Genomic DNA, 221,466 nt, shown 5'->3' on the forward strand with positions numbered 1-221,466 from the left:
GTCGTCGGAAGCGGGTTTGATGAGGGGGGATCAGCGCCGGGACCGTACCCGCGCCGACACCGGCTCCGGCCGGGTCGCGACCCAGGCAGCGGCGGCCGTGAGGCCAAGGCCTGCCAGCAGGAAGATCGCCGGGTGGGACAAGACCAAGGGCGACAGCACGATGGCTGCGAGGGTCATGCCCGACAACGCTATCCCCTTGCCCTGCCGGCTCACCGCCCCTGTCTCAAGGAACAACCGCACCGGCCCGCCGAAACGGGGATGGGCCAGCAGTCGCTCCACCCGCCGATCCCCGGCCCGCAGCAGGCAGACCGCACCCAGGATCCAGAAGATGGTCGTCGGCATCACCGGCAAGGCCATGCCCACGAATCCCAGCAGCACAAGGCCGTAGCCCGCCAGCTTCCATCCCGCCCGGGCCAGGGGGTGCCGTACCATCGTCACAGACCATCCCTCATGTCATGTCCCCCGTCCGCTGCGCGACCCTTTGTCCTGTGGAGAAACCTAGTCTTGGCATCATCTGTGATGAAATCGATTGTTCAGATTGATATCATCGGAAGCAGCTATGGTGAACCCGGGCCGGCAACCGGCCCCACAGCCTTTTCCCAGGGACGACCGATGAACCTGCGGGACCTCCGTTACCTGCTCGCCGTGGCGGAACACCGGCATTTCGGCCGGGCCGCCGAGGCCTGCAATGTCAGCCAGCCCACCCTCAGCGGCCAGATCCGCAAGCTTGAGGAGGAGTTGGGGGTTGAGGTGTTCGAGCGCACCAACAAATGGGTGGTCCCGACCGAGGTGGGGGAGCGGCTGCTGACCCAGGCGGCAAAGGCGGTGGAGGCGGCGGACGGCCTGGTTGCCGCGGCGCGGGCGGCGCGGGACCCCTTGGATGGTCCCCTGACCCTGGGCGTCATCCCCACCCTGGGCCCCTATCTGATGCCGCTGGTCTTCGGGCCCTTGCGGGATGCCTACCCGAAGCTGCGGATCGAGCTGTGGGAGGACACCACCGACAATGTGCTGGAGCGGCTGCGCGCCAAGCGGCTGGATGCCGCCCTGATCGCCACGGACCCGCCGGAGGGGCTGGTGGACATCCCCCTGTTCACCGAGCCCTTCCTGGCCGCCCTGCCGGAAAACCATCTCCTGGCCGGGCGCGCCCGCGTGGCGGAGGCGGACCTGGCGGATGACCTGCTGGTGCTGGCGGACGGGCACTGCCTGCGCGACCAGGCCCTGGCCGCCTGCGGGCGGGCCGACGCGCGCGCCGGCGCCTTCCGCGCCGCGGGGCTGGAGACGCTGTTGAACATGGTGGCGGCAGGTTACGGGACGACCCTGGTGCCTGGTCTTGCCGCCGGGGCCCTGCGTGGCCGGGGGATCGCGTTGCGGCCTTTAGAGGGTATGCCGGGCCGCACCGTGCGGCTCGTCAGCCGGCCCAGCTTTCCGCGGGGCAAGGCCCTTGAAGCCGTGGCCGATACGGTCCGCCGGGTTGCCCCCCGCTGCGACGAGGCTCCCGTCGGGGTTGACGCCTAAGTCACGGGCGCGGGCCAGTCGTAGGGCCAGAGGCATCACAGCCAGGCCCAGCCCCACGGCGAACCACAGGGTGGCCACGCGGCAGACCATGGTCGCGGGCACGGCCACCCCCATCCCCACGCCGGCCACGGCCAGCAGGCCCAGCATGGTGGCTTCCGTCCCGCCCAGCCCGCCGGGGACCAGGGTGGCCCCACCCACCAGCATGGCGGCGGTGAAGATGAAGGTCGCGGTCAGCACGCTGACATCGGCGCCCAACGCCTGGAGCACCAGGTAGAAGCCCACGCATTCCGCCAACCAGCCCAGGGTAGCCAGCACCATGGCCCCGGCCAGCATGCCGGGGGTGAACAGGTTGCCGGTCAGCCGGGCCGCCCGCCGGGCCTTGCCGAACAGCCTTGGCCAGCGCCCCACCACCCGATAGCCCAGGGTCACCGCCAAGGCGGCCAGGCTCGGCCGGGCCGCGAACAGGCCCAGCATGGCCAGCACGCCCACGCCTACGGCCACCATCCAGGGCTGGCCGGACGCTGCGGTCAGCCCGGCCAGCAGCAGCAGGGCGATGCCGCCAAGGTCCGTCAGCCGGTCCGCCACCAACAGGGGCAGGGTCCGCTCATAGGGTTCGCGCTCACACCGTTCCATCAGCCACAGCCGCAGCACCTCCCCCACCTTGCCAGGCGTGGTGGTCAGGGCGAAGCCGGCCACATAATACAGGGCCGACCGGCTGGGCCGCACCCGCATGCCCAGGTGCCGGCTGTACAGGTGCCAGCGCCAGGTGCGCAGGGCATAGTTCAACAGCGACAGGCCGAAGACGGCGGCCACCAGTGGGATGCTCAGGCGGGACAGGCTGGCCAGGACCTTGTCCCCGCCGGCAAAGGCCGCGGCGGCAGCCATGATGGCTGTGAACAGCAGGATGGTGGCGGCGACCGCCCATTCCACCCGCCGGCCCGGTGCCACGACCTCGATCTTCATTCCATCCCCGCCATCCGTTGCCTGCCACCCGGTCCCCGGGACCGTGGACGCGGCCATGCGGCAGTGCAAACAAGCCAGGGGCCGCCTTTTGTCAGGGGGCCGGAAGGGGCAGCCCATGCGAACCAGCTCAGGCCCGCAAACCGGCCCGCTACGGAATTCGAAAGGGGTGGCGGCACGGCCAAGGCCGCAGCTCGCACCCCGTCCGGGGCACTGTCCCCTTGGCCGGGAATGGGTTAATGGAACCCGACAGCCCGCCCGGCGCCTTCTTCCCGCCGCCACCGACCCCTTCTGCCGGGGGCCTGTCCCCTCCGGTGAGCCCAACACGGGTCTGGGCTGGCCAATCCTTTAACCGCCGTCTGTCCCCCATCGGTCACGGCTGGAAAAGCCATGCTTAGCCGGGGGTTAACCATGCTGGCGCCAGTCTCCCCGGCACCATGACCTCCCGGATGAACCTGCCCTTCCGCCCCGCCCGCCTCGCCCGGATCGCCGGCCTCCTGCCGGTGGCCCTGGCCCTGGCCGCCTTCGTGGCGCCGAGCGCGCCTCCACCCCCGGCCCCGGCGGTAGCCCACCTGCCGCCCGCCCCACCGGTGCCGCTGCTGCGCCAGGAGATGCGCCGCGTCTGCCAACTGGTGGGCGAGGTGGAGCGCGCCACCGGCCAGCCCACCCTGAACCGGACCGAGAGCCGCTTCGGCTTCTGGGGCACGGACCTTGGCGCCTCCTTCACCCACAAGGACCGCACCGTCTTCCTGTTCGGCGACACCCATGTGCGGCCCGGCCTCGCCCGGCCCAAGGATGTGGACTTCATCGCCAGCACCGCCGACAAAGACCCGGAGGACTGCCTGTCCCTGGACGTCCCCACGGCGCCGGACGGCGGCTTCCAACCCTTCGTCCTGCCGGACACCTACCAGGGCGCCTTCGGCGTTCCCACCGGCGGTTTCAGCCTGAATGGCCGGATGCATGTGTTCGCCTCCGCCGAATATGCCCCGGCAACGTCATGGCCCGCAGCGTGCTGGCCACCTCGGACGATGACGGCCACAGCTTCGCCGTCCGGTTCGAGCTGTCGCGTGAGCGCTTCATCAACGTGGCCCCCGCGGTGGTGGAGCGGCGGGACGTGCCCGGGCTGCCGCCGGGGGAGGGGCAGGCGGTGCTGCTGTGGGCAGCGGCCGCTACCGGGCCAGCGACCCGTTCCTGGCCGTGCTGCCCGCCGACCGGGCCGACGACAAGGCGGCCCTGCGCTACTTCGCCGGGCTGGACCCGGCCGGTGCCCCGCGCTGGAGCGAGCGTGAGGCGGACAGCCAGCCCCTGTTCAACCAGCCCTGCCTGGGCGAGATGTCGGTCAGTTGGGACCCGCGGCTGGGGCGCTGGCTGATGCTGTACAATTGCGGTGCCCCGCGCTCGCAGATCGTCATGCGCAGCGCGATGCAGCCCTGGGGCCCCTGGTCGGCCCCGCAGGTGCTGTTCGACCCGGAGCGGGACGGCGGCTTCTGTGAGTACATCAACCCCGGTCCCCTGCGCATGGTGGCCCAGCCCGTCGGCCGGGTCTGCGCCGCCCGCGGCGACCCGCACGTGCCCGACGCGGTGGGTGACGCCTATGGCCCCTACCTGTTGGCCGGCGCCGGCAAGGTCAGCGCCGACGGCCGCGGTTCCGACGTCTATTTCCTGATGAGCACCTGGAACCCCTACACCGTCGTCCTGATGCGGGCCACCCTGTCCCTGCCGCCGGGAAGCTGACGGCAGGGGTGATCGAAGCGCAGGCCGGCGCCGGTCACGCGACCATGTGGTTGCGGGCCGGCAGTTGCTGATCCCCGGCGGCATGGGCGGCAGGCTCCCGCCGCTGTTGTGAGAAGCCCACCAGGCACAGCAGCAGCGCCCAGCCATAGGCGGAACCCAGCGTGGCCTGCTGCCAAGCGGGGGCGGCCATGAAATGGTCCAGTACCGTGGGCACGGGGATCACCAGCAGGGCCGCGGCCAGCAGCAGGGCCGGGTTCATCCGGCCGGACAGGAAGGCGGGCAGCAGGAACAGGCTGTAATGCACCCAGGCCAAGGGGGAGGCCAGCAGCGCCCCCAGCAGGCCCAGGGTGCTGGCCCGCATCGGGTCGGGCCTCGATCGCCAGGCCCACCAGGCCAGCCCCGCCAGCAGGGCCAGGCTGGCCAGCTTGCCCGTGCCATGCAGCCCCATCCGGTCCAGCAGCCCCGGCAGGCTGGCATTGGTCAGGAAGACGCCCCTGTTGATGTCATTGGCCACCACCTGGGCCCACTGGGCATAGGTCTCGAACCCGAACACCAGCCCCGCAAGCAGGCTGAGGGCCAGGGCGCAGGCCCCTGCCGCCAGGGCAGGCACGAAATGCCCCGCCAGGAACAGCAGCCCCGGCCAGACCAGGAAGTTGGGCTTAACGGCGATGACGATCCCGATCAGCAGCCCCGCCGCCACGGGCCGTCCCTTGTCCAGGCACAGCCAGGCCCCGACCGCGGCCAGGGCCAGGGGCACATAGATCTGCCCCAGCACCAGCGTGTCCCAGAATCCCGCCAGGGCGAAGGCCCACAGGCCGGGCAGCAGCGGGTCCTCCCGCCGATAGCGGCGCAGCAGCAGCAGGACCAGGATGCCATAGGTGACGAAGCTCACCGCCCACCAGATCCGGAAGGCGTGGAACGGCTCCAGCGTGGACAGGGGCCCGAACAGCAGCAGGCCCACGGGCGGGTTCAGGTTGGGGTTCCAGACATCGAAGCCCGGCAGGACCACGTGGAAGGTCAGGGGCGGGTACAGGCCATAGGGGTCCAACCCCTCCAGCGCCGCCTTGCCCGATCCCATGAAGGACCCGAAATCCAGCAGCCCCGGGCCGGGCAGGGACCGGGACAGGGCCCAGCCCGCCAACAGGGCCAGCAGGGCACACAGCAGTCCCGCGGCCCAGCGCGGAAGGGGCCGGGGGGAAAGTGCGGGAACCCTGTCCTGCATCAGCTTGCCTCCTGCCGGTGGGCGACGGACTCCGCGGGCGGCTGCTCCGGCGCGATCTCCAGGATGGTCAGTTCCGGCCCGCACTCGACCACCCAGGCCCAGGGCTGGTCGGGGACGGTGTCGCATCCCTTGTCGAACAGCAGGGCGAAGACCTTGCTGTCGCTGCCCGTTTCGGCCAGGGCCCGGGCGGCGGCGTGGGTCTGCTCCAGGAAGCCGCCAAGCTCCTTGTCCGTGACCACCCGGGTGATGGGGTTCCGGCCCAGGGGCAGCAGCTCCTCGACCGCGGGGGTATAGACCAGCGGGTTCTGGCCCTTGCGGGCGAAGATGTTGGTCACCGCCGCATCCCGCCGGATGGCGGCATAGGCGGCGGTATGCTCATGGGTGGGCCACAGGCCGCGGGTGCTGATCCAGCCCGGCATCTCGAAATACCGGCCGAAGGCGGGGACCACCACGGCGCCCTCCGGCAGCTTAGCCACGCTCTCCAGCACCCGGTCATAGGAACGTTCCTGCGCCCGCCAGTCCTCCAGCACCAGGGCCGACCGCGCCCCCAGCAGGGCCAGCAACCCGACAGAGGCGATGACGGCCACCTTGCCCCCCGCCACGTCAGGCCGCGGCACCAGGGCCACGGCCAGCAGCAGGAACACGGCGATGGCGATGCGGGCGTCCAGGAAGAAGGACCCCATGGCCGTATAGGGCAGGGCGATCACCAGCAGGGCATATGTCCCGGCCGCCAGCAGCAGGGCGCCACTCGCCCTCACCCGCCCGGTAACGATACCCAGCAGGGCCAGCAGGGCCAGACCGGCCAGTGTGGCGTAATCCGCCGCCGTGTCGCCGGTGGACAGCACCCGGGTGAAGGGGGACAGCTTGCCCCACAGGGTCATGTCCCAGGCGAAGGCCATGGGCAGCCCGCCCGCCGGGCTGCGGGACAGGAAGATGGCCAGGGGCGGCCCGAAGATCAGGGCGGAGACGACCAGCCGGCCCAGCACGGGCCCGAAGCCACGCTGCCGCTCCCGCCAGGCGCGGCACAGTTCCAGGATGGCGATGCCCACGGCGAACAGCCCGAACGCCACCAGGTGGGCGAAGAAGACCAGCAGCGCGAATGCCACGCCGCTGAGCAACTGCCCGGCCCGTGTGCGCCGTTCCAGCCAGACCCAGGCCGCCAGGCCCCACAGCAGCAGGGCCAGCCCCAGCTCATAGTTCAGGAAGCCCCAGATGAACATCTCATGATAGGCCAGCCCCGCCACCAGCAGGGGCCAGGGCGACAGCCGCCCGGCGATGGCCCAGCCCAGGGCGGCCCCGCCGGTGACGATGCCGCCCAGGATCAGCAGCAGCAGCACCTTGCCCGCCGCCTCGATCCCCATCGCGGGCTCCAGGGCCAGCAGCACCAGGTCCGACAGCACGTTGGGCAGCAGCAGCGCGTCGCGGGTGAAATTCTCCTGGAAGGCGGGCACGCCCTCCCAATTGGCCAGCACATGGACCCTGGCCAAATGGTTGGCATAGTCGAACAGCGGCGGTGTCTCCACCAGCAGCACCGGCAGGGCCATGATGCCCAGGCACAGCGCCAGCAGCAGCAACATGCCGCCGTTCCCGATGCTTGCCCGACTGGAATGCATGCCTAGCCCGTATCCTGTCCGTCCCGGCCACCCGGACGGGCGACCGGCAGGAAACGGCGTCAGGCCACCATCGGCGCAGCCGACCTTCGGCTTAGCCCTGGCGGGGGAGCAACCCGGTCTTTCTTGACCAGAGCCGCTGCATATAGGCCTGCAGGACGGCCACCTCGCTGGGATCGGCGGCCGCGCAGCGCACCATCAGGCGCCGGATCAGGTCCGGCAAATCCCGTGGTGGGGTCGAGCCGTGGCGGAACCGGGCCAATTTGCCGTCCATCCCAACCTCCTGTCCAAAAACCTCCCCAACCGCGGCCCCGGTGCCTTTGCGGCCCGGTGCTTCTCGTTTGGCATGCTCAGACATTGCATAAAGGATGCCAGAGCGGGGCGGTTCCGCAAGGGGTGTGTGGATTACGGGGATGGCACAAAAGCGCTCCCGGATTTGCCGGAAGCGCCCCGGGCAAAGTCAGAGGATTCTCAATCCGCGGATATCCGGCCGCTGGTCCAAATGGTGGATGCGGTCGATCAGGGCCACGGCCTCCGCGGCCTGGTCGATCTCCCCGAACAGCAGCAGCAGCCGGGCATAGGCGTCCAGCGCCTCGGCCACCACCTCGGCGTCGGTGGCGCCCTGGGCGGGGAACCCGTCCTCGTCCAGCACCAGGGCGCCGTCGTCGGCCAGCGCCTCTGCCACGGTGGTCACGGCATCGGCCAGGCCCGACTCGTCCCCCTCCGGCACGGTCAGCACGTGCTCCAGCAGGTCGATGCGGGCAAGGCGGGCGGCGACGTATCCGGCCATGTCTTCGGGCCCTCCGGCGGTCGGGTCAGGCAGCATGCGCCAGGTCCGGGCCGCCCAACAGGGCAAGCGCCGCCCCTTGCGCGGACACCAGGTCAGGGTGGCGGGAAACGTCCCGCCCGTCCACGCGGATCGACCAGCCACCCGCACCGGGGACGGCCAGGTAGACCAGCGCGATGGCCTTGCCGCCGGCCTTCAGGGCCAGCCGGCGCGGGGTCTGGAAGAACCAAACAGGGGAACTCGTCATCATCTCTCTAGCCAGCGCCGGAACGGCCGGCGGCATCGGGGCACCCGGCCCCTGGGGAACGGCACGAATATGGGCGGCTGTTCCCGCCGGTCCCAGGGGTTGGGCGTCAGACCTGCTTTGCGAGTCGCCCGGGTCGTCTGCGCGCCCCTTGTCCCCGGCCGGGCGTGCATCACCCTTTCCCCGATGCTAAGCATGCGCAAACGATTCCGGAGGAAGCCCCCGTGACCCCACCCCGCGTCCTTGAGGACCCCGCTGGCAGCGATGCCGCCATCGCCCGCGGCGTCCCCTTGAAGCCCATCGAGTCCGTGGCCGCGGAGCTGGGCGTCCCGGCCGACGCGGTCTACCGCCACGGCCCCTTCAAGGCCAAGCTGGCCCTGGACTGGGTGCTGGCCCGGCGGCCTGCCAAGCCCGGCAAGCTGATCCTCGTCACCGCCATCAGCCCCACCCCGGCGGGGGAGGGCAAGACCACCACCACCATCGGCCTGGGCGACGCGCTGCGCCGCATCGGCAGGCGTGTCGCCATCTGCCTGCGGGAACCCAGCCTGGGCCCGGTCTTCGGCGCCAAGGGCTGCGCTACCGGCGGCGGCAAGGCCCAGGTGGCGCCGATGGAGGAGATCAACCTCCACTTCACCGGCGACCTGCACGCCATCACCGCGGCCAACAACATCCTGGCCGCGCTCATCGACAACCACATCTACTGGGGCAACCCGCTCAACATCGACCCGCGCCGGGTCACCTGGCGCCGCTGCCTGGACCTGAACGACCGGGCCTTGCGGAACATGGTCATCGGCCTGGGCGGCGCCTCCCAGGGCGTCCCGCGGGAGGACGGGTTCGACATCACCGTGGCGTCGGAGGTGATGGCCATCCTCTGCCTCGCCACCGACCTTGAGGACCTCCAAGCCCGCCTCGGCCGCGTCATCGTCGCCCAGACACGGGACAAGAAGCCTGTCACCGCCGCCGACCTGGACGCGGTGGGCGCCATGACCGCCCTGCTGCGCGACGCCATGGCCCCCAACCTGGTGCAGACGCTGGAGGGCACGCCGGCCCTGGTCCATGGCGGGCCCTTCGCCAACATCGCCCATGGCTGCAACAGCGTCATCGCCACCCGGGCGGGCCTGTCCCTGGCCGACTATGTGGTGACGGAGGCGGGGTTCGGCGCGGACCTGGGTGCCGAGAAGTTCCTGGACATCAAGTGCCGCCTCGCCGGGCTGGAACCCTCCGCCGCCGTGGTGGTCGCCACCGTGCGGGCGCTGAAGATGCATGGCGGCGTCGCCAAGGCGGACCTGAAGGGGGAGAACGTGGCCGCCGTCACGGCGGGCTGCGCCAACCTGGTCCGGCATGTGGAGAACATGCGCAAGTTCGGCCTGCCCGTGGCCGTGGCCATCAACCGCTTCACCGCGGACACGGAGGCCGAGCTGGCCGCCGTGGCGGAGGCCTGCCGCGCGCTCGACGTGGAGGTCCACCTCTGCAACCATTGGGGGGAGGGCGGCGCCGGGGCGGAGTCGCTGGCCCATGCCGTCGCGGCCCTGGCGGACGGGGGCACCGCCGCCTTCAAGCCGCTCTACGCCGCCGACCTGCCCCTGACCGAGAAGATCCGCACCATCGCGCGGGAGATCTACCGCGCCGACGACGTGGAGTTCCCGGCCACCGTCCGCGCGCGGCTGGCGGAGTTCGAGGCCCGCGGCTTCCGCGAGGCGCCGGTCTGCATGGCCAAGACCCAGTACAGCTTCTCCACCGACCCGGATGCCAAGGGGGCGCCCACCGGCTTCACCCTGCCGGTTCGGGAGGTGCGGTTGTCCGCCGGGGCCGGCTTCGTCGTGGTGCTGTGCGGCGACATCATGACCATGCCCGGCCTGCCCAAGGTCCCGGCCTCCAGCCACATCGGCGTTTCACCCGCGGGCCACATCGTCGGGCTTAGCTGACTGCATACATTTGCGCCCGATTTCCGTCAGCCAGCGACTTTTGGATACTTCCCGAAGATGTGCCGAACCGGATAGGTTGCTTTTGGCGTTTATGCGGTGTGTCCAGGCCCGGGCACTACCGCTTGCGAACGGGGCGCTTCATCGCCGTTTACTCGCCTTCGGGCGTCGCGACGGCGTACTGGACAGGCAAAAGCTGATTTCTGGGGCTTGCACCTATCCGAAAGCGTCCCATTTGCTCTGTTAAATGGGCTGTTAATGGGGTTTAATGCTATCCCATGGCGAAGAGAACAGATGACGAGCTGATCGCGGCCGCTTTGGCCTACGATGCGGCGCTCGCGGATGAGGACCAGGCCGCGATAGCCCTGGCCCTCTCCAAGTTTCGTGAGACCTGTGCCCGCTACCGGGCCGCGGGGCATGAGGCAGGCAACGTCCTGTCCGCGCTGACCCCGACCCAACTGGGCATCCTGACCCGGATGTCCGCGGGCGACAGCAACGTGGAGATCGCGGAGGCCCTGGGCATCAAGGCGGGAACGCTGAAGGTGCACGCCACCGCCATCTTCAAGGCCCTGGACGTGCGCAACCGCATCCAGGCCATCGACACCTACTGGCGCGCCATGGGCGAACCGCGCGGCATCGAGGGCAAGCTGTCCCAGCTGCCCAAGCTGGCCAACCTGTTCCGCCCGGGTGAGAACAGCCGCAGCAACAGCAACAGCAACTCCCCCGGCAACCTGAACTACGCCCTGGCCGCCATGCGGGCGGGCGACGAAGGGGACCTGGTGGCCATCGACCGCCTGCAGGAAGCCGGCATCTTCGAAAGCCTGCCGGACGTGGAAACCCCCGCCCCGGCCGCTTCCGAGAAGCCGCAGCGGGCCCGCCGCGAGAAGTGATCGGCAGACGCCATTGACAGCCCAAGGGGCCCGGGACGGCAAGCCGCCATCCCGGGCCCTTTGTTTTTCACCAATTGTCAGCGTCGGCCTGCTCCCGGCACCCCCTCACACCGACGTCCCCGGCACCGGCTTGCCGTCGGCGCCCACCACCACCTGCCCGTCCTCCTTGGTGAACTCGCCCTGCTGCGGGTCCGGCAGGATCTCCAGCACCTTTTCCGAAGGCCGGCACAGGCGCACGCCCAGGGGCGTCACCACGATGGGCCGGTTGATCAGGATCGGGTGGGCCGCCATGGCGTCCAGCAACTGGTCGTCCGTCACCGACGGGTCGCCCAGGCCCAGCTCCGCATAAGGTGTGCCCTTCTCCCGCACCACCTCGCGCACCGGCACGCCCATGCGGCGGACCAGGTCGGCCAGCTCCGCCCGGCTGGGCGGGGTCTTCAGGTACTCCACCACCCGCGGCTCCACCCCGCTGTTGCGGATCATGGCCAGGGTGTTGCGGGACGTGCCGCAGGACGGGTTGTGGTAGATGGTAACCTCGGTCATGCCTTTCCCCCTCGGAATTGTTGCCGCGCCGCAGCATAGGTCCGGGCCTATGGCGGCCATAGCCTATGATACGCATAGCTAACCGCCCCCGTCCGATCCCGCTAGCGTCCCCCTCGTGCCCCCGCGTCGCGGGGTGCCGAACAGGAACTGAGGGAGAGACGTCATGAAGAAGTGGTCCAAGCCCCGCGTCGTCGAGGTCTCCGTCGGCTGCGAGATCAACTGCTACGCCTGCGCCGAGATCTGAGGCCGTACCCCGCCCGCCACCGACGAAAGGGACGAGACGCCATGCGCATCGTGATCCTGGGTGCGGCGGCAGGCGGGGCTTCCCCCAGTGGAACTGCAATTGCGGGGGCTGCCGCCGCGCCCGCGCCGGTGACCCGGCCGCCAAGCCCCGCACCCAATCCTCCCTGGCCGTCAGCGCCGACGGGGAGCGGTGGGTACTCCTGAACGCCTCGCCCGACCTGCGCCAGCAGATCCTGGCCAACCCGGCGCTCCACCCCCGCCATGGCGCCCGGCACAGCCCCATCGGCGCCGTGGTCCTGACCAACGCGGACGTGGACCACATCATCGGCCTGATCGACCTGCGCGAAGGGCACCCTTTCAGCCTCTACGCCACACCGGAAATCCAGGACGTGCTGGCCGCCAACCCGGTGTTCGGCGTGCTGAACCCGGCCCTGGTCAGCCGCCGCCCCTTGGCCCTCAACGGACCCGTGGAGATCGACACCCCCACCGGCCCTAGCGGCCTGAGCGTGGAGATGTTCCCCGTCCCCGGCAAGGTCGCCCTGTTCCTGGAATCCGAAGGCATGCGCCTGGACCAGGAAACCGGCCACACGGTGGGCCTCGAACTGCGCGCCAACGGCCGCCGTGTCGTCTATGTCCCCGGCTGCGCCCGGGTGTCGGATGCCCTGTTCAACCGCATGCACGGGGCGGACGTGGTCTTCTTCGACGGCACCGTCTGGCATGACGATGAGATGCAGGCCGCCGGGGTCGGCACCAAGACCGGCCGCCGCATGGGCCACCTGCCCATCGCTGGCCCGGACGGCTCCCTGGCAGCGCTCCAACACCTGCGCGCCGGCCGCAAGATCCTCATCCACATCAACAACACGAACCCGATCCTGCTGGACGACAGCCCGGAACGGGCGGCCCTGGCCGCCGCCGGCTGGGAGGTGGCGGAGGACGGGCGGGAGGTCACGCCATGACGGAATTGCTCAGCGCCGCCCAACTGGAAGAACGGCTCCGGCATGTGGGGGAGACGCGCTACCACCACCTCCACCCCTTCCACAAGCTGCTGCACGGCGGAAAGCTGACCAAGGGTCAGGTCCAGGCCTGGGCGCTGAACCGCTACTACTACCAGGCCAGCATCCCGCGGAAGGACGCGACCCTGCTGGCCCGCCTGGACAACGCCGCCGACCGCCGCGCCTGGCGCCAGCGCATCATCGACCATGACGGCATGAAGGAGGGGGAGGGCGGCATCGCCCGCTGGCTGATGCTGACCGGCGGCCTGGGCCTGGACCAGGACTATGTGGAGGGCTGCCGCGGCATCCTCCCCGCCACCCGCTTCGCCGTGGACGCCTATGTGCACTTCGTGGCCGAGCGGTCGGTGCTGGAGGCGGTGGCGTCCAGCCTGACGGAGATGTTCAGCCCCATGATCATCGCCAACCGGGTGGCGGGCATGCTGGCGAACTACGACTTCGTCAGCCAACAGACCCTGGCCTATTTCCAGAACCGCCTGACGGAGGCACCGCGCGACGCGGATTTCGCCCTGGCCTACGTCAAGCACCATGCCCGCACGCCGGAACAGCAGCAGCAGGCCATCGCCGCCCTGACCTTCAAGTGCGACGTGCTCTGGGTCCAGCTCGACGCCCTCTACCACGCCTACGTGGCCCCGGGCCATGTCCCGCCCGGCAGTTTCGTGCCGCAGGAGTAAGTGATGCCGGCCGTCACCGCCGAAAGCCGCCCCAAGCTGCCCCGCCATGCCAAGCTGCGCTTCGACAAGGCCCGCGACGGCTGGGTCCTGCTGGGGCCGGAGCGGGTGCTGATGCTGGATGAGGTGGCGGCGGGGGTGTTGCGGCGCTGCGACGGCGCCACCACCCTGGACGGCATCGTCACAGCCCTTGCCACCGAGTATGAGGCCGACCCGGCGGAGGTCCGCGGCGACGTGGAAACCCTGCTCCAGGACCTGGCCGACAAGGGGATGCTCGACCCATGACCGCCCCCGCGCCCCCCTGGCCCTGCTGGCCGAGCTGACCCACCGCTGCCCGCTGGCCTGCCCCTACTGCTCCAACCCGGTGGAGATGGTGCGTGCCGCGGGGGAACTGCCGACCGAGACCTGGAAACAGGTGATGACGGAGGCCGCCGATCTGGGCTGCCTCCAGGTCCACTTTTCCGGCGGCGAACCCACGGTCAGGAAAGACCTTGAGGAGCTGGTGGCCCATGCCGCCCAGGTCGGCCTCTACAGCAACCTCATCACCTCGGGCGTGCTGGTGGACACGGCCCGCCTTGCCGGGTTATCCGCCGCCGGCCTGGACCATATCCAGGTCAGCTTCCAGGACACGGAGGTCGCGTCGGCCGAGCGGATCGGCGGCCTGCGGGGTGCCCAACCCAGAAAGCTGGCCTTCTGCCGCGCGGTGCGGGAAGCCGGCCTGCCTCTGACCCTCAACGCCGTCGTCCACCGCCAGAACCTGGACCGGCTCCAGGAGATGATCGACCTGTCCCTGGACCTGGGCGCCTCGCGGCTGGAGGTGGCCCATGTGCAGTATTACGGCTGGGCCCTGAAGAACCGCGCCGCCCTCATGCCCACAAGGCAGCAGTTGGAGGCGGCGACGGCCGTGGTGGACGCGGCCCGCGTCGCGCTGAAGGGCCGCCTGGTTATCGACTACGTCGTCCCCGACTACTACGCCAGCCGCCCGAAGCCCTGCATGGGCGGCTGGGGCCGGCGCTTCATCACCGTGAACCCCAGCGGCAAGGTCCTGCCCTGCCACGCGGCGGAAAGCATCCCCGGCCTGGAATTCCAACGGGCGGGGGATGTCCCCCTGGCCGACATCTGGGACTGGGGCCCCGCCTTCGAACGCTTCCGCGGCACCGGCTGGATGCCGAGCCTCTGCCAGACCTGCGAGCACAAGGAACGCGACTGGGGCGGCTGCCGCTGCCAAGCCCTCGCCCTCACCGGCGACGCCACCGCCACCGACCCCGCCTGCGCCAAAAGCCCCTTCCACCGGGATTTGGTTGCCGTGGCGGAGCGGGAGAGTGCGGCGGATGTGGGGGAGTTCGTGTACCGGCGGTTTTCATAACGTGAGTGCAAATCGCTGATGTCACCCCGGCCTCCGAGCCGGGGTCCTCGGGATCGCGTCGTGCCAATCACCGAAAGCCCAACCCGCTGTCCACGGCTCAACCTACAGGAACAGTGATGACGGTGATGGCCAGGGATGACAGTGATGCCTCGCTCCTTTTCGGGCCACAGCGCCCGTGCCCGGCCGGGTTCTGGAACGCAGAGGACGCAGATGGCCGCAGAGGACACAGAGGGGTCGGCGCGCCGGTGCCGTAGAGCTAGACCCGTTTCCCGCAGACTGGAAACGGGTCTAGCCTTTTGGGTTCCTCACTCGCCGGCGCCGCATCCGCGGCTTGGCTTACGCGGGCATGGGCCCGCGCGGCGGCAGTCGCCGCCGGAGCGTGTTTACGGTCAGCGTAAACACGCTCTAGATGAAGCCCCCAAGCTGCCCGGCGCCGCAGGCGCCAGACAAATCCATTCTCACGCAGGCACCGACTCCCGTCCAAGGCCGAACCCATCACTGTCATCCCGGCCATTACCGCCATCACTGTTCCAGTAAGTCCAAAACCTCTCTGTGTCCTCTGCGGCCATCTGCGTCCTCTGCGTTCCAAAGATCCCCATCCGCCGCATCGACGCTCATCGGAATGCCCGCTGCCGCGCCATCGGCACTACGGCTTTCCCAAGGGCCCCGGGGTCAAGCCCGGGGTGACCTCCCGCGCCCTGCAAAGTCAGTGACAAAAATCCTATTCCCTGCCACACTCACCCCCGCGCGCCCTCCCCAGGGCCGCCGGTTCTTGGACAGCGTGAACACCCACCACCATCCCCCTTAAAGTGACAAAGGTGACGCGATCGCAACCCCGTCTCCTTTGTCTCCTTAAGCCCGAAACCCCAACGATCCCAACACCCTGGGATGAGACACGCGTCACCTTAAGCGTCACCTTTGGTCACCTTAAGGTCAACTTTGTCTCCGATCTCACCGCCCCCGCGCCTTGCACCCGCTCTCCCCCAGATCGTCGCCCAGGCTGTCCAGCGGCGTGCGCTGGTGCAGGAACCCTTCCTGGGGGGAGACGGAGACCAGAAGCCTGGGGTTGGCCAGCAGGATCGGTTGGCGCAACTGCCCGTCCCAGGGGCGGAAGCTCAGGGACTGGCCCTTGAAGCCGGCCAGGGCGAAGGCGGGGCCCTGGATGAACCTCGCCAGCTCCTCCGGGTCGGCAGACTTCACCCGGCTCGCCGCCTCGCCCACGGCGCGCACCGCCACCCAGGCGGCATAGTCCCGCTCGGTCATCGCCCGGCCGGCGGCGGCCTGGAAGCGGTTCTGCAACTGGGTGCCGCCCCACATCTCGAACACCCGGCTCCAGGCGGTGGGCACCAGCTCATGGGTGCCGGCCACGGGCCGCGGGCGGGCCGTGCGGTGGGACAGGTAGTCGCCGAACCGGTCCCCCTCGTCCGCCACGATCAGCACGTCATGGTCCGCGCCGTTGGTGAAGGTCTGGACCACGTCCCGCTCGTTGGTGAAGCCGTCGTCGGTGCGGGCGTTGCCCACATCGAAGGTCCAGGGCTTGTCCTCCACGATCCGGGCGTTCAGGCGCTTGGCCGTGCGGCGGATGGCGTCGGCATAGGCCTTGTCACCCGGCCCCGGCCCTTCCACCAGGAACCAGCGGGTCCAGCGCTTCAGAGCCAAGTACTGCCCCAGCGCGTCGGCCAGCATGCGGCGGCTGGGCACCGTGTGCAGCAGGTTGGGCCGGCAGTCCTGGTTGCGCAGGGCGTCATCCCGCGCCCTGGCATTGATCACCAGGGCCCCCTTGGCGGCCGGCATGTCCGCCAGGGCCAGCAGCTCCTTCGCCGGCAGGTCGGCCACGATGATGCGGATGCCCTGGGCCAGCAGCCCCTGCGCGGCCTCCGCCAGCTTGCCCGGCTCCTCCGCCACCGCCTCCACCAGGGTGAAGTTCTGCTTCAGGAACCTGCCCGTGGTGTCATTGTCCGCCACCCCCACCCGCGCCCCCTGCAACCCGCCGTCGCGGATCACCGGGTCCAGGAAGGACAGGCTGCTGCTCGGTTCCTCCGCCAGGCCGATGAAGCCGATGGGGATGGTCAGGGGCTGGGGCGCCGCGTTGCTTGCCGGCACCGCCGCCTGGGCAAGGGCCGGGCGGGGCAGGGGGCGGCACTCGCCAGGGCCGCCAGGGCGGCCCATAGGACGATGGTTCGGGCCTTCGCTCTCCGCTGGCGCACGGGCGCCTCCCCAAGGAATTCTCTTTCCCCTAGCAATCAATGGGTTAGCTTACATATTGGGGCCGCTACCATTCGACTAATGTCTTACGGTCGCAAGGCCCTCGGTCACTGGCAATGGCCCGGACCCTCCGATAGAGTCTGGCCTATGTAGCTCCCCCCGTGACATCAGGGTATCGTGGGGGCGGACGTGGCGGGGCCGAACCCCGCGGCGGCAAGGGATGGGATGATGCGTGGCAGCAACCCGCAGCCCCTCCGCAAGGCATGCACCCAGGCGGCCGATGCGGACGTGGCCGCGCAGGACATCTTCGAGCAGTTGGGCGGGCCGGACGTGGCCCTGGTGCTGCTGTTCGTCTCCACCCACCATGACCTGCCCGCCCTGGCCAAGGCGTTAGCGGCGCGCTTCGGCGACGTGCCCGTGGTGGGCTGCACCACGGCGGGGGAGCTGACGCCCTTCGGCTACATGGACGGCGCCGTGACCGGCGTCGCCTTCCCCAAGGACGGCTTCGCCGTGGCGGTGGAACGGATCGACCGCGTCAGCGGGTTTGAGATCGGCGACGCCAAGCCCGCCGCCCGCTCCCTCCTGGCGAAGGCGGAGGTCGCCTCATCCCGCCTCGGCCCCGGCGCCCGCCGCATCGCCCTCTTCCTGGTGGACGGGCTGTGCGTGAAGGAGGAGTTGCTGGTCAGCGCCCTGTTCGACGCGCTGGGCGACGTGCCCCTGATCGGCGGCTCCGCCGGCGACGACCTGTCCTTCAAGAACACCTACGTGCTGCATGAGGGGGAGTTCCGGCAGGACGCGGCCCTGCTGCTGATGCTCTGCACCACCCGGCCCTTCAAGGTCTTCCGCAACCAGCACTTCGTCCACACCGACCGCAAGATGGTGGTCACCCAGGCCGACCCCGCCCGTCGCATCGTGACGGAGATCAACGCCGAACCCGCGGCGCGGGAGTACGCAAGGCTTGTGGGGCTGGAGGGCGAACCCCTGACGCCCATGATCTTCGCCGCCCACCCCGTCGTGGTGCGCACCGGCGGTGAATACTATGTGCGGGCGATCCAGAAGGTGAACGACGACGAGAGCCTGACCTTCTTCTGCGCCATCGATGAGGGCATCGTGCTGACGGTGGCGGACGGGGTGGACATCGTCCGCAGCCTGGAGGATTTGTTCGACCAAGTCAGCCGGGAGATCGGGCCCCCCGACCTGGTCCTGGGCTTCGACTGCGTCTTCCGCTCCCTGGAGCTGGAGCAGAAGCAGCTCAAGCAGTCGGTCAGCCGGCTGCTGGGCCGCAACAACGTGGTCGGCTTCTGCACCTATGGTGAGCAGTACAACGCCATGCACGTGAACCAGACCTTCACCGGTTTGGCCATCGGGATGGCCGCGGCGGCGACTGCGCCGCTGGTGGGGGCGCTATGACCGCCCGCTTCGCCGACCTTCCCCTGCCGGCCAACCAGCCGGAAACGTCCGAGCAGGCCCGCATCCAGGAGCTGGAGCGGGAAAACTTCAAGCTGCGCCGCATCAACAAGGCCCTGATGGACCGGGTCGAGCGCAGCATGGACTTCCAGGGCAACGCCTTCAGCCTGTTCCAGACGGCCATCGTCCTGGAAACCAAGGTCCGCGACCGCACCCAGCAGCTTGAGGAGACCCTGCGGGAACTTGAGGCCAGCAATGCCGAGCTGGCCCGCGCCAAGGAAACGGCGGAAACCGCCCAGACCCGCCTGAAGGAAGCCATCGAGAGCGTGAACGAGGGCTTCGCCCTGTTCGACCGCAACGACCGGCTGGTCCTCTGCAACAAGACCTACCTGGGCCTCTGGCCGGCCATCGCGGACCGCATCCGGCCCGGCATCAGCTTCACGGAGATCGCGGCCCTGGCGGCGCAGCAGCGCTCCGTCATCAGCGCCCTGGTGGCGCCGGACCGCTGGGTGAACGAGCGGCTGGCCCAGCATGCGGAAGCCGACGGCGCCCATGTCCACGCCTTGTCCGACGGGCGCTGGATCCAGATCAATGAGCGGCGCACCCGCGACGGCGGCATCGTCGGCATCTACACCGACATCACCGACGTGAAGGAGCACGACGCGCGGGAACGGGCGCGGGAACTGGCGGAAAAGTCGGTCCTGCTCCAGGCCACCCTGGACAACATCCCCCAGGGCGTCTGCGTGTACGACAAGGATTTGCGGCTGGTGGCCTGGAACGACAGCTATGTCCGGCTGCTGGACCTGCCGCCCGACGTGGTCCATGACGACGCCACCTATGGCGACTTCCTGCGCCACAACGCCGGCCTGGGCGACCGCGGCTTCCCGGCGGAGGCGACGGCCTGGGACCCGGGGGACCCGCACCCCCTCAGCTTCGAGCAGGCCTGGCACAACGGGCTGATGCTGGAGGTGCGGCGCAACCCCATGCCGGGGGGCGGCTTCGTCACCACCTACACCGACATCACGGAGCGCAAGCGGATCGAGCAGGCCCTGCGCGACGGCGAACAGCGCATCCGCCTGATCACCGACGCCATGCCGGCCCTCATCGCCTATGTGGACGCGGGCGAGACCTACCGCTTCGTCAACCGGCGCTATGGCGACCTGTTCAAGCGCCCGCGGGAACAGATCATCGGCACCACGATGCGCGACCTGCTGGGCCCCCAGGCCTATGAGGTGCGCCAGCCCCATGTCCGCGCCGTCATGGCGGGGGCGGAGACGCGGTTCGAGCTGGAGTGGCCCCTGCCGGAGGGCGGCAAGCGCTATTCCCAGGCAGCCTACATCCCCCACTTCGCCCCGGACGGGGAGGTGGTGGGCTTCTTCTCCCTGATCCAGGACGTGACGGAGCGGCGGGCCGCCGCCGACGCCCTGCGGGAAGCGAATGAGGGGCTGGAGCGCCGGGTGGCGGAGCGCACGGCCGCCCTGACCCAGGTGAACCGCCAGCTTTTCCAGGAAATCGCCGAGCGCCAGCAGGTGGAGCAGGCCCTGCGGGAGGCGAAGACCGCCGCGGAGCAGGCCAACCTGTCCAAGACCAAGTTCCTGGCCGCCGCCAGCCACGACCTGCTGCAGCCCCTGAACGCCGCGCGGCTGTTCGTCTCCGCCCTCTGCGACATGGACCAGGAACCGGCTTCCCGGGTGCTGGTGGAGAAGACGGACGCCGCCCTGCTGTCCGTCGAGGATCTGCTAGAGGCGCTGCTGGACATCTCCAAGCTGGATGCCGGCGTGGTCCAGCCGCAGGTGGACGATTTCCCCCTGTCCGCCCTGCTGACCAGCATGCAGCAGGAATACGCCCCCGTGGCGTCGGAACGGGGCCTGAAGTTCAGCGTGGTGCCCAGCAAGGCCGTGGTGCACAGCGACATTCGCCTGCTCCGCCGCATCCTGCAGAACTTCGTCTCCAACGCCCTGCGCTACACCCGCCGCGGCCGCGTGCTGGTGGGCTGCCGCCGGGTGCCGGAGGGCCTGCGCATCGACGTGGTGGACACCGGCCCCGGCATCCCCCTGGACAAGCAGCAGGAAATCTTCGAGGAGTTCCGCCGCCTGGACACGGACCGTCCCGCCGGCCGCGACCGCGGCATGGGGCTGGGCCTCGCCATCGTGCAGCGGGCCGGGCGCATGCTGAACCACCCCATCGGCGTCACCTCGGTGGTGGGCAAGGGCTCCGTCTTCTCCGTCACCGTGCCCCTGGGCAAGCGTCCCAGCCCGCCGGTCAGCCCGCGCCCGGCCGCCACCTCGGTGCGCAGCCCCCTGACGGGGGCCAAGGTGCTGGTCATCGACAACGAGCACGCCATCCTGGACGGCATGGGCGCCCTGCTGAAGGGCTGGGGCTGCCAGGTGGAGGTGGCCTCTTCCGGCATCGAGGCCATGGACGCCCTGGTCCGCTTCCAGAGCCCGCCGGACGTCATCATCGCCGACTACCACCTGGAGGACGGCGCCCTGGGCGTGGATGAGATCGCCACCGTCCGCCGCGCCTGCGCCCGCCCCGTCCCCGGCCTAGTCATCACCGCCAACCGCACGGCGGAGGTGCATGAGAAGGTGCAGGAACATGGCCTTCCCGTCCTGACCAAGCCGGTCAAGCCCGCCCAGTTGCGGGCGCTGATGACACAGTTGCTGGCGTAGTCGACGGTGCCCTCTCCCCAAGGAGAGGGGAAAGAGGCCGTGATCCATGTCATGGCGGGAACCCACCGCTCCGGGCCAGGGTTTGCTGGCCGCAACGGACAGCGGGGCATGGGCCATGGCACGGGCAGGGGTAAGCGAGGAAGACCAGCTCTTCGAGAGCATGGCGATGGCGTTCTGCGAGACCTTCACCCTCGCGGGCCTGTGGAAACCCTGGGTTTCCCGGCGCCGGCCGTTGCGGGAAGGATTTGCGCTGGGCGGCTTCAAGGAGCGCTCGGTGCGGATGGTTGCCCTGCTGCTGATGTTCTGCGGCATGGCCCAGGCGATCACTGCCGCCGCGGGCCTCTATGGCCTGCTGGCCTGGGCGGCGGCGGAGCAGAACCTTTTCGCCTTCTCCGCCGCGGCGGTCGCCAGCCTGATGGCCCTGGTCATGGCCGTGCGCTGGCAGTTGCAGACGGAGCCGTGACCCTTTCCCGTCCCGGGCGTTGACGCTCCCGGTATCCGACTGGGACGGGAGCGTGAGACGATGCGCGTGATGACGGGAGCCCTGCTGACCGCCCTGGCGCTGGCGATGGCGCCGACCCCGGCCGTGGCGGATGAGGCGCGCACCGTGCCCAGCCAGGCCGGGCCGCTGCGGGTGGAGACGGTGGCCGGCGGCCTGGACCACCCTTGGGGCATCGCCTTCCTGCCCGACGGGCGCATGTTGGTGACAGAACGGGCGGGGCGGCTGCGGGTCGTTTCCGCCGACGGCACGGTGTCAGGGCCCCTGCGCGGCGTGCCTGACGTGGCGGCCAGGGGGCAGGGTGGGTTGCTGGACGTGGCCCTGGACCCCGCCTTCGACCAGAACCGGCAGGTCTACATCACCTATTCCGAGCCCGGGCCCAACGGCACCGCCGGTACGGCTGTGGCCCGCGCCACGCTTGGGGAAGGGGCCTTGGAGAACCTGTCGGTCATCTTCCGGCAGGAACCGAAGGTCACGGGCGGCAACCATTACGGTTCTCGCCTGGCATTCACGCCGGACGGGTCCCTGTTCGTCACCTTGGGCGAGCGCTTCAAGTTCGACCCGGCCCAGGACCTGTCGAACCACCTGGGCAAGGTGGTGCGGCTGCGGCCCGACGGGACGGTGCCGCCGGACAACCCCTTCGTCAACCGCCAGGGCGCCCGGCCGGAAATCTGGTCCTACGGCCACCGGAACCCGCAGGGCATCGCCGTGGACCCGCGGGACGGCAAGGTCTGGACCATCGAGTTCGGCCCCCAGGGCGGGGACGAGCTGAACCGGCCCGATGCCGGGAAGAACCATGGCTGGCCGCTGGTGAGCTGGGGCGAGCATTATGATGGGCGGGACATCCCCGACCCGCCGACCCGCCCGGACTTCGCCGATGCGGTGAGGCACTGGGTCCCTGCCATCTCCCCCTCCGGCATGGCCTTCTACCGGGGCACCCTGATCCCCGGCTGGCAGGACAACCTGCTGGTCGCCTCCCTGGGCGAGGGCGGAATCGTACGGTTGACCCTGGAGGGCGACGCCGTCACGGGGCAGGAGAGCATCCCCCTGGACACCCGCATCCGGCAGGTGGTCACCGGCCCGGACGGGGCTGTCTATGCCCTGACGGATGAGGAGGGCGGGTCCGTGCTGCGCCTGTCACCGGCCACCGGCGACGGCGTGGCGGCCGGTGGTCAGGACAAGCGCGGGTAGGCGCACTTTCGAATTCGAAACCGGCCCGGTCAGCGGCGCGCCCTACTGCGCCGCGGCCCGCATGGGCGTGGCGGCGCAGGGGGTGCTGGGGGTGAAGTTGACCTTGTTGGCCATGATCACCGCCTGCGTCCGGCTGAACACCCGCAGCTTCTGCAGGATGGCGGAGACATGGGCCTTCACGGTCGTCTCCGTCACGTCCAGCTCGTAGGCGATTTCCTTGTTCAGCTTGCCGGCCACCACCAGTTCCAGCACCTTGCGCTGTTGCGGGGTCAGGCTGTCGATGCGGCGCAGGATCTCCTGGTCCTCACCGGACGGGGCGGCGGCGGGTTCCTCGTCGCCCAGGTCCACGGGCGTGAAGATTTCCCCGTTCAATACGCCGCGCAGGGCATCGGCGATGGCGCTGCGGGGCAGCGACTTGGGCACGAAGCCTGCCGCCCCCTGCCGCAGGGCCTCTGTCACCAGCTTGCGGTCGCAGGAGGCGGAAACGATGACAACGGGCAGGGACGGGAAACGGGTGCGCAGGGTGGACAGGCCGCCGAAGCCGTTCATGCCGGGCATGTTCAGGTCCAGCAGGACCAGGTCGAAGTCACCTTCCCTGTCGATGGTGCGCACGGTCTCATCCAGGTCGCACGCCTCGAACAGTTCGCACCGGTCGAAGGCGACAGCGAGCACGGTCCGCAGGCCGTCCCGGACCAGAGGGTGGTCATCGGAAATCAGCACCTTCCCCAAGGCGGTCCTCCCGGACTTTTTATTTCGCATATGCGAATTGGGTTAGTCGTTTCGACCAACCATACTAAGGGCATGGGGCATTAATGCAAGCGCGGGGCCGGATGAATCCGGCCCCGCACCCGTTTTGTTCACAGTTCAAAAGTATTAGGCCTTCGGGAGCTTGAAGACCCAGAGGGAACCGCCCTGGTTGATGTGCTGGATGGACTTTGCCACCTCGCCGCCCCAGAGCGGCACGGCGCCACCCCAGCCGGAAACGACGGCAACGTACTGCTCACCGTCCTGCTCCCAGGTGATCGGGGTGCCGACCACGCCGGAACCGGTGTTGAACTTCCACAGCTCCTTGCCGGTCTTGGCGTCGAAGGCCTTCAGGAAGCCCTCCGGCGTGCCGGTGAAGACCAGGTTGCCGGCGGTGGTCATCACGCCACCCCACAGCGGGGCCTTGTTCTTGTACTCCCACTTGATCTCGCCGGTGGCCGGGTCGACCGCGCGGAGCACGCCGATGTGGTCCTGGTAAAGCGGCTTGATGTTGAAGCCGGCGCCCAGGTAGGCGGCACCCTTCTTGTAGGCGATGGGCTCGTTCCAGATGTCCATGCCCCACTCGTTGGCGGGCACGTAGAACAGGCCGGTGTCCTGGCTGTAGGCCATGGGCATCCAGTTCTTGCCGCCCAGGAAGGACGGGGCCGCGAACACGGACTTGCCCTTGCCGTCGGCGCCGCCGCCCTCCATCGGGTTGCCCGGGCGGTTGGCCGGGTCGTAGATCGGCTTGCCGTTCTTGTCGAAGCCCTTGGCCCAGGTGATCTTGGACACGAACGGGGTCGCGCTGATGAACTTGCCGTTGGTGCGGTCCAGCACGAAGAAGAAGCCGTTGCGGTCGGCCTTGGCGCCGGCCTTGATGGTCTTCCCGTCCTTCTTCAGCTCGAACGGGATGAACTCGTTCACGCCGTCGAAGTCCCAGCCGTCATGCGGGGTGGTCTGGTAGTGCCACTTGATCTCGCCCGTGGCCGGGTCGATGGCCAGGGTGGAGGAGGTGTACAGGTTGTCGCCGGGGCGCAGGTGGCTGTTCCAGGGGGCCGGGTTGCCGGTGCCCATGTAGATCAGCTTGGACTCGGGGTCGTAGGTGCCGCCCAGCCAGGTGGCGCCGCCGCCCTGCTTCCACATGTCGCCCTGCCAGGTCGCGTTCAGCTTCCCGGTCATGGTGCTGTCCTTGCCGTTCAAGGTGCCCATGTGGCCCTCGATGGTCGGCCGGGACCAGACCAGCTCACCGGTCTTGGCGTCGCGCGCCTCCACCTTGCCGACGATGCCGAACTCACCGCCGGAGTTGCCGGTGATGATCTTGCCATCCACGATCATCGGCGCGGCGGTGTAGCTGTAGCCCGCCTCGTAGTCCGCCATCTTCTTGGACCAGACGACCTTGCCGGTGTCCTTGTTCAGGGCGACCAGCTTGGCGTCCAGGGTGCCGAAATAGACCATGTCGCCATAGATGGCGGCGCCACGGTTCACCACGTCGCAGCAGGGCATGATGCCCTCGGGCAGGCGGGCGTCGTACTGCCACTTCTCCTCGCCCGTCTTGGCGTCCACGGCCCACAGGCGGGAGTAGGAGCCCGTCACGTAGATCACGCCGTCATGGACGATGGGCTGGGCTTCCTGGCCGCGCTGCTTCTCACCGCCGAAGGAGAAGGAGAAGACCGGCACCAGCTTGGTGACGTTGTCGGTGTTCAGCGTCTTCAACGGGCTGTAGCGCTGGGCCTTCGGGCCCATGCCGTTGGTCAGCACGTCACCCGGCGTCTCCGCGTCCTTCATCAGGTCCGCGTCGGTCGGTCCGGCGGCATAGGCCTGCGGAAGGGCCGCCAGCGAGAGGCCCAGCACGGCACAGCTCGCCAACAGGAACTGCTTCATGGCGTCAATCTCCCCTTGTGTTTTCGGCCGCGGCAATCCCGCGGAACCCGGACGTGTCTCTACCGATGATCATCCCGGGTTCCCCCTCCCCATGCCTGGTTCCAGGTCCGGGGGAGGGCGCATCAGGGCGCCGGATCACGACAGCAGCAGACTACCGGGGGTGTCCATTGTCACAATTGGACCTTAGTACAAATGGGGTTATATGCAGGGATCGGCATGAAAAATGGTCGGTGGCTGTATGAAAGGAAAAGCACATGGCGGCGTTGCCGGCCAAGGTTTCCCTTCCGGCAACGCCACTTATATTAGGTAACATGCCTGATCAGCCGCTGACGGCGGGCGTATGCGTCATACCATATTTTGAGAAGACTTCGGCAAGCTTGCCGTCGCGGGACAGGGCGTTGACCACGTCCTCCAGCTTGTAGGCCAAGTCCCGGCTATCCTCCTTCACCGCCATGCCGATGTCCCAGCTTGGCCGGAACAGGCCGGGGAAGGGGCCGCCGACCAGCTTGAACTTCCTGGCCGCGTCGCCCAGCCCATGCTCGATCTGGGTGTGGGACGCCATGACGCTCGCCACCTCGCCCTTGCGCAAGGCTTCCACCGCCTTCTCGCCGGTGGGGAAGTGGTTGACATCGCCGCGCAGGCGACCGCCGAAGGAGCCGGTCAGGTAGAAGTCGGGGACGCTGTCGATCTCCACCCCGATGCGGGTGCCGGCCAGTTCGGTGACCGGGCCGGTGCAGTCCACCTTCTCCGGGTCGCAGGCCAGGGCGAAGCGCTCCCGGTGGTAGGGGCCGAAGATCACGGCGTTGGGGTTGCGCAGGGCGAATTCCTTGTCCACCGGGACGTGGAGCATGACGTCCGCCACCTCCCCCCGGTGATGGGGCCCTTCCAGACGGCGTTGCGGAGGTCGTCCTCCACGTTCTCGTCGGCGGGCAGCTCGAAAAATTCGACCCGCACGCCCAGGGCCGCGGCCAGCAGGAAGGCCAGGTCCACGTCGGCGCCCACCAGCTTGTCGTCCCGGCGCCAGGACCAGGGGGCGAAATCCGTGTAGACCGCCACCCGAAGCCGGCCCTTCTTGACGACCGTGTCCAGCGGGGCCGCGGAAACGCGCGACGGCAGCGCGCCCGCCAGGGGCAGCGCTGCCGCGGTGGCCAGTCCCTTCAGGACGGCGCGCCGGTTCATTCGGCCGGCACCGTCTCGATATAGGCGCGGATGGCCCAGAGGGCTTCCTGGCCCAGCACCTCACCGAAGGCCGGCATGTAGACCTTGCCGTCCCGGGTGGCGCCCTTGCGCACCCGCTCGCTGTACCACTCGTCCCCGCTGTCGCCGGGCTCCAGGTAGCGCAGGTCCGGGGCGATGCCGCCGGAGATCACGCCCAGCCCGTGGCAGCGGGCGCAGTTCTGGTTGTAGGCGGAGGAGCCGATCTGGATGGCCTTGGCGTTGCCGCGGTACGGGTTGCTGGCCCGCCACTCCGCGCCCAGCTTCTCCAGACCCTCAGTGTTGACGGCCTGGGGGGTGACGTCGCCGTGGGCGAACACGGACCCGGCGCCCGCGACGGCGAGGAAGGTGGCGGCGGCGATACCGGCCAGCCAGCGAGGACCGTGATTCATGACGCATGACCTCCAACAATGCCCATCGGGCCGCTGTGCGCCGGGCCCCGTGGGTGGGCTTCCGGCCCGCGAAATCTAGACGTTTGCCCCGGACGGACTTAATTCGACTTTGGTGTCAGGGGGGAGGCGCCGCCCCGCGCGAGGCCTGGGAGACTTGCCTTCGCCCTTCGTCTAATTCCCGGCTTTCCCGCGGCCCCGCTAGGCTTGGCCCCAAGCCGTCGCCCTGCCCGGCAGGGGCCGAAGGATGGCAGCAGCGGGAGGAAGGGCATGGGTCGATGGCATACCATGGTCGGGGGCGGGGACGGGTCCCGGGCCGGGTCACCGGGGGGTGACGAAAGTATGCGCGTCAACTTGCCCCACCCGCGGCGCCTGCTGCCGGGCGTGCTGGCGGGCCTGCTGCTGGCCCTGCCGGCGGGGGCGGAGACGATCTATGTCTCCAACGAGCGGGACAACACCCTGTCCGTCATCGACGGCAAGACCCTGGCGGTGACCCAGACCATCAAGGTCGGGATGCGGCCCCGGGGCATCACCCTGAGCCAGGACGGCAAGCACCTGTACGTCTGCGCCAGCGACGACGACACGGTGCAGGTGATGGACATCGCCACCGGCAAGATCCTGCACAACCTGCCCTCTGGCGACGACCCGGAGACCTTCGCCCTGGCCCCCGACGGGACCCACCTGTATGTCGCCAACGAGGATGACAATGTCGTCACCGTGGTGGACGTGCCCAGCCGCAGCGTGGCCTACCAGGTGGATGTGGGCGTGGAGCCGGAGGGGATGGCCGTCAGCCCCGACGGGGCCTGGGCGGTGAACACGTCCGAGACGACGAACATGGTCCACTGGATCGACACCAAGGCCAGGGCCGTGGTGGACAACACCCTGGTGGGCAGCAGGCCGCGGGACGCGGAGTTCACGCCCGACGGCAAGGAGTTGTGGGTGTCGGCGGAGATCGGCGGCACCGTCCATGTCATCGACGTGGCCACACGGCAGCCCAAGAAGACCATCGAGTTCGCCATCAAGGGCGTGCAGAAGGACAAGATCCAGCCCGTGGGCATGGAGCTGACGCCCGACGGCAAGACCATGTTCGTCGCCCTCGGCCCCGCCAACCACGTGGCCGTTGTGGATGCCAAGACCTTCGAGGTGAAGGACTACCTGCTGGTGGGCCGGCGGGTCTGGCACCTTGCGCTTACGCCCGATGGCTCCCGTCTGTTCACCACCAACGGCGTCAGCAACGACGTCTCGGTAGTGGACGTGGCGAGCCTCAAGGTGGTCAAATCCATCCCGGTTGGCCGTTATCCGTGGGGCGTGGTGGTGAAGCCGTGACAGAAGCCGTTCCGGCCTTGGGCGTTTCCGGTGTCAGCTTCGGCTATGGCAGGCGGGCCGATGGCGCCGCCTTCGCCATCCGCGACATCGATTTCCAGGTGGGGGAAGGGGAGTTCACGGCCTTGCTGGGCGTCAACGGCGCCGGCAAGACCACCCTGCTGGCGGTCATCACCCGGCTGTTCGATGCCGGGTCGGGGAGCGTGAAGGTCTGCGGCTTCGACATGGGCAAGCAGCCGCGCGACGCCCTGGCCCGCATGGGCGTGGTGTTCCAGCAGGCCACGCTGGACCTGGACCTGACCGTGCGCCAGAACCTGTCCTATGCCGCCGGCCTGCGCGGCCTGGCCAAGGCGGACTATGCCCCCCGTATCGACATGCTGCTGCACCGCTTCGCCCTGGCGGAGCGGGCGGGGGACAAGGTGCGGAGCCTGAATGGCGGGCACCGGCGGCGGGTGGAGCTGGCCCGCGCCCTGCTGCACCGGCCCCGCCTGCTGGTGTTGGACGAGCCGACGGTGGGGCTGGACGTGCCCAGCCGCCGGGCGCTGGTGGAGCATGTCCACGCCCTGTGCCGGGAGGAGGGGGTGGCCGTGCTGTGGGCCACCCACCTGTTCGACGAGATATTGCCGGAGGACCGGGTGGTGGTGCTGGACCGGGGCCGGGTGGTGGCCACCGGCAGCGTGCCTGAGATCAAGGCCCGGGCCGACGCCCCCAGCCTGGACCGGGCCTTCCACGCCCTGGTGGGGAGGAACGCGGCATGACCGCCATGGGGTATGTCCGCGCGCTCCAGGCGGTGGTCTGGCGCGAGGTCTTGCGCTTCGTGCACCAGCGGGAACGCTTCGTCTCCGCCCTCGTCCGGCCGCTGGTCTGGCTGTTGGTCTTCGCGGCGGGGTTCCGGGCGGCGCTGGGCGTCTCCGTCCAGCCGCCCTATGAGACCTATATCACCTATGAGACTTATATCCTGCCCGGCCTCTGCGCCATGGTGCTGCTGTTCAACGGCATGCAGAGCAGCCTGTCCATGGTCTATGACCGGGAGATGGGCAGCATGCGGCTGCTGCTGGTCAGCCCCTTGCCGCGGGAGTTCCTGCTGACCGCCAAGCTGCTGGCGGGCACGGCGGTTGGGGTGATGCAGGTCTATGCCTTCCTGGTCATCGCCGCCGCCTTCGGCATCGTGGCGGAGCCGTGGGGATACGTCACGGTGCTGCCGGCCCTGGTGCTGGCCGGGCTGATGCTGGGCGCCGTGGGCATGCTGCTGTCCAGCACCATCAAGCAGTTGGAAAACTTCGCCGGTGTGATGAACTTCGTCATCTTCCCGGCCTTCTTCCTGTCGTCCGCCCTGTACCCCCTGTGGAAGATGCGGGAGTCCAGCGAGCTGCTCTGGCAGATCTGCGCCCTGAACCCCTTCACCCACGCGGTGGAGCTGATCCGCTTCGCCCTGTACGGCCAGGTGGACTGGGTGTCCCTGGCCTGGGTGCTGGGAGCGCTGGTGTTGTTCCTGGGCGCCAGCTTCCTGGCCTACAACCCCGCCCGCGGCCTCATGCCCAAGAAGGCCGGGGCGGGGGAGGGGTGAGTGTTTGACATCGGGTGACGTAACGAGACCTTAAGGTGACCAAAGGTGACGCTTAAGGTGACACGTGTCTCATTCCAGGGTGTTGGGATCGTTGGGGTTTTGGGCTTAAGGAGACAAAGGAGACGGGGTTGCGATGGCGTCACCTTTGTCACTTTAAGGGGGATGGCGGTTGGGAATTCACGCTGTCCAAGAACCGGCGGCCCTGGGGAGGGCGCACGGGGAGGAGTGTGGCAGGGAATAGGATTCTTGTCACTGACTTTGCAGGGCGCGGGAGGTCACCCCGGGCTTGACCCGGGGCCCTTGGGAAAGCGGACCTGCCACTGGCGCGGCAGCGGGCCTCCTGATGAGCGTCGATGCGGCGGATAGCAGTTTCTGGAACGCAGAGGACGCAGATGGCCGCAGAGGGGTTCAACTTACTGGAACAGTGATGACGGTGATGGCCAGGGATGACAGTGATGCGTTCGGCCTGGGACGGGCGTCGGTGGCTGCGTGAATGAGCAGTTGACTGGCGCCTTCGGCGCCTAGGAGCAGAGCGGGCATCGTTATGCCCGAGGGTACCGCCGTACCGACCCTTCTGTGTCCTCTGCGGCCCGAAAGGGAGCAAGACATCACTGTCATCCCTAGCCATCACCGTCATCACTGTTCCTGCACGTTGAGCCGCGGACAGCGGGTTGGGCTTTCGGTGATTGGCACGACCGGTCCCCGAGGGCCCCGGCTCGGGGGCCGGGGTGACTCCGGTGATTTGCAGGGCCCTCACCGGATTGCCGGGCGGGCTGTTCATGCTAGGATAGAGACGATGAAGCGAGGTGCACCATGCCCGTCCACCAAGTGCGATTGACCGAGGAGCAGGAAGCCTTCATCGCCGCGCAGGTGAAGGATGGACGTTACCCTGATGTGGAGTCGGCGCTCAGGGATGGGGTGTTCGCGCTGGAGCTGATCGACAGCGATGAAGAGATGCAGCTCCGCCGGCTTCATGCCGAGATCAAGATCGGCTTGGACCAACTTGACCGTGGCGAGTATGTGGAGGTTCGCCTGGATCAGCTGGGCGACTACCTGAACAGCCTTGGGCGGACCGCCACGAAGAAGTGGCCGCCGGCTTAGGCGACCATGGTCCAGGTTCGCTTTTCACTAAGAGCCCTACAAAACATCGCGGACATCCTTGACTGGTCGGGGGACGAGTTCGGCTTGGCGGCGCGAGCCCGGTACGAGCGACTCATTCGGCAAGCCGTTGACGATCTGGCAGAAAATCCGGAGCGCTTTGGTACTAAGGCTGCAAAGGGGTTCGAGCCCATCCGCATCTTCCATTTGCGGCACAGCCGCCTTTCCGGATCTGCCTCTGCCGACAGGGTCCGCTCGCCGCGCCACCTGATCGCATACCGGCCGGTTGGGCCTGATATCATCGAGATCGTCTGTGTTATCCATGACGCCATGGACCTCAAGCGCTACCTTCCCAAACCTTGAGCGAGATATGTGCGTGGGCGTCGGATTACGCTTCGCTAATCCGACCTACGTCACGCGATCAACCTGAACACGGGCTCCGGCCGGCTCACCAAATCCTGGCGGAAGGCCTCGACGTCGCGTTCGGTGCGGTCCTCGCGGCGGCCGGGGACCGTGACCTCCGCCACCACGCGGGTGGGGGAGGGGGAGAGGATCAGGATGCGGTCGGCCAGCTCGATGGCCTCGCGCAGGTCGTGGGTCACCAGCAGGGCGGCGCAGGGGCGTTCGGCCAGCGTATCCAGCAGCAGGCGGCGCAGGCGGCGGGCCAGGGGGCCGTCCAGGCTGACGAAGGGTTCGTCCAGCAGCAGCAGGTCCGGCTCCACGGCGAAGGCGCGGGCCAGGGCGGCGCGGCGCTGCATGCCCAGGCTGACCTGGGTGGGGAAGCGCTGGGCGGCCTCCGCCAGGCCCATGTGGGCCAGCCAGTGGGCGGCGATGCCGGTGCCGCGGCGGGGCTTGGGCAGGACCAGTTCCAGGTTCTGCTCCAGCGTGCGCCAGGGCAGCAGGCGGGGTTCCTGGAAGACGCAGGCGATGTGCGGTTCCCTGCCACCAAGGGCGGGGAAGGACAGGCTGCCATCAAACCGGCTGTCCAGGCCGGCGACGATGTTCAGGCTGGTGGTCTTGCCGCAGCCGGACGGGCCCACCAGGGCCACGCTTTCCCGCGGGCCCACGGTGAAGGCCAGGTCGCGCACCACCGTGACCGGCTGGCCAGAGGCGCCGGGATAGGTCTTGCCCGCGATGCGCAGGTCAAGGACGGGCGGTGCGCCAGCGGGCGGCATGTCGTTCCACGGGGGCAAGCAGGGCCAGCTCCAGCAACTGGGCAACGGCGACGAAGGCGAAGGTATAGGCCAGCAACCGGGCGATGTCGAAAAGCTGGAAGAACATGTGGATCTGGAACCCCACGCCGTTGCTCCGGCCCAGCAGCTCCACCAGCAGCACGATCTTCCAGATCAGCGCCAAGCCGTTGCGGGCCGCCGCCATCATGTAGGGCGCCAACTGGGGCAGGACCACATGGCGCAGCGTGTCATAGCGCGACAGGCGGTAGGCGCGGGCCATGTCCATCAGCCCCTCATCCAGGGACCGGGCGCCGGACCGTACCTGCACCACCACGTTGGGGATCTTGTTCACCGCCACGGCGGCGATGGCCGCGGCCTCCGTCAGGCCCAGCCAGACATAGGCGAGGACGACCACCACCAGGGCCGGGACGTTCAGGGTCAGCACCAGCCAGGGGCCCAATATGTCATCCGCCGTGCGGAACCGGCCCATCAGGATGCCCAGGGCCACGCCGATGCTCATGGCGAGCGCGAAGCTGGCCGCCACCCGCCAGAGGGTGAGGCCAAGGTGGTAGAACAGCTTGCCGTTGGCGGCCTCCGCCACCAAAGCCTCCCCCACAGCCAGGGGGCCGGGGAGGGTCGGGCTGGCCGCGATGGCGGCCGCCGCGGCCCAGATCCCCAGCAGGGCCAGGATGGACAGGGCAGTCCAGGGGCGGCGGTCCATTCCTTTCATCCGGCGGGCCCCTCAGCCCCAGGCCAGGGGCCAGAAAGTGCCCTCCGGGATCGTGGTGGCGCTGCCCACCAGCTCCGGCCCGCCCAGCTTGGCCAGCAGGGTGAACAGGGCGGCGGCGTCCTTGCGCTCCGGCTCCCCCCACTTGGTCGGGATGCCTTCCCGGAAGCGGTCGCGCAGGCGCAGGGCGGCGGCATCGCTGTCGGCGCCCATCAGGGGGCGCAGGGGCGCCCAGGCCGCGTCGTCCCTGGCCAGGATCTCCTTCGCCTTGCGGGAGCAGTCGGCGAAGGCGGCGACGGCGGCGCTGTTGGCCTTGGCCCAGTCCTCCTTGAAGCAATAGCCGACCATGGGCACCTCTGTCGTCACGCCCAGGCCGCGGGTCACCTCATCCATGCCGGCGAGCTGGCGCATGCCCTTGGCCTCCAGCTTGGCGGCGAAGTGCCAGTAGGTGAGGGCGGCGTCGATACGGCCGGCCTCCAACTGCTGCGACAGCAGGGGCGGGGCGGCATAGACAGGCTCCGCCGCCGTGGCCAGGTCCAGCCCGTGGGCCTGCTTCGCATGGGCCTGGAGCATCAGCCAGCTCTTGTCCAGGGCGCTGCCGGCCACGCCGATGCGGCGGCCCTTCAGGTCGGCCAGCGATTTCATGGGGGAGTTGCCGGGGACGATCACGGCGCCGAGGGAGGCGGTGTAGGGCAGGAAGGCCAGGTTGGTGCCCGTGGCCCGCTGCCGCGCGACCCATAGCCAGTCGTTGGTGATCACGTCCACCGAACCGCCCTGGAGCGCAACCTGGCCTGCCTGGGGGCCGGCCAGCTCCACCGGCACGATGGTCAGGCCCGCTTCCTTGTCCAGGCCGAAGCGGCGGATGGTGTCCAGCTCCCACTGCACCGTGCCGAAGGGCAGGACGCCAAGGCGCAAGCTGCCCGCCTGGGCGGCGCGGGCGGGCGGGGACAGCAGGGCGGGCAGGGCCAGGGCGGCGCCCGTGCCAAGGAGCATCTGGCGGCGCGTCAGCGCGCCGTTCGTCACCGAGTCGGCCATGGTTTCCTCCCGCCCGGGGTTCGACCCACGCGCAGGCGTGGCCACCCTTCTTCATGTTGGCCGGGGAAGCTTAGGAAATGCCCCCGCCGCCCTGATATTAGACCAAGGCACAATTCCGGACCCGTGCGCAGCCGTGGTGTCATCCTTCCGCAGCCCAAGCCGCGGGAGCGTTTCCGCGCCCGGCCGGCCAGCCCCCGACATTCCACCCCATCGGGCAAGACTTGGCAAGAATCCAGCCGGGTCCGTGCATGGCGTGCCATGCTTCAGCGCAATATATGACTGAGCTATCGCAATATTAAAATCACCGCTCGATAACGGTGGTAACCCGGGCCTCCTTGGCGGCGACTAAAGTTCAATAGGACGTCCTAATAACCACTCGTACTCTGTTGTCACAAGTCCGGGCGACCTTATGCCGTCGGACAAGATGCGCCAAGGCATTGTCTTGGTGCCGGGGGACCTTTTGCCTGCGCGCCGGAAAGGAAACGGGCGTGGGCATTCACGGGGAGGAAGATATGAGGATTCGTGACATCCTGCTGGCCGGGGCGTGCCTTGGCGCCCTGGGCTTGTCCATGGCAGCGCCTGCCCGGGCGGACGTGACCGACGACCTGCTGAACCAACTCCAGGCCAAAGGCATCCTGACGGCGCAGGAAGTCCAGGTGCTCAAGGCCCGCAAGGCCGAGGAAGATGCCAAGCGCGGCCAAGCCGTGCCGGACACCACCCGGGCCCAGGCCCAGGCCCCCGCGGGGAACGCCGACAGCGCCGGCTTCATCCGGGCCGCGGACACCGGCGTCGGCCTCCGGATCGGTGAGGTGGAGGTGAAGCTCTCCGGCTCCATCAACGGCTTCTACACCTATGACAACCCGAAGGGCGGCAATGATGTCGTCGTCGGCGGTGTCGCGGGCGGCACCGAGGAGACCTCCTCCATCCGCAGCGGCCTGCTGCCCAGCTTCCTGAAGTTCGACATCACGACGACCCAGGGCGGGATCGACGTGGGCGCCCATTTCGGCCTGTATCCCGGCATCAACAGCAGCGCCACGGCGGTGGGCGCCAACTCCGGCGGCCTGCCCATCGGGCTGGGCACCAGCGGCATCGACTTCCGCCAGAACTACCTGACCTTCGGCACGAAGAATGCGGGCGAGATCAAGATCGGCCGCGACATCGGCCTGTTCGGGTCCGACGTGATCCTGAACGACATTACCCTGCTGGGCGTCGGCACGGCGGCCGGCAACAACGCGCCGGGCAACACCAGCCTGGGCCGCATCGGCATCGGCTACATCTATACCGACTTCCAGCCGCAGATCACCTACACCAGCCCGGACTTCGGCGGGTTCAAGGTGGCGGCGGGCATCTTCCAGCCGCTGCACGCGGTGGCGGCGCCGGGCTTCAGCCTGGAAAGCGACAGCGGCGACACGCCCGGCTTCCAGGCCAAGGCCACCTATACCCTGGATGTCGGCGGCGTGAAGGGCACCGTCTGGGGCAGCTTCCTGACGCAGGAGCTGGCCAATGTGGGCGGGACCGGCCGCAGCCCCACCGGCCAGGCCTTCGACGTGGGCACCAAGCTGACCTTCGGGCCGGTGACGGCGCTGGGCTATTACTACACCACCGAGGGCGTGGGCACGACCGGCCTGTTCTACAACGCCATCGCGGCGAACGGGAACAAGCGCGACAGCGACGGCTTCATCCTGCAGGGCCAGGCCAAGTTCGGCAAGGCGGCCCTGGGCGTCAGCTATGGCGAGAGCAACCTGGACCTGGCCGGCGGCGAGGCGGTGTCCGAGCTGGTGGAGACCAACCAGTCCTGGGTGTTCCAGGCCCAGTACGCCCTCACCAGCTGGCTGAACCTGGTGGGCGAGTACACCAACACCGAGTCCGACGCCCACAACGGCAACAAGGCGGAGAACAACAGCATCGCCCTGGGCGCCATCATGTTCTTCTAGGACGGGACGCGTTGGACAAGGCAGCGGCGCGGGGAGCGATCCCCGCGCCGTTTTCGCTTGTGCAAGGTGCTGAATGTTATCCCGGGCTTGACCCGGGAGCCTTGGGAAGGCGGACGTGCCAAGGGGCGGCAGCGGGGTAAGAATAAAGAAAAACAGGGGCTTTCGGTGCCCTGCATCGACCGATCCCGAGGGCCCCGGGTCAAGCCCGGGGTGACATCAGGTGTTTTGCACGGCCGGCGCGAACGCTGCCCGCACCGCCTCCACCAACCGCCCGGCGGTGGTGTCCACCGGGTCGGCGCCGGTTTCCAGGACCAGGTCGGGGGTGGCGGGGGGCTCGTAGGGGGCGGAGATGCCGGTGAAGCCGGGGAGGGTGCCGGACTTCGCCTTGGCGTAGAGGCCCTTGGGGTCGCGGGCGGCGCAGGTCTCCAGGTCGGCCTTGACCCAGACCTCATGGAAGCCCTCGCCGACGATGGCGCGGGCCTGGTCGCGCATGGCATGGGTGGGGGAGATCAGGCTGACCAGGACCAGGGTGCCGGTCTGGGCCAGCAGGTTCGCCACCTCCGCCACGCGGCGGACATTCTCCACCCGGTCGGCCTCGCTGAAGCCCAGATCGCTGGTCAGGCCGGTGCGGAGGTTGTCGCCGTCCAGCACGGCCACCTTCCAGCCCGCGTCGAACAGGGCCCGCTGGGCCGCCATGGCGATGGTGGACTTGCCGGCGCCGGACAGGCCGGTCAGCCAGACCACGCCGCCGCGGTGGCCGGTGCGGGCCTCGAACTCGGCCCGGGTGACGGAGGAGCTGACAGCGGTGACCGCCTTGGGCGCGGGCTTGGCCACGTCGTCCGCGGCACCCAGCAGGACGCAGCCGCCGACGATGCGGCTTTCCCGGGCAAGGCCGGCGCGGCCGGTGGCGGCGATCTCCGTGTGGATGTCGAAGGGGATGGGGCTGGCGGCGCGCAGCACCAGCTCGGCGATGCCGCCCTGGCCCACCTCCTTGGCCTCCGCGTCGGTCAAGGTCTGGAGGTCCAGCACCTTCTCCACCCGGTCCACCAGCACCGGGTGCTCGGCGGTGGCGAGGCGGAGGAACAGGCGGGTGCCCGATGTCAGCGGCTGGGTGTCCAGCCAGAAGGCGCGGACGCGCACCGCCTCCGCCGCGCGGGGCGGGCTGGCAGGGGCGGAGACCACCTGCCCGCGGGCCAGGGCCGCGTCCTCCTCGAACAGCACGGCGACGGAGTGGCCGGCGGTGGCGTAGTCCTCAGCCTCACCCCGGCCGGTGTCGATGGCGGCCACGGTCACGGGCTGGCCGGTGGGGGCGATGACCAGCTTGTCGCCGACGCGCAGGCGCCCGCTCTCGATCCGGCCCACGGCCAGGCGGTTGTCGCCCTTGCGGTAGACGTCCTGCACCGGCAGGCGCAGGGGCAGGTCCAGGGCGCTGGGCGGGGTGGGCAGGGTGTCCAGGGCCTCCAGCAACGTGGGGCCCTGGTACCAGGGCATGAGCTGGCTGCGGTCCACGATGTTGTCGCCGTGGCGGGCGGACAGGGGCACCACGTGCAGCGGCTCCACCCCCAGCTTGCGCAGGTAGCCGCCCACCTCCGCGGCCACCGACTCCAGGGCCGACTGGCGGTGGCCCACCAGGTCCATCTTGTTGACGGCGATCACCACCTGCCGCACGCCCAGCAGGGACAAGAGGTAGGCGTGGCGGCGGGTCTGCTCGCCGCTGCCGCGCTCCGCGTCCGTCACCAGCACGGCGGCGTTGGCCCCGGCGGCCCCGGTCACCATGTTGCGCAGGAACTCCCGGTGGCCGGGGGCGTCGATGATGACGTAGGGGCGCTTGGCCGTCTTGAACCAGATGCGGGTGGTGTCGACGGTGATGCCCTGGTCACGCTCCACCTGGAGCGCGTCGAGGAGGAACGACCATTCCATCTCCAGCCCGCGCTGGGCCGCGGCGGCCTTCAGCTCCGCCACCCTTCCCTCCGGCAGGTTGCCGGTGTCGTGCAGCAGGCGGCCGATCAGGGTGGACTTGCCATGGTCGACATGGCCGACGATGACGATGGGGAAGGGGGCCTTGGCCATGGGGTGGGCTCGTTCGGTTGGCATGGGCGGGGGCGCTGTGGTTGGCGGGGGATCATCCTGACCTGGATTTCAGGAACCAGCCTCCCCCGCGAAGGCGGGGGTCCACTGTTTTTTGACCGGGCGCCAGCGTCCATGTGGCTGAAGAACTGTGGACCCCCGCCTTCGCGGGGGAAGCAATAAAAATCAACGTCAGCGTGTTATGGAAGGCACCGAAGCTCCCCTCACAAGTACCCCCCGCCCGCAGCCGCTCGAAGGCGTCTTCTGCCTCGTGGTCCATGGTGCGGCCGGCGCGCTCGGGCGTGCGGGTGGTTTCCAGCTCGGTGATGATCTCGTCCACGGTGCTGGCGTTGCTGGCGACGGGGACGGTGATGCCGATCTCCCCCAGCGAGCGGAAGCGCATGCCGTCCTTGGCGAAGTAGAGCGGGACCAGGGGGATGTTCTCCCGCTGGATGTAGCGCCACACGTCCACCTCGGTCCAGGCCAGCAGGGGATGGATGCGCATGTGCGTGCCGGGGGCGCGCTCCACCGTGTACTGGTCCCAGAACTCCGGCGGCTGGTTGGCCGCCTGCCAGGAGCCGTCCAGGCCGCGGGGGCTGAACACCCGCTCCTTGGCACGGGTGGCCTGCTCGTCCCGGCGGATGCCGGTGATCAGCCCGTCGAACTTGTAGGTCTCCAGCGCCTCCGCGAGGCCGAGGCTCTTGCGGGCGGCGATGCGGGCGCCGGGGGGCAGGCTGGGGTCCGTCCGCTCCAGCGGGGGGCAGGGGTCCTTGATCAGGTTCAGCTTCCACTCCGCCGCGTACCGGTCGCGGAAGGCGTAGGCCTCGGGGAACTCCAACCCTGTGTCCAGGTGCGCCACGGGGAAGGGGATCTCACCCAGGAAGGCCTTGCGGCACAGCCAGATCAGGACGTTGCTGTCCTTGCCGAGGGACCAGAGCAGGCCCAGCCGCTTCAGCCGGAACTTGGCTTCCCGCAGGATATAGATGCTCTGGGCTTCCAGCTGGTCGAGATGGTCGAGGGTGCCGGTCATGGTCAGGAGGCTCCCACCTGGGTTGTGGCGGACGGGAGCGGCAGGTGGATACCGCATTCCGTCTTGCCCGTGCCGCGCCAGCGGCCGCTACGGATGTCTTCGCCGGGGGCGACCCGGTCGGTGCAGGGCATGCAGCCGATGGAGAGGAAGCCGTCCGCCTCCAGCGGGTGCCGCGGCAGGTCGTGCAGGTCCAGGTAGGCCTCGACCCGCGCCCGGTCCCAGTTGGCCAGGGGGTTCAGCTTCAGCTTGCCGTCCGCCACCTCTGCCAGGGGCAGGGCGGCGCGGGTGCCGGACTGGTAGCGCTTGCGGCCGGTGATCCAGGCCTCGAAGGGCGCCACGGCCTTGGCCAGCGGCCGGACCTTGCGCAGGGCGCAGCAGGCGTTCGGGTCCAGGCGCCACAGCAGGCCGTCCTTGTCCGCTGCCTGCTCCTCCGCCGCGTCGGGGGCGATGGCGCGGCAGTCGGTCAGGCCCAGCCGCTCCACCAGCTTCGTGCGGTAGCGCAGCGTCTCCCCGAACAGCTTGCCGGTGTTCAGGAACAGGACGGGGGTCGCGGGGGCGATGCCGGCCAGCATGTGCAGCAGGACCGCACTCTCGGTGCCGAAGGAGCTGACCAGGGCGATGCGGCGCCCGAAATGGGCGACGCCGGCGCGCAGCAGCTCCTGCGGTTCCTTGTCGGCGAAGCGGGCTGACAGCTCCGCCGCCAGGGCTTCCAGCTCCAAGGCGTCGCTCATGCTTGCTTCCCCACATGGCGGCGGAGCAGGGACAGGGGCTGGGCGTCGTCCTGGGCCGGCTGGTAGGCGACGCTGATCTCCGCCAGCGCATGTTCCCAGGCGGGACCCGCCCGGTCGGCCGGGACCTCCACCGTGTCCACGCCCACGCGGGTCAGGAACAGGTACTGGTCCGGGATGATGTGGCCGGTGGCCCGGACCTCCCCCGTGAACTTGAACCGCTCCCGCAGCTCCCGCGCCGTGCTGAAGGCGCGGCCATCGCGGAATTTGGGCAGCTCCACCGCCACCAGGGCGAGGGCGCCCAGGTCGTCGGCCAGTTCGGGGGCGAGCTGGTTGGACTTCAGCTTCACGCCGACCTTGTCGCCGCGGGAAAGCAGGTCGGCCTTCTCCGCCCGCCAGCGCTCCAGGCTGACGATAACGGGGCCGGTGGGGGCAGGGGCTCGCCGTCGGGCACGGTCGTCCAGGGGTCGGCGACCTCTCGGCCCTTCTCAAGCAACGGCATAGAGGGCCTCCTTGAAGGGCGCCGGGGTGGTGCGGGATATGGTCTGGGCGAACAGCTCACCCGGCTGGCGGAGGCGCAGGTAGGTCTGGACCACGGTGTCCACCGCATCCACCACCCGGTCATAGCTGAAGCCGGGGCCGACGATGTCGCCGATGGCGGCGTTGGGCCCGGCGTCGCCGCCCAGCAGGATCTGGTAGAACTCCTCGCCCTTCTTATCCACGCCCAGGATGCCGATGTGGCCGAGGTGGTGGTGGCCGCAGGCGTTGATGCAGCCGCTGATCTTGATCTTCAGCTCGCCGATGTCGTGCTGCCGGTCCAGGTCGCCATAGAGCTTGGCGATGCGCTGGGCCACGGGGATGGAGCGGGCGTTGGCCAGGGCGCAGTAGTCCAGGCCCGGGCAGGCGATGATGTCGCTGACCAGCCCGGCGTTGGCGGTGCCCATGCCCTGAGCCTCCAGCCCCTGCCACAGGGCGTAGAGGTCGGACTGCTTCACATGGGCCAGCACCACGTTCTGCTCGTGGCTGACGCGCACCTCCCCGAAGCTGTAGGCGTCGGCCAGGTCGGCCAGCGCCTCCATCTGGACATCGGTGATGTCGCCGGGGATGCCGCCCACCGGCTTCAGGCTGACCGTGGCGATGGCGTAGCCGGGCTGGCGGTGCTTGGTGACGTTGCTCTTCACCCAGCGGGCGAAGGCGCGGTCCTTGGCCTTGGCCGCCACGAACTCTGCCGGGTCGTCGGCCAAATCCTCATGCGGCGGCGGGGTGAAGTGCTGCTGGATGCTCTCCACGATGGCCGGGTCCAGACGGTAGTTCTCCCGGGGAAGGCGGGCATACTCCTCCTCCACCAGTCGCAGGAACTCCGCGCCCAGCTCATGGACGGTGATCTTGATGCGGGCCTTGTAGATGTTGTCCCGCCGGCCGAGCTGGTTGTAGGTGCGCAGGATCGCCTCAAGATAGGCGATCAGGTCCGCCTCACCCACCCAGTCCCGGGCCTTGACGGCCAGGAAGGGCGACCGGCCCAACCCGCCGCCCACATAGACGGTGAAGCCCGGCTCCCCCGCCTCGTTCCGCTTGGCGATCAGGCCGATGTCATGGGCCCGCACCGCGGCGCGGTCGTTGGGGCTGCCCGCGATGGCGATCTTGAACTTGCGGGGCAGGAAGGTGAACTCGGGATGCAGGGTGGACCATTGCCGCAGCACCTCCGCATAGACCCGGGGGTCCAGGATCTCATCCGCCGCGGCGCCGCAGAAGGCGTCCGTCGTCACGTTGCGGATGCAGTTGCCGCTGGTCTGGATGGCATGCATGTCCACCTCCGCCAGCTCATGCAGGGCGTCGGGGATCTCCACCAGCTTGGGCCAGTTGAACTGGATGTTCTGCCGGGTGGTGAAGTGGCCGTAGCCCTTGTCATAGACGCGGGCGATGCGGGCCAGCTTGCGCAGCCGCGTGCTGTCCAGCATGCCGTAGGGGATGGCCACCCGCAGCATGTAGGCGTGGAGCTGGAGGTAGACGCCGTTCATCAGCCGGATCGGCTTGAACTCCTCCTCCGTCAGCTCACCCTTCAGGCGGCGCTCCACCTGGGCGCGGAACTGCTCCACCCGCTGGTGCACGAAGCGGGCATCCACCTCGTCATAATGGTAGACGCCGGCATTGGCGTCGGGGGCGGCGTTGGGGAGCTTCGCGATGTGGTTCATGGTTGTCGATCCTCAGGCCGCCGCCGCCGGCTTCTGCGGGGAGGGCTCGGCCTGCTTGCCAAGGTCGGGGCGGACGCTGGGGCCAAGGGCCTTCATCCGCTCCCGCATGTGCAGGGGCACGGTCTCGCCGTCGCGGACTTCCACGTCGATGGGGTAGGTGTCGACGACAAGCTGGGCCTTCACGGCCGCGGCGGCCTCCGCCAGCGCGGCCTCGATGCCCGGGCCCTGGAACACGGCGGCGTCACCCACGCGCTCAACCCAGCGGCCGCCGTTGCCCAGCCAGACGGCGACGCCGTCGGTCAGCCGGTTGGCGGCGATGGATTGCAGGGGACCCTTGGCCTTCACCAACATGGTACAGCTACCTCAGACGGCTTCGCGCAAAGCAGGGGCGGCCAGTTCGGCCAGTTGGGCGGGGTCGGCCAGGCGGACCACCTCGCCGACGATGATCAGGGCGGGGCCCACCAGCCCGTGCAGGCGGGCAAGCTCCGGCAGCTCGGCCACGCTGCCCACCACCAGCCGCTGGTCGGGGCGGGTGCCGTTCTCGATGAGGGCCGCCGGGGTGGCCGGGTCCAGACCGGCGTCGGTCAGGCGCCGGGCGATGGTGCCGGAGGAGGACAGGCCCATATAAATGACCAGGGTATGCTTCAGCCGGGCCAGCGCCTGCCAGTCCAGGTCGGGCTCGCCGTCCTTCCCGTGGCCGGTGACGAAGGTGACGCCCTGGGCCACGCCCCGGTGGGTGACCGGGATGGTGGTGGCGGCACCGCAGCCGAGCGCCGCGGTGATGCCGGGAACCACCTCGATGGGGATGCCGGCGGCGCGGGCGGCCTCCAGCTCCTCCCCGCCGCGGCCGAAGACGAAGGGGTCGCCCCCCTTCAGCCGGACGACGCGATGGCCGTCCTGCGCCTCCCGCACCAGCAGGGCGTTGATCTCCGACTGGCCGAGGGTGTGGTTGGACTTGGTCTTGCCGACGAAGATGCGGCGGGCGTCGCGGCGGACATAGTCCAGGATGCGGTCGTCCACCAACTTGTCATGCACCACCACGTCGGCGTCCTGGAGCACCCGCAGGGCGCGCAGGGTCAGCAAATCCGGGTCGCCGGGGCCGGCACCCACCAGGGTGATGCGGCCGGTCTTCTGCTGGCCATAGGACGGGTCGTTGACGGCGACCAGCAGCCGGTCCCGCGCCGTCCGCTCGTCACCTGCCAGGAAGGCGCGGGCCACGGGGCCATCGATCACCGCCTCCCAGAAGCGGCGGCGGGCGGTCTCCCCCTCCCGCACCGCCTTCACGGCGCCGCGGAAGCTGTCCAGGAACGAGGCGAGGCGGCCGATGCCCGGCTCCAGCGCTGCCTCCAGCCTTTCGCGCAGGCGGCGCACCAGCACGGGGCTGGCGCCACCGCTGCTGATGGCGATGGTGATGGGCTCCCGGTCGATGATGGCCGGCATGATGAAGGTGGACAGGTGCGGCTTGTCCGGCACGTTCACAAGCACGCCCGCCGCGTGGGCGGCCTGGGCGACGGATGTGTCGGTCTCCAACTCATCCGTGGCGGCGAAGGCCAGGGTGTGGCCGGCCAGGTCCGCGGGCTGGAAGGCACGGGCGCGGACCTCATGGGCCAGGGCGGCAAGGTCGGGGATGACGTCTTCGGCGATGACGGTCAGGCGGCAGCCGGACTTGGCGACCAGCCGCGCCTTGCGCAACGCCAGCTCACCCCCACCGACCACCAGGACCGGTCGCCCCCCAGGGGGAGCGAGACCGGGAACGTGTGCAGCGCCATCGCCTGCCCCTAAGCCGTCCGTCCTTACCGATAACCACAGGATTGGGCCGGGAGCTTGCTTTGTCGAGGTGAAATATAATTTCTCCACAGTGCGCATGTAGATACATGCCGCCCTGTGGAATGGGTGAATTCAGCGTAATTCCAGCATGTTAAGGCTTGGTTTCAGCCGAGGGCCGGACACTGCTTTGCGGCCGTTGGCGTGCTGCCATGCAGCAGACGCCACGCGGGTGATGCGGATTTGCCATAGGGGATGGTGGGGAATGCGGTGGTGGTCGGCGCTGACCGGCATGCTTGTGGGCATCTGCCCGCCCGTACGAGGCGTGTCACAGTCTCAACTGCCTCCCCCGCGAAGGCGGGGGTCCACAGTTCTTGACCCGGTGTGAGGCGGCGCGGCGGCAAAAAAACAGTGGGCCCCCGCCTTCGCGGGGGAAACAATAAAGGGCGGGCGAAGCTGGATAGGCAGGCCAGGGGCAGGGATGGCCGATGCCCCCTCAAAGCTCGGTGAGCTGCTCCCGCGTCAGCCAGAAGACCTCACCGAAGCTGTCGGCGGTTTCCAGCCACAGGAACTCCCCGTCCGGGTACATGGCGTCCAGCGCCTCCCGGCCGGTGCCGAACTCGCAGAGCAGGCCACCCTCAGGGGTCAGGTATTTGGGCGCCTGCTTCAGGATCTTGCGGACGATGTCCAGCCCCTCCACCCCGCCGCCGGCCAGGGCCATGGCGGGCTCATGCCGGTATTCGGGCGGCAGCTCGGCCATGGACTCGTCGCTGACATAGGGCGGGTTGGTGATGATGACGTCGTACTTGCGGCCCTTCAGCGGGGCGAACAGGTCGCCCTGGAACAGGGTGACGCGGTCCTCCAGCCCGTGGTCGGCCACGTTGATCCTCGCCACCTCCAGCGCCTCGGCCGACAGGTCCACGGCGTCCACCTTGGCATTGGGGAACACCTGGGCCGCCAGGATGGCCAGGCAGCCGGACCCGGTGCACAGGTCCAGCACATGCTCCACCTCCGTCGGGTCCTCCACCAGGGTGAAGCCGTCGCCGCCGAACAGGTCGCCGAACAGCAGCTCCCCGATGTAGCTGCGGGGGACGATCACCCGCTCATCCACATAGAAGGGCACGCCCTGGATGTAGGTGCGCTTGGTCAGGTAGGCGGCCGGCTTGCGGGTGCGGACGCGGGCATCGATGATGTCCGCCACCGCCTTGCGCTCCGGCGTCGTCAGCCGGGCGTCCAGGTAGGGGTCCAGCCGGTCCACCGGCAGCTTCAGCGTCTCCAGCACCAGGAACGCGGCCTCATCATGGGCCGTGGTGACGCCGTGGCCGTGCACCAGGCCGGCGGCGTTGAACCGGCTCACCCCATAGCGCAGGAAGTCACGGACGGTCAGAAGCTCTGCGGCGGCGACGGCAGGGTCGAAGTCGGTCACGGGTGGGCATCCTGGCAATGGGGGTCGTGCCGGGATGTCTAGCAGGCGCCGCCAGCGCGGGGAAGCTGGACACGGAACGGTCACGCCTGCCGCTATGCCGGTAGGAATAGGCCGGAAGGCGGTAGAACATATGGCGGAAGGAATAATAAAGCTGAGGCGGTTTCTGGTCGGGACAAGGATTGAAACCCATGCAGATGCGGCCGGACACCGATGCGGGTGTGTGCCCGGGGTGCTTGGCCAACAAGTGAACACATGATTGTAACGGCAAATGCTGACCATACGGCTAGCATCATTCGGCCTTACGGTCCTATAGTATCTGACCGAAGGCGATATCGTTTGGCTGGTCTGGTGCGGGATGATACGGGCGCGGGACATGACCACGGGAGCAGGGATGTCCGCGACCACGCCAGGGGAGCCCGATTGGGAAAGCATCGCCGGGTCCCTGTCCCAGGCCGCCAACGCCTTGCAGTCCGTGCTGGACGGGATCGGCGACGGCTTCTATGCGGTTGACCGGTCCTGGCGCGTCACCGTGTTCAACCGGGTGGCGGAAGAGCATTTCGGCCGCGACCGGTCCGAGGTGCTGGGCCACGACCTCTGGCAGGTCTTCCCCCAGGCGCTGGGCAGCGACTATGAGCAGGCGATGCGCCGGGTCATGGACACCGGCGTGCGCGTCGAGCGGGAGGAGGCAAGCTATATCCGGCCCGGCCAGATCATGGAGGTCCGGGTCTTCCCCCTGCCGGACGGGCTCGGCGTCTCCTTCCGCGACGTGACCGCACGGCGGATGGCGGAGAAGGCGCTGCGGCAGAGCGAGGCGCGGCTGAAGCTGGCGCAGCAGGCCGGGCGCATCGGCCATTACGAGATCGACCTGGGCAGCGGCAGGCTGTGGTGGTCCGACAGCCAGCATGACGTGCTGGGCATCCCGCGGGAGATGGCGCCGGAGACGGCCATGGACTTCACCCGCCTGATCCATCCGGAGGACCGCGAGGCGGCCATGGGCACGGAGCTGGCCGCCATACGCAACGGGACCCCCGTGGACACGGAGTTCCGGGTCATCGGCGCCGACGGCCGCGTGCGCTGGATCGCCGCCCGCGGCCAAGTGGTGCGCCAACCGGACGGGCGGCGCTGCCTGGTGGGCATCAACCTGGACGTGACCGCCCGGCGGGAAGCGGATGAGCGCCAGCGCCTGCTGATGGGGGAGCTGGACCACCGGGCGAAGAACATGCTGTCCGTCATACAGTCGCTGCTGCGCCTGGCCCCGGCGCGGGACCTTCCCACCTTCCAGCAGGTGATGGAAGGGCGGGTGGCGGCACTGGCCCGGGCCCACACCCTGTTGGCCCGCGGCTGCTGGGCCGGCGGCCCGGTGGCGGAGGTGCTGCGCGAGGGGCTTGAGGGCTTTGTCGAGGACCCGGCCCGCCTGGGCATCGCCGGCCCCGCGGCCAGCCTGGCCCCGGCGGCGGTGCAGGCGCTGGCCCTTGCCATCCATGAATTGGGGACCAACGCGGCCAAGTACGGCGCCCTGTCGGTGCCGGAAGGGCGGGTGGAGGTGGATTATTGGTGGCTGGGGCCGGGCACCGACCTGAGCCTGCGCTGGCGGGAGGCGGGCGGGCCCGGCGCGCCGCCGCCGCAGGATGAGGGCTTCGGCCTGACCCTGATCCGCCAGTGCCTGGAACAGCAGTTGGGCGGCACGGTACGCCTACACTGGCGGCCGGACGGCCTGGCCGTGCAGGTCACCATCCCCGCCCGCCACCTTTCGGCCGAGGTGTCGTCCACCCCACCGGCACGGCCCGCGCCGGCCGGCCACGGGGGCGGCCCTGCCGCGGATCCGTCCAAGGTCCGGCCGCTCCAGGGCAAGCGGGTGCTGGTGGCGGAGGATGAGGGGTTGATCGGCCTGGAACTGCGCGCCACGCTGGAGGCGGCGGGCGCCGACGTGGTGGGCCCGGCCACCAACCTGGCCGTGCTGTCCCGGCTCGCCGCGACGGAGCAGGTGGACGTGGCGCTGCTGGACGTGAACCTGCAGGGACGGGCCTCGTTTCCCGCCGCGGCCATCCTGGCGGACCGGGGCATCCCCTTCGTGTTCTGCACCGGCTATGACGAGGCGGGGGAGGACGAGTACCCCGGGGTGCGGCGCGTCCGGAAGCCCTGGCGGCGGGGCGAGGTAGAGCGTGCGTTGGCCGAGGCCCTCCGCCCGTGACCCCAAATTCCGGATGGGAATGCGTTGCCCCGGCGTCGGGCTAAGCCGAAATAAAATCGGAACACCGGCTGACCGGCTTGCCCGCAAGTGGCGGGGTGGTAGCCTTTCGCCATACGGGGCGGGTAACGGGTCGGCATAGGTGCCGCCCCGGGCGCCCCGGGATGGGGGGAGGACGCCGTGCCGAAGGCACGCCCAGGCTTCTATGTGCGCCGCGACCATGACCCGACCCGCGCCATCTACCAGGTGATGGAGGACGGCGTCACCATCCGGGTCTGCGCCAGCGCGCTTGCCAGCCACCCGGAGCCGGAATGGGTGCTGGGGGAGGCGGGCTTGCCGCCCGGCCTGCGCTTCGCGGCGGAAGACCTGGAGACTGCCGTCGCCTTCGCCGACCTGCATTACGCAACGTTGCGCGACCTGGAGTATGAGGGGCTGCCGCCGCCCTGCCGGCAGGGGGCAAAGCGGCGGCGCGGCTGGTTGCGCTTCCTGCCCGCCGGGGGCTGATGAGGCGCCAACCCCCGGAGGCCGCTTGCACGGCCTGCCCCCTTTTCCCGCCGCATCCCCCTTTTTCGTAGCCGGTTTGGCGCCTGATTTAAGTCTCCTCTTTACCTTTTCAGGGCTCCCTTAGGGTCTCACGTGCCTGGAATGCGGAGGGGGGTCCCCATGACGACGCTGACTGAGATCGAGAACCGGATCGTCGAGGCCTACAAGGCCGGACACGGCATCACCGACATCGCCGCCATGATCGGCGTCCGCGCGGCCGAGGTGATCGGCGTCGTCAGGACGAACAACGTGCAGCCGCCCAGCATGGCCGTGCGCCGGCAGGCCCTGCCGGACGCCGTGGCCGCCCTGGCCAGCCAGCCCGCACCCTGCGTGCCCGCCCCGCAGCCGGTGGTGATCCCGGCCGCCGAGGAGCTGCCCGAGCTTCCCGCCCGCCGCACCGCCCCGCGGCCCATGGCCTCCCGCCCCGCGGCCGCCCGCCCGGAAGCCGCCAAGCCCGCCAAGGCCAAGCCGGCGGCCCAGGACTTCGCCGATGACGATTTCGATGACGATGAGGACGACGTCCGCCCCAGCAGCAACGGCAAGCCCCGCGGCTGGCTGATGCCCGAGGCGGCGGTGACCGCCCTCTATGCCAAGTCCGGCGGCCGCTATGTGGACGTGGTGCTGAAGCAGCCCGCCACCCGCCCGTTGGGCGTGAAGCCCCAGGCCGCCGCCCCGCAGGTCCGGGCCGCGGCGTGAGCCGCCCCCTGAATTGCCGGCGTCAAGCGGACTGAGGCGCCGCTTGATCCTGACCCTTCTCTTTCGGGGAGGGGTCGGGTTCCTTGTCGCCACCGGCCGGTGACGGTTTCCCTAACCGGTCGGGGTGAGTCCCCCGCCCCATGGTGCGGCGCAGCAGGGGGCGCGGGCTACTTCCCTTGCCCGGCTGGACCCCGGGCCCCCGAAGCGCAGTATGGTCTTCGCCATTCGCGCGGCCCCACCCCTTTCGCGGGGATAGGGCCGCGCCGGCCGCTTTGGGCTTCGGGGGAGATCGTCGCGTGCAGAAAGTTGCCCTTATCACCGGTGCCACCGGCCAGGACGGTGCCTACCTGGCGGAGCTGCTGCTGTCCAAGGGGTACATGGTGCACGGCGTGAAGCGCCGCTCCTCCTCCTTCAATACCGGCCGCATCGAGCACCTGTACCAGGACCCCCACGAGCCGGACGTGCGCTTCCGCCTGCACTATGGCGACCTGACGGACAGCACCAACCTGATCCGCCTGGTGCAGGAGGTCCAGCCGGACGAAATCTACAACCTCGCCGCCCAGAGCCACGTGGCGGTGAGCTTCGAGACGCCGGAGTACACCGCCAACGCCGACGGCATCGGCACCCTGCGCGTGCTGGAGGCCATCCGCATCCTGGGCCTGGAGAAGAAGACCCGCTTCTACCAGGCCAGCACGTCCGAGCTGTACGGCAAGGTGCAGGAGACGCCGCAGCGGGAGACGACGCCCTTCTACCCGCGCTCCCCCTACGCGGCGGCCAAGCTGTACGCCTACTGGATCACGGTGAACTACCGCGAGGCTTACGGGATGCACGCCAGCAACGGCATCCTGTTCAACCACGAGAGCCCGATCCGCGGCGAGACCTTCGTCACCCGCAAGATCACCCGCGCCGTCGCCGCCATCGAGTACGGCGTGCAGGACTGCCTGTACCTGGGCAACCTGGACTCCCTGCGCGACTGGGGCCATGCCCGCGACTATGTGGAGGGCATGTGGCGCATCCTGCAGCAGGACGTGGCCGACGACTATGTCCTGGCCACGGGCGAGATGCACACGGTGCGCGAGTTCGTGGAGCTGGCCTTCGCCGAGGTGGGCCGCAAGGTCACCTGGCAGGGAGCCGGCGTGGAGGAGCAGGGCATCGACGCGGCCAGCGGCAAGGTGCTGGTGCGCATCGATCCCACCTATTTCCGCCCCACCGAGGTGGACCTGCTGCTGGGCGACCCGTCCAAGGCCCGTGCCAAGCTGGGCTGGCAGCACAAGGTCACCTTCCCGGAGCTGGTGCGCGACATGGTCGCCGCCGACCTGGGCGTGGTGGCGGCGGAACACGGCATCAAGACGCCGCCGAAGGCGACCGGCAACCACCGGCTGGCCGCGGTGGTCGCCGCCATCTGATCTGGCGCCCGGCGGCCCGGGCGGTTTCCCATCGGGACGGGGCGGCACAAGCCCCGACCGTCATCAGGCGAGCGTGGGAGGTTTTCCATGGGTCAGAAGTTCCGCACCCTGGTCGCGGCGGCGATGGCGCTGCTGCTGGCGGCCTGCACCGGGGCCGAGCGCATCGCGCCCCTGGCCAACAAGCCGGAAGAGGCCTATCGCCTGGACAGCGGCGACACGATCCGGCTGATCGTGCTGGAGAGCCAGCCCATGTCCGGCGAATACACGGTCAGCGACGCCGGCACCGTGTCCCTGCCGCTGGTGGGCCCGATCCCGGCCCGCGGCCAGACGGTGCCGGACCTGGAGCGGGCCATCTTTGCCCGGCTCCAGAAGGACTATTTCGAGAAGCCGAACGTCAGCGTCGAGGTGAAGTCCTTCCGCCCCTTCTTCATCCTGGGCAGCGTCGCCCGGCCCGGCCAGTACCCCTACCAACCCGGCATGACCGTGCTGACCGCCGTGGCGGTGGCCGGCGGCTTCACCGTGCGGGCCCGTACGGACGAGGTGTCCATCGTCCGCACCGTGGATGGCAAGTCGGAGGAGGGGGTGGCCCAGCGCAGCACCCAGGTCCGCCCCGGTGACGTCATCTACGTCTTCGACCGGGTGTTCTGACCATGCCCGCCCGCCGTGCCGGGTGGCTCCGGTCGGCGGCGGCCCTCGCCGCCGCCGGCAGCCTGACACTTCCCGTCGCCGCCCAATCGCCCTATGGCCCCCTGGGCGTGCGGCTGGGCCTGGTGGAGATCTATCCCACCGCGGGGGTGGTGGCCCGTTACACCGACAACGTCTTCGCCAACCGGACCGACAAGGAATCCGACCTGGTGACGGAGTTCGTGGCCGGGTTCACCGCCAACACCCTGTGGGCGCGGGACACCCTGAACGCCGACCTGGAGGTCCGCGCCCGCCGCTACCGGGAGAACGAGAACCAGGACCGGACCAGCATCATCGCCGGCCTGTCGGGCCAGTTCGACGCCACGGAGGACGATACCGTCGGCTTCGACCTGCGCTTCCGCCGGCAGGCGGAGATCCGGAACTTCCAGGACGTTGACCCCAACCTGCCGCCGGCGGAGAACATCCGCTTCGACAGCTACAGCGCGTCGCTGCTGTATGAGCGGCGGGTGAACAACTTCGCCCTGTCGGTCACCGGCTTCGGCGGGACCGTGGACTATCCCGGCCTGCTGAACGACCGGGACCGGGACGACGCGCAGGCGTCGCTCCGCGTATCCTATGCGCTCTCACCCAGCCTCAGCGCCTACCTGCAACCGGCCTTCGCCTGGCAGGACTTCCCCAACTTCGACAGCGCCACCTCCACCACCCTGACGGCGCTGGCCGGGGCGCGGTTCGACCTGTCCACCATCTGGGTCGGCGACATCGGCGTCGGCGTCTTCAAGCAGGATTACCGGTCCGACCAGTTCAAGGACCTGACCAGCTTCGCCGTCAACGGGCGGCTGACCTGGAAGCCGTCGGCCCTGACGACGGTGACGGCCAGCACGGTGCGGAGCCAGGCCCCCAACACGCGGCCCGGGGCCGGCAACCTGGTCAGCACCCGCTTCCAACTGTCGGTACGGCACGACTTCCTGCTGAACCTGTCGGCGGAGGCGCGGGTCAACTACGCCATCGACGATTTCGGCCGTGTGGACGACGGGAGCGACCGCCGCTGGGAAGCGGAACTGCGCGGGGAGTACCAGTTGAACCGCAACCTGGGCCTTACCGCCTCCGTCCAGCACCGCCGGCGGGAGTCGGACAGCCCGGGCCGGGAGTACAAGCAGAACAACATCCTGCTGGGGATCAGGGTGAGGTTGTAAGGCTAGTGCCCTCCCCTTGGGGCAGGGCTATCGCATATGGCGCTCGACCCGCTTCCGCCCGGCAAACATCGAACTCTGCTAAGCGCGTTCCGGGCAGAATCGCTATCCGAAGAGCGGTTCCAAATGCACGGAACGTACTTGGGATTTTCATATGCGATAGCCCTGCCCCTTGGGGAGAGGGTGGCGAGCGGAGCGAGCCGGGTGAGGGAGGTGGACGTAGGGACCAAGTGTCTTTCTGCTGATTCCCCCTCACCCCGACCCTCTCCCCGGGGGGGAGAGGGGGATGTCTCGAGGAACCCGTCTCCCTCATCCGGCGCTACCGCGCCACCTTCTCCCCAGGGAGAAGGGACAATGCCAGGGGGAGGGAACAGGGCACCCCTTCCGCGCCGCCCACCGCGGGCCGCATCTGCACCATAGTCCGTCGGGACCAGAACTCGGGACCCCCATGACCCTGACCGGCCTGATCCTCATCCCGCTTTGCCTGCTGCTGATCCTGGCGCCCTGGCGCTGGGCGCTGATGGCGCTGCCGTCCATCGCCCTGCTGCACGCGGCGTCGGTGCTCCAGCTCGGTTCCTTCGGCCTGCAGCCCGGCTTGTTCTTCGGGCTGATGATCGTCGGTCGGACGCTGGTGGAGGTGCTGTTGAAGCCCCAGGCGCTGAACCGGCACGTGCTGCGCCTGATGACGCCCATGTTCCTGCTACTGATGTTGGCGGTGCTGACCCTGTGGGCGGCGCTGGTCATGTTCCAGGGGGAGATCTACGTCATCGGCGGGTCGGACGGCTTCGACCTGGACCGCGCCGCACCCTATGTGTTCCGGCGCGAGAACATCACCCAGCTTGCCTATCTGGCCCTGCACGTGGCCATCCTCTATGCCGTCGCCCACCAGGTGGCGCGGCGACCGGAGGAGGAGCGGGTGGACCTGCTGTACAAGGGCATGTCCATCGCCCTGGTCTTCGCGTCCGTCTGCTGCCTGTGGCACTGGGCCAGCTTCCGCTTCGGCTTCATCCCTTGGCCCACCAGCTTCTTCCAGTCGAACCCCATGTACCGGGGGATGGACCAGATGCTGTTCGGCGAGCTGCGGGTGAACGGGCCCTTTTCCGAGCCGTCGGCGCTGGCCTATTTCTACGCCGGGTTCCTGTACTTCGCCTGGTTCCGCTTCCGGCAGCAGGCCACCAGCTTCGGCGTGATGATGATCGGGCTGTGCCTGGTCGCCCTGTTCCTGTCACGCTCCACCACCGGGTTCCTGGTGATGGGCGTGTTCGGGCTGCTGGTGGCGCAGACGGGCCTGGCCCTGTTCCTGCGCCGGCGCATCGCCATGCCAAGGCTGCGGCTGGGCGGGGCGGCGGCCGCCCTGGTGCTGCTGGCCGCCTCCTTCGGCGGCACGGTCTATGTGGTACAGAACCTGGAGGCGGTGCAGACCGTCTTTGAGAAGATGGTGCTGCAGAAGACCGAAAGCTCCTCCTTCGAGGAACGCTCCACCGTGAACCTGATGGCCCTGGACATCACGGTGGAGACGGGCGGCATCGGCATCGGCCTGGGCAGCCACAAGCCCAGCGCCCTGCCGCTGACCCTGTTGTCCAACGTGGGCGTGCTGGGCTTCCTGGCCTTCGCCCTGTTCGCCGTGGACTTGCTGCGGCCCCGCACCGTGACGCGGGAGGACGGCAGCCGGTCCAGGGATTCGGAGCTGGCGCCCCTGCGCTGGCACCTGTTGGGCCTGTTGATGATCCACACCTTCTCCAACCCCAACCTCAGCATGGTGATGCTGTGGGTCAGCTTCGCCTTCCTGACCGGCACCATCGCCGCCCACCGCGCGGCGGAGCGGCGGGTGGTGGCGGAGGGGGTGCGGATGGCCTTGGGGCCGCGGGCGGGGTATGCGTGAGGGCGTAGGTCGGATTAGCGGGCCCGGGCCCACGTAATCCGACAGCGAAGCATGTGGTGTGGTGCCGTCGGATTACGGCGCTGGCGCGCCTAATCCGACCTACGTCAGCGTCACGCCACGCTTTTGGCGATCTCCATCAGCCGGTCGCCGAAGGCGTCCCAGTTCAAGCGGGCGTGGTATTCGGCGAGGCTGGCATGGGCCAGGTCCAAGTAGGCCGGATAATCCGCCCACATCCCGGCCAGCACCGTGGCGTAGTCCGCCGGCCCTGCCTCCAGCGGCAGGCACCAGCCGTTGACCCCGTCGCGCACGATGGTCGGGATGCCGCCCACCGCCGTGGAGAGGGAGGGCAGGCCGTAGGCCGCGGCCTCGCAGAAGGTCATGCCATAATTCTCCGCCCGGGACGGCACGAACATGACGTGGGCGTTGGCCAGCAGGTCCTGCATCAGCCGGTTCTGGGCAGGGTCGCGCTTGTTCAGCAGGCCGTGGCTGGTGGCGAAGGGGGGAAGGGCCACCGGCGGCTGGCGGATGCCCACCAGGTGCAGTTCCACCGGGATGCCGCCGGCCTGGAGCATCTCACAGGCGGCCAGCACGATGTCCGCCCCTTTCCGTTCCCACTCCCGCCCGCTGAACAGCACCACCAGCCGGTCGGTGGGGCGGGCGGCGATGCGGTCGGCCACCGTGGCCCGGTCGGGGGCCTGGACGTTGGCGCCGAAGGGCACGACATGGACCTTTCGCGGGTCGGCGCCATAATCGCGCACGGCGCTCTGCGCCGCCCAGTCGGACGGGTAGATGGCGGCGGCGCAGGACGCCAGGGCCTTGCGCTCCAGCCGGTGGCCCTGGGCCAGGTAGGAGGGGGCCAGGTTGGAGAAGCTGTCGTAGAAGCCGATGACGTTCTGGAAGGTGGCGTCGGCACAGAAAATCTTCGGCAACTTGGTCTCCAACTCCGCCACCGCGTGGGAGCCGGGGCAGAAGACGCAATCCGCGTCGCTGCCCTTCAGGCGCTTGGACACTTGGCGGGCCAGGCTGCGCAGCAACAGGGTTTCCCGATCCGGGCGATAGCGCAGGCCGCGCAGACGGTTGAAGGCGTAGCGCGGGGCGAAGACGTACTTCACCCGGTCCTCCAGGGGGAACACCCGCTCCACCGGGCCGGTGCGCCGCTCGATCTGGGACAGGATGGAGAAGGGGCGGCCCGACTGCACGTTGATGTCGCTGGCGTCCAGGTCATAGACATAGGCGAAGCGCATGCATCCCTCCCCGCCGGGTGCCCCGGCATCGGCAAGGGCCCGGGCGGGCCGGGCCGGTTCCCAACCCCTGTATAGGCGCGGCGATACGCCATTGTCGGCGGTTCGATCTGGGTAAATCCAATTGCCCCCGGCACTTACTTGATGGCGCCTGCCGCGGTGCGGCATGGCGGGTAGAGTGCCCGGACCCCAGGTTCCGCACCCTTGCCCCGGATGCCCGCCCATGATCGCCGCCCGCAGCAGCTCCCCGCCGCTCGCCCCCGGCCACGCCGCCGCCATGGAAGGGCTGAAGGGCCGGCTTGACGGGCTGGCCGACTTCATCCCCCGGGGTAGGCCGGTGCTGTACCTGGATTATCCGCTGCACCTGAATGTCGGCGACATGCTGATCAATCTGGGCACGGAGGCCTGGCTGGCCGCCCACGGCTATGAGGTGGTGGGCCGTGCCTGCGTGCATGACGCGACGCCGCGGGACTGGACCCGCATCAGCCAGGACACCACCGTGCTGCTGCATGGCGGCGGCAACTTCGGCGACCTGTACGGCGTGCACCAGGAACTGCGGGAGCGGGTGGTGGCCGACCTGCCCCACAACAAGATCGTGGTGATGCCCCAGTCCGTGCATTTCCGCGATGCGGCCAACCTGCGGCGCACGGCCTCCGTCCTGAAGCGGCACCGGGACCTGACCATCACGGTGCGCGACCATGAAAGCCGTGAGCTGCTGGGCCCTGCCCTGGGCGGCATGCCCATCCACATGTTCCCCGACATGGCCCATGCCCTCTGGCCGCTCAGCGCCGGGCAGGAGGCGGGCGGGCAAGGAACCCTGTGCCTCTGGCGGGTGGACATCGAGAAGGTGGACTACGCGGACCAGTTCGGCAGCCAGGCGGGCAAGCCCGTGGATTGGGAAGACATGGTGACGCCGGCGGAAATGGCCGCCTTCAAGGCGTTGCTGCGCTGGGTGCGGCTGGACAACAGGTTGGGCCACCGCTTCCCCAACCACCGGCTCTGGTACAGCCTGCGGGACCGGATCGTCGGCCGGATGGTGCGGACCTTCGCCGCCCATGACGCGGTCACCACCAACCGGCTGCACGCCATCATCCTGTCCTGCCTGCTGGAACGGCCGGTCACCTATACCGACAACAGCTATGGCAAGCTGTCCCGCTACCACGCCGCCTGGCTGGAAGGCTGCGACGTGGTGCGGGTGTGAGGGGAAAGGGGCCACCCGCCTGGGACGGCCCCTTTCATCGCATCAGGCCTTGGCGGTGACCATGGCGTCGAACAGGGCCTGCACCGTGTCCTTCTGCAGGTCCTTGACGATGAAGACGATGCGGGTGCGGTGGTCGTCGGTGGGCCAGCCCTCAAGCTGCACCGGCGGGTGGAACAGGTGCTGCACCCCGTGGATGACGATGGGGCGCTCCGCCTCCTCCACGTTCAGCAGGCCCTTCACGCGCAGGATGCTGTCGCCGTGGGCCTGGGCCACCGTCTCGAAGAAACCCACCAGCTTGTCCCAGGACAGCGGCGCCTCATGCGTCACGACGAAGGAATGGATCTTGTCGTTGTGGCGGTTGGCGTCGTGGTGGTGGTCATGGTCATGCCCATGGTCGTGGGCGCAGTGACCGTGGTCATGGTCGCAGTGGGCGTGGTCGTGATCGTGGTCATGGCCGTGGTCATGATGGTGGTGGCCATGGTCATGGTCGTGCCCGTGGTCGTGGCCGTCGCCCTCATAGGCCTCGGCCTTCAGCCAGCGCTGCACGTCCAGGGACTTGGTCTGCGGGTTGTACAGCCCGGCCTCGAACAGCAGGACGGGCAGGGACTCGTCCTTCTGGGCGTCCACCTGGGTGGCGCCGGGGTTCAGGTGCTGCAAGCGGTGGCGCAAATTGTAGACCGCGTCCTTGTCGGCGATGTCGGTCTTGGTCAGCACCACCCGGTCGGCCACGGCGGCCTGCTTCAGGCTTTCCTCATGCTCGTCCAGCTGCTTCATGCCGTGGACGGCGTCCACTGTGGTCACCACCCCGTCCAGCCGGAAGCGCGACGCGATCAGCGGGTCGGTCATCAGCGTGTGCAGGATGGGGGCCGGGTCGGCCAGGCCCGTCGTCTCGATCACCACCCGGTCGAACTCCGGCACCTCACCGCGCAGGCGGCGCATGTACAGGTCGCGCAGCGTGTCCGACAGGTCGCTGCGGATGGTGCAGCACAGGCAGCCCGAATCCATCAGCACCGTGTTCTCATCCGCCTTGCTGACCAGCAGGTGGTCCAGCCCGACTTCCCCGAACTCGTTGATCACCACGGCGGTGCGGGCCATGCCGGGGTCCCGGATCAGGCGGGACAGCAGCGTGGTCTTGCCGCTGCCCAGGAACCCGGTCAGCACGGAGATGGGCAGGCGGGGCGTCGGGGCGGGCGGGGTCTGGGTCGCGGTCATGGGTCGTGTCGGCTCCAGGGGAACGGCGGTGCAGGGTGCCACCCGCCGTGTTATCGTGGAAGCTATATGAGGAAGGGGCTCCCCCAATGCCACCCGCCATCCCGTGCCGCAAGCCTGATGAGACGGTTACGGGGGGCAGGGTGAGCTGGAGCGAGGTTTCTTGCCTTCCTGCAACTGAATGCTATATTATGCATTTCGACGTTTAACCTCTCGGTTCCTTTCTTCATATCCAGCACGTCGCGGGGGATTGGTCATGGCGGAGCCAGCATGGGTGCGAGGCAAGGAGACGCCCGATGATCTTGCCGCGCGCCTCGCCGAAGAGCGGGCCGAGATAGAGCTTGGCTTGCAGGACTTTGCCGTCGGACGGGTGGTGGACCTGGAAGATATCGAGGCTTGGGTCGATGCCCTTGAACGCGGTGAGAATTTACCTGTGCCGCAATCTGGGCGGTGATCGGGCCCGATGGTTTGGCGGGTGAAGCTGACGGATCGCGCCGCCCGCGATTTGGACAAGATCGGGGACTGGTACACCCAACCGGGATCCGGGCCAGCAGCCCGCCAAAAGCTTCGCCGGCTTACCCAAGCCCTCAGGAACGTGAAAACCTACCCGTATCTGGGCGCCCAAAGCCGGCACGATGGCTTGCGGGAGCTTGGTGTCGAGGGCATCGGGTAATCTACCAGCTCATCTGGAGCACTGGGCCCGGTAGCGGCGACGACACCATCTTGGTCATCCGCATCTTCGGGCCCGGGCAGGACCGGTCCTCCCTTTAGCCCCTGCACCCCGGGCACAGCCCCGTCACCTCCACCGTCTGCCGGGTCACGGTGAAGCCCTGGGCGGCGGCGGCGGCGGTGATGGTGTCGCGCACCGTGGTGTCGGTCAGTTCCGTCGCTTCCCCGCAGCGCTCGCAGACCAGGAACTGGCCGGTGTGGCTGGTGCCGGGCTGGGGGCAGCCGACGAAGGCGTTCAGGGACTCGATGCGGTGGACCAGGCCCTGTTCCAGCAGGAAGTCCAGGGCGCGGTAGACGGTCAGGGGCGCCACCCGCTTCCCGTCCTTGGACAGGTCCTCCAGGATGGCATAGGCGCCGCGGGGCTGGTGGCTGGACCAGACCAGTTCCAGGACCCGGGCGCGCTGGGCGGTCAGCTTCACGCCCCGCGCCTCGCACAGGTCGCGGGCCCGGTCCATGGCGCCGTGCACGCAGGCGGCGTGGTCGTGGCGGTGGCCGTTGCTCGGCTGATGCTGGTGCGCGGTGACGCCCACTCTCTCCATCCCTGACACGTCCAGGTTTCGCCAACCCTAGTACAGGTGGGGACGCCTGTCGCCGAATTCGACGGGACGGATGGACCTTTCGCGCCCCCGCCCTAGTTGAGGCAGCCATCGGGTGAATTCCCGGACGGGACCCAGTGCTGAGGAGAGGAGAGACATGGCGGCCCCCATCATCGTCATCGGCGCCACCGGCGGCATCGGCGAGGCCCTGGCCCGGCGGTTGAGCGCGCAGAAGCGGCCGCTGTTCCTGGTCGCCCGCAACGGCGACAAGCTGGGCCCCCTGGCGGAAAGCCTGGGCGCCGTCGGCAGCGCCGCGGCCGACGTGCTGGACGACCAGGCCCTGACCACGGCGGTGCAGCAGGCCGACTCCGGCGACGGGATCGCGGGCCTCGCCTATTGCGTCGGCACCATCACCATCAAGCCGCTGAAGGCCGCCAGCGCGGAGGACTTCATGGAGGCCTACCGGCTGAACGTGGCCGGCGCCGTCACCGCCCTGAAGGCGGCGGAGAAGGGGCTGAAGGCCGCCAAGGGCAGCGTGGTCCTGTTCAGCACCGTGGCGGTGGAGCAGGGCTTCCCCAACCACTCCGTCATCGCCAGCGCCAAGGGGGCCGTGGCCGGCCTCGCCCGGTCCCTGGCGGCGGAGTGGGCGCCGGCGGTGCGGGTGAACCTGGTGGCCCCGTCCCTGACCCGCACGCCCCTTGCCCATCCCCTGCTGACCAGCGACCAGTTCGCCCAGGGCATCGCCAACATGCACCCGATCCCCCGCCTGGGCGAGGCGGACGACCAGGCCGCCGCGGCCGCCTTCCTGCTGTCGGAGGATGCAAGCTGGATCACCGGCCAGACACTGGGCGTCGATGGCGGGCGGTCGACCCTGCGGAACAAGGGCTGACGTCGGTTCCTCCCTCACCAGCCGTTGCGGACCGGGCACCCGCGCCCTACTTCAATCCGAGCAGGATCGAAAGGGGAGGGCGGGCATGGTTCCGGCGCTGTCGCGCAGGGGATTCGTGGCGGGCGCGGCCGGCGTCGCGGCGCTGGGCTGGGCCGGGCTCCCGGGACGGGCCGGTGCCGCCACAATCCCCGGCACCGGCCAGATCCCCTTCAGCGTCTTCCGCAATGGCGACGACGCCATGGGCTACCACCGGCTGCGCTTCAGCCGGGAGGGGGACCGGTTCATCGTCGACAAGGAGATCGGCTTCGAGGTCAAGGTCGCCTTCATCACCGCCTACCGGTACAAGCACACGAACCGGGAGGTCTGGCAGGACGGGCGGTTGGTGAGCCTGGATACCAGGACCAACGACGACGGTGACAAGCACTGGGTCAAGGGGCAGGCCAAAGACGGTGCCTTCGCGGTGGAGAGCAGCCGCGGAAGCCTGTTCGCCCCGCCGGACATCATCCCCACCAGCTATTGGAACATCGCCACCCTGAAGGCCCCGCGGCTGCTGGACACGCAGCGGGGCCTGCTGATGGATGTCGCCATCGACGACAAGGGGGAGCAGGTGATCCGGGCCGGCGGGCAGGACATCCCGGCCCGGCACCACACCATCCGCCTGCTGACCAACCCGCCCGGCGCCACCAACGCCATCGAGATCTGGTACGACCGCAACGACGCCTGGGTGAAGCTGGCCTTCAAGGCCAAGGGCCAGGACATCGGCTATGTCCTGGACCCGGAGGGGCTGGTCCGCCCCGGCCAGGCGGCAGAGGTGGTGTTCGGCCAGGCCGGGGCGCGGAACTGACGCCATGCCCGGCACCCTTCGCTTCGTGCTGGGCGACCAGCTCAGCCCCGGCCTGTCAAGCCTGCGTGGTCTGGACAAGGCCGCCGACACGGTGCTGATGGCGGAGGTGTGGGACGAGGCCACCTATGTCCGCCATCACCCCAAGAAGATCGCCTTCCTGTTCAGCGCCATGCGCCACTTCGCGGAGGACCTGCGGCGGCAGGGGGTGCGGGTGGACTATGTCCGGCTGGACCAGCCCGGCAACACAGGGTCCTTCCGGGGGAGCTGCTGCGCGCGGTGGAGCGGCACCGGCCCGACCGGGTGGCGGTGACCTTCCCCGGGGAGTGGCGGGTCTGGGAAGACATGAGGGGCTGGGGCGATGTCTGCGGCCTGCCGGTGGAGATTGCCGAGGATACCCGCTTCTTCTGCCCCCCGGAACGCTTCCGCGCCCATGCCCAGGGCCGCAAGCAGCTGCGCATGGAGTTCTTTTACCGGGAGATGCGGCGGGAGCACGGCATCCTGCTGGACCCGGACGGCGAGCCGGAAGGCGGCCAGTGGAACTTCGACGCGGAGAACCGCAAAAGCCTGCCCAGGGGCCAGCCCGTGCCGCCCCGCTTCACCGTGGCGCCGGACGCCATGACGGCAGAGGTGCTGGACCTGGTGCGCCGCCGCTTCGGCAACCATTTCGGCGACCTTGAGCCCTTCGGCTTCGCCGTCACCGCCGCGGACGCGGAGGCCGCCTTCGAGCATTTCGTCAGACACGCCCTGCCCCTGTTCGGGGACTATCAGGACGCCATGGCCATGGGCCAGGATACCCTGTTCCACAGCGTCATCGGCCAGTACCTGAACTGCGGCCTGCTGGACCCGCGCGCCGTCTGCCGCCGGGTGGAAACGGAGTACCGGGCGGGACGGGTGCCGCTGAACGCGGCGGAAGGGTACATCCGCCAGGTCCTGGGCTGGCGGGAGTATGTGCGCGGCATCTACTGGCTGAAGATGCCCGACTATGCCCGGACCAACCACCTTGGGGCCCACCGGCCCCTGCCGGACCTGTACTGGACGGGAGAGACGCCCCTGCGCTGCCTGGCGGAGGTGGTGGGGCAGACCAGGCGTGAGGCCTATGCCCACCATATCCAGCGCCTGATGGTCACCGGCAACTTCGCCCTGCTGCTGGGGGTGGAGCCGGCGCAAGTCGAGGAATGGTACCTGGCCGTCTATGCCGACGCTTATGAGTGGGTGGAACTGCCCAACGTCCACGGCATGGTGATGCATGCCGACGGCGGCTATCTGGGCAGCAAGCCTTATGCAGCCAGCGGCAAGTACATCGACCGCATGTCCGACTATTGCGGCCGGTGCAGTTTCGACGTGGCCCGGACTAGCGGGCCCGATGCCTGCCCCATGAACTATCTCTACTGGAATTTCCTGATAGAGAATGAGGGCAAGCTGCGCGGCAACCCCCGCATGGGCATGATCTACAAGACCCTGGACAAGATGGCCCCCGCCAAGCGCGACGGCTTCCGCGCCGACAGCGCCCGCTTCCTGGAAAACCTGTACGGGACCGGAAGCGTAACGAAACCCGCCCTTAGCAGCCCGGACCTGTTCGCAGCCGGAACGACCCGCCATCAGGAGGATGCATGAGTTTCCCGATCCGCACGCCCATGCCCGCCGACGGCGTGGCCTGGGTCACCGGTGCCTCCAGCGGGATCGGGGAGCATGTGGCCCTGCGGCTGGCGGGGGAGGGCTGGACCGTGGTCGCCAGCGCCCGCCGGGCCGACGCGCTGGAAGCCCTGGCCGCCCGCGCCCGGGGGCCGGGGCGGATCGTTCCGTGGCCGGTCGATCTTGTGGACCTGGAAGCCACAAGGGCCGCGGTGGCCGGGATCAAGGCGGCACATGGGCCGGTGGCCCTGGCCGTGCTGAACGCCGGCACCTTCAAGCCCGACAGCGCCCGTACCCTGAAGGCGGAGGAGTACCGGCAGACGGTGGACATCAACCTGATGGGCACCATCCACTGCCTGGACGCCCTGCTGCCCGACATGATCGGCCGCCAGCTCGGCCACCTCGCCATCGTTTCCAGCGTGGCGGGTTACCGGGGGCTGCCGCGGTCGCTGGCCTATGGGGCCACCAAGGCGGCGCTGATCAACCTGGCGGAATCCCTGAAGCTGGACGTGGAGCGGTATGGGGTGAAGGTGCAGCTGGTGAGCCCCGGCTTCATCAAGACCCCGCTGACCGACAAGAACGACTTCCCCATGCCCTTCCTGATGCCGGTGGAGGAGGCGGCGGAGCGACTTGTGTCGGGATTGAAGGGGGAAGGGTTCGAGATTACCTTCCCGCGCCGCTTCACCTTCTGGCTCCAGCGGCTGCGCTGCCTGCCTTACCCGGCCTATTTCAACATCGTGCGGAGGACGGTCCCGAAATGAATGCCCCGGTCCCGGTGGAACAGGCCGTGGAGGCCTACATCCGGTTCTATCAGGACCTGCGGCCGGAGACCGTCAACCGGCTGGACCGGTTGGCCGTGCCGGACGTGCACTTCAAGGACCCGTTCAACGACTTCCGGTCACGGGACCGGATGAAGCATGTCTTCCAGAACATGTACCAGCGGGTGGAACAGCCCCGCTTCATCGTGCGCGACCACGCCACCTCGGGACAGACCGCCTTCCTGCGTTGGGGCTTCACCTTCCGGGTCAAGGGCCAGGCCCGCCCCCTGACCATCGAGGGCATGTCGGAGGTGCGCTTCGACCATGCCGGCATGGTGCAGAGCCACATCGACCATTGGGACGCGGCGGAGCAGTTCTATGAGCGGTTGCCGGTCCTGGGCTGGGTCCTGCGGGCCATCAAGAAGCGCATGGCGGATTAGGGTTGTGATACCGCCGCTTGTGCCCGGGGCTTGGGCGCCTTAACTCCCCCCGGAAGTTCCGGTTTTGCTGATGGACCCGACCGCCATGTCCCTGCCCACCGTCCGTACCGTCGCCGACCTTCGCGCCCAGGTGGCTGCTTGGCGCGGGCAGGGGCTGCGCGTGGCCCTGGTGCCTACCATGGGCGCCCTGCATGACGGGCACCTGACCCTGGTGCGGCGGGGGCGGGCGCTGGCGGACAAGGTCGTCGCCAGCGTCTTCGTCAACCCCACCCAGTTCGGCCCCAGCGAGGATTTCGCCCGCTATCCCCGGGACGAGGGGGGCGACGCGGCCAAGCTGGCCTCCGCCGGCTGCGACCTGCTGTTCGCGCCCGACGTGTCGGTGATGTACCCCGACGGCTTCGCCACCAGCATTGACGTCGGTCCCGTGACCCGCCGGTGGGAGGGCGCCTTCCGCCCCGGCCACTTCAACGGCGTGGCGACGGTGGTGACCAAGCTGCTGCTGCAAGGTCTGCCCGATGTGGCCCTGTTCGGGGAGAAGGACTACCAGCAGCTCCAGACCATCCGCCGGCTGGTGCGCGACCTGGACATCCCCGTGTCCATCGAGGGCGTGCCCACGGTGCGGGAGGCGGACGGCCTCGCCCTGTCCTCCCGCAACGCCTACCTGACGGCGGAACAGCGCGCCGTGGCCGCCAGCCTGAACCGGGTGCTGCGCGATGTGGTGGAGCGGGTGCGCGCCGAGCCGGGTACCGTGGCCGACGCGGTGGCCGCGGGGGAGAGGGCCCTGCTGGCGGCCGGGTTCGACGCGGTGGATTACCTGGCCGTTGTGGACGTTGCCAGCCTGGAACCGCTGGAAAGGCTGGACGGGCCGGCGCGGGTGGTCTGCACCGCGCGGCTGGGCAAGACGCGCTTGCTGGACAATTTTCCGGTCTGAGGGCGAGGCACTCACACGTATGAAATGAGATGTGGGTGATAGGGTCTTTAGGCGGGAGGCCTAACCCTGCCGCGCCGTCTTCCCGGCCGGGTCTACCAGGTGCACGGGCTCGATCCGCGGCGGGCGGTTGTCAGGGTGTGCTTCGGGCAGGGTGGCCTCCCGCTGGTTGGCCTCTGCCGCGTCGGGGGGCAGCAGGTCGGGACGGTTGGCCTGTTCGGCCACGGCGCGACGCTTCTTGTCCGCGCGCGTGGCGAAGAAGGTGAAGATGCCGGCGGCGATGGGGATCGCCAGCACCATGAAGAAGGCCCAGATCACCTGGCCGTCCACGCCGCCGCTGTCATACATGCCGACCTCCCGTCTCCGTCCCTCCCCAGAACAGGGGGGGAGGCCGGTCGGCACGGGGGGATATGGCTATTTCAGGCGCGCCAGGTAGTCGCGGATGCGGGCCGCGTTGGCGCCCAGGTCGCTGCGGCCCACGCGGGACTTGCTGCGCACGTCGATCCGGCTGCCATCCCCCTCGGGGCGGACGCGCACCACCACGTCGTCCTTGAAGCCGAACCAAGCGGTGGTGGCGGTGGCCTCCACCCGGCCCTCTGCGGGCTCCACCGCCACGATGTCCCAGCCCATGTCGCGGGCCGCGGCCTCCGCCCGCTTCACCGCCTCGGCAGGCGGGAGGGGCAGGGTGAGGGGGCAAGGTCGGGATAGGCCTGTTGTTGCTGGGCCGCCGTCTCCGGCCCCGCATAGTCCGGCGGGTTGGCCGCCCCGGCGCGGAGCGGCAGGACGGCGACGAAGGAAGGCGGGTCCTGCGTGTCGGTGCTGATGTCGTGGATGGGCGGGACGGAGCGGGCTTGGCCCCGCAGGCTGGTGGGGCCATAGAAGGCCGCGGCACCCAGCACCAGCCCCGCCAGGGCAAGCACGAAGCCTTTCCGGCCCGTGCCCGGACGGACGATGATGGCGGCGGCCAGGCTCAGCAGGGCACCAGCGATGCCCACATAAGCGCCATAGCGCATGCCGGCGAAGGCGGTGGGCAGGTCCAGTACCCCCAGCCGGTAGCCGGGACCACCCCCGGCGGCCATCAGGCCGGCCACGACGCTGACCAGGAAGGCCAGCGGGACGATCCAGGGCATGTGCTTGTTCGCGGCCATCGCCGGGGCTCCCCATGAAGCGGCGCCGGGTTCGTGCCCGGCGCCTTCATTGTCGTCAGTCGGCCGGAGCCTGGCTTACCAGACGCCGGTGTTGGGCATGCTCTTCCACGGCTCCGCCGGGGGCAGGGACCCGCCCTTCTGCAGAAGCTCGATGGAGATGTTGTCGGGGGAGCGGACGAAGGCCATGTGGCCGTCCCGCGGCGGGCGGTTGATGGTCACGCCCTTGTCCATCAGGCGCTGGCAGGTGGCGTAGATGTCGTCCACGGCGAAGGCCAAATGGCCGAAATTGCGCCCGCCCGTGTATTCCTCCGGGTCCCAGTTGTAGGTCAGCTCCACCTGGGCGTCCGGCGTTTCCTCCGCGGCCAGGAACACCAGGGTGTAGCGGCCGGCCTGGTTCTCCATGCGGCGGATTTCCTTCAGGCCCAGCTTGTCGCAGTAGAAGTCCAGCGACTGCTCCAGGTTCGTCACCCGGACCATGGTGTGCAGGTACTTCATCGGGTTCTCCAGCGGATACGGGATCGTTCGGTCTCGGCCCATAACATATGGCTCGCCTGCCGCCAACCCAGGGGTGGGGCGACACATGCCGATTATCCAATGTATCGGATCAGAACAATCAATTTCCCCGATCTGATGTCCCCCGCTATCCCAAAGGGCAAAGCGCCGGGTGGGGTTGGCCGAGGGATGCCGGCCCCGCCGCCCTTCCTGCGGGCGGCCAAGGGTGGCCCGGCACCGGAAAGGGAAACTGGACGATGGTGAAGCCCGTACCCGTGACCGTGGCCTATGGCGATGGCATCGGCCCCGAGATCATGGAAGCGTCCTTGCGTGTGCTGGAGGCCGGTGGCGCCAAGCTGGACATGGAGGTGATCGAGATCGGGGAGAAGGTCTACAAGCGCGGCCACACGTCAGGCATCGAGCCGCAGGCCTGGGACAGCCTGCGGCGGACCAAGCTGTTCTACAAGGCGCCCATCACCACGCCCCAGGGCGGCGGCTACAAGTCCCTGAACGTCACCATCCGCAAGACCCTGGGCCTGTTCGCCAATGTGCGGCCCTGCGCCAGCCTGCACCCCTTCGTCGCCACGAAGCACCCGACCATGGACGTGGTCATCGTGCGCGAGAACGAGGAGGACCTCTATGCCGGGATCGAGCACCGGCAGACGGACGAGGTCTTCCAGTGCCTGAAGCTGATCACCCGGCCGGGCTGTGAGCGCATCGTGCGCTATGCCTTCGAGTATGCCCGGACCTATGGCCGGAAGAAGGTCACCTGCTTCAGCAAGGACAACATCATGAAGCTGACCGACGGCCTGTTCCACAAGGTCTTCGACGAGGTCGGCGCCGAGTACCCGGACCTGGAGAAGGAGCACTGGATCGTCGACATCGGCGCGGCCCGGCTGGCCGACACGCCCGAGGTGTTCGACGTGATCGTCATGCCCAACCTGTATGGCGACATCCTGTCTGACGTGGCGGCGCAGATCACCGGCTCCGTCGGCCTCGCCGGGTCCGCCAACATCGGCGAGCATGTCAGCATGTTCGAGGCCATCCACGGCTCCGCCCCCATGATCGCGGGCCAGGACAAGGCCAACCCGTCGGGCCTGCTGCTGTCCGGCGTGATGATGCTGAACCATGTGGGCCAGGCGGAGGCGGCGACCCGCATCCACAACGCCTGGCTCCGCACCCTGGAGGACGGGGTCCACACGGCGGACATCGCCAAGGGTGGCAAGACCGAGGCCACGGTGGGCACCCGCGCCTTCGCCCAGGCGGTCATCGACCGGCTGGGGGAGGGGCCCCGGCACTTCAAGCCCGTGGCCTACCAGGGCCGGGCCGGCGGCATGCCCGTGCCCAAGGCCAGCCCGACGCGCAAGGCGCGGAAGGAGATGGTGGGCGTGGACATGTTCGTCCAATGGTCCGGCGGCACGCCCGATGACCTGGCCGCGATCCTGAAGCGGGGTGACGGCAAGGGGCTGTCCCTGCAGATGGTCACCAACCGGGGCGTGAAGGTCTGGCCGGGCTACATGCCGGAAACCTTCCTGGTGGACCATTGGCGCTGCCGCTTCATGGCGACGGCGGGCAGCGTCACCGGGCTGCAGGTGGTGGACCTGATGTCCCGCCTGGTGGAGGCCGGCCTGGACGTGATCAAGACGGAGACGCTGTGCACCTTCGACGGCGTGGCGGGCTACAGCCTGGGCCAGGGGCAGTGAGACCTGACCCTACGGACAGTGTACAAGCCGAAAGGCCTACGCCATAAGGTAGAGGGGGTGGTCCGTGTCGGGCCACCCCACACCCCTGCCGTGCCGACCCTGATGACAGCCATATTGCACTGCAACAGGAACTGTGGCCCCATGGCGGTACCCCTGTGGTAGCGAGGGCATCCATCATGTCCGCCGAGCCGGTCGCATTGGTCTGGGTTCTTGCGGCGACCGCCCTCGTCTTTGCCATGCAGCTCGGCTTCTGCCTGCTGGAGGCGGGGTTCGTCCGGGCCAAGAACTCCATCAACGTCGCCGTCAAGAACGTGATGGATTTCTGCATCGCCGCCTTCCTGTTCTGGCTGTTCGGCTATGCGCTGATGTTCGGGCCCAGTTGGAACGGGCTGGTCGGCACCGGCGGCTTCATGCCCGGCCATGGCTGGCCGCCCGGCCTGCTGGTGTTCGTGCTGTTCCAGGTGATGTTCTGCGGCACCGCCACCACCATCGTCTCTGGTGCCGTGGCGGAGCGGATGGGGCTGCGCAGCTATATCGCCGCCTCCGCCCTGTTGTCCGGCTTGATCTATCCAATCTTCGGGCATTGGGCCTGGGGCGGGATGGCCGAGGGGACGCCCACCGGCTGGCTGGGGCGGATGGGCTTCATCGATTTTGCCGGCTCCACCGTCGTGCATTCGGTGGGCGGGTGGCTGGCGCTGGCGGGCTGCCTGATCATCGGCCCGCGGCTGGGCCGCTTCGGTGACGGCGCGCGGCCCATGGCCAGCGCCAACCTGACCCTTGCCGCCGCGGGCGTGCTGCTGCTGTGGTTCGGCTGGATCGGCTTCAACGGCGGCAGCGCCCTGGGCCTGTCGGAGAGCGTGCCGGGCATCCTGCTCAACACCGTCCTGGCCGGCTGCACCGGCGGGTTGGCGGCGCACGGCCTGTCCACCTTGCTGAACGGCAAGCCGAAGATCGAGCATTTCCTGAACGGCATCCTGGCCGGGCTGGTCGCCATCACCGCCGGCTGCAACGTCATGGGCACGCCCGCCGCCGCGTGCGTGGGGGCCGTGGGCGGCGCCCTGGTGCTGGCGGGTGAGCGGTTGCTGGAGCGCTTCCGGGTGGACGACGCGGTGGGGGCCGTGCCCGTCCACCTGATGGCGGGCGTCTGGGGCACGCTGGCCGTGGCCCTGCTGGGTGACCCGGCCCTGTGGGGGACGGGGCACACGCGGCTGGAGCAGTTGGGCGTGCAGGCGGTGGGCGTGCTGGCCTGCGGTGCCTATGCCTTCGGCCTGGGCTTCCTTCTGCTGAAGCTGCTGGACCGCGTCCACCCCCTGCGCATCCCGGCGGAGGATGAGCGGATCGGCCTGAACGTGGCGGAGCATGACGCCCGCTCCCCCATGCTGGAGCTGGTGGCGGAGATGGACCGCCACCGCCAGGACGGGCAGCTCGACCGGCCCGTCCATGTGGAGCCCGAGTCGGAGGTGGAGCTGATCGCCGCCCAGTACAACCGGGTCATCGACAAGGTGGGGGATCAGATGCGGCAGCAGAAGCTGCTGCTGGACGAGCTGTCCCACGCCAAGGTGGAGGCGGAGACCCTGAACCTGTCCAAGTCCCGCTTCCTGGCGACCATGAGCCATGAGCTGCGGACGCCGCTGAACGCGGTCATCGGCTTCTCCCACCTGATCAAGGACCAGGCCTATGGCCAGATCGACCCGCGCTATGTGGAGCATGCGGCCGACATCCATGATGGCGGCAAGCACCTGCTGGCCCTGGTCAACGACGTGCTGGACTATTCCCGGATCGAGGCGGGCAAGTTCCAGCTGAACGAGCAGCCGCTGGACCTGGCCCGCATCCTGCGCGGGGTGCTGCGGCTGATGCAGCCCATGGCGGAGGCGGCCAGCGTCGGCCTGTTGCTCCGCGTGCCGGACGACCTGCCGGCCCTGGTGGGCGATGAGCGGGCGGTGCGGCAGGTGCTGATCAACCTGGTGGGCAACGCCGTCAAATTTACCCGACCCGGCGGCCACGTCACCCTGTCGGCGGAGTTGGAACCGGACGGGCGGCTGCGGCTGACCGTAGCCGACACAGGCATCGGCATGGACCCCCGGCTGGTGCCCAAGGCGCTGGAGCCCTTCAGCCAGTTGGAGAACGGCTTGGACAAGTCCCATGCCGGGGCCGGGCTGGGCCTGTCCCTGGTCAACGCCCTGACCCGGCTGCATGGCGGCACCCTGGTGATCCAGACCGCCCCGGGCCAAGGCACCGCCGTGCATGTCCGCTTTCCCCGGGACCGACTGCCTGCGTCCTTGTCCAAGGCAGTCGTCTGACGGGGAGCTTCCTCAGCTCCTGCCGGCCTTCTTGCCGTTGATGCGGACGCTGCCGATGCCGGAATGGTCCACCCGGTAATCGTCGGCGCTGCCATCGAAGCGGATGCTGCCCACGCCGGACGCGTTGGCATCCAGCAGGGGCGTGTGGCCGCCCTTGATGTGCACGTCGCCCACGCCGCTGAGCCGCACCTTCACCGGGCCGTGCACCGCGTCCACGTCCACGTCGCCGAAGCCGGAGACGTCCAGGGACAGCTCGCCCCGGACCGGGCCCGCCTCCACGCTGCCGGCACCGCTCAAACTGCCGCGCAAGGGGCCGCGCACCTCGCCCAGGGTGACGTCGCCGGCACCGGACAGGTCCAGGTCCACCCCGGCCACCCGGCCCACCTTGACGTCCGCCGCACCGCTGCCCCGCAGCCGCAGGGTCCCGTCCAGGTCGCCCACCCGGGCATCACCCACCAGGTTTCCCAACTCCAGGGCCGTGCCGGGGGGCAGGGTCACCGACACGGTCACCATGTCGTCCTTGCCGATCCGACCGCGCTGGCTTGACCTGTCCTGGATGATGGACAGGGTGTCGCCGGATTGCTCCAGCCGGACGGTATCGACCCAGCGCTGCTGTCCGGTCACGTCCGCCGTGACGGCGCGGGCGGCGGGGTCCACGACCACCTGCACGGTCCCGACGATGTCGGTGACCCGCACGCTGTCGGCGGTGAAGCTCTGCGGGGCGGCCAGGGCGGGGGTGCCGGCCAGGGCCAGGAACAGGGTGAAAGCGGGGAGGGCGCGCATGGGGGCAGCCTTCATGTTTCCGGGAGGGGGCAGGGCTTCAGCCGTCGGCGCGGCCGGTGACGCGGACATTGCCGGAGCCGGCCTTGCTGATGGCCTGGTTGCGGGCCATCCCGTCCAGGGTCACGTCGCCCGATCCCCTGATGGCGACCGCCAGCGGGTCGGCCATGCCGGCCTTCAGCGTGACGTCGCCGGACCCGTTGACCTCCACCTTCACAGGCCCGTCCACCCGGGCCACCTCCACGTCGCCGGAACCGTTGATCTCAACCTCCAGTTGGCCGCTGGTCCGGCCAGTGCGGACGTCGCCGGAGCCGTTGATCTCCACGGCCAGGTCGCGGGCCACCTCGCCCAGGATGATGTCGCCGCTGCCGGAGATGCCGAGCTTGGCCGTGGTCACGTTGCCGATGCTCAGCTTGCCGGCAGTCATGTCGTCCACGACCAAGGCGGCACCCAGGTCGCCCACCGTGCCCTCGCCGGTGAAGTCCTCCACCTCCAGGGCGGTCCCGGCGGGACGGTCAGCTTGACGGCGATCCAGTCCTTGCGGTCGTCCCAGCGGCGCATCCCGTCCGGCTGGTCCTTCTGCTCCACCACCAGACGGTCCCCCTGCTGGCGGACGGTCACCTCCTGCAACCAGCGCTCCGGCCCGGTGACGCTGGCGGTAACCTTCGTGGCGGACTTGTCCACCACCACCTCCAACGAGCCAAAAACACCGTCCACCTCAACCGCCCGGGCGGTGAAGTCCTGCGGCCCGAAAGCCAGGGCGGGCGTGCCCAGCAGGGCCAGGGCGGCGGTGGTCAGGATGGTGGTGCGGCGGATCATGGCGGGCTCCCCTCGTTTCCCGGTGGTTGGCTCGGACGGGAGCAAGGGGTGTGCCAGCTGCGGGAATGCTGGCCTTATGTTGCGATACTGACAGGGGGAGGTGGCGGGAAAATCGACTTCATAGCACTTCGAACAAATGAGTGGGGAAACGGACAACGCTCTGGTTGGCTTTGGCAAGCTTGCAATGCGCGGAAGACGACAATAAGCTGCCTGGGCTACCTATAAAGAGAACACCGGTTAGTACTCGGCATGGAAAGCTTCCCCTGCTCCAAATGTAGGAACCCGTGTCCATGGGATGCGGTTCTCTGCCCTGTTTGCAATGAAATGGTGGGCGTTCCGAATGTCCGCTTAGCGGAGCGTGCCCAGGAGAAGGAGGCATTGCGCAAACGGTATGAAGAAGCAAAGGTCGCTGCCGAAGCCCGCGGCGTAAAGGACCGGTTGGCAGAGTTTGAACGCGCCGTGAGCATGGCTGGCGCTGTCATCAATATCAGCATCGACAATGCGGACTCTTTGCTGGCAAATGATAAAACCTTGTATTCTAACTACCGCTTGCAGGTCGATGGCGAAGTCCGGATGGTTGCTGAACTCGAGAATGATGTAAAGCGAACGGCCGTTGAGTGCAGTTTTTTTGGGTCCACAGCCAAAGACATCCGGTACGCAGCCCTAAGTTTGGATGGCGTCGGCTTGAGGTCCTATGGCGAGATTAGCTTGCGGCTAAAGGAGATTGCCGTCGAAACGCGTGCGAGCTTGCTGGAATGCAACACCTATACCTTTGTCAAGCGTCATCCTTTCTGGGCCGGCAGCATGCCGGAAGCGGGTTATCGGGCGACGTGGCAGGGAAAGGCCGAGTTGGCCGTGGCCAAATGTGGTGCCATGATTGAGCGGCAAACAACGCAAGCCGCTTTTGCTCGTTTGGTGTTAAGGTCGAGCGGGTCACGGGAAGACGATGAATTCATCGAGATTCACATCCATGGTAAAATCTCGTTGCAGGCCTTTGAGGCGGCGGTGTTGCCCAAAGCAGGCGGAACGCCAACCAAAGACCAGAAGTTGAACGTGATCAGAGATCGGTTGGACAAGTTGGGTATCCGATGCACGAGCATTTGATCCAGGGCGGCTTTCTGGTGCCAGGTGCCGGATTGGCCATGGTTGTCGGGCCTGACCGGATCAAAGTCTTGCGCGGGGTCGGGGCGAATGCACTTGATGACCTGCGGCCCGGCGAAATCGGATTGATCCTGGATTCAGGACACGAAGTTCATCAGATACCGTCGAGACACCGGAACCTGGACTGGGTCCGAGCCAACCTGCGTCGCTTGGGTGATGGAGAGACTTTGTTGCGTTTGCTGCTGCAAGGTCTTGATCATGACTTGAGTGAGCGTTCCAGGAAGTGGTCGATCGATCTCGCGGAACCGATGCTTACGTCAGGCGCTGCCGCCGACTTCGCATCGCGGCGTCTGCTCGGGTGTCCTGTTCCTGAAGACGCCGATTTGGACGGCGGCTCCCGGTTGGCGCGGTCGGCAAATTGCAGTCGTGTCGTCGCGCTTTATGCCGATATGGTGCGGTTGCGTCCGGCGCTCGCCGACTTGCATGACGCTTGGAAGGCAACCTGCGCCAATCAGACCCCCGACTTTCCGGGCCAGGCTCTTCGGCGGCAGTTGATCGATGCCGGTATCTTTGAGCGTTGCGCCCGGAGTTTGATGGCCCGCGACCGTCTTGCCATCTCAACGCTTCCACTGGATGCCACCCTTTTGGCGAGTTTGATCGGCGCTGTTCAACAACCGGCGAAGTTTCTTGTCGGGTTCTCCAATATGCTCATCGGAAAGCTATCAGATAAAGGCAATTCAGTGCCGATTGATTCTGTTGAGAAAGAGAAAAACAAAGATAGTGAACGGGATGATGACCCTATCATTTCATTGATACAGAATGGGGTTGAAGAGGCGTCTCTGAGCCAAAGGGAGACTCCCCGCACATATTCCGGTGACTTGATCGAGAAGATTGAAAACCAGAAGAAAAACATTGTTAAAGAGTTTGCGCGCGGACGGGAAGAGCGAGCATGGCGCTTCGTCCGTGAATTGGTTGAGTACCAGCTTGCCAATAGCCGGCCAGAGCATCTTGCAAAGTCACTTTGTGATATTGCTGCTCGGCTAAATGGGGGTTTTTTTGCAGATGCTGCATTGAGAATTTATTGCTATGCACGCGAGGCTAATTATAACGAATACTTTCCTCTCGTTGGCAGGGCTGAAGTTCTGAAGGCGATGGGCCGTCTTGGCGAGGCTCTGGCGGCCTACGAGGACGCGGTGGCCCAGTTCCCCAACGACGTGGTGCCGCGCAATGGGCGTGCTGAAGCCCTGAAGGCGATGGGCCGCCTTGGCGAGGCTCTGGCGGCCTACGAGGACGCGGTGGCCCAGTTCCCCAACGACGTGGTGGCGCGCAATGGGCGTGCTGAAGCCCTGAAGGCGATGGGCCGCCTTGGCGAGGCTCTGGCGGCCTACGAGGACGGGGTGGCCCAGTTCCCCAACGACGTGGTGGCGCGCAACGGCCGGGCGGAGGTCCTGAAGGCGATGGGCCGTCTTGGCGAAGCGCTGGCGGCCTACGAGGACGCGGTGGCCCAGTTCCCCAACGACGTGGTGGCGCGCAACGGCCGGGCGGAGGTCCTGAAGGCGATGGGCCGCCTTGGCGAGGCTCTGGCGGCCTACGAGGACGCGGTGGCCCAGTTCCCCAACGACGTGGTGGCGCGCAACGGCCGGGCGGAGGTCCTGAAGGCGATGGGGCGCCTTGGCGAGGCTCTGGCGGCCTACGAGGACGTGGTGGCCCAGTTCCCCAACGACGTGGTGGCTCGAACCGGCCGGGCAGAGGTCCTGAAGGCGATGGGCCAGCTGGGCGAGGCGCTGGCGGCGTATAGCGACGTGTTGGCTGCTTTCCCACGGCAGGAATTTGCCCGGAACGGAAAGGCGTCTACTCTCGTCTCGATTGGCCGGACGCAGGAGGTGATCGAGGATTTCAAGGCGATTCAGCCCATAACGCGTGGGGATTGGATATCATGCCATATCCTTGCCATGGCGTATCTCCGCTCGGAAGCACCGGAGGAAGCCCGCCATCTCCTGGAGATGGGCGCCGAATCTTGCCCCTTCCCGGATTGCCACTGGTACTTTGCCATGACGCTGGCGTACCTGGATGTGGCGCATGGGTTCTCTGGGCAGGCGGCGCAACGGTTGCGCCCGGCCATGGCAGGGAGCCCCACTGCTGCGACGGTGATCCTGTTCAGCCATGCCTTGGCAGCTTCTGGTAACAAAAGGGATGCCGCGACTTCCCTCGACCGGTTGGGGAGTTCACACGTACCCGCGCAGGTGCTGAGCCTGAAGGATGCCTTGACAAAGCGCTATGGCTTGCGTGGGCACGGGGAGTTGCCAAAGGCTCAACGAGAGGCCCTAGACAAACAGATAGCCGAGGGCGAGTTTGCCCTGTTGCTGGAAGCCGCGTAACGCGACCTCAGCCCCGGACCCACAGATTCACGGCGAACCGGTAATCCTCGAACTGGCCGCTGGGGCAGCTCACCGGCTGGACGGAGTGGGGGCCCAGGCGGGGAAGGCCAGCAGGCTGTCGCGGGCGGGCTCCACATCCTGGGTCGGGGCGTTGGGGCCCAGGGCATAAAGGCGCAAGGCGCCGCCGGTGAAGGCCTTGGGCAACCGGTAGAAGTAATAAACCATGCTGACCAGCCGCCGCGGCCCTTCCTGGCTGCCGGTCTGGATATCGAGGTGGCGAGCATAGAAGGCGCCGTCGCCATGGGCGGCCAACTGCACCTCGATCCGCTTCGGGTCCACGGCAGGCACGCCCAGATCCTTGGTGACCTGGGGCAGCATCTCCCGCACCTTGGCCTCGAACAGGGCGCGATAGGGGCCCGTGTCGTTCAGGATGCTGGCCACCCGGACCGACAGGGTCGCCTCATCCTTCCCGCCCACCTTGGCGACCTCGAACCGGTCACGGTTGGCGTAGACGTAGTCCAGCAACCCGTCCACGAATTCATCACCCATCACGTTCCTGTAGACGTGGTGGGGAAGCATCACGGGGTTGGCGAGGAGGGTGGTCATGGCCCGGTCCCGTCGGCAGCCTGCATGCCGGGAACCAAACCACAAGCCCCCGCCCCGCGGTTGGGCGCAGGCGGGGGGTGGAGCCGGGGGGAGAGGGTTACGCCTAGCTCTGCCCGATCAGCGCCAGCCATTCCTGTTCGGTCAGGGTGGTGACGCCCAGCTCCCGCGCCTTGGCGGCCTTGCTGCCCGCATCCTCCCCCACCACCAGATAGTCGGTCTTGGCACTGACCGAGCCGCTGACCTTGGCGCCCAGGGCCTCCGCCTTGGCCTTGGCCTCGGACCGGCCCATGGTGGTCAGGGTGCCGGTGAAGACCACGGTCTTGCCCAGCACGGGGCTGGCCGTGACCCGGGGCGGCACGAACTCCTGCACCGTCACCTGGGCCAGCAGGTCGTCCAGGGCCTTCAGGTTGTGTTCCTCGCCGAAGAACTGGACGATGTCGTCGGCCACGCTCATGCCGATCTGCTCGATCCGGCAGAGGTCTGCATAGGCGTCGCCCACCAGCTCCGCCTTGGGCTGGTTGGGGGCGGCGGCGCGCTCGCCCGCGGCCTCCAGCATCCGGTCGCGCCAGTTCTCCGCCGTGCGGTAGTTGCGGGCCAGCAGCTTGGCCGTGGCCTCCCCCACCTGCCGGATGCCCAGGGCGAAGATGAAGCGGTCCAGGCCGATGGTGCGGCGGGCCTCGATGGCCCGGAACAGGTTCTCCACCGATTTCTTGCCGAAGCCGGTCATGGTGACCAGCCGGTCCAGCCGCTGCTCCTCCCGCGCCTCCAGGGTGAAGATGTCGGCGGGGGTCCTGATCCGGCCCTGGTCGAAGAAAAGCTGTATGCGCTCGATGCCCAGCCCCTCGATGTCGAAGGCGTTGCGGCTGGTGAAGTGCCGCAGCCGCTCCACCGCCTGGGCGGGGCAGACCAAGCCGCCGGTGCAGCGGCTGACCACGCCCCCGTCCTCCCGCACGGCCTGGCTGCCGCATTCCGGGCAATGGTCGGGGAAGGTGAACTCGGCGCTGTCCGCGGGGCGGGCCTCCGGTATGACGGAAACCACCTGGGGGATCACGTCGCCGGCGCGCTGGATGATGACCGTGTCGCCGACGCGGATGTCCTTGCGCCTGATCTCATCGGCATTGTGCAGGGTGGCGCGGCTGACCACCACGCCGCCCACGGTGATGGGCTCCAGCTCCGCCACGGGGGTCAGGGCCCCCGTGCGGCCCACCTGGATGGTGATGGATTTCAGCAGGGTGCGGGCCTGTTCCGCCGGGAACTTGTGGGCCGTGGCCCAGCGCGGGGTGCGGGTGCGGAAGCCGAGCCGCTCTTGCAGGGCAAGGTCGTTGACCTTGTACACCACGCCATCGATATCGAAGGGCAGGGACGACCGCTCCTTGCCGATCTGCTCATAATAGGCCAGCAGCTCGTCCCGGCTGCGGCACAGGGTGCTCTGCTTGGGCACCTGCAAGCCCAGGGCCTTCAGCCGTTGCAGGCTGTCCCATTGGGTGGCGGCCAGGGGTTCCGACAGCTCACCCCAGGTATAGGCGAAGAAGCACAGGGGCCGCTTGGCGGTGATGCGCGCGTCCAACTGGCGCAAGGACCCGGCCGCCGCGTTGCGCGGGTTGGCGAAGACCTTCTCCCCCGCCTCCGCCTGCCGCTTGTTCAGCTCGAAGAAGCTGTCGCGGGTCATGTAGACCTCACCGCGCACTTCCAGCACCTTGGGCGCCGGGCCGGACAGGCGGTTGGGGATCTCCGCGATGGTGCGGACGTTGGCGGTGACGTCCTCCCCCTCCGTCCCGTCGCCGCGGGTGGCGGCCTGGACCAGTTCCCCATCCTCGTAGCGGATCGACAGGGAGGCGCCGTCGATCTTCGGCTCCGCCACGAACTCCAGCCCGTCCACGGTCTTCAGGTTCAGGAACCGGACGATCTGCTCGATGAAGCCGTCCACGTCCTCCGCCGCGAAGGCGTTGTCCAGGGACAGCATGGGCACCGTGTGGCGCAGCTTCCTGAAGCCGGTGCCCGGGGCGGCACCCACGGTCTGGGTCGGGCTGTCGGCGGTCACCAGCTCCGGGAAGCGGGCCTCCACCAGGTTCAGCCGCTTCTCCAGCGCGTCATAGTCGGCGTCGGAAATTTCCGGCGCGTCCTTCCGGTAATAAAGCTCCCGGTGGTGCCTCACCTCCCGCACCAGGGCGTCATGCTCCTCCTTCGCCTGGTCCAGGGTCAGGGTATCCACGGGGGTCGCGCGCAGGTCGGGCATGGGAAGGGCCGGCAGGGACGGGGAGGGGAGACGCCGACGGGACCGCCGGCGGGGCAAAGGTCGTCGGGCGACGGGCTGCCGTCAAGTCATGGCTTGGCCGTGAAGCCCAGGTCCGCCAGTTGCTCCCACGGGCCGCCCTTGTAGGCCCAGAGCAGCAGGCCCTCGCCGCGGGCGGTCATGGGGGTGAAGGTGCGTTGCAGGGCCTCCAGGGTGGCCTTGGCCTCCCCCGCCTGGACCTTGTTCTGCACCGTCACGTGGGGGCGGAAACCTTGCTGGTCCTGGGGGATCAGCCAGGGGGCCCAAAGGTCTGCCAGCCGCTCCCGCAGCTCCTCCAGCGGGCGGGAGCGCAGGTAGAAGGCAGCGCCCCGGCCGATGGACTTGACGGCGAAGACCTCCACCGGGAACGGCGCGGTGTCGCGGGTGGTGCGGCGCAGGTCGGCCAGGATGGACTGCACCTGCGGGCCCGGCAGGTGGTGGAACAGGGTGACGTGGGCGGGGATGAAGTTCCGCTCCGGCGGGAAGTGGCGCTGCCGCAGGGCCTGGAAATGCTGGAACGAGGCCTGGTCCAGGCGGAGCGTGAGGATCAGCGGGGCGTAGATGGGGTCCATGGGCCAGAAACTAGGCCGGCGGCCGGGGGTTCCAACTGACGGGGCGGGTCAGGCAGCCTTGGGCATGTGCCCGCGCAAGATCGCCATCGCCTCCGCGACCACATCCATGTGCTGGGACGCATACTGGATGTCATAGCCGACCAAATTACCATGCTCGTCATAGTCGATGACGAGGTCGCGGTCATCGTCGACCTTCTGGTCCCACTGGTTCCCATCCGTGAACCGGACATACATGCTGTCGGTAGAAGGGTCGTAGAAGATGGGGGAGCGGGTCGTCATCTGTTTCACGTCCTGTCACGGAACGCGTTGTGGACGGTTTCGCCATCAGCCAAAGTAACAACGCGCACGTCCGAATTCAACGACGGGACCCAGCCCCAGAACTGGATCCGGCCATCGGGTTGTCGGCGCTTCCGGTCGGGATTGGCGATGATCCGCTTGATGTCCAACGGGTCGATGCGGCAGCGCCCCGGCTTTCCCAGGACCTCGTTGGCGAAGTATTCGGTGCGCCAGAAGGGCGGTGGTGGCAAGCGCTTCGGCTCGCCCGTCGGGGTCAGTCTCATCCAATGGGCGCGCGAGCTTGATGGGGTGTTGATCCATCCGAACGAGTAAAGAGCCTAACGGTGCTTGCCTAAACTTGCAACCAGTGCCCCTGCCCGGTGATCAGGCTCTTGGCCGGGGGTTCCAACTGACGGGGGGAGGTCAGGCGGCGTCCTTCAGCCCATGGCTGGCCCGCAAGGCCGCGAGTGCCCGGGCCACAAGGTCCGGCCGGCGGGAGGCATGCTCGATCTCCCACGCCCAGGGTTTGCCGTCGGTAGCGAAGTGGACGACCAGGTCCGGCTCCTGCTCCTCGCCCCCCACGGAAGCGGGGTCGTCACCCGCCCGCGGCGCCGGCCAGGGGCGCAGTTCCACGCGCAGCATGTCGGCCGCGGGATCATAGGAAAGGGCGGCGTTGTCCGTCATGGCTTGAAACCCCTGTCCCAGAAGGCGTTCAGGACCGTCTCCCCATCGGGCTCCACGACGACCCGCAGCCAGCGGCCCTCGCGCTCCACCCAGCCCCAATAACGCACACGACCATCCTCCTGGCGCAAGGTCCGCGTGGGGGCGGACAGCGTGGCCGCTATGTCGTCGTGCCGAACCAGGGCCCGGTCTGGCCGTGCCATCTGGCGTTCGAGGTAGGGCAGCCGCCAGAACGGGGGTGGGGGAAGCCGGTCCGCCAACCACTACCCCCGCCCGGCGATCAGACTCTCCGCCGCGGCCCGGGCGGCCGGGGTGATCTCGGCGCCGGAGAGCATACGGGCGATCTCCTCCAGCCGGGCTTCCTGGGACAGCTCCACCACCTCGGTGACGGTGCGGGTGGGGGTGGCGTGCTTGCGGACGTTCCAATGATAGGCGCCGCGGGCGGCCACCTGGGGGCTGTGGGTGACCACCAGGACCTGCAGGTTGTTGTGGCCCAGGCGCGACAGCCGCTCCCCGATGGCGTCGGCCACGGCACCGCCGACACCTGTGTCCACCTCGTCGAACACCAGGGTGGGGATGGTGCCCACCTGGGCCAGCACCACCTTCAGCGCCAGCATGAAGCGCGCCAGCTCACCGCCCGAGGCGATCTTGGCCAAGGGGCCCGGGGGGCGCCGGGGTTGGTGGCCACCTGGAAGGCCACGTCGTCGATGCCGTGGGGACCCCAGGCCTCCTCCCCCGTCTGGGCGACGCGGGTGGAGAATCGGGCCTTTTCCATGCGCAGGGGCTTCAGCTCCGCCGCCACGGCCTGGTCCAGCTTGGATGCCGCCTTGGTGCGGCCGGCGGAGAGCTTCTTGGCGGCGTCCAGGTAGGCGGACTTGCCCTCCTCAGCCTTCTTGGCCAGGGATTGCAGGATGTCGCCCTGGTCCTCGATGAGGGCCAGCTTGCGGGCCATGTCGTCCCGCAGGGCCACCAGCCCGTCCACGTCGGTGCCATGCTTGCGGGCGGCGGCGCGCAGGGCGAACAGCCGCTCCTCGATCTTGTCCAGGCTGCCGCCCTCGGTGTCGATGTCCGCCACCAGGGCCTGGAGCGAGCGGGACGCCTCCGACACTTCCGCCGCCGCCTCGTCCAGGACGGAGATCACCGGCTCCAGCCGCCCGCCCGCCTTGTCGGCGATGCGGCCCAGGGTGCGCAGGGCGGAGGCGAGCGACCGCTCCGCCCCCCGCTCCCCCGCCAGCTCGGCATAGGCCTGGTTGACCGACTCGATCAGCTTCTCGGCGTGTTGCAGGACGATGCGCTTCTCCGCCAGCGCCGCCTCCTCCCCCAGCTCCGGGGCAAGCTGGTCCAGCTCCTCCACCGCGTGGCGCAAATAGTCCTCTTCCGACCGGGCGCGGGCGGCGTCGGCGGCGGCCTGCACGCGGGCCTGCTCCACCTGCCGCCAAGCGCGCCAGGCGTCGGCCACGGCGCGGGACTGGCTGCCCATGCCGGCATAGTCGTCCAGCAGGTCGCGGTGGGTGCGGGGGTCCAGCAGGCCGTGGGTCTCGAACTGGCCATGCACCTCCACCAGCGTCTCCCCCAACCGGCGCAGCAGGGTGACGCCCACCGCCTGGTCGTTGACGAAGCAGCGGGACCGGCCGTCGGCGGACAGGGTGCGGCGCAGGACCAGGGTGTCCTCCACCTCCAGCTCCTGCTCCCGCAGGATGGCGAAGGCGGGGTGGTCCGGGCGGCCGCCAAGGTCGAACTCGGCGGTGACGCTGGCCTGCTCAGCACCATGGCGGACCAGGGCGCTGTCGCCGCGGGCGCCCAGCGCCAGGCCCAGCGCGTCCAGCAGGATGGACTTGCCCGCACCGGTCTCACCGGTCAGGACGCACAGGCCGGGCCGGAACGCCAGGGTCAGGCGTTCGATCAGGACCACGTCGCGGATCGAGAGCGTCACCAGCATGGGCAGGGCCAACCCCGGTACGGCCGTCCGGCGGGCACCGCCGCCGGCCCGGCCCTGGTCAGGAGAGCGGTGCTCAGAACACCCAGTCGATGGCGCGGCCCAGGAAGGACCGCTCCTCAGCCGGGCGGCTGTCGGTCACCAGGGTGTAGGTCCGCCCGTACCACTCGCTGCCCGGATAGTTGTGGCCCAGCAGGGCCGCCGTGGCCTGCGCCTCTTCCACCAGGCCCAGGCCCATATAGGCCTCCACCAGGCGGTGCAGCGCCTCCGGCACGTGGCTGGTGGTCTGGTACACGTCCACCACGTGGCGGAACCGCTTGATGGCGGCGGTGTACTCGGCCGTGCGCAGGTAGAAGCGGCCGACTTCCATGTCCTTGCCGGCCAGGTGGTCACGGACCAGGTCCAGCTTCACCTTGGCATCGCGGGCATAGGGCGTGGAGGGGAAGCGGCGGACCACCTCATCCAGCGACTTCAGCGCCTCATTCGTGGCGGTCTGGTCACGGCGGACGTCGGCGATCTGCTCGTAATAGCACAGGGCCTTCAGGTAGTAGGCGTAGGAGACGTTCCGGTTGCCCGGATGCAGGCCGATGAAGCGGTCCAGCGTCTCAATCGCCTCATCGTACTTGTAGGCCTGGTAGTGGGCGTAGGCCGCCATCAGCTGTGCCCGCACCGCCCACTGGCTGTAGGGGTGCTGCCGCTCCACCTCATCGAACAGGGCGGCGGCCTTGGGGTAGTTCTCCGCATCGATGGCGTTGGCCGCCTCGGTGTAGATCTGCTCCACCGGCCGTTCCACATAGGGGACCTCCGGAGCCTTGCCGGCGCAGGCGGACAGCAGCAGCAGGGCGGCGGGGGCCAGGACCCGGATGGGGCGGGGCAGGGACGAGGGGACCGTGAAGGGCATCGTGACCGACAACCAAGGCAGCAGGATTGCGGGGGACTTATAGCACGCGGTATCGGCCAGTCGCCAAGCGGCAAACTGCATGGGCCAACCCGACCGGGTGATCAAAGCCAGCGGATTGCGGGGATTTCAGGGCGGAACAGCGTCGTGCGGGGCACTGGATGTCACCCCGGGCCTGACCCGGGGCCCTTGGGAAAGCGGACGTGCCGATGGCGCGGCAGCGGGGGTGTGGTCAGGAAAGCCGGGCGCCGCAGGGGCTTTCGGTGCCCTGCATCGACCGATCCCGAGGGCCCCGGGTCAAGCCCGGGGTGACGTCCCGCGCCTTGCAGGGTCAAGCGACGGCGGCTGTCTGCTCCACCCACTCCTCCTCCAGCCGCCAGGCGGTGGGATCGGCGAACAGGGCGTGGAGGACCTTGTTGTTCATGGCGTGGCCGCCCTTGACGCCGTGGTACTGGCCCAGGATCGGCGCGCCGGCCAGGTACAGGTCGCCCACCGCGTCCAGGATCTTGTGGCGGATGAACTCATCCGGGCTGCGCAGGCCGCCCTCGTTCAGCACCCGGTCGCCGCTGATGACGACGGCGTTCTCCAGCGAGCCGCCGAGGCCCAGGCCCGCCTTGCGCATGGCCTCAACCTCATGCAGGAAGCCGAAGGTGCGGGCGTTGCTGACCTCCGCCTTGAAGCTGCCGTCCACCAGCCGCAGGGAACCCTGCTGGCGGCGGATCAGGGCGGTGTTGTCATAGACGATCTCTGCCCGGAAAGCCGCGTGGGGGGCGGGGGAGAGGGTGACGACCTTGTCGCCGTCCTGCACCCGCACCTCCTTCAGGACGCGGATGACCTTGCGGGGCGCGTCCTGGGCCTGGATGCCCGCGCACTCCACCAGGAAGACGAAGGGGGCGGCGCTGCCGTCCATGATCGGCACCTCGGCGCCGTCCAGCTCCACCATCGCGTTGTCGATGCCGCAGCCGCGCAGGGCGGCCATCAGGTGCTCGATGGTGCCGACGCTGGCGCCGTGCCCGTTGGCGATGACGGTGCAGAGGCGCGTGTCCGCCACCTTGTCCCAGAGCGCCGGGATCACGTTGGTGCCGGCGGGCAGGTCGGTGCGCACGAAGCTGATGCCCGTGTCGGCCGGGGCCGGCCGGAGGACCATGCGCACCCGCTTGCCGGAATGGACGCCGACGCCGGTGCACTCGATCGGGGACTTCAGGGTCTGTTGCCAGGCCATTGCCGCTCTTCCGTGTCTCGGGGGTCTCGCTTGCCCCATCGGCGATCCGCGCCCCATCCCCGTCGCCGGGGGTCCCCGTTCCCGGGGTGCCGTGCCGCATGGAGCCAGCATGCAACGCAGCAAGGGGCGAACTGCCACGACCCACAGATAGGCCTGTCGGCGTCCCGGCTCAAATCACGCTTTGTTACCGAATATTACATCCGGAAACCGGCGCTAAGTGGCTGAATCATGACGGAAATTTGGCAGTCTGTGACGGCTGTCACGATGCCCCTTTAACAGTCCCGGCCGGCCCGGCGGCCCTTTACCCGGCCGTGTGCTGCGACGCGGAAATGCAATCGCGATCCGCATCCCCGGATGGTCCAGGAAGGCGGGTCTGCGGCGGGTGTAATGTATGAACGCATACATCCGCCGATGGTTGCAGAGGGAGAACCATCATTCCCGGATGTCAGGTGACGCGCAAAAAAATGGCCGGCCCCCGCGGGAAGGGGCCGGCCCAGCCAGGCCGTGGGCCGGGCGGTCGCCCGCCCGGCCGGAAGCGTGTGCCCGTCAGTTGGCCTGGCGGCGCAGGAAGGCGGGGATGTCCAGCATGTCGTCCTCACCAGCGGCGGGCTTGGGGGCGCGGGGGCCCGGCTCGGTGGCGAGGTTAGGCTGCTGCGGGGCGGGCGCCGGGGCCTGCCGCTGGGACGGGTAGGGCTGCGGCTGGGCGTGGCCGTTGGCGTAGGGCGCCTGCGGGGCCTGGGGCTGGCGCGGCGGCTCGGCCGGGGCCGGGGCGCTGTTGCCGCCGGCGAAGCCGAACATGCGCTGGAACAGGCCGGCCTTCTTCTCCGCCGGGGCCGGCGGGGTGAAGCGCTCCGGCGCGTTGGAGACGCGGGGGCCGCCGTCGGCCGGGCGGGGCGCCACGAAGCCCGTGTCGCTGCGCTGGCCACGCAGCGGGCCGGTGGGGGCCGGCTGGGCGGCGCGGGGGGCCGCCTGCTCGAACATGCGCGGGGCGGGCTCCTGCACGGGGGCGGGGGCGTGCTCCATGGCCATGGGGGCCGGGGCGGCAGGCTGGGCCTGCTCCTCGGCGCGGGCCACGGGCTCCACCGACACCGCCTGCGGGGCGACGGGGGCGGGGGTCAGGTTGGCATAGCCCGGGGCGGCGCCGGGCATCGGGGCCGGCTGCATGGCCGGGCGGGCCGGCGCGGGGGCGGCGGGCACGGGGCGCATTGCCGGACGGGCGCCGGCCGGCTGGCTGCTGACCACCTGGAGCGTCGGCTGGGCCGCGGGGCGGGGCTGCTGGGCGGCGATGGTGTCGATGCCGGTGGCCACCACGGACACCCGCATCTTGCCTTCCATGTGCTCGTCGAAGGTGGAGCCGAAGATGATGTTGGCCTCGGGGTCCACCTCGTCGCGGATGCGGTTGGCGGCCTCGTCCACCTCGAACAGGGTCATGTCGTAGCCGCCGGTGATGTTGATCAGCACGCCGCGGGCGCCCTTCATGCTGATGTCGTCCAGCAGCGGGTTGCTGATGGCGGCCTCGGCGGCGTCGATGGCGCGGCGCTCACCCGTCGCCTCACCGGTGCCCATCATGGCCTTGCCCATCTCCGTCATCACGGTGCGGATGTCGGCGAAGTCCAGGTTGATCAGGCCGGGCATCACCATCAGGTCGGTGACGCCGCGCACGCCGGCATGCAGCACGTCGTCCGCCATCTTGAAGGCGTCGGCGAAGGTCGTGCGCTCGTTGGCGATGCGGAACAGGTTCTGGTTCGGGATGATGATCAGCGTGTCGACATACTGGGTCAGCTCGCCGATGCCCGACTCCGCGGTGCGCATGCGGTGCGCGCCCTCGAAGTTGAAGGGCTTGGTCACCACGCCGACGGTCAGGATGCCCTGCTCACGGGCCGCGCGGGCGATGACCGGGGCGGCACCCGTGCCGGTGCCGCCGCCCATGCCGGCGGTGATGAAGCACATGTTGGTGCCGGAGAGGTGGCCGAGGATCTCCTCCAGCTGCTCCTCCGCCGCGGCGCGGCCCACGTCGGGGCGGCTACCGGCGCCCAGGCCCCGGGTGATGGTGGAGCCGAGCTGGATGCGCTTCTGGGCGAGGTTGCCCTGCAAGGCCTGCGCGTCCGTGTTGGCGACCACGAACTCGACCCCCTCCAGGTTGGAGCGGATCATGTTGTTGACGGCGTTGCCGCCGGCGCCACCCACACCGAAGACGGTGATGCGGGGCTTGGTCTGGACCTCGACGGTGGGGATGCTGACCTTGATGCTCATCTCGGGGCTCCTCTGGCTCAGGAGTGCCGGCGGGTGGGGCGCCGGCGGTGTCTCGCGTTTATGGGGCGGTGGGCGGGGGCTAGGGTCGGTGTCGGCCTAGCCGGGGGTCTGGTGTCGGGTGCGCGGGCCGAACCGTTAAGGCGCGCCGACGCGGCGGGGGAGGGGGACCCTGGGCACCATCACAGGTACTCCTTGATCCAGCCGTTCAGCTTGCCCCACAGCCCGGTGGACGGGGGCATCAGCGGGGCGAGGGCGGGCAGGTCCTGGTGCTGCTGCATGGCATAGGCCAGCAGGCCGGCGGCCGCCGCGAAGGCCGGGCCGCTGACATTCTCCGCCAGCCCGCCGATGCGAAGGGGGCGGCCCATGCGCACCTGCTTGTCCAGCACCTGCTGCGCCAGGTCGCGCATGCCGGGCAACTGGCTGGCGCCGCCGGTCAGCACGACGCGGCGGCCGGCCACCTTGGCGAAGCCGGACGCCTCCAGCCGGCCGCGGACCAGCTCGAAGATCTCCTCCAGCCGGGGCTGGATGATGCCGACCAGCAGCGACTTCGGCACGTGGTTGGCCTGGCCGCGCTCCTCCTCCCCCACCTGGGGGACGTCGATGATCTCCCGCTCGTCGCTGACCGCGGGCATGGCGGAGCCGTACAGGGTCTTCAGCCGCTCGGCATGGGCCAGCGGGGTGGTCAGGCCGCGGGCGATGTCGTTGGTGACGTGGGCGCCGCCCAGGGGGATGCTGTCGCACCAGACCATCTTGCCGTCGAAGAACACGGACATGCTGGTGGTGCCGCCGCCCATGTCGATCACGGTGACGCCCAGGTCCATCTCGTCCTCCACCAGGCAGGACAGCCCGGCGGCATAGGGGCTCATGACGAAGCCCTCCACGCCCAGGTGGCAGCGCCCGACGCAGGAGCTGAGGTTGCGCACCGGCCCCGCGGCGGCGGTGACCACGTGCAGCCGCACGCCCAGCTTCTCCCCCACCATGCCGCGGGGGTCGCGGATGCCCTTGGACCCGTCCACCGTGTAGCCCACGGGGATGGAATGGATCAGCTCCGCGTCGGCGCTGACATCCAGGTGGCGGGCATGGGCCAGGGCCTTGCGCACGTCGGTGTCGCTGATCTCCGGCCCGAAGACCGGGGTCTCCACGGTCAGGGTCTGGCTCTCCGGCTGGCCGCCGGACAGGCTGACCAGCACCTCCCGGATCTGCTCACCCGCCATGGTCTCCGCCGCGTGGACGGCGGTGCCGATGGCGGTCTCCGCCGCTTCCATGTCCACGATGCCACCGGAGCGGACGCCGCGGCTGATCTGGTGGCCGATGCCGATGACGCGGATGGCGCCCGCATCCTCCACGCGGGCGATGAAGCAGACGACCTTCGTGGAGCCGACGTCCAAAGCCGCGATGGTGCCGCCCCGCGGCACCCGCTTCGGCTTCGACCGGACGTTCAACGCCCCTGGGAATGCCATCTGCCCGCCCCCTTCCGCTCAGATCTGCTTCTTGGCGTCGGCCGGCTTGCGCCTTGCCTCCGCCGCCGCCGCCGAGGTCTGGACCGACAGCCGGTCCGGCACCCGCAGGTCGATGGCCACCACGTCCCGCTCCAGCAGCTTGTTGGTCTGCTGCACGGTGGCGAGCTGGCGCAGCGCGTCGCCCAGCCCGTGCTCCGGCAGGCGCACGTCGATGCCGTTGTCCAGCCGCAGGTCCCAGCGCCGGCCGCCCACCAGCACGGCGGCCTGGACCCGCTGGCCGATGCTGGGCTCCGACTGGAGGAGTTGCAGTAGCTCCCGGCCGCGCTTCGGCGCCTCGGCGCCCACCAGCATGGGCAGGTCGCCCCAGCGGGCCAGGTCCTTCTCGCTCAGCACCACGCCGTCGGCGTCCACCAGGCGCAGCGTCTGGTCGTGCTGCCAGATGGCCATGGGGGTGCGCTCCACGATCTTGACGAAGATTGTGTCGGGCAGCCGCCGCTCCACCGTCGCCGCGGCCACCCAGGGGATGGATTCCAGCGCCTCGCGGGCCGACTGGGGGTCGAAGGACAGGATGGGAGTGCCGCGCTGCACGCCCAGGGCGGCCAGCACGGCGGCCTTGTCGGACTCCTTGCGGCCGGTGACCAGCACCTCCTGCACCGCCAGCCCGGCCTGGGCGGAGTGGGCCAGGAAGGCCTCCGACGTGGCGTCCCAGGCCGCGGGCAGGCGCCCGCTGGTCCAGCCCCAGATACCCAGGGCCGCCAGCACCAGGGCCGGGGCGGCGCGCAGGCCCACCCGCAGGGCGGGCAGGGCCCAGCGGGGCATGGCGCGCCGGCGGTTGGCGCGCTGGGCCGCCTTCACCGTGTTGCGCCGCGCGCTTTCCGCGATGCGGGCGCGCGGGTTGTCGGGCATCAGGGCGTCGCTATGGGTCACGCGTGGCATCGGGCATGCTCCACGATCCAGGCACACAGGTCGGCATAGGAGATGCCCCGGTAGGCCGCCTGCTCCGGCAACAGGGAGACGGGCGTGAAGCCGGGTTGGGTGTTGGTCTCCAGGTAGCAGAGGCCGGAGACGCCGGGCTTGGCGTCGTCCCAGCGGAAGTCGGTGCGGGACACGCCGGTGCAGCCCAGGGTCTGGTGGGCCAGCAGGGCAAGGCGCATGGCTTCCCGCGTCACCTCTTCCGGCAGCTTGGCCGGGCAGACATGGTCGGCGCCGCCGTCGGAATATTTGGCGGTGTAGTCGAAGAAGTTGGCGTGGGGCACGATCTCCGTCACCGCCAGGGCGCGGTCGCCCATGACGCCGACCGTCAGCTCCCGCCCGGGGATGAACTGCTCCACCAGGACGCGGTCGCCATAGACCCAGCCATCCTCCTCCAGGATCGTGTGGTTGTCCCCTTCCCGCACGATGCGGACGCCGACGCTGGAGCCCTCATCCACCGGCTTCACCACATAGGGCGGCGGCAGGACATGGCCGGCCAGCACCTGGTCCTTGGTGGCGACGACGCCGTCCGCCACCGGCATGCCGACGGTGGAAAGCACCCGCTTGGCCATGGCCTTGTCCATGGCGAGGGCGGAGGCCAGGGCCGAGGAGTGCGTATACGGAACGTGCAAGTATTCGAGCACGCCCTGGATCAGCCCGTCCTCCCCGCCCTTGCCGTGCAGGGCGTTGAAGACCACGTCGGGCTTGGGCGTCAGGGCGGCCAGCAGGCCGGCCAGGTCCCGCTGCACGTCGACGGCGGTGACCCGGTAACCCTTTGATTCCAGGGCGGCGGCAATCTTCGCCCCGGACACGAGCGACACTTCCCGCTCCGCGGACCAGCCGCCGAGCAGGATCGCCACGTGCTTCGCGCGCTGATCCGTCATGCCCCATCCCCCGCCTGCCCGACAACCCAACATTGCCCGTCGGACAGCCTTTTACGGAAATTCCGAACTTCTTCTTTCCGGCGCAACATTTTGTGTGACGCGCCGGCAGGATTACCACAAAATCCGGTGTAACTGACGAGTCGCGGAGCCGCAAGCGGCATTGTTGGGCCGAGTCGCGCCAGGGATTCCACTGGCCCCCGACCTGTTGCCGGAAAGACTCGCAAGTGAATCGGCGCGGCCACAGTCATGGCGCTACCTCCCCCGGAAGGGGTAGGCCGATGCGGCGGATTTCCCAGCGCAACTCCACGCCGCTGGTCTCCCGCACCCGGCGGCGCACCGTCTCGCCCAGCGACTCGATGTCCGCGGCGGTGGCGTCCCCCAGGTTCAGCAGGAAGTTGCAGTGCTTCTCCGAGACCTGCGCCCCGCCGATGGCCAAGCCGCGGCACCCCGCCGCGTCGATCAACTGCCAGGCCTTGTGCCCCTCGGGGTTGGCGAAGGTGCTGCCGCCGGTGCGGGCGCGCACGGGCTGGCTGTCGGCACGGGCCTGCTGGATGGCGTCGATGCGGGCCTTCACCACCGACCCGTCCTCCGGGCGGCCCTGGAAGGTGGCGCGGGTGAAGATGACGTCGTCCGGCACGCCGCAGTGGCGGTAGGTCAGGTGCAGGGCGTCGCGGTCATAGATGTGGGTGCGGCCCTGGCGGTCGATGCCCCGGGCGTCGGTGATGACATCCACCACCTCCCCGCCATAGGCGCCGGCGTTCATGCGCACGGCCCCCCCGATGGTCCCGGGGATGCCGGACAGGAACTCCAGGCCGCCCAGCCCATGCTGCTGCGCGGTCAGGGCCACGGTCAGGTCCAGGGCGCCGGCCCCCGCGGTCACGCTGGTCCCCTCCACCGCCACCTCGGCGAAGGGGCCGCCGAGGCGGATGGTCACGCCGGGCACGCCGCCGTCGCGGACCAGCAGGTTGCTGGCGACGCCGATCACGGTCACCGGCACATCCGCCGGGCAGCCGGCCAGGAAGGCGGCCAGATCCTCCTCATCCGCCGGGCGGAACAGCACCTCCGCCGGGCCGCCGACGCGGAACCAGGTCATCGGCCCCAACGGCGCGCCCGCCTGCAACCGGCCGCGCACGGGCGGCAGTCGCGTCAGCAGGTCCTTGCCGGAGAGGGCCAGGTCGGTCACCGCGGCGCCCCCTTGTCCAGGCCGAACAGCCGGTCCAGCTCCGCCGGCAGGCTGGCCGCCCACTGGGTGATGTTGCCGGCGCCGAGGCAGACCACCATGTCGCCCGGCCGGGCCATGTCGCGCACCAGGCTGGGCAGCGCCTCGGGCGAGGGGAGGGCCACGGCCTGCCGGTGGCCGCGGGACCGCAGCCCCTCCACCAGGGCCTCCTTGCTGGCGCCCTCTATGGGCTGCTCGCCGGCGGCATACACATCGGCCACGATCACCGCGTCGGCGTCGTTGAAGCAGGCGCAGAACTCGTTGAACAGGCTGGACAGGCGGCTGTAGCGGTGGGGCTGCACCACGGCGATGGTGCGGCCGGTGCCGGCCATGCGGGCCGCCTTCAGCACCGCCTGGATCTCCACGGGGTGGTGGCCGTAATCGTCGATGACGACGATGCCGTTGCTCTCCCCGGTCTTGGTGAAGCGGCGCTTGACCCCGGTGAAGCGGGCATAGGATTGGCGGATCGCCTCGTCCGGGATGCCCATGTTGATGGCCACGGCGATGGCGGCCAGGGAGTTCTGGACGTTGTGCAGGCCGTACATGGGCAGGTGCACGCCCTGCACCACCCGCGCCTCCCCCATCACCCGCTCCGACACCGCCACGTCGTAGAAGCAGCCGCGGGTGTTGGTCTCCACGTTCACGGCGCGCACGTCGGCCTGGGGGCTGAAGCCGTAGGTGACGATGCGGCGGTCCACGCGGCCGATCAGGGCCTGCACCTCCGGGTGGTCGATGCACAGGGCCGCGAAACCGTAGAAGGGGATGTTCTCCACGAACCGGTCGAAGGCCTTCTTCACCTCCTCGAAGGTGCCGTAATGGTCCAGGTGCTCCGGGTCGATGTTGGTGACGATGCCGATGGTGGCGGGCAGGCGGGTGAAGGTGCCGTCGCTCTCGTCCGCCTCCACCACCATCCAGTCGCCGGCGCCCAGCTTGGCATTGGTGCCGATGCTGTTGATGATGCCGCCGTTGATGATGGTGGGGTCGAAGCCGGCGCCGTCCAGCAATGCTGCGACCATGCTCGTCGTCGTGGTCTTGCCGTGGGTGCCGGCGATGGCGATGGACCATTTCAGGCGCATCAACTCACCCAGCATCTCCGCCCGGCGGACGACGGGAAGCAGGTTGGACCGGGCCTGCACGACCTCCGGGTTGTCCTTCTTCACGGCGCTGGAGATGACGATGACGGCGGCCTCGCCGACATTCTCCGCCCGGTGGCCGATCTCCACCTTGATGCCCAGCTTGCGCAGGCGCTGGACATTGTAATTGTCCGCCACGTCGCTGCCCTGGACCGCATAGCCGAGGTTGTGCAGCACCTCCGCGATGCCGGACATGCCGATGCCGCCGATGCCGACGAAGTGGATGGTCCCGATGTTCAGCGGCAGGGCCCGCATGGCGTCACTCCAGGAAATCCGGCAACGGGCCGGTCAGGTCGTCAAGGCAGGGGTCGAAGCTGTCGGCGTCCGGCAGCGCCGGGCCGGGGGGCGCAGAAACCACGTCTTCACCCCTGATGTCACCCACCAGCAGGGGGAAGCGGCCCACCAATTCGTGGATCGGGGGCAGGGCGGGATGGAAAGCGGGATGGATGCTCATGCCGCCATCTCCCCGCTCCCACTGCCGCCATCGGCGGCGACCAGCCGCAGCACCGCGTCCGCCAGCCGCTGGGCGGCATCCGGGATGCCCCAGGATGCCGCGGCCTTCGCGGCCTCCGTCAACGCATGGGGGTCGGCGAACAGGGCCTCCAGCTTCCGTGCCAGCGCTTCCGGTGAGAAGCTGCCGTTCTGGGGCATGACCCAGGCGCCGCCGGCTGCCTCGATGGACTTGGCGTTGGCGGCCTGGTGGTCGTCCATGGCGTGGGGGTAGGGCACCAGGATGGCGGGGCGGCCCGCCACCGACAGCTCCGCCACCGTGCCGGCGCCGGACCGGCCGATCATCAGGTGGCAATGGGCCAAGCGATCCGGCATGTCCTTGAAGAAGGGCGCCAGGGTGGCGTCCACGCCCATCTTCACATAGGCGTCGCGGGCCTCGTTGATGTTCTCCGGCCTGGCCTGCTGCACGACCTTCAGGCGCAGGCGGGTGGCCTCCGGCAGCATGGCGATGGCGCGGGGAACCACCTCCCCGAACACGCTGGCCCCCTGGCTGCCGCCGGTGACCAGCAGGTTCAGCGGGCCCTGGTGGCAGGGGGCGGGGTAGGGGCAGTCCCGCAAGGACAGGATGGCCGGGCGCACCGGGTTGCCGGTGCGGACGATGCGGCGCCCGTCGGCCGCACCCAGGCCCTTCACCTCGGGGAAGCTGGTGCAGATCAGGCGGGCCTTGCCGGCCAGCAGCTTGTTGGCCCGGCCCAGCACGGCGTTCTGCTCATGCAGCACGGTGGGGATGCCCGCCTGCTGGGCGGCGAACACGGTGGGGACGGAAGGATAGCCGCCGAAGCCCACCACCAGGGACGGTTTCAGGCTGCGCAACAGGGTGCGGGCCTGGGCCGTGCCGGCCACCAGCTCCACCACCATGCGGACCTTGCCCACGATGCCCGGGGCGGCGGTGGCGGCGCGGATGCGCTCCACCCGCACGGCGGGCAGGGCATCGCCGAAGGCCTTGCCGCGGATGTCGGTCACCAGCACCACGTCCCGGCCGCGGTCCAGCAGCTCCCGCGCCAGCGCTTCCGCCGGGAACATGTGCCCGCCGGTGCCCCCGGCGGCCAGGATGACGGGGCCTTGGCTCACGTGGCCTCCCCCGCGCCGAAGCGCCTGCGGGTCAGGGCCAGCAGCATGCCCATGCCGATGCCCAGCGCGATCAGGGACGAGCCGCCATAGCTGATGAAGGGCAGGGTCATGCCCTTGGTGGGCATCAGGTGCAGGCTGGACGCCATGTTGATGAAGGCCTGCAGGCCGAACTGCATGGTCAGGCCGGCGGCGGCCAGCATGACGAACAGGCTCTGGTCGTTGTGGGCGCGCATGAAGCTGCGCAGCACGACGAAGGCGAACAGCAGGATGATGATGACGCAGAAGATCAGCCCCAACTCCTCCCCCGCCACGGAGAAGATGAAGTCCGCATGGCTGTCGGGGATGGACATCTTCACCGTCCCCTGGCCCGGGCCGGTGCCCCAAAGGCCGCCGTTCTCGAAAGCCTCAAGCGACCGGGCGACCTGGTAATTGTCGCCGGCGGCAGGGTCCAGGAAGCGGTCCACGCGGCTCTTCACGTGGTCGAACAGGAAATAGGCGCTGACCAGGCCGGACACGCCGAGCACCACCAGGATGGCCACCAGGATGATGGGCAGTCCCGCCAGGAAGAACTGGCCGGCGAAGACGGCGGTGACGACGAAGGTCTGGCCCAGGTCGGGCTGGCTCATCAGCAGCAGCACGCAAAGGGCCCAGAGCCCGACGCAGATGGCCATGCCGGGGAAGTTCTCCTGGTTCTTCTGCAGGGCGAACAGCCAGGCGGCCACCACGGCGAAGGCGGGCTTCAGGAACTCAGACGGCTGGATGGACAGGCCGGGGACGTGCAGCCACCGGGTGGCGCCCTTGATCTCCATGCCGATGAACAGGGTCAGGAACACCCCGAGGGCCGCTGCCAGGAACATGATCACCGACAGCCGGCGCACCCCGCGGGGGCTCAACAGGCTGACGGCGAAGACCAGGCCCAGGGACGGCAACAGCACCATCAGGTGCCGCTCGATGAAGTGGAAGGTGCTGAGGCCGATGCGCTCCGCCACCGCGGGGCTGGCGGCCTGGATCAGCACCACGCCGATGACGGCGATCAGCACCACGGCAGCCAGGGTCCAGCGGTCCACCGTCCACCACCAGCGGCCCAGGATGGAATGGTCGGTGCGGGCGAAGGACATCATGCGGGCGCCCCCTGGTTCTTGTCGTTGGCCAAGGCCCGGACCTGGCGGACGAAGTCGTCGCCGCGGACCTCGAAGTTCGGGTACTGGTCGAAACTGGCGCAGGCCGGGGACAGCAGCACCACGGCCTTGCCCGCGGGGTCCTTGGCCGCGGCGGCATGGGCGGCGGGGACGGCGTTCGCCATGGTCCCGCAGCGCTCGAACGCCACGCCGCGGGCGGACAGCCACGCGGCGAAGTCCTCCGTCGCCTCCCCGATCAGGAAGGCGCGGGCCACGTTGGGCATGAAGCCATCCAGCCCCTCCAGCCCGGTGTCCTTGGGCTTGCCGCCCAGGATCCAATAGATGGGGGCGTAGCAGGCCAGGGCCTTGGCCGCGGCGTCGGCGTTGGTGGCCTTGCTGTCATTGATGAACCGCACCCCGTCCAGGGTCGCCACCAGCTGCTGCCGGTGGGCGAGGCCCGGGAAGGTGCGCATTGCCGCGGCGATGGCTTCCGCGCCCACGCCGGCGGCGCGGCACAGGGCATAGGCGGCGCAGGCGTTCTGCCAATTGTGCCGGCCGGGCAGGGCGGGGCAGTCGCGCAGGTCGATGATCCGGGTACCCCCATCCATCAGGATACCGTCGGGGCGGAGATGCCGTTCGGGACATGCTGCTCGGCGCTGATCCGGATGACGGTACGCCCGCCCTCCGCCTCCAGCGCGTCGGCCATGGCCGCGGTGTGCGGGTCGTCGATGCCCAGGATGGCGACAGGGGCGGGGGCGCCGGGCTGGAACGCCAGCCGCTTGGCCGCCACATACCCGTCCATCCCGCCATGGCGGTCAAGGTGGTCCGGGGTGATGTTAAGCAGCACCGCCGCGTCGAAGCCCAGGCTGGGGGTCAGCTCAAGCTGGTAGCTGGACATCTCCAGCACGTACACGTCGCCCTTGCCCAAGGGGGCGAAGGACAGGACGGGGATGCCCAGGTTCCCGCCCACCTCAACCCGCAGGCCAACCTCCTTCAGGATGTGGCCGGTGAGGGCGGTGGTGGTGGACTTGCCGTTGGTGCCCGTGATGCCGAGGTAGGTGGCGTCCGGTTGGGCCCGCCGCAGCAGCTCCACGTCGCCGATGATGGGAACGCCGGCCGCCTTGGCCCGTGCCGCCACCGAGTGGGGGGCGGGGAAGGTGTGGGGGATGCCGGGGGACAGGACCAAAGCGGCCACGCCGGACAGGTCGGCGCTGTGCAGGTCCGTCAAGGCGATGCCGGCCTTCGTCGCGGCCTCACGGCCGGCGGCGCCGTCGTCCCAGGCCAGCACCTCCGCCCCGCCGGCGGCCAGGGCGCGGGCGGCCGTCAGGCCGGAGCGGGCGAGGCCCATCACCGCATAACGCTGTCCCTTCAGGGCGGAGAGGTCGATCATCCCGCCCCCTCAGCGCAGCTTGAGGGTGGAGAGGCCCACCAGGGCCAGGATCACCGCGATGATCCAGAAGCGGATGACCACCGTCGGCTCCGACCAGCCCTTCTTCTCGAAGTGGTGGTGGATGGGGGCCATCCGGAAGACGCGCTTGCCGGTCAGCTTGAAGCTGGCCACCTGGATCATCACCGACAGCGCCTCCAGCACGAACAGGCCGCCGACGATGGCCAGCACGATCTCATGCTTGGTGATCACGGCGATGGCGCCCAGGGCGCCGCCCACGGAAAGGGACCCGGTGTCGCCCATGAAGACCATGGCCGGTGGGGCGTTGAACCACAGGAAGCCCAGGCCGGCCCCCACCAGCGCGCCGCAGAACACCGCCAGCTCACCCGTGCCGGGCACGTGCTGGATGCCCAGGTAGTTGGAGAAGATGACGTTGCCGCAGAGATAGGCGATCAGGGCGAAGCAGGCGGCGGCGATCATGATCGGCACGGTGGCCAGCCCGTCCAGCCCGTCCGTCAGGTTCACGGCATGGCTGGACCCGATGATCACCACCACGGCGAAGGGCACGAAGAACCAGCCCAGGTTCAGGGCGATGTCCTTGAAGAAGGGCAGCGCCAGCCCGGTGTCGAGGGGGGAGGGGGTGGCCGCCATGTACCAGCCCACCGCGGCCACGGCCACGACGATGGTGCCGGCCATCTTGGCCTTGCTGGACAGGCCGGCGGTGTTGCGCTTGGTCAGCTTCAGGAAGTCGTCGCCGAAGCCCACGAGCCCGAAGCCCACGGTCACCAGCAAGACGATCCAGGTATAGGTGTTGGTCAGGTCCACCCACAGCAGGGTGCTGACGATCACGGCGATCATGATCATCAGCCCGCCCATGGTGGGCGTGCCCTTCTTCTTCAGGTGGGTCTCCAGGTACTGCTCCCGGATGGGCTGCCCGCTGCCCTGGACGGACTTCAGCCAGCGGATCACATGCGGGCCGATGACGAAGCTGATGACCAGCGACGTCAGGATGGCCCCACCCGTCCGGAAGGTGATGTACCGGAACAGGTTGAAGAGCTGGAATTCATCCGCCCAGGGATACAGCAGGTTGTACAGCATTCTCGTCTCTTAGGTGCCCGAAGCGGCCATGGCGGGCGCGTCGGCGCGGGTCGCCTGGTTGTCGTGGTCCAGCGCCAGCAGGGCCTCCACCACCGCACCCATGCGGCTGCCGGCGGAGCCCTTGACCATGACCACGTCCCCGGCCCGGACGGCGTCCGCGACGAGGGGGGCCAGGCTGGCGCTGTCGTCCGTATGCCGCCCGCGCATGGCGGCGGGCAAGCGGTCAAAAAGGTGGCGCATCAGTGGTCCACAACAGAACACAAGGTCGGCGCCCGCGGCCTTGAACGGCTCGGCCAAGCCGGCGTGCAGGCTGGCGCCCTGGCCGCCCAGCTCCCGCATGTCGCCCAGCACGGCGATGCGTCGGCCCCCGGCGCCCGGGTCGGTCTTGCCCAGCACGGTGGCCGACGCCGCCACGCTGACCGGGCTTGCGTTGTAGCTCTCATCGATCAGGGTGAAGCTGCCCTTGGACAGTTGCACCCGCCGGCGCATGCCGCGGCCCTTGATGGCCTGCAACTGGGACAAGCCGCGGGCGGCGCTGCCCACGTCCCCGCCCGCGGCCTTCACCGCCAGCAGGACGCCCAGGCTGTTCAGCACATGGTGACGGCCGGGCAGGGACAGGCAGTACTGCACCCGCTCCCCCCTGATGTCCGCGGTGACGGCGGAGGAGGTGGCGTGCAGGGAGCAATCCACCAGCCGCGCGTCCGCCTGGTCATGGGCGCCGAAGCTCCAGACCTTGGTCAGGCCTTGCGTCCGGGCCGCGGCCAGCAGCCGGGCGAAGTGGGGGTTGTCCCGGTTCAGGATGGCGGTGCCGTTGGGGTCCATCCCCTCGAAGATCTCCGCCTTGGCGTCGGCGATCCCCTCGACGCTGCTGAAGAACTCCAGGTGGACGGCCTCCACCGTGGTTATGATGGCCACGTCGGGCTTCACCATGCGCGACAGGGGCCCGATCTCCCCCGCATGGTTCATGCCCAACTCGATGATGGCATAGTCGCTGTCCACGGGCATGCGGGCCAGGGTCAGCGGCACGCCCATGTGGTTGTTCAGGTTGCCGGTGGTCGCATAGGTCTTGCCCTGGCTGTCCAGGCAGGCCTTCAGCGCCTCCTTGGTGCCGGTCTTGCCGACGCTGCCGGTGACGGCGATGACCTTGCCCCGCAGGTTCAGGCGGCTGACGCGGCCAAGGTCCTCCAACGCGGTGAGGCCGTCCTCCACCAGAAGCAGGGGCGCGTCGGCCGGCAGTCCCGGCGGGACGGCGGGGACGATGGCCGCCGCGGCGCCCTTTGCCAGGGCGTCGGCGACGAAGGCGGTGCCGTCGAAGTTCGGGCCGCGGAGCGCCACGAACAGGTCGCCCGGCTGGACGGTCCGGCTGTCGATCGACACGCCGGTCGCCACCCAGCGCCCCGGCGTTCGTCCGGACGGGTGGCGGCCGTTGGTGGCGGCCGCCGCGTCTGCCGCGGTCCACAGGATGTCGGTGCCGGATGCCGTCTTCATGCCGTCAACTCCTGCCCTATCCCAAGATCTCCGCCACCGCGGCGCGGGCCACCGTGGCGTCGTCGAAGGGGCGGACCTCGGTCCCGATGATCTGCCCCTGCTCATGCCCCTTGCCGGCGACGACCAGCACGTCGCCCGGCCCCAGCTCACCCACCGCCAGGCGGATGGCCTTGGCCCGGTCGTCCACCTCCGTGGCGCCCGGGCAGCCCTCCATCACGGCGGCGCGGATGCTGGCCGGCACCTCCGTCCGGGGGTTGTCGTCTGTGACGATCACCCGGTCGGCCAGCCGCGCCGCGATCTCCCCATCATCGGCCGCTTGCCCCGGTCGCGGTCGCCGCCGCAGCCGAAGACCACCGACAGCCGGCCCAAGGTATGGGGCCGCAAGGATTTCAATACGGTTTCCAAACCGTCCGGCGTGTGGGCGTAATCCACATAGACCGCCGCCCCGTTGGGCAGGGTGGCCGCCAGCTCCAGCCGGCCGCGCACCACTTTCGAATTCGAAAGTTGGTCGGCGGCCCGCTCCGGGTCCTCGCCCGTGCCGATGGCAAGGCCCAGGGCACACAGCGCGTTCCACACCTGGAACCGGCCCACCAGCGGCAGCTCGATGGTCCGGGCCTTGCCGAACACCTCGAGTTCCAGCCGCTGGCCGTGGGGCAGGGGGGTCAGGTCCAGGACCCGCAATTCCTTGCCATTGGTGCCGAAGCCGATGACCGTCTGCTTGCGGGCCCGGCACAGGGCGGACAGCTGCTCGAACTCCGGGATGTCGGCGTTGATGGTGGCGGTGGCGCCCTTGGGCATCACCCGCTCGAACAGCATGGCCTTGGCCTTGAAATAGGCCTCCATGGTGCCGTGGTAGTCCAGATGGTCCCGGGTCAGGTTGGTGAAGCCCGCGGACGAGACCAGCACCCCGTCCAGCCGGAACTGGTCCAGCCCGTGGCTGGACGCCTCCATGGCCAGGTGGGTGACGCCGGCCCTGGCGACCTCTGCCAGGGTGCGGTGCAGGTCGATGGGGTCGGGGGTGGTCAGGCTGCCGGACTGGGGGAAGCCTGGGGCCACCAGCCCCAGCGTGCCCATGGCGCCGGCCTTGTGGCCCAGCCCTTCCCAGATCTGGCGGGTGAACTGGGCCGTGCTGGTCTTGCCGTTGGTGCCGGTGACGGCGGCGATCTTCGCGGGCTGGGCGGCATGGAAGGCCGCGGCCAGCAGGGCCAGGCGGCGGCGCGGGTTCTCATCCTCGATCAGGGCCACATGCTCGCAGCCCGGGGGCAGGGCGGTGCCCTTGGGCGCCAGGATGGCGACGGCGCCCTGGGCCACGGCCTGCGGGATGAAGGCACGCCCATCATGCGCGGTGCCCGGCAACGCTGCGAACAGCGTGCCGGGCACCACCTTGCGGCTGTCGGCGGTCAGGGCCGTGATCGGCGGGTCGCGTTCCAGCGCCAGCGCCGACACGGCGATCTCGGTCCGTGAGGCCATGAGCTCCGACAGTCTCCTCATCGTTGCCCGCCCGTGGGGAAGGAGGCGAGCTGGGTGGTCACGGGCTTAGCCTGCGCGGGGTTTATGGCGAGGGCTTGGATGATCTCGGGCGATTGCGCGTCCACCGGCCGGACACCCAGCAGCGGGCCGATCTGCTGGACGATGCGGCCCACGGTGGGGGCGCCCACCCAGCCGCCGGTGGCGTAGCCGAAGGTCTTCTTGCTGCCCTTGGGCTCGTCCACCATGACATAGACCACGTATTTCGGGTCATGCATGGGGAAGGCGCCGAGGAAGGAGGAGATGCGGCTGGACCGGCTGTAGCCCTTGTTCTTCACCTTCTCCGCCGTGCCGGTCTTGCCGCCCACCACATAGCCCGGGACCTCCGCCATCTTGGCGGTGCCCTCGGTGACCACCAGGCGCATCAGCTTGCGCATCACGTCGCTGGTCCGCTCGCTGATGACGCGGGTGCCGGGGATCTCTTCCCCCTTCTCGCGCTTCAGCACCGTGGCTGGGTGGAACACGCCGCCGTTCACCATGCCCGCGGCGGCGGTGACCGTGTGCACCGGGCTGACGGACATGCCGTGCCCGAAGCTGATGGTCATCATGTTCACCTCGCGCCAGGGGTTCGGCACCATGGGCCAGCCCAGCTCGGGGATCTCCAGGTTGACGGGCTTCAGGAAGCCCAGCTTGGCCATGAAATCCTTCTGGCCGGCGGGGCCCACCTGCTCCGCCATGCGGACAGAGCCGATGTTCGACGACTCGCGGAAGATGTCCGGCACGTCCATCCAGTGGTTGACCGGGTGGTAGTCGGAGATGGTGAAGCGGCCGATGCGGATCGGGCGCGTGGTGTCGTACATGTCGTGCAGCCGGACCTTGCCCGACTCCAGCGCCATGGCCGTGTTGAAGATCTTGAAGGTGGAGCCCATCTCGTACACGCCGAGCGTGTTCCGGTTGAACCGGGGGTCCAGGTCCTGGTCCTCGATGGGGGCGGGGGGGCTGTGCGGGTCGAAGTCCGGCAGGCTGACCATGGCCAGGATCTCGCCGGTCTTCACGTCCATGACCATGCCGGCCGCGCCGATGGCCCGGAAGTCGTCGATGGTGGTCGTCAGCTCCTTGCGCAGGATGTGCTGCATGCGCACGTCGATGGAGAGCTGGAGCGGCCCGTCCATCTCCTTCAGCTTCTTGTCGAAGGCCTGCTCGATGCCCATCAGGCCTTGGTTGTCGATGCCGGTGAAGCCGACCACGTGGGCCGCCAGGTTGCCCTGCGGGTAGATGCGCCGCTCCTCCCGCTGGAAGGCGATGCCCGGGATGCCCAGCCGGTTGATCTCATACTGCTGCTTGGGGCCCAGGTTGCGGCGGATCCAGACGAAGCGCTTGTCCGCCTTCAGGTCCGCGACCAGCGCCTTCTGGTCCAGGTCCGGCAGCACGGTGGCCAGCTGCTGCGCCGCCTCCATGGGGTCGAGGATCAGCTTGGGGTCGGCATAGAGGGACTGGGTGGTCAGCGAGGTGGCCAGCAGCACCCCGTTGCGGTCCACGATGTCGGCCCGGCCGTTGTGGGCGTTGCGCGCGGCGGCGTGGGGGGCGGACGGCTCCGCCCCGCCGGCCAGCACGGTGGCGTCCACCAGCTTCACGCCCACGGCGCCGAAGGCCATGGCGAACATGGCCGCCGTCACCAGCAGGCGGGCGCGCCCCTGCTCCAGCGCCGCGGCCGCCTTGTTGCCGACGCGTACCCGCGGCTCCGGCCGGCCGCCCTGGCGGCGGTCCATGCCGGCGATGTCGAAGCCGGTGAGCGAGAGGGGCGCGTCGGTCATCGGGCGGCTCCGTAGTTGACCATGACGACAGGGGCCTTGGCGGTATCGCCGGGCCGGGCCTTGGGCGGCGCGTCGGCGCTGGCGACCTCCACCTTGGACGGGGCGCGGTCCAGGCGGCTGCCGGGCTTGCGGCCGGGCACGGGGCTGGTGGGCAGGCTGGCCACCAGCATCGGGTCCACCTGCGGGATGGCGTCCAGGCCGACGATCTGCGTGCTCTTGGTGGGCTGCAGGATCATGTGCTCCGCCACCAGCCGCTCGATCCGGGTCGGGTCGTTAAGGTAGGCCCACTCCGCCTTCAGCACCTGGATGGCTTCCTGCTCGGCCACGATCTGGCGGTTCAGGCGGGCCAGCTGCTCCTCCTGCTCCTGCACCTCGTAGCTGGTCTGGTAGAGGATGGCGCTGGCCATGCAGGCGAGGCCGATCCAGACGATGGTGGACTTGCCGATCATGCGGCTTCTCCCAGGACCCAGGCAGGGGCGTTGGTGCGTTCGGCGGACCGTAGGCGGGCGGACCGGGCGCGGGGGTTGGCGGCCAGCTCGGCCTCGCCGGCCTTGGTGCCGGAGCGGTCGGTGAGCCGGAAGGTGGGGGCGGGGCCCGCCGCGGCCGGGCCGGGCAGGTGGCGCGACGGGGCGGGATTGTTGCCGGACCGGGCGCGCAGGAACTCCTTCACCACCCGGTCCTCCAGGCTGTGGAAGGTGACCACGGCCAGCCGGCCGCCGGGGGCCAGCAGCCGCTCCGCCGCCTCCAGCCCGCGCTCCAGCTCGCCCAGCTCGTCGTTCACGGCGATGCGCAGGCCCTGGAAGGTGCGGGTGGCGGGGTCGATCCCGTCCTTGGACTTGGGCACGACGGAGCGGACCAGGTCCGCCAGGTCGCCGGTCCGGGCGAAGGGCTGGGTCTTGCGGCGCTCCACGATGGCGCGGGCGATGCGGCGTGACAGCCGCTCCTCCCCGTAGCGCCACAGGGTGTCCGCCAGCTCCGCCTCCGGCAGCGTGTTGACCAAGTCGGCGGCGCTGGGCCCATCCGGCCCCATGCGCATGTCCAGCGGTCCGTCGAAGCGGAAGCTGAAGCCCCGCTCCGGGTCGTCGATCTGGGGGGAGGACACGCCGATGTCCAACGCCACGCCGTCCACCGCGGTGACGCCGCGGGCGGCCAGCAGGTCCGCCATGTCGCCGAACCGGCCGGGGACCATGGTCAGCTTGCCCGGATACTCCGCCAGCAGCGACTCGGCCCGCGCGATCGCCGCTGGGTCCCGGTCGATGCCATAGACGGCGCAGCCGGCCGCCAGCAGGGCGCGGCTGTAGCCGCCGGCGCCGAAGGTGCCGTCCACGATCACGGCGCCGGGCCGGGGGGCCAGGGCCGCCACCACCTCATCCCGCAGGACGGGGATATGCACCAGGGTCCCGGTCATGGCGCCGCCTTTGCCAGGCCGCCGGTCTTGGCCAGGATGGTGCTGAGGGAGATGTTGTTGCTGCGGGCCGTGTCGCGGCTGGCCTTCTCATGGGCGGCGAAGGCCTCCGGGTCCCAGACCTGGAAAGTCTTGCGGCGGCCGACGAAGGACACGGATTCGGAAATCCCGGCGAACTGCAGGAACTCGTCCGGGATGATGATGCGTCCCTCCGGGTCGATGGGCAGGCGCACGGAGCCGCCGAACACCGTCGTCTCGATCAGGTCGCGGTAGTCGTCGGGGGTGTTCGGGTCGTCCAGGGCGGCAGAGAGCTGCTCCAGGTACTCGATGGGGCAGGCATCCAGGGCCTGGGCCTGGAGGGAACGGAAGATCACCACCTCCGTCGGGCCGCCGCCACCGCCGACCAAGGCCGAGCGGAAGGGTGCCGGCACCGACACGCGGCCCTTCTTGTCGACCTTGTTGACGTATGTGGACAGGAACAAGCCCATCGTCCCCCACCCGATCGGTGCCCGCGGCACCGCCCCATGCGCTGTTCGTCCCCTCCTCGATCGTCCCGCCCCGCCCGTTCCAACCGGGCGGAAATGGGGCGTCGGTCCCTCGTTCTGGGTGGATATGGGATAACATGGGCCGCTATGGGCGTCAACGCCACCAAGTCAATAATGGTCAAGGCTCTTTAAGAATTATCCACAGCGTGTGGATAGGTCTGGGGGCTTTCTGGGGATGAATGCGGATAAGGTTGCCGAGCCCACAGGATTCCCAAGGAGAATCGGCAGTGGATGCTTTGTCGGACTTGTTTTGTTCTTTTAAAACTCACCAGAAGAGGTATCCCAGGCTCTTTGCCGGGACTTGTACCGCTGTCGCCCGCGGTAATGCGCCGTTTGAGCCCTGGACGGGCTATCGGCCGCCTGAAAGAGGGGGGAACCGGCCAGGGCCGCCCCTGTGGGGAGTCGTTGTGTGCCCTGATATAACAGCCGAGGCCACAACATATTGTGGGCATCCCACCTTTTTGCGGCGGCTATTGTATCAGGGTGACAGGAAGGCGGCCTGTCCGCCCCTTTCCCATGCCGTCCCATGCCCAATCCGGGATGAAGGCCGGCCCGGTTCCGCGATTTAGGGTATGGTAGTAATCTGTAAGTCAATGCCAATGGACGGAAGTAAAAACGCCAGACGGCCTGTAAGCCGGGTTCTGTCCGCCGGACCGTATCCAGCGTGCTGGACGGTATCCGGGGGATGGCCATTCCTCTGGGGCGCCCGTTGCCGGACGCCTCGACGCGACCCACCCGGGCGGCGGCGCGGAAGTGCGCTTGGCCGGTTGCCCGGCGCTGCCGCCCCTATTCGGTCTTGCTCCCGGTGGGGTTTACCATGCCAGCCCCGTCGCCGGGGCCGCGGTGCGCTCTTACCGCACCCTTTCACCCTTGCCCATGCCGTCCCAGGCCGAAGCCCGGGGCAGACGGGCGGTCTGCTCTCTGTGGCACTTTCCCTGGGGTCGCCCCCGCCGGCCGTTAGCCGGCACCGTACTTCCGTGGAGCCCGGACTTTCCTCCCCACCGCGGGTTTCCCCATTGCGACGGAGCGGCCATCCGACCGTCTGGCGTGGCGGGGTTGTAGACCCCGGATGACGTTGGGGCAAGGGGGTTGGTCACGTCCCCTCTCCCTGGGGAGAGGGTGGCCGCGCAGCGGCCGGGTGAGGGGGACGGGTTCCTCGAGACATACCCCCTCTCCCCGCCGCGGCTTAGGGATTCACACAAATCCAAGATGGTTCTGGATCAACTGCTTGGTCGGTCAAATCGGGTAACGAGGCGCCTGGGACCAAGTGTGTTTGGAAAACGGATTTCAACGGATCAAAACGGATTGAACGGATATTGCAAATTATTATAAATCATCGTTGATAATGTTGTCCATTGCCGATTAATGTTTAATGGCGAATGAGTTGCTCCAAATAACTATTTTATCCGTTACAATCTGTTCTGATCCGTTTAAATCCGTTTTCCCCACACACTTCTCCGCAGCGCCAGACCGATCCTCCAAATGCTCGCCCCATTTGGCTTTGAAAGCTGGCGTCGCTCAGAACTGTGTGAATGCCCACCCCCCCGGGAGAGGGGTTGGGGTGAGGGGTGCCGGGCGCAGGCCAAAGGCTGGTCCCCACGCCCATCTCCCTCACCGGCGCTGCCGCGCCGCCCTCTCCCCAGGGAGAGGGCTACCGCCGCGTCGCCGTCGGCTCCCTTATGCGGAGACAGTCGTCCCGTTCGCCGGGCAGTACTCCCGCACCAGCGCCCGCAGCCTTGCCACCGTTTCCGTGTCGGGCTGGCCGGTCAGGCGGGCGGGGCGCCAGTGGCGTTGGAAGGCCAGCAGGGTCTTTGCGGCGGCACCGTCCCATGCGGTCCCATCCCATGCCGTCCCATCCGGCTTTTCCCATGCCGTCCCATAGCCGACCCGGCCCAGCAGCTCGCGGATCTCCGCATTGCTCCACGAAGCCATGTCCTGGCCGTTCGGCTGCGGCCAGGCACCGATGCCGGCGGCGGCCAGGGAGGGCCAGTCGAACAGCTCGCCCGGGTCCTCCTTGCGGTCGGGGGCCACGTCGCTGTGGGCCAGCACGTGCAGGGGCGGGATGGCGTATTCCCGCACCAGCTCCCCCGCCAGCAGGATCAAAGACGCCATCTGGGCGATGGGGAAGGGGCGGTAGCCGAACTCGTGGCCGGGGTTCACCAGCTCGATCCCGATGGAGCGGCTGTTGATGTCCGTCTCCCCCCGCCAGCAGCCGCGGCCGGCGTGCCAGGCGCGCTTGTCCTCACGGACCAGGCGGTAGACGGTGCCTTCCTCGTCGATCACGTAATGGGCGCTGACCTGGGCTTCCTCATCGCACAGGCGGTCCAGCGCGTCCTCCGCGCTGCGCATGCCGGTATAGTGCAGGACCAGCATGTCCGGCCGGATGCCGCCGCGGCGGGGGCCGAAGTTGGGGGAGGGCAGGTCGACGAGGCGCATGCGTCACGAACTCATGTGGTGCTGCGGCCGGGGGTCAGCCTCGGCCGCCGAAGGATGATGACACCGACGCCGCCGATCGTCAGCAGCCCGCCGACCAGCAGCTTCCAGGTCAGGGGCTCGCCCAGCGCCAGGATCCCCCCGCCCACCCCGAAGATGGGCACCAGCAGCAGGAAGGGGATGGTCTGGTTCACGTCGAACCGCTTCACCAGCGGGTACCAGAACGCATAGGCCAGGATGGTCGCCATCAGGGCGAGATAAAGAAGGCACAAGGCCCCCATCCAGCTCAAGTCACGCAAGGCCTCTATTTGCCCCTGCTCCAATAGAAAGGATTGCAGGGCCAGTTGCGGCACGGCGAACAGGGCCATGTAGGCGTTCAGCGTCTTCCAGTCCACGTCGCCCAGCCACTTCAGCTGGATATTGGAAAAGGCGAAGGCCAGGGCCGCCCCGATCACCATAAGCAGGTGGGGCGTGCTGGTCCGCCCGTCCGGGATACCGGCGATCACCGCCACGCCGGCGAAGCTGATCGCCATGCCCAGGGCTCGGCGCCAGCCCAACTGGTCCTTGAAGAAGATGGCCGCCAGGATGGAGGCGAAGGGCACCTGGAGTTGGATGGCGATGGAGGCGGTGGAGGCGTCCACCATCCGAACCCCGCTGAAGATCAGGGGGAAGTGGATGCCGCCCATCACCACGGAATACAGGAACAGCGCCCGCCACTGGTTCCCCCTGGGCAGGCGGGCCAGCGGCAGCAGCACCGCCGCCGCCAGGGAGAAGCGCAACGCCATCAGGAAAAGGGGCGGCAGCTCCGTCATCGCCACCTTGGCGACGACGAAGTTGAACCCCCAGATGGCCATGACGGTGACGGCCTGGAGAATGACGATCGGGGTCATCTGGTGCAGGGGGGCAACGGGTGGGATACCAAAGCTTACCGGCAGGAGCACCGGTTGGGGCCATGGTTAAGGCTGGACCCTGGGATGCGCCCGCGCACATGCCCCGTCGGTCGATGCCGAGCGCCGCGAGGCCCGACAGATATGGCCTTCGGAGTCATGCTGTCGGGCTTCCGCTCCGCTTCAGCCGCGACCTACGACCAGCCCGTCACGGAATCCGCAACAGCGCCTTGATCTTGAGCTTCACATGGGCGGTGAGCCCGTCGGGCGCCCTCTCCCCGAACACGCAGCCACGCTCCAGCCAGGACAGGCTCTTGACCTGGTCACACAGCACGGCGCCCTTCGTCTTGCCGCCCGCCGGTACCGGCTGTTCCAGGGGATAGCCCTTGACCTCCGATGTGATCGGGCAAACGACGCACAGGCCGACGCGCTTGTTGTAGGCGCGGGGAGAAAGCACCAAAGCGGGGCGGTGGCCCTTCTGCTCCCGCCCGGCCTGGGGGTCGAAGTCCAACCAGACAATGTCGCCGTCATCAGGGCAATAGGGCTCTGCGACTGCGGCCGACATCAGGGGAACTCGTTCCCCACGGCCTTGCCGGTCGGGACCTCACCATGGATGTTGTCGTCCGTGATGCCGGCTAGAAGTTCGTCGAGGTCATAGGTGGGAGGGTCCGCCAAGGGCGTGATCACCAACTTCCCATCTTCCACGCGCGCATCCACGCCCGCCCCCTCGGCGATGCCCAGGTCCTTGGCGTAGGCGGTGGGTATCCGCAGGGCCAGGCTATTGCCCCAGCGGGCGAGTTGCAGGTGCATGGCACGCCTCCTTTGTGGGAGTCTCTACAACGTAGATACAAGCGGGTGGATGGTCAAGCGCCGTAGGTCGGATTAGCAGAGCCAGCCGCGTAATCCGACGGCCATGCCGGCGTGCGTGGGGATGTCGGATTACGCTTCGCTAATCCGACCTACGAGCCCAACTCCTCCTTCAGCGCCTCCAGCTCCAGCCAGCGGTCCTCGGCGGTGGCGAGGTCGGCCTGGGCGGTGTGCAGGTCTTCGGTGGCCTTTCCGAAGCCCTTGGCGTCCTTGGTGTAGAAGGCGGGGTCGGCCAGCTTGGCTTCCAGGGTCTTGATCTTCTTTTCCAGGGCGGCCATGCGGGCGGGCAGTTCCTCCAGCTCGCGGGCCTCCTTGAAGCTCAGCTTGGTCTTGGCCTTGGGTTGGGTGGGGGACGCCTGGGGCCTGGGGGCCTGCTTGGCGGCGGGGGCAGCCTCCGCCTCCTTGGCGCGGCGCTGGGTCAGGTAATCGCTGTAGCCGCCGGCATACTCCGTCACGTCGCCGTCGCCCTCCACGGCGATGGTGCTGGTCACCAGCCGGTCCAGGAAATCGCGGTCATGGCTAACCAGCAACAGCGTGCCCTCATAATCGGACAGCACCTCTTCCAGCAGGTCGAGGGTGTCCATGTCCAAATCGTTGGTGGGCTCGTCCAGGACCATCAGGTTGCTGGGCTGGGCGAACAGCTTGGCCAGCAGCAAGCGGTTCCGCTCCCCGCCCGACAGGGTGCGGGTGGGCTGGTCCATCATGCTGGGGTCGAACAGGAAGTCCTTGAGGTAGCTGGCGATGTGGCGGGGCTTGCCGCCCACCCAGATATTGTCGCCCCCCTCCGGCAGCAGCACCTGGCGCAGCGTCTCGTTGGGGTCGAGCTGGGCGCGGCGCTGGTCGAAGACGATGGTCTGGAGGTTCGTCCCGGTGCGCACGGCGCCGCTGTCCGGCGCCAGCTCCCCCACCAGCATCTTCAGGATGGTGGTCTTGCCGGCCCCGTTGGGCCCCACCAGCCCCACCCGGTCCCCGCGCAGGATGCGGGTGGAGAAGCCGCGGCAGATCACCCGCTCCCCCCCGTCGGCCAGGGGGAAGGTTTTGGAGATGTCCTGCGCCTCGATCACCAGCCGGCCGGACACGTCGGACTCGGCCACGCCCAGATTGACCTGCCGGGCGCGCAGGCGGTTGGCCCGCTCCCCCCGCATGTCCTGCAGCCGGCGGACACGGCCCATGTTGCGGGTGCGGCGGCCGCTGATGCCGCCCTCCCACATCCATTTCAGCTCCGCCTTGATCTTCTGGTCCTGCTTGTGCCAGGCGGCCTCCTCCGCCGCGATCACCTCGTCCCGCCAGGCCTCGAACTGGTCGAAGCCGCGCTCCGTCTCCCGCAGGGTGCCGCGGTCCAGCCAGAACAGGCGCTTGGACAGGTTGGACAGGAACTTGCGGTCGTGGCTGATCACCAGCAGGGCGCCGCGGAACTGCTGCAACTCCCGCTCCAGATACTCGATGGTCGGGATGTCCAGGTGGTTGGTGGGCTCGTCCAGCAGCAGCACGTCCGGCTCATCCACCAGGGCGCGGGCCAGGGCGGCGCGGCGGGATTCCCCGCCCGACAGGGTGGCGCAGGCCCGGTCGGGGGGAAGCTGCATGGACTCCAGCACCGCCTCGACGCGATAGGGCTCCGGCTCCAGCAGCCCCGCGGCTACGAAGTCCGCCACGGTGGCGTGGCCGGTGAAGTCCGGCTCCTGCGCCAGGTGGGCGATGCGGGCGCCGGGCTGCACGAAGCGCTCCCCCGCATCCACCTCCACCTCCCCGGCCAGGCATTTCAGCAGGGTGGACTTGCCGCTGCCGTTGCGGCCGACCAGGCAGACCTTGTCGCCGCGGCCGATGGTGAAGGTCACGTCGCGGAACAGGGTGGTGGCGCCCATGCTGACGCTGGCACCGGTAAGCCCGGCGAGGGGAGGGGAAGCGGCCATGTCTCTGTCTTGTTCGGGATGGTTCAGGCGCCGGCGGCGGCCCGGTGCGCCTTCTCGATCTTTTCGTACGCGGCGTTGATGGCCGCCATCTTTTCCTGGGCCAGGTCGATGAATTCCTGCGGCAGGCCCTGGGCGATCAGCCGGTCCGGGTGGTTCTCCCGCACCAGGGTGCGGTAGGCGGTCTTGACTTGGTCAAATCCGACCGTCGGGGCAACCCCCAGCACCGCATAGGGGTCCCCCAGCGGGTCGGCGATGCCGCAACGGTCGCCGCCATGGATGCGGCGTGTCTGCTCGAACTCCTCCGGCGTGAAGCCGAAGATGTCCGCCACGCAGCGCAGGTAGGACAGCTCCCCGGAATGGATCACGCCATCGGCGGTGGCGATGTGGAACAGGCCGCCGAGCAATTCCTCCAGCACCGGCTTGCGGTCCTTGAACATGCCGGCCAGCTGCTTGGCATAGGTCTCATACCCGGCGCTGTCCCGCTTCGCCAGGTCGAACAGGCGGCCGACATTCTTCAGCTCATCCGGCGGCACGTGGAAGACGCGCTTGAAGGCGTCCACCTCCAGCGTGTGCACCACCCCGTCGGCCTTGGCCATCTTGGCGCCCAGCACGATGACGCCCACGGTGAAGGCAATGGTCTTGGTCTGGTCGGGCTTGCCCTCGGCATCCATGCCCTGGGGGGTGTCCATCTCCCGCAGCTCATCCACCGCGTGGCCGGCCAGCGCGCCCAACAGGCCGCCGATGGGCCCACCGATGGCGAAACCCGCCGCCCCGCCCAGGATCTTTCCCCAGATGCTCATCGACCATGTGCCCCGCTTCTGCCGGCGACACCATACCGGCGGCAGGGGCTTTCGCCAACGCGGAAGGAGGGTGCTGACACGGGCGGCGCTATCTCGCATCTGCGAAAGGAGCAAGGCAGCCCTTCCGCGCAGACGGCCGACATTAACTTGTCATTGATAAGGATGGGGCCATGTTGCAGTGCAGCGTGTTTATTCGCTGTCGCACAATTCAGGCCCGGGCCGTCCGGGCCGGGAGTTCGCTGTCATGCCCGTCTACCGCAAGCTCATGCCCGGCGAGGGCCGGCTCTATGCCGACCACCTGCTGCGCCTGCCATCGGCGGACCGCCGCGCCCGCTTCATGGGCGCCATCAATGACGACGCCATCCTCGCCCATGTGGACCGCATCGACTGGTCCAAGGCCATCCTGATGGCCGCCCTGGTGCAGGGAGAAGTGCGTGCGGTGGTGGAGCTGCGGCGGGAGCAGGCCTTCGGCGGGGCGGCGGAGCTGGCCGTCAGCGTGGAGCCGGATTGGCAGGGCCAGGGCCTGGGCACAGAGCTGGTGCGCCGCGCCCTGACCGTGGCGCGCAACCGGGGCATCCGGCGCATCTACCTGTACTGCCTCGCCGACAACCGCCGCATGCAGAAGATCGCCCGTCGCCTGGACGGCCGGCTGGGCTATGAGGGCGGGGAGGTTCTGGCCGACATCGACCTGGCCCCCGCCAACGGCCTGACCCTGTCGCAGGAGATGCTGGACACCGGCTCCGTCCCCGTCAGCATCTGGCTGGACCGTTGGGAAGGCTTGGGCAAGCGGGCGGCGTAAGGGTTTACCTCAGGCCTGTCTCCCGGCACACTCCCGCCCCTTCGGCAGCAGGAGCGGGCAGATGGCGGACGGGCGCTGGCAGTTCTGGATCGACCGGGGCGGCACCTTCACGGACATCGTGGCCCGCCGCCCTGACGGCACCCTCGCCACCCACAAGCTGCTGTCGGAAAACCCGGAGCGCTATGCCGACGCCGCCGTGCAGGGCATCCGCGACCTGCTGGGGTTAGGGGACGGGGACCCGGTCCCGGCCGGCCAGATCGCCGCCGTCCGCATGGGCACCACCGTCGCCACCAACGCCCTGCTGGAGCGGAAGGGGGAGCGGACGCTGCTGGTCACCACGGCGGGCTTCCGCGACCAGCTCCGCATCGGCTACCAGGCCCGGCCCAAGATCTTCGCCCGCAAGATCGAGCTGCCGGAACAGCTCTACGCGGACGTGCTTGAGGTGCGGGAGCGGGTGGGCGCCCGGGGGGAGGTGCTGGTGCCCCTCGACCTGGATGGCGCGAAGGCCGGGCTGGAGCAGGCCTTCGCCCAGGGTTACCGGGCCTGCGCCATCGTGTTCCTGCACGGCTACCGCCACACGGCGCATGAGGCGGCGGTGGCGGCCTTGGCCAGGGAGGTGGGGTTCACCCAGGTTTCCGCGAGCCATGAGGTCAGCCCGCTGATGAAGTATGTGGGCCGCGGCGACACCACCGTGGCTGACGCCTACCTCTCCCCCATCCTGCGCCGCTATGTGGACCGGGTGGCGGCGGCGCTGCCTGGGGTGCCGCTCTATTTCATGCAGTCCAGCGGCGGGCTGACGGAGGCCGCGCGCTTCCAGGGCCGGGATGCCATCTTGTCTGGTCCCGCGGGCGGCATCGTGGGCTGCGTGCGCACGGCCGGGGCCGAAGGGTTCGACCGGGTCATCGGCTTCGACATGGGCGGCACCTCCACCGACGTCAGCCACTTCGCCGGGGAATATGAGCGCAGCTTCGAGACCGTGGTGGCCGGGGTGCGGCTGCGGGTACCCATGCTGCGCATCCACACGGTGGCGGCCGGCGGTGGGTCCATCTGCCGGTTCGACGGGACCCGGTTCCGGGTGGGGCCGGAAAGCGCCGGGGCCAACCCGGGGCCCGCCTGCTACCGCCGCGGCGGGCCGCTGGCGGTGACCGACTGCAACGTCATAGTCGGCAAGCTCCACCCCGCCCTGTTCCCCGCCGTCTTCGGCCCGGGCGGGGATGAGCCCCTGGACGCGGGCGTGGTGCGGGAGCGGTTCGAGGGCTTGGCCCAGGAGATCGAGGCGGCCACGGGCAAGCGCATGGCGCCGGAGGAGGTGGCCGCCGGCTTCCTGCGCATCGCGGTGGAGAACATGGCCCAGGCCATCAAGCAGGTCTCCGTCCAGCGCGGCTATGACGTGACCCGCTACGCCCTGAACTGCTTCGGCGGGGCGGGGGGCCAGCATGCCTGCCTGGTGGCGGACGCGCTGGGCATGACCACCGTCTATCTGCACCCGCTGGCGGGGGTGCTGTCGGCCTACGGGATGGGCTTGGCCGACCTGGTGGCGTTGCGGGAACAGGCGGTGGAGGAGGGGCTGGGGCCGGACCTGCTGCCAAGGCTGGACGGCTTGTTCGACCGGATCGGGCAGGCCGCGACGGAGGAACTGCGCGCCCAAGGCGTCCCACCCGACGCCGTGGCCCTGCACCGCCGCGCCCACATCAAGGTCGCCGGCACCGACGCGGCCCTGGAGGTGGCCTACGGGTCGCTGGCGGAGTTACGTGACCGCTTCGCCCAAGCCCACCGCCAACGCTTCGGCTTCGACCTGCCCGACCGGCCGCTGGTGGTGGAGGCGGTAAGCGTGGAGGCGGTGGGACGGGGGGCGGACGACGCGGGCCGAGGTGCCCCCTCTCCCCACCGAGGAGAGGATTGGGGTGAGGGGGTGACCCCGCCTGATCCAATCTCGACGGTGAGCACCTACACCGCCGACTCCTGGCACGACACGCCGGTGTTCGACCGCGCCGCCCTGCCTCCCGGCAGCCTCATCGACGGCCCGGCCATCCTGCGCGAACCCACCGCCACCACGGTGGTTGAGCCCGGCTGGCAGGCGCGGGTCACGGCGGCAGGCGGCCTCGTCCTGACCCGCGTGGTGCCGCTGCCCAAGCGCGTCGCCGTGGGCACGCAGGCCGATCCCGTGATGCTGGAGGTGTTCAACAACCTGTTCATGTCCATCGCGGAGCAGATGGGCCTGGCGCTGGAGAACACGGCCCACAGCGTCAACATCAAGGAGCGGCTGGATTTCAGTTGCGCCATCTTCGACCGTGGCGGCGGGCTGATCGCCAACGCGCCGCACATCCCGGTCCATCTGGGCAGCATGGGCGACAGCGTGCGGGCGGTGATCGCCACCCGTGGGGAGTCCTTGCGCCCCGGCGACGCGGTGATGCTGAACAACCCCTACCGCGGCGGCACCCACCTGCCCGACGTGACGGTGGTGACGCCGGTGTTCGACCAAGCCGGGCAGGAGTTGCTGTTCTGGGTGGCCAGCCGCGGGCACCAGGCGGACATCGGCGGCATCACCCCCGGCTCCATGCCGCCGGACAGCACGACCATTGAGGAGGAGGGCGTGCTGATCGACGACTTCCTGCTGGTGGAGGGCGGCCATCTGCGGGAACAGGCGGTGGTCGACCTGCTGACCAACCACAGATACCCCGCCCGCAACACGGCCCAGAACCTTGGCGACCTCCGCGCCCAGGTGGCCGCCAACGCCCGGGGGGCGGGGGAGCTGCTGCGCATGGTGGACTTGTTCGGGCGGGAGACGGTGGAGGCCTACATGGCCCACGTCCAGGCCAATGCGGAGGAACAGGTGCGCCGGGTCATCGGCGTGCTGAAGGACGGGTCCTTCACGGTGGACCTCGACAGCGGCGCCAAGGTCCAGGTGGCCGTCACCATCGACCGGGAGAAGCGCTCCGCCAGGATCGACTTCACCGGCACCAGCCCGCAGCAGCCCGGCAACTTCAACGCCCCGGCGGCCATCGCCCGGGCCGCGGTGCTGTACGTCTTCCGCACCCTGGTGGAGGACGACATCCCCCTGAATGATGGCTGCCTGAAGCCGCTGGAGATCGTGATCCCGCCAGGGTCCATGCTGAACCCCGCCTATCCCGCGGCCGTGGTGGCCGGGAACGTGGAGGTCAGCCAGGCGGTCACCAACGCCCTCTATGGCGCGCTGGGGGTGCTGGCCGCCGCGCAGGGCACCATGAACAACTTCACCTTCGGCAACGACCGCTACCAGTATTACGAGACCATCTGCGGCGGGTCCGGCGCCGGCCCGGGCTTCGATGGGACGGATGCCGTCCACACCCACATGACCAATAGCCGCCTGACCGACCCGGAGGTGCTGGAATGGCGCTTCCCCGTGCTGTTGGAGAACTTTCGAATTCGAAACTCGTCGGGCGGGGCAGGCCGCTGGCGGGGTGGCGACGGGGTGGTGCGGCGCATCCGCTTCCTGGAGCCCATGACCGCCGCCATCCTGGCCAACAACCGCCGCGTCGCCCCCTTCGGCCTGGACGGCGGCGGCGACGCGCGCCCTGGCGCCTGCCGGGTGGAGCGGGCAGATGGCACGGTGGAGAACCTGCCCGCCACGGCCAAGGTGTACATGGGGGCAGGCGACGTGTTCGTCATCGAGACGCCGGGGGGCGGCGGGTTCAGTGCCGCCTGACCGCCCCCAAACCCTGCTGACTACCCCATTCTATCGTGTTAAGTTATCCGTGGCCGAAAACGGCCACCCCGGGGAGCATGGTCCAGACGTCCCCGGCTGTCGCCAAAACGGGGCATGACATGACCAGCTTGACCGGCACGGGCGCGCGCCCGTCCTTGGCCCTGGGGCCTATTCCAGCAGCTTCTCCTTCCAGGCCATGGCGCTCAGCGCCAGCACCAGCAGCACCGCGATCAGCGTGGGCAGCGGCGGCAACAGCCTGTCCTTCCAGTCCAGCAGCGCCAGCCTCAGCGCCGTCTCCTTCAGCTTCAGCGCGGAGGCGCAAGGAATGTTCGGGAGCCTGCCCGGCGGCGGGCGCGGCGTGCCGGCGGAGCGGGCGCCCGACCCGAAGCTGGACGCGGCCAAGGGGGCGGCGGACAAGCTCCGGGCCATCCTGGACGACCCCATGAAGGCGGTCATGAAGGCCATTGACGCCCTGACCGACGATTTCGGCGACATGTTCAAAGGGATGGGCTTCGACGACGGCACGGCGGGCAACCTGGCCAAGAAGGTCGGGCCGATGATGAAGCTGAAGGCCCTGACCGGCGGGCCGGAGGCGCTGGGCCTGGAGTTCCAGGCCATGCAGTCCGTCACCGCGATCGAGTTCCGGCAGGTGGAGGTCAGCTTCCGCCAGGGGCCGGAGGGCACGTCCCTCTCCGTCAACATGCAGTCCATCAGCTTCCGCAGCGAGACGACGGTCATCGGCATGCGCCTGAAAGGCCCGCCGGAGACGGACCCACTGATCCTGGACCTGGACGGCAACGGGGTGGAGACCAGCCCCTTCGCCAAGCTGTTCGACATCGACGCCAACGGGAAGAAGGACGTCACCGGCTGGGTCGCCGGCAAGGACGCCCTGCTGGCCTTGGACCGCAACGGCAATGGCAGCATCGACGACGGCGGGGAGCTGTTCGGCGACCAGCACGGGGCCGAAAACGGCTTCATCGAGCTGGCCAAGTTCGATGGGAACGCCGACGGCGGCATCGACGCCAAGGACTGGGTCTTCGGCAAGCTGCACCTGCTCTCCGCCGACGGGGGCCTGCGCACCCTGGAGGAAGCCGGGGTGGCCCGTATCAGGCTGGACGCCGTGGTCCCGGTGGATGAGGCCATTGCCGGCGGCACGGCCATCGCCCGCTCCAGCTTCGACTTCGCCAACGGCCGCACCGGCCGGGTGGACGACGTGCGCTTCGCCGCGCGCCTGGATGTGGTGGCCTGACGCTGCCCCCCAAACGCCCCTGGATCAGGGTCCGGGACAGGCTCGCGCCCGCCTTCCAGAGCGTGTTTACGCTGGCCGTGAACACGCTCCGGCGGCGACTGCCGCCGCGCGCCCACATGGGCGCGGAAGCCAAGCCGCGGATGCGGCGCCGGCGTGTGAGGAACACGAAAGGATAGACCCGTTTCCAGTCTGCGGGAGACGGGTCTAGGGCCAAGCCTTGCACCTCTGTCGCCCTTGGGCGGGTTTACCTTCCCGAGGAGAACCGTGGAAGGGGAGGGGCCTGGTGTCGTCCTGGTGGCTGTTGCCCGTGTCGTTGCCCCTGGCCTTCATCGTCGGGCTGGCGGCACAGAAGGGCTCCATCTGCGCCGTGGCGGGGGTGGAGGAGCTGCTGTCGCGCAAGCGGCCTGACCAGCTCCTGGCCATCCTGGCCTGTGCCCTGTGGGTGGCGGTGGTCACGGTGCCGCTGCACTGGCTGTCCCCGGGCTACCGGCTGGCCAGCAGCCTGGACACGGACTGGGCAATGCTGGCGGGCGGGGTGGCTTTCGGGGTCGGTGCGGCCGTCAACAAGGGCTGCGCCCACAGCACGCTGAGCCGCTGCGCCTCCGGCAACGTGGCCGGTGCCATGACGGTGCTGGGCATGCTGGCCGGGCTGATCCTGCTGACCCTGCTGCCGGTCATGGTCAGGTCGGTGGAGCGGCTGGAGACGCCGTCGCCCCTGACGGTGCCGCAGCCCTGGTCGGCGGCGCTGGTGGCGGCCCTGGCGCTGGTGGGGGCGGTGCTGGTAGCAGGGCTGGTGCGCCGCCGCGCCTGGCGTGATGCCTGGGCCCGGCCACGTTGGAACCCCTATGCCGCCACCGCCGTGATGGGGGTCGCCGGCGGAAGCCTCTATGCCTTGCACGGGCCCTGGACCTACACGGCCCTGCTGCCCCGGGCCCTGGGCCAGCCCGTCTCCCCCGACAGCCCGCCCACCTGGCTGCCCTTCGTCCTGACCCTGGCGGTGATGGCCGGGGGCATGGTGTCTGCAACGCTGGCGGACCGGGTGCGGCTGCGCTTCTCACCCAAGGACGGGGTGCGGTTCTTTGCCGGCGGCATGCTGATGGGGGCCGGCGGCGCGCTGGCCGCGGGCGGCAACGACGTGCTGGTGCTGCACGCCCTGCCGGCCCTGGCCGCCCACGCCCTGCCCACCTACCTCGCCATCATGGCGGGGGTGGCCCTGCTGCGGGTGCCGCGGCGGTGGCGGAAGAAGGACTGAAGCCTCACGGCTTCCGCGCCTTCCCGTCATGGGGGCCCAGCGGCCGGGCGGGCCAGTCCTTCCAGTGCCGCTCCCCGATCTCTGCCGCCCGCCGGGGGTGCAGGGGATAGTAGACCTTGTTGTCGGCGCGCTTGTGCTCCCCCACCACCAGCAGGCGGACGTCACGGTCGCTGTTGTTCAGGATGCAGTGCGTCTCCCCCGTGCCGGGCTTGAAGCCGACGCCGTCGCCGGGCCCCAGCCTGTGCAGGTGTCCGTCCAGCCAGAGGTCCGGTTCCCCTTCCAGCACATAGACGAACTCCTCCTCCGTGCTCTCGGCATGGGGCCAGCTGGTGCGGCGGCCGGGGGGCAGCACCTCATGGTGGATGCCGATGCGGGCAAAGCCGAACACGCGGCCGAAGGGGCTGCCGATGGACATCAGCTCCGTGTCGCCGGGATAGGTGGCGTCGTCCGGTTCCTGGATTTCCGTCCAGTGCCGGATGCAGGCGGGGCGGGGGAGGGATGTGGTCATCGGGGGCCTCTGCGGCTTGGCGGGGGACCGGTCGGGCCGTACGGTAAACCCTCCGGACCATAAGGGAAGGGGGTTCCCGGCCATGCCCGACATCCAGGTGATCGCCCTGTTCATGGCGGCGGCCATCGCCCTGAACCTGACCCCCGGGCCGGACATGCTGTTCTGCCTGGCCAACGGCATGCATCGGGGGCCCAGGGCCGGGGTGGCGGCGGCCCTGGGCGTGGCGGCGGGGGCGCTGGTCCATACGCTGGGGGCGGCCTTCGGGCTGGCCGGGCTGCTGCTGGCCTCCCCCCTCCTGTTCGAGGCGGTGCGCTGGGCGGGGGCGGCCTATCTGGCGTGGCTGGCCTGGAAGACCGTCACCGCACCGCCGTCCCCGGTGCGGGACCCGGGCGTGCCGGCCTGCGGGGCGGACCTGCGCCGCATCTTCCTGCGCGGGGCGGTCACCAATATCCTGAACCCCAAGGTGGCCCTGTTCTTCCTGGCCTTCCTGCCGCAGTTCATCCAGCCGGAGGCCGGGCCCGTGGCTGCCCAGGCGGTGCTGCTGGGCTGCCTGATGAACACCAGCGGCACCCTGGTGAACGCCGCGGTGGGGGTGGGGGCCGGCGGCCTGGGCCGGGTCCTGGCCCGCAACCCGGTGGTGGGGCGGGTTCTGAACTGGCTGACGGGCATCGTCTTCCTGGGATTGGCCGTGCGGCTCGGCCTTGCCAGCCGGAACGGGTGAGGCATGCCGGCCTTTGACCCGGAGCTGCTGGCCGCCTACACCGTCGCCGCCCTGGCCCTGTCGCTGGCCCCCGGGCCGGACATGCTGTTCTGCTTCGCCAACGGGGTGGCGCATGGGGCGCGGGGGCATTGGCGGCGGCCCTGGGCATCTTCCTGGGCCTGTGCGTGCATGTCACGGCGGTGACCCTGGGCCTTGCCGGGCTGGTGGCGGCCAGCCCCTTGGCGTTCGAGGCGCTGCGCTGGGCTGGTGCCGCCTACCTGGCCTGGATCGCCTGGAAAAGCCTCACCGCCCCGCCGATGCTGCTGACGGCAGAGGGGCAGGCCACGCCCGTCGCCACGGCGGCCGTGGTCCGGCGGGGCTTTGTCACCTGCCTGCTGAACCCGAAGCTGCTGCTGTTCTTCCTGTCCTTCCTGCCCCAGTTCATCCGGCCGGAGGCGGGGTCGGTGGCGGCACAGACCCTCATCCTCGCCCTGATCCTGGTCGTCCCGGGGCTGGCGCTGAACGCCGCGGTCGGCCTGGGCGGGGGCGGCATCGGGCGCTGGATGGCCCGGCACCCCCGCCTGCTGTCGTTCCAGAGCAAGCTGGTGGGGCTGATCTTCCTGGCGCTGGCCCTTCGGCTGGCCCTGGCACCTCGTGGTTGAGGCCCCCCGGCGGGGTGGGGGACAGGGGCGCCCCGCCCCGGTATAAGGGTCACTCGGGACACTGCCGGGGAGAGGATGCCATGGATGTGGAGCGGTTGCTGGGGATGGTGCTGCGCAGCGGCCTGTCCACCAAGTCGAAGTCCAAGGGCAAGAGCAAGGGCTTCAGCGGCATGGTCAAGAAAGCCGCCTTCTCCAAGGAGGGGTTGACCCTGCTGGCCGGCATCGGCATGGCCGCCTATGAGCATTTCCGCGGCGCGCAGGCCGCCCCGACGCCGCCCACCCCCGCCACCGGCCCTGCCACGCCGCCGCCCTTCCCGGGGGCCAAGGCCGCCCCGCCGCCCTTCGCCGGCGCGCGGGCCCTGCCGGGTACGCCCGACCCGGACCTGCTGCTGCTGGCCATGGTCACCGCCGCCAAGGCGGACGGGGTGCTGGACCCTTCAGAGCGTGCCGCCCTGCTGGAACACCTGCTGCAATCCGGTGCCGGCGCGGAGGAGCGGGCCCTGCTGGACCGGCTGCTGGCCGCGCCCATGGACCTGGACGCGCTGGTGGCCCGGGTGACGGACCCGGTGACCGCGGCAGAGGTCTATGCCGCCTCCCGCCTCGCCATCGAGCCGGACCTGCCGGTGGAACGGGCCTATCTGGCCGAACTGGCCCGGCGGCTGGGCCTGGATGCTGCTATGGTGGCGGAGATCGAGGCGCGGCTGGATGAGGCTGCGGGCTGACCCGGCGCCAAGCGACAACCAGAAACGGCGAGTCATCCCATGACCCAATGGTTCTTCCATGACGGCGAGACCCAGGCCGGCCCGCTGGATGGCGCGGCGGCCACGGCCTTTGCCCGGGCCCACCCGGCCGCCCATTGCTGGCGCCAGGGCATGGCGGAATGGCTGCCGGTCCGCGCCGTGGCGGAACTGACGGGGCAGGCCAGCCCCTGGGGCGGCGCCGCCATGCCCCCGCCGCCCTCGCCCAGCGTCGGCCGCAGCCGGGCGGATGAGATCGACTTCCGCATCTACGGCCAGGAGATGCAGTTCGTTGAGGTGGAGCTGGACCCCGGCGAGTCGGCCGTGGCCGAGGCCGGGGGCATGGTCTACAAGGACCCGGCGGTGGAGATGGCCACCGTCTTTGGCGACGGTTCCGGCGCCGGGACGGGCGGCGGCTTCATGGACAAGCTGCTGGGCGCCGGCAAACGCCTGGTGACGGGGGAGAGCCTGTTCACCACCGTCTTTACCCACCGCGGGTCCGGCAAGGCCAAGGTGGCCTTCGCCGCGCCCTATCCCGGCACCATCCTGCCCCTGAAGCTGTCGGACCTGGGCGGGTCCATCATCTGCCAGAAGGACAGCTTCCTGGCGGCGGCCAAGGGTGTCTCCATCGGCATCCACTTCCAGCGCAAGATCCTCACCGGCCTGTTCGGCGGGGAGGGCTTCATCATGCAGCGGCTGGAGGGCGACGGCTGGGTCTTCGCCCATGTGGGCGGCACGGTGGTGGAGCGGCAGCTCGGCCCGGGGGAGGTGCTGCATGTGGACACAGGCTGCGTGGCCGCCTTCACCCCGTCGGTGGATTTCGACCTGGTCCAGGCCGGCGGCATCAAGACCATGCTGTTCGGCGGCGAAGGGGTATTCTTCGCCACCCTGCGCGGCCCCGGCCGGGTCTGGATCCAGAGCCTGCCCTGCAGCCGACTGGCCGGCCGGATGCTGAGCGCCGCGGCACCTTACGGCAACAAGGGGGAGGGCAGCGTGCTCGGCCCCCTGGGCAATCTGGTGATGGGCAACCGGGATTGAGAGTGGGGTTCCGGCGAACGGAAACCCACTCCGGCGACGACTGCCGCCGCGCGGCTTCGTGGCCGCGTGAGCCAAGCCGCGGATGCGGCGCCGGCGACTGAAGAACACCAATGCCCGGCCCCGCTCCCAGGGCACGGGGCCGGGGGAGGGGGATCACCCCTCCAGCGGCTTCAGTTCCTGCCCGGTCCAGACGAAGTAGCGGGCGTCGTCGCCGGTATCGGCCACGAACAGGCGGCTGTCCTTCTGGAACCTGGCCTTCCCGGCGGTCTTCGGGCCCCAGGTCACGTCGCCGGTGCCCACGTCCACGAAGGCCCATTGGGTGCAGTCCCCGCCGCAGGGCCAGCTTGCCACCGCCAGATGGCCGGCGAAGCTGGCGCCCTTCTCCGCGGCCTTGCGCAGGGCGGTGCGGTATTCCTTGGCGCGGGGGTCGCTGTCCAGGTCCGGCACCGCGGCTTCCGACGCCAGGATCAGGTAGGGCGGGAAGTGCTCGAACCGCGGCTGGGACAGCACGCGGCGCTCCTCCGGCTGCATCTCGTTCACCCGGTAGCCGCCATGGGGCACCGGCGGCCCGGACGTGCAGGCGGCCAGGATGGCCAGCACGGTGATGGCGGATAGGGTCAGGGCGGGGGCGGCGAGGGTCTGGCGGGTCAGCATGGGCGTCGGTCGGTTGGGGGTCCGGGGCAGCTTAGCCCCGAACCGTTAATGCCGATGTAAAACAGGCTTGTGGCGAGGATGTGTCCGGATGCGGACCGATTGCGGCCCGGGCGCAGGATCGCATGGAAGTGCCCGGAACAGGGGTGTATGGCTTATCCACCTACCCCTTCTGAACGGAACCGCGGCATGCGCCTGACGTCCCTGGCCCGACTGGCTCCCCTCGCCCTCCTCATGGCCGGCGTCGCCCCGGCCCTGGCGGAGGAGCGCAGCCCCGCGCCGCTCGTCCAGATACCGCCGGCCTACCCGCCAGACCTGAGCAACCACAACCTGGACGGCAAGGTGCTTGTCCGCTTCGACCTAGCCGATGATGGCGCGGTCACCAACCTGCGCGTCGTGGACTCCTCCCCCGGGCTGGTCTTCGAGCGGGAGGCGCTGGAGGCGGCCCGCGCCTGGCGCTACCTGCCCAGCGGGGCCGACCTGCCCGGGACCCGCCGCCGCGATGTCCGGGTCTGGGTGGCGTTCCGGCTGCGGGACAAGGATGACACGCGGTTCCAGCCAGTGTTCGACATACCGTGCGACAAGGCACCCCTCCGCCTTGCCGGGGCGGAGCGCAGCGAGTGTGAGGCGCTGCCGGGCACGGTGGGCATCGCCGCCGACCTCCCCGGCCGGGCCCGGCTGCGGCTGCGCGCCAGCCTGGCGGACGAGGCCACGGTCCGGAACTGGCTGAAGCCGGTGGCGGCGCTGGCGCGCGGCCGGGTGGGGGAACTGGGCGGCGACGCCCTCGCCGGGCTGCCGGACACGCTCCAGGCCTTCGCCTTCACCCGGCCGGAGGCGGAACTCGGCCTTGCCCACTGCGTCTGGTTCGCCCGCATGCAGCCCCACATGCCGGCCCAAGGCATTCATTCGGGCCAGGTCGGCAGCCTCTGTGCCGCCGAGCCGGTTGATGCCGGCAAGCTCCAGTCCGTCCTGGCCCAGGTCACGTCCGAGCCGCCGAGCGACTTCGCCGCCGCCGTCGCCAAGGCGAGGCGGGCCAAGGAGCCGTTGCCGAAATGGCCCAAGCTGGACGGGCCGCTGCCGGTCGTGGTCCCGGCGGAGTTGGAGGCCCTGTCCCTGTCGGTCCATGGAAACTTCGCCGTCGAGGCCAACCCGGACGGCCAGGTGACCGGCGTCACCACGGTCGCCACCATCCCGGCCCTGCTGTTCGACGACATGCTGCGCGACGGCCTCGCCAGGGCAAGGTTCAAGCCGGCGGGGGAGGGGCAGGCGGTGTTGTCCGGCTTCCCCTTCATCTACGTCAACCTGAGCCAGGCGGCGCCCGACGGGTGGGGGCGGCGCACGATGTCCAACGACTGCCGCACGGCCGCCTTCGACCTGCCCCAGGGGAACCGGCTGCGCTGCACGGGCATCGGGCCCCTGCACCTTGTCTCGGGCGGGGGCATGGACGGCTATTGGGAACTGCTGCTGGACCGCGTCTTGACCGCGAAGGCGGCCCATGCCGACGCCAGGACGCTGGTGGAGGCGGTGCGGGCCACCCCCGCCGGGCAGGCCGCCGGCTTGGGCGAGGTCCGGGCCAAGGATGACGTGGCCTGGAGCCGCTTCGCCAGGAATGGGCGAGTCTGCCTCTGGATGGCCCGGGTGACGGCGGTGGGGGACGGGCAGAACCGCGCCTATGGTACCGTGTGCACCGTGGGGACGGCGGAGGTGGACGTGGACGGGGCGGTGGAGGCGATACGGGGCCTGATCCCCGGCAGGGGCTGACGCCGGCGTGGTGCCCGGGAATGGCGGGTCCTCCCGCCTGCGCCGACCACCCCGCGATTACGTGCCAGGTAATCGCCACCCCCGACCGGAGGGGCTAGCCTCCCCCTATGCAGACCGGCAGGGGAGGGGATGATGGAGTGGGTGGTGAAGGCATGCTGGCTGGCGCTGGCCGCGGTCCACGCGGCCCCGGCGGCGGTGCTGTTCCGGCCGGGCCTGGCGCAGACGCTGTATGGCATCCCGGCAGAGGGGACGGCAGGCCTGCTGGTCAGCCACCGGGCGGGTCTGTTCCTGGCCGTGCTGGTGGTGGCCCTGTTCGCCGCCGCCAGCCCGGGGGCGCGGCGGGCGGCGTCGCTGGTGGTGGGGATCAGTGTGCTCAGCTTCCTGGTACTCTATGCCCAGGCGGGGTTGCCGCAGGGTCCCCTGCGCACCGTGGCGGTGGTGGATGCGCTTGCCCTGCCGCTGCTGGCCCTGGTGACGGTCATGGCGTGGCGGGAGGGAGATGCGTAGAGCGGTTTGCACATGACGTGAACCGATCCGGCGGCGACCGCCGCCGCGCTGGCCCGTGCCCGCTTAAGCCAAGCCGCGGGCGCGGCGGCCGAGGAACGCGAAAGCCTAGAACGGCATGCGCACGCCAACCTTCATGCGCTTGTCCCGGACTTCCAGCTTGCTGGTCAGCTCCACGGGGCCGCCGCCCGGCCGCATGGACATGGACAGGTTGGTGCCACGCAGCCTCCAGCCCATGTCCACCTGGGTGTCGCCGAAGCTGGTAGAGGTGCTGCCGGACAGCGGGTCGATGGGCCGGGCCTCCCGGGGCTTCTCCGGCTCCAGGTTCAGGCGCAGCCGGCCATCGTCATCCTTCTGCTGCTTGCCGGACGGGGTCAGGTCCATCTTCGGCGCGGCGGCGGCCTGGGACAGGGGCACGCCTTCCCGTGCGGTGATGGTGCCGGCCGCGGCTGGTTTGGCCTTCTTCGATTTCGCGTCGCACGGCATGGTGCCCAGCCCCCAGGCCAAGGCCCCCGCAAGGGCGGCGCCCATGGCCAGCCTGAGCCAGCCAGCGGCCGCCTGGTCTTCCCGCCGCAGGGCGACGGCGCGCCCGCGCCCCCGCCCCCGCCTGTTCCCCACCGCCTGTGCCATGGGCACGACAGTCCCCCGCTGCCGGTACGGCATGCGCCCTTACCCCGCTGACTCGCCGGCTGTATTACCGCCCCGCAGTCCCCGGTTTTCCGGGTGTTCCCCAACGGATCGGGCCCTTGGCCGACCATGTTCCCCTGTGTCCAGCATGACACATAGCAGGGGTGATTGTTCCATAGGGCGGAAGGGGTGGGGCGGCGATATTTTCAAGCCCGGCCGGGACATCGAAGCACCCGCTCGGACGGGGTGGCGGAAGGCCCTCGGAGGGTCGCGGCGCACGGCCGGCGGAATGGTTGCCCCTCCGCACCGTTGCCGCCGCGGGACGGCGGGGCTAGAACGGCTGTGACCATCCCGCGACGCGAAGGACCAGAGAGGGCGCCATGGCCGACAATGTCCGGATCGAGACCGACAGCTTCGGGCCCATCGAGGTGCCGGCCGACCGTTTCTGGGGCGCCCAGACCCAGCGGTCCCTGCAGAACTTCAGGATCGGCGGGGAGCGCATGCCCGCCCCCCTGGTCCGGGCGCTGGGCATCGTGAAGAAGGCGGCGGCCCGGGCCAACATCAGCCTCGGCGCCCTGGACGCCCAGCTTGGCCAGGCCATCGCCGACGCGGCGGATGAGGTGATCGACGGCACCCTGGCCGACCACTTCCCCCTGGTGGTCTGGCAGACCGGCTCCGGCACCCAGACCAACATGAACGCCAACGAGGTGATCGCCAACCGCGCCATCCAGCTGCTGGGCGGGGAGATGGGCAGCAAGAAGCCCGTCCACCCCAATGACCATGTGAACATGGGCCAGTCGTCCAACGACAGCTTCCCCACGGCCATGCACATCGCCGCGGCGGAGCAGGTGCACCATGAGCTGGTGCCCGCCCTGGAACACCTGCACGCCGCCCTGGACGGCAAGGCGGCGGAGTTCGCGGACATCGTCAAGATCGGCCGCACCCACCTTCAGGACGCGACACCCCTGACCCTGGGGCAGGAGTTCAGCGGCTATGCCCAGCAGGTGGCCTATGGGATCGAGCGGGCGAAGGCGGTGATGCCCGCCCTGCTGCGCCTGGCCCAGGGCGGCACGGCGGTCGGCACCGGCCTGAACGCGCGCAAGGGCTTCGACACCGCCTTTGCGGCAGAGGTGGCGGACATCACCGGCCTGCCCTTCGAGACGGCGCCCAACAAGTTCGAGGCCTTGGCCGCCCATGACAGCCTGGTGGAGGCGCACGGCGCCCTGAACACCATCGCCGTCAGCCTGATGAAGATCGCCAACGACATCCGCCTGCTGGGCAGCGGCCCCCGCTGCGGCATCGGGGAGATCAACCTGCCGGAGAACGAGCCCGGCAGCTCCATCATGCCCGGCAAGGTCAACCCCACCCAGTCGGAAGCCATGACCATGGTCTGCGCCCAGGTGATGGGCAACCACACCACCGTCTCTCTTGCCGGCGCCACGGGCCATTTCGAGCTGAACGTCTTCAAGCCCGTCATCATCTTCAACGTGCTGCAGAGCATCCGCCTGCTGGCCGACTCCGCCCGCAGCTTCACCGACAACGCCGTGGTGGGCATCGAGGCCAACCGCGACCGCATCGCCCGCCTGCTGCATGAGAGCCTGATGCTGGTGACGGCCCTCAACCCCCACATCGGCTACGACAACGCCGCCAAGATTGCCAAGAAGGCCCACAAGGACGGCACCACCCTGCTGCAAGCCGGCCAGGAACTGGGCCTGCTGACGGAGGAGCAGTTCAGGGAATGGGTCCGGCCGGAGGAGATGATCCGGCCGGGGTGAGGGGATGATCGGGGCGTGACAAGTTCGCCCGCCAATGCTTCCCAGCCCGGCTTTCATGTGGGCTGGACAGCTGAGGCCCCCTCCTGCTAACCCCGCCGGCCTTCCTTCCCGGAACCCGCGGGTGATCCCATGACCCTCGCCGCCGAGACTGCCGCGCCCGTGACGACCGCCGACGGCGCCGTCCGCCATGACTGGACCCGCGATGAGGTCGCGGCCCTGTTCGCGCTGCCCTTCCCGGAGCTGCTGTTCCGGGCGCAAGCTGAGCACCGGCGGTTCTTCGACCCGGCGGAGGTCCAGGTCTCGACCCTGCTGTCCATCAAGACCGGCGGCTGCCCGGAGGATTGCGCCTATTGCCCGCAGTCGGCGGAGTTCGAAACGGGCCTCAAGGCTTCCCGCCTGATGGCGGTGGAGCAGGTGTTGGCGGAGGCGCGGGCGGCGAAGGACCGTGGGGCCGGGCGGTTCTGCATGGGGGCGGCTTGGCGCTCGCCCAAGGACCATGACCTGGACACGGTCTGCGCCATGGTGGAGGGGGTGAAGGCGCTGGGGATGGAAACCTGCGCCACCCTGGGCATGCTGCGGCCGGAGCAGGCGGCGCGGCTGCGGGACGCCGGCCTCGACTACTACAACCACAACCTCGACACCTCGCCGGAATTCTACGGCAAGGTCATCAGCACCCGCACCTACCAGGACCGGCTGGACACCCTGTCGGCGGTGCGGGAGGCGGGGATCAATGTCTGCTGTGGGGGCATCGTCGGGATGGGGGAGGGGCGGGAGGACCGCGTCGGCCTGATCCACACCCTGGCCACCCTGCCGCAGCACCCGGAAAGCGTGCCGGTGAACCTGCTGGTCCAGGTGGAAGGCACCAAGCTGAACGGCACCGCCGCCCTGGACCCGCTGGAGTTCGTCCGCACCATCGCCGTGGCCCGCATCACCATGCCCGCCAGCATGGTGCGCCTGTCGGCGGGGCGTGAGGGCATGAGTACCGAGACCCAGGCCCTGTGCTTCCTGGCCGGGGCCAACAGCATCTTCTATGGCGAGAAGCTGCTGACCACGCCGAACCCGGAAGCGGACAAGGACATGGCCCTGTTGGGGGCGCTGGGGATGCGGGTGATGGGAAGCTGAAGAAGTTGCAGTGCACCTGATGTCACCCCGGGCTTGACCCGGGGCCCTCGGGGACCCTCTGTGCAGATCACCGGAAGCCCTGTTTTCCTTGGCTTGCACCCCGCTGCCGCGCCATTGGCACGTCCGCTTTCCTAAGGGCCCCGGGTCAAGCCCGGGGTGACATCAGTGCTTTGCGCGGGCCCCTCCCGCAAAAGCACCCCCGCCCGGCTTTCTCGCATGGCTTTGGTCGCTGGACACCCCCCGTTGGGGGTGCTACCCGCCTGCCGTCAGTTCGTTCCCCGCATCATCGGCACCCCTATGCACGCCCTGCGCACGACCACGGCCGCCCTGGCCCTGCTGGCCGCCATCCCCGCTTCCGCCCAAGGGGTGGAGGAGATCGTCGTCACCGCCCGGCAGCGGGCGGAGGACCCGCAGCGCACGCCCCTCAGCCTGACCGTGCTGGGGCCGGAGGCCATTGAGCGGGCGCAGGTGGACAGCATCGCCGACATCGCCACCCGCGCCCCGGGCCTGGTGGTCAGCGACCCCTTCGGCCGCTTCAACCCGGCCCCGGCCATCCGCGGCCTGACCCAGCCGGGGGTGGGTGAGGAGCCGAGCGTGGGCTTCTTCCTGGACGGGGTTTATGTCTCCGGCCGCAGCTCCATCAACCTGTTCCTGGATGATGTGGAGCGGATCGAGGTGCTGAAGGGGCCGCAGAACGCCCTGTTCGGCCGCAACACCTTCGGCGGGGCCGTGAACCTGGTCACCCGCAAGCCGGGCGACGCGGTCGAGGGCCAGGTTGCCGGCGCCATCGGCAACAAGGGCCGCAAGGAATTCTCCGCCAGCGTCGGCGGGCCGCTGGTGGCCGGGAAGCTGGCGGCCCGGGCCAGCTTCGCGCTTGACGATTACGACGGCTTCTACCGCAACGCCCTGGCCGGGGGGCCGGAGATCGGGGCGGAGAAATCCACCGCCGCCGCCCTGACCCTGCGCGCCACGCCCACCGACCGGCTGGAGGCGCTGCTGCGGGTGTCCTATGCCGAGGACCGGGACGGGCAGCCCAAGGGCTGGTGGCTGCAGACCAACTGCCAACAGCGGCTGAACGCCGCCGGCGTGCCCGCGGGCGCCTTCACCCAGTATTGCGGGGAAATCCCGGAGGACGTGCCGACCCAGGCCGCCAATGCCGAGCATTTTGGTTTCCGCCGCGACGCTTGGCGCACTGCCCTGACCGTCAATTACGACCTCGGCCCCGCCACCCTGACCAGCATCAGCGCGGCGAATTTCGAGACCAACGAGTTCAACCGCGACAACGACTATTCCGCCGCCCTCATCGCCCGGGCCGGGCAGTTGACCGACCGGCATGACTGGAGCCAGGAGCTGCGGCTGGTCTCCAACGATGATGGCGAGCCCCTGTCCTGGATCGCCGGAGCCAGCCGCTACCGCTTCGACAATGAGACGGAGCGGAGGGACTTTGACTATGTGGAGAGCCGCGTGCGCCCCGGCGGCGGCACCCGCACGGCGGAGGTGACGGACAGCTGGGCGGTCTACGGCTCCCTGTCCTACCGCCTGCCCTTGGACCTGACGGCCACGGCCGATTTGCGCTGGCAGCGGGATGAGAAGCGCTTCGCCACCACGGCCCTGCCCAATGTGGGCCTGTCCGACGAATGGACCATGTGGACGCCCCGCTTCGCCCTGTCCTGGCAGGCGACGGACGACGCGCTGCTCTACGCCTCCGCCGCCAAGGGCGCGAAAAGCGGCGGTTTCAGCACCATGGCCAACATCCTCCCCACCGAGCGCAGCTTCGACCCGGAGACCAACTGGACCTATGAGGTCGGGGCCAAGACGCAATGGCTGGGCGGAAGGGTGACCGCCAACGCCGCCCTGTTCTGGATCGACTGGACCGACCAGCAGGTGGTGGCCGTCAGCAGCGGCCCCTTCACCAACAACAACTTCTACACCGCCAACGCCGCCCAAAGCCGCAGCCGCGGCTTGGAGCTGGAACTGGCGGCGGCCCCGGTGGAGGGGCTGGACCTGCGCGCCGCCTATACCTTCGTGGACGCGGAGTTCCGGGACTACCGGGACACGGACTACTTCAACATCCCGGCCTTCGCGCCCGATGGCGACATCTCCGGTCTCGCTCTGCCGCGCCAGTCGCGCCACCAGATCGTGGCCAGCGGCCAGTACACGGCCGCCCTGGCCGCCGGCTGGGACGGGTTCCTGGGCGGGGAGTGGCTGTGGCAGTCCCGCCAGTACACGGAGAACTCCAACCTTTCCTGGATCCCCGCCGACGGCAAGGTGAACGCCTGGGTCGGGCTGGAGCAGGGCGGGGCGCGCTTCACGTTGCGGGTCCGCAACCTGTTTGACGACCGCTCCGCCCCCGTGGCCATCCGCTTCAACGAGCCCGTGGTGGTCGCCGGCCGGACCGAGTTCCGCCGCGCCTGGCTGGTCACCCCTGCCGACGGCCGCACCTGGACCGTGGAGGCCCGCTGGCGGTATTGAGGGGCGTCATGGTCAAGAAACGCTCCCTCCTCATCGCCGGCCACCCTACCAGCGTCACGTTGGAGGAGGAGTTCTGGTCCGCCCTGAAGGACCTGGCCGCCACCCGCGGCACGTCCGTCACCGCCCTGGTCGAGGCCATCGACCAGGGGCGGGAAGGCAACCTGTCCAGCGCCATCCGGGTGTGGGTGTTGCGGCAGTATCGGGGGGCTTAAAAGAAAATCAGGCCGGGCCGCCCGAAGGCGGGGCCCGGCCTGAAGTCAGCCACTGAGCGGGAACGGCATTCCCGTTACAACCACCTAGCCCGCAGCGGCACACGGGCAAGGGCCGGCGGGCGGGAATCGGGAGTTCAGCGCTTGAAGAAGGCCTCGGCGGCGCCGCGCACGTCGCGCTTGGCCCTGATCGTCTCCCGCACCCGGGCGATCTCCGCTTCCATAGCGGCGATGTATTCTTCCAGCTCGCCGACCGACAGGGCGGACAGGTCGCGCGGCTTGGGTTTCTGGTTGCGCGGCAGCAGGTCGTCCAGTTCGATGGCCATGGCGGTCCCCCAGGGCAAAGGGATGGTCTCGGCCCCCATTCTGCGATAGGAGCGGGTGACGGGCAACCCGGACACGGGGACAGCAACAGGAGACCGCAAATGACGCTCCCGGACAGCATGCGCGCGGTGGAGATCAAGGCCCCCGGCGGGCCCGAGGTGCTGACCCCCTGCACCCGCCCGGTACCGGAGCCTAGCCCGGGGGAGCTGCTGCTGAAGGTGGCGGCGGCCGGCGTCAACCGGCCGGACGTGCTGCAACGGATGGGCGTCTACCCGCCCCCGCCCGGTGCCAGCGACCTGCCGGGGCTGGAGGTGGCGGGCACCGTGGTGGCGGTGGGGGAGGGGGTGACCGGCTGGTCCGTGGGCGACCCGGCCTGCGCCCTGCTGGCGGGCGGCGGCTATGCCGAGTACGCGGTGGCCCCGGCGCCCCAATGCCTGCCGATCCCGAAGGGCTTGACCCCAGTGCAGGCGGCCTCCCTTCCGGAGACCTTCTTCACCGTCTGGACCAACGTGTTCGAGCGGGGCGCGCTGAAGCCGGGGGAAACGTTCCTGGTCCATGGCGGCACCAGCGGCATCGGCGTCACCGCCATCCAGCTCGCCAAGGCTTTGGGCGCCACGGTGCTGGCCACGGCGGGCGGGCCGGAGAAGGTGAAGGCCTGCGAGGCCCTGGGCGCCGACCGGGGCATCGACTACCACGCGGAGGACTTCGCCGCCGTGGCGAAGGAGCTGACCGGCGGCAAGGGCGTGGACGTGATCCTGGACATGGTGGGCGGCGACTATGTCCCCCGCAACCTGGACTGCTTGGGCCTTGAGGGGCGGCATGTCAGCATCGCCTTCCTGCGCGGCCAGACGGTGAAGCTGGACCTCCGCCCGGTGATGATGAAGCGCCTGACCCTCACCGGCTCCACCCTCCGCGCCCGCTCGGTGGCGGAGAAGGGGGCCATCGCCCGCTCCCTGCTGGGCCAGGCCTGGCCGCTGCTGGAGTCCGGCCGCGTGAAGCCGGTGGTCCACGCCACCTTCCCTTTGGATAAGGCGCCCGACGCGCACGCCCTGATGGAAAGCAGCACCCATGTGGGGAAGATCGTGCTGGAGGTGTGAAGGCCGGGCGGCTCGACACCGCATCGCGCGGCGGCCCCTCAAAAAGCCGTGGCTTGTATCGGCGCAGGAGGCTATATGCGGGGGGACGAGTCATGACCGTCCGTGGCTGTGCGGGGCCTTCGACCCGCGCGCACGGGCGGCTATTGCGTTGTTGGACCCTGGATTGACCCGGGCGCCCGCCGAGGCGCCCAGAGTTCGCGAGGAGGAAGCATGGCCCTGCCCCTGATGCCGAAGGCCACCGCCGTCTGGCTGGTCGAGAACACCGGCCTGTCGTTCGAGCAGATCGCGGACTTCTGCGGCATGCATGAGCTTGAGGTGCAGGCCATCGCCGACGGCGAGGTGGCGGTGGGCATGGTCGGCCGCGACCCGGTGGCCGGCGGCGAGCTGTCCCAGGTGGAGATCGAGAAGGGGGAGAAGGACGCCGGCTACAAGCTGAAGATCCGCATCCAGGACCTGCCCCAGCCCGTGGCCCGCGCCAAGGGCCCGCGCTACACCCCCGTCACCAAGCGCGGCGACAAGCCCGACGCCATCGCCTGGCTGCTGAAGTCGCACCCGGAGCTGACGGATGCCCAGCTCTGCAAGCTGATCGGCACCACCAAGACCACCATCGCCGCGGTGCGCGACAAGACCCACTGGAACGCCGCCAACATCAAGCCGCGCAACCCGGTGCTGTTGGGCCTGTGCAGCCAGCGCGAGTTGGAAGCGGCCCTGGAGCGTTCCAAGAAGAACCGGCCGGAGCAGGAGGAGGGCGAGGAGCAGCCCGAGTCCCAGATCGTCACCGCCGATGCCTACGTGCCCGACGAGGACGAGTAATACCCGCCGCCGTTGATCGTGCCCGATCAACGGCCCCTCAGGCGCCGGGCGCCGCCATCCGGCGGCTTGGCTCACGCGGGCATGGGCCCGCGGGCCGGCGGTCGCCGGCCTCCAAGCGCATAAGTCAAAAACTCATGCGCTTGGTATAAGCCGGTCCCGGCTTCCCGTCAGCCATCCCATGATGCAGAAAGGGGCGCACCCCGTCGGGTGCGCCCCTTTCCTATCTCTCCCATTCTCTTCGGGGTTTTCGCGGGTCAGTGGCGGCTCAGCCGATCCATCTCTTCCTTGACCCGCAGTTTCTCGAGCTTCAGCTGCTTCAGGGCGGAACCGTCGGGGTAAGGTCGTTTGGTTTCCAGCCTTACCGCTTCGTCCAGCTTCTGGTGCCTCGTGCGAAGAGCTTCCAGGCGCTCGGGAAACAGCATCAGTCCCTCCATTGGTTGCGCGCGAAGGCGGCGCACGACGCCGCCCGACGGGACCGGGGGGAGGGTAGTGGGGCATGGGCGCCACGGGATCGGGCCCGGTATCCGCGCAGGTGCCGCGGGCGGGCGGTGCCGATGGGGTGTCCGTTTGACGGGGCCAGGGACGCTTTGCCGCCCCCGCGCGGGACGGACGGACCACCTGGCTGTGGACGGCCCCGGCCTCGGGCGCTACATCACCTCCATGGCTACCATGAACCCTGATCCGACCCCCCTGGACCCACAACCCCCGAAAAGGCGGCTGATCGTCGGTATCAGCGGGGCATCGGGCGTCGCCTATGGCATCCGCCTGCTTGAAACCTTACGCCCCCTGGGCATCGAGTCCCACCTCGTTATGAGCAGGTCTGCCGAGGTGACCCTTGCGCATGAGGCAGGGCTCAAGGTCCAACAGGTCAGGGAGCTGGCAGATGTGGTGTACCCCGTCCAAGATATTGGGGCTGCCATCTCCAGTGGAAGCTTCCAAACCTTAGGGATGATCGTCGCCCCCTGTTCCATCCGGACGATGTCCGAGATCGCCACGGGCGTGACCTCCACCCTGCTGACCCGCGCCGCCGACGTGGTGCTGAAGGAGCGGCGGCGGCTGGTGCTGATGGTGCGGGAGACGCCGCTGCACCTGGGCCACCTGCGCACCCTGGTGTCCCTGACGGAGATGGGCGCCATCATCTACCCGCCCGTGCCCGCCATGTATGCGAAGCCGCAGAGCGTGCAGGATCTGATCGACCACAGCGTCGGCCGGGCACTGGACCTGTTCGGCATCGACACCGGCAAGGTCAAGCGATGGGGCGAACCGCCGCTGGAAGAGGCAGGGGGTTGAGGCGGGGGGCTTTGCCCCAATCTTGCCGCGAAAATACCCAGAACGCCCGCGGAACCGCGGGGTCCGGGGGCGCGTTGGTTTGGCAGGTCGCGACGCAGCGGCCACGGTCCAACGACGAATGGGTTCACAGATGTCTACCACCACCTTCCGCCGCTTCGCCGCCGTCCTGCTGCTGGCCGCCCCGCTGGGCCTGGCTGCCTGTGACAGCGAGGGCCCGGCCGAGCGGGCGGGTGAGAAGATCGACAACGCCGCCGAGAACGCGGCGGAAAAGACCGAGAACGCGGCCGAGAAGCTGGGCGACAAGATCGAGGCCCAGGCCGAGCGCGCCGAGAACAATGACGCGGCTGCCCGCGAGCGCCTGGACAGCAGCGACGGCAAGGTCGACGGCTCCGCGACGTCCAACCCGCGGTAAACGCGGTTTTTGGAAGGGGAGGGAGCAACATCTCTCCCCTTCCTGTCGCCGCTTTCATGTAGCTCTTCCGGTGGGCCTCAGTTCGCGCCGGTCCGGATCAAGGTCACCTGGACCCCGATTTCCCCGGCCACCTTCAACCACGCGCGATCCGTCGTCAGGATCCTCGCGCCTTTCTGCTTTCCCAATGCCAGGCAGCAGCGGTCACCCAAGGAAAGCCTGTGGGAGCGGGTCAGGCCACGGAGCCGGCCGACGAACTCCACTTGCTCTGCCGTGAAGTCCACGACCCGGGGACCCGCCTCCATGGTTGCCGCGTAGGCGTCCTGGGAAGGCACCCCGCCTTCGGTCAGCTTGCTGACGACTTCTGCCAAATTGACCGCGCTGATCATGGCCCCTGGCATGACGGCCTCGACCACCTCGCATCCCGGCTCGCCAAGCAGCAAGGCGATCAGGGCCGAGGCGTCGAGGACGGCATCCTCACTCACGCTCGGCCTCGGCCCGGCGATCCTGGATCAGGCTGTCGGACAGGACCGTACCCTCCGGGATATGCTTCCGGATTCTCGCCCGGACGCGGGAAAGCACGTCCCTATATGGTTCCAGGACCAGCTTGCCGTCCTGCACGGAACCGAAGAGGTCGCCGCCACCCTGCAGCCCCATTTCGGCACGGAGGGCCGCCGGGACCACCAGGCGGCCATTCGATGCCATCGAGATGTGTGACATGGCAGAACCTCCTCTGTGCCACATCGAGAAATCTGGCATGGAATGAGGATTGGCTCAAGGGTGGGGTGGAAAAAAAGGGGCGGCCCGCGAAGGCCGCCCCGATACGCTTGGCGATGACAGCGCCCTTACCAGACCCGGCAGGCCTTCTCCGCCCGGTTCATGGGCGAGCCCGCGGGGCAGTTGAAGGCCTTGGCGAAGTCCGGGGAGTTGGACACGGTGCCGTTCACCCGGAACTCCGGCAGGGAGTGCACGCCCGTCAGGGCTTGCAGGCGGCGGGCCTCCGGCCGCTCGGACGAGCACCAGATGTTGGCGAAGCCGTAGAAGAAGCGCTGCTCCGCCGTCAGGCCGCCGATCTTCTCGGCCATGCCCTTTTCGCCCAGGCGCTTGCGCAGGCCGTTCATCGCCATGCGGATGCCGCCATTGTCGGCGGTGTTCTCACCCAGGGTCTGCTTGCCGTTCAGCTTGGTTTCGCCGTCGGCGACGAAGTTGCCGTACTGGTCCACCAGGCATTGGGCCCGCTCGGTGAACTTCTTCTCGTCCTCGTCGGTCCACCAGTTGGCCAGGTTGCCCCGGGCGTCGAACTTGCGGCCCTGGTCGTCGAAGCCGTGGGTGATCTCGTGCCCGATCACGGCACCGATGGCGCCGTAGTTGTAGGCGTCGTCAGCCCTGAAGTCGAAGAAGGGCGGCTGCAGGATGCCGGCCGGGAAGTTGATGTTGTTCTGCTGCGGCGAGTAATAGGCGTTCACCGTCGGCGGGGTCATGCCCCATTCCTTGTCGTCCCGTGGCTTGCCGATCTTGTTCATGTCATAGCGCGTCTCGAACACCGCCGCGCGCATGGCGTTGCCCAGCAGGTCGCCCTGCTTGACCTCCAGCTTGGAATAGTCGCGCCACTGCTCGGGATAGCCGATCTTGTTGGGCTGGTTCTTCAGCTTTTCCAGCGCCTTGGCCTGGGTCTCCTTGCTCATCCAGTCCAGCTGGGGGATCATCTCGGCGAAGGCGGCCTGCACGTCGCCCACCATGGTCAGCATGCGCTTCTTGTGCTCCGGCCCGAAGGCGCGCTCCACGAAGTGCTTGCCCAGATCCTCGCCCAGGGCGGTGTCCGTGGCGGCCACGCAGCGCTTCCAGCGGGGTTGGATCTCCTTGGTGCCCGACAGGGTCTTGCCGTAGAAGTTGAAGTTCTCCTGCACGAACGCGTCCGGCAGCCAGGGGGCCGAGGCGCGCAGCACGTGCCAGGACAGATAGGCCTTCACCGTGTCGGTGGGGGCCTCCGCCAGCACCTTCTCCAGGGTCTTGAAGAAGTCGGGGTTGCCGACGTTCAGGTCCTTCACCGACGGCGCGCCCATGGCCTTGATGTAGGTCGCCCAGTCCACGCTGGGGGCCAGCTTCTGGAAGTCGGCCAGGGTGAAGGGGTTGTTGCGCTTCAGCGGGTCACGGCGCTCCAACCGGTTGCGGGACCCCTCGGCCAGCTTGGTCTCGAAGCCCATGATGGCCTCGGCCTTCTTGGCGGCTGCGGCCTCCGTGTCACCGGCCAGGGTGAACATTTTGGTGATGTGCGCGACATAGGCCTCGCGCTGCTGCTTCGACTTCTCGTCATCCTTGAAGTAGAAGTCGCGGTCCGGCAGGCCCAGGCCGCCCTGGTCGGCGCTGGCGATGGTCTGGATGGCGTTGCTGAAGCTCTGCTGCCGGTAGAAGCTGAACAGGGTGCCGACGCCCATGGAATGCAGGTCGGCCACCAGCTTGGTCAGGTCGGCCCGGTTGCCCACGGCGTTGATGCGGTCGAAATGGGCCTTCAGCGGGGCGATGCCCGCGGCCTCCACCGCCTTCTCGTCCATGCAGGTGCCGTAGAAGTCGCCGATCTTACGGGTCTCCGGCGTCGGGTTCTTGGCGGCCTCTTCCAGGATCTGGCGCAGGATGTCGCGGTTGCGCTCCGCCAGCGCGCCGAAGTTGCCCCAGCGCGACTGGTCGGCGGGGATGGGGTTCTCCTTGATCCACGGCCCGCAGGCGTGGAGGAAGAAGTTGTCGCAAGGGTTGACCGAGGGATCCACCACCGGCAGGCCCGGTGCTGCCGGCTGGGCCTTCGGCACGGCGGCCGTCTGCGCCACCTGGTCCGGTGCCGCCAGCGCGCTGCCGGACAGCAGGACAAAACCCAACGCCGCGATGCCCGCGGCCGTACGCATGCTCATAGGAAGCCTCTCCCCACCCTATGTTTGACCCGTTCGGGTTGGCCGCATCTTGCCAAAAGCGGGTGGGCAGGGGCACTGAAAGCTTTGTAACCGGACTGTTACGAAAGCAACGACTCGGGGTGGGGACATTGCCGGGCGCGTCCACCCGAAGGTTCACCCCGCCATGCCGGGAAAGGCCTCCCCCACAGCGGCGCACAGCCGATCGGTAACCATGTCCGCCCCCGGGGGCAGCAGCAGGCCCACATTGGCCCGCAGCGCCGCCGCCCGGACCGGTCCGGGGCGCAGTACCGCGGGGTGGGCGGAGAGGACGTCCTGCTCGATCCGCTCCGCTTCCAGCTCCAGGGCCTTGACCCTTTCCCGCAGGGCGTCGGTGGCGGGGGAGGGGGCAGGCGGCGGCCCCGCCTTCAACCCGCGCCGCAGGGCACGCAGCGGCAGCACCACCGACTCCGACCAGGGCGCCACGGCCGCCCTGGCCGCCGCGACCTCACCACCGGACAACCCGTGCCCATGGGCCGCCCCCACCCAGGCGGCCCAGAGCAGCAGGTTCACGTCCTGGCCCAGCGCGTCCTGCGCGTGCAGGCAGGCCTCTGCCACGCCGGGGTGGGCATAGACGGTGAGCGAGAAGGTCCAGAGGGTGGGCGTGTCCGCCATCCCTCAGTCCCCCAGGTAGATCCCCAGACCGCGCGCCGTCTGTACCAGGGTGCTGTCCACGTCCACGGCGGCGTAGGTCTTGATGGCCTCCTCGATGGGCACGTCGATGACCTGGCGGTTGGACCAGGCCAGCAGCCGGTCGGACTTGCCCTCCGCGATCAAATCCACAGCCTTCACCCCGAAGGCGCTGGCCAGCAGCCGGTCGCGGTAGCTGGGCGGGCAGCCGCGCTGCACGTGGCCCAGCACGGTGACCCGGGTCTCTGCCCCCGTGGCCTCGGCGATCAGGTGGCCGACATAGTTGCCGATGCCGCCATAGCGCTTCTGCCCGTCGGTGAACTGCTGCTGGGCGGCGGCACCCTCCATGGTCTTCACCGCCTCCGACACCACCACCAGGGCGAAGTTGCGGCCCGCCTGCTGGATGCGGCGGATCTTCGCGGCGATGCCCTGGACGGACCAGGCGATCTCCGGCAGCAGGATCACGTCGGCCCCGCCGGCGATGCCCGCGGACAGGGCGATGTGCCCGGCGTCGCGGCCCATCACCTCCAGCACCATCACCCGGTCATGGCTGGCCGCCGTGGGTTGCAGCCGGTCCAGCGCCTCGGTCGCCACGGCCACGGCGGTGTCGAAGCCGACGCTGGTCTCCGTCACGCCAAGGTCGTTGTCGATGGTCTTGGGGATGCCGATCAGCTTGATCCCGCCGATGGCGGCCAGCTTGCGCAGGATGGCCATGCTGCCGTCGCCGCCGATGCCGATCAGGGCGTCCACGCCCAGTTCCCGCAGGCCGCCGATGATCTCCGCCGAGCGGTCCTTGCGGCTGCCGTCGGCCATGGGATAGGCGAAGGGGTCGCCCTTGTTGGTGGTGCCCAGGATCGTGCCGCCCTGGCGCATCATGTTCCCGTCCACCATGTTGCGGTCCAGGGTGACATAGCGCACGGGCCGTTGCAGCAGGCCCTGGGTCCCGTCCTCGATGCCGACGATCTCCCAACCATGGTGGGCGGCCCGGTGCACCGCCGCCCGGATCACGGCGTTCAGTCCGGCGCAGTCTCCGCCGCTTGTCAGGATGCCGATACGCTTCTCGCCAGCCATTGGATCGTCCGTCAGGGGAAAGGGATGGGTCGGGCGCGCAGTTTGCGGGAAAGCCTGCCGCGCTTCAACGGCGTGGACCTGCCCTTGGTGCCCCTGAAAAAGGGCGGCCCACAATGCCGGGGTTTTGTGTTATGGACTGGGGCCAAGGCGGTGGGCGACGTGGCGGACAGCCGGCCCGCGATGGAATTGGCGTGCTTACGCGGGACCCATGACGGATCAACTGGTGCTGAAAGAGAAGCTGGCCGCACTCCGGGTGGAGCACCGCGACCTGGACGACGTCATCCGTCGCCTGCAGGACCAGATGCCCATGGACCAGTTGCAGATCCAGCGCATGAAGAAGCGCAAGCTGCTGCTGAAGGACATGATCGCCCGGCTGGAAAGCGAGCTGGTGCCGGACATCATTGCCTGACGGCGGGTGTCACCGGCCTGCCCGCATGTTATCGTCGCGAGGTCAGGAGGTGGACCCATGAACGCCTTGCCCCTGGGAAAGCCCGCGTTGATGACTGTGGCCGAATTCGCCGACTGGCCCGGCGACGGCACGGACTCGAACCATGAGCTGATTGGCGGCATCCCCGTCGCCCAGGCACAACCCAGTCCCGAGCATGGCACGATACAGGCCAACATCACGGGTCTGGCCTTTCTTGCCCTGCGCGACCGCCCGCCCTGCCGCCCGATCACAGAGGCCGGGCTGGCCAAGAGCTTCCGCCACCACACCATGCGCGCGCCGGACGTGGTCCTGACCTGCCAAGAGCCGGTGCGGCGGACGTTGTTGGAAGCGACCGTGATCTTTGAGGTGCTGTCCCCGTCCAATTGGGCCGACACCCTCGCCAAGCTGCCCTTCTACGCCAGCCTCCCCGGTGTCCGGGAGATCGTGCTGGTGGACAGCCGCCGGATGGAGGTCACAGTCTATCGTCGGCATGACGACGGCGACGATTGGGTGGACGCGCCTGAAGAGCGGCTGACCGAGCCGGGCCACGTCTTGCGCCTGCCCTCCATGGACATCGCCATGTCCCTGGCGGACATCTATCGGAACGTACCTTTTTAAGACGCGGCACAAACGCGCGGTTCCCTTGCGCCCGCGCGGCTTGCCAGCGGGTTCCGGCCGCCTATACTGCGGCGCTTTCCGCGACCCGGTGTTGCCAGGAGAGCCAGAGCCGTGAGCGCCCCCGAGACACAGAGCCCGCCGGTGGGCATCATCATGGGCAGCCAGTCCGACTGGGCCACCATGAAGCACGCGGCCGACACGCTGGCCGCCCTCGGCGTGGCGCATGAGGCGCGGATCGTCTCCGCCCACCGCACGCCGCAGCGCCTGTACGACTATGCCACCACGGCCCGGGACCGGGGCGTGAAGGTGATCATCGCCGGGGCCGGCGGGGCCGCCCACCTGCCCGGCATGGCCGCTTCCATGACCACGCTGCCCGTCTTCGGCGTGCCGGTGGAAAGCCACGCGCTGAAGGGCGTGGACAGCCTCTACTCCATCGTCCAGATGCCCGGTGGCATCCCCGTGGGTACCCTCGCCATCGGCAAGGCCGGGGCCATCAACGCGGCGCTGCTGGCGGCTGCCGTCCTCGCCCTCAACGACGAGGGGCTGCATGGCCGCCTCGCCGACTGGCGCAAGCGGCAGACGGAGGCCGTGGCCGAGTTCCCGGTGGACGCGCCGTGAGGACGCTGCCCCCCGGTTCCACCATCGGCATGCTGGGCGCCGGCCAGCTGGGCCGCATGACCGCCCTGGCCGCCGCCCGCCTGGGCTACAAGCTCCACGCCTTTTCCCTGGAAGGGCGGGAAAGCTCCTGCGGCCAGGTCTGTGCGGAGGTCACCACCGCCGACTGGCATGACCGTGATGCCCTGGCCCGCTTCGCCGCGTCCGTGGACGTGGTGACGCTGGAGTGGGAGAACGTGCCCACCGGCACGGTGGATTTCCTGTCTACCCTGGTACCGGTGCATCCCGGCTCCGCCGTCCTGGCGGTGGCCCAGGACCGGCTCAAGGAAAAGGCCTTCGCCAACGCGCAAGGCCTGGAGACCGCGCCCTTCCGCGCCGTCCGCAACGTGGCGGAGCTGGAGGCGGCGGTGGCCGAGTTGGGCCGCCCGTCCATCCTGAAATCCACCCGCCTGGGTTATGACGGCAAGGGTCAGGCCCGCATCCTGCCCGGCACCGACCTCGCAGACGCCTGGGCCGCCGTCGGCACGGACGAGGCCATCCTGGAAGGCTTCGTGGACTTCGCCTGCGAGGTCTCCGTCATCACCGCCCGGCGGGAAGACGGCGTGATGGCCAGCTTCCCCGTGGTGGAGAACCGGCACAAGTCAGGCATCCTGGACACCACCCATGTTCCCGCCGCCGTGACGCCCGCCGTCGCGGCGCAGGCCGTGCGGGTGGCGGAGACGATGACACGCTCCCTAAACGTCGTCGGCCTGCTGGCGGTGGAGATGTTCGTCACTTCGGACGGGCGGGTGCTGGTGAACGAGGTTGCGCCGCGGCCCCACAATTCCGGCCACTGGACCCAGGATTTCTGCGAGACCGACCAGTTCGAGCAGTTCGTCCGCGCCGTCTGCGGCCTGCCCCTGGGGCCCACGGGCATCGTCAGCCCATGCGTCATGACCAACCTGATCGGCGACGACGTGGCCGCTTGGCCGGCCCTGCTGGCCGAACCGGGCGCCCACCTGCACCTCTACGGCAAGAGTGAGGCCCGGCCGGGCCGCAAGATGGGGCATGTGAACCGGAAGGCGTAAGGCGGCGGCCCTGCTTCCAAGCGGGCCGTCCGGGCGGGTGGCCCTATTCCGGCTCCCCGTCCCGCTTGCCCAGCCGGTGGCCGTCCAGCAGCTTGTCGGCCTTCCGGTCCAAGGCCTCCCTCTGGCGGTTGGCCAGCTTGGATTGGCCGAACTTGGCCCGGTTCTCGATGGCGCGCTGTTCCCGATCCGCCTTCTCGCGCGCCTTGCGGAATCGGTTCAGGTTCACGATCTCGCCCATATCTTCACCGATCATGCGATGCTGGCGGGTAGGGAAGGGTACCGCCTTCCCTGGATAAGCCAAGTCCGCCTTTGTGGCATAGCCGGGGCGATGGACGCGGGTCGAAGGGATTAAGGGTGCGCAAGCTTCTCCTCTCTCTGGGCGTGGTAGTGGGGCTTCTCCTGGCCGCGGCGGCGGTGGGGCCCCGCTTCGTGGACTGGGGTGCCTATCGCGGTCAGGTGGCGGCCCTGCTGGAACGGGCGACCGGCCGGCAGGTGGCCATATCCGGCCCGCTGGACCTGACCCTGCTGCCCCGGCCGGTGCTGACCGCGCGGGACGTATCCCTCTCCGCCGGGGAGGAGGGGCCGCCCTTGGCGACGGTGCGGGAGGTGGACCTGCGTGTCCGCCCCTGGCCCCTGCTGCGCGGGCTGGTGCAGGTGGAACGGCTGACCCTGGACGGGCCGAGCCTGCGCGTCACCCGCGCGGCGGACGGCACCGTGACCTGGCCCATCGACGCTGCCGCCCTGGGCCAGACGGTGCAGGTGGAACGGCTGACCCTGGATGACGGCACGGTGACCCTGGACGACCAGGCCGGCGGCCGCACCCTGCTGCTGGAAGGGGTGGGCGCGGAGCTGGGCGCGGGAAGCCAGCAGGGGCCCTATACCCTGACCGGCCGCTTCACCCTGGCGGGCCAGCCCCTGTCCCTGGACCTGACTGCCGGCCGCGGCGCGCTGGAAGGATCGGCGCCCCTGCGCCTGATCCTGGGCCTGCCGGAGGATGAGGCCACCGTCCGCTTCACCGGCATGGGCACGGCCCTGCGACCCTGGCGGCTGGAGGGGGACCTGTCGGCGGAGGGCAAGGGCCTGGGCGCCCTGGCCCGGTTGGCCCAGACCCTGGCGGGCACCCCGGGGGCGGATGTGGCCACCGCGCCGCTGCCCTTCGGCCTGACCGGGACCTTGGTGGCCGGGCCGCGGGGCATCTCCCTGGACGGCATGACCCTGGCCCTGGGGGAGGGCAAGGGCACCGGCAGCCTGGAATGGCCCCTGGACGGGGCGGAGCGTGACGGTTCTCTGGTCCTGTCCTTCGCTGGCCTGGACCTGGACAGCCTGCCCGCCACCGGCCTGCCTGACCTGCCGGGCCTTGACGGTCGGGCCCTGACCCTGGACCTGCTGGCCGACTCGGTGCGCTGGCGTGGCGGCGCCCTGACCGATGCCCGGCTGGTCGGGCGCTTCGCCGAAGGCGTGCTGGGGATCGAGGGCGCCGGTGCCGTGCTGCCCGGCGGGACGGAGGTGAAGGCCACCGGCAGCCTCGCCCGGGACCAGGGCCGCCCCACCGCGGACCTGATGGTAGAGGCCCGCACCGACGACCTCCGCCAGACCCTCGCCTGGGCCGGTCTGGAGTCGGGCGCCATCCCGCCGGAGCGGCTGCGTGCCGCGACCCTCACCGGGCGCCTGACCGGCACGCCCGATGACTTCCGGCTGGAAGGCGCCACCGCCACCCTGGACACGGCCACCCTGACCGGCAGCGCCGCGGTGAAGCGGGGGGAACGGCTGTCCCTGGGCCTGCGGGTGGAGGCCGACCGGCTGAACCTGGATGCCTACCGCGACCCCGCCAGCCCTTGGCCCTGGGACCGCTGGCGGCGGGAGGTGGATGGGGAGGTGGACGCCAAGGTGGGGCACCTGACCCTCGGCGGCGTCCAGGCAGACGGGCTGGTGCTTTCCGCCGCCGTCCAGGGCGGGGCCGTCACCTTGCGGGACCTGACGGCCGAGCAGGCGGCCGGGGTGAAGCTGAAGGCCAACGGCAAGCTGGGCGGGCTGGAGCCCCTCGGCCCCTCCTTCCTGACCCTGTCCGCCCAGGCCCCAACCCTGGCGCCCCTGTTCCGGGCCTTGGGCCTAGAGCCGCCCGTGGCGCCGGAGCGCTTGGGTCCCGTCACCCTGGACGCTCGCCTGTCCGGCGATGCCGCCCGGCTGGCGGTGGAGCTGGAGGCCGGCCTGCTGGGCGGCAAGCTCCAGGCCGGTGGCGCCGTGCTGGACCCGGAAGGGGAGGGCCGGCTGGAGGTGAAGGCCCGCGCCACCCTGCCGGAGACGGCGGAGCTGGTCCGCCTCTGGCGGGCGGACTACCGGCCCGGTACGGCGACCCTGGGGCCGTTCGACCTGTATGGGGAGCTGGGGGGCACGGCCAAGGCCCTCACGGCCACGAACCTGCAAGGCAACGTCGCCGGTTCCGGCCTGACCGGGCGGCTGGCCCTGGACCGGACGGGGGAGATGCCGGCCTTGGACGCCAGCCTGGCCTTCACGGGCCTGGACGTGGACATGCTGCTGCCGGCCCTGGCCGCCGCGGGCCCTGCCTGGGACCTGGGCTGGGCGCGGCGGTTGACGGCAAGCCTGGCCCTGGAGCCTTCGAACCTGACCCTGGCCGGGGCGGAACTGCGGCAGGCCACCGGTACCGTGCTGGTGAAGGACGGGATGCTGGAACTGCGGGACCTGAAGGCCCGCTGGCGGGACGGGGGCCTGGCCGCCACCGCCGGCCTGTCCCAGGACGCGCCCTTGCCGGGTGCGGCCCCCGACCTGGCCCTCGCCCCGTTGAAGGCAACCCTGGCCCTGTCCGTCACCGACGCGGCCATGCCGGAAGCCGGGCCGGATGATGCGGGCATCGGCATTTCCCTGTCCGGCGGCCGGTTCGACCTGGGGCTGGACGCGCGGGGGGAGGGGGGCAGCCCGGCGGCCATCGCCCTGGCCCTGACCGGCAGCGGCAAGGCGGCCGTGCGCGGCGCCACCCTGTCGGGGATCGACCTTGCCAACGCGGCGGCGCGGCTGGGCGATGCCGATGGCAGCCGCGCCGCCCTGGCCGGGCTGGGCCGCTCGGTCCGCGAAGGGGCGACGCCGCTGACGACGCTGGAGGCGCCCTTCACCCTGGCGGGCGGGCAGGTGCTGGCCGAGTCCCTGGCCGCCACGGCCCAGGCGGGCAGGCTCACCGGCCGGGCGAGCCTTGGCCTGCCGGACCGGCGGCTGGAGGCGCGGTTGCAGGTGACGCTTTCCGATCCCGCCAACACCCCGCCCTTCACCTTGGCCCTTTCCGGCCCCCTGTCCGCGGTGGAACGGACGGTGGAGGGGGCGGAGGTCGCCGCCTGGGCCGACAAGCGCGCCGCCCGCCAGGTCCTGGCCCCCGTGGCCCCGCTGGAGGTGCCGCCCCAGCCCGCCGTCGTCCCCGCCAACGACCGCCCCCGCCCACCCCCGCCACCCCGCCAGGAACCCAGGCCCGCCCCGAAACCCACGCCGGAGCAGAAGCCGGAGGACTCCGTCGTCAAGGGCATCCTGGATCGATTGAGGCAGCAATAGCCGGACGGGCCACACCCCTTGGCCGCCTTCCGGCGGGGCGGGGTGGCCGTTACCTCTCCGCCCGCGGGCGCCGCCGGGGCGCCCAGGCACGAAGAGGGGTCACGCATGCTGAAGGGCAAGCTCGCCATCGTCACCGGCTCCACCAGCGGCATCGGCCTGGGCATCGCCCGGCGCCTGGCCGGGGCGGGGGCGGACATCCTGCTGAACGGCTTCGGCGACCCGGGTGAGATCGAGAGGCTCCGCACCGGGCTGGAGGGGGAGTTCGGCATCCGCGCTGCCTATTCCGGCGCCGACATGTCCAAGCCGGACCAGGTGAAGGGCATGGTGGAAGAGGCACTGGGGCGGTTCGGCCGGGTGGACGTGCTGGTGAACAACGCCGGCATCCAGCACACCGCACCGGTGGAGGATTTCCCGGGCGACAAATGGGAAGCCATCCTGTCCATCAACCTGTCCGCCGCCTTCTACGCCATCCAGGCGGCCCTGCCCGCCATGAAGCGGCAGGGCTGGGGCCGGGTCATCAACATTGCCTCCGCCCACGGGCTGGTGGCCAGCGCCAACAAGTCCGCCTACGTGGCCGCCAAGCACGGGCTGGTCGGCCTGACCAAGGTGGTGGCGCTGGAGACGGCGGCCACCCCGGTCACCTGCAACGCCATCTGCCCCGGCTGGGTGCTGACGCCCCTGGTGCAGAAGCAGATCGAGGCCCTGGCCGCCAAGGACGGCACCAGCGTGGAGGCCGCCCAGGCCAAGCTGCTGACGGAGAAGCAGCCCGCCCCAAGCTTCACCACCCCGGAACAGTTGGGGGAGGTGGCGCTGTTCCTCTGTTCCGACGGGGCCGCCAACATCCGCGGGGCCTCCCTCAGCGTCGATGGGGGATGGACGGCACAATAAGGTTGGGGGTAAGCAACGGGGACAGCCGGCCTGTCCCCTTAGCCTATCCCTAACGGGTGGTCGCGCAGGATGGGGCGTCCGCCACCGGGTCAGGCAGAGAGAAGTTGAGCAACAGAATTCCGCACACCGCCGGGGCCGCTCCCCATCCCGCCCCGCAGCCGCGGAAGACCGTCAACCTGGCCCTGCAAGGGGGCGGCGCCCACGGCGCCTTCACCTGGGGCGTGCTGGACAAGCTGCTGGAAGACGGGCGGCTGGACTTCGACGGGGTCAGCGGCACCAGCGCCGGGGCCATCAACGGGGCGCTGCTGGCCTATGGGCTGGCCTCCGGCGGGCCGGATGGCGCGCGGGAGCTGCTGGAGCGGCTGTGGCGGCGGCTGGCCAAGGCCAACGCCTTCGGGCCCCTGTCCCCGTCCTGGCTATCGGCGGTGACCGGCAACCCGCACCTGGATGCCCACCCGGTCTATGCCGGGCTGGACCTGATGGTGCGGATGATGTCGCCCTACCAGTTCAACCCCCTGGGCCTGAACCCCCTGCGTGACGCCCTGCGCGGGCTGGTGGATTTCGACGTGTTGCGGCGGGTGGCAGCGCCGCGGCTGTTCGTCAGCGCCACCAACGTCACCCAGGGTCGGCTGAAGGTGTTCCAGGGGCAGGAACTGTCGGCGGACTGCCTGGTGGCCTCCGCCTGCCTGCCCCTGCTGTTCCAGGCCGTGGACATCGACGGGGAGCAGTACTGGGACGGCGGCTACATGGGCAACCCCACCCTGCACCCGCTGATCCATGACAGCGTGGCCCGCGACCTGGTCATCATCCAGGTCACCCCCATCGCCCGGCCGGGCCTGCCCACCACCCCCACGGCCATCGTGGACCGGATCAACGAGATCAGCTTCAACTCCACCTACCTGCGTGAGTTGCGGGCCATGGAGCTGGTCAACCGGCTGATCGACCAGGGCAAGATGACGGAGGAAGAGGCGGGACTGACCCGCTTCTACCTGCACCGGGTGGCGGCCGAGGACGCCATGGCCCAGCTCGGCGTCTCCAGCAAGCTGAACGCCGACTGGGGCTTCCTGACCACCCTGCGCGACCTGGGCCGGGCCGCGGCGGCCGCTTGGCTGGACTCGACCTATGACCGGCTGGGGGTTCAAAGCACCTTCGACGTGGGCGGGTTCCTGGTTTAGGGGTTCGTTTCCCTCAGACGCCCCCGAACGAACTTTCGAATTCGAAAGTCGCCCCGCCCGACGGGTCCGACCGCCCCGCGTTGCGTGCTTGCCAAAGCCTGTCCAGGGGAGTCATCATTCCGTAAGAATATGGACGCCGGATTTTCAACCGGCGCGGTCCCAGGGAAGGACCGGGATGGACGACGACCGAGCCGCAGAGAACACGCTGGAGCAGGTACCCCACGCCTTCGTGGCGCACGCCACGGTCCTGCTGGCCGTGAACCTGACGCATGGGCTGGACCCGGTGCTCGCCGGCCTGCTGCCAGAGCAGGTGCCGGAGGCGGATGAGCTGCTGGACGACCAGGTCCTTGTGGGCCAGGTGATCCGCGCCCCACGGGGGGAAACGCGGCTGGAGCGGGCCGTCCAGTGGTTCGATACGGTCTGGTTCGAGCTGCCCGACCGCCCGACCCAGGAAGCCGCCGTCCGGCGGGAGCTGGAGCGGCAGCGGGACGTGCCCGCCATCTTCGACCTGGAGGCCGCCCTGGTGGGGGCCGCCGACCTGCTGGAGACGCTGGCGGCCCAGACCGCCTTCTTCCGTGACACGTCGGGCCTGCGGGCCGTGCTGCGCGCCGTGCGGCGCTGGCAGGCCGACCAGACGCGTGAAAACCTGCTGGTCCTGTCCAGCATCGCGTCCGAACTGGATGAGCCCGCGGGCCTGCCGAGCACCGAGGTGGTGCAGCGCATCCGCTTCTTCGCCCAGGAAGGCGGCATGCTGGCCGGGGAATACCTGGCCCTGCACTTCAAGCCCACCGAACTGGCCGCCTGGGACCTGCCGGAACTGACCAACCTGCTGCGCAGCCGCTATCCCCTGCTGCGCCACGCCGACGTGGCTAGGCTGGTCGCCCGCCTGGTGGCGGAGCACAATTCACAGGCCGCTTAGACCCGTTTTCCGACGACCGGAAACGGTTCCAGCCGTTCGTTTGCCCCAGTCGCCGGCGCCGCATCCGCGGCTTGGCTACGCTCGCATGGGCGCGCGGCGTCAGTCGCCGCCGGAGCGTGTTCGCGGTCAGCGTAGACCAACCCTAGTTGGGCGCCGGCTCCACGGGCATAGCCTTGCTGACCACCAGCACGACATGCTCGCCCTGGGCCTCGATGGACTTGGCGGCGGTGCGGGGCAGGGGGATCCTGGCGTGGCGGCAATAGAGGATCAGCATGGCCGCCAACTCGCTTTCCTCCATCTCGATCTCGCGGAAGACGCGGGCGCCGACGGCCTGGATCTTGATGCCCAGCACCAAGGGGTTGGCGGACCGGATCAGGATCGGCCCCACCAGCCCGGGGGGCTGTTTCTGGGGGAACAGGGAGCGGTAGGTCTTCACCGCCTCGCGGACCGCCTCCGGCGAGAACATGATGTGCCGCGTGTCGACGATCATGGTGAAAACCGGTTGCCGCGAAAGGGAACGCCGCGGGCCAAAGGGGGTGCCCGGGCGTGCGGCTGATGTAGATCATATCCGGGTAGGTCGGCAAGCCACAGGGTATGCGGCGAGATGCGCCCAGGTTCCGGGCGCGGCGCGCCGCCGCAGCCCCCGGGATAGGTTCGTTCGCACTTGCACCATCAAGTCTTATGGACATTACTCTGCGGCGCCGAACGAAGAAGCAAACGTGCGGGAGGTTCAACCATGCCGGGCCGTTACCAGGAACTCCATAGCCGCTCCCTGTCCGATCCCGAAGGCTTCTGGGCCGAGGCCGCGGGGGCGATCGACTGGGTGAAACGCTGGGACAAGGTCCTGGACGACAGCAACGCCCCCCTCTACCGCTGGTTCAGCGGGGGGGAGCTGAACACATGCTGGAACGCGCTGGACCGCCATGTGGAAGGCGGGCGCGCCGACCAGGCGGCCATCATCTATGACAGCCCCGTCACCGAGACCAAGCGCACCCTGACCTATCGCGAGCTGCGGGACCAGGTGGCCCTGTTCGCCGGCGCCCTCAGGAACCTGGGCGTGGAAAAGGGCGACCGGGTCATCGTCTACATGCCCATGGTGCCGGAAGCGCTGGTGGCCATGCTGGCCTGCGCCCGGTTGGGCGCCGTGCACAGCGTCGTCTTCGGCGGCTTCGCCCCGCATGAGCTGGCCACCCGCATCAACGACGCCAAGCCCAAGGTGATCGTCTCCGCCTCCTGCGGCATCGAGCCCGGGCGGGTGGTGAAGTACAAGCCCATGCTGGACAGCGCCATCGAGCAGTCCACCCACAAGCCCGACCATTGCGTGGTGCTGAAGCGCCCGCAGGCGGAGGCGGAGCTGGTCGCCCCCCGCGACGTGGACTGGGAAGCGGCCGTGGCCGCCGCCCAGCCCGCGGACTGCGTGCCGGTGAAGGCGACGGACCCCCTCTACGTCCTCTATACCTCGGGCACCACGGGCCAGCCCAAGGGCGTGGTGCGTGACAATGGCGGCCATGCCGTGGCCCTGAAATGGACCATGGAGCATTTCTACGGCGTCAAGCCGGGGGAGGTGTTCTGGGCCGCGTCGGACGTGGGCTGGGTGGTGGGTCACAGCTACATCGTCTATGCCCCGCTGCTGCACGGCTGCACCACCGTGGTCTATGAGGGCAAGCCGGTGGGCACGCCCGATGCCGGCGCCTTCTGGCGCATGATCAACGAGTACGGCATCCAGACCCTGTTCACCGCCCCCACCGCCTTCCGCGCCATCAAGCGCGACGACCCGAACGCGGAACTGCTGGGCAAGTACGACCTGTCCTGTTTCCGCGCCCTGTTCCTGGCGGGGGAGCGGTCGGACCCCGACACCATCCAGTGGGCGGAGCGGAACCTGAAGGTCCCCGTCATCGACCATTGGTGGCAGACGGAGACGGGCTGGCCCATCGCCGGCAACCCGCTGGGCCTGGAACTCTTCCCCGTGAAGTACGGCAGCACCTGCAAGCCCTTGCCGGGCTGGGACATCCGGGTCCTGGCCGCCGACGGTCATGAGGTGCCCAAGGGCGACATCGGCGCCATCGTCGCCAAGCTGCCCCTGCCGCCGGGCACCCTGCCGACCCTGTGGAACGCGGAGGACCGGTTCAGGAACAGCTACCTGGCCGAATACCCCGGCTACTACCAGACGGCCGACGCGGGCTTCATCGACAGCGACGGCTACATCCACGTCATGGCCCGCACCGACGACATCATCAACGTCGCCGGCCACCGCCTGTCCACCGGCGGCATGGAAGAGGTGCTGGCCGGCCACCCCGACGTGGCGGAATGCGCCGTGATCGGCGTGGCGGACGAGCTGAAGGGCCAGTTGCCCCTGGGCTTCGTCGTGCTGAAGGCCGGCGTCACCAAGGACCACGACACCATCTGCAAGGAGCTGGTGAAGAAGGTCCGGGATGAGATCGGCCCCGTGGCCGCCTTCAAGCAGGCCATCGTGGTGGACCGCCTGCCCAAGACCCGCTCCGGCAAGATCCTGCGCGGCACCATGCAGAAGATCGCCGATGCGGAACCCTGGAAGATGCCCGCCACCATCGACGACCCGATCATCCTGGACGAGATCGGCCAGGCCCTGAAGGGCATCGGGTACGCGAAGGAGAAGGCGTAGGCCTCCTACACCCGAATAGGTAACCAGCCTCCTTCGCCCGTGAAACCCCCGCCGCTCCCCCGTGTTCACCCGTCAGGGAAAACGGGGGCGGAGGGGGAGCGTGGACCAGCTGCAGCGGCATATCGGCGAGCATCTCGGGCCGTTGCGCTGCTACGCGCGGCGGCTTTCCCGCAACGGGCATGAGGCGGAGGACCTGGTCCAGGACAGCGTGGCGCGGGCCCTGTCGCGGGCGGACCGGTTCCGCGCGGGCAGCAACCTGCGCGCCTGGCTGTTCACCATCATGCACAATGTCCACGCCAACCAGGTGCGCCAGCGGGTGGCGCGGCCGGAGTCGCCGGTGGATGACACGGTGCTCGGCGACATCCCCTGTCCGGCCGACCAGGACAACCGGATCGAGCTGCGCGACATGGCCCGCGGCCTCGCCACCCTGCCGGCGGAGCAGCGCCAGGTGTTGCTGCTGGTGGCGCTGGAGGGGTTGCGTTACGACCAGGTGGCCCAGGTGCTGGGCATCCCCGCCGGCACGGTGATGAGCCGCCTGTCCCGGGCGCGGGAAACCCTGCGCCGCCACCTCTTGGGCGAGCGACCGCGCCTGCGGAGGGTGAAGTGATCATCCGCCGCGGCCCGCCGGCACCACCCCGTCCCGTGACGGAGGAGGAGTTGCACGCCTATGCCGACGGGCTGCTGGCCCGCGACCGGCTGCCCGCGGTCAAGGCCTACCTGGAGCTGAACCCCGCGGCGGCGGCGGAGGTGGCGACCTGGCGTGAGCAGAACCGGGCCCTGCGCCTGCTGTTCGCCGCCGGCCCGGCCGCGGGCGCCGACCCGGCCTGGGAGGCGGAGGCCGCGTCCCTGGCAGGCCCCAAGGGCCGCTCCGCCAAGGTGAAGGCGGCCCTGGCCAGGGTGGGCGGGACCAGGCGGCTGCCCGCCATGGCGGCGGGGCTGGCCCTGCTGGTCACCGGGGCCCTGGCGGGCTCCACCCTGCCGGACAACCGGACGGAGGACGGCGTCGCCCGCTTCGCCCGGGCGGCGGAACGGGTCCACCTGATCACGACGGGGCGCGGCAATGGCGCCACCTTGGCCGCCCTGACCCAAGGGCGGGGCCCTGACCTGCGCCGCCTGGGCTGGATCCTGGAGGGCATCCGCCCCGTGCGCGTGGGCGTGGAGGACGCGGCGCAACTGATCTATGGCGACGGCACCGGGCGACGCTTGTCCGTCCTGGTGGGCCGCCCCACCGGCCCGCGGGAGGCCAGCGTCAGCTATCGCCGCCGGGGGGAGCAGGTGATGTTCACCTGGCTGGACGACAACCTGGCCTATGCGTTGGTGGGGGAGTTGCCGCGGGCGGAGATGCTTCGCCTTGCCGACGCGGTGCATGACCGGCTGTCCCGTGGCGCCACGGTCCAGGCCGGGACCATCGCCTTCACCCACGGCGAGGCCCGTGGCCGTCCTGCAACAATGACAGATTTCTGACAGAGCCCTGCAAAACGTGAGTTTTCGGCTTGACGGCCCTGCGTCGCCTGCATACCGTCCCGTCATGTCCGTACGGGTTGAACGGGCGGGGCTTCAAAAGCGCTGGTAACAGCAAAAGGGCCGCGGCACTGACCGCGGCCCTTTATAATTTGTGCGCCCGACGCTGCACCTACCCTTGCCTCAAGGCCCGCGACCGCGGGCCCGCGGACACGTGTCCGCGCAAGCCAAGGGAGCGGAGCGACCGCCCGGCGTTTGAGGGGGCGGCCTCAGGCCGCCTTCGCCTCGATCTGCGGGGCGGCCACGGGGGCGCCGGTGTTGATCTTGATGGTCCGGGGCTTCATGGCCTCGGGCACCTCACGCAACAGCTCCACATGCAGCAGGCCGTTCTCCAGGGCGGCACCGTTCACCCGGATATGGTCGGCCAGCTGGAAGCGGCGCTCGAACGCGCGGCCGGCGATGCCACGGTGCAGGAAGGTCCCGCCCTCCTGCTCCTTCGCCTTGCCCTGGATGACCAGCAGGTTCGGGTGCGCGGTAATCTCCAGGTCCTCGGGCCGGAAGCCGGCCACGGCCATGGTCACGCGGTACTGGTCGTCACCCAGCTTCTCGATGTTGTACGGGGGGTAGGAGTTGCCGTTGTCCTCGCCACTCAGCGCGGTCTCCAGAAGCCGGGTCATCCGGTCGAAACCGACGGTGGAACGGAACAGGGGCGACAGGTCATAGGTACGCATGGGTATCCTCCGCAAGAAGCGATACATGTCCCGGGGCCCCCAGCGCTGGCCGGCCCCGTCTGGTGTGGCCTGATGGGACCCCGATCGGGCGTCCCTGCCACGCCCCCTAGGTAGGAAGCGCCTTCCAGGCCGTCAAGGGGTGCCCGTGCGGCGAAATCCCGATCCGGTCGGGCACCCCGACCCGCGACGTCCGCGCCGCCTGTGGCATCGCCGCCTGCGTCGGGAGCGGTTGCGCCCGCGGGGTGTTAGCCTCTACCATCACAACCCAAGGGCTGGGGCCGTCGCCCCGGCGGAAGGGGTGCCGCGTGAACGGTCCGACCGCCTTCTTCACCAAGCTGTATGACGAGACCATGGCCCTCCTGGTCGAGGCGCGGAACTATGTCGCCTACCAGGAAGCCAACGACACCCGCGGCCTGGCCCCGCCGCTGCGGCTCCAGGTCTCCTACGAATCCATGCGCGTCACCAGCCGGCTCACCCAGGTCATGGCCTGGCTGCTGGCCCAGAAGGCCGTGCATGCGGGGGAACTGACCGCCGCCCAGGCGGTGGGGGAGGACTTCGCCCTGTCCGGCGGACTGGTCTGCACCGACCCCAGCGGGCCGGAGAACGAATCCCTGCCCACGGGCATCCGATCCCTGCTGGAACGCAGCCACAGCCTCTATATGCGCGTGTCCCGGCTGGAGGACATGGTAAGGCGGAACGTGGCGTGAGGGGAGGATTGGCGCCGGCAAGCGGCAAAGCAGCGATATGCCGCAAACACGAAAAGGGCGCCGGCGGTTACCCGCGGCGCCCTTTCGAATTCGAAAGCGCAGCTTACTTCAGGCCGAAGCTCTGGAAGCGCTTGTTGAACTTGGCGATCTGGCCGCCGGTGTCCAACAGCTTCTGCACGCCCGTCCAAGCCGGGTGGGACTTGGTGTCGATGTCCAGGCGCATGGTGTCGCCCGGCTTGCCCCAGGTGGAACGGGTCTTGAAGGTCGTGCCGTCGGTCATGACGACATTGATCTCATGGTAGTCGGGGTGGATATCGGCTTTCGGCATGATCGGCGGTCCTCAGAAAGAAGCGCGCCTTATATACAACTTGCCCCACCTCCGCAACCCCCCGGGCGCGGGCGCCAGCCTGTGGCCGGGAAGGGGTGGCATGCGGGGCGGGGGTGGCCGGGACAGGGGGGCAAAGGGCCGCTTTCCCATCCTGCGACTGCGGAACTGTTGCCCCGCCGCCCGGCTGGGGCTAGGACGGTACGGACGACCCGAGTCCCTGTCCGACCAGCGCCCCCGGAGTCCCCGCTTTGGTGTTCCGCGAACCCACCCCGGCCAATGATGCCATCAAGGATTCTGCCGAGACCAAGCGGCGGGACCTGCGGCCGCTGCGCCAACTGTTGCCCTACCTGAAGCCCTATTGGCGGCAGATCGCGCTGGCCAGCATCGCGCTGCTGTTCGCCGCCGGCACGGTGTTGGGGCTGGGGCAGGGGCTGAGGGCCCTGGTGGACGAAGGCTTCGCCGCGGGCAACGCCGCCCTGCTGGACCAGGCCCTGCTGGTGATGCTGGGGGTGGTGGGCCTGCTGGCAGTCAGCACCTACACCCGTTTCTATATGGTGTCCTGGGTCGGGGAACGGGTGGTGGCGGACCTGCGCAAGCGGGTCTTCGACCACATCGTCGGCCTGTCCCCCGGCTTCTTCGAGACGACGAAGACCGGGGAGATCCTGTCCCGCCTGACCACCGACACCACCCTGCTGCAGGGGGTGGTGGGCTCCAGCGTCTCCATCGCGCTGCGCAACACCCTGACCCTGATCGGCGGCCTGGTCATGCTGATGCTGACCAGCGCCAAGCTGACCGGCCTGGTGCTGCTGGTGGTGCCGCTGGTGGTGGTGCCCATCATCATCTTCGGCCGCAAGCTCCGCGTCCTGTCCCGGGCCAGCCAGGACCGGGTGGCCGACGTGGGCAGCACGGTGGACGAGGTGCTGACCGGCATCCGCACCGTCCAGGCCTATGTGCGCGAAGACATGGAGCGCCGCCGCTTCGCCGGCACGGTGGAAGGGGCGGTGGACACCGCGGTGAAGCGCATCCGTGTCCGCGCCTTCATGACCATGCTGGTGATCACGCTGGTCTTCGGCGCCATCGGCGTGATCCTGTGGGTGGGCGGGCATGACGTGCTGGCCGGCCGGATCAGCGCGGGTGAGCTGAGCGCCTTCGTCTTCTACGCTATCGTCGTGGCCGGCGCCGTCGGGGCGCTTTCAGAGATCATGGGGGAACTGGCCCGCGCCGCCGGCGCCACGGAACGGCTGTTCGACCTGCTTTCCATCCAGGCGGACATCCAGGCCCCCGCCGACCCGCTGCCCCTGCCCGTGCCCCCCCAGGGGGCCGTCAGCTTCGAGCGGGTTAGCTTCCACTACCCGTCCCGGCCGGACTGGGCCGCGCTGGAGGATTTCACCCTCGACGTGAAGCCGGGGGAGACAGTGGCCCTGGTCGGCCCCAGCGGTGCCGGCAAGAGCACGGTGTTCCAGCTCCTGCTCCGCTTCTACGACCCGCAGGCCGGGCTGGTGCGGCTGGACGGGGTGGACGTGCGCCGGGCCGACCCGCGCGATGTCCGCGCCCGGCTGGGCCTGGTGCCCCAAGACCCGGTGATCTTCTCCGCGGACGCCATGGAGAACATCCGGTACGGCCGCCCCGATGCCACCGACGCGGAGGTGCGGGAGGCCGCCCGCGCCGCCCACGCCCTGGACTTCCTGGAGGCCCTGCCGGAGGGGCTGCATACCTTCCTGGGCGAGAAGGGTGTCCGCCTGTCCGGCGGCCAGCGCCAGCGCGTGGCCATCGCCCGCGCCATCCTGCGCAACCCACCGGTCCTGCTGCTGGACGAGGCCACCAGCGCCCTGGACGCAGAGAGCGAGCGGCTGGTCCAGCAGGCGCTGGAAGAGCTGATGCGCGACCGCACCACCCTGATCATCGCCCACCGCCTGGCCACCGTCGTCAACGCCGACCGCATCGTGGTGATGGAGCAGGGCAGGGTGGTGGCCTCCGGCACCCATGCGGAGCTGGTGCGGCAGGAGGGGCTCTATGCCCGGCTGGCGGCCTTGCAGTTCGACCGCAGCGCTGCCGAGTGAAAAGGTCGCGACCGGCAATCCTTCCCGAAAATAGGTAACACTTTAGATAATTGCACTGTATCGTATGTGCAGGTCCTCCCGACTACCCGGAGCCTGCGGATGAGCCGCCTGTCCATACGCCTGCAAATCCTGTTGTCCGTCCTGGCCGTGTTCCTTCTGGGCATCGCGGCCCTGGTCGGCTACGCCACCGTCGCCCAGATGGCGGACGCCCGTCGGGCGGCCGAGGTGCTGATGGAACAGGAGGCCCGCGCCTCCTCCCAGGTGGTGCATGACACGGTGGGCCGGGCCCTGGTGACCGCCCGCACCCTGGGCGGGAGCATGTCCAACATGCTGAAGTCCGGGCAGGGCAAGCGCGACGCGATGGTGGATGTCGCCCGGGCCGGCCTGGTCACGGACGCCCGCTTCTTCGGTGCCGCCATCGGGTTCGAGCCCAACTGGCCGGAAGGGGACGACACGCCCTTCGTCGGCCATCCGGCCAGCGACGCCAAGGGCCGGTTCGCCCCCTATTATTTCCGCAAGGCCGACGGGATCGGCTACGAACCCCTGGACATGTCCGACCCCAAGGCCACCAACGAGTGGTACCAGCGGGTCCTTTCCGAAAAGCGGCTGGTGGTGACCCCGCCCTACCTCTACGCCGTGGAGGGCAAGGAGGTTCTGATGACCACCGCCTCCGCCCCCGTTCTGGACAAGGACGGGGTGGCCCGCGGCGTCGTCACCATCGACGTGACCATGCAGACGGTGGGGGAGGTGCTGTCCCGCATCAAGCCGTTCGGCGCCGGCTATGCCGTGCTGCTCAGCGCCGACGGCCAGTGGGTGGCCCACCCGGACGGCGCCCAGGTGGGCAAGCCGGTACAGGAACAGATCTTCAAGGACGCCCTCGCCACCGCATCGGGTGGGGAGACCATGCGCCGCATGGTCACGGACCCGCGGGGCGGCGGCGACTCGCTGCTGGTCATGGTGCCGGTGCGCTTCCCCGGCATCGCCACCACCTGGGCCTTCGGGCTGGTGGTGCCGGAGGACGCCATGCTGGCGGAGGCCATCGCCACCCGCAACGGGCTGATGCTGGTGGGGCTGCTGACCCTGCTGGCGGGTGCCGGCGTGCTGCTCTGGGTGGCGAACAACCTCAGCGGCCCGATCCTGGCCATGACCGGGGCCATGCAGCGGCTGGCGGGGGGTGACCTGACGGTGGCGGTCCCGGCCTTGGACCGGCAGGATGAGATCGGCCGCATGGCCGCCACGGTGGAGAAATTCAAGGAAGAGGCCCAGGGCAAGCGCCGCATGGAGGCGGAGCAGGCCGAATCCCAGGCGCGGGCCGAGCGGGAGAAGGTGGAGGCCCGGAAGGCCATCGCTGCCTCTTTCGACGCGGAGGTGGGCTGCGTCATCACCGGGGTCGCCGAGACCGCGGAGGTGATGGCCGGGGCCGCCAACGACCTGGCCGACCGGGCCGGCCACAACGCCAGCCTCAGCACCGCCTCCGCCCACGCGGCGGACTTGGTCAGCAACAACGTGCAGACCGTGGCCGCGGCGGTGGAGGAACTGGCCGCCAGCATCCGGGAGATCAGCACCCAGGCCCAGAACTCCAGCCATGTGGCGGATGAGGCGGCGAACCGGGCGGCGGAAACCGTGCAGAAGGTCTCCGGCCTGGTGGAGGCGGCCCAGCGTATCGGCGACGTGGTCACCCTGATCAGCGACATCGCCGCCCAGACCAACCTGCTGGCCCTGAACGCCACCATCGAGGCGGCGAGGGCGGGGGAGGCCGGCAAGGGCTTCGCCGTCGTCGCCAACGAGGTGAAGAGCCTGGCCAACCAGACCGCCCGCGCCACGGGGGAGATTTCCGCCCAGGTCCAGGCCATCCAGGCTTCGACCGGGGAGGCGGCGCAGGAGATCAACGGCATCGCCCGGGTGATCCAGAACGTCAGCCAGATCAGCTCCAGCATCGCCGCCGCGGTGGAGGAGCAGAACGCCGCCACCGGAGAGATCAGCCGCGCCGTGGCCGAGGCCGCCAGCGGCACCGCCGAACTGCAGCACAATGTCCGCACCGTGGCCGACACTGCCCAGGCGGGCGGGGAATCCGCCGGCGGCCTGCTGGAACGCATCGCCGCCCTGGAGAAGCGCCTGGACGATTTGCGCGGCCAGGTCCATCGCTTCGTGGCGGCGCTGAACGCGGGGTGAGGGAGCCGAGCGCAGCGAGGCGGGTGAGAGCGGTGGGAGCAGCAAGAATCCCGCCCTCTCCCTGGGGAGAGAGGGAAACTAATGCGCCCCGCCCTCCAGGTACGCCGCCCGGACTTCCGGGTTGGCCAGCAGCTCCTTGCCGCCGCCCTGCATCACCACCAGCCCCTGTTGCAGCACATAGGCCCGGTGGGCCAGCTTCAGGGCGTGGTAGGCGTTCTGTTCCACCAGCAGGATGGTCATGCCGCGGGTGCGGTTCAGGTCGGCGATGACGTCGAAGATGCGGCGGATGATCAGGGGCGCGAGGCCCAGGGAAGGCTCATCCAGCAGCAGCAGCCGCGGGCGGCCCATCAAGGCGCGGCTGATGGCCAGCATCTGCTGCTCCCCGCCCGACAGGGTGCCGGCGCGCTGGTCGCGGCGCTGTTTCAGGATGGGGAACAGGTCCAGGCAATAGGCGAGGTCCGTCTCGAAGTGCTGCGGGTCCGCCAGGGTGGCGCCCAGTTGCAGGTTCTCGAACACGGTCATGCGCGGGAAGATGCGCCGCCCCTCCGGCACCTGGGCGATGCCCAGCTTCGCCGTCTCATGCGGGGGCAGGTCGTTGATCACCCGCCCCTCATAGGTGATGGTCCCGGCGGACGGGCGGGGCTGGCCGCAGATGGTCATCAGCAGGGTGGACTTGCCGGCGCCATTGGCCCCGATCAGGGTGACGATCTCCCCTTGGTTCACCTCCACATCCACGCCGCGCAGGGCCTCGATGGGGCCATAGTTGGTGCGCACGCCCTTCAGGGTCAGCAGGCTCATGGCCGGGCCTCCCCGATGTTGAGGTCCTGGGCCACCTCGGCCGGCATCTCTTCCTCCTCCGGCTCGCCCAGATAGGCCTTGATCACCCGCTCGTCGTTGCGGACCTGGTCGGGGGTGCCCTCGGCGATCTTGCGGCCATACTCCACCACATGGACCTGGTCGGAGATGCGCATGACAAGGCTCATGTCGTGCTCGATCAGCAGGATGCCGATGCCGAACTGCTCCCGGATGGACAGCAGCAGCTCACCCAGCGCCGCCGTCTCCCGCGGGTTCAGGCCGGCGGCGGGCTCGTCCAGGCACAGCAGCAGGGGGTCGGTGGCCATGGCGCGGGCGATCTCCACCCGGCGCTGCATGCCATAGGACAGGTTGCCCGCCTCCTCGTCCGCCACGCGGGTCAGCTCCAGCCGGTCCAGCCACAGCCGGGCCTTGTCGATGGCGCCCTTCTCGGCACTGCGCCAGCCGGACAGGCCCAACAGCCCGGCGATGGAAAAGCCTGACTTGGCCATCAGCCCCACATGCTGGGCCACCATCAGGTTCTCCAGCACGGTCATGCGGGGGAACAGGCGGATGTTCTGGAAGGTGCGAACCACCCCGTGGCGGGCCACCTGGAAGCCGGGCAGGCGCTGCAACTCCACCTCGCCCCGGCTGGGGTGGCGCAGCAGCAGGCGGCCCGACGTGGGCTTGTAGAAGCCGGTCAGGCAGTTGAAGATGGTGGTCTTGCCGGCGCCGTTGGGGCCGATCAGGGCGGTGATGTCGCCGGTGCGGGCGGTCAGCCCCACCCCGTCCACCGCCACCAGCCCGCCGAAGCGCATGGTCAGGCCGGAAACCTCCAGCAGGGGCAGCGCGCTGTTCATGGCCCGGCCCCCTTCAGGCTGGAAAGTTTCAGGGTCGGCTCCCGGTTGCTCAGCAGGCCGCCGGGCCGCCAGACCATGATCAGGATCATGGCCGCGCCGAACAGCAGCATGCGGTAGTCCGCGAACTCCCGCGCGAACTCCGGCAGCAGCACGATGAACAGGCTGGCGATCACCACGCCCACCTGGCTGCCCATGCCGCCCAGCACCACGATGGCCAGGATCAAGGCAGACTCGATGAAGCCGAAGCTCTCCGGGCTGACGAAGCCCTGGCGGGCGGCGAAGAAGCAGCCGGCGAACCCGCCCAGCAGCGCGCCGGTGGCATAGGCGCTGACCTTGCTGGCGGTCGGGTTGATGCCCAGGGAGCGGCAGGCGATCTCATCCTCCCGCAGCGCCTCCCACGACCGGCCGATGGGCAGGCGGCGCAGCTTCCACACCACCCAGCTCGCCAGCAGGACGAGACCCAGGATGATGAAGTACAGGAACATCAGCCGGTGCTCGCTGCTGAACTCGATCCCCGTCACCTCATGGAAGCTGGACAGCCCCTCCGGCGGGCGGCGGTCGAAGCTCATGCCGAACAGGGTGGGGCGGGGGATGCCGGACACGCCGTTGGGGCCGCCGGTCAGGCTCTGCCAGTTCAGCAGGACGATGCGGGTGATCTCGCCGAAGCCCAACGTCACGATGGCTAGGTAATCGCCGCGCAGCCGCAGGATGGGCAGGCTCAGCAGCACGCCGAAGGCCGCGGCCACCAGCCCCGACAGGGGCAGGCAGATCCAGAAGCCCAGGCCGAACACCGTGCTCATCAGGGCGAAGGTATAGGCGCCGATGGCGTAGAAGGCCACGAAGCCCAAATCCAGCAGCCCCGCCAGCCCCACCGTCACGTTCAGCCCCATGGCGAGCATGATGTAGATGAGCACCGTCATGCCGAGGTCCAGCACGTACCGGTCGCTGTAGGGCATGAAGGGCAGGGTGACGGCGAACAGCAGGGCCAGCACGATGAACGCCCGGCCCAGCGTGTGGCCCATGGCGATGGAGACCAGCGGCTTCTTGCCGGCGTTGCGCATGCGGCGCCGGGCCAGGGCGTCGCCCGCCAGACTGAACAGCAGCCGCCCGACGAAGACGATGGCCACCACATAGCCGACCCAGTGCCAGCGGCTCAGCACCGCCAAACCCTGGCCCTGGTCGCTGTTGGCCGTGTACAGGCCGATGAAGGGGATGGACAGCACCAGCGCCAGCAGGGCCGCGACGGCGGCGTCCTTCAGCAGGGCGGGGGCGCGGTGGGTGAGGGTTTGTGTCGTCATGGGCCGGCCCTCACACCTTCTCGATGTCCGGCCGGCCCAGCAGGCCCGTGGGCCGCAGCACCAGCACCAGGATCAGGATGGAGAAGGCGGCCACGTCCTTGTAGGCGCCGCTGACATAGCCGGTGAAGAACGCCTCGATCAGTCCGATCAGCAGGCCGCCAAGCATGGCGCCCGGCAGGCTGCCGATGCCGCCCAGCACCGCGGCGGTGAAGGCCTTCATCCCCGCCAGGAAGCCGATATAGAAGTCGATCACCCCGTAATACATGGTCACCAGCACCCCGGCCACGGCCGCCAGGCTCGCCCCCATGACGAAGGTCATGCTGATGGTGCGGTCCACGTTGATGCCCAGCAGGCCTGCCATGGTCCGGTCCTGCTCGCACGCCCGCTGGGCGCGGCCCAGGGCGGTGCGGGTGATCAGCAGGGTGAAGCCCGTCATCAGCGCGACGGTCAGCAGGATGATGAACAGCTGGATGTAGGTGATGCCGAGGGAGAAGCCCTCCCCTGCCACAGGGTGATGCCGCCGGTCAGCACGGGCGGCAGCGGCTTGGGCCGCGCGCCCTGCGTCAGCATCACGTAGTTCTGCAGCAGGATGGACATGCCGATAGCGCTGATCAGCGGCGCCAGCTTCGGCGCCCCGCGCAGGGGCGGTAGGCGATGCGTTCCACCGTCCAGCCATAGGCGGCGGTGAACAGGATGGCCACCAGCAACACGATCACCAGGGCCAGCGGCACCGCCGTGATGCCCAGCACCGCCAGCAGCGTGAACGCCGTCACGGCCACGAAGGCGCCGACCATGTAGATCTCGCCATGGGCGAAGTTGATCATGCGGATGATGCCATAGACCATCGTGTAGCCGATGGCGATCAACCCATAGATGGCCCCCAGCGTGAGGCCGTTGATCAGGTGCTGGAGGAATGTCCCCAGCGCGACCGCTCCGTCCATGCTCCCCCGCCCCGTTCCCCGCCTCGGCCGGCCCGTTTGCCGGTGCGCTGTTCAGCCGAAACGCGGGGGCACCCTAAACGACCGCTGGGGTGCCATCAAGGGTGCCCCTCTGCCACCGATGGGCTTGCCGAGCCCCTGCGCCATGTCCAGGATATACGCCGGATATACGTGACGGAGGTCGCCATGCAGGTGCAGGTCGCCCGTTGGGGCAACAGCCTTGGCGTCCGGGTGCCGCGGGACATCGCCAGCGCCGTGGGACTGGCGGAAGGCAGTCGGGTAGACATGGTGGTGGAGGACGGTCGGATCGTCATCTCCACGCCCAAGCCCCGCTATGCCTTGGCCGACCTCCTGGCCGGCATGACGCCGGAGGCAATGGGCGACGCCTTCGACTGGGGCGACGACCAGGGCCGGGAGTCTGTGGAGTGAGCGAGTTCCGGCCCGAGGCGGGTGATCTGGTCTGGACCGACTTCGACCCCCGCCCGGGGCGGGAACAAGGAGGGCGCCGCCCGGCCCTTGTCATCTCTCCCGCGGCGTTCTGGGATGCCAGCCGCTTCGCCATCGTCTGCCCCATCACGTCCCGCATCCGCCCCTTCGGCTCCAGCGTCGTCCTGCCGGAGGGGCTGCCGATCCAGGGGGAAATCCTGACCAGCCATGTCCGCAGCATCGACACACTGGCCCGCCCCGTCCGCCCGGTGGGCGCCGCGGTGCCGGTGGATGTTCTGCGGGAGGTCAGGGGCAAGCTGGCGGTGCTGGCCGGGATCGAGTGAGGGGCCCGGCAAGCGGCCCTCAGCGCCCCAGCGCCTCCAGCAGCTCCCCATGGAACCGGTCCGGCGCCTCCACCTGGGGGAGTGGCCCAAGTCGGGGAAGGGGACCAGGGTGGCGTTCGGGATGCGCCCCGCCGCGCGGCGGCCCAGTTCCGGATAGTCGCCCAGCCTGGCCTGCACCTCTTTCGCCGCGCGGTTGGCGCCGGGGGCGGTGCGGTCCTTGCCGCCGATGAACAGGGTGGTGGGCGGCTTCAGCCGGCCCAACTCATGCACCACCGGCTGGGTGAAGATCATCTCCGACGTCTGCGCCTGGTTCCAGGCCACCGCCTGCTTGCCCGGCCCGGCATAGAGGCCGGCGGCCATGGTGACCCAGCGGTCGTACTCGGGCTTCCATTGGCCATCATAGTAGAAGCGGCTCTGGTAGGCCTTGATGCTGGCCGCGTCGGTCTTCAGCTCCTGCTGGTAAAGCTGGTCGAGGGTGGCGTAGGGCACGCCCTCGGCCTGCCAGTCCTCCAACCCGATGGGGTTGACCAGCAGCAACCGCTCCACCGCGTCCGGGTATTGCAGGGCATAGCGCATGGCCAGCATGCCGCCCATGGAATGGCCCATCACCAGGGTCCGCTCCAACCCCAGGCTGGCCAGCAGCGCCCGCGTGTTGGCGGCGAGCTGGGCCAGGCTGAACTGGTAGCCCTTCGGCTTGGCAGAGGTGCAGAAACCCACCTGGTCCGGCGCCACCACCCGGTAGCCGGCCCGGGACAGCACGGCGATGGTCGCCTCCCAGGTGGCGGCGCAGAAGTTCTTGCCGTGCAGCAGCACGATGGTCCGGCCGTTGGGCGTGCCGGTCGGCGCCACGTCCATATAGCCCATGGAAAGGCCCTGCCCCTGGCTGTCCAGGGCGAAGCGCTTCAGCGGGTGGGGATACTCGAACCCTTCCAGTTGGGGCCCATAGGCGGGCTGTTGCGCCACGGACGGCAGGGCGCCAAGCCCCACCATCGCGGCCAGCGCCAGGGCGGCCGGCGTCATCCCTCTCATCCTGTCACCTCCTTCAGGCCAGCAGGTCGCGGTGCTCCTTGTGCCGCCGCATCCAGGCGTACGCGTACCCGCACAGCGGCCGGATGCGCAGGCCTTCCCGCCGGGCCGCCTGCGCCACCCCCTCCATCAGCTTGCCGGCCAGGCCGGTGCCGCGGAGGGCCGGCGGCGCCTCCACATGGGTGATCTCCACCAGCCCGGGGCCGCGGCGGTAGTCGGCGAAGACGGTGCCGCCGTCCACCTGGAGCTCGAAGCGGCTACGGGGTTTGTTGTCGGCGAAATGGATGGCAGCCTCCCTTGTCGGTTCCATCAACCCTGGAAACGCCCCATGGTCACGTTCATCCTGTCGGCAGGGCCCTTGCCTTGTCCACCAAGGTCGTCCCACCTATAGTACGAGCATGCTTGTCGGCTTCGATCCGGCGAAGTGCCAGAAGAACGAGCAGGAACGCGGATTCGGGTTCCTGGTCGCGGCGGGCATTTTCGACGGGGATACCGTCGAGGTCGTCGACCGGCGGCGGGATTACGGCGAGGAGCGGATCATCGCCCTTGGGCGGACGGGCAGCCTGACCCTTGTCGTCGTTTATACGTGGCGGCAGGATTTGGCCGGCGAAGCCGTCCGCTGGATGATCTCGGCAAGGCCGGCAAAGCGGAAGGAGCGGGAGATCCATGCGGCTTTTTTCCCGTGAAGAGGTCCGGCAAGCGCGGCCGGCCGACCCAGCCAAGGCGTCCGGCTTCACGGACGATGACATCGACCGCATGATCGCCGATGACCCGGACGAGGCGCCGGACCTTTCCACGCTGGATGCGGCTGGGTTCGTCGGCATGTCCCCGTTGCCCGATGTGGAAGCGTTGCGCGACCGCCTTGGCTTGACCCAGGAGGAGTTTGCCCGGCAGTTCGGGTTGAATGTCCACCTCCTCCGTGACTGGGAACAGCACAGGGCGGAGCCGGATACTGCCGCGGCCACGTTGCTCAAGGTCATCGCGGAGGACCCCGACCTGGTGCGCCGTGCTGTCGGCGGCCGGCGCTGAACGCCTGCACATCCCGCCGGTTGCCCATGCGGCCTAGGCGGATCAAGGCATTTGCAGGCCGCTGGCGTTGCTGGTAGGGTCCGCGCCGCTTTTGAAATCTCTGTCGAGACGAGTGCCATGAAGGTCAACGCGAACACCATGCGCAAGGGCCACATCCTTGAGCATAACGGCAAGCTCTATGTCATCACTGGCACGCAGATCGTGCAGCCTGGCAAGGGCGGTGCCTTCATCCAGCTTGAGATGAAGGACGTGAAGACCGGCAACAAGAACATCGAGCGCTTCCGCACCCAGGAAACGGTGGAGCGCGCCCGCCTGGACGACCAGGAGATGACCTTCCTGTTCGCCGAGGGCGACCAGTACACCTTCATGGACAAGGAGACCTTCGAGCAGGTCACCATCCCGGGTGAGCTGATCGGCGACGGCAAGATCTTCCTCCAGGAGAACATGGAGGTGAAGGTCCAGTCGTTCGAGGGCACGCCCCTGACGGTGGAGCTGCCGCAGACCACCACCCTGATGATCACCGAGGCCGACCCCGTCGTGAAGGGGCAGACCGCTTCCTCTTCCTACAAGCCCGCGGTGCTGGAGAACGGCGCCCGCGTGCTGGTGCCGCCCCACATCGAGTCCGGCACCCGCATCGTCGTGAACATCGAGACGGGCGAGTACCTGGAGCGCGCCAAGGACTGAGGTCCCGCGCCGTCTCCGTCTACCGGTTACATGGGCGCCCGCGTGTGATGCGCGGGCGCCGTCTTTTCGGGGCAGGGTCATCCGCCCGCCGTCCCGGTTCTTGCACATCGTCGATCCCTTGAAGGTGGAGTGATCCCCATGGCTGCCCGTTCGGCACTGCTCAACGTCATGGCCCGTGCGGCGGAGAAGGCCGGCAAGGCCATCCTGCGCGACTTCGGCGAGGTGGAGCAGCTCCAAGTCTCCCGCAAGGGCCCGGCGGACTTCGTCTCCACCGCCGACCAGAAGGCGGAGCGCATCCTGCGCGAGGAACTCCAGAAGGTGCGGCCGGACTTCGGCCTGCTGATGGAGGAGACGGGGGAGGTCGTCGGCAAGGACACGGCCAACCGCTTCATCGTCGACCCCCTGGACGGCACCACCAACTTCCTGCACGGCCTGCCCCACTGGGCCATCTCCGTCGCCCTGGAGCGGGAGGGGGAGATCGTGGCCGGCGTCATCTACCAGCCGGTGTATGACGAGATGTTCGTGGCGGAGAAGGGGGCCGGTGCCTTCCTGAACAACCGCCGTCTGCGCGTCTCCGGCCGTCGCGACCTGGCCGACTCGCTGATCGCCACCGGCATCCCCTTCAAGGGCCACGGCAACGGGCCGGAGTTCATCGCCCAGCTTGAGGCGATCATGGGCCAGGTGTCGGGTATCCGCCGCTTCGGCTCGGCGGCCCTGGACCTTGCCTTCGTGGCGGCGGGCCGCTTCGACGGCTTCTGGGAGACGAACCTGAAGCCCTGGGACGTGGCGGCCGGCGTGATCCTGGTCAGCGAGGCCGGCGGTTATGTCAGCGAGATCGGCCCCGGCAAGAACCCGGCCGGCGGCGCCAGCATCCTGGCGGCCAACCCCTACCTGCACCCCTCCCTGGCCCTGTTGCTGCGCAATGCCGGCAAGCCCAAGGCCGCCAAGCCGGCCGCTGCCCCCGTGCCGAAGGCGGGGTGAGCGGGGCGCCCCGGGGCGATAACCATTTCCCCGGGGTTCCATCCGTCATCCCGCTCCGATAAGGTCGCGTCCGCGAACCATCGGGGCCCGACATGACAGGGCCACAATTCAGGGGCCTGATCGGGACCGTGCAGACGAAGACGACCTCCCATCGCCACGCCCTGGCCGCCGCCCTGCTGCTGGCGGCCGGGCTCGCCGCGCCCGCCGCACAGGGACAGACTCCCCCGGCGCAGGCCACCCAGGCTCCCCAGCCGGAAAGCCGCACCCCGGAGCGCCCGGCCGAGGTGCTGCCGAACGGGCAGGCGCTGCCCCGGCCGGCGCCGCGCGTCCCCCGCGGCCAGCCCCTGCCGACCCCTGCCAAGCCCGACATCGCCGTCACCATCCCGGCCCCGCCCGACCTGTCCGCCTTCCCGCCGCCCGCCATGGCGGAGCTGCCGCCGCGGGTGGATGCGAAGCCGCCGCAGGGGGAGATGCCGGCCCAGTTCACCGGCGTCAGCCAACTCAGCCTGCCCTTCGCCCCCAACGCGGAGGCGCCGGCCCAGGACGCCAAGGCCTTGCTGGACGGCATCGCCGCCCGCCTCGCCGCCCGCCCGGCAGAACGGTTGGAACTGCGCGCCTACGCCTCGGCCTTCCCGGAGAAGGAGACGGCGGCTCGCCGCCTTGCCCTGCTACGCGCCCGGGCGGTGCGGGAACAGTTGATCGCCCGGGGCATCGACCGGGAACGGCTGGTGGTCTTCGCCCGCGACGTGGGCACCCCGCCCGGTGCCGTCGCCCCCGCCAATGCCGACCGCGTGGACCTGGTGTTCCGCCCATGACCCCGCCGCCCGCCGCCCCGCAGACGCCCTCCTTCACCGCCGCCCGCCGCGGGCAGGAAGCGCCGCAGCCCTTGCCGCCCCTGTCGCGGCCCGGCCGGTTCCTGACCCGGATGGTGGGGTTCCTGGCCATCGTCCTGGCAGTGGCGGCCGTGCTGTTCCCGGCCATCCAGTCTGCCTTCCTGGCCAATCCCGGCCTGAACGGGCTGATCCTGTTCACCCTGGTGCTGGGCGTCATCTTCATCTTCCGCCAGGTGCTGACCCTGCGGCCGGAGATCGACTGGCTGGAAGCCTTCCGCGCCGGCCATGCCCCGACGACCGCCCCCCGACTGCTGGCGCCCATGGCGCGCATGCTGGGGGAAAGGCAGGGCCGCTTCACCCTGTCGGCCATCGCCACCCGCTCCATCCTCGACGGCGTCGGCGCCCGGCTGGATGAGGGCAAGGAGATCAGCCGCTACCTGATCGGCCTGCTGATCTTCCTCGGCCTGCTCGGCACCTTCTGGGGCCTGCTGGGCACGGTGTCCTCCATCGGCGGGGTCATCGGCTCCCTCAGCTTCGCCGACGCCGACGTGGGTCGGGTGTTCAGCAACCTGCAACAGGGCTTGGCGGCTCCCCTGGCAGGCATGGGCACGGCCTTCAGCTCGTCCCTCTTCGGCCTCGCCGGCTCCCTGGTCCTGGGCTTCCTGGAACTCCAGGCGGGGCAGGCGCAGAACCGCTTCTACATGGACCTTGAGGACTGGCTGGCCGGCGCCACCCGCCTGTCCAGCGGCGCCATCGCCGAGACGGGGGAGGGCGGCTCCGTCCCCGCCTACCTCCAGGCCCTGCTGGAGCAGACCGCGGAGAACATCGAGCGGCTGCAATACACGATGGCCTCGGCGGAAGATGGCCGCCGCACCCAGAACGCCCAGCTGGGCCAGTTGACGGAGCGCATCGCCGCCTTGACCGACCAGATGCGGATGGAGCAGCAGCTCATGGTCCGGCTGGCGGAGAGCAACCTGGAAATGCGGCCCGTGCTCCAGAAGCTGGCGGACGCCATGCATGGCGGCGTGAACATGGGCCTGGACGAGGCCACCCGCACCCACATCCGCAACCTGGAACTCTACACCGCCCGCCTGCTGGAGGAGACGAGCCAGGGTCGGCTCCAGTCCACCCAGGAAATCCGCAACGAAATCAAGATCCTGGCCCGCACCATCGCGGCCTTGGGGAGGGGCAGTGATGCGTGGGCATCGCCGCCGCACCTCCCTTGTCTCCCCCGCGAAGGCGGGGGCCCACAGTTCTTTTGCAATGGGTCACGCGTGTAAGGGGTCAAAAACCGTGGACCCCCGCCTTCGCGGGGGAAGCGGTTCAGGCTGGGGTGACCGGGTAGCGACCGGCAAAGGGACCTGACCCCATGTCCGCCTGGAGTAGACGCAACGGACGCAGCGGGCAGGTCGATATCTGGCCGGGCTGGGTGGACGCCCTGTCCAGCCTGGTGATGGTTGTCGTCTTCCTGCTGATGGTCTTCGTCGTCGCCCAGTTCTATCTGTCCAACGCCCTCCAGGGCCGGGACCGGGAGGTGGCGTCCCTGTCCGCCCGCATCGCCCAGTTGGCGGACCTGCTGGCGCTGGAAAAGGACAACTCCGCCAAGCTCCAGGCCGACCTCACCACCCTGACCGAGCGGCTGCGCAGCACCCTGGGCCAGAACGAGGCGCTGCAGGCCCAGCTCAACGCCCTGGGCGCGGAACGGGACGCCCTGGCGGCCAACGCCGCCCGGCTGGAGGGGGAGGCGTCGCAGCGCCAAGCCCAGCTCACCCAGGAGCTGGAGGGCGAGCGCAAGCTGAGTGCCGAGGCGCGGGCGCAGGTGGAGTTGCTGAACCAACAGGTAGCGGCCCTGCGCCAGCAGCTCCAGGAGCTGGCCGCCTTGCTGGACGCGTCGGAGAAGAAGGCGCGGGAACAGGACGTGCAGATCGCCGACCTCGGCAAACGGCTGAACGCCGCCCTGGCCGGCAAGGTATCGGAACTGGCCCGCTTCCGGTCGGAGTTCTTCGGCCGCCTGCGCGACGTGCTGGGCAACCGGGAAGACGTGCGGATCGTCGGCGACCGTTTCGTCTTCCAGTCGGAGCTGCTGTTCGAATCCGGCAGCGCCGAGCTGGGGGAGGCGGGGCGGCAGCGTTTGGCGGCCCTGGCCACGACGCTGAAGGACATCGCCGCCAAGTTGCCGCCGGACATCAACTGGATCCTGCGGGTGGACGGCCACACGGACGTGGTGCCGATCCGGAGCGGCCGCTTCCCAGCAACTGGGAACTGTCCACCGCCCGGGCCACCAGCGTGGTGAAGTTCCTGGCGGAACAGGGCATCCCGCCTGAACGCCTCGCCGCCACCGGTTTCGGGGAGTTCCAGCCGCTGGACACAGGCACCGCGCCCGACGCGCTGGCCCGCAACCGGCGGCTGGAGATCAAGGTGGACAGCCGTTAGGCGCGGGTCCGCCAGCAAAAGCCACTTTCGAATTCGAAAGTGGCGTCAGCCGCCCTGCTTTCCCTTGCCGAACATGTTCTCCCGCTCCTCGTCGGTCAGGGCTTGGCCGGGCTTTCGGGCGTTGTCCTTCAGCAGCTCCAGGCCGCGCTGCACGGCAGGCCGTGCCTCGATCTCGTCGATCCAGCGCTTCACGTTGGGGTATTCGGCTGTGACGACGCCATAACGCTCATGCAGGCGCAGCCAGGGGAAGCTGGCCATGTCGGCGATGCCGTACTCCTCGCCGCCCAGGAACCGGGCCTCACCCAGGCGGGTGTTCGCCACCCGCATCAGCCGCTTGGCCTCCAGCCCGTAGCGGTCGATGCCGTACTGCACCTTTTCCGGCGCATAGAACATGAAGTGGCCGGCCTGCCCGAACATGGGCCCTACGCCACCCATCTGCCACATCAGCCATTGCAGGTGGGTGTACCAGGTGGCGGGGTCCTGCGGCCGGAACTTGCCGGATTTGTCCGCCAGATAGACCAGGATGGCACCGGATTCGAACAGGCTGATAGGCTTGCCGCCCGGCCCGTCCGGGTCGACGATGGCCGGCATGCGGTTGTTGGGGCTGATCTTCAGGAAGGCGGGGTCGAACTGCGCGCCCTTGCCGATGTCGATGGGGTGGACGGTGTAGTCCAGGCCCATCTCCTCCAGGGCGATGGAAATCTTGTGGCCGTTGGGCGTGGGCCAGACGTAGAGCTCGATGGCCATGGGGCGGGTCCTCTCGGGGAATCGGACGGGATGGCGGACGTTAACCACGCCAACAGCCCGGGGATGTGAGGGATCGCACAACCCGTTTCCCGGCAAAGCAAAGGGCGCCGCCCCGGCGGGGACGGCGCCCTGGCGCCAGTACTTCCCGGCCCGGCCGCGGCGGGCTGTCAGGCCTTGCCGGACACGTAGTCGCGCAGGCTCTCCACCTCCTGGGTGTATTCCTCCAGCCGGTGCTTGACCACGTCGCCGATGCTGATCACGCCCACCAGCCGGCCCTGCTCCAGCACGGGCAGGTGGCGGAAGCGGCCGGATGTCATCAGCCCCATGACCGATGCCACCGTGTCGGTGGGGGCGCAATGCACCACCTTCCTGGTCATCAGGGAGGACACCGGCATGTCCAGCACCGCCGCCCCATGGCTGGCCAGGCCGCGCACGATGTCGCGTTCGGAGATGATGCCCGCGATCTCCCCCTTGGCGTCCACCACCAGGACCGCGCCGATGCGGTTGACATGGAGGAGCTGGGCCACGGTCCCGATCGGTTCCTCCGGCCGGGTCGTGATGATGGTGGAGCCCTTGTTCTTCAGAACCGCCGCGACGTGCATCGTCCCCTCCTTGTTGCCAAGGCGGGGGCGGCCCGCAGCAAGGGGCCAACCCCGCTCCATCCCAGCAGAATGGATGTTGCGCCGCACGCGCAAGGGGCTTCGGTCTATCGGACGATTTTTCACCGTTCGGGGCACCCCCGACGGCCGGACCTGAAAAGCCCTTGATCAGCAAAGGAAAAGGCGGCCGGACAGGCCGGCCGCCTTGGCATGTCGTACCCCGGTGTCCCGGCTTCAGCGCGTCGCCGCGGCGGGCTGGGCCTGTTGCGGGATCAGGGCAAGGCAGTTCTCCACGATCCGGTAGCACTGGCCCAACCGGCCCGACGGGCCGTCACTGGCGCCGCCATAGATGAGCTGCTGCACCGTGCCGTTCTTCAGGGTGAAGGTGGCCTGGCAGTCGCGGGACTCGATCTCTGTCGTCTCCGGCCAGCCGAAGCCGCCATAGCCGCCGTACCAGGGATGGTAACCGAACCCGTGGCCATAGCCGAACCCGAAGCGCGGGCTGGGCGTGGTGGTCGAGGTGATCCGCTGGCTGTTGTAGGTATAGTATTCCAGGTTATCCATCGCCGCCTGCCTGTCCGGCACGCCGGCGCAGGACAGCAAGGTTTGCTTGGGCATGCCGACGAAGGCCTGCTGGGCGTACAAGGCCTGGTCGGCCTGCGGGTTGGCGCAGGCGGAAAGCCCCGCCACCGCCAGGCCCAACGCCGCGACCTTCAGGAAACCGGGCCGCCACGCCCGGGCGCGACGAGACATCATGGACCGTGCTCCTCTCGACAGGGCCGCCCGCAGGCCGGCCACATCCCCCACTCCCGTGACCATATGGGCACAACGGGGGGACGGGAACAGTGATCCTTAGCACCTGAACTGCGGCAGTTTTTGGGCAAGGCCCGGCGCCGCCGCGGGGGCGGGGCGGGGCAGGGCAGGCGGCGGTCCATGCCCTGGGCGCAATGCCTGCCCCCATCGGGCGGGATCAATTTCCCGCAATCACCCTATCGACAAGCCCGGCGGGCTTTGCTATACCGCGCGCCTCGCAACGATCCAGATCGCTGCGGGCACGCGAACGGCGCCATGTGCCGCGGGCGTGTTGTCCGGAGACGGGCGATGGGGCTGGGTGTATAGCTCAGTTGGTAGAGCAGCTGACTCTTAATCAGCGGGTCCAAGGTTCGAGTCCTTGTACACCCACCATCCCCATCCCGCCCCGGCCAAAGTGGGTGTATAGCTCAGTTGGTAGAGCAGCTGACTCTTAATCAGCGGGCCCAAGGTTCGAGTCCTTGTACACCCACCACTTCCCCTCAGACGATGACGCGATAGCAGGTAGACCGGTCTGTCAGGCTCCCGACCTGCAACCGCCGTGGCTTTGCTGAATATCCGGACAGTTCCGAAGTAAAGTCCCGGCAAATCCGCCCCAATGTCCGGGGGCCATTTGCGAGGGGGAGTAATCCCTCTGCCCGCCCCTGTCGGCCCCCCTGCCTTAACAGGTGCTTTACCATACCGGACCGAGATTCGCGGGGCATTCGTTGCCGATCCGTGCGGCGGTCGCCCGGCGGCAACATGCCTTGCTCTGTTGGGACCAGCATGCGTGGCCTAGCGTCGCTCCGGTCTTTCCTGGCGTCCATGGCAGGCGGCGTCCGCCTGCCGACGACGCGCATGCGCGGCCGCGCCAACCCGGCGCTGGCCCGCCGGGCGGCGCGGCTGAAGCTGCTGGCCGACATGGCCGGCGGCCTGCTGGTGGCCGACGAGCCCGATGACGTGCTGCGCCCCTTCGTCACCGCCGCCAAGGACCTGCTGGGGCTGGATATCTGCTTCAGCTACGTGGCCGACGACGCCACCCGCCGCCTGCGGCTGGGCTGGGTGCATGGCGTGTCCGACCGCCTGGCCCGCGAACTCAACGCCATCGACTATGGCAACCGCCTGTGCGGGGTGGTGGCGGAGACGCGGAAGCGCTTGGTCCTGGACCATGTGCAACTGACCACCGAGCCGCAGCTCAAGGCGGCCCGTGACGCCGGCCTGCGGGCCTATGCCGGCTTTCCCCTGATCGGGGCGGCGGCGAGCTTCTGGGCGTGCTGGGCTTCGGCAGCCGCCGGCGGGAGAGCTTCGACACCGAGGATCTGCACCTGCTGGAGACGGTGGCGGCCCATCTGGCCGTGGTGCGGGAAAGGCTGCGCGTCGCCGCCGACCTCCGCGCCAGTGAGGCCCGGTCCCGCGCCGTGTTCGAGCAGGCGGCGGTGGGGGTCGTGCTGGTCGGCCTGGATGGCCGCTGGGAACGGGTGAACGCCCGCCTCTGCGCCCTGCTGGGCTATTCGGAGGCGGAGTTGCTGTGCAAGGACTTGGCCTCCCTGACCCACCCGGACGACCGCGCGCCGGAACGGCGCATGGCCCGTGCCCTGCTGGCCGGCCGCATTCCGACCTATGGGGTGGAGAAGCGCTACCTGCGCAAGGACGGCTCTACCATCTGGGCCCATGTCACCGTCTCGCTGGAGCGGGACCGTGACGGGAAGCCCCTGCGCTACATCGCCGTGGTCCAGGACATCGGCATGCGCAAGGCCATGGAGACCTCCCTGCGGGAAAGCGAGCTGCGCTTCCGCACCATGGCCAACGCCATCCCCCAGCTCGCCTGGATGGCCCGGCCCGAGGGGCACATCTTCTGGTACAACCAGCGTTGGTACGACTTCACCGGCACCACCCCGGAACAGATGGAAGGCTGGGGCTGGACCGCCGTCCACCACCCGGACCACGTGGCCGGCGTGGTGGAGCGCCTGAAGCAGGCCTGGGCCAAGGGCGAGCCGTGGGAAGAGACCTTCGTCATGCGTTCCGCCAGCGGGGAATGGCGCTGGTTCCTGACCCGCGCCCGGCCCCTGTATGACGCGAATGGCAAGGTCGCTCTCTGGTTCGGCACCAACACCGACGTGACGGAGCAGCGCGACTCCGCGGCCGCCCTGGAGGAAAGCCGGGAACGGCTGCGCCTTGCCCTGGCCGCCGCGAAGGCCGGCACCTGGCACCTGGACCTGGCCAGCGGCACCACCGTCTGGTCGGCGGAGACCTTCGCCCTCTATGGCCTGGACCCGGACCAGCCCAGCCCCAACATGATCCAGTGGCTGGCCCTGATCCATCCGGACGACGAGCCGGTCATGCGTGCCACCATGCGGGAAAACCTGGCCGCGCGGCGGGAGGACTTCGCCACGGAGTTCCGCATCACCCACCCGGACCTGGGCATCCGCTGGATGTCCAGCGTCGGCCGGGTCACCTATGGGCCGGATGGCCACCCCCTGCAGATTTCCGGCCTGAACCTGGACATCACCGACCGCAAGCGCATGGAGCGCGACCTGCAGGACGCCAAGGAAGAGGCGGAGCGGGCCAACCTCTCTAAGACCAAGTTCCTGGCCGCGGCCAGCCATGATCTGCGCCAGCCCGTCCAGTCCCTGTTCCTCTTCGCCGGCGCCCTGGCGGAAAAGTTGCATGGCCGGCCGGAGGGGGTGCTGGTGGAGCACCTGCAGAAATCGGCGGAGGCCCTGAAGCGGCTGCTGGACGGGCTGCTGGATATCTCCCGCCTCGATTCAGGCGTCATCACGCCGAAGGTGGGCCGCTTCGCCCTGGACCCGCTGCTGCGCCAACTGGCCGCCGAATATTGCCCGCGGGCGGCCCAGAAAGGGCTGCGGCTGCATGTGGTCCCCACCAGGGCCTGGGTGCGCAGCGACCCGTCGCTGCTGGAACGCATGCTGCGCAACCTGATCGAGAATGCCATCCGCTACACCGACCGGGGCGGCATCCTGGTGGGCTGCCGCCACCGGGCGGGCCGCGTCCAGGTGCAAGTGGTGGACACGGGCATCGGCATCCCGCTGAACCGGCAACGGGAAATCTTCGAAGAGTTCGTGCAAGTCTCCAACAGCGAGCGGGACCGTGACCAGGGGCTGGGTTTGGGGTTGGCGATCGTACGGCGATTGTCCGTTTTGCTCGCCCATCCGTTGATCCTTCGGTCACGGCCCGGCCGTGGCAGCCTGTTCAGCCTGGAGGTCCCCACCGTGCCTGCCGAGATCCGCATCCAGCCCCGCCCCACCACCGACGGCAATACCTGCCGCGGCACGGTGATGGTGGTGGATGACGAGGCCATCATCCTGATGGGCCTGGCCACCATGCTGGAAAGCTGGGGTTACCAAGTGCTCGCTGCCAACAGCGAGCGCCAAGCCATCGACCGGCTGGCCCAGTCGGACAAGCCACCGGACCTGATCCTGGCCGATTACCGCCTGCGCGACGGCAAGACCGGCCCGGACGTGATCCGGTCCCTGTTCCTGCTGATGGGGCGGGAGGTGCCGGCCCTGATCCTGACCGGCGACACCGACCCCGCCCGGATCGCGGAGACGGAGCGCAGCGGCTTCGGCATCCTGCACAAGCCCATCCTGGCCCGGGAACTGCGCCGCGCCATCGAGGCGGCGGTGGCGGACCGGCGTGTCAGCGCCGCGTGAAGGGGCCGTCAGGCCTCCAGATAATCCCGCATATAGACTTCCAGCCGGTCGGCGATGCGGCGCAGATGCGCCGCCTCCTCCGGCTGGTCGGGCGCCACACGCTCCGCCTCCGACCGCATCTCGGCGGACTTGGCCAGCAGGTCCCGGCGGAGGTCTTCCAGGTCCTCGATGCTCACGGCTTCGCCCCCTGCCCATAAGTGGTAGCTTTTCCGACGGTATGATTAGGGAGCGCCAGGTGAACGGTTGGTTAAGATCTCGCATACACCGGAATGCGGATCATGCCGGTAACCTCCCGGCAACCCTTGGCCGCTAGCCTCAGCCCGCGATATGGCGGGAGAGGCCCATGTTCCTGTTGGAAGAGACAAACCTGGCGGCGGCGCGGGGCGACCTGCTTGCCTGGGCGGGCGGCGGCGTGGTGTGGGGCATGGTGACGGACATGGTCATGGGCCAGCCCCTGGGCCTGCTGCTGGGTGCCACCCTGGCCCTGCTGCTGCGGCGGATGCTGCGGGTGATCGTGGAGTTCTGAGGCTGGCTTTCGAATTCGAAAATTCGTCCTCTGCCCGCGAGGCAGCATTCGGCGTGGGTCATTGGAACGCAGAGGACGCAGAGGGTCGCAGAGGACACCGAGGGTCGGTGCCGCGACGACGTTCCCCCCTGCCTCACCCGCGTGACCGACGGCGATGGTCGCGAAGGGCATTCCCCTGGCCAGTAATGCCTTCTCAGCGTCCTTTGCGGCCCTCTGTGTCCTCTGCGTCCCCCACCACCTTTCCCGTCGCGCAACGCGGCAGGAGCAGGCTCACCCCGCCTTGCGCAGCCGGTCCACTGCCTTCACCGTCGCGGCGGCGAGGGCGGATTTCAGCACGGTGGCGGCCAGGAACGGGGCCACGCCGGCCGTCAGCGCCACCTCCCAGCCTTTCAGCGTCGCCAGCCAGGCGGCGCCGCCTGCCAGGATCACCCCATGGCCCAGCAGGAAGCCGGCCAGCAGGGTCGGCCAGCGCCGGTTCCAGCCCCGCTCGGCCAGGAACCCGGCCAGGGCAGCCGCGGCGGGAAAGGCCAGCAGGTAACCCGCCGTCGGGCCCATGAAGTATTGCGGCCCTCCCGCCCCACCCGCCAGCATCGGCATGCCCACGAAGCCTTGGGCCAGGTACAGGGCCAGGGTGGCCGCGCCCAACCGCCAACCGCCCAACGCCCCCACCACCAGCACGGCGAATGTCTGCATGGTCATGGGCACCGGGTACATGGGCACCTGCACCCAGGCCGACGCGGCGATCGCCCAGCTCCCCAGCAGGGCGACCAGGGCCTTGGCCGCGAAGGGGCTGTCCTCCAGGCTCAGCGGCAGGGGCGTACGGGGCATGGGCGGCGTGGCCTTACCGGGGCGGAGAAGGGGACCCCAGCATAGGCCCGCGCCGGCCCCCGCCGCAACGCCACCGGCTCAGAACAGCAGGTCGGCAGGGATGTGCAGGTAGACGGTGCCGATCTCCGCCCCCGGGTTGTCGTCGGTGATCCCGGCGTTGGAGATATGGCCATAGGCGGCGCTGATCCGCATGCCGTTGTCGAAGCGGTAGCCGACCTCGATGGTGGAGCGGAACTCCACCCATGACCCCAGGTCCTTGCCGGCCCCGCGGTAGAAGGCACCGGCGCCGAAGCTGGGGGTGATGACCAGCGGGCCGATCGGGATGTCCAACAGCAGCCCGCCCAGGGCGTACTTCATGCCGTCGGTGGTCAGCTCCACCCCGACCCAGGGGCGCAGGGCGATGCCGGACCCGAAATCGATCAGGTCCGTGTCGTCGCCGAACCGGTATTCCAGCCGGAAGTCGGTGGCGCTGTTCTTGGGGTCGTTGTCCGACGTGTCGAACTTGCCGGCACCGAAGGAGACGAGGGCGGGCTGTGCCGCCTGTGCCTCGGCCGCCGCCAGGGTTCCGGTCGTCAGGCAGGCGGCGAGGAGCATCACGCGGGCGGCAGGCTTCACCGGCAGGTCCTTAACGTCGTCAGGAACTCACCTGCTTTACGCATGAACCCACATGCGCCGCAATGTCATTGTACGGGGTCGCCCGACCGGGCGGGGAAAACCCCACGGTCCGGCTAGGGAACGCCCCGAACGGCGGGCCGAATGGGCCTGCCGCCGGGGCTCCCGGACAGGTGTATGTCAGCCGAAGAAGCCGAATCGCTGGGTCAGCGCGTTCCCCGTGCGCCGGACCAGCTCATAGAGCGAGGCGATGGGCCGGAAGATGCGCAGGTTCTCCTGGCTGTAATCCTGGCTCTCGTCGCTGACATAGGTGGCGGGCTCGCCGAAATCCTCCTCCGGTCCCGACTCGCCCCGCATGGGGAAAATGTTGGCCAGGGTGTCCAGGGCCCAGGGTACGTCCAGGTGCAGCAGCCGGGTCACCAGCCGCTTGCGGGTGATGCCGTGCTGGCTGCTGAACTGGGGCACGTGGGTGGCGTGGCGGTAGATCTCATGCGTCAGGGCCAGCCGCACCGCGTGCAGCACCTGGATGCCTGTCTTCAGCTCCGGGTCCGCCGGGGGCAGGGCGTTGGCCTTGCCCAGCTGTTGCACCAGCAGGCCATAGTCGCGGTACAGCTTGCGGAACACCCGGATCAGGCGGGAATGGGTCGGGCTTTCCTCCAGCAATGCCGCCACGGCGCGCAGCTCGTCCGCCTCCACCGGGTCGGTGGTGCGGGCCGCCCGGGCCAGCCAGTGGCCGGGGTCCAGCGTGTCCACATAGGCCTTCAGCGCCTCCGGGCAGGCGATGGACACGGCGTACTGCACCATGCCCAGCAGCTCCCGGAAGCGGGGGGAGGCGGCATAGAGGCTGCGGAACCGGTCGGGGTCGCGGTCGATGGCTTCCCCCACCCCGGACAGGCTGTTCGCGGCCAGGCCCAACTGCTGCAGGATGGCGTTGTGGGGGATGGCCCGGAACTGGGCGGCCATGGTCTCCGCCGACTCGTCCGGCGCGCCGTCATGCTGCCGCTTGATGGCCCGGCTGCCCGACGGGTACAGCAGGTTGGTGCCGAAGGCCGCCAGCAGGGCGCCATAGTTGGGGTCCTGCACCAGCCCCACCTGGAAGGCCTTCACCGTGGTGAAGAACTCCCGGATGTAATCGCCTTCGGCATAGAAGCGGTCATGCTCCGGGTCGGGCTGGCCGGTACCCTTGGCCAGCAGGGCCGGGGCCTGGACGTAGGTGCCCAGCATGTACTCCATGATCCGGGTCACGGACGCCAGGGCCGATGCCGGGGTCATGAAGTACAGGAACCCGTCGCCGCCCTGGAAGCTCACCTCCTGCTTCAGCTCGATGCCGTGCTTGGCGGCGAAGGCCAGCGTCGCGGGCGGGCTGACATAGGCCAGCCGGTCGCGGAACCCGCCGGGATGGCCGCCGCGGCCGATGCTTTCGCCATGGGTGTCGAAGATGACCAGCTGCACGCCGCTCAAGCCGTGGCGGGTGAACAGGCGCAGGATGCGCAGGCGCAGCCGCTCGATGCTGGCGCCCGCCGGGGTCTGGCCCAGGTAGCGGCCGGCGTCGGAATAGCCGGTCTGGATGCACAGCCGGCCGCGGGCGCGGACATAGTCGCGGTAATGGGGGTTGTCCAGCAGCTGCTCGATGATGCGGCTGCCCACCTCCAGGGCGCGTTCCGTCTCGAACAGGGGGCTGATGTCCAGCCGGTCCTCCACCCCGAACAGCTTGGCGTAATAAAGCGCCGTCAGCACGGTGAAGGCGCTTTCCGTCTCCGCGATCAGGAAGCGGACGGGGGCCGTGCGGTCGGCGTAGCGCAGCATGGTGGCGACCAGCATGAACAGCCGCTTGGCGCTGGTCCGTTCAGCCACGATGCTGCCGAAGTTGATGCTCACCGGCTCCACCCGGTCCAGCAGCTCCGTCAGGGTGGTCAGGTAGGACTGGCGGTAGCGCGGGTCGTCCGGCGATGTCTCCAACCCCACCTGCTTGCGGATGGCGTTGTGCACCTGGGTGGCGTTGATCCGCACATGGGTGTGGGCCATGCCCAGCCCCAGGGTCGCCAGCTCCGCCCGCAGAACGGCCAGCCGTTCCACCACGGCCAGGGCCTTGTCGCCCTCCAGCCCGGCGGCCAGCCGCACGGCCCGGTCCAGGAACTCGATGGCCTCCGCCGCGTCCACCAGGCGCAGGGGCAGCCCCTCCGCCATGCGCTTGGCGGTGGTGCGGAGCTGCTTCATGTCGGCGGCCTGACCGCCGCCGAACACCGTCACCTCATCCGTCACCTGGTTCAGGGCCAGGGCAAGGCGGGACTCGATCAGCGCCAGCGTGTGGCGCAAATCCTCCAGGTCCGGCGCCGCGGTGCGGACAGCCTTGATCTCCGCCAGGTAGAAGCGGAGCTGCCGCTGCTGCACCAGCAGGCGCTTGGCCAGCGTGTCGCTCCAGCGGATGTCGCTGCGGCCGTCCAGGTCATAGCCCACCCAGCTCGCCACGGTCAGCAGGCGGGGGCGCAGGCTCGTCCACTGCTCCGGGTAGCGGCGGCGGGCCACCCGCAGCACGGCCCGGTACAGGGTGCGCAGGGCCGCCTGGATGTTGGAGATCGCGTCCAGCGACAGCCCATGCTCCCGCTCCAGCGTCATCTCCTCCGGCACGTGCGGGGCGGTGGCCAGGCGGCGGACGAAGGCCTCCCGTGCCGTGGGGCCCAGGGGCTTGCCCTTGTCGTCCCGGCCGGTGGCGAGGCAGGCAAGGGCCTGCATCTGGGGGGCGGCCAGGTTGAAGGTGGGGTGGGCGGTGATGACGATGCCGAAGATTTCCCGCTCCGCCTGGGCCCGGAACGACTCGAAGGGCACCGGCGTGCCGTCCGGCCCCACGGCCAGGGTCTCCACCAGGGCCTCAAGCTTGGCCTCGTTGGCTTCCGGTGCCGCCTCCCCGAGGTAACGGCCTAACCGGGCGGCGCGGGCCAGGGTGCCCTCCACGCTCAGGAACTGGACCAGCTGCTCCAGCGCGCCGGGCTCCAGGCTGCCGGCCCGCAGGCGGCGGGACAGCTCAAGCGCCAGCAGCAGGACCGGGTTGGCCAAGGGGTCATGGGCCGTCTCGGACCCGAAACGGTCCAGCATCCCGGCCAGCTCTGCCGCCAGGCCCTGGACATCCAGGGATTTGGGCGGCGTGAACTGGGTTGTGGTGGTTGTCAGCAACGGGCCCTTGCCGGCGACGGTGGCCAGCAGGTCGCGGTCGGGGGACGGGACGGCGGCGACGGCGGACGGCTTGTCCAGCGGCATGGGGGTAATTCCGTTACAGACGAAACGTTCGTGCTGCGACGCAGCATCGCAGGGTGGGGCTCTGGGTTAACCCTTGTCAATTCGTTTAGGGGCATGTGGATGATCGTTTCTTGCATGGCGGGGACGTTCTGCGAAATGTCATGGAACCTGTGTAGGGTGGCTGCCCATGGACGACATCTCGCCCCTGGAACGGATGCCCAGGGCCCGCATACGGGCCACCACCATGTCCGCCCCTGACGGGGAGGCGGGGCAGGCCCCCGTCTTCGCTCTGTTGGCCGATCCCGCCACCCATGGCGGGCAGCCGGTGGACCGGTTCGATACCCATGGCGCCAGCGTTTTCCTGGCCGGTGACAGGGGCTACAAGCTGAAGCGGGCCGTCAGGTTCCCCTTCCTGGATTTCTCCACGCTGGAAAAGCGCCGGACCGCCTGCCGGGCGGAGGTGGCGCTGAACCGCCGCACCGCCCCCGACCTCTATCTGGGCGTCGGCGCCGTCATGGCCGATCCGGGCGGCGCCCTGCGGTTGGTGGAGGTCGCGCCGGAGGACGGCGCGGGTGTGGTCGACTATGTCGTCGTCATGCGCCGCTTCGACCAGCACGACCTGCTGGACCGCATGGCCGACGCGGGCACCCTGACCGAAGAGCTGGCCCGCACCTGCGCGGAGGTGGTGGCCGGCTTCCATGAGGCGGCGGAGCCCCGGCCCGCCGGGGGTGGGGCGGATGAGGTGAAGCGCCTTGCCGACGGCGTGGTGATGGAGCTGCGCCGCTATCCCGAGCTGTTCGCCGCCGCCATGGTGGACCGGGTGGCGCGGCGGCTGGACCGGGCCCTGGCGGCCGGGCACGACCTGCTGGACCGGCGGCGGGACGCCGGCTATGTCCGCCACTGCCATGGCGACCTGCATCTCCGCAACATCGTGATGCAGGATGGCCGCCCCGTCCCCTTTGACTGCATCGAATTCGATGAGCGGCTGGCCGTCTCCGACGTGCTGTACGACCTCGCCTTCCTGCTGATGGACCTGGAGCACCGGAAGCTCCGTCCCCAGGCCAACGCCCTGTTCAACCGCTACCTGGAACTGACCGGCGACCTGTCCGGCCTGTCGCTGCTGCCCCTGTTCATGGCGATCCGGGCGGGCATCCGCGCCCACCTGTCCGCCGCCGCCTGCCGCACCCAGCAGGATGCGGCCAAGGCATCGGGCCTGGGCAAGGAAGCCACCACCTACCTGGACCTCGCCGCCGCGCTGCTTTCCCCGCCGCCGGCACGGCTGGTGGCTATCGGCGGCCTGTCCGGCACGGGCAAGACCACGCTCGCCCGCCACCTGGCCCCGACCCTGGGGCCCGCCCCCGGCGCCGTCATCCTGCGCAGCGACGTTCTGCGCAAGCACTTGGCCGGCGTGGGGGAGGAGGACCACCTTCCCCCCACCGCCTATGCCCCCGCGGTGACCGAGCGGGTCTATGGCGAACTGGCCGGCCGTGCCGGGTTGGCGCTGGAGGGCCGCCACGCCGTGGTCTGCGACGCCGTCTATGCACGGCCGGAGGAGCGGGCGGCCATCGAGTCCGCCGCCCGCACCGCCGGGGTGGCCTTCACCGGCCTTTGGCTGGTGGCGGACCAAGCCACCCAGATCCGGCGGGTCACTGACCGCCAGCACGATGCCTCCGACGCCGATGCCGCCGTCGTCCGCCGCCAGGCCGCCTACGACCTGGGGGAGATGCGGTGGGAGGTCATCGCCGCCAACGGCCCGGCGGGGGAGGTGGCGGCCGTGGCCGCCCGACTGGTTTCCACATCAAGCTGATACCCCGGTGGGGTAGCCTGCCCCTCTTGACGCACGTCAATGCCGGGAAGCGCCTCCTGTCATACCGTTCACCCAATGAACGGCTGACCCGGGAGGGGAAAATGGCATTCCGCAAGATCCTGTGCGTGTTGGGCGGCAGCCCCGGCGACACCGCCGCCCTGGCCACCGCCTTCGCCCTCGCCCGCCAGCGCGATGGCCACGTGGCCGTGCTGGTCCCGCAGCCCGACCCCCGCAACGCCATCCCCATGGTGGGGGAGGGGGTGTCCGGCATGATGGTCAGCGACATCATGAAGGTGATGGAGCAGGAGAACAGCCAGCGCCTGACCCAGGCGCGCGCCCTGTTCGACGCGGCGGTGGCCCAGGCCGGGGCCGTGGTCGCGGAGCATCCGTCCGGGCCCGGCGGCATCACCGCCAGCTTCCATGAGGCGGACGGCATCCCGGAAGACGCGGTCGTCACCGCGGCCCGCGTCTCCGACGTCACGATCTTCCCCAGCGTTTCCGGCGACCGTGACACGGCCATCGTCCTGGCGCTGGAGGCCTGCCTGATGGGCTCCGCCCGGCCCCTGGTGGTGGCGCCCCCGTCCGGTCCGGAGGTGGTGGCGCGGCGCGTGGCCGTGGCCTGGAACGGCAGCGCGGAGGCCACCCGCGCCGTGGCGCTGGCGCTTCCGGTGCTCTGCGCCGCGGACCAGGTGGTGGTGCTGACGGCAGAGACGGGCAAGACCGCCGGTTCCGCCGCCCGCGACCTGCTGGACTACCTGGCCTGGAACGGCGTGCGCGCCCAGGCCCAGACGGTGGAGGTGCGGGGTGAGGCGGTGGGGGCCGCCCTGCTGCGCACCGCCCTGGGCGCCGGGGCGGACCTGCTGGTCATGGGTGGCTACGGCCATTCCCGCCTGCGGGAACTGATCCTGGGCGGCGTCACCCGCCACGTGCTGGGCCATGCCCAGATCCCCGTGCTGATGGCGCACTGAGCCGCCGGGGGCGACCACTTCGTGCCTGCCCAGTGACGGCGGGGGTCCACAGTTCTTGACCTGGCCCCCGCCGTCACCGGGGTTGAAATCCGTGGACACCCGTCTTCGCGGGTGGGGCATCCCATTCGGCCGGGAGCCCTTGACGGAACCGCGGCCACGCAAAACCGGTTGCCAACAAGAAGAATGATGGAGGAATCCTTGGGCTTGCAGAAGATCCGCCTGGAACTGGCCCGCATGCAGGGTTTCCCGCTGGGCGCGTCCGACCGCGGGTATGAGTTCATGGCCCCGCTGGACGCGGAGGGCCACCTGGACAAGGAAGGCTGGCAGCAGGGTCGCGACCGCTGCACCGTCCGCCGCTTCTGGGCCGCCGAGCCGGAGGAGCACGGCCATCTGGTCCACCGCGGCAGCGGCTGGTACTTCCACTATGAAGGCATGGACGCCGAGGACGACGAGCCCATCTTCAAATTCGACCGCCACCGCTTCGTGGAGGGCGAGTACGTCTCCGTCACCGAACATGACGGGGAGCAGCGGCCCTTCAAGGTGGTCAGCGTGCGGCCGGTTTGAGGCATCCATAGGTCGTACCCCCCGGCCTTCGCCGTGACACGTCCATGTCTGGGCACATCGGCCTATCCCAGGCCCAACCGCCTCCCCTGCGAAAGTAGGGGCCCACGGTTTTTGTCCCATCGTCCAACGTCTCTCCGGTTGAAGAACTGTGGGCCCCTGCTTTCGCAGGGGAAGCAAGTGAGTCGGGAGTTGTTGCGGACTGAGGGCTTGGGATTTCGCCCGGATGGCGGCGATCAGGAAGGAAGGCGCGCCCCCCGGCTACAACCCCGGGCACTCCGCCGCCAGGCGGTCCGCCTCCGCCACGTCCTCGGGCGTGTTGGCGTTGAAGAAGGGGTCTACCGGCTCGTCCCGGAAGTCCGCATAGGCCAGGGGGTAGCGCGCCGTCCAGGCGTCGATCTTGCGCAGGCCCTCGCCGACCATGGCGTGGCGCAGCTCATGTCGCAGGGCCACGGGCCACAGCCCGACCACCGGGTGGGCCTGCCAACCGTCTTCCGTGCTGCCGTCGCCGGGGTCCGCCACCGGGCCGGACCGGGCGCAGGCCAGTTGCGCCCCGGCCCCGTCCCGCGCGCCCACCATGTGGTCGCGCAGATCCTTCGGGATGAAGGGACAGTCGGTGGGGATGCTCAGCAGGTCGGTGATGTCCGGCGCGTTGTCCGCTAGCCAGTCCAGCCCCGCCAGGACGCCCGCCAAGGGCCCGGCATACCCCTCGATGCCGTCCGGCACCACGGGCATGCCTTTCAGGTAGGGCAGTTCCGCGAACCGGGCCGGGTCGCCGTTGGCGTTCAGCAGCAGAAGCTCCACCTGCGGCCGCACCCGCTCCACCACCCTTTGCAGGATGGGCTTGCCGCCCACCCGTTGCAGGCCCTTGTCGCCGCCGCCCATGCGCCGGGCAAGGCCGCCCGCCAGCAGCACGCCGGCCACCCGCGTCCCGTCAGTCCTCATCCCGCGCCCCCTTGCGGCGGTGCCTGGCCGCCTCTTCCTCGGAATAGGTCGGGTCCGCGTCGAAGACGATGCGGTGTTCCCCCGACAGGGCCACGAAGCGCTTGCCCCGGGCCCGGCCCACCAGCGTCAACCCCGCCTGCCGCGCCAACTGCACGCCCCAGGCGGTGAAGCCGCTGCGGCTGACCAGGATTGGGATGCCCATCTGCACGGTCTTGATCACCATCTCCGACGTCAGCCGGCCTGTCGTGTAGAAGATCTTGTCGTCCGGCGGGACCCGGTTCTGGAACATCCAGCCGGCGATCTTGTCCACGGCGTTGTGCCGGCCGACATCCTCCATATAGACCAGTGGCCGGTCCCCTTGCGCCAGCAGGCAACCATGGATGGCGCCCGCGGCCAGGTACAGGCTGGGCGCGGTGTTCACCTTGTGCAGCAGGGCGTAAAGCCAGGAGGTCCGCAGCACCGCGTCCTCCGCCAGCGCCACCTGCTCGAACCGCTCCATCAGGTCGCCGAAGGCGGTGCCCTGGGCACAGCCCGAGGTGAGGGTCTTCTTCTTCAGCTTCTCCTCGAAGTCGGTCCGCCGATCGGTGCGGACCACCACCACGTCCAGCTCCTCGTCGAACTGGATGGCCGTTACATTGTCGTCGGCCCGCAGCATGTTCTGGTTCAGCAGGTAGCCCAGCGCCAGGTATTCCGGGTGGTCGCCGATCGTCATCATGGTGACGATCTCCTGCCCGTTCAGGTACAGGGTCAACGGCCGCTCCACCGTCACGGCCGTGTCCACGGCCGCCCCGGTCTGGTCGACACCCCGCACCACCTCGGTCAGGCGCGGGTCCTCCGGGTTGGGCCGGATGATGAACTCCGACAGGAAATCACTGCTGACGGCCACGTCACCCCCTCCGGCACGGTCGCGCTGACGGCGCAGGACACTATGATAGGCTGACGGATGCAACAGGCGAGGGGCAGGGAAGGTTGGCGCGCCTCACGCCCCGTTCCACCAGACCATCCCGTGCCCGGACAGGTCATAGCCTGACAAATCCGCCGCCTTGGCCTGTGCGACCCCTGACCGGGCGAAGCGCAGCAGGGTCTGGAACGGGGGCTCGAACCAGTCGCGGCGGGGCAGCAGCAGGTCGAAGCGTTCCCAGCGCAGGGGCAGGAAGTCCAGGTGCAGGCGCCTTGCAACGGCCCGGGTTGCCAAGCCCGCGTCCGCCCTTCCGTCCAGCACGGCCAAGCCCAGCTCGAACCCGGTCGCATGCGGCGGGTCCACCAGGGTCAGGTCGGTGACGGAGCGCCCCTCCAGGGCTAGCAGGCTCTGCAACAGCACGGCGGCCCCGGCGGTGGCCGGGCGTTGGGCGACGCGGGCGCGCTTCGCCACCAGATCGGCCACCCCGGCGATGCCCAGCGGGTTGCCCGGCGGCAGGACCAGGCCCTGTTCCCGCCGGGCCCATTCCACCAGGACCAGCCCGTCCGTGCCGTCGCGGCCGGCGACGTAGGGCTGGTTGTAGTCGCCGCTGGCGGGGTCCAGCAGGTGCAGGCCGGCGGCCAAAGCCTCCCCCTTCAACACCGCGTCTAGCCCGACCAAGCTGCCGCCGCCCCGGGTGGCGAGGCCGCAGCCGGACTCGGCGATGCACCAGTCCAGCCAGGGGTCGCGGCTGCCCGCCACGATCCCGGGCCGGGCCGACATCGCGGCGGGGGCGGGCGACTCCGCGGGCCGGCCGGCGGCGATCCATTGCTCCACCCGGGCGCGGGGGAACAGCCACTTGCCCGTGACCTTCAGGCAGGGGATGCGCCCTTCCTTCACCAGGTCATAGACCTTGCGTTCCTTGAGGCGCAGCAGGTCCGCGACCTCCCGCACCGTCAGGTAATCGGACGTCTCCGCCATGCTGCTCCCGTCATGACCCCGCGGCGGCGTTGGGGAAGAAAAGCTGCTCGCCGCCGATCTTGTAAGCGGCGATGGTGGCCTGTCCGTCCTTGGAGATCAACCAGTCCACGAAGGCCTGCGCCTGCTTGGCCTTCACGTGGGGGTGTCTGCCCGGGTTCACGGCGATGACGCCGTACTGGTTGAACAGCTTCTTGTCCCCCTCCACGGCGACCACAAGGTCCTGGCGGTTGCTGAAGCCCAGCCAGGTGCCGCGGTCGGCCAGGGTATAGGCATTCATGCCCGCGGCGGTGTTCAAGGTCTGGCCCATGCCGGCGCCCAGCTCCCGGTACCAGTCGCCCTTGGGCGCGATGCCCGCTTCCTTCCAGAACCGCTTCTCCGCCCGGTCGGTGCCGCTGTCGTCCCCGCGGGACGCGAAGGGCGCCTTGGCGGCCTCCACCGCTTTCAGGGCGGCGACGATGTCCTTGGTCCCCTTCACCTTAGCCGGGTCGGACTTCGGACCCACCAGGATGAAGTCGTTGTACATCACGTCGAACCGCCTCACCCCGAAGCCGTCGGCGACGAACTGCTCTTCAGCCTTCTTGTCATGGACCAGCACCACGTCCGCGTTGCCGTCCTTGGCGGTCTGGATGGCCTGGCCGGTACCCTGGGCTACCACCCGCACCTCGATCCCCGTCTTCTTGGTGAAATCGGGCAGCAGGTGCTTGAACAGGCCGGATGCCTCCGTGCTCGTCGTGCTGGCGACGGTGATGAAGGGCTTGTCCTGCGCCAGGGCGGGGGCGGCCAGGCCGGCGGCAACGGCAAGGCCCAACAGGACGCGGCGGGTCAGGGACAAGGGCGCTTCCTCCTCGTTTGTCGTCAGTCCAGCAGCTCGCCGCGCAGGTACGCGGCGGCCTCTCGCGTGTGGGGATCAGTGAAGAACGCGGCGGCGGGCCGGTCTTCCAGCAGCCGGCCGCGGTGCAGGAACAGCACCCGGTCCGCCAGCCGGCGGGCCTGGGCCAGGTCGTGGGTGGTCATCAGCACGGCTGTCCCCTCTGCCCGGAACAGGTCCAGCGCCAGCTCGATGGCGCGGGTGGAGGCCGGGTCCAGGTGGGACGTGGGCTCGTCCAGGAACAGCAGTTGCGGCTGCACCGCCCAGGCCCGGGCGATGGCCAGCCGCTGCTGCTCCCCGCCCGACAGCACCCGGGCGGGCCGGTGGGCCAGGGGGGCAAGCTGGAACCGCTCCAGCGCCATGTCCGCCCGCTCCCCCGCCGCCTGGGCATGCAGCCCGGCCAGGGACAGGGCGTGCAGCAGGTTCTCCCGCGCCGACCGGCGCAGCAAGACCGGCTTCTGGAAGACCATGGCATGCCGCCCCGGCCCCGGCGGGCAGGGCTGTCCCGCCGCCCAGCGCACGGTTCCTTCCGTCGGCGATAGCAGCCCGTGGCACAGGCGCAAGGTCACGCTCTTGCCCGCCCCATTGGGTCCCAGCAGCAGGGTGCGCCCCGTGCCCGCCACGCTGAAGCTCATGTCCCGCACAAGCCAGTCGCCGCCCACGCGGAATCCCACGCGGTCCAGGGCCAGTGGCAGCAGGGACGGGGTGGCGCGCATGGTCACGCCGCGGCCGCGCGCCGGGCGGCGGCGGACAGGGCAAAGGCCGCCCCGTTGATGGCCAGCGCCAAGCCCAGCAGGATGATGCCCAACCCAAGCGCCAGGGCCAAATTGCCCTTGGCCGTCTCCAGCGCGATGCTGGTGGTCATGGTCCTCGTATGGCCGGCGATGTTGCCGCCCACGATGAGCACGGCCCCCACCTCGGCACTGGCCCGCCCGAACCCGGCCAGCACCCCGGTGGCGAGGGAATAGCGCGCGTCCCACAGCAACGTCGGCACGGCCCGCACCCGGCCGGAGCCCAAGGACCGCAACTGCTCCCCATACTCGGCCCAGAGGTCTTCCACCACCTGCCGGGTCACGGCGGTGACGATGGGCAGCACCAGTACCGTCTGCGCCACCACCATGGCCGTGGGCGTGAACAGCAGGCCCAGGTCTCCCAGAGGCCCGCTGCGCGACAGCAGCAGATAGACCAGCAGCCCCGCCACCACAGGCGGCAGCCCCATCAGGGCGTTGACCAGCACGATCACCGCCCCTCGCCCCGGGAAACGGCTGATCCCCAGCAGGGCGCCCAGGGGCAGCCCCACGGCGCAGGCCAGCGCCAGGGCCATCAGCGTCACGCGCAGGGACAGGCCGACGATGGACAGCAACTCGCCGTCCCCCGCCAGGATCAACCCCACCGCCGCCCCCAACGCCTCCATCCCGCCTCTCCGGTAAAGGATGCAGGATTTTGCAGTTCCGCTGGAGAGGATGCAAGTTGTCTCAACCCTGGAACACCGTCGCCCTTCGGCCTAGGCTGCCGCCGACCATGCCCACCGACCCTCCCGCCCCACACCGGATCTACCCCGCCGGCCATCCCGCCGCGGTGCTGGCCTGTGCCCTGGCCCCCGGGGCCCTGGCCGGCTGGACCCGCCCCCTGGCGGCAGAGCAGGCGGTCCTGCTGCCCGCCGTTGTCCGCGACCTGCCCACCGTCCCCCGCCTCCGGCGCGGGGTGGGGCAAGGGGCCATCCGTGCCGTCGGGGCCACCCTGGTGCTGGATGTGGGCAGCCCCGACCCGGCCGAATCGGACCGGCTCCGCGCCCTGGCCGCCGCAGCCGGGGCCGGGTTCCTAACCCTGGACGGCCGCCTCGCCGCCCTGCCGGACAGCGTCCGCGCCCTGGGACGGGCGTTGGGCGTGGCGGATCGTGCCGAAAGCCTGGCGGAAGCCGCGGCTGCCCTGCTCGCCGCCACCGCCGGTGCCCTCAACGGCTGCCGCATCCATTACGGCTGCGGCCCCGACGGGCTGGAGACCCCGGCGGAGGGCGCCCTGGCGCGGGAGCTGTTCGCCCATTTGGGCGCCGCCCTGCCGCCCGCCGCGGGGCCGGGCCTGCTGGTGCCTTTGGGTCCCGCGGACCTCGCGGCCTTCGCCCCGGACTGGATCGTCACCCTGGACCCCGCCGCCCCTGCCGCACTCCGGGCCAACCCGGCCCTTGCCGACTTGCCGGCCCTCCGCCAGGACCATGTCGCCGCCGCCCCGGCATTGCCGTTCCCCTGGCTGGACCGGCCCCCCGGCATCAACCGCCTCGCCGGCCTCGCCTGGCTGCACCACCTCATCGCCGGCGACCCCGCCACCGCCCGGCATGAGGGGGAGGGATGGGTGCGACGCCTGTTCGGGGTGGATTAGGGCGTGTTTACGCTTACTGTAAACACGTCCCAGCGGCTTGGCTTGCGCGAGCCCGTGCCCGCCCAAGCCAAGCCGCTGCTGTGGCGGAGCTTGCCCCGGCCCCCCAAGAGGGGAGCACCTGAGGAAAGCGCCAAAGGCACTTTCGAATTCGAAAGTTTTCCCCCCTGGACAGGCAGTTGTCTGTTCACGTATTGTTCCGACATAACCAGATCGAATTTGGGGGAACGGAACCATGATCGGCTATGTCACGCTTGGCACCAACGACCTGGAGCGCGGTGCGCCCTTCTATGACGCCATCGCCAAGGAATTGGGCACCGGCCGGATGATGGAATGGCCCGGCGGCATCGCCTGGGGTGAGGCAGGCGGCGCTGCCGGCGTCTGCCTGATGAAGCCCTATGATGGCAAGCCCGCTACCATCGGCAACGGCGTCATGGTGGCGTTCGAGGCCAACAGCACGGAGCAGGTGGACCGGCTGTACGACATCGCCCTGTCCCACGGCGGCACCTGCGAGGGCAAGCCCGGCTACCGCGGCGAACAGGGCGGCTTCTACGCCGCCTATTTCCGCGACCCCGACGGCAACAAGCTGAACGCCTTCGTGATGAAGAAGGCGGGGTGAGTTCCCTCTCCCGGGGGAGAGGGTGCCGAGCGAAGCGAGGCGGGTGAGGGAGGTGGGTTCGTCGGAACCTCCCCCTCCCCAGGGAGAAGGAACCGGGCCCCCGTGTCGTCCCCGGCACAGCCCTCGCCGAAAGGGGAAGGTTGCGCATCCATGCTTTTAAAACACTTGACCGGAACTCACGGGCCAATCACCTATTTGCCCGCCTTTCCACCCGGGTTTACAGGAAGAGATGGCGAAGGAAGATCTGATCGAGTTTTCCGGCACGGTGACCGAACTGCTGCCCAACGCGATGTTCCGTGTGAAGCTCGATAACAACCATGAAGTGCTGGCCCATACCTCGGGCAAGATGCGTAAGAACCGCATCCGCGTGCTGGCTGGTGACCGCGTCAACGTCGAGATGACGCCGTACGACCTGACCAAGGGCCGCATCACCTTCCGCTTCAAGTAAGCGGGCCGCTGCCCATGAAAGCCGGCACGATTCCAGGGCTGAACCACCCGGGCCGCCCGCGATTCGTGCTGGCCAGCAGTTCGCCGCGCCGCCGCGACCTGTTGGCCCAGATCGGGCTGGTGCCCGACGCCATCGACCCCGCCGACATTGATGAGACCCCGCTGAAGGGGGAGCTTCCCGGCCCCTATGCCGGCCGCGTGGCCGCGGAAAAGGCCGCCAAGGTCGCCCCGCGCCACCCGGGCTCCGTCATCCTGGCCGCCGACACGGTGGTGGGCGTGGGCCGCCGCATCCTGCCCAAGACGGAGGAGCCGGCGGAGGCACAGGCCTGCCTGGAACTGATGTCCGGCCGCCGGCACAAGGTGTTCGGCGGCGTCTGCCTGATCGGCGCCGACGGCCGCACCTGGACCCGAACCGTCACGACAGTCGTCGCCTTCCGCACCCTGGGGGCGGAGGAGATCGAGGCCTATGTCCGCTCCGGCGAATGGAAGGGCAAGGCCGGCGGCTACGCCATCCAGGGTCTCGCCAGCCTGTTCGTGCGTGAGGTGATCGGCAGCTATCCCAACATCGTCGGCCTGCCCTTGGCGGAGGTGGGCGGACTTCTCCGCGCCGCGGGCATCGACCCGCTGGGCCTGAAGGCCGACTCATGAGCCGCACCCTGCTGCTGGACCGGCGCGGCCCCTTCCGCCGCGCCGCCTTGCTGGAGCGGGGGACCCTGACCGACCTGACCATCGACCGGGAAGACCGGCCCTCCCTGCTGGGCGCGGTGCTGCTGGGCAAGGTGACCCGCCTCGCCGCCGGGCTGGACGCCGCCTTCGTGGAGATCGGGGAGCGGCAGCAGGCCCTGCTGAATGCCAGCGACGTGCGTCCCGGGAAACGTGACGCCCGCATCGGCCAACTCCTCCGCACCGGCCAGACCGTCATCGTCCAGGTCAAGGCCGACGCCCACGGGGCCAAGGGCGCCACCGTCACCATGGATGTAAGCCTGCCCGGCCGCTTCGTCGTCCACGCGCCGCTGGGGCAGGGGCTCCACGTCTCCCGCCGCCTGGGCAAGGGGCCGGAGGTGGGGCGGCTGAAGCAGCTCCTGGCCGACGCGCTGCCCCGCCAGGGCGGCTGGATCCTGCGCGCCGACGCCCTGGGCGCCAACCCCGGCCTGGTGTTGCAGGAGGCGGAGGCGCACCTCGCCGACTGGCACGCCGTCCAGGCGCTGGCACAGGGCAGCCCGCCCCGCCCCTTGCGGCCTGCGCCCACCGCCGCGGAACGGGCGCTGGTGGAATGGACCGGCGCCGGGGTGGACTCGATCCGGGTTGATGGCGCCGACCTGTTGGCAGAGGTGCGCGCCTGGTGCCGTACCCGCGCCCCGGACCTGGAACCCCTGCTCACCCCCCACAAGGGGTCCGGCGCCCTGTTCGAGGAAGGGGACGTGGACGGGGCCATCCACCAACTGCTGGGCACACGGGTGCCGCTGCCCCAAGGCGGCTCCCTGGTGATCGAGCGGACGGAGGCGCTGACCGTGGTGGACGTGAACGGGGGGGAGCGGGGCAACGCCCTTGCCACCAACCTGGACGCCTGCCGGGAGATTGCCCGCCAGCTCCGCCTGCGCAATTTGGGCGGCATCGTGGTGGTGGACTTCGTCAGCCTGTCCCGCGCCGGGGACCGGGAAGCCGTGCTCCAGGCGCTCAGCACGGCGGTTTCCGACGACCCCGCGGGTACCCATGTCTATGGCATGTCGAAGCTGGGGCTGGTGGAGCTGACCCGTGCCCGCCGCGGCCCGCCCCTGTCCGCCCTGTTGGACGGCGCGCCGGGCGGCCCGGGCGCCGCCGAGCCGGACCCGGCCTGACACCCGTCCTTCCCGCCCGCCCACCAGGTTTGCCGACCCGATGCCCACCGACCCGATCAACCTGGCCGACGCCCGGCCGAAGAAATCCGCCTGCCCCATCTGCGGCCGCCCGGCCGTGCCGGAGGCCAAGCCCTTCTGTTCCAAGCGCTGCGCCGACGTGGACCTGTCCCGCTGGCTCGGCGGCGTCTACCGCGTCCCGGCGGGGGAGCAGGACGACAAGGCCGGGGCTGAAAAATTCGATGAGGACCCGTAATCAGGTGCTGGACAGCCCAAAATTTTTTGTCTATACCGCGCTCCTCACCGGGCGCCGCCCACGGCGGAACGACGGTGGGGGGCAAAGCAGCCAGGAAATCCAGCGGCTTAGCCCGGTTTGATCGCGGTGTGCCCAGGTAGCTCAGTTGGTAGAGCAGGGGACTGAAAATCCCCGTGTCGGTGGTTCGATTCCGCCCCTGGGCACCACGATCAGCAAGATGCGGTCAGCGTAGACCCAACTGTCGGTTTCAGACGTAATTGCTAGAAACCGGCTGGTAAATGGACTTGGTGCCTCGTTCGTGCGAGTAAACCGACTCTCCATGCCGCCCGATTTTCTTGCGATCTGAACAGCTTAGCGAGCGCGGATCGGCAAGAAAGCCAGTTTTGCCGCGTTGGCGCGCACGGGCATGACGACGCCCTCCGAATCCATTTACTCACACGAACGATCCGCAAAGCCTGGGTACCGCCACCCGGCGTTCGGCTCCCGCGGCAGGCATCCTCAACTGCATGCCGATGTATGCTGTTTCCCCGAGGACGCGCCCCGGCGCCCGCATACATGATCCTGCCTCGCACAGATGGGGGTTGGCATGGCGGGGCGAACGGGTCGGTGGCCAGGCAGGCCGGAGCTGATTGCAGGTGAATCGCTCACCTCATGGTTCGTCCGCGTCGCCGCGGCCAATGGGCACCGGCCGCGCGACCTTTACCGCTGCTGCCTGCCGGCGGGCGGCAACAGCGTCCCCGACCTGGACCGGCACGCCGAGCCTGGCCTGATCCACGCCCTGTCCGACGGCGCGGGGGTTGAGGCTGAAGCGATCCGGGCTGCCAGCTTCCAAGGCTTGGCCGGTCGGGTCTTTGAGCAAGACCCGGATGGCCGTGTCATCCTTCCCTGGCTCCCGCCTGCTGGGCGTCAGGCCGGGAAACGCTGCTTCGGGCAGCAGGTCTGCCCCCAGTGCCTCTCCACCGACCCGGTGCCGCACCTCAGGCTGTCTTGGCGGCTGGCCTTCGTCACCACCTGCGCCACGCACGGAGCCCTGTTGGTGGACCGCTGCGGGGATTGTGGCGAGCCGCTGGGCTTTCTCCAGCAGGACAACCGCTCTGGCTTCCGCTGCTGGTCCTGTGGCAGCGACGCGCGGCGGTGGGCATCGGTGCCGCCCCCGGTGGACACAGGCCCGCTCCAGGCCGCCTGGATGGCTGCTGTGGGCGAGGGGTGGGTCGACCTGGGTGCTTACGGCCCGACCTATTCCTTCGCTGCCCTGGACGTCCTGGCCGCCGTGATGCGGCTCCTCGCCGGCGGCCCCCACGCCTATGCCCTGCGCCGCTGGGTGGCGGCGAGGGAGCCAGGCCTGGACCTGCCGCCCGCGTCGGTGCCCAGGGTCAAGGACATCGCCCACCTGGCACCCCGGCCGCGGTCAATCCTGCTGGCCATGGCCCACTACCTGGTGCAGGACTGGCCCCATCGCTTCGTCGCGGCCGGCAAGGCCGTCGGGCTGGCCAGCAGCCACATCCGCAAGCGCCATGGCGACCGGCAGCCCTTCGCCCTGGCAGACGCCGTGGCCTGGCACCTGGACCGGGAGCAGCGGGCCGGACACCGAGAAGAGGTTCTGGCCGCCAAGCAGGTCCTCGCCGGCGCCGGCCGGCCCGGCACCTACCGGAACCTCATCGCCCTGATGGGGACGAAGCTGCTGGCCATCAGTGACCTGGCCGACCCTGCCACCGACGGTGCGCGCTGGGGGAGGGCCGGTACTGGAAGCTGGACGGCGTGTCGCCCGAGGTGAAGGCAGCCGCCCGCGCCGCGGCCCACAACGCCGGAGAGGGCGTGGGACCCTGGCTGGATAGTCTGTTGCGCAAATGCCTCAACCTTCCCGCGCCACGCGAAGAAAGCACGCGAAGCGCTTTACGCACATCATGATACGGGTGATTAACCCTTGGGGGTTGGAGGGTATATGCCCGTTCGCAAGATTGGTTTGTGCTATCGGAGTGTCGGGGGACGGGTGCCCATGGGGCCGGGCCGGCGGGGCGTAGATGTGGAGTCCACCCTGGAGCGCGACTTCGCCCTGCTGCAGCGTTTCGACTTGGCTGTCGCGACGCTGGAGGAGCAGCCCGTCCGCATCCGCCTGCCAGGGGGCGGCAGCTATGTGCCGGATTTCCTGGTGACCTACCGCGATGCCCGGCCGCCCAGGCTGGTGGAGGTGAAGTATTCCACCGACAAGGCTCTCCTCGCCGGCGAGCTGGAGGCGCGTTTCGCGGCGGCCCGGGCCTATGCGGCCGACATGGGCTGGCGATTCGAGGTCGCGACGGAACAGGCGATCCGCACCGCGCGGCTGGAGAACGCGAAGTTCCTGCTGCCCTACCGGGACAGGTCCGTCCCTGCCGGCCGGCGGGACGCGCTCATCGCCTCCGTGCGGTTGGCCCGGGTGCTCACGGTGCGGGAGCTGGCTGCCAGTGGCCCGGAGAGTGCCGCAGGCGCCCCGGCCCTGCTGCCGGACGTCTGGACGCTCGTGGCACGGCTGGAACTTGCGGCCGACCTCGACCAGCCGGTGGCCGCCACCACGCCACTGACCCTGCCCCGGGAACGGAGCCCATGATGATCTGCGGGGAGGTTTCGCCATGACGGGCGGCATCAGCTACAAGCCCGGGTCCCTGGTGCGCTGGCGGTCCCAAATCTTCCGCGTCGGGCAGGCGGTGACCGCCACCTCCGTGCTGCTGGAGGACCCGAACGGCGGCGACCCGCATGTCGTCCCGGTGTGGGAGCTGTCGGCGCCGGAACCGAAGCCCTCCGCCAACCCGGAGCGGCGCCTGCTGGACGCCTTGCACCCGGACGACCTAGCCGAGGCGAAGCGCCGCTTCTCCATCATCAAGCCGCTCCTGGCCCACCAGGGGCCCGGGATCCATGAGCGGGTCTGTGCCGCGGCGGAGGCTCACGGCACGACTTACCCGACCATCTACCGCTGGATGAAGGCCTACGAGGGCCGCCGGCTCCTGTCCGACCTGGCGCCCCGCCGGCGGGGCAAGCCGATGCCCAAGCTGCTGGACCCGAAGGTGGAGGCCGTCATCAGCAGCGTCATCAAGGATTTCTACCTGACCGACCAGAAGCCGAATGGCCAGCGGACGATCGAGGAGGTCCACCGGCGCTGCCGGGCCGCCAAGCTGCCCAAGCCCCATGCCTCGACCATCCGGGCGCGGCTGGATGCGCTGGAACCGCAGGAGAAGGTGCTGAAGCGGCAGGGCAAGAAGGCCGCCCATGACAAGTTCGGCGCCGTGAAGGGTGAGTTCCCGGGCGCGGATGCCCCGCTGGCCGTCGTGCAGATCGACCACACCCTCCTCGACATCATCGTGGTGGACGAGGAACAGCGTCTGCCGATCGGCCGTCCCTGGCTGACCCTGGCCATCGACGTGTTCAGCCGGATGGTGTTCGGCTACCACCTGTCCCTGGACCGGCCGAGCGCATTCGCCGTGGGGCTCTGCCTCTGCCATGGGATGCTGGACAAGAAGGCGGAGCTGGAGCGGCTGGGGATTAAGGGGGAGTGGCCGGTCTGGGGCAAGCCCCGCATGGTCCACGCCGACAACGGCAAGGATTTCCGCAGCCACCTGATCCGGGACACCCTGGACGAGCACGACATCCTCTACGAGTTCCGCCCACCCAAGACGCCCCACTATGGCGGCCACATCGAGCGGCTCTGCGGCACGCTGGGCGGGCAGATCCACGCGCTGCCCGGAACCACCTTCTCCAACCCCAAGAAACGGGGCGAGTACGACTCCAGCGGCAAGGCCTGCATGACCCTGGCGGAGTTGCGCCACTGGCTGCTGACCCTCATCGTCGGCATCTACCACAACAAGGTCCATGACGGGATCAAGCAGCCGCCCCTGGCCCGCTGGAATGACGGCGTCATCGGGGGCGGCACGGTGAAGCGGCCGACCGGCCTGCCCGACCCGATCGCCAACCCAAGGCGCCTGCGGCTGGACTTCCTGCCCTTCGCGGAGCGCACGGTGCAGCCGGAGGGGATCGTCTGGGACAAGATCTGGTACAGGGACCCTCTGATCTCCCAGCACGTCCGGTCCCGCGAGGGCAGCCGCCTGCGCAAGTTCAAGGTCCGCCGCGACCCGACGGACATCAGCAAGCTCTACTTCCTGGACCCGGGGCTGAAGGATTACGTGGAGATCCCGTACCGGGACTATGGCCGGCCCTCCATCTCGCTCTGGGAATACAAGGCGGCCCTGAACTGGCTGGAACGCCAGGGGAAGCAGGCGGAGGACGAGGCCGCCATCTTTGCCGCGTTCGAGGACATGCACCGGATCGCCGACGGGGCCAAGCGGGAGACGAAGCGTGTCCGCCGGCAGCGGGCCAAGCGGGACGAGATGCGCCGGCACCGGGAGGACCTGACCCTGGACCCGCCCGGCATCACCGCCGCGGCGCCGCCCGCCCCAGTAGGCCCGGCGCCGGCGCCCCAGGCCCCCCGGAAGGGCAGGGGAGGCAAGCCGCACCTCTCCCTCGTGGTGGACAACCCCGCCAAGGCACCGGCGGCGCCGTCCGACAGCTTCGACTTCCCCGAGGATGAGATCAGCAAGGGGGTGGAGATATGGTGAGCACCCCGGAACTGTTCGCCCGCCAGGGCATCCTGGGCTTCGAGATCCCGGCCACCCCGGACCTGGAGCACCGCCTGCTGCGCATCCGCAGCCCGCGCTACGTGGACTACGAGGCCGGCAGCCTGATCCTGCGCCGGTTCGCCTGGCTGTACGAGCACCCGGAGGTGCCGCGGCCGCCCTGCAACCTGATCTACGCCGACACCAACAACGGCAAGACCGCCCTGGCCAGGAAGTTCATCCGCGACGTCACCCCGCAGGAGGGCGACCCGCAGTATGGCAAGCTGCCCGTCGTCTACTGCCACTCCCCGCCCTACGCGGACCTGGTGGGCCTTTACGACTCCATCCTGCGCGCCCTGGACGCGCCCTACCGCACCTCCACCCGGGCCCAGGGCAAGTGGGACCAGATTCTGCACCTGCTGCCGGCCGTGGGCACGCGCATGCTGGTGGTGGACGAGGTGAACAACCTGCTGGTGGGCAAGCCCGACTCGCGGATCATGGTGCTGAACAGCTTGAAGAGCCTGTCCAACGAGCTTCGCATCCCGGTGGTGGCCATGGGCACCCAGGACGCCGTCCGCGTCTTCCAGACCAGCCCGGAGCTGGGCAACCGCTTCGAGCCGATCGGCATCCCCCGCTGGACCATCAGCGCCGAGTACGGCCTCTTCGTCTCCCGCTTCGTGAAGAGCCTGGAGCTGCGCGAGGAGAGCTCCTTCCGCTCCAAGGACCTGGTCAGCCGCATCCACCGCATGGCCGAGGGCCTGACCGGCGAAACCTGCAAGCTGATGTCCATCGCCGCCGAGGTAGCCATCCAGACCGGCCGCGAGGTGATCGACATGGAGACGCTGGACAAGGTGCCGTGGGTGATGCCCAGCGAGAGGCGGCGAGCGGCGCGGTGACTAGCATCAAAGTTGCAGCGGAAGCCTGAGGTGAACGGCCTTAGCGATGGCTTGATGGACCCGTCGCTATGTCGACCAAGGTGATGGCCAGGGCCGGCTCGTCCGCCGTAGGGCGTCCTCCAGCTCCCAGGTGCCGCAGATGCTGTCGGCCTCCGCCCAGGCAAACGGCTCCCCCGCCGTGACGGCCCGGCGCAGCATGCCCGCGGCGATAGCGGGCGGGGTGGCGAAGGCCGTACCCTGCGGCATGCGCGCCGCGGCCAGGCGGTCCGGCTGCTCGGCCCAGGCCTTCTGCATGCTCCTGAAACAGGCCCAGGCGGTGAACTGCAAAGTGCGGAAAGCGACTCCACCGGCGCAAGCGACCGGACCAATTAGTACGGTACTCCGCCGGAAAAATATCCTGTATCTCTCAAAAGCACCTCACCGGAGATTGTCCTCCTATATCTCCACCCACCTGTCCCGCACGGCAGGATCACCGAAAACCCTTCCTCGATGAGCGCGCTCCCATAATCCTTCATCTTGGCGGATAGGTTCTCATCATGCGGCTCATCTGAATCGTATGCCGGAAGATCGCCGAGGAGCGCTATAGCTCTGCCTTTTAAAGTGATTGTCCGCATTGGCCTACCTTTTTTCCGATTCGCCCAAGTTGTCAACATCTTGTCGACCGCTTCCGGCACTCTCGCCTTATCAACAAGTCCGGCTCCTTATAAATATAGAAGTAGTTGAAAGGCGATCCTTAGACGATCATTGTAAGCCCAGGACGTTATCGCCGATGGATTGTGCAGATGATTCATCGCTCCTCCTCATGCGCCAAGTGAGACGAGTCAAAACCGAACCCTGATCGCCGCAAGGCAGGGTTCCTCCCACGAAGATTAATGTCACAAGCATTTGTCAACAGCGTTCCGCGTCAGGTGCTCCTCCGGCAATGATGCTCCGTCCCCGCTGGGAGGGCTGGCCACAGCTTTGGCAACGGTACTCTGAAATGGCTTTGGTCGTACCCTATGGCGGTGGATGGCTCCCAGCCACCGTCCAAAGGACCTCCGATGCGGGAATATGTCCTTTCCTGACCACGAGTTCCCTGTTAAAGTCTGTTAGGCCTCCTGTGGTGGCGCCGAAATGGAAATAATGCTCAAATTACCCTTTGGATACTCAACAAGATGAATTTCCAATTCAAATATTTAGGGCCATCTAGGGCAGTGTCAGTCAAGGAGGATTTCAGAAAAATCGATTTCCGCATCCGCAGTTTGCTCCGCGAGAAGCAGGACGACGAGCACCTTTGGTCTCCACCGAACAGGGACCGTACCGATAGCGGGCATCGGGTTTTCCAATACCCGGCGATGATGGTCCCCATCGTTCAGCGTAGGCTGCTAGAGGCAGTGGTGTGTTCCCAGCGTGAAGGCATATCCTTATATGATCCGTTTTGCGGCTCGGGTACGTCCCTAGTGAGCGGAATGCACTTGGGTATGTCGGTACATGGAAACGACATCAACCCACTGGCGGTACTGATCAGCCGGCTTCGGACCGCAAGGGAGGTGGATGCGGACATCGCGGAGAAGGTGCGGCGCGCAGTCTCCGACGCCCGTGGCGACAAATCCCAGGTCGTTGAAACGGCCATGCCGAACAGAGAAAAGTGGTTCAAGCAAGAAGTCGCCCTTGAGTTGTCCGCGTTGCGGCGATCAATCAGGAACGAGTCAAATCTGTGGATGCGCAGGCTTCTATGGACAACCCTCGCAGAGACCATTCGCCTGACCAGCAATGACCGGACGTCGACTTACAAGCTGCATGTTCGTACCGAGGAAGACATCAATCGCAGGGACCAGTCCCCCATCGACGAGTTTGAACGCCTGGCCGCACAGAACGCAAAATCGCTTTTAGGCTTCCGCGCAGCTCTTAATGACAATGGGTTCGTTACTGCTGGGAAGTATTTACGAGATACGGTGGTGAAGCTCGCCGACACTACGGAAACGATGAGCGGCATATGGGGCAGCGAGAAGAAATTCGACCTCATGATGACCTCGCCTCCCTACGGCGACAATGTGACGACCGTAACTTATGGCCAGCACTCCTACTTGCCTCTGAATTGGATAGATCTTGCCGACATAGACGAGGGCGCTTCGCCCGACTTCTTGAAGTCTACTCGCGAGATTGATCAAAGGAGCTTGGGTGGCGGGAAGGTGGCGGCGAAGCGACCTGATCCTAGCAGGCTTCTGGAGGGAAGTCGGGCGCTGAAGAAAGCTTGGGCAAAGCTACCAAGCGGCGGCACGGGCAGGCAAAGGTTGATGTCCTTCTACGCAGACGTGACGCTAGCAATCGACTCCATGCTTTCGGTGATGAAGCAGGATGCCTATCTCATCTGGACGGTAGGCAACCGAAACATCAGTGGATGCGCGATCCCTACTGACAAGATCATTACGGAACTTCTGGAGGCGAGGGGCTGCACCTACGTTGCTGAACTCACGCGGGTTATTCGGCACAAGCGTATGCCCAACCGAAACGCGAGCAGCGAAACGATGAAGCGCGAGCACATCCTTGTGCTAAGGCACGGAGAATGAAATGACCCCGGAATTGGCGTCCCCCCAGCCTGCCGGGGAGAAGCTCGGGTTCGACATCAGCGCCAACGTGGTCCGCCAGCTTGGCGACGAGCTGGTATCCGACGAAGTAACGGCCCTGGTTGAGCTCATAAAGAATTCTTATGATGCCGATGCCAGCTACGTGAGGGTCGAGATAAGTACTGACGGCCGTCCGGACGAGCATGAAACCTATTTCCCTGACGCCAAAGGCTACATCAAGATTGAGGATGATGGCGACGGCATGGGTCTCGCCGACCTGCGTAGGGGCTGGCTAACCATATCGCTTTCAGAGAAAGGCAAGCTGAAGGATCTTGGTGTCGTCACAAAGCGAAAGAAGCGGACCCCATTGGGCGAGAAGGGCCTCGGGCGCCTTAGCACACAAAAATTGGGTGCAAACTTAGAAATCGTTACGAGGAAGTTGGGGTCCGAGGAGGTCAACCATGTCGGCTTCAGTTGGGATTCGTTCGGTACCGGCACCAAGCTTACCGAGGTCGAGGTCCGCCACAAGCAGCCAAAAATTTTTAAGCGGCCACATGGGGCAACCCTCGTAATATCGGGTCTGAAGAACCCTGCCGTTTGGGTTGGCGATGATCTCGTCACCCTTAGCAACAAGCTGGCACAAATAGTGGCGCCCTACGAGGAGATTAAGCCGTTCTCGGTGACGGTAACCATAAACAACAGGCCGGTGGATCTCGCCCCCTTGTCTAGGGAGGTCAGGGCAGCGGCTGTAGCGGTCTACAGCCTACGCTTTTCAAGTGGCAGAATTGAGCTAGATGGTCGGGTAAGGCTTGCAAAGTTCCAGGCGAATGCCTCGGATGATGTGTTTTTTGAAAAAAACGTTTTGTCGGACTCCGGGCGTAGGTTCTTCGATTTTCTCAGCCATTGGAAGTCCAAGGCGCCATTTGTTGGCTACCGCTATGAAGGCGGGCGCCCTGATTTTTTGAGCTTCAGCTATGAGGTCGCGCTGGCGTCTTTGAAACCGAGCCTGGCGGAGGATGTTTCCGACAGTAGGGGTGCCAAAGACGTCATCGTTGCCGACCCGGGACCATTTCGATCCGAATTCGCCGAGTATTCGCTGCGCAACTTAGGCGCCGGCGGCATGCGTGATGTTTCCACTCTATCTGACAGCACCCTCAGATCCCTGGTGAAAATTCATGCAGGCGTCAAGGTTTTCCGGGACGGGTTTGGAGTCCGGCCTTATGGGGTAGACCAAAACGACTGGCTGAAGCTTGGCGCCGCCCAAACTAGCGGCAGCTCCTGGTATGGGTTGAGGCCAAACAACACGCTCGGCTACGTCCTGATATCCGAGAAGCATAACCGAAGCTTACGTGAGAAGACAGACAGAGAAGGTTTCATCGACAATCCCTATTCCCGAAACTTTTTCAAAATCCACTCTCATGCTGTATCGGTGATTAATCAGTTTCACGAATGGGTAAGGCGCGGATATTTAGCCTTCAAGGCTGAGTGTTTGCCAACGCCAGTTGATTTGCTAGACGCTTCAGCCATGACTGAATTCGCGTCCGCCGCCACTGGTCATCTGGACCGATTTTCTTCCTCGGCGGCAGCTGTTCAAGCCAAGGTGCAGCCTCTGCAGGCAAGGGTGTCTGCTTTGGTGGAGGACATCCGCCAGCGACCACTGCTTGGGATGGACCCCGAAAGGCTACACGCCTTGATGGCTGACTTGGAGACAACACTGGCTCAGACCCGTGCGGCTTTGTCAGACGCCGCCTCCTTGAGGCCTCAGGCGGAACAACTCGTGGCCTTGGCCCAGCACGTGACGCCCCGCATTGCGATGTTGCAGCAGAGAATAACCGATTTCAGCGAACTCGCGAGCCTGGGCCTGATCGCGGAAGCGCTGACCCATGAAATCGAAAACATAGCCGATAGGGTTGTGAGCCGGGCAAAGGGCGCCATGAACAAGGCGCAGAAAGCAAAGCCGGAAAACGTCGAACTCCGTCTATACGCCATGGACGTTATCGCCTCCGCGAACGCACTTTCTCGCCAAGTAAGCCACTTATCGCCATCCCTGAGATACAAACGTGATGTAACCGAAAGATTCGATATTGCAAGTTTTGTGGCAGATATCAAGAATTATCACGATGAGAGATGGCAGGCATCGGAACTTGTCTTGCATATTTCCTCGGAGAGTGAAAATTTTGAACTTAACGCGAACCGTGGCAAGCTCATGCAAGTGTTTGATAATTTGATAATGAACTCTGAATATTGGGTTAGGCAAAATTTGGCTACGGCGGGCGGCACGCCAGGTTGCATTCATGTTCTTTATAGCCCTATGATGGTACAGATATGGGATAGTGGAACTGGTGTGGATCCGGCAGTGGAGGATACCTTGTTCGAACCGTTCGTAACGTTGAAGCCGCGGAACGAAGGACGGGGCTTGGGACTGTTCATCTGTAGTCAGATTTTGGAGTCGCTCGGCGGAACTCTGGTACTGCTTCACCGCCGAAACTCGTTTGGGCGACGCTATGTGTTCCAGATGGATTTGTCCGGCGCGGCTCCCGAAGGGATGGGTAAGAAATGACTGCTGAGACGGATAAGTGGATAGAGGGCCGTCAGAAGCTTGGCGAGCTGTTCACAAAACTCAAGATCAAGACCGTCGTCATCGTTGACGACGAGTATGAGCGGATCCCTGGACCGTCCGACGTGACACGGGTTTTTCTGTCCCAAGAAGGCGACGAGGGACGGAGGCAAAAGCTTCGTGCCATACTGTCATCAGTTCCCTTTGACGAGCCGGATGAGAACTGGACTGACCAACTACTGCGCGCGCTCAGCGAGGCTACGCCCGACCAGCTCAAGACCGTGGCCGCCCTTACAGCTGATCTGACCGACGGCGAGAGTGATGCGGCGGTACTGTCCCAGGTTGAGGCATGGCTGCCCGAGAACATACACCTAGCTAGGTTGACGCCCGCTGAATGGGAAAGCGCAGCTGACGGCTACCTAGGCTCGTGTTCGCATGAGTCCCGCACGTTGTTCCTGTTCGACCAGGAACTAGGCACGGCCACATTGCCTTCTGCAAGAACCTTCCGGACAGGAGTGGACATCATTCGCAGTCTTGTTTCAAGACATCCGGAAAAATTCGGGAAGAACTTTTTTTGTGGTATATTGTCTCACACTATTGAAGCAAATGATGAGATTGGAAAATGGCGCAAACTTGCGAATGATAATGAAGCGGGGCTGAAGTTGAAACACTTCATGGCTCTCTCAAAAAAGAATGTTCGAGCAGGGGAGAATTTTTTCCGTTCTATCAGAAGGACAGTGTTGAATATATACTGCGAAGAGATAAAAGAAGTTGCTGAGGAGAACTTCGCGATTGCACTGAAAAGTGCGCTGGACTCGTTCCGGGACATCGACCCAATCGACTTTGAGCACATTGTCCTCAAGTCTTCAGACAAGGACGGTGTAGCTGAAATCGAAACTATTCAGCGCGTTTACCTCATCCTCCACCGGGCAAGCGCGAGAAGCGCTTTCCTCACGCAGGACCGGCGCAGGAAGATGCAGGACAGTGCCAAGCAGGCGCGCGCGATTGCCGACGTGGATCGTGGGGGAACCAATCACTCGCTGGTTCGCCTCCGAAAGCTTCGCCATGACGAGTTGTTCGACGACGGAGGAAATATTAATCCCTGCCATGAGCCTGTCAGGAACGGCGATATTTTTGAGGTGGGCAGTGGCGCCGACACTCAAAGGTATGTTCTGATTGGCCAACCTTGTGACCTGATGGTGCGCAAGGACGGGAAGCGGAGTAGGGAGAACAATTTTAAGATAGCGTTTCTGGCGCCGCTCACAATGCTTGATGTGTCGACAACGCCTGAAGACAAGAAGGGTGTCAATTTTTTCAGTTTGCCTCATGTCAATTCGGGCGGCGATCTCCAAGCAATAGTGAGATTCAGCGAGGCAACAGTTGCCAATCTAGAAGTTCTAGACTTAAGTGTCCTCAATGATGATGGTGCCTGTAAGGTCGAGAAAGACAAATCTCCAGACCCTGATGCCTTTTATCATCTGTCCTGGGTAAAGAGAGCAGGCCTTTTGCAAAGCAGATATTCTAAGATTATTCGCGAAGTCGAGGATTTCGAGCGCCGCCACGGCGCCGATGCAGCGAAAGAGTTTGGAAAGTGGCGGATGCCAAGTCTGGCGATGTCTAGCAGCTTACGGTTTCTTGGTTCGTTCTCCAAGGGCGCCATAACATATCCGGTCACGCGTGTATCGCGGGCCATTGAGCCTCTATCAAACCAGATGCTAGCTGCATTCGGAGAATTCGTGGCCCGAGAGGCTCGCGACCATGATTATTCTTTGCTCGAGGTGGTCGCCAGCTGAGCATGAGGGAGCGTCTCCCGGGATTGGCGCCTCCTGCGTGGCGGGGCCGACGTTCCTGTGCGCCACTGTCTTTGCCCCCCGCAATAGCCGGCGCCCCCGCCAGCCCGGGGCGATGCCGGGTTGGCATCGACCTCCGCCTTCTGGTGAAACATTTTGCCGCTTTGGGTAGGTCGCGGGCCAGCTGCACTGGGCCTTTGCGGCGGGGGAGCCGTTCGCCTGGGCGGAGGCCGACAGCGTTTACGGCACCTGGGTGCTGGAGGACGCCCTGCGCCGGACGAGCGGGCCCTGCCTAAAACCTGGTCGACATGGCGAGGGGCCCATCAAGCCATCGCCAAGGCCGCCCACCTCAGGCTACCGCTGCAACGTTGATGTTAATTGCCTGGCGTTTTAAGGCGCGTGAAGTTCATTGTCGTTCCCGATACTGTCCGCACCAATCATCAGCACTCGTCAGCGGCCAGATCGCCTGTACATCCAACTCGGCACCGACTCCCGTGACATGGGCGCGCGGCGCGGCTTGGCGGCAGGTGCCGCGGCGGTGGTCGGGGTGGCCGTCCCAGTAGCGGCAGTGGGCGCAGGTGGTTTCCATGGTGCGGGCTCCAGCTTCGCTGAATTCTGGGAGGGCTGGTGCCTTGTCGGTCAAAGGTTTATGCGGGAGTAGTCAATCGGGCAGGCAGCGCCGTACCAGCTGGGTAAGGTGCCGGCTGGGCAGAGGTGCTGGATTACTTATGTGAACTCTGCGGAAATGACGGTTTTCTAACACGAACCCTCAGAATTTCCTTACAGCAACCCTTCGCCTTTCGGCCCGATTCAGCCTAGCCACGTCCATTTACGACTGAAGCCGAGACCAACATCCGCAAAACCATCCCGAACAGACCGTCGCCCCGGCTCGTGCCGCGGGTGTTTTGGCGCGTCCAGCGGGGCTCCAGGTTCAGCTGCTTGGCGTACAGGGTATGGCCCAGCATCCCGTTTCCTCCTTCTTTGTCCGTTGGGGACATTAGAACACCGTGATCCGCGATCCGGACCCGGCTCCTTTGCCGTGTCGCCATTGGGGGTAGGTGGTCGGCGCAAGTGGGAACCCTCTGTCTCGGCCCCGGTTGGATTCCCTCGACTTCGAATCAATTCCAGGACAGGGGAACACGGGGCATGGGCCGGGTCCTGAAGTGGGTGTTGGGCGTGCTGGTGGGGCTGGTGGCCCTGGTGGTGGTGGGCGTGGCGCTCTTCCCCTGGGACCGGGCGGCCGGCTGGGCGGCGGAGAGGGCCAGCCAGGTGACGGGCCGGCAGGTGGGCATCCAGGGCCTGCATGTGGACTGGTCCTGGCACCCGGTGGTGACCCTGCGGGGGATCACCGTGGCCAACGCCCCCTGGGGCAGCGAGCCGCTGATGGCCGACATCGAGCAGGTGCGCGCCGTGGTCAGCCTGTCGGACCTGTTGCGCGGGCGCCTGGCCCTGCCGGAACTGGTGGTGACCCGGCCCAAGGTGCTGCTGGAGAAAAGCCAGGAGGGCACCGGCAACTGGCGCTTCGAGGGCGCCGCGGCGGATGAGGCCGGGCAGGCGGCGGCGCCAGAGGACCGGGGGAGTTCCCCCTGATCGGCCGCATCGCCATCGAGGAGGGGCTGCTCACCTACAAGGACCAGGCCAAGCAGGCGAACGTCACCAGTCGCATCGCCACCGTGGCGGGGACGGGGGTGACGACGCGCTCCAGCTCACCGGTGAGGGGAACCTGGCCGGCAAGCCGCTGAAGGTGGAGGTCACCGCCGGGCCCCTGCTGGCCCTGCGCGAATCCGAAGAGCCCTATCCCATCGACATCAAGGTCCGCGCCGGCGGCACGCGGGCGGAGATCGGCGGCACCTTCGAGGACCCGGTCCAGCTCCAGGGCCCCAATCTGGGCCTGATGCTGGAAGGCCCGAACCTGGCGGAGATCTTCCCCCTGTTCGGCATCCCCACCCCCATCACCGACAAATACGCCCTGGAGGGCCATATCCGCCGGGAGGGGGAGCTTTGGGCCGTGCGCGACCTGAAGGGCCGGGTGGGGCAGAGCGACCTGTCCGGCTGGGTGACCCTGGAGCCGCGGGACGTGCGCCCCCTGATCAAGGCGGAACTGAAATCCCAGAAGCTCCGCCTCCAGGACCTGGGCGGCCTGATCGGCATGACCGCCGACAGCGCGCAGAAGCAGAACGAGCCGGCGGGTGCCGACGGGCAGCTCGTCCCCGATACGCCGGTGGCGCTGGACCGGCTGAAGGCGGCGGACATGGAGGTGGGCTTCACCGGCGGCGACGTGCAGGTGCCGGTGCTGCCGCTGAAGGATGTGGCCTTCCACCTCAGCCTCAAGGACGGGGTGGCCCGCATGGACCCGCTGAAGATGACGGCGGAGGTCGGACGCATCGCCGGCAGCGCCGTCCTGGACGGTAGCAAGGAGACGCCGGTGGGCCGGTTCGACATCGGCATCCAGGGCGTGGGCCTGAAGCCCTTCTTCGCCGGCACCCGCTTCGAGGACGAGACGGAGGGCACCATCGGCGGCCGCGTGAAGCTGGCCGGGTCAGGGAAATCCCTGTCGGGCATCCTGGGCGCCGCCGACGGGGAGATCGTGATGGTCATGGAGGGCGGCAAGGTCAGCCACCTGCTGGTGGAGGCGGCGGGCGTGGACATCGCCGAGGCCCTGGGCGACCTGATCGGCGGGGACGAGCCGGTGGGCGTGCGCTGCCTGGTGGCGGACTTGGACGTGAAGGACGGGCTGCTGAAGACCAAGACCCTCGTCTTCGACACCACGGACACCAACATCGCCGGCAACATCACCAGCCACCTGGGCAAGGAGACGCTGGACGGCCGGATAGAGGCCTACCCGAAGGACCCCAGCCCCCTGGCCGCCCGCATGCCGGTCACCTTCGGTGGCACCTGGGCCAACCCGAAGCTGGGGGTGGAGGCGGAGAATGCGGCCGCCAAGGGTGCGGCCGCCGTTGCGCTGGGCGTTCTGTTGACGCCGCTCGCCGCGATCATCCCCTTCCTGGAGACGGGCGGCGGTGAGGATAGCCCCTGCCGCAGCCTGATCCAGCAGGCGGAGGACAAGCCGAAGCAGGAACAGAAGCCGGCGAAAGGGCGGAAGGGTTGAGGGGGAGGGCGGGCCCGGGATGCCGGAACCCGCGTCAGCGCCCGCCCGCCGCTGGCAGCGGCTTGGCCCGCAGGTCCAGCACATAGGCCAAGGTCACCCCCATGCGCTCGACACGCACGATCTCCGGACCCTTAGGGGCGTCCGGGCAGGGGCTGCGGGTGAAGCTGACATAGAAGTCCACGGGGCCCTGGCCGTCCGGCGGGGCGCGCCAGCGGGGCGGCAGGTAGTACAGGGCGGACTCGTGGGGGCCGCAGACCCGCACCCGATATGGCCTGGTGATCGCCTCCGCCCCCTCGGCCCGCACGATGTCCCGTGACAGGATGCGGGCCGCCTCCGACAGGGCGGTGCCCCAATAATCCAGCTCATAGCGCCCATCGGCGCCGCGCACGCCGCCGGCCAGGGCGTTGTACCAGACTGCCTCATAGGGGTGCAGCCGGGCCATGTCGACCAGCATGGCCGCGGCCCAGCCTGCCAGCACCGTCGGCCCGATCCAGGCCCGCCGCTCCGGCAGCAGGCCCAAGGCCCGGTCCAGGGCCAGGGCGGCGGCAACCGCCAGCACCGGCAGCAGGAACAGCAGGTGCCGGATGCCGTCATACAGCACCGCGTCGGTCACCATCACCACGGCCGGGGGCAACAGCACGGCCGCCCCCAGGCCGATCCGCTCGGGCCGGAGGTTCCCGCGGGCCAGCCCTGCCAAGGCCCAGCCCAGGGCACCGCCAAGCGCGGCGATGACCAGCAGGGGCAGCTTCACCCCGAACCCTGCCGGCACGTACCACCAGGGCAGGTCCGTCGTCCGCAGCTCCTGCCCGGCGAAGCGGAAGGTGAAGTCCAGGGGGAAGCTTGAGAACTCCGTCAAGGCCCGCACGGGGTTGCCCAACGGGTCGAGCTGGGCCCAGGGCCAAGCCGCCACCATCACCGCCCAGGCCAGCAGCAGGGCCGGCAGCAGCCTTGCCGCCGCCATGCCCACAGCCCGCGCCAGTTCCGTCCCGATCCCCTGCCGCCGCGCCGCCTGCGCCAGCCAGACCGGCCCCCCAGCGCCAGGGGCGCCAGCAGGATCACCCCGCCCACGCGGATGCCAAGGGCGCAGCCCAGGGCGACGCCCAACCCGACCAGGTCCCTCCAGGCCGGCCGGGGCAGGGACCGCAGGATGCGGATCTGGTACAGGGTGCACCAGGCGCCAGCCACGGCGAAGGGCACGTCCTTGGGGTTGGCGAAGGCGTGGCCCATCCAGAGCGGTGTCAGGACAAGCAGCAGCACCGCCAGGGTCCCGGCCCGCGGCCCCGCCAGCTCCCGCCCCAGCTTGAACACGGCCAGCAACCCGGCCAGCCCCACCAGCCCGCCCAGCAGGCGGCGGCCCGCATAGGGGTCCAGCGGCAGCAATTCCCCCAGGGCCGTGGCGGCCGTGTCATACGCCGCGCCGTAAAGGTAGAGGTTCTGGTACTCGAACACGCCGCGGTCCTGGCCCAGGGTCAGGTACCATTCCAGGGCCCGCCGGCCATATTCCAGGTGCAGCGGCTCGTCCCAACTGATGCCATAGCCGCGGAAAGTGGCGACCACCGCGACCAGCCCGAGGATGAGCAGCACGCGCCCCCACCGGCCCCACGCCTGCTCCGTCATGGCGCTTGGCCTTGCCTTACGGGGCCAAACCGCCGCGCAGCTCGGCCGGGGGCTCGCTGCGGGCTTCCTCCTGGCGGGGGGACAGGCCGTGGCTCTCCCCCACCAGATAGAGCGGGCGGCCCTTCACCTCGGTGAAGATGCGGCCGACATAGTCGCCCAGCACGCCCAGGCAGATCAGCTGCACCCCGCCCAGGAACAGCGTGGCCACCATCAGCGACGCATAGCCCGGCACGTCCACGCCGTAGACCAGGGTCTTGGCCATGATCCAGACCCCGTACAGGCCCGACAGGGCCGCCACCGCCAAGCCCAGCCAGGACCACATGCGCAGGGGCACCGTGCTGAAGCTGGCGAAGCCGTCCAGGGCGAAGCGCATCAGGCGCCACAGGCTGAACTTGCTGCTGCCCGCATGGCGGTCCGCCACCTCGAACGGCACCGCCTCCTGCCGGAAGCCGACCCAGCTGTAGAGCCCCTTCATGAAGCGGGTGCGCTCCGGCATGGCGTTCAGCGCGTCCACCACCACCCGGTCCATCAGCCGGAAATCCCCGGCGTCCCGCGGCAGGTCCACCTCCGACAGCCGGTCCAGGGTGCCGTAGAAGGCGCGGGTCAGGGTGCGGCGCAGCCAGCCATCCGTGGCGCGGTCCTGGCGCACGCCATAGACCATCTGGGCACCCGCCTGCCAGCGGGCGACGAAGGTCTCGATCAGCTCCGGCGGGTGTTGCAGGTCGCTGTCCATCAGCACCACGGCCCGGCCGCCAGCTTGGCGCAGCCCGGCCGACATGGCGACTTCCTTGCCGAAATTGCGGCTGAAGCGCAGCAGCTTGACCCGCAGGTTGCGGGCGCGCATGGCCAGCAGCATGTCCCAGGTGCCGTCGCCGGAGCCGTCGTCGACGCAGATCACCTCATAGGGCAGTCCCACCCGCTCCAGCACCGGTTGCAGCCGGGCGAACAGGGCGGGGATGCTGCCCTCCTCATTGTGCATGGGCAGCACCACGGACAGGACCACGGCCTCGGTGGCGCCGCGGAAGGCGATGGGCTTCGTGGGGTCCGGATGCTGGGAGGACATCATCTCTCTCTGGCGGAACGGGTCGGTCCTGGAAGGCCCGCGTCGCTTTGGTGCCCCTTATGACACCGAATTAACGGGTGCAACAGCGCAGGTTTCGGAAAGCTGCCGCGTGTAAGGTACGGCGCCATCCTGTCATCATTTCGGCACGGATTACCATTAATGGGTCGGGCATGGCGCCCCCGACGCCGGACAGAGAGCCCGAGGCCCCACCCTTGTCACGCAAGACCCTGCTCATCACCGCCGCCCTGCTGGTTGCCGGCATCGGCTTCGCCGTCTGGAACTGGCGGGGGTCCGACGCGCCGCCGCCCGTCACCTACAAGCTGGCGCCGGTGGAGGAGGGGCCGATCACCAGCGCCGTCTCCACCTCGGGCACGGTCCAGGCCGCCAACAGTGTCGTGGTGGGCTCCCAGCTTTCCGGCCAGGTCCTGGAGGTGCTGGTGGACTACAACAGCAGCGTCGCCAAGGATGCCGTGCTGGCCCGCATCGACCCCTCCACCTACGAATCCCGGGTGCGCCAGAACTCCGCGCAGCTCGAGGTGGCCAAGGCCCGGGTGATGGAGCAGGAGGCCTCCGTCCGCCGGGCGGAGCTGAAGCTGGCCGACAGCCAGCGCGACTTCACCCGCCGCAAGGCCCTGCGTGCCGCCGGCAACCTTTCGGAACGGGACTTCGACACCGCCAAGACGACCCTCGACACCGCGGCGGTGGAACTGGACCTGGCCAAGGCCCAGCTCGCCAATGCCCGCGCCACCGTGGCGCAGCAGGAAGCCACCCTGGCCCAGGCGAAGATCGACGTGGAACGGACCATTATCCGTTCCCCCATCGACGGCATCGTCATCAGCCGGGAGGTGGAGCCGGGCCAGACCGTGGCCGCCAGCCTGCAGGCCCCGACCCTGTTCACCATCGCCAGCAACCTGTCCGAGATGGAGGTGGAGGCGCGGGTGGACGAGGCGGACATCGGCCGGGTGCGGCCGGAGCAGCTGGTGCGCTTCAGCGTGGACGCCTTCCCCGGCCAGCGCTTCATCGGCCGGGTGCAGCAGATCCGCAAATCGCCCAAGGAAGTGCAGAACGTCGTCACCTACACCGTGGTGGTCGCCGCCCCCAACCCGGGGGAAAAGCTGCTGCCCGGCCTGACCGCCAAGCTGGACATCGTCATCGGCGAGAAGGACAAGACCCTGCGCGTCCCCTCCCAGGCCCTGCGCTTCCGGCCGCGGCAGGAGGCGCCTCGCCAGGGCAGCGGCACGCCCGTGGCCTCCGCCGGCCCCGGCACGGCCAACGCCGCCACCCCCGCCGCGGCCCCGCAGCCCGGCGCGCAGGAGGGGCGTCGCCCCGCCCCGGCGGGCAGGGTGGCGAGGGCGGCATGCGTGGTCCCCGGCCCGGTGCCGCCGGGGCGGACAGCCCGACCCCGGGCACCCTCTATGTGCTGGAGGACGGCAAGCCCAAGGCCGTGCCGGTGAAGTTCGGCCTGCAGGACACGGATTGGGTGGAGATCGTGGAGGGCCCGCTGAAGCCCGGTGACCAGATCATCCTCCGCGCCGACCGTGCCGACGGCTCGGGCGCCTCCGGTTCCGGCCGGCCCCCCGGCCCGCCCATGAGGTTCTAAGGGCATGGCCGAGATCCAGACCATCCCGCCTGCCGCCGCCGCGGACCGCCCGGTCATCGCCTGCCGCGATGTGGCGAAGACCTATGCCATGGGCGGCGGCGTGGTTCAGGCCCTGCGCGGCGTCAGCCTGGACATCTTCGCCGGGGAGTTCGTGGCCGTCATGGGCCCGTCCGGTTCCGGCAAGTCCACCCTGATGAACCTGGTTGGCTGCCTGGACACGCCCAGCGCCGGCCGGGTCGCCATCGACGGGGAGGACGTGTCCGACCTTTCCCCCGACCAGCTTTCGGACATCCGCTCCCGCCGGATCGGCTTCGTCTTCCAGCAGTTCAACCTGCTGCGGCGGACCTCGGCCCTGGAAAACGTCATGATGCCCCTGATGTATGCCCGCCGGCCGGTCACCGACCGGGCGGAGCGGGCCAAGCGGTGCCTGGGGATGGTGGGGCTGGGGTCGCGTACCGACCATTTCCCCTCCCAGCTTTCCGGCGGGCAGCAGCAGCGCGTGGCCATCGCCCGTGCCCTCGTGAACGACCCGACCCTGTTGCTGGCGGACGAGCCCACCGGCGCCCTGGATACGCGCACCGGCATGGAAATCCTGGAGCTGTTCCAGCGGCTGAACCGGCAGGGCATCACCATCGTGGTGGTCACCCACGACCCGGAGGTGGCCGCCGCGGCATCCCGCGTCCTCACCTTCCGCGACGGGCGGCTGGTCAGCGACCGGCGCAATGCCAGTCCGCGCGACTTGGCGGCGGAGCTGGCCGCCCTGCCGCCGGCCAATGACGAGGCGGGGAGGCGGTGGCATGACCATCATCGACGGCATCCGCATGGCCCTGGCGGCCATCCGCGCCAACGCCATGCGCAGCCTGCTGACGGTGCTGGGCATCGTCATCGGCGTGGCGGCGGTCATCACCATGGTGGCCATGGGCTCCGGCGCCCGGGACCAGGTGCAGCAGCAGGTCAGCTCCATCGGCGCGAACCTGATCATGGTCACCCCCGGCGTGCGGCGCTTCGGCGGCGTCGCCGTCTCCGGCAACGCGATCCTGTCGGAGGAGGACGCGGCCGCCATCATCCGGGAGGTGCCCGGCATCGCCGCCGTCGCCCCCACCCGCAGCGGCAATGTCCAGCTCGTCGCCGGCAATGCCAACTCCACCAGCCGGCTGGAGGGCATCACCGAGGACTACATGGTCGCCCGGGAATGGACCATCGAGTCGGGCCGCAGCCTGTCCAGCTCGGAGGTGCGGACCGGCGGGCAGGTGGTGCTGCTGGGGCAGACCGTGGCGCGGGAGCTGTTCGGGGAAAGCGACCCCGTCGGCCAGTCCATCCGCATCAACCGGACCCCCGCCACGGTGGTGGGCCTGCTGAAGTCCAAGGGCCAGACCAGCTTCGGCCAGGACCAGGACCGCATCGTCATGGTGCCGCTGCCCACCTCCCGCCGCATCCTGGGCAACAGCCGCATCCAGCCCCGACGGGTGGACACCATCACCGTGAAGGCGGAGAGCGGGGGCCGGCTGGGCACCGCGGTGGAGGACATCAAGGACCTGCTGCGCCAGCGGCTGCGCATTCCTCCTGGCGGCACCGACACCTTCGAGGTGCGCAACCTGACGGAGTTCCTGTCGGCGGCCACCGAGGCCACCCAGACGATGACCATGCTGGTCTCAGCCGTGGCCTCCGTCTCGCTGCTGGTGGGCGGCATCGGCATCATGAACATCATGCTGGTCTCCGTCACCGAGCGGACGCGGGAGATCGGCCTGCGCCTGGCCGTGGGCGCCAGGCGGGGGGACATCCTGCTGCAGTTCCTGGTGGAGGCGGTGACCCTCTGCATCATCGGCGGGGCCATCGGCATCGGCCTGGGCATCGGCCTTGCCTACCTGATCGGCAACCTCGCCCAATGGCCGGTGCTGGTGCAGCCGAACGTCATCGTCATGAGCGTGCTGATCTCTGCCGCCATCGGCGTGTTCTTCGGCTTCTGGCCCGCCCGCCGCGCCGCCCGCCTCGACCCCATCGAGGCGCTGCGGTTTGAGTAGGGGGTGATTGTGAGGTGGACAGCGAGGCGGAAGGACTCGGACACGGATGAACGGGATGGTTTCCGGATAACCGGGATAAGATTTTGTGGCTGCGCCGCAGGCAAAAAAACTCTATGGCCGGCGCACAAGCCCCTGCCGTTCCGCCCCATCCGGGACAATCCGGCCATCATCCCGTTCATCCGTGTCCAAGTCCTTCCGCCCCGCGTCCTTCCACGTCGGCCGAAGAGGACCTTCACGCCCCCACCGTCCGCTGCTCCTGTATCCCCAACCCCTCGACCGACAGGCGCACCGTCTGCCCCGGTCGCAGGAAGCGGGGCGGCTTCTGGCCCATGCCGACGCCCGGCGGCGTGCCGGTGCAGATCACGTCGCCGGGGTGCAGGGTCATGAACTGGCTGAGGTAGTGGACCAGGAAACGGACGCCATAGACCATAGTGGCGGTGCTGCCGTCCTGCATGCGCTGCCCGTCCACCTCCAGCCAGAGCCTGAGGGCTTGCGGGTCCGGCACCTCGTCCGCGGTGACCAGCCAGGGGCCCAGGGGGCCGAAACCGTCATGGCCCTTGCCCTTGTCCCAGGTGCCGGACCGGTTCATCTGGAAGTCGCGCTCCGACACGTCGTTGACGACGCAATAGCCGGCCACATGGTCCATGGCCGTCGACTCGGGCACGTACTTGGCCGTGGTGCCGATGACCACGCCCAATTCCACTTCCCAGTCGGTCTTTTCCGAGCCGCGGGGGATGGGCAGGGCGTCGTTGGGCCCGGCGATGCAACTCGTGGCCTTCAGGAAGACCACCGGCTCCGGCGGCACCGTGGCCCCGGTCTCGGCGGCATGGTCGGCATAGTTCAGGCCGATGCCGATCAGCTTGCCCACGCGGCCCACCGGCGGGCCCAGGCGTGGAGTGCCCTCCACCAGCGGCAAGGTGCCCAGGTCCAGCGCCCGCAGCCGGTCCAGGTTCTTGGGCAGCAGGGCATCACCGGCGATGTCCGGGATGAAACCCGACAGGTCGCGCAGGCGCCCATCCCCGTCCAGGATGCCCGGCCGCTCGGCGCCCGGCGATCCAAAACGCAGCAACTTCATCCCGTCCTCCCCCATTGTGGCCGGGCAGTCTAACCTGGGGAAGGGGAGGGATGTCCCGTTCCTCAGGGGACTTGTGCCACCTGGGAACGGTCGGTGGGCGTCACGGACTTGGACTTGGCCACCAGGGTGCGCTGAGAGGGGTCCTTCGGGGTGATGGGGTGGCGGTCGCGGGGTAGTAGCGCCGGACCTTGACCACATACTCCTGGGTCTCGGCATAGGGCGGCACCCCGCCGTGGCGGCGCACGGCCCCCTCGCCGGCGTTATAGGCCGCCATGGCCAGTTCCACGTCGCCGTCGAAGGCGGTCAGAAGCTGGCGCAGGAAACGCATTCCGCCGTGCAGGTTGGCCGTGGGGTCGAACCGGTCGGCCACGCCGAAGCGGTCCGCCGTCTCCGCCGTCAACTGCATCAGGCCCTGGGCGTCGCGGGGGGACACGGCATCCGGCTTGAAGCCCGATTCGATGGCCACGACCGCCATCACCAGCTCCGGGTCCAGCCCGTATTTCGGGGCCAGCTTGCGGATCAGCTTCACCAAGTTGGCGGGGGCTTGTGCTCCGCCTGGGCGATCTCCGCGCCGGAGCAGGCGGGCTTGGTCTTGCCGGGGGCGGGGAGCTTGGCAAGCATGCGGCGGGCCGTGTCATGCCCCTGGTCGGCCGCCAGCTTCAGCCAGGCCGCCGCCTGCTTCCGGTCCACGCCGATGCCGTTGCCGGTCATGAACATCCAGCCCATGGCAAAGGCGGCCTCATCATTCCCGGCCCGGGCCGCGAGGCAGTAATGCTTCACCGCCTTTTCGGCGTTCCGCTCCACCCCGACGCCCCGTTCATAGGCCCGGGCAAGACTAAAATGATCTGTGACATTTTCGGACGCAGTCGAGGCGGAGGCTACATTGCGCCCACTGTCAATAGAAATTGCGGCATGAGCGGAGGACCCCAGATGAATTGCCAGTATGGGAAGAATCCACCTGAGATGCTGCATCGTCACGTCCCCCGTTCTTGGTTGGTTGAGGGCGGATATCATGGGGCCGATGCTGAGGCCAACCGGGCCATGCGGTCTATTCCTCTCCCTATACTATCCACTTTCGATCGGGACAAACACGGGTTACTACCCGTAAGTGGTGTGCTTATGATGGTAGCAGGAGGATCGGCCTATGCCGTTTATTTTTGGGTGTCGGATGGGCCAGGACGTAATATGTGCTAGGCTCTAATACAAATTTGTATCCAGGATTTATTAGTTACTTGCTTGTTATGGGCCCCTTTCAACTGCGCCGATTGGCACCCGCACTCTTACTTTTGCGCCCATACCAGCTCTCGCGCCGCGCCCTATACTATGGGTGACTGTTACAGACCCATAGGGAGACCCGTGATGGGTGTCGAACACCAGGCCCCGCCGGACCGGACCCTGCGTCCGGACGCCCCGATGCCGCCGGTGCTGGAAGTCCCGTCCACCCCCGAGACAGATGCCCCCGCCCCCCGCGGGGCTGAGAACTGCCCTGAGGTGATCGGGCAGATTGAGCAGGAGATCCCCGCCTGCGCCGCTTCGCCCGCGCCATGGTGCGGGACAGCGCGCTGGCCGACGACCTGGTCCAGGAATGCCTGGAGCGGGCGCTGTCGCGCCTGCACCTCTGGCAGCCGGGCACCAACCTGCGAGCCTGGCTTTTCACCATCCTGCGCAACCTGCACATCAACGGCATCCGCCGCCAGCAGACCTTCGTGGACATCGACAGCGAGGTGCAGACCGGCCTGGGCGGCGCCCATGGCTCCCAGGTGGTGCGGCTGGAGCTGCGCGATCTGCGCCGGGCCCTGGACAAGCTGCCGGCGGAACAGCGCGAGGTGGTGCTGCTGATCGGCCTGGAAGGCATCAGCTACGCGGAGGCCGCCGACATCCTGCAGGTCTCCATCGGCACGGTGAAGTCGCGCCTGTCCCGTGGTCGTCGGGCCCTGCGCCTGCTGATGGATGGCGGGGCGGACGCCCATGAGTCGATCCATGAACGTGAATCGGCCTGACCTGCCGGACTGCAAGACAGGGTCGCCGTCCCGCCCATACCTGACGGTCATCGAAGGGGGCCTCGCCGGCATTCCGCCGTCCGCCCCACCGCCCGCCCCGGAAGACGGGGAGGGGTGGGATGACCTGCATGGCTGGGTGGACGGGGCCCTGCCGTCCCACCGCTCGGCCGTGGTGGGACTGGCCCTGTCGCGTGACCCCGCGGTGGCTGGCCGCGCCCTGGCCTACAAGGCCCAGGTGGAGGGCCTCCACGCCCTCTACGACCCCATCCTGAACGAGCCGATCCCGGAGCGCCTGCTCCAGACCCTGCGTGCCGCCGAGGCTAAGCCCCGGCCCACGGCGGAAGGGGTCCCGGTTCGCGCCGCCGGCCGCCGCTGGCTGTCGGCGGCCCTGGCCGTCCTCGGCCTCATGGTGCTGCTGGCCCAGCAGATCCTGGCGGACATACCGCAAAGCCTCGGCATCGTCGGCGGCGGGCTTCTCCCCTGACGAACCCCTCGATCCCAAAAAGAAAGCGGCACCCGTGAGGGTGCCGCAGAAGGGACGAGGCAATCATCGAGAGGCAAGTCGACTACGACATGCCCGGCCCCCCTCTCATGGCAGGAACCGGGTCGGGCATGGGCGCCTATGGGGGGCAATGCCCATGGGCTAGCGGCGCCGGACCAGGCCCATGATCAGGGAAACCACGAAGACGACCAGGAAGAGGAAGAACAGGATCTGCGCGATCCCAGCCGTAGCCGAGGAGATGCCGCCAAATCCAAGCACGCCGGCGACCACCGCGACGATGAAAAAGATCAAGGCCCAATAAAGCATTCGTTCCTCCATCGGGACTTGCCGCGGCGCCACCTGGTGGCAGCGGCATTCATGATGGAGAACGTGGCATTTGCCGAAAAGGTTCCAGCCCCGGCACGCGGTGTCCGCGAGGGGGCTGTCCATGCCGTCCCGGTCGGGCGGCCTATGCTGTCAGGTGGGGCGGGGGATCAGGCCCGGCGGCGGCGACCCGGGCGCTTGCCGTCCTGGGGCCGCGGATGGACTTGGCGGTGGTGGGTGCGGCGGGTGGCAGCGTGCAGGCCAGCAGGCCCCGATAGGCCGATTGGATGATGCCCGGCAGGGAATCGACGGAGGTCGGGTTTGCCCGGGTATAGGACGTGGCGATCTTCACGGCCAGCTCACGCAGGCCAGGGACAGGCTGTTCGCTCATCGTCATCTCCGCCTTTTGGTCGTTGACCTGGAATACTTTGACACGCAACCCAAGTCCACAACCGGAGAAGGACATAGCTCTCGCTAATTTGGCCTAGAACCTTCGGGGGGAAGGTTCGGCCACAGGGAACAGGGGGCGCCCTGTGCTGTTCCAGGGGCGCAACGAACCATATCCTGGCAAGGAGAGGATAGCCGATGAACCGGACCACCAGGACCGCGCTCGCCGCCCTGATGCTGACTGCCGCCCCCGTGGTGGCGCTCGCCCAGGGCACCAGCGGTACGGACATGACCACCGGCGGCACGGGCACGACCACCGGTGCCACCACGGGCACCACCACCGGCACGACCGCTGGCGACATGGCCACCGGCAGCACCGCCGGCAGCACCGATGCCATGCCGGCGGTGCCAACACCGGCACCACCACGACCTATGGCAGCCCGACCACCGGCAGCACGGCGACCGACAGCACCTCCACCATGGGCGGCGCCGCGGCCACGGGCGGCATGGGGTCCACCGCCACGGACACCGGCTCCTCCACGTCCGGGACCAGCAGCACCGCCGCCAGCGGCTCGGGCGACTCCCAGGTCCTGGCCGAGGTGGAGAAGCCCGCCAAGGGCAACGCCCGCCAGCGGACCGCGGAGACCCAGCGCGCCCTGCTGAACCGCTTCAGCCAGCTTGGCTTCGCCGACGTGCGCGAGTTCCGCCGCGAGGGCGAGACCTACATCACCGAGGCCAAGACGGCCGAGGGCGACTGGGTCAGCGTCGTCCTGGACCCGGAGAGCGGCACCATCGTGCAGCGCAAGTGACGGGGTCGCCCAACAACCCCTCCCACCCCGCGGCAAGACGGCCATAACCGATCCGGTCGGTCAGGTCCGCCAAGCGCAGGGGACGTTCCAGCCGCTGGCCCGTGTCCCGGGCCAGCGGTTTCGTTTTGGCGGCCATGGTCGCCTCCACCGGCCCAAGGAACCGCCCCAGGGGCACCCTCAGGCCCAACCCCACGGCCAGCCCGTCGGCCAGCAGCGCCTCCGCCTCCAGCAGCCCGCCGCCGGGCAGCCGCATCTCCAACGCCGCCACCGGGCCCCAGCCGCCGTCCAGGAACCGCTCGCCCGCCAATGACAGGACCGTGTCCGGGTCGCCGATATCCTGCCTGATGCCGACGGCGCCGGTGGTCACCCCGGTGTCCTGCCGCAGTCCGAAGCCCGGTTCCCGCTTCCAGGCCTGGTGCACCCGCAGGCCGAGCCGCCAGGTGGAGCGGAACGGCCGGTATTCCAGTTCCCGCCGGCACCGGCGAACATCTCCTCCAGGTAGCCCGCGTCCAGCAGGGCCGTCAGCCCGTCGCCCAGCCTCGCATAGGCGGCGAGGCTCGCCCGCTCCAGCCCGGCGACCCTTGCCGCATAGGCATCCAGGTCGCCCCGGACCGGCCGGGGTCCCGGCGGGGGCAGCAGCAGGGCGGTATCGTCCAGGCCCACCCGGCCCGCGAGGGAGAGCTGGATTCCCGGCAGGGGGCGCAGGGCCGCTTCCAGGCCCGCCGTCCAGCGATAGACCCAACCGGCATCGCCCGGTCCGGGCCCCAGCTCGAACCTTGTGTCCAAGGTCAGGTCCAGCTCCGTCCCCAGGGCGTCGGGGCCGTCGGCCTGGGAAAAGCGTGCGTTGCGGGCGATCTCCGCCGGGCTGCCCCGCAGGCGCTTCGCCCGCTCCAGGTCGGCGCCCAGCATCTCCACCCGCACCCCGGGCAGGCCCTGGGCGTGGGTCTCCACCGTCACCGTGCCCTGGCGGGAGGGCGGCGTTCCCAGGGCGGCCCGCCCCACCAGCCTGGCCAGGTCGGTCCGGTCCGGCACGCCCAGCACCACCCGGCCCGGCCCCGCCACCCGTGCCCGGGCCGGCCGCGGTTCGGGCACGGGCAGGCCGTCCGCGTCGGCGCGCAGGGTCAGGCCCGTGATGATGCCGCGCCCGGGCTGGTAGCCACCCGACATCTCGATCCAGGACAGGGGGCGGTAGGTCAGCATGGCCCGGGGTTGGCTGACCGGGCCGAACCGCCCGCCTTCCAGGACGGCGGACCAGGCCCCGCCTTCCGGTGTCCAGCGCCCGACCAGCAGCGGCGACATCCTGCCCTGGAACCAGCCCCGGTCGCCGGACCAGGCCAGGCCGCCGGAAAGCCGGATCGGCCCCAGCGTCTTGCCCAGCATGACCGCGTCCGCCCGCTCCGCCCCGATGCTGCCCAAGCCATGGCTCGCCAGCAGCAGCGACGGCCGGTCCCGCGTCTCCGCCAGCCCAAGCCAGGAGATGTCCACCACGCTTTCCGTCAGCCATCCCCGCCGCAGGGCCAGCCCCAGCTTGGGCAGCGGGCGGGCTCCGGCCAGGACCAGCGTCTCGAACTCGTCCCGTTCCGTGGCGACCCAATAGCTCCCCACATCCGGCAAGAAGCCCTCCGGCCGGCTGCCGGGCAGCGCCGCCGGGTGCCCGCCGGCCAGGGCCGCCGTGCCGAGAAGCAGGGACAGGAAGGCAGGGAGGATAGGGCGCAAAGCAAAAGGCGACAGCGGCGGGGGTGCGCCACTGTCGCCTAGTGTAGGGTGAAACTCAACTGTCGCGCGTCAGGCGCGTAGGCGTGACCTCAGAACTGGTCCTCTGCCAGGGCCATGACGCTGCGATGCCCCTCCACGATGGGCTTCAGCAGGC

216 protein-coding genes, 3 tRNA genes, 1 other RNA gene and 9 pseudogenes (1 of these 229 cut by a window edge) are annotated in these 221,466 nt (G+C 69.0%); 114 read left to right on the forward strand and 115 right to left on the reverse strand.

Annotation, left to right across the window (positions count from 1 at the left end):
* Positions 1–30 precede the first annotated feature (30 nt).
* Positions 31–432 (reverse strand): YbaN family protein, encoded by a 402-nt coding sequence (locus tag HHL28_RS02905; RefSeq protein WP_075773158.1) that lies wholly within the window; start codon positions 430–432, stop codon positions 31–33.
* 180 nt (positions 433–612) lie between these two features.
* Between HHL28_RS02905 and HHL28_RS02910 the strand changes: the two genes are divergently transcribed.
* A complete protein-coding gene (locus HHL28_RS02910; protein WP_075773157.1) occupies positions 613–1,515 on the forward strand; it encodes a LysR substrate-binding domain-containing protein in 903 nt (300 codons plus the stop codon).
* A gap of 84 nt (positions 1,516–1,599) precedes the next feature.
* On the opposite strand, the pseudogene HHL28_RS18210 reads toward HHL28_RS02910, so the two are convergent.
* A pseudogene (locus tag HHL28_RS18210) lies at positions 1,600–2,595 on the reverse strand (lysylphosphatidylglycerol synthase transmembrane domain-containing protein); the annotation flags it as partial.
* 329 nt (positions 2,596–2,924) lie between these two features.
* Between HHL28_RS18210 and HHL28_RS02915 the strand changes: the two are divergent.
* Both HHL28_RS02915 and HHL28_RS02920 read left to right on the forward strand, forming a co-directional pair.
* Positions 2,925–3,764, forward strand: a complete 840-nt coding sequence (locus tag HHL28_RS02915; RefSeq protein ID WP_169654654.1) for a DUF4185 domain-containing protein — start codon at positions 2,925–2,927, stop codon at positions 3,762–3,764.
* Positions 3,673–4,209 carry a DUF4185 domain-containing protein gene (locus HHL28_RS02920; RefSeq protein ID WP_169654464.1) on the forward strand — a complete coding sequence of 179 codons (537 nt, stop codon included), beginning with the start codon at positions 3,673–3,675 and terminating at the stop codon, positions 4,207–4,209. The genes HHL28_RS02915 and HHL28_RS02920 overlap by 92 nt, the downstream gene beginning before the upstream one ends.
* Positions 4,210–4,243: 34 nt before the next feature.
* On the opposite strand, the gene HHL28_RS02925 is transcribed toward HHL28_RS02920, so the two are convergent.
* The 5 genes from HHL28_RS02925 to HHL28_RS02945 all read right to left on the reverse strand — a co-directional run bounded on the left by HHL28_RS02925 (position 4,244) and on the right by HHL28_RS02945 (position 8,078).
* Entirely contained in the window at positions 4,244–5,431 is a 1,188-nt protein-coding gene (locus tag HHL28_RS02925) for a glycosyltransferase family 87 protein (RefSeq protein WP_075773154.1), read from the reverse strand.
* Positions 5,431–7,008, reverse strand: coding sequence for a hypothetical protein (locus HHL28_RS02930; RefSeq protein ID WP_075773153.1), 1,578 nt, complete (start codon positions 7,006–7,008; stop codon positions 5,431–5,433). Before HHL28_RS02930 ends, HHL28_RS02925 begins: the two co-directional genes overlap by 1 nt.
* 127 nt (positions 7,009–7,135) lie before the next feature.
* On the reverse strand, positions 7,136–7,315 hold the full coding sequence (locus tag HHL28_RS02935; protein ID WP_075773152.1) for a hypothetical protein: 180 nt from the start codon (positions 7,313–7,315) through the stop codon (positions 7,136–7,138).
* A gap of 186 nt (positions 7,316–7,501) precedes the next feature.
* Positions 7,502–7,831: a hypothetical protein gene (locus tag HHL28_RS02940; RefSeq protein WP_075773151.1), complete on the reverse strand. Its 330-nt coding sequence runs from the start codon at positions 7,829–7,831 to the stop codon at positions 7,502–7,504.
* Between the two features lie 25 nt (positions 7,832–7,856).
* A complete protein-coding gene (locus HHL28_RS02945; protein ID WP_075773150.1) occupies positions 7,857–8,078 on the reverse strand; it encodes a hypothetical protein in 222 nt (73 codons plus the stop codon).
* Between the two features lie 218 nt (positions 8,079–8,296).
* Here HHL28_RS02945 and HHL28_RS02950 point away from each other — a divergent pair, with 218 nt between their 5' ends.
* Both HHL28_RS02950 and HHL28_RS02955 read left to right on the forward strand, forming a co-directional pair.
* A complete protein-coding gene (locus HHL28_RS02950) occupies positions 8,297–9,997 on the forward strand; it encodes a formate--tetrahydrofolate ligase (RefSeq protein WP_075773149.1) in 1,701 nt (566 codons plus the stop codon).
* A gap of 275 nt (positions 9,998–10,272) precedes the next feature.
* Entirely contained in the window at positions 10,273–10,884 is a 612-nt protein-coding gene (locus HHL28_RS02955; protein ID WP_075773148.1) for a helix-turn-helix domain-containing protein, read from the forward strand.
* Positions 10,885–10,989: 105 nt separating this feature from the next.
* On the opposite strand, the gene arsC is transcribed toward HHL28_RS02955, so the two are convergent.
* Entirely contained in the window at positions 10,990–11,427 is a 438-nt protein-coding gene (gene arsC / locus HHL28_RS02960; protein WP_075773147.1) for an arsenate reductase (glutaredoxin), read from the reverse strand.
* 163 nt (positions 11,428–11,590) lie between these two features.
* Between arsC and pqqA the strand changes: the two genes are divergently transcribed.
* The 5 genes and pseudogenes from pqqA (at position 11,591) to pqqE (ending at position 14,717) form a co-directional block, all read left to right on the forward strand.
* A complete protein-coding gene (gene pqqA / locus HHL28_RS02965) occupies positions 11,591–11,671 on the forward strand; it encodes a pyrroloquinoline quinone precursor peptide PqqA (RefSeq protein WP_075773146.1) in 81 nt (26 codons plus the stop codon).
* A 127-nt stretch (positions 11,672–11,798) separates the two neighbouring features.
* Positions 11,799–12,626: pseudogene (pqqB, locus tag HHL28_RS02970) on the forward strand (pyrroloquinoline quinone biosynthesis protein PqqB); the annotation flags it as partial.
* Positions 12,623–13,354, forward strand: coding sequence for a pyrroloquinoline-quinone synthase PqqC (gene pqqC, locus HHL28_RS02975; RefSeq protein WP_083699549.1), 732 nt, complete (start codon positions 12,623–12,625; stop codon positions 13,352–13,354). The pseudogene pqqB and the gene pqqC, both read left to right, overlap by 4 nt.
* 3 nt (positions 13,355–13,357) lie before the next feature.
* On the forward strand, positions 13,358–13,636 hold the full coding sequence (gene pqqD, locus HHL28_RS02980; RefSeq protein ID WP_083699548.1) for a pyrroloquinoline quinone biosynthesis peptide chaperone PqqD: 279 nt from the start codon (positions 13,358–13,360) through the stop codon (positions 13,634–13,636).
* On the forward strand, positions 13,554–14,717 hold the full coding sequence (pqqE, locus tag HHL28_RS02985) for a pyrroloquinoline quinone biosynthesis protein PqqE (RefSeq protein WP_169654656.1): 1,164 nt from the start codon (positions 13,554–13,556) through the stop codon (positions 14,715–14,717). The genes pqqD and pqqE overlap by 83 nt, the downstream gene beginning before the upstream one ends.
* 951 nt (positions 14,718–15,668) lie before the next feature.
* Here pqqE and HHL28_RS02990 read toward each other — a convergent pair.
* Positions 15,669–16,886 carry an ABC transporter substrate-binding protein gene (locus HHL28_RS02990; protein WP_169654658.1) on the reverse strand — a complete coding sequence of 406 codons (1,218 nt, stop codon included), beginning with the start codon at positions 16,884–16,886 and terminating at the stop codon, positions 15,669–15,671.
* Between the two features lie 261 nt (positions 16,887–17,147).
* Between HHL28_RS02990 and nosP the strand changes: the two genes are divergently transcribed.
* The 4 genes from nosP to HHL28_RS03010 all read left to right on the forward strand — a co-directional run bounded on the left by nosP (position 17,148) and on the right by HHL28_RS03010 (position 22,691).
* On the forward strand, positions 17,148–18,332 hold the full coding sequence (nosP, locus tag HHL28_RS02995) for a nitric oxide-sensing protein NosP (RefSeq protein ID WP_169654660.1): 1,185 nt from the start codon (positions 17,148–17,150) through the stop codon (positions 18,330–18,332).
* On the forward strand, positions 18,329–21,001 hold the full coding sequence (locus HHL28_RS03000) for a hybrid sensor histidine kinase/response regulator (RefSeq protein WP_075772074.1): 2,673 nt from the start codon (positions 18,329–18,331) through the stop codon (positions 20,999–21,001). The genes nosP and HHL28_RS03000 overlap by 4 nt, the downstream gene beginning before the upstream one ends.
* A gap of 115 nt (positions 21,002–21,116) precedes the next feature.
* Positions 21,117–21,464, forward strand: coding sequence for a hypothetical protein (locus HHL28_RS03005; protein ID WP_169654662.1), 348 nt, complete (start codon positions 21,117–21,119; stop codon positions 21,462–21,464).
* A 69-nt stretch (positions 21,465–21,533) separates the two neighbouring features.
* Positions 21,534–22,691, forward strand: coding sequence for a PQQ-dependent sugar dehydrogenase (locus tag HHL28_RS03010; RefSeq protein ID WP_404326361.1), 1,158 nt, complete (start codon positions 21,534–21,536; stop codon positions 22,689–22,691).
* A 42-nt stretch (positions 22,692–22,733) separates the two neighbouring features.
* Here the strand turns inward: HHL28_RS03010 and HHL28_RS03015 are convergent, their stop codons facing one another.
* The 5 genes from HHL28_RS03015 to pedF all read right to left on the reverse strand — a co-directional run bounded on the left by HHL28_RS03015 (position 22,734) and on the right by pedF (position 26,923).
* A complete protein-coding gene (locus HHL28_RS03015) occupies positions 22,734–23,363 on the reverse strand; it encodes a response regulator transcription factor (protein WP_404326363.1) in 630 nt (209 codons plus the stop codon).
* Between the two features lie 201 nt (positions 23,364–23,564).
* The gene (locus HHL28_RS03020; protein ID WP_075772078.1) at positions 23,565–25,316 is read right to left on the reverse strand and encodes a methanol/ethanol family PQQ-dependent dehydrogenase; all 1,752 of its coding nucleotides are present in this window, start codon (positions 25,314–25,316) and stop codon (positions 23,565–23,567) included.
* A gap of 319 nt (positions 25,317–25,635) precedes the next feature.
* Positions 25,636–26,166 carry a substrate-binding periplasmic protein gene (locus tag HHL28_RS18215; protein WP_404326365.1) on the reverse strand — a complete coding sequence of 177 codons (531 nt, stop codon included), beginning with the start codon at positions 26,164–26,166 and terminating at the stop codon, positions 25,636–25,638.
* Positions 26,112–26,495, reverse strand: a complete 384-nt coding sequence (locus HHL28_RS18220; RefSeq protein WP_404326367.1) for a transporter substrate-binding domain-containing protein — start codon at positions 26,493–26,495, stop codon at positions 26,112–26,114. The genes HHL28_RS18215 and HHL28_RS18220 overlap by 55 nt, the downstream gene beginning before the upstream one ends.
* A complete protein-coding gene (pedF, locus tag HHL28_RS03030; protein ID WP_075772080.1) occupies positions 26,492–26,923 on the reverse strand; it encodes a cytochrome c-550 PedF in 432 nt (143 codons plus the stop codon). The genes HHL28_RS18220 and pedF overlap by 4 nt, the downstream gene beginning before the upstream one ends.
* A 339-nt stretch (positions 26,924–27,262) precedes the next feature.
* Between pedF and HHL28_RS03035 the strand changes: the two genes are divergently transcribed.
* The 5 genes from HHL28_RS03035 to HHL28_RS03055 all read left to right on the forward strand — a co-directional run bounded on the left by HHL28_RS03035 (position 27,263) and on the right by HHL28_RS03055 (position 31,271).
* A complete protein-coding gene (locus HHL28_RS03035) occupies positions 27,263–28,246 on the forward strand; it encodes a PQQ-dependent catabolism-associated beta-propeller protein (protein WP_169654664.1) in 984 nt (327 codons plus the stop codon).
* Positions 28,243–29,001: an ABC transporter ATP-binding protein gene (locus tag HHL28_RS03040; protein WP_404326369.1), complete on the forward strand. Its 759-nt coding sequence runs from the start codon at positions 28,243–28,245 to the stop codon at positions 28,999–29,001. Before HHL28_RS03035 ends, HHL28_RS03040 begins: the two co-directional genes overlap by 4 nt.
* A complete protein-coding gene (locus tag HHL28_RS03045; RefSeq protein WP_075772082.1) occupies positions 28,998–29,810 on the forward strand; it encodes an ABC transporter permease in 813 nt (270 codons plus the stop codon). Before HHL28_RS03040 ends, HHL28_RS03045 begins: the two co-directional genes overlap by 4 nt.
* Positions 29,811–30,644: 834 nt before the next feature.
* Positions 30,645–30,911 carry a ribbon-helix-helix domain-containing protein gene (locus HHL28_RS03050; RefSeq protein WP_075772083.1) on the forward strand — a complete coding sequence of 89 codons (267 nt, stop codon included), beginning with the start codon at positions 30,645–30,647 and terminating at the stop codon, positions 30,909–30,911.
* A gap of 6 nt (positions 30,912–30,917) precedes the next feature.
* Complete coding sequence (locus tag HHL28_RS03055; protein WP_075772084.1) at positions 30,918–31,271, forward strand: type II toxin-antitoxin system RelE/ParE family toxin; 354 nt, start codon at positions 30,918–30,920, stop codon at positions 31,269–31,271.
* A gap of 50 nt (positions 31,272–31,321) precedes the next feature.
* Here the strand turns inward: HHL28_RS03055 and HHL28_RS03060 are convergent, their stop codons facing one another.
* The 3 genes from HHL28_RS03060 to HHL28_RS03070 are packed head-to-tail and all read right to left on the reverse strand — an operon-like array spanning position 31,322 to position 33,842.
* Positions 31,322–32,083 (reverse strand): ABC transporter ATP-binding protein, encoded by a 762-nt coding sequence (locus HHL28_RS03060; protein ID WP_075772085.1) that lies wholly within the window; start codon positions 32,081–32,083, stop codon positions 31,322–31,324.
* Positions 32,052–32,801, reverse strand: a complete 750-nt coding sequence (locus HHL28_RS03065) for an ABC transporter permease (protein WP_075772086.1) — start codon at positions 32,799–32,801, stop codon at positions 32,052–32,054. The genes HHL28_RS03060 and HHL28_RS03065 overlap by 32 nt, the downstream gene beginning before the upstream one ends.
* 21 nt (positions 32,802–32,822) lie before the next feature.
* On the reverse strand, positions 32,823–33,842 hold the full coding sequence (locus HHL28_RS03070) for an ABC transporter substrate-binding protein (RefSeq protein ID WP_404326371.1): 1,020 nt from the start codon (positions 33,840–33,842) through the stop codon (positions 32,823–32,825).
* Positions 33,843–34,354: 512 nt separating this feature from the next.
* Here HHL28_RS03070 and HHL28_RS03075 point away from each other — a divergent pair.
* Positions 34,355–35,776, forward strand: a complete 1,422-nt coding sequence (locus HHL28_RS03075; RefSeq protein ID WP_075772087.1) for a porin — start codon at positions 34,355–34,357, stop codon at positions 35,774–35,776.
* Between the two features lie 216 nt (positions 35,777–35,992).
* Here the strand turns inward: HHL28_RS03075 and cysC are convergent, their stop codons facing one another.
* The 8 genes from cysC to prmB form a co-directional block, all read right to left on the reverse strand.
* Positions 35,993–37,846, reverse strand: coding sequence for an adenylyl-sulfate kinase (gene cysC, locus HHL28_RS03080; RefSeq protein WP_404326373.1), 1,854 nt, complete (start codon positions 37,844–37,846; stop codon positions 35,993–35,995).
* A gap of 52 nt (positions 37,847–37,898) precedes the next feature.
* Positions 37,899–38,873 (reverse strand): sulfate adenylyltransferase subunit CysD, encoded by a 975-nt coding sequence (gene cysD, locus HHL28_RS03085; protein WP_169654668.1) that lies wholly within the window; start codon positions 38,871–38,873, stop codon positions 37,899–37,901.
* Positions 38,874–38,875: 2 nt separating this feature from the next.
* Positions 38,876–39,604 (reverse strand): phosphoadenylyl-sulfate reductase, encoded by a 729-nt coding sequence (locus tag HHL28_RS03090; protein ID WP_075772090.1) that lies wholly within the window; start codon positions 39,602–39,604, stop codon positions 38,876–38,878.
* Positions 39,601–39,951, reverse strand: a complete 351-nt coding sequence (locus tag HHL28_RS03095) for a DUF934 domain-containing protein (protein WP_404326375.1) — start codon at positions 39,949–39,951, stop codon at positions 39,601–39,603. Before HHL28_RS03095 ends, HHL28_RS03090 begins: the two co-directional genes overlap by 4 nt.
* A gap of 138 nt (positions 39,952–40,089) precedes the next feature.
* Positions 40,090–41,793, reverse strand: coding sequence for a nitrite/sulfite reductase (locus HHL28_RS03100; RefSeq protein WP_169654670.1), 1,704 nt, complete (start codon positions 41,791–41,793; stop codon positions 40,090–40,092).
* 12 nt (positions 41,794–41,805) lie between these two features.
* A complete protein-coding gene (locus tag HHL28_RS03105) occupies positions 41,806–42,144 on the reverse strand; it encodes a DUF2849 domain-containing protein (RefSeq protein WP_169654672.1) in 339 nt (112 codons plus the stop codon).
* A 12-nt stretch (positions 42,145–42,156) separates the two neighbouring features.
* The gene (gene cysG, locus HHL28_RS03110; protein WP_404326377.1) at positions 42,157–43,509 is read right to left on the reverse strand and encodes a siroheme synthase CysG; all 1,353 of its coding nucleotides are present in this window, start codon (positions 43,507–43,509) and stop codon (positions 42,157–42,159) included.
* Between the two features lie 544 nt (positions 43,510–44,053).
* Positions 44,054–44,983, reverse strand: a complete 930-nt coding sequence (gene prmB, locus HHL28_RS03115) for a 50S ribosomal protein L3 N(5)-glutamine methyltransferase (RefSeq protein WP_075772093.1) — start codon at positions 44,981–44,983, stop codon at positions 44,054–44,056.
* A 391-nt stretch (positions 44,984–45,374) separates the two neighbouring features.
* Here prmB and HHL28_RS03120 point away from each other — a divergent pair, with 391 nt between their 5' ends.
* From HHL28_RS03120 to HHL28_RS03150, 7 genes are all read left to right on the forward strand, one after another.
* Complete coding sequence (locus HHL28_RS03120; RefSeq protein WP_075772094.1) at positions 45,375–47,174, forward strand: PAS domain-containing protein; 1,800 nt, start codon at positions 45,375–45,377, stop codon at positions 47,172–47,174.
* A 177-nt stretch (positions 47,175–47,351) separates the two neighbouring features.
* Entirely contained in the window at positions 47,352–47,675 is a 324-nt protein-coding gene (locus HHL28_RS03125; protein WP_075772095.1) for a hypothetical protein, read from the forward strand.
* A 159-nt stretch (positions 47,676–47,834) separates the two neighbouring features.
* Positions 47,835–48,410, forward strand: a complete 576-nt coding sequence (locus HHL28_RS03130) for a hypothetical protein (RefSeq protein ID WP_075772096.1) — start codon at positions 47,835–47,837, stop codon at positions 48,408–48,410.
* 296 nt (positions 48,411–48,706) lie between these two features.
* Positions 48,707–49,816 (forward strand): GDP-mannose 4,6-dehydratase, encoded by a 1,110-nt coding sequence (gene gmd, locus HHL28_RS03135; RefSeq protein ID WP_075772097.1) that lies wholly within the window; start codon positions 48,707–48,709, stop codon positions 49,814–49,816.
* Between the two features lie 87 nt (positions 49,817–49,903).
* Positions 49,904–50,464 carry a polysaccharide biosynthesis/export family protein gene (locus HHL28_RS03140; protein ID WP_075772098.1) on the forward strand — a complete coding sequence of 187 codons (561 nt, stop codon included), beginning with the start codon at positions 49,904–49,906 and terminating at the stop codon, positions 50,462–50,464.
* 2 nt (positions 50,465–50,466) lie between these two features.
* Positions 50,467–51,654 carry an outer membrane beta-barrel protein gene (locus tag HHL28_RS03145; RefSeq protein ID WP_075772099.1) on the forward strand — a complete coding sequence of 396 codons (1,188 nt, stop codon included), beginning with the start codon at positions 50,467–50,469 and terminating at the stop codon, positions 51,652–51,654.
* A 445-nt stretch (positions 51,655–52,099) separates the two neighbouring features.
* Positions 52,100–53,533: a hypothetical protein gene (locus HHL28_RS03150; RefSeq protein WP_075772100.1), complete on the forward strand. Its 1,434-nt coding sequence runs from the start codon at positions 52,100–52,102 to the stop codon at positions 53,531–53,533.
* A 110-nt stretch (positions 53,534–53,643) separates the two neighbouring features.
* Here HHL28_RS03150 and HHL28_RS03155 read toward each other — a convergent pair whose 3' ends face one another.
* Positions 53,644–54,777: a glycosyltransferase family 4 protein gene (locus HHL28_RS03155; protein WP_075772101.1), complete on the reverse strand. Its 1,134-nt coding sequence runs from the start codon at positions 54,775–54,777 to the stop codon at positions 53,644–53,646.
* 220 nt (positions 54,778–54,997) lie between these two features.
* Between HHL28_RS03155 and HHL28_RS03160 the strand changes: the two genes are divergently transcribed.
* On the forward strand, positions 54,998–55,975 hold the full coding sequence (locus HHL28_RS03160; protein ID WP_169654676.1) for a polysaccharide pyruvyl transferase family protein: 978 nt from the start codon (positions 54,998–55,000) through the stop codon (positions 55,973–55,975).
* A 42-nt stretch (positions 55,976–56,017) separates the two neighbouring features.
* Here HHL28_RS03160 and HHL28_RS03165 read toward each other — a convergent pair whose 3' ends face one another.
* Positions 56,018–57,187, reverse strand: a complete 1,170-nt coding sequence (locus HHL28_RS03165) for a CobW family GTP-binding protein (RefSeq protein WP_075772102.1) — start codon at positions 57,185–57,187, stop codon at positions 56,018–56,020.
* Between the two features lie 253 nt (positions 57,188–57,440).
* On the opposite strand from HHL28_RS03165, the gene HHL28_RS03170 reads away from it, so the two are divergent.
* Both HHL28_RS03170 and HHL28_RS03175 read left to right on the forward strand, forming a co-directional pair.
* Positions 57,441–57,638, forward strand: coding sequence for a hypothetical protein (locus tag HHL28_RS03170; RefSeq protein ID WP_169654678.1), 198 nt, complete (start codon positions 57,441–57,443; stop codon positions 57,636–57,638).
* 9 nt (positions 57,639–57,647) lie between these two features.
* Entirely contained in the window at positions 57,648–57,857 is a 210-nt protein-coding gene (locus HHL28_RS03175; RefSeq protein WP_404326383.1) for a type II toxin-antitoxin system RelE/ParE family toxin, read from the forward strand.
* 94 nt (positions 57,858–57,951) lie between these two features.
* Here the strand turns inward: HHL28_RS03175 and HHL28_RS03180 are convergent, their stop codons facing one another.
* Positions 57,952–58,443: a Fur family transcriptional regulator gene (locus HHL28_RS03180; protein ID WP_449687239.1), complete on the reverse strand. Its 492-nt coding sequence runs from the start codon at positions 58,441–58,443 to the stop codon at positions 57,952–57,954.
* A gap of 163 nt (positions 58,444–58,606) precedes the next feature.
* On the opposite strand from HHL28_RS03180, the gene HHL28_RS03185 reads away from it, so the two are divergent.
* The 6 genes and pseudogenes from HHL28_RS03185 (at position 58,607) to panC (ending at position 63,943) form a co-directional block, all read left to right on the forward strand.
* Complete coding sequence (locus tag HHL28_RS03185) at positions 58,607–59,338, forward strand: SDR family NAD(P)-dependent oxidoreductase (RefSeq protein ID WP_075772105.1); 732 nt, start codon at positions 58,607–58,609, stop codon at positions 59,336–59,338.
* Positions 59,339–59,423: 85 nt separating this feature from the next.
* The gene (locus HHL28_RS03190) at positions 59,424–60,182 is read left to right on the forward strand and encodes a DUF6134 family protein (RefSeq protein WP_075772106.1); all 759 of its coding nucleotides are present in this window, start codon (positions 59,424–59,426) and stop codon (positions 60,180–60,182) included.
* A 4-nt stretch (positions 60,183–60,186) separates the two neighbouring features.
* Positions 60,187–61,796 (forward strand): annotated as a pseudogene (locus HHL28_RS03195) (cryptochrome/photolyase family protein).
* Entirely contained in the window at positions 61,793–62,575 is a 783-nt protein-coding gene (locus HHL28_RS03200) for an SDR family NAD(P)-dependent oxidoreductase (protein ID WP_075772107.1), read from the forward strand. Before HHL28_RS03195 ends, HHL28_RS03200 begins: the two are co-directional and overlap by 4 nt.
* Positions 62,572–63,012, forward strand: a complete 441-nt coding sequence (locus HHL28_RS03205; RefSeq protein WP_075772108.1) for a nuclear transport factor 2 family protein — start codon at positions 62,572–62,574, stop codon at positions 63,010–63,012. The genes HHL28_RS03200 and HHL28_RS03205 overlap by 4 nt, the downstream gene beginning before the upstream one ends.
* A 70-nt stretch (positions 63,013–63,082) precedes the next feature.
* Positions 63,083–63,943 (forward strand): pantoate--beta-alanine ligase, encoded by an 861-nt coding sequence (gene panC / locus HHL28_RS03210; protein WP_075772121.1) that lies wholly within the window; start codon positions 63,083–63,085, stop codon positions 63,941–63,943.
* Between the two features lie 60 nt (positions 63,944–64,003).
* Here the strand turns inward: panC and HHL28_RS03215 are convergent, their stop codons facing one another.
* The 4 genes from HHL28_RS03215 to HHL28_RS03225 all read right to left on the reverse strand — a co-directional run bounded on the left by HHL28_RS03215 (position 64,004) and on the right by HHL28_RS03225 (position 65,583).
* Complete coding sequence (locus HHL28_RS03215) at positions 64,004–64,288, reverse strand: hypothetical protein (RefSeq protein ID WP_075772109.1); 285 nt, start codon at positions 64,286–64,288, stop codon at positions 64,004–64,006.
* A gap of 66 nt (positions 64,289–64,354) precedes the next feature.
* Positions 64,355–64,600 (reverse strand): DUF1499 domain-containing protein, encoded by a 246-nt coding sequence (locus HHL28_RS18225; RefSeq protein WP_404326387.1) that lies wholly within the window; start codon positions 64,598–64,600, stop codon positions 64,355–64,357.
* Positions 64,597–65,088 carry a hypothetical protein gene (locus HHL28_RS18230; RefSeq protein ID WP_404326388.1) on the reverse strand — a complete coding sequence of 164 codons (492 nt, stop codon included), beginning with the start codon at positions 65,086–65,088 and terminating at the stop codon, positions 64,597–64,599. The genes HHL28_RS18225 and HHL28_RS18230 overlap by 4 nt, the downstream gene beginning before the upstream one ends.
* A 75-nt stretch (positions 65,089–65,163) precedes the next feature.
* On the reverse strand, positions 65,164–65,583 hold the full coding sequence (locus HHL28_RS03225) for a VOC family protein (protein WP_075772111.1): 420 nt from the start codon (positions 65,581–65,583) through the stop codon (positions 65,164–65,166).
* A gap of 254 nt (positions 65,584–65,837) precedes the next feature.
* Here HHL28_RS03225 and HHL28_RS03230 point away from each other — a divergent pair, with 254 nt between their 5' ends.
* Together HHL28_RS03230 and amt are read left to right on the forward strand one after the other, a co-directional pair.
* Positions 65,838–67,283 (forward strand): NADP-dependent isocitrate dehydrogenase, encoded by a 1,446-nt coding sequence (locus tag HHL28_RS03230; protein ID WP_075772112.1) that lies wholly within the window; start codon positions 65,838–65,840, stop codon positions 67,281–67,283.
* Positions 67,284–67,459: 176 nt separating this feature from the next.
* Positions 67,460–69,583, forward strand: coding sequence for an ammonium transporter (gene amt / locus HHL28_RS03235; protein ID WP_075772113.1), 2,124 nt, complete (start codon positions 67,460–67,462; stop codon positions 69,581–69,583).
* Positions 69,584–69,595: 12 nt separating this feature from the next.
* Here the strand turns inward: amt and HHL28_RS03240 are convergent, their stop codons facing one another.
* The 3 genes from HHL28_RS03240 to HHL28_RS03250 are packed head-to-tail and all read right to left on the reverse strand — an operon-like array spanning position 69,596 to position 71,182.
* Positions 69,596–70,366: a GIN domain-containing protein gene (locus HHL28_RS03240; RefSeq protein WP_169654682.1), complete on the reverse strand. Its 771-nt coding sequence runs from the start codon at positions 70,364–70,366 to the stop codon at positions 69,596–69,598.
* 37 nt (positions 70,367–70,403) lie between these two features.
* Positions 70,404–70,853 carry a GIN domain-containing protein gene (locus tag HHL28_RS03245; protein ID WP_169654684.1) on the reverse strand — a complete coding sequence of 150 codons (450 nt, stop codon included), beginning with the start codon at positions 70,851–70,853 and terminating at the stop codon, positions 70,404–70,406.
* Positions 70,787–71,182, reverse strand: a complete 396-nt coding sequence (locus tag HHL28_RS03250) for a hypothetical protein (RefSeq protein WP_169654686.1) — start codon at positions 71,180–71,182, stop codon at positions 70,787–70,789. Before HHL28_RS03250 ends, HHL28_RS03245 begins: the two co-directional genes overlap by 67 nt.
* 249 nt (positions 71,183–71,431) lie before the next feature.
* Here HHL28_RS03250 and HHL28_RS03255 point away from each other — a divergent pair, with 249 nt between their 5' ends.
* Positions 71,432–72,286: a hypothetical protein gene (locus HHL28_RS03255; RefSeq protein ID WP_169654688.1), complete on the forward strand. Its 855-nt coding sequence runs from the start codon at positions 71,432–71,434 to the stop codon at positions 72,284–72,286.
* Complete coding sequence (locus HHL28_RS03260; RefSeq protein WP_169654690.1) at positions 72,271–74,661, forward strand: tetratricopeptide repeat protein; 2,391 nt, start codon at positions 72,271–72,273, stop codon at positions 74,659–74,661. The genes HHL28_RS03255 and HHL28_RS03260 overlap by 16 nt, the downstream gene beginning before the upstream one ends.
* A 69-nt stretch (positions 74,662–74,730) precedes the next feature.
* On the opposite strand, the gene HHL28_RS03265 is transcribed toward HHL28_RS03260, so the two are convergent.
* From HHL28_RS03265 to HHL28_RS03430, 35 genes and pseudogenes are all read right to left on the reverse strand, one after another.
* Positions 74,731–75,267, reverse strand: coding sequence for a 2OG-Fe(II) oxygenase (locus HHL28_RS03265; RefSeq protein WP_169654692.1), 537 nt, complete (start codon positions 75,265–75,267; stop codon positions 74,731–74,733).
* Between the two features lie 103 nt (positions 75,268–75,370).
* Entirely contained in the window at positions 75,371–77,503 is a 2,133-nt protein-coding gene (gene ligA, locus HHL28_RS03270; RefSeq protein WP_075773326.1) for an NAD-dependent DNA ligase LigA, read from the reverse strand.
* 86 nt (positions 77,504–77,589) lie between these two features.
* Positions 77,590–78,111 carry a 2'-5' RNA ligase family protein gene (locus HHL28_RS03275; RefSeq protein ID WP_075773325.1) on the reverse strand — a complete coding sequence of 174 codons (522 nt, stop codon included), beginning with the start codon at positions 78,109–78,111 and terminating at the stop codon, positions 77,590–77,592.
* Positions 78,112–78,159: 48 nt separating this feature from the next.
* Complete coding sequence (locus HHL28_RS03280; RefSeq protein WP_075773324.1) at positions 78,160–78,390, reverse strand: DUF2283 domain-containing protein; 231 nt, start codon at positions 78,388–78,390, stop codon at positions 78,160–78,162.
* A 5-nt stretch (positions 78,391–78,395) separates the two neighbouring features.
* Positions 78,396–78,671 (reverse strand): hypothetical protein, encoded by a 276-nt coding sequence (locus HHL28_RS03285; protein WP_075773323.1) that lies wholly within the window; start codon positions 78,669–78,671, stop codon positions 78,396–78,398.
* Positions 78,672–78,810: 139 nt separating this feature from the next.
* A complete protein-coding gene (locus HHL28_RS03290) occupies positions 78,811–79,071 on the reverse strand; it encodes a DUF2283 domain-containing protein (RefSeq protein WP_075773322.1) in 261 nt (86 codons plus the stop codon).
* Positions 79,068–79,271, reverse strand: a complete 204-nt coding sequence (locus HHL28_RS03295; protein ID WP_075773330.1) for a hypothetical protein — start codon at positions 79,269–79,271, stop codon at positions 79,068–79,070. The genes HHL28_RS03290 and HHL28_RS03295 overlap by 4 nt, the downstream gene beginning before the upstream one ends.
* A gap of 60 nt (positions 79,272–79,331) precedes the next feature.
* Positions 79,332–81,007 (reverse strand): annotated as a pseudogene (gene recN, locus HHL28_RS03300) (DNA repair protein RecN).
* A 73-nt stretch (positions 81,008–81,080) separates the two neighbouring features.
* Positions 81,081–81,905 carry an outer membrane protein assembly factor BamD gene (locus HHL28_RS03305; RefSeq protein WP_075773321.1) on the reverse strand — a complete coding sequence of 275 codons (825 nt, stop codon included), beginning with the start codon at positions 81,903–81,905 and terminating at the stop codon, positions 81,081–81,083.
* A 328-nt stretch (positions 81,906–82,233) separates the two neighbouring features.
* Positions 82,234–83,124 (reverse strand): UDP-3-O-acyl-N-acetylglucosamine deacetylase, encoded by an 891-nt coding sequence (gene lpxC, locus HHL28_RS03310; RefSeq protein WP_404326393.1) that lies wholly within the window; start codon positions 83,122–83,124, stop codon positions 82,234–82,236.
* A 546-nt stretch (positions 83,125–83,670) separates the two neighbouring features.
* Positions 83,671–85,377, reverse strand: a complete 1,707-nt coding sequence (ftsZ, locus tag HHL28_RS03315; RefSeq protein WP_169654694.1) for a cell division protein FtsZ — start codon at positions 85,375–85,377, stop codon at positions 83,671–83,673.
* A gap of 179 nt (positions 85,378–85,556) precedes the next feature.
* Positions 85,557–86,837: a cell division protein FtsA gene (gene ftsA / locus HHL28_RS03320; protein WP_075770781.1), complete on the reverse strand. Its 1,281-nt coding sequence runs from the start codon at positions 86,835–86,837 to the stop codon at positions 85,557–85,559.
* A gap of 18 nt (positions 86,838–86,855) precedes the next feature.
* The gene (locus HHL28_RS03325; RefSeq protein WP_083699038.1) at positions 86,856–87,773 is read right to left on the reverse strand and encodes a cell division protein FtsQ/DivIB; all 918 of its coding nucleotides are present in this window, start codon (positions 87,771–87,773) and stop codon (positions 86,856–86,858) included.
* Positions 87,761–88,693, reverse strand: coding sequence for a D-alanine--D-alanine ligase (locus HHL28_RS03330; RefSeq protein ID WP_075770780.1), 933 nt, complete (start codon positions 88,691–88,693; stop codon positions 87,761–87,763). Before HHL28_RS03330 ends, HHL28_RS03325 begins: the two co-directional genes overlap by 13 nt.
* A 244-nt stretch (positions 88,694–88,937) precedes the next feature.
* Positions 88,938–89,867 carry a UDP-N-acetylmuramate dehydrogenase gene (gene murB, locus HHL28_RS03335; RefSeq protein ID WP_075770798.1) on the reverse strand — a complete coding sequence of 310 codons (930 nt, stop codon included), beginning with the start codon at positions 89,865–89,867 and terminating at the stop codon, positions 88,938–88,940.
* Between the two features lie 5 nt (positions 89,868–89,872).
* Complete coding sequence (gene murC / locus HHL28_RS03340; RefSeq protein WP_075770779.1) at positions 89,873–91,300, reverse strand: UDP-N-acetylmuramate--L-alanine ligase; 1,428 nt, start codon at positions 91,298–91,300, stop codon at positions 89,873–89,875.
* 4 nt (positions 91,301–91,304) lie between these two features.
* On the reverse strand, positions 91,305–91,499 hold the full coding sequence (locus HHL28_RS03345) for a hypothetical protein (protein ID WP_075770778.1): 195 nt from the start codon (positions 91,497–91,499) through the stop codon (positions 91,305–91,307).
* Positions 91,496–92,626 carry an undecaprenyldiphospho-muramoylpentapeptide beta-N-acetylglucosaminyltransferase gene (murG, locus tag HHL28_RS03350; protein ID WP_075770777.1) on the reverse strand — a complete coding sequence of 377 codons (1,131 nt, stop codon included), beginning with the start codon at positions 92,624–92,626 and terminating at the stop codon, positions 91,496–91,498. Before murG ends, HHL28_RS03345 begins: the two co-directional genes overlap by 4 nt.
* Positions 92,623–93,747, reverse strand: coding sequence for a putative lipid II flippase FtsW (ftsW, locus tag HHL28_RS03355; RefSeq protein ID WP_075770776.1), 1,125 nt, complete (start codon positions 93,745–93,747; stop codon positions 92,623–92,625). Before ftsW ends, murG begins: the two co-directional genes overlap by 4 nt.
* Positions 93,744–94,352 carry a glutamate ligase domain-containing protein gene (locus HHL28_RS18235; protein WP_404326396.1) on the reverse strand — a complete coding sequence of 203 codons (609 nt, stop codon included), beginning with the start codon at positions 94,350–94,352 and terminating at the stop codon, positions 93,744–93,746. Before HHL28_RS18235 ends, ftsW begins: the two co-directional genes overlap by 4 nt.
* On the reverse strand, positions 94,352–95,134 hold the full coding sequence (locus HHL28_RS18240) for a Mur ligase family protein (protein WP_404326398.1): 783 nt from the start codon (positions 95,132–95,134) through the stop codon (positions 94,352–94,354). Before HHL28_RS18240 ends, HHL28_RS18235 begins: the two co-directional genes overlap by 1 nt.
* Before the next feature lie 9 nt (positions 95,135–95,143).
* The gene (gene mraY, locus HHL28_RS03365; protein WP_075770774.1) at positions 95,144–96,229 is read right to left on the reverse strand and encodes a phospho-N-acetylmuramoyl-pentapeptide-transferase; all 1,086 of its coding nucleotides are present in this window, start codon (positions 96,227–96,229) and stop codon (positions 95,144–95,146) included.
* 9 nt (positions 96,230–96,238) lie between these two features.
* Entirely contained in the window at positions 96,239–97,717 is a 1,479-nt protein-coding gene (locus HHL28_RS03370; RefSeq protein ID WP_075770773.1) for a UDP-N-acetylmuramoylalanyl-D-glutamyl-2,6-diaminopimelate--D-alanyl-D-alanine ligase, read from the reverse strand.
* Positions 97,718–97,733: 16 nt separating this feature from the next.
* Positions 97,734–99,208: pseudogene (locus HHL28_RS03375) on the reverse strand (UDP-N-acetylmuramoyl-L-alanyl-D-glutamate--2,6-diaminopimelate ligase).
* Positions 99,205–100,998 (reverse strand): peptidoglycan D,D-transpeptidase FtsI family protein, encoded by a 1,794-nt coding sequence (locus HHL28_RS03380; RefSeq protein WP_075770771.1) that lies wholly within the window; start codon positions 100,996–100,998, stop codon positions 99,205–99,207. Before HHL28_RS03380 ends, HHL28_RS03375 begins: the two are co-directional and overlap by 4 nt.
* Positions 100,995–101,447, reverse strand: coding sequence for a cell division protein FtsL (ftsL, locus tag HHL28_RS03385; protein ID WP_075770770.1), 453 nt, complete (start codon positions 101,445–101,447; stop codon positions 100,995–100,997). Before ftsL ends, HHL28_RS03380 begins: the two co-directional genes overlap by 4 nt.
* The gene (rsmH, locus tag HHL28_RS03390; RefSeq protein WP_075770769.1) at positions 101,444–102,406 is read right to left on the reverse strand and encodes a 16S rRNA (cytosine(1402)-N(4))-methyltransferase RsmH; all 963 of its coding nucleotides are present in this window, start codon (positions 102,404–102,406) and stop codon (positions 101,444–101,446) included. The genes ftsL and rsmH overlap by 4 nt, the downstream gene beginning before the upstream one ends.
* On the reverse strand, positions 102,403–102,891 hold the full coding sequence (locus HHL28_RS03395) for a division/cell wall cluster transcriptional repressor MraZ (protein WP_075770768.1): 489 nt from the start codon (positions 102,889–102,891) through the stop codon (positions 102,403–102,405). Before HHL28_RS03395 ends, rsmH begins: the two co-directional genes overlap by 4 nt.
* A 671-nt stretch (positions 102,892–103,562) precedes the next feature.
* Positions 103,563–103,994: RNase P RNA component class A (gene rnpB, locus HHL28_RS03400), an RNA gene on the reverse strand.
* 631 nt (positions 103,995–104,625) lie between these two features.
* Positions 104,626–105,384, reverse strand: a complete 759-nt coding sequence (locus HHL28_RS03405; protein ID WP_075770767.1) for an N-acetylmuramoyl-L-alanine amidase — start codon at positions 105,382–105,384, stop codon at positions 104,626–104,628.
* Positions 105,385–105,395: 11 nt separating this feature from the next.
* Entirely contained in the window at positions 105,396–106,271 is an 876-nt protein-coding gene (locus HHL28_RS03410) for a DMT family transporter (protein ID WP_075770766.1), read from the reverse strand.
* A 205-nt stretch (positions 106,272–106,476) separates the two neighbouring features.
* Positions 106,477–106,833, reverse strand: a complete 357-nt coding sequence (mazF, locus tag HHL28_RS03415; RefSeq protein ID WP_075770765.1) for an endoribonuclease MazF — start codon at positions 106,831–106,833, stop codon at positions 106,477–106,479.
* Positions 106,833–107,078 carry an AbrB/MazE/SpoVT family DNA-binding domain-containing protein gene (locus tag HHL28_RS03420; RefSeq protein ID WP_075770764.1) on the reverse strand — a complete coding sequence of 82 codons (246 nt, stop codon included), beginning with the start codon at positions 107,076–107,078 and terminating at the stop codon, positions 106,833–106,835. Before HHL28_RS03420 ends, mazF begins: the two co-directional genes overlap by 1 nt.
* 149 nt (positions 107,079–107,227) lie before the next feature.
* A complete protein-coding gene (locus tag HHL28_RS03425; RefSeq protein WP_075770763.1) occupies positions 107,228–109,045 on the reverse strand; it encodes an ABC-F family ATP-binding cassette domain-containing protein in 1,818 nt (605 codons plus the stop codon).
* Between the two features lie 23 nt (positions 109,046–109,068).
* A complete protein-coding gene (locus HHL28_RS03430; protein ID WP_075770762.1) occupies positions 109,069–109,845 on the reverse strand; it encodes a J domain-containing protein in 777 nt (258 codons plus the stop codon).
* 244 nt (positions 109,846–110,089) lie between these two features.
* Here HHL28_RS03430 and HHL28_RS03435 point away from each other — a divergent pair, with 244 nt between their 5' ends.
* The 4 genes from HHL28_RS03435 (at position 110,090) to HHL28_RS03450 (ending at position 116,830) form a co-directional block, all read left to right on the forward strand.
* On the forward strand, positions 110,090–110,644 hold the full coding sequence (locus HHL28_RS03435) for a GNAT family N-acetyltransferase (RefSeq protein WP_075770761.1): 555 nt from the start codon (positions 110,090–110,092) through the stop codon (positions 110,642–110,644).
* A gap of 61 nt (positions 110,645–110,705) precedes the next feature.
* Complete coding sequence (locus HHL28_RS03440) at positions 110,706–114,329, forward strand: hydantoinase B/oxoprolinase family protein (protein ID WP_075770760.1); 3,624 nt, start codon at positions 110,706–110,708, stop codon at positions 114,327–114,329.
* A 196-nt stretch (positions 114,330–114,525) separates the two neighbouring features.
* Positions 114,526–115,578 carry a hypothetical protein gene (locus HHL28_RS03445; RefSeq protein WP_169654696.1) on the forward strand — a complete coding sequence of 351 codons (1,053 nt, stop codon included), beginning with the start codon at positions 114,526–114,528 and terminating at the stop codon, positions 115,576–115,578.
* A 283-nt stretch (positions 115,579–115,861) separates the two neighbouring features.
* The gene (locus tag HHL28_RS03450) at positions 115,862–116,830 is read left to right on the forward strand and encodes a YeeE/YedE thiosulfate transporter family protein (protein ID WP_169654698.1); all 969 of its coding nucleotides are present in this window, start codon (positions 115,862–115,864) and stop codon (positions 116,828–116,830) included.
* A 4-nt stretch (positions 116,831–116,834) separates the two neighbouring features.
* Here the strand turns inward: HHL28_RS03450 and HHL28_RS03455 are convergent, their stop codons facing one another.
* Positions 116,835–117,338, reverse strand: coding sequence for a cupin domain-containing protein (locus tag HHL28_RS03455; protein ID WP_075770757.1), 504 nt, complete (start codon positions 117,336–117,338; stop codon positions 116,835–116,837).
* A gap of 82 nt (positions 117,339–117,420) precedes the next feature.
* On the opposite strand from HHL28_RS03455, the gene HHL28_RS03460 reads away from it, so the two are divergent.
* From HHL28_RS03460 to HHL28_RS03480, 5 genes are all read left to right on the forward strand, one after another.
* On the forward strand, positions 117,421–118,059 hold the full coding sequence (locus HHL28_RS03460; protein ID WP_075770756.1) for a LysE family translocator: 639 nt from the start codon (positions 117,421–117,423) through the stop codon (positions 118,057–118,059).
* Between the two features lie 3 nt (positions 118,060–118,062).
* On the forward strand, positions 118,063–118,242 hold the full coding sequence (locus tag HHL28_RS03465) for a hypothetical protein (protein WP_169654700.1): 180 nt from the start codon (positions 118,063–118,065) through the stop codon (positions 118,240–118,242).
* Positions 118,188–118,700: a LysE family translocator gene (locus HHL28_RS03470; protein ID WP_169654702.1), complete on the forward strand. Its 513-nt coding sequence runs from the start codon at positions 118,188–118,190 to the stop codon at positions 118,698–118,700. The genes HHL28_RS03465 and HHL28_RS03470 overlap by 55 nt, the downstream gene beginning before the upstream one ends.
* Positions 118,701–118,780: 80 nt before the next feature.
* On the forward strand, positions 118,781–119,422 hold the full coding sequence (locus HHL28_RS03475) for a tellurite resistance TerB family protein (protein WP_083699036.1): 642 nt from the start codon (positions 118,781–118,783) through the stop codon (positions 119,420–119,422).
* A gap of 39 nt (positions 119,423–119,461) precedes the next feature.
* Positions 119,462–120,475: a TIGR00266 family protein gene (locus HHL28_RS03480; protein WP_075770753.1), complete on the forward strand. Its 1,014-nt coding sequence runs from the start codon at positions 119,462–119,464 to the stop codon at positions 120,473–120,475.
* Between the two features lie 153 nt (positions 120,476–120,628).
* On the opposite strand, the gene HHL28_RS03485 is transcribed toward HHL28_RS03480, so the two are convergent.
* Entirely contained in the window at positions 120,629–121,129 is a 501-nt protein-coding gene (locus tag HHL28_RS03485) for a hypothetical protein (protein WP_075770752.1), read from the reverse strand.
* Between the two features lie 186 nt (positions 121,130–121,315).
* Between HHL28_RS03485 and HHL28_RS03490 the strand changes: the two genes are divergently transcribed.
* Positions 121,316–122,887, forward strand: a complete 1,572-nt coding sequence (locus tag HHL28_RS03490) for an energy transducer TonB (RefSeq protein WP_075770751.1) — start codon at positions 121,316–121,318, stop codon at positions 122,885–122,887.
* A gap of 129 nt (positions 122,888–123,016) precedes the next feature.
* Positions 123,017–123,394, forward strand: coding sequence for a hypothetical protein (locus HHL28_RS03495; protein ID WP_075770750.1), 378 nt, complete (start codon positions 123,017–123,019; stop codon positions 123,392–123,394).
* A 105-nt stretch (positions 123,395–123,499) separates the two neighbouring features.
* On the opposite strand, the gene HHL28_RS03500 is transcribed toward HHL28_RS03495, so the two are convergent.
* Positions 123,500–124,054 (reverse strand): hypothetical protein, encoded by a 555-nt coding sequence (locus HHL28_RS03500; RefSeq protein ID WP_169654704.1) that lies wholly within the window; start codon positions 124,052–124,054, stop codon positions 123,500–123,502.
* Between the two features lie 344 nt (positions 124,055–124,398).
* Between HHL28_RS03500 and fumC the strand changes: the two genes are divergently transcribed.
* From fumC to HHL28_RS03520, 4 genes are all read left to right on the forward strand, one after another.
* Positions 124,399–125,793, forward strand: coding sequence for a class II fumarate hydratase (gene fumC, locus HHL28_RS03505; RefSeq protein ID WP_075770748.1), 1,395 nt, complete (start codon positions 124,399–124,401; stop codon positions 125,791–125,793).
* 129 nt (positions 125,794–125,922) lie between these two features.
* A complete protein-coding gene (bioB, locus tag HHL28_RS03510; RefSeq protein WP_075770747.1) occupies positions 125,923–126,915 on the forward strand; it encodes a biotin synthase BioB in 993 nt (330 codons plus the stop codon).
* Between the two features lie 249 nt (positions 126,916–127,164).
* The gene (locus tag HHL28_RS03515; RefSeq protein ID WP_404326856.1) at positions 127,165–129,387 is read left to right on the forward strand and encodes a TonB-dependent receptor; all 2,223 of its coding nucleotides are present in this window, start codon (positions 127,165–127,167) and stop codon (positions 129,385–129,387) included.
* An 8-nt stretch (positions 129,388–129,395) separates the two neighbouring features.
* Positions 129,396–129,599, forward strand: coding sequence for a ribbon-helix-helix domain-containing protein (locus HHL28_RS03520; RefSeq protein WP_075770745.1), 204 nt, complete (start codon positions 129,396–129,398; stop codon positions 129,597–129,599).
* 134 nt (positions 129,600–129,733) lie between these two features.
* Here the strand turns inward: HHL28_RS03520 and HHL28_RS03525 are convergent, their stop codons facing one another.
* A complete protein-coding gene (locus HHL28_RS03525) occupies positions 129,734–129,922 on the reverse strand; it encodes a DUF1192 domain-containing protein (RefSeq protein ID WP_404326406.1) in 189 nt (62 codons plus the stop codon).
* A 99-nt stretch (positions 129,923–130,021) separates the two neighbouring features.
* On the opposite strand from HHL28_RS03525, the gene HHL28_RS03530 reads away from it, so the two are divergent.
* Together HHL28_RS03530 and HHL28_RS03535 are read left to right on the forward strand one after the other, a co-directional pair.
* Entirely contained in the window at positions 130,022–131,017 is a 996-nt protein-coding gene (locus HHL28_RS03530; RefSeq protein WP_075770744.1) for an NAD(P)H-quinone oxidoreductase, read from the forward strand.
* 210 nt (positions 131,018–131,227) lie between these two features.
* The gene (locus HHL28_RS03535; protein WP_075770743.1) at positions 131,228–131,830 is read left to right on the forward strand and encodes a DUF1013 domain-containing protein; all 603 of its coding nucleotides are present in this window, start codon (positions 131,228–131,230) and stop codon (positions 131,828–131,830) included.
* Positions 131,831–132,084: 254 nt separating this feature from the next.
* Here the strand turns inward: HHL28_RS03535 and HHL28_RS03540 are convergent, their stop codons facing one another.
* The gene (locus HHL28_RS03540) at positions 132,085–132,252 is read right to left on the reverse strand and encodes a YdcH family protein (protein WP_075770742.1); all 168 of its coding nucleotides are present in this window, start codon (positions 132,250–132,252) and stop codon (positions 132,085–132,087) included.
* A 247-nt stretch (positions 132,253–132,499) separates the two neighbouring features.
* On the opposite strand from HHL28_RS03540, the gene HHL28_RS03545 reads away from it, so the two are divergent.
* Both HHL28_RS03545 and HHL28_RS03550 read left to right on the forward strand, forming a co-directional pair.
* Positions 132,500–133,120, forward strand: a complete 621-nt coding sequence (locus HHL28_RS03545; RefSeq protein ID WP_075770796.1) for a UbiX family flavin prenyltransferase — start codon at positions 132,500–132,502, stop codon at positions 133,118–133,120.
* Between the two features lie 130 nt (positions 133,121–133,250).
* Positions 133,251–133,532 carry a hypothetical protein gene (locus HHL28_RS03550; protein ID WP_075770741.1) on the forward strand — a complete coding sequence of 94 codons (282 nt, stop codon included), beginning with the start codon at positions 133,251–133,253 and terminating at the stop codon, positions 133,530–133,532.
* A 77-nt stretch (positions 133,533–133,609) separates the two neighbouring features.
* Here HHL28_RS03550 and HHL28_RS03555 read toward each other — a convergent pair whose 3' ends face one another.
* The 5 genes from HHL28_RS03555 to HHL28_RS03575 all read right to left on the reverse strand — a co-directional run bounded on the left by HHL28_RS03555 (position 133,610) and on the right by HHL28_RS03575 (position 138,169).
* The gene (locus tag HHL28_RS03555) at positions 133,610–134,014 is read right to left on the reverse strand and encodes a type II toxin-antitoxin system VapC family toxin (protein ID WP_075770740.1); all 405 of its coding nucleotides are present in this window, start codon (positions 134,012–134,014) and stop codon (positions 133,610–133,612) included.
* On the reverse strand, positions 134,007–134,249 hold the full coding sequence (locus HHL28_RS03560; protein WP_075770739.1) for an AbrB/MazE/SpoVT family DNA-binding domain-containing protein: 243 nt from the start codon (positions 134,247–134,249) through the stop codon (positions 134,007–134,009). Before HHL28_RS03560 ends, HHL28_RS03555 begins: the two co-directional genes overlap by 8 nt.
* A 125-nt stretch (positions 134,250–134,374) precedes the next feature.
* A complete protein-coding gene (locus tag HHL28_RS03565; RefSeq protein ID WP_083699033.1) occupies positions 134,375–136,432 on the reverse strand; it encodes a M13 family metallopeptidase in 2,058 nt (685 codons plus the stop codon).
* A gap of 153 nt (positions 136,433–136,585) precedes the next feature.
* Complete coding sequence (locus HHL28_RS03570; protein WP_075770738.1) at positions 136,586–137,083, reverse strand: TIGR02444 family protein; 498 nt, start codon at positions 137,081–137,083, stop codon at positions 136,586–136,588.
* A 3-nt stretch (positions 137,084–137,086) separates the two neighbouring features.
* Positions 137,087–138,169, reverse strand: a complete 1,083-nt coding sequence (locus HHL28_RS03575; RefSeq protein WP_075770737.1) for an ATP-dependent 6-phosphofructokinase — start codon at positions 138,167–138,169, stop codon at positions 137,087–137,089.
* A 208-nt stretch (positions 138,170–138,377) separates the two neighbouring features.
* Between HHL28_RS03575 and HHL28_RS03580 the strand changes: the two genes are divergently transcribed.
* The 4 genes from HHL28_RS03580 (at position 138,378) to HHL28_RS03595 (ending at position 140,896) form a co-directional block, all read left to right on the forward strand.
* Positions 138,378–138,578, forward strand: coding sequence for a YdcH family protein (locus HHL28_RS03580; protein ID WP_075770736.1), 201 nt, complete (start codon positions 138,378–138,380; stop codon positions 138,576–138,578).
* A 57-nt stretch (positions 138,579–138,635) separates the two neighbouring features.
* Positions 138,636–139,214, forward strand: a complete 579-nt coding sequence (locus HHL28_RS03585; RefSeq protein ID WP_075770735.1) for a Uma2 family endonuclease — start codon at positions 138,636–138,638, stop codon at positions 139,212–139,214.
* Between the two features lie 153 nt (positions 139,215–139,367).
* Positions 139,368–139,832, forward strand: coding sequence for a 5-(carboxyamino)imidazole ribonucleotide mutase (gene purE / locus HHL28_RS03590; RefSeq protein ID WP_075770794.1), 465 nt, complete (start codon positions 139,368–139,370; stop codon positions 139,830–139,832).
* Positions 139,829–140,896, forward strand: coding sequence for a 5-(carboxyamino)imidazole ribonucleotide synthase (locus HHL28_RS03595; protein WP_075770734.1), 1,068 nt, complete (start codon positions 139,829–139,831; stop codon positions 140,894–140,896). Before purE ends, HHL28_RS03595 begins: the two co-directional genes overlap by 4 nt.
* A gap of 43 nt (positions 140,897–140,939) precedes the next feature.
* Here the strand turns inward: HHL28_RS03595 and HHL28_RS03600 are convergent, their stop codons facing one another.
* Entirely contained in the window at positions 140,940–141,149 is a 210-nt protein-coding gene (locus tag HHL28_RS03600) for a DUF4169 family protein (protein ID WP_404326409.1), read from the reverse strand.
* A 101-nt stretch (positions 141,150–141,250) separates the two neighbouring features.
* On the opposite strand from HHL28_RS03600, the gene HHL28_RS03605 reads away from it, so the two are divergent.
* The 4 genes from HHL28_RS03605 to HHL28_RS03620 all read left to right on the forward strand — a co-directional run bounded on the left by HHL28_RS03605 (position 141,251) and on the right by HHL28_RS03620 (position 147,433).
* Entirely contained in the window at positions 141,251–144,451 is a 3,201-nt protein-coding gene (locus HHL28_RS03605; RefSeq protein WP_075770733.1) for an AsmA family protein, read from the forward strand.
* A 105-nt stretch (positions 144,452–144,556) separates the two neighbouring features.
* Positions 144,557–145,339 carry a 3-hydroxybutyrate dehydrogenase gene (locus HHL28_RS03610; protein WP_075770732.1) on the forward strand — a complete coding sequence of 261 codons (783 nt, stop codon included), beginning with the start codon at positions 144,557–144,559 and terminating at the stop codon, positions 145,337–145,339.
* A gap of 104 nt (positions 145,340–145,443) precedes the next feature.
* Entirely contained in the window at positions 145,444–146,514 is a 1,071-nt protein-coding gene (locus tag HHL28_RS03615) for a patatin-like phospholipase family protein (RefSeq protein WP_404326411.1), read from the forward strand.
* A 175-nt stretch (positions 146,515–146,689) separates the two neighbouring features.
* Positions 146,690–147,433, forward strand: coding sequence for a hypothetical protein (locus HHL28_RS03620; RefSeq protein WP_075770731.1), 744 nt, complete (start codon positions 146,690–146,692; stop codon positions 147,431–147,433).
* A gap of 142 nt (positions 147,434–147,575) precedes the next feature.
* On the opposite strand, the gene HHL28_RS03625 is transcribed toward HHL28_RS03620, so the two are convergent.
* Positions 147,576–147,923, reverse strand: a complete 348-nt coding sequence (locus HHL28_RS03625) for a hypothetical protein (RefSeq protein WP_075770730.1) — start codon at positions 147,921–147,923, stop codon at positions 147,576–147,578.
* Between the two features lie 246 nt (positions 147,924–148,169).
* Here HHL28_RS03625 and HHL28_RS03630 point away from each other — a divergent pair, with 246 nt between their 5' ends.
* The 3 genes from HHL28_RS03630 (at position 148,170) to HHL28_RS03640 (ending at position 151,538) form a co-directional block, all read left to right on the forward strand.
* On the forward strand, positions 148,170–150,074 hold the full coding sequence (locus HHL28_RS03630) for a propionyl-CoA synthetase (RefSeq protein WP_075770729.1): 1,905 nt from the start codon (positions 148,170–148,172) through the stop codon (positions 150,072–150,074).
* Between the two features lie 100 nt (positions 150,075–150,174).
* Positions 150,175–150,681: a sigma-70 family RNA polymerase sigma factor gene (locus HHL28_RS03635; RefSeq protein WP_075770728.1), complete on the forward strand. Its 507-nt coding sequence runs from the start codon at positions 150,175–150,177 to the stop codon at positions 150,679–150,681.
* Positions 150,678–151,538 (forward strand): anti-sigma factor family protein, encoded by an 861-nt coding sequence (locus HHL28_RS03640; RefSeq protein WP_075770727.1) that lies wholly within the window; start codon positions 150,678–150,680, stop codon positions 151,536–151,538. Before HHL28_RS03635 ends, HHL28_RS03640 begins: the two co-directional genes overlap by 4 nt.
* A 266-nt stretch (positions 151,539–151,804) precedes the next feature.
* Here HHL28_RS03640 and HHL28_RS03645 read toward each other — a convergent pair whose 3' ends face one another.
* A complete protein-coding gene (locus HHL28_RS03645; protein WP_075770726.1) occupies positions 151,805–152,266 on the reverse strand; it encodes an Hsp20 family protein in 462 nt (153 codons plus the stop codon).
* A 305-nt stretch (positions 152,267–152,571) separates the two neighbouring features.
* Between HHL28_RS03645 and HHL28_RS03650 the strand changes: the two genes are divergently transcribed.
* Positions 152,572–152,973 (forward strand): DUF1465 family protein, encoded by a 402-nt coding sequence (locus tag HHL28_RS03650; protein WP_075770725.1) that lies wholly within the window; start codon positions 152,572–152,574, stop codon positions 152,971–152,973.
* A gap of 103 nt (positions 152,974–153,076) precedes the next feature.
* Here the strand turns inward: HHL28_RS03650 and rpmE are convergent, their stop codons facing one another.
* The gene (rpmE, locus tag HHL28_RS03655; RefSeq protein ID WP_075770724.1) at positions 153,077–153,301 is read right to left on the reverse strand and encodes a 50S ribosomal protein L31; all 225 of its coding nucleotides are present in this window, start codon (positions 153,299–153,301) and stop codon (positions 153,077–153,079) included.
* Positions 153,302–153,552: 251 nt separating this feature from the next.
* Here rpmE and HHL28_RS03660 point away from each other — a divergent pair, with 251 nt between their 5' ends.
* Both HHL28_RS03660 and HHL28_RS03665 read left to right on the forward strand, forming a co-directional pair.
* Positions 153,553–155,361 (forward strand): ABC transporter transmembrane domain-containing protein, encoded by a 1,809-nt coding sequence (locus HHL28_RS03660; RefSeq protein WP_075770791.1) that lies wholly within the window; start codon positions 153,553–153,555, stop codon positions 155,359–155,361.
* Positions 155,362–155,460: 99 nt separating this feature from the next.
* The gene (locus tag HHL28_RS03665; RefSeq protein ID WP_075770723.1) at positions 155,461–157,533 is read left to right on the forward strand and encodes a methyl-accepting chemotaxis protein; all 2,073 of its coding nucleotides are present in this window, start codon (positions 155,461–155,463) and stop codon (positions 157,531–157,533) included.
* Between the two features lie 78 nt (positions 157,534–157,611).
* Here the strand turns inward: HHL28_RS03665 and HHL28_RS03670 are convergent, their stop codons facing one another.
* The 4 genes and pseudogenes from HHL28_RS03670 to HHL28_RS03685 form a co-directional block, all read right to left on the reverse strand.
* The gene (locus HHL28_RS03670; protein WP_075770790.1) at positions 157,612–158,325 is read right to left on the reverse strand and encodes an ABC transporter ATP-binding protein; all 714 of its coding nucleotides are present in this window, start codon (positions 158,323–158,325) and stop codon (positions 157,612–157,614) included.
* A 2-nt stretch (positions 158,326–158,327) separates the two neighbouring features.
* Complete coding sequence (gene livG, locus HHL28_RS03675) at positions 158,328–159,185, reverse strand: high-affinity branched-chain amino acid ABC transporter ATP-binding protein LivG (RefSeq protein ID WP_075770722.1); 858 nt, start codon at positions 159,183–159,185, stop codon at positions 158,328–158,330.
* Positions 159,182–160,483: a high-affinity branched-chain amino acid ABC transporter permease LivM gene (gene livM, locus HHL28_RS03680; protein WP_075770721.1), complete on the reverse strand. Its 1,302-nt coding sequence runs from the start codon at positions 160,481–160,483 to the stop codon at positions 159,182–159,184. Before livM ends, livG begins: the two co-directional genes overlap by 4 nt.
* Positions 160,484–160,493: 10 nt before the next feature.
* A pseudogene (locus HHL28_RS03685) lies at positions 160,494–161,424 on the reverse strand (ABC transporter permease subunit).
* Positions 161,425–161,592: 168 nt separating this feature from the next.
* Here HHL28_RS03685 and HHL28_RS03690 point away from each other — a divergent pair.
* Together HHL28_RS03690 and HHL28_RS03695 are read left to right on the forward strand one after the other, a co-directional pair.
* Positions 161,593–161,850: an AbrB/MazE/SpoVT family DNA-binding domain-containing protein gene (locus HHL28_RS03690; protein WP_404326416.1), complete on the forward strand. Its 258-nt coding sequence runs from the start codon at positions 161,593–161,595 to the stop codon at positions 161,848–161,850.
* Positions 161,847–162,191 carry a type II toxin-antitoxin system PemK/MazF family toxin gene (locus HHL28_RS03695; protein WP_075770719.1) on the forward strand — a complete coding sequence of 115 codons (345 nt, stop codon included), beginning with the start codon at positions 161,847–161,849 and terminating at the stop codon, positions 162,189–162,191. Before HHL28_RS03690 ends, HHL28_RS03695 begins: the two co-directional genes overlap by 4 nt.
* A gap of 135 nt (positions 162,192–162,326) precedes the next feature.
* Here HHL28_RS03695 and HHL28_RS03700 read toward each other — a convergent pair.
* Positions 162,327–163,220 (reverse strand): annotated as a pseudogene (locus HHL28_RS03700) (alpha/beta fold hydrolase); the annotation flags it as partial.
* A gap of 13 nt (positions 163,221–163,233) precedes the next feature.
* Positions 163,234–163,527, reverse strand: a complete 294-nt coding sequence (locus HHL28_RS03705; protein WP_075770717.1) for a GNAT family N-acetyltransferase — start codon at positions 163,525–163,527, stop codon at positions 163,234–163,236.
* Between the two features lie 88 nt (positions 163,528–163,615).
* Between HHL28_RS03705 and HHL28_RS03710 the strand changes: the two genes are divergently transcribed.
* The 8 genes from HHL28_RS03710 (at position 163,616) to HHL28_RS18245 (ending at position 169,177) form a co-directional block, all read left to right on the forward strand.
* Entirely contained in the window at positions 163,616–163,903 is a 288-nt protein-coding gene (locus tag HHL28_RS03710; protein WP_075770716.1) for a BrnT family toxin, read from the forward strand.
* Positions 163,884–164,246 carry a helix-turn-helix domain-containing protein gene (locus HHL28_RS03715; RefSeq protein ID WP_083699029.1) on the forward strand — a complete coding sequence of 121 codons (363 nt, stop codon included), beginning with the start codon at positions 163,884–163,886 and terminating at the stop codon, positions 164,244–164,246. The genes HHL28_RS03710 and HHL28_RS03715 overlap by 20 nt, the downstream gene beginning before the upstream one ends.
* A 117-nt stretch (positions 164,247–164,363) precedes the next feature.
* Positions 164,364–164,930 (forward strand): elongation factor P, encoded by a 567-nt coding sequence (gene efp, locus HHL28_RS03720; protein WP_075770715.1) that lies wholly within the window; start codon positions 164,364–164,366, stop codon positions 164,928–164,930.
* A gap of 138 nt (positions 164,931–165,068) precedes the next feature.
* A complete protein-coding gene (locus HHL28_RS03725; protein ID WP_075770714.1) occupies positions 165,069–165,911 on the forward strand; it encodes an inositol monophosphatase family protein in 843 nt (280 codons plus the stop codon).
* A 128-nt stretch (positions 165,912–166,039) separates the two neighbouring features.
* Complete coding sequence (locus HHL28_RS03730) at positions 166,040–166,726, forward strand: OmpA family protein (RefSeq protein ID WP_075770713.1); 687 nt, start codon at positions 166,040–166,042, stop codon at positions 166,724–166,726.
* Between the two features lie 110 nt (positions 166,727–166,836).
* Complete coding sequence (locus tag HHL28_RS03735; RefSeq protein ID WP_404326858.1) at positions 166,837–168,024, forward strand: flagellar motor protein MotA; 1,188 nt, start codon at positions 166,837–166,839, stop codon at positions 168,022–168,024.
* 89 nt (positions 168,025–168,113) lie between these two features.
* On the forward strand, positions 168,114–169,037 hold the full coding sequence (locus HHL28_RS03740) for a peptidoglycan -binding protein (RefSeq protein WP_404326420.1): 924 nt from the start codon (positions 168,114–168,116) through the stop codon (positions 169,035–169,037).
* Positions 169,031–169,177 carry a hypothetical protein gene (locus HHL28_RS18245; protein ID WP_404326422.1) on the forward strand — a complete coding sequence of 49 codons (147 nt, stop codon included), beginning with the start codon at positions 169,031–169,033 and terminating at the stop codon, positions 169,175–169,177. Before HHL28_RS03740 ends, HHL28_RS18245 begins: the two co-directional genes overlap by 7 nt.
* Positions 169,178–169,222: 45 nt before the next feature.
* On the opposite strand, the gene HHL28_RS03745 is transcribed toward HHL28_RS18245, so the two are convergent.
* The 3 genes from HHL28_RS03745 to HHL28_RS03755 all read right to left on the reverse strand — a co-directional run bounded on the left by HHL28_RS03745 (position 169,223) and on the right by HHL28_RS03755 (position 171,279).
* Positions 169,223–169,924, reverse strand: coding sequence for a glutathione S-transferase N-terminal domain-containing protein (locus HHL28_RS03745; protein ID WP_075770711.1), 702 nt, complete (start codon positions 169,922–169,924; stop codon positions 169,223–169,225).
* A 167-nt stretch (positions 169,925–170,091) separates the two neighbouring features.
* Positions 170,092–170,526: a CBS domain-containing protein gene (locus tag HHL28_RS03750; protein ID WP_075770710.1), complete on the reverse strand. Its 435-nt coding sequence runs from the start codon at positions 170,524–170,526 to the stop codon at positions 170,092–170,094.
* Positions 170,527–170,757: 231 nt separating this feature from the next.
* A complete protein-coding gene (locus HHL28_RS03755; RefSeq protein ID WP_075770709.1) occupies positions 170,758–171,279 on the reverse strand; it encodes a hypothetical protein in 522 nt (173 codons plus the stop codon).
* A gap of 353 nt (positions 171,280–171,632) precedes the next feature.
* Between HHL28_RS03755 and HHL28_RS03760 the strand changes: the two genes are divergently transcribed.
* The 4 genes from HHL28_RS03760 (at position 171,633) to HHL28_RS03770 (ending at position 174,983) form a co-directional block, all read left to right on the forward strand.
* Positions 171,633–171,708, forward strand: a tRNA-Lys gene (locus HHL28_RS03760).
* 24 nt (positions 171,709–171,732) lie between these two features.
* Positions 171,733–171,808: transfer RNA gene (locus tag HHL28_RS03765), tRNA-Lys, on the forward strand.
* Between the two features lie 329 nt (positions 171,809–172,137).
* Positions 172,138–172,794: a GAF domain-containing protein gene (locus HHL28_RS18250; protein WP_404326424.1), complete on the forward strand. Its 657-nt coding sequence runs from the start codon at positions 172,138–172,140 to the stop codon at positions 172,792–172,794.
* Complete coding sequence (locus tag HHL28_RS03770; protein ID WP_404326860.1) at positions 172,758–174,983, forward strand: PAS domain-containing protein; 2,226 nt, start codon at positions 172,758–172,760, stop codon at positions 174,981–174,983. The genes HHL28_RS18250 and HHL28_RS03770 overlap by 37 nt, the downstream gene beginning before the upstream one ends.
* Positions 174,984–174,991: 8 nt before the next feature.
* Here the strand turns inward: HHL28_RS03770 and HHL28_RS03775 are convergent, their stop codons facing one another.
* A complete protein-coding gene (locus HHL28_RS03775; protein ID WP_169654710.1) occupies positions 174,992–175,159 on the reverse strand; it encodes a hypothetical protein in 168 nt (55 codons plus the stop codon).
* 167 nt (positions 175,160–175,326) lie between these two features.
* On the opposite strand from HHL28_RS03775, the gene HHL28_RS03780 reads away from it, so the two are divergent.
* Complete coding sequence (locus HHL28_RS03780; RefSeq protein WP_075770707.1) at positions 175,327–175,509, forward strand: hypothetical protein; 183 nt, start codon at positions 175,327–175,329, stop codon at positions 175,507–175,509.
* A 270-nt stretch (positions 175,510–175,779) separates the two neighbouring features.
* On the opposite strand, the gene HHL28_RS03785 is transcribed toward HHL28_RS03780, so the two are convergent.
* From HHL28_RS03785 to HHL28_RS03795, 3 genes are all read right to left on the reverse strand, one after another.
* The gene (locus tag HHL28_RS03785; RefSeq protein WP_075770706.1) at positions 175,780–176,337 is read right to left on the reverse strand and encodes a biotin transporter BioY; all 558 of its coding nucleotides are present in this window, start codon (positions 176,335–176,337) and stop codon (positions 175,780–175,782) included.
* 78 nt (positions 176,338–176,415) lie between these two features.
* Positions 176,416–176,952 carry an acyloxyacyl hydrolase gene (locus HHL28_RS03790; RefSeq protein WP_083699027.1) on the reverse strand — a complete coding sequence of 179 codons (537 nt, stop codon included), beginning with the start codon at positions 176,950–176,952 and terminating at the stop codon, positions 176,416–176,418.
* A gap of 177 nt (positions 176,953–177,129) precedes the next feature.
* Positions 177,130–180,204, reverse strand: a complete 3,075-nt coding sequence (locus HHL28_RS03795; RefSeq protein WP_083699026.1) for a phosphoenolpyruvate carboxylase — start codon at positions 180,202–180,204, stop codon at positions 177,130–177,132.
* 166 nt (positions 180,205–180,370) lie between these two features.
* Here HHL28_RS03795 and HHL28_RS03800 point away from each other — a divergent pair, with 166 nt between their 5' ends.
* The 3 genes from HHL28_RS03800 (at position 180,371) to HHL28_RS03810 (ending at position 183,522) form a co-directional block, all read left to right on the forward strand.
* Positions 180,371–181,990: a bifunctional aminoglycoside phosphotransferase/ATP-binding protein gene (locus tag HHL28_RS03800; RefSeq protein ID WP_404326427.1), complete on the forward strand. Its 1,620-nt coding sequence runs from the start codon at positions 180,371–180,373 to the stop codon at positions 181,988–181,990.
* 101 nt (positions 181,991–182,091) lie between these two features.
* Positions 182,092–182,958 (forward strand): universal stress protein, encoded by an 867-nt coding sequence (locus HHL28_RS03805; RefSeq protein WP_075770705.1) that lies wholly within the window; start codon positions 182,092–182,094, stop codon positions 182,956–182,958.
* Between the two features lie 204 nt (positions 182,959–183,162).
* Positions 183,163–183,522 (forward strand): hypothetical protein, encoded by a 360-nt coding sequence (locus tag HHL28_RS03810; RefSeq protein WP_404326428.1) that lies wholly within the window; start codon positions 183,163–183,165, stop codon positions 183,520–183,522.
* Between the two features lie 258 nt (positions 183,523–183,780).
* Here HHL28_RS03810 and mobA read toward each other — a convergent pair whose 3' ends face one another.
* From mobA to HHL28_RS03840, 6 genes are all read right to left on the reverse strand, one after another.
* Positions 183,781–184,464 carry a molybdenum cofactor guanylyltransferase MobA gene (gene mobA, locus HHL28_RS03815; protein WP_075770703.1) on the reverse strand — a complete coding sequence of 228 codons (684 nt, stop codon included), beginning with the start codon at positions 184,462–184,464 and terminating at the stop codon, positions 183,781–183,783.
* Entirely contained in the window at positions 184,454–185,350 is an 897-nt protein-coding gene (fdhD, locus tag HHL28_RS03820; protein WP_404326430.1) for a formate dehydrogenase accessory sulfurtransferase FdhD, read from the reverse strand. Before fdhD ends, mobA begins: the two co-directional genes overlap by 11 nt.
* 93 nt (positions 185,351–185,443) lie before the next feature.
* Positions 185,444–186,343, reverse strand: coding sequence for a helix-turn-helix transcriptional regulator (locus HHL28_RS03825; RefSeq protein WP_075770702.1), 900 nt, complete (start codon positions 186,341–186,343; stop codon positions 185,444–185,446).
* Between the two features lie 10 nt (positions 186,344–186,353).
* Positions 186,354–187,175: a substrate-binding domain-containing protein gene (locus tag HHL28_RS03830; protein WP_083699025.1), complete on the reverse strand. Its 822-nt coding sequence runs from the start codon at positions 187,173–187,175 to the stop codon at positions 186,354–186,356.
* Between the two features lie 23 nt (positions 187,176–187,198).
* Complete coding sequence (locus HHL28_RS03835) at positions 187,199–187,927, reverse strand: ATP-binding cassette domain-containing protein (RefSeq protein ID WP_075770701.1); 729 nt, start codon at positions 187,925–187,927, stop codon at positions 187,199–187,201.
* 2 nt (positions 187,928–187,929) lie between these two features.
* A complete protein-coding gene (locus HHL28_RS03840) occupies positions 187,930–188,625 on the reverse strand; it encodes an ABC transporter permease (RefSeq protein ID WP_075770700.1) in 696 nt (231 codons plus the stop codon).
* Between the two features lie 107 nt (positions 188,626–188,732).
* Between HHL28_RS03840 and HHL28_RS03845 the strand changes: the two genes are divergently transcribed.
* From HHL28_RS03845 to HHL28_RS03895, 11 genes are all read left to right on the forward strand, one after another.
* Positions 188,733–189,587, forward strand: coding sequence for a TroA family protein (locus HHL28_RS03845; protein ID WP_075770699.1), 855 nt, complete (start codon positions 188,733–188,735; stop codon positions 189,585–189,587).
* Positions 189,588–189,819: 232 nt separating this feature from the next.
* Complete coding sequence (locus HHL28_RS03850) at positions 189,820–190,203, forward strand: VOC family protein (protein ID WP_075770698.1); 384 nt, start codon at positions 189,820–189,822, stop codon at positions 190,201–190,203.
* A gap of 229 nt (positions 190,204–190,432) precedes the next feature.
* Positions 190,433–190,651 carry a translation initiation factor IF-1 gene (gene infA / locus HHL28_RS03855; protein ID WP_012566833.1) on the forward strand — a complete coding sequence of 73 codons (219 nt, stop codon included), beginning with the start codon at positions 190,433–190,435 and terminating at the stop codon, positions 190,649–190,651.
* Between the two features lie 14 nt (positions 190,652–190,665).
* Positions 190,666–191,298 (forward strand): Maf family protein, encoded by a 633-nt coding sequence (locus HHL28_RS03860; protein WP_075770697.1) that lies wholly within the window; start codon positions 190,666–190,668, stop codon positions 191,296–191,298.
* The gene (locus tag HHL28_RS03865; RefSeq protein ID WP_075770696.1) at positions 191,295–192,488 is read left to right on the forward strand and encodes a ribonuclease E/G; all 1,194 of its coding nucleotides are present in this window, start codon (positions 191,295–191,297) and stop codon (positions 192,486–192,488) included. The genes HHL28_RS03860 and HHL28_RS03865 overlap by 4 nt, the downstream gene beginning before the upstream one ends.
* 40 nt (positions 192,489–192,528) lie before the next feature.
* Positions 192,529–192,741 carry a DNA gyrase inhibitor YacG gene (yacG, locus tag HHL28_RS03870; RefSeq protein WP_075770695.1) on the forward strand — a complete coding sequence of 71 codons (213 nt, stop codon included), beginning with the start codon at positions 192,529–192,531 and terminating at the stop codon, positions 192,739–192,741.
* 130 nt (positions 192,742–192,871) lie between these two features.
* Positions 192,872–192,947 (forward strand) — tRNA-Phe (locus tag HHL28_RS03875).
* Between the two features lie 380 nt (positions 192,948–193,327).
* A complete protein-coding gene (locus tag HHL28_RS03880) occupies positions 193,328–194,515 on the forward strand; it encodes a TniQ family protein (protein ID WP_169654714.1) in 1,188 nt (395 codons plus the stop codon).
* Between the two features lie 249 nt (positions 194,516–194,764).
* Positions 194,765–195,325: a TnsA endonuclease N-terminal domain-containing protein gene (locus tag HHL28_RS03885; RefSeq protein WP_404326434.1), complete on the forward strand. Its 561-nt coding sequence runs from the start codon at positions 194,765–194,767 to the stop codon at positions 195,323–195,325.
* A gap of 22 nt (positions 195,326–195,347) precedes the next feature.
* Positions 195,348–197,324 (forward strand): Mu transposase C-terminal domain-containing protein, encoded by a 1,977-nt coding sequence (locus HHL28_RS03890; RefSeq protein ID WP_075770692.1) that lies wholly within the window; start codon positions 195,348–195,350, stop codon positions 197,322–197,324.
* Entirely contained in the window at positions 197,318–198,217 is a 900-nt protein-coding gene (locus tag HHL28_RS03895; RefSeq protein ID WP_075770691.1) for a TniB family NTP-binding protein, read from the forward strand. The genes HHL28_RS03890 and HHL28_RS03895 overlap by 7 nt, the downstream gene beginning before the upstream one ends.
* Before the next feature lie 66 nt (positions 198,218–198,283).
* On the opposite strand, the gene HHL28_RS03900 is transcribed toward HHL28_RS03895, so the two are convergent.
* A complete protein-coding gene (locus tag HHL28_RS03900) occupies positions 198,284–198,511 on the reverse strand; it encodes a transposase (protein ID WP_075770690.1) in 228 nt (75 codons plus the stop codon).
* A gap of 860 nt (positions 198,512–199,371) precedes the next feature.
* On the opposite strand from HHL28_RS03900, the gene HHL28_RS03905 reads away from it, so the two are divergent.
* From HHL28_RS03905 to HHL28_RS03925, 5 genes are all read left to right on the forward strand, one after another.
* Entirely contained in the window at positions 199,372–200,766 is a 1,395-nt protein-coding gene (locus HHL28_RS03905) for a TRM11 family methyltransferase (RefSeq protein ID WP_169654716.1), read from the forward strand.
* Position 200,767: 1 nt separating this feature from the next.
* Positions 200,768–203,323, forward strand: a complete 2,556-nt coding sequence (locus tag HHL28_RS03910; protein WP_075770688.1) for a sensor histidine kinase — start codon at positions 200,768–200,770, stop codon at positions 203,321–203,323.
* Complete coding sequence (locus tag HHL28_RS03915; RefSeq protein WP_169654718.1) at positions 203,320–205,113, forward strand: hypothetical protein; 1,794 nt, start codon at positions 203,320–203,322, stop codon at positions 205,111–205,113. Before HHL28_RS03910 ends, HHL28_RS03915 begins: the two co-directional genes overlap by 4 nt.
* Before the next feature lie 1,143 nt (positions 205,114–206,256).
* Positions 206,257–206,700: an AsmA family protein gene (locus HHL28_RS03920; protein WP_169654720.1), complete on the forward strand. Its 444-nt coding sequence runs from the start codon at positions 206,257–206,259 to the stop codon at positions 206,698–206,700.
* Between the two features lie 154 nt (positions 206,701–206,854).
* A complete protein-coding gene (locus HHL28_RS03925; RefSeq protein ID WP_169654722.1) occupies positions 206,855–208,219 on the forward strand; it encodes an AsmA family protein in 1,365 nt (454 codons plus the stop codon).
* Between the two features lie 34 nt (positions 208,220–208,253).
* Here HHL28_RS03925 and HHL28_RS03930 read toward each other — a convergent pair whose 3' ends face one another.
* The 3 genes from HHL28_RS03930 to HHL28_RS03940 are packed head-to-tail and all read right to left on the reverse strand — an operon-like array spanning position 208,254 to position 210,902.
* Positions 208,254–209,180 carry a hypothetical protein gene (locus HHL28_RS03930; RefSeq protein WP_169654724.1) on the reverse strand — a complete coding sequence of 309 codons (927 nt, stop codon included), beginning with the start codon at positions 209,178–209,180 and terminating at the stop codon, positions 208,254–208,256.
* The gene (locus tag HHL28_RS03935; RefSeq protein WP_169654726.1) at positions 209,132–209,803 is read right to left on the reverse strand and encodes a glycosyltransferase family 39 protein; all 672 of its coding nucleotides are present in this window, start codon (positions 209,801–209,803) and stop codon (positions 209,132–209,134) included. Before HHL28_RS03935 ends, HHL28_RS03930 begins: the two co-directional genes overlap by 49 nt.
* A 49-nt stretch (positions 209,804–209,852) precedes the next feature.
* Positions 209,853–210,902 (reverse strand): glycosyltransferase family 2 protein, encoded by a 1,050-nt coding sequence (locus HHL28_RS03940; RefSeq protein WP_404326439.1) that lies wholly within the window; start codon positions 210,900–210,902, stop codon positions 209,853–209,855.
* Between the two features lie 209 nt (positions 210,903–211,111).
* On the opposite strand from HHL28_RS03940, the gene HHL28_RS03945 reads away from it, so the two are divergent.
* The 4 genes and pseudogenes from HHL28_RS03945 (at position 211,112) to HHL28_RS18260 (ending at position 214,520) form a co-directional block, all read left to right on the forward strand.
* Positions 211,112–212,353, forward strand: coding sequence for an efflux RND transporter periplasmic adaptor subunit (locus tag HHL28_RS03945; protein WP_169654728.1), 1,242 nt, complete (start codon positions 211,112–211,114; stop codon positions 212,351–212,353).
* Complete coding sequence (locus tag HHL28_RS03950) at positions 212,317–212,499, forward strand: hypothetical protein (RefSeq protein ID WP_169654730.1); 183 nt, start codon at positions 212,317–212,319, stop codon at positions 212,497–212,499. The genes HHL28_RS03945 and HHL28_RS03950 overlap by 37 nt, the downstream gene beginning before the upstream one ends.
* 160 nt (positions 212,500–212,659) lie before the next feature.
* Positions 212,660–212,998 (forward strand): annotated as a pseudogene (locus tag HHL28_RS18255) (ABC transporter ATP-binding protein); the annotation flags it as partial.
* A 298-nt stretch (positions 212,999–213,296) separates the two neighbouring features.
* Positions 213,297–214,520: an ABC transporter permease gene (locus HHL28_RS18260; RefSeq protein ID WP_075769977.1), complete on the forward strand. Its 1,224-nt coding sequence runs from the start codon at positions 213,297–213,299 to the stop codon at positions 214,518–214,520.
* Between the two features lie 232 nt (positions 214,521–214,752).
* Here the strand turns inward: HHL28_RS18260 and HHL28_RS03960 are convergent, their stop codons facing one another.
* The 3 genes from HHL28_RS03960 to HHL28_RS03970 all read right to left on the reverse strand — a co-directional run bounded on the left by HHL28_RS03960 (position 214,753) and on the right by HHL28_RS03970 (position 216,399).
* Positions 214,753–215,595 (reverse strand): fumarylacetoacetate hydrolase family protein, encoded by an 843-nt coding sequence (locus HHL28_RS03960; protein ID WP_075769978.1) that lies wholly within the window; start codon positions 215,593–215,595, stop codon positions 214,753–214,755.
* A gap of 100 nt (positions 215,596–215,695) precedes the next feature.
* Positions 215,696–216,124 carry a lytic transglycosylase domain-containing protein gene (locus HHL28_RS03965; RefSeq protein WP_404326863.1) on the reverse strand — a complete coding sequence of 143 codons (429 nt, stop codon included), beginning with the start codon at positions 216,122–216,124 and terminating at the stop codon, positions 215,696–215,698.
* Positions 216,121–216,399: a tetratricopeptide repeat protein gene (locus HHL28_RS03970; protein ID WP_169654734.1), complete on the reverse strand. Its 279-nt coding sequence runs from the start codon at positions 216,397–216,399 to the stop codon at positions 216,121–216,123. The genes HHL28_RS03965 and HHL28_RS03970 overlap by 4 nt, the downstream gene beginning before the upstream one ends.
* Before the next feature lie 740 nt (positions 216,400–217,139).
* Here HHL28_RS03970 and HHL28_RS03975 point away from each other — a divergent pair.
* Together HHL28_RS03975 and HHL28_RS03980 are read left to right on the forward strand one after the other, a co-directional pair.
* On the forward strand, positions 217,140–217,595 hold the full coding sequence (locus tag HHL28_RS03975) for a sigma-70 family RNA polymerase sigma factor (RefSeq protein WP_169654736.1): 456 nt from the start codon (positions 217,140–217,142) through the stop codon (positions 217,593–217,595).
* Positions 217,576–218,079, forward strand: coding sequence for an anti-sigma factor family protein (locus HHL28_RS03980; protein WP_075769980.1), 504 nt, complete (start codon positions 217,576–217,578; stop codon positions 218,077–218,079). Before HHL28_RS03975 ends, HHL28_RS03980 begins: the two co-directional genes overlap by 20 nt.
* A 159-nt stretch (positions 218,080–218,238) precedes the next feature.
* Here HHL28_RS03980 and HHL28_RS03985 read toward each other — a convergent pair whose 3' ends face one another.
* The 3 genes from HHL28_RS03985 to HHL28_RS03995 form a co-directional block, all read right to left on the reverse strand.
* A complete protein-coding gene (locus HHL28_RS03985; RefSeq protein WP_075769981.1) occupies positions 218,239–218,403 on the reverse strand; it encodes a DUF1328 domain-containing protein in 165 nt (54 codons plus the stop codon).
* A gap of 142 nt (positions 218,404–218,545) precedes the next feature.
* Positions 218,546–218,791 carry a hypothetical protein gene (locus tag HHL28_RS03990; protein ID WP_169654740.1) on the reverse strand — a complete coding sequence of 82 codons (246 nt, stop codon included), beginning with the start codon at positions 218,789–218,791 and terminating at the stop codon, positions 218,546–218,548.
* 426 nt (positions 218,792–219,217) lie between these two features.
* Complete coding sequence (locus HHL28_RS03995) at positions 219,218–219,403, reverse strand: hypothetical protein (RefSeq protein ID WP_169654742.1); 186 nt, start codon at positions 219,401–219,403, stop codon at positions 219,218–219,220.
* Here HHL28_RS03995 and HHL28_RS04000 point away from each other — a divergent pair.
* Positions 219,387–219,596, forward strand: a complete 210-nt coding sequence (locus HHL28_RS04000) for a hypothetical protein (RefSeq protein ID WP_169654744.1) — start codon at positions 219,387–219,389, stop codon at positions 219,594–219,596. The two genes, HHL28_RS03995 and HHL28_RS04000, sit on opposite strands and share 17 nt — an antisense overlap.
* On the opposite strand, the pseudogene HHL28_RS18265 reads toward HHL28_RS04000, so the two are convergent.
* Positions 219,547–220,976 (reverse strand): annotated as a pseudogene (locus HHL28_RS18265) (YjbH domain-containing protein). The gene HHL28_RS04000 and the pseudogene HHL28_RS18265 sit on opposite strands and share 50 nt — an antisense overlap.
* A gap of 425 nt (positions 220,977–221,401) precedes the next feature.
* On the reverse strand, positions 221,402–221,466 hold the 3' portion of the coding sequence (locus HHL28_RS04010; protein ID WP_075769985.1) for an acyl-CoA dehydrogenase. Its footprint extends 1,732 nt past the window's final position; the window shows 65 of its 1,797 coding nt (coding positions 1,733–1,797); its start codon lies beyond the right edge, outside the window; the stop codon is at positions 221,402–221,404.

It is taken from the genome of Aerophototrophica crusticola (genome assembly GCF_012913305.1).
Lineage (GTDB): Bacteria > Pseudomonadota > Alphaproteobacteria > Azospirillales > Azospirillaceae > Niveispirillum > Niveispirillum crusticola.

Excerpts from the sequence above, each read along its gene's own strand:
- HHL28_RS02905 (WP_075773158.1), bottom strand. The coding sequence starts at position 432 with ATGGTACGGCACCCCCTGGCCCGGGCGGGATGGAAGCTGGCGGGCTAC.
- HHL28_RS02910 (WP_075773157.1), top strand. The coding sequence starts at position 613 with ATGAACCTGCGGGACCTCCGTTACCTGCTCGCCGTGGCGGAACACCGG.
- HHL28_RS02915 (WP_169654654.1), top strand. The coding sequence starts at position 2,925 with ATGAACCTGCCCTTCCGCCCCGCCCGCCTCGCCCGGATCGCCGGCCTC.
- HHL28_RS02925 (WP_075773154.1), bottom strand. The coding sequence starts at position 5,431 with ATGCAGGACAGGGTTCCCGCACTTTCCCCCCGGCCCCTTCCGCGCTGG.
- HHL28_RS02930 (WP_075773153.1), bottom strand. The coding sequence starts at position 7,008 with ATGTTGCTGCTGCTGGCGCTGTGCCTGGGCATCATGGCCCTGCCGGTG.
- HHL28_RS02935 (WP_075773152.1), bottom strand. The coding sequence starts at position 7,315 with ATGGACGGCAAATTGGCCCGGTTCCGCCACGGCTCGACCCCACCACGG.
- HHL28_RS02940 (WP_075773151.1), bottom strand. The coding sequence starts at position 7,831 with ATGGCCGGATACGTCGCCGCCCGCCTTGCCCGCATCGACCTGCTGGAG.
- HHL28_RS02945 (WP_075773150.1), bottom strand. The coding sequence starts at position 8,078 with ATGATGACGAGTTCCCCTGTTTGGTTCTTCCAGACCCCGCGCCGGCTG.
- HHL28_RS02955 (WP_075773148.1), top strand. The coding sequence starts at position 10,273 with ATGGCGAAGAGAACAGATGACGAGCTGATCGCGGCCGCTTTGGCCTAC.
- arsC (WP_075773147.1), bottom strand. The coding sequence starts at position 11,427 with ATGACCGAGGTTACCATCTACCACAACCCGTCCTGCGGCACGTCCCGC.
- pqqA (WP_075773146.1), top strand. The coding sequence starts at position 11,591 with ATGAAGAAGTGGTCCAAGCCCCGCGTCGTCGAGGTCTCCGTCGGCTGC.
- pqqC (WP_083699549.1), top strand. The coding sequence starts at position 12,623 with ATGACGGAATTGCTCAGCGCCGCCCAACTGGAAGAACGGCTCCGGCAT.
- pqqD (WP_083699548.1), top strand. The coding sequence starts at position 13,358 with ATGCCGGCCGTCACCGCCGAAAGCCGCCCCAAGCTGCCCCGCCATGCC.
- pqqE (WP_169654656.1), top strand. The coding sequence starts at position 13,554 with ATGAGGCCGACCCGGCGGAGGTCCGCGGCGACGTGGAAACCCTGCTCC.
- HHL28_RS02990 (WP_169654658.1), bottom strand. The coding sequence starts at position 16,886 with ATGGGCCGCCCTGGCGGCCCTGGCGAGTGCCGCCCCCTGCCCCGCCCG.
- nosP (WP_169654660.1), top strand. The coding sequence starts at position 17,148 with ATGATGCGTGGCAGCAACCCGCAGCCCCTCCGCAAGGCATGCACCCAG.
- HHL28_RS03000 (WP_075772074.1), top strand. The coding sequence starts at position 18,329 with ATGACCGCCCGCTTCGCCGACCTTCCCCTGCCGGCCAACCAGCCGGAA.
- HHL28_RS03005 (WP_169654662.1), top strand. The coding sequence starts at position 21,117 with ATGGCACGGGCAGGGGTAAGCGAGGAAGACCAGCTCTTCGAGAGCATG.
- HHL28_RS03010 (WP_404326361.1), top strand. The coding sequence starts at position 21,534 with ATGACGGGAGCCCTGCTGACCGCCCTGGCGCTGGCGATGGCGCCGACC.
- HHL28_RS03020 (WP_075772078.1), bottom strand. The coding sequence starts at position 25,316 with ATGAAGCAGTTCCTGTTGGCGAGCTGTGCCGTGCTGGGCCTCTCGCTG.
- HHL28_RS18215 (WP_404326365.1), bottom strand. The coding sequence starts at position 26,166 with ATGCTCCACGTCCCGGTGGACAAGGAATTCGCCCTGCGCAACCCCAAC.
- HHL28_RS18220 (WP_404326367.1), bottom strand. The coding sequence starts at position 26,495 with ATGAACCGGCGCGCCGTCCTGAAGGGACTGGCCACCGCGGCAGCGCTG.
- pedF (WP_075772080.1), bottom strand. The coding sequence starts at position 26,923 with ATGAATCACGGTCCTCGCTGGCTGGCCGGTATCGCCGCCGCCACCTTC.
- HHL28_RS03035 (WP_169654664.1), top strand. The coding sequence starts at position 27,263 with ATGCGCGTCAACTTGCCCCACCCGCGGCGCCTGCTGCCGGGCGTGCTG.
- HHL28_RS03045 (WP_075772082.1), top strand. The coding sequence starts at position 28,998 with ATGACCGCCATGGGGTATGTCCGCGCGCTCCAGGCGGTGGTCTGGCGC.
- HHL28_RS03055 (WP_075772084.1), top strand. The coding sequence starts at position 30,918 with ATGGTCCAGGTTCGCTTTTCACTAAGAGCCCTACAAAACATCGCGGAC.
- HHL28_RS03060 (WP_075772085.1), bottom strand. The coding sequence starts at position 32,083 with ATGCCGCCCGCTGGCGCACCGCCCGTCCTTGACCTGCGCATCGCGGGC.
- HHL28_RS03065 (WP_075772086.1), bottom strand. The coding sequence starts at position 32,801 with ATGGACCGCCGCCCCTGGACTGCCCTGTCCATCCTGGCCCTGCTGGGG.
- HHL28_RS03070 (WP_404326371.1), bottom strand. The coding sequence starts at position 33,842 with ATGGCCGACTCGGTGACGAACGGCGCGCTGACGCGCCGCCAGATGCTC.
- HHL28_RS03075 (WP_075772087.1), top strand. The coding sequence starts at position 34,355 with ATGAGGATTCGTGACATCCTGCTGGCCGGGGCGTGCCTTGGCGCCCTG.
- cysC (WP_404326373.1), bottom strand. The coding sequence starts at position 37,846 with ATGGCCAAGGCCCCCTTCCCCATCGTCATCGTCGGCCATGTCGACCAT.
- cysD (WP_169654668.1), bottom strand. The coding sequence starts at position 38,873 with ATGACCGGCACCCTCGACCATCTCGACCAGCTGGAAGCCCAGAGCATC.
- HHL28_RS03090 (WP_075772090.1), bottom strand. The coding sequence starts at position 39,604 with ATGAGCGACGCCTTGGAGCTGGAAGCCCTGGCGGCGGAGCTGTCAGCC.
- HHL28_RS03100 (WP_169654670.1), bottom strand. The coding sequence starts at position 41,793 with ATGAACCACATCGCGAAGCTCCCCAACGCCGCCCCCGACGCCAATGCC.
- HHL28_RS03105 (WP_169654672.1), bottom strand. The coding sequence starts at position 42,144 with ATGTTGGTGAAGGCCAAGGGTCCCCTGCAATCCATCGCCGCCAACCGG.
- HHL28_RS03120 (WP_075772094.1), top strand. The coding sequence starts at position 45,375 with ATGTCCGCGACCACGCCAGGGGAGCCCGATTGGGAAAGCATCGCCGGG.
- HHL28_RS03130 (WP_075772096.1), top strand. The coding sequence starts at position 47,835 with ATGACGACGCTGACTGAGATCGAGAACCGGATCGTCGAGGCCTACAAG.
- HHL28_RS03140 (WP_075772098.1), top strand. The coding sequence starts at position 49,904 with ATGGGTCAGAAGTTCCGCACCCTGGTCGCGGCGGCGATGGCGCTGCTG.
- HHL28_RS03145 (WP_075772099.1), top strand. The coding sequence starts at position 50,467 with ATGCCCGCCCGCCGTGCCGGGTGGCTCCGGTCGGCGGCGGCCCTCGCC.
- HHL28_RS03150 (WP_075772100.1), top strand. The coding sequence starts at position 52,100 with ATGACCCTGACCGGCCTGATCCTCATCCCGCTTTGCCTGCTGCTGATC.
- HHL28_RS03155 (WP_075772101.1), bottom strand. The coding sequence starts at position 54,777 with ATGCGCTTCGCCTATGTCTATGACCTGGACGCCAGCGACATCAACGTG.
- HHL28_RS03160 (WP_169654676.1), top strand. The coding sequence starts at position 54,998 with ATGATCGCCGCCCGCAGCAGCTCCCCGCCGCTCGCCCCCGGCCACGCC.
- HHL28_RS03165 (WP_075772102.1), bottom strand. The coding sequence starts at position 57,187 with ATGACCGCGACCCAGACCCCGCCCGCCCCGACGCCCCGCCTGCCCATC.
- HHL28_RS03170 (WP_169654678.1), top strand. The coding sequence starts at position 57,441 with ATGGCGGAGCCAGCATGGGTGCGAGGCAAGGAGACGCCCGATGATCTT.
- HHL28_RS03175 (WP_404326383.1), top strand. The coding sequence starts at position 57,648 with ATGGTTTGGCGGGTGAAGCTGACGGATCGCGCCGCCCGCGATTTGGAC.
- HHL28_RS03185 (WP_075772105.1), top strand. The coding sequence starts at position 58,607 with ATGGCGGCCCCCATCATCGTCATCGGCGCCACCGGCGGCATCGGCGAG.
- HHL28_RS03190 (WP_075772106.1), top strand. The coding sequence starts at position 59,424 with ATGGTTCCGGCGCTGTCGCGCAGGGGATTCGTGGCGGGCGCGGCCGGC.
- HHL28_RS03200 (WP_075772107.1), top strand. The coding sequence starts at position 61,793 with ATGAGTTTCCCGATCCGCACGCCCATGCCCGCCGACGGCGTGGCCTGG.
- HHL28_RS03205 (WP_075772108.1), top strand. The coding sequence starts at position 62,572 with ATGAATGCCCCGGTCCCGGTGGAACAGGCCGTGGAGGCCTACATCCGG.
- panC (WP_075772121.1), top strand. The coding sequence starts at position 63,083 with ATGGACCCGACCGCCATGTCCCTGCCCACCGTCCGTACCGTCGCCGAC.
- HHL28_RS03215 (WP_075772109.1), bottom strand. The coding sequence starts at position 64,288 with ATGTATGACAGCGGCGGCGTGGACGGCCAGGTGATCTGGGCCTTCTTC.
- HHL28_RS18230 (WP_404326388.1), bottom strand. The coding sequence starts at position 65,088 with ATGGCCGCGAACAAGCACATGCCCTGGATCGTCCCGCTGGCCTTCCTG.
- HHL28_RS03225 (WP_075772111.1), bottom strand. The coding sequence starts at position 65,583 with ATGAAGTACCTGCACACCATGGTCCGGGTGACGAACCTGGAGCAGTCG.
- HHL28_RS03230 (WP_075772112.1), top strand. The coding sequence starts at position 65,838 with ATGGTGAAGCCCGTACCCGTGACCGTGGCCTATGGCGATGGCATCGGC.
- amt (WP_075772113.1), top strand. The coding sequence starts at position 67,460 with ATGTCCGCCGAGCCGGTCGCATTGGTCTGGGTTCTTGCGGCGACCGCC.
- HHL28_RS03240 (WP_169654682.1), bottom strand. The coding sequence starts at position 70,366 with ATGCGCGCCCTCCCCGCTTTCACCCTGTTCCTGGCCCTGGCCGGCACC.
- HHL28_RS03250 (WP_169654686.1), bottom strand. The coding sequence starts at position 71,182 with ATGATCCGCCGCACCACCATCCTGACCACCGCCGCCCTGGCCCTGCTG.
- HHL28_RS03255 (WP_169654688.1), top strand. The coding sequence starts at position 71,432 with ATGGAAAGCTTCCCCTGCTCCAAATGTAGGAACCCGTGTCCATGGGAT.
- HHL28_RS03260 (WP_169654690.1), top strand. The coding sequence starts at position 72,271 with ATGCACGAGCATTTGATCCAGGGCGGCTTTCTGGTGCCAGGTGCCGGA.
- HHL28_RS03265 (WP_169654692.1), bottom strand. The coding sequence starts at position 75,267 with ATGACCACCCTCCTCGCCAACCCCGTGATGCTTCCCCACCACGTCTAC.
- ligA (WP_075773326.1), bottom strand. The coding sequence starts at position 77,503 with ATGCCCGACCTGCGCGCGACCCCCGTGGATACCCTGACCCTGGACCAG.
- HHL28_RS03275 (WP_075773325.1), bottom strand. The coding sequence starts at position 78,111 with ATGGACCCCATCTACGCCCCGCTGATCCTCACGCTCCGCCTGGACCAG.
- HHL28_RS03280 (WP_075773324.1), bottom strand. The coding sequence starts at position 78,390 with ATGACGACCCGCTCCCCCATCTTCTACGACCCTTCTACCGACAGCATG.
- HHL28_RS03285 (WP_075773323.1), bottom strand. The coding sequence starts at position 78,671 with ATGAGACTGACCCCGACGGGCGAGCCGAAGCGCTTGCCACCACCGCCC.
- HHL28_RS03290 (WP_075773322.1), bottom strand. The coding sequence starts at position 79,071 with ATGACGGACAACGCCGCCCTTTCCTATGATCCCGCGGCCGACATGCTG.
- HHL28_RS03295 (WP_075773330.1), bottom strand. The coding sequence starts at position 79,271 with ATGGCACGGCCAGACCGGGCCCTGGTTCGGCACGACGACATAGCGGCC.
- HHL28_RS03305 (WP_075773321.1), bottom strand. The coding sequence starts at position 81,905 with ATGCCCTTCACGGTCCCCTCGTCCCTGCCCCGCCCCATCCGGGTCCTG.
- lpxC (WP_404326393.1), bottom strand. The coding sequence starts at position 83,124 with ATGGCCTGGCAACAGACCCTGAAGTCCCCGATCGAGTGCACCGGCGTC.
- ftsZ (WP_169654694.1), bottom strand. The coding sequence starts at position 85,377 with ATGAGCATCAAGGTCAGCATCCCCACCGTCGAGGTCCAGACCAAGCCC.
- ftsA (WP_075770781.1), bottom strand. The coding sequence starts at position 86,837 with ATGGCATTCCCAGGGGCGTTGAACGTCCGGTCGAAGCCGAAGCGGGTG.
- HHL28_RS03325 (WP_083699038.1), bottom strand. The coding sequence starts at position 87,773 with ATGCCACGCGTGACCCATAGCGACGCCCTGATGCCCGACAACCCGCGC.
- HHL28_RS03330 (WP_075770780.1), bottom strand. The coding sequence starts at position 88,693 with ATGACGGATCAGCGCGCGAAGCACGTGGCGATCCTGCTCGGCGGCTGG.
- murC (WP_075770779.1), bottom strand. The coding sequence starts at position 91,300 with ATGCGGGCCCTGCCGCTGAACATCGGGACCATCCACTTCGTCGGCATC.
- HHL28_RS03345 (WP_075770778.1), bottom strand. The coding sequence starts at position 91,499 with ATGAGCATCCATCCCGCTTTCCATCCCGCCCTGCCCCCGATCCACGAA.
- ftsW (WP_075770776.1), bottom strand. The coding sequence starts at position 93,747 with ATGATGTCCTTCGCCCGCACCGACCATTCCATCCTGGGCCGCTGGTGG.
- HHL28_RS18235 (WP_404326396.1), bottom strand. The coding sequence starts at position 94,352 with ATGGATGGGGGTACCCGGATCATCGACCTGCGCGACTGCCCCGCCCTG.
- HHL28_RS18240 (WP_404326398.1), bottom strand. The coding sequence starts at position 95,134 with ATGATCGACCTCTCCGCCCTGAAGGGACAGCGTTATGCGGTGATGGGC.
- mraY (WP_075770774.1), bottom strand. The coding sequence starts at position 96,229 with ATGCTGTACAACCTGCTGTATCCCTGGGCGGATGAATTCCAGCTCTTC.
- HHL28_RS03370 (WP_075770773.1), bottom strand. The coding sequence starts at position 97,717 with ATGAAGACGGCATCCGGCACCGACATCCTGTGGACCGCGGCAGACGCG.
- HHL28_RS03380 (WP_075770771.1), bottom strand. The coding sequence starts at position 100,998 with ATGACCGACGCGCCCCTCTCGCTCACCGGCTTCGACATCGCCGGCATG.
- ftsL (WP_075770770.1), bottom strand. The coding sequence starts at position 101,447 with ATGATCGGCAAGTCCACCATCGTCTGGATCGGCCTCGCCTGCATGGCC.
- rsmH (WP_075770769.1), bottom strand. The coding sequence starts at position 102,406 with ATGACCGGGACCCTGGTGCATATCCCCGTCCTGCGGGATGAGGTGGTG.
- HHL28_RS03395 (WP_075770768.1), bottom strand. The coding sequence starts at position 102,891 with ATGGGCTTGTTCCTGTCCACATACGTCAACAAGGTCGACAAGAAGGGC.
- HHL28_RS03405 (WP_075770767.1), bottom strand. The coding sequence starts at position 105,384 with ATGCGCCTCGTCGACCTGCCCTCCCCCAACTTCGGCCCCCGCCGCGGC.
- HHL28_RS03410 (WP_075770766.1), bottom strand. The coding sequence starts at position 106,271 with ATGACCCCGATCGTCATTCTCCAGGCCGTCACCGTCATGGCCATCTGG.
- mazF (WP_075770765.1), bottom strand. The coding sequence starts at position 106,833 with ATGTCGGCCGCAGTCGCAGAGCCCTATTGCCCTGATGACGGCGACATT.
- HHL28_RS03420 (WP_075770764.1), bottom strand. The coding sequence starts at position 107,078 with ATGCACCTGCAACTCGCCCGCTGGGGCAATAGCCTGGCCCTGCGGATA.
- HHL28_RS03425 (WP_075770763.1), bottom strand. The coding sequence starts at position 109,045 with ATGGCCGCTTCCCCTCCCCTCGCCGGGCTTACCGGTGCCAGCGTCAGC.
- HHL28_RS03430 (WP_075770762.1), bottom strand. The coding sequence starts at position 109,845 with ATGAGCATCTGGGGAAAGATCCTGGGCGGGGCGGCGGGTTTCGCCATC.
- HHL28_RS03435 (WP_075770761.1), top strand. The coding sequence starts at position 110,090 with ATGCCCGTCTACCGCAAGCTCATGCCCGGCGAGGGCCGGCTCTATGCC.
- HHL28_RS03440 (WP_075770760.1), top strand. The coding sequence starts at position 110,706 with ATGGCGGACGGGCGCTGGCAGTTCTGGATCGACCGGGGCGGCACCTTC.
- HHL28_RS03445 (WP_169654696.1), top strand. The coding sequence starts at position 114,526 with ATGGCGCTCAGCGCCAGCACCAGCAGCACCGCGATCAGCGTGGGCAGC.
- HHL28_RS03455 (WP_075770757.1), bottom strand. The coding sequence starts at position 117,338 with ATGACCACATCCCTCCCCCGCCCCGCCTGCATCCGGCACTGGACGGAA.
- HHL28_RS03460 (WP_075770756.1), top strand. The coding sequence starts at position 117,421 with ATGCCCGACATCCAGGTGATCGCCCTGTTCATGGCGGCGGCCATCGCC.
- HHL28_RS03465 (WP_169654700.1), top strand. The coding sequence starts at position 118,063 with ATGCCGGCCTTTGACCCGGAGCTGCTGGCCGCCTACACCGTCGCCGCC.
- HHL28_RS03475 (WP_083699036.1), top strand. The coding sequence starts at position 118,781 with ATGGATGTGGAGCGGTTGCTGGGGATGGTGCTGCGCAGCGGCCTGTCC.
- HHL28_RS03480 (WP_075770753.1), top strand. The coding sequence starts at position 119,462 with ATGACCCAATGGTTCTTCCATGACGGCGAGACCCAGGCCGGCCCGCTG.
- HHL28_RS03485 (WP_075770752.1), bottom strand. The coding sequence starts at position 121,129 with ATGCTGACCCGCCAGACCCTCGCCGCCCCCGCCCTGACCCTATCCGCC.
- HHL28_RS03490 (WP_075770751.1), top strand. The coding sequence starts at position 121,316 with ATGCGCCTGACGTCCCTGGCCCGACTGGCTCCCCTCGCCCTCCTCATG.
- HHL28_RS03495 (WP_075770750.1), top strand. The coding sequence starts at position 123,017 with ATGATGGAGTGGGTGGTGAAGGCATGCTGGCTGGCGCTGGCCGCGGTC.
- HHL28_RS03500 (WP_169654704.1), bottom strand. The coding sequence starts at position 124,054 with ATGCCGTACCGGCAGCGGGGGACTGTCGTGCCCATGGCACAGGCGGTG.
- fumC (WP_075770748.1), top strand. The coding sequence starts at position 124,399 with ATGGCCGACAATGTCCGGATCGAGACCGACAGCTTCGGGCCCATCGAG.
- bioB (WP_075770747.1), top strand. The coding sequence starts at position 125,923 with ATGACCCTCGCCGCCGAGACTGCCGCGCCCGTGACGACCGCCGACGGC.
- HHL28_RS03520 (WP_075770745.1), top strand. The coding sequence starts at position 129,396 with ATGGTCAAGAAACGCTCCCTCCTCATCGCCGGCCACCCTACCAGCGTC.
- HHL28_RS03525 (WP_404326406.1), bottom strand. The coding sequence starts at position 129,922 with ATGGCCATCGAACTGGACGACCTGCTGCCGCGCAACCAGAAACCCAAG.
- HHL28_RS03530 (WP_075770744.1), top strand. The coding sequence starts at position 130,022 with ATGACGCTCCCGGACAGCATGCGCGCGGTGGAGATCAAGGCCCCCGGC.
- HHL28_RS03535 (WP_075770743.1), top strand. The coding sequence starts at position 131,228 with ATGGCCCTGCCCCTGATGCCGAAGGCCACCGCCGTCTGGCTGGTCGAG.
- HHL28_RS03540 (WP_075770742.1), bottom strand. The coding sequence starts at position 132,252 with ATGCTGTTTCCCGAGCGCCTGGAAGCTCTTCGCACGAGGCACCAGAAG.
- HHL28_RS03545 (WP_075770796.1), top strand. The coding sequence starts at position 132,500 with ATGAACCCTGATCCGACCCCCCTGGACCCACAACCCCCGAAAAGGCGG.
- HHL28_RS03550 (WP_075770741.1), top strand. The coding sequence starts at position 133,251 with ATGTCTACCACCACCTTCCGCCGCTTCGCCGCCGTCCTGCTGCTGGCC.
- HHL28_RS03560 (WP_075770739.1), bottom strand. The coding sequence starts at position 134,249 with ATGTCACACATCTCGATGGCATCGAATGGCCGCCTGGTGGTCCCGGCG.
- HHL28_RS03565 (WP_083699033.1), bottom strand. The coding sequence starts at position 136,432 with ATGAGCATGCGTACGGCCGCGGGCATCGCGGCGTTGGGTTTTGTCCTG.
- HHL28_RS03570 (WP_075770738.1), bottom strand. The coding sequence starts at position 137,083 with ATGGCGGACACGCCCACCCTCTGGACCTTCTCGCTCACCGTCTATGCC.
- HHL28_RS03575 (WP_075770737.1), bottom strand. The coding sequence starts at position 138,169 with ATGGCTGGCGAGAAGCGTATCGGCATCCTGACAAGCGGCGGAGACTGC.
- HHL28_RS03580 (WP_075770736.1), top strand. The coding sequence starts at position 138,378 with ATGACGGATCAACTGGTGCTGAAAGAGAAGCTGGCCGCACTCCGGGTG.
- HHL28_RS03585 (WP_075770735.1), top strand. The coding sequence starts at position 138,636 with ATGAACGCCTTGCCCCTGGGAAAGCCCGCGTTGATGACTGTGGCCGAA.
- purE (WP_075770794.1), top strand. The coding sequence starts at position 139,368 with ATGGGCAGCCAGTCCGACTGGGCCACCATGAAGCACGCGGCCGACACG.
- HHL28_RS03600 (WP_404326409.1), bottom strand. The coding sequence starts at position 141,149 with ATGATCGGTGAAGATATGGGCGAGATCGTGAACCTGAACCGATTCCGC.
- HHL28_RS03610 (WP_075770732.1), top strand. The coding sequence starts at position 144,557 with ATGCTGAAGGGCAAGCTCGCCATCGTCACCGGCTCCACCAGCGGCATC.
- HHL28_RS03620 (WP_075770731.1), top strand. The coding sequence starts at position 146,690 with ATGGACGACGACCGAGCCGCAGAGAACACGCTGGAGCAGGTACCCCAC.
- HHL28_RS03625 (WP_075770730.1), bottom strand. The coding sequence starts at position 147,923 with ATGATCGTCGACACGCGGCACATCATGTTCTCGCCGGAGGCGGTCCGC.
- HHL28_RS03630 (WP_075770729.1), top strand. The coding sequence starts at position 148,170 with ATGCCGGGCCGTTACCAGGAACTCCATAGCCGCTCCCTGTCCGATCCC.
- HHL28_RS03645 (WP_075770726.1), bottom strand. The coding sequence starts at position 152,266 with ATGCGTACCTATGACCTGTCGCCCCTGTTCCGTTCCACCGTCGGTTTC.
- rpmE (WP_075770724.1), bottom strand. The coding sequence starts at position 153,301 with ATGCCGAAAGCCGATATCCACCCCGACTACCATGAGATCAATGTCGTC.
- HHL28_RS03665 (WP_075770723.1), top strand. The coding sequence starts at position 155,461 with ATGAGCCGCCTGTCCATACGCCTGCAAATCCTGTTGTCCGTCCTGGCC.
- livG (WP_075770722.1), bottom strand. The coding sequence starts at position 159,185 with ATGAACAGCGCGCTGCCCCTGCTGGAGGTTTCCGGCCTGACCATGCGC.
- livM (WP_075770721.1), bottom strand. The coding sequence starts at position 160,483 with ATGACGACACAAACCCTCACCCACCGCGCCCCCGCCCTGCTGAAGGAC.
- HHL28_RS03705 (WP_075770717.1), bottom strand. The coding sequence starts at position 163,527 with ATGGAACCGACAAGGGAGGCTGCCATCCATTTCGCCGACAACAAACCC.
- HHL28_RS03710 (WP_075770716.1), top strand. The coding sequence starts at position 163,616 with ATGCTTGTCGGCTTCGATCCGGCGAAGTGCCAGAAGAACGAGCAGGAA.
- HHL28_RS03715 (WP_083699029.1), top strand. The coding sequence starts at position 163,884 with ATGCGGCTTTTTTCCCGTGAAGAGGTCCGGCAAGCGCGGCCGGCCGAC.
- efp (WP_075770715.1), top strand. The coding sequence starts at position 164,364 with ATGAAGGTCAACGCGAACACCATGCGCAAGGGCCACATCCTTGAGCAT.
- HHL28_RS03725 (WP_075770714.1), top strand. The coding sequence starts at position 165,069 with ATGGCTGCCCGTTCGGCACTGCTCAACGTCATGGCCCGTGCGGCGGAG.
- HHL28_RS03735 (WP_404326858.1), top strand. The coding sequence starts at position 166,837 with ATGGTGGGGTTCCTGGCCATCGTCCTGGCAGTGGCGGCCGTGCTGTTC.
- HHL28_RS03740 (WP_404326420.1), top strand. The coding sequence starts at position 168,114 with ATGTCCGCCTGGAGTAGACGCAACGGACGCAGCGGGCAGGTCGATATC.
- HHL28_RS03745 (WP_075770711.1), bottom strand. The coding sequence starts at position 169,924 with ATGGCCATCGAGCTCTACGTCTGGCCCACGCCCAACGGCCACAAGATT.
- HHL28_RS03750 (WP_075770710.1), bottom strand. The coding sequence starts at position 170,526 with ATGCACGTCGCGGCGGTTCTGAAGAACAAGGGCTCCACCATCATCACG.
- HHL28_RS03755 (WP_075770709.1), bottom strand. The coding sequence starts at position 171,279 with ATGATGTCTCGTCGCGCCCGGGCGTGGCGGCCCGGTTTCCTGAAGGTC.
- HHL28_RS18250 (WP_404326424.1), top strand. The coding sequence starts at position 172,138 with ATGGCAGGCGGCGTCCGCCTGCCGACGACGCGCATGCGCGGCCGCGCC.
- HHL28_RS03780 (WP_075770707.1), top strand. The coding sequence starts at position 175,327 with ATGTTCCTGTTGGAAGAGACAAACCTGGCGGCGGCGCGGGGCGACCTG.
- HHL28_RS03785 (WP_075770706.1), bottom strand. The coding sequence starts at position 176,337 with ATGCCCCGTACGCCCCTGCCGCTGAGCCTGGAGGACAGCCCCTTCGCG.
- HHL28_RS03795 (WP_083699026.1), bottom strand. The coding sequence starts at position 180,204 with ATGCCGCTGGACAAGCCGTCCGCCGTCGCCGCCGTCCCGTCCCCCGAC.
- HHL28_RS03800 (WP_404326427.1), top strand. The coding sequence starts at position 180,371 with ATGGACGACATCTCGCCCCTGGAACGGATGCCCAGGGCCCGCATACGG.
- HHL28_RS03805 (WP_075770705.1), top strand. The coding sequence starts at position 182,092 with ATGGCATTCCGCAAGATCCTGTGCGTGTTGGGCGGCAGCCCCGGCGAC.
- mobA (WP_075770703.1), bottom strand. The coding sequence starts at position 184,464 with ATGAGGACTGACGGGACGCGGGTGGCCGGCGTGCTGCTGGCGGGCGGC.
- HHL28_RS03825 (WP_075770702.1), bottom strand. The coding sequence starts at position 186,343 with ATGGCGGAGACGTCCGATTACCTGACGGTGCGGGAGGTCGCGGACCTG.
- HHL28_RS03835 (WP_075770701.1), bottom strand. The coding sequence starts at position 187,927 with ATGCGCGCCACCCCGTCCCTGCTGCCACTGGCCCTGGACCGCGTGGGA.
- HHL28_RS03840 (WP_075770700.1), bottom strand. The coding sequence starts at position 188,625 with ATGGAGGCGTTGGGGGCGGCGGTGGGGTTGATCCTGGCGGGGGACGGC.
- HHL28_RS03845 (WP_075770699.1), top strand. The coding sequence starts at position 188,733 with ATGCCCACCGACCCTCCCGCCCCACACCGGATCTACCCCGCCGGCCAT.
- HHL28_RS03850 (WP_075770698.1), top strand. The coding sequence starts at position 189,820 with ATGATCGGCTATGTCACGCTTGGCACCAACGACCTGGAGCGCGGTGCG.
- infA (WP_012566833.1), top strand. The coding sequence starts at position 190,433 with ATGGCGAAGGAAGATCTGATCGAGTTTTCCGGCACGGTGACCGAACTG.
- HHL28_RS03860 (WP_075770697.1), top strand. The coding sequence starts at position 190,666 with ATGAAAGCCGGCACGATTCCAGGGCTGAACCACCCGGGCCGCCCGCGA.
- HHL28_RS03865 (WP_075770696.1), top strand. The coding sequence starts at position 191,295 with ATGAGCCGCACCCTGCTGCTGGACCGGCGCGGCCCCTTCCGCCGCGCC.
- yacG (WP_075770695.1), top strand. The coding sequence starts at position 192,529 with ATGCCCACCGACCCGATCAACCTGGCCGACGCCCGGCCGAAGAAATCC.
- HHL28_RS03880 (WP_169654714.1), top strand. The coding sequence starts at position 193,328 with ATGGCGGGGCGAACGGGTCGGTGGCCAGGCAGGCCGGAGCTGATTGCA.
- HHL28_RS03890 (WP_075770692.1), top strand. The coding sequence starts at position 195,348 with ATGACGGGCGGCATCAGCTACAAGCCCGGGTCCCTGGTGCGCTGGCGG.
- HHL28_RS03895 (WP_075770691.1), top strand. The coding sequence starts at position 197,318 with ATGGTGAGCACCCCGGAACTGTTCGCCCGCCAGGGCATCCTGGGCTTC.
- HHL28_RS03900 (WP_075770690.1), bottom strand. The coding sequence starts at position 198,511 with ATGCAGAAGGCCTGGGCCGAGCAGCCGGACCGCCTGGCCGCGGCGCGC.
- HHL28_RS03905 (WP_169654716.1), top strand. The coding sequence starts at position 199,372 with ATGAATTTCCAATTCAAATATTTAGGGCCATCTAGGGCAGTGTCAGTC.
- HHL28_RS03910 (WP_075770688.1), top strand. The coding sequence starts at position 200,768 with ATGACCCCGGAATTGGCGTCCCCCCAGCCTGCCGGGGAGAAGCTCGGG.
- HHL28_RS03915 (WP_169654718.1), top strand. The coding sequence starts at position 203,320 with ATGACTGCTGAGACGGATAAGTGGATAGAGGGCCGTCAGAAGCTTGGC.
- HHL28_RS03920 (WP_169654720.1), top strand. The coding sequence starts at position 206,257 with ATGGGCCGGGTCCTGAAGTGGGTGTTGGGCGTGCTGGTGGGGCTGGTG.
- HHL28_RS03930 (WP_169654724.1), bottom strand. The coding sequence starts at position 209,180 with ATGGCGGCGGCAAGGCTGCTGCCGGCCCTGCTGCTGGCCTGGGCGGTG.
- HHL28_RS03940 (WP_404326439.1), bottom strand. The coding sequence starts at position 210,902 with ATGATGTCCTCCCAGCATCCGGACCCCACGAAGCCCATCGCCTTCCGC.
- HHL28_RS18260 (WP_075769977.1), top strand. The coding sequence starts at position 213,297 with ATGACCATCATCGACGGCATCCGCATGGCCCTGGCGGCCATCCGCGCC.
- HHL28_RS03960 (WP_075769978.1), bottom strand. The coding sequence starts at position 215,595 with ATGAAGTTGCTGCGTTTTGGATCGCCGGGCGCCGAGCGGCCGGGCATC.
- HHL28_RS03975 (WP_169654736.1), top strand. The coding sequence starts at position 217,140 with ATGGTGCGGGACAGCGCGCTGGCCGACGACCTGGTCCAGGAATGCCTG.
- HHL28_RS03980 (WP_075769980.1), top strand. The coding sequence starts at position 217,576 with ATGAACGTGAATCGGCCTGACCTGCCGGACTGCAAGACAGGGTCGCCG.
- HHL28_RS03985 (WP_075769981.1), bottom strand. The coding sequence starts at position 218,403 with ATGCTTTATTGGGCCTTGATCTTTTTCATCGTCGCGGTGGTCGCCGGC.
- HHL28_RS03990 (WP_169654740.1), bottom strand. The coding sequence starts at position 218,791 with ATGAGCGAACAGCCTGTCCCTGGCCTGCGTGAGCTGGCCGTGAAGATC.